Here is a 175,664-nt window from a genome sequence, read left to right on the forward strand (position 1 = left end):
TGCCGGGCGGCCCCCGGGCGAGCCTGGCCGACCTGCTGGGCGATCCCGGGCGAACTGCTGGGCGACCCTGGCCGACCCGTCGGGCGACCCTGGCCGACCTGCCGGGCGACCCCGTTCGACCGGGGAGGTTCGGGCGCCGTGCTGCCCGGCGGCGAACCGGGCGAATTCGGTCCGTCCGCCTGGTGGGGCGGGTCGGTGGGGGCGATTTCCTTCGTGGAGGTGCACAGTGACTGACTGTTCCGCCGACCGGATCCGGTGCGACGCCTGTGGTGCGCCACCCCGTGTGGCCCGCCAGCCGCGCCGGACCACCCGCACCGCGGCCCTGGTCGCCCTCCTCCTGCTCCTCGCGGGCGGCGCGGCGGCGGGCTGCGGGGGCAGGGCCACCACGCACCACAAGCCCGGCACGAGCCACGAGCAGGCCTCAGGCAGTGTGGGCACCCTGCTCGACGCCCAGGACGGCGCCGGGCACCGGCTCCGCGAGGTCCCGGCCGAGGGCGCGCCGGAGATACAGGTCACGGCCCGCCCCGACAGCGAGGACGGCTGGAACTTGCAACTGGCGGTGAAGAACTTCCGCTTCACCCCCGACAGCACCGGCGGCGCCGCCCTCCCGGGCGCGGGCCACGCCCACCTTGAGCTCGACGGCCACAAGCAGGCCCGGCTGTACGGCCCCTGGTTCCACCTGCCCGCCGCGCAGGTGCCCGAGGGCGCGCACACCCTGACCGTCCGCCTCTACGCGGACGACCACACCGCCTGGGCGGTCGGCGGCAAGCCGATAGAGGCGGTCATCCCGCTCACCGCCGGCGCCCCGGGCCAGGGCGCGGGCGCCCACAGCCACGGGCCCGCCCCGGCGGCGCCCCCGCCCGCCGCGACTTCGGAGGCCGACCGCACCGTCACCGTCACCGTACGGAACGGCAAGGTCGCCCCCGCCCCCGGCCGCACCGAGATCAAGCGCGGCGAACGCGTCGCCCTGCGCGTCACCAGCGACCGTGCGGACACCCTGCACGTTCACGGGTACGACAAGGAACTCGCCCTGCCCGCAGGCCAGGAGGCCACCCTGGTCCTGACGGCCGACCGCACCGGCCTGTTCGAGGTCGAGACCCACGAGTCCCACCTCGTCCTGACCCAACTCCTCGTCCGATGACGCCCCGGACCCTCCGGCCGCCCGCGCCCCCCGCGACGCCCCAGACTTCCGCGATGCCTGTGACGCTTGCGATGCCTGAGACGGCCGAGATGCCCATGCCGCTCAGGACACCTGCGCCATCCGCGACGCCCGTGATGCCCGCCATACCCGTGACGCCCAGAACGGCCGTGAAGCCTCCGACGCCGATCACCCCGCGACGGCCGCGACGGCCGCGACGGCCGCGACGGCCATGACGCCCATGAGGCCTATGACGCCCATGAGGCCTATGACGCCCGCGGCGCCCATGAGGCCCGCGACCCCCGCGACCCCCGCGCCCCCCGCAACGCCCCAGGCGGCCACGTCGCACCGGCCCGCCCCCGTCGGCAGGCCGACCCAAGTGGCACGCCCCCGCCCCGGCTTCGCCCGGTGCCCCGGGATCGGGCCCGATCCCGGGATGTCCGGCCGACGTCGTGGCGGGGCGCGGCTTCAGGCGGGCCGGTGCTGAGCCCCGGCGGGCCGGGGCCCGTGCCGGGGACCGCTCCCGGCGCCGCCGGTGAGGTCGCCGTCGGCCAGGGCGTGGTCCGTCACCCGGCCGATCCGCTCACCTCCCTGGCGCACGGGATCGGGTCCTCGCACGATCTGCCCATCTCCCCTTTCTATGCCTTCGCCGGTGCCTTCACCGCACTGTTCGTCTCCTTCCTCGCCCTCGGCCTGCTCTGGTCCACCTCCCGGTTCCGCGGGGACCGCTCCGGCCTCGCCCTGGCCGCCGGGCTCCAGCGGGTGGCCGACGCGCCGGCCACCCGAACCGCCCTGCGCGGGCTCGGCCTCGCGGCCGCGCTCGCCGTCCTGTTCCTCCTCCTCGGTCCCGACGACCCCGCCCGGAACCCCGCTCCCGGCGCCGTCTACGTCCTCTTCTGGGTCGGGCTCGTCCCCGCCTCCCTCCTCCTCGGCCCCGTCTGGCGCCTCCTCAACCCGCTCCGCACCCTCCACCGACTGCTCCGCCCCGTCCTGCGAGGAGCACCCCGCCCCCTCCCCGCCCGGCTCGGGCAATGGCCCGCCGCAGCGGGGCTGTTCGGCTTCACCTGGCTCGAACTCGTCGCTTCCGATCCCGCATCCACCACCACCCTTCTGATCGCCCTCGCCGCATACACCGCCGCCCAACTGCTGCTCGCCGCCCGCTTCGGCGAGCGCTGGTTCGCCGACGGAGACGCCTTCGAGGCCTACTCCGCCCTCCTGGCCCGGCTCTCCCCCCTCGGCCGCCGCAGCGACGGCCGCCTGGTTCTCCGTAACCCCTTCCATGGACTCGACGCGACGCCCGAGCGGCCCGGACTCGTCGCCACCGTCTGCGTCCTGCTCGGCTCCACCGCCTACGACGGCTTCTCCGACAACCCCTCTTGGATCAACACCCTGCAGACCTCCCCCCTCGGCCGCACCCCTACGGCCACCCTCGGACTCCTCGGCTCCATCGCCCTCGTCGCCACCCTGTACTGCCTGTGCGCGGCGGCCACCCGCCTCGTCTGCGGCCCGCACCCCGGCCCGCTGACCGCCTTCGCGCACTCACTCGTGCCGATCGCGCTCGGCTATCTCGTCGCCCACTACTTCTCCCTTCTCGTAACCGAAGGACCACGCACAGTAAGCATGGCACTCGCTACTGACAACGCCCCCGCACCCGCTCAACCACTGGGCGCCGGGGGCCTCGCCGCCCTCCAGGTCGCTGCTGTCGTCACGGGCCACGTGCTCGGCGTGATCGCCGCCCACGACCGTTCCGTACGGCTCTTCCCGCCCGCCAAAGCCGTCGCCGGCCAGCTCCCACTGCTCGCGCTGATGATCACGTACACCATCGGAGGGCTCAGCCTCCTGCTGAACTGAGACTGCTGCCGAACCGAGAAGCCAGGAGCGGCATGATGGACCCCGTGCCCCCAGCCCACCCCCTGCGCCGGACCCCGATCCAGCAGCGCAGCGCCGACCGGCTCGCCCGGATCCTCGACGCCTGCGCCGAACTCCTGGACGAGACCGGGTACGAGAACCTGAGCACCCGGGCCGTCGCCCTGCGTGCCGGTGTGCCCATCGGCTCGGTCTACCGCTTCTTCGGGAACAAGCGGGCCATGGCCATCGCCCTCGCCCACCGCAACCTCGACCGCTACGCCGACGGCATCGAGGACCGCCTCGCCGCCCTCCCGGCCACGCAGTGGCGGCCCGTCGTGGACGCGGTACTGGACGAGTACCTGGCGATGAAGCGCAGCGTGCCCGGCTTCGCCCTCGTCGACTTCGGGGTGCCCGCGCCGCCCGCCGAGGGCCCGGCCTCCGACCCCAACCACCTGGTCGCCGTCCGTCTCACCGAACTGCTCAGCGCGCACCTCGGCCTGACCCCGGACGCTGAGCTGGCGCGGGCGGTCCTCGTCGCCGTCGAGGCCACGGACGCGCTGACCAAGCTGGCCTTCCGGGCCGACCCGGCCGGCGACCCGGACATCGTCGCCGAGACCCGCGCGATGATGCACGCCTACCTCGCGCGCGTACTGGACTGACCGACCGGCCCCGCCCGCCGCCCCACCGGCCCGTTCCGCCGCCCTCCCCACCGGCCCAATCCGCGCGCCGCCGCCCTCCCCGTCGCGTCCCCCAGCACCACGTCGGGCCGAACCCTCCCCAACGTGCCTACCGGTCGGTATGCTCGGTGCCCCCGCGTGCCCGCGCCGCAGCCTGCCGCCCCCAGGAGGGCCCCATGCCCCGCACCGCCCTGCGCATCTGCCCCCTCTGCGAAGCCACCTGCGGCCTCACCCTCACCATCGAGGGCGCCACCGTCACCGGCGCCCGAGGTGACCGCGACGACGTCTTCAGCCAAGGCTTCATCTGCCCCAAGGGTGCGGCGTTCGGCGCGCTCGACGCCGACCCCGACCGGCTGCGCACCCCGCTCGTCCGTCGCGACGGCCGGCTCCAGGAGGCCACATGGGAGGAGGCCTACGAGGCCATCGCCGCCGCCATCCCGGCCGTGGTCCGGGAGTACGGGCCCCAGTCCACCGCCCTCGTCCTGGGGAACCCGAACGTCCACACCATGGCCGGCGCCCTCTACCCCTCGCTCCTCCTCAAGGCCCTCGGCACCCGCAACCTCTTCACCGCGAGCACCCTGGACCAGATGCCCAAGCACGTCTCCAGCGGGCTGCTCTTCGGCGACCCCTTCGCCATCCCGGTCCCCGACCTCGACCGCACCGACTTCCTGCTGCTCCTCGGCGCCAACCCGATGGAGTCCAACGGCTCGCTCTGCACGGCCCCCGACTTCCCCGGCCGGCTCAAGGCCCTCCGCGCCCGCGGCGGCACCCTGGTCGTCGTGGACCCGCGCCGCACCCGCACCGCCCGGCTCGCCGACCGCCACCTCGCACCGCGCCCCGGCAGCGACGCGCTGCTGCTCGCCGCCCTTGCGCACACCCTGCTCGAAGAGAAGCTCGCCGCCCCCGGAGCGCTGGAGAAATGGACCGAAGGCCTCGGGGAACTCCCCGCAGCCCTCGCGAGTTTCACTCCTGAGGCCGTAGCCCCCGCTTGCGACCTCCCGGCCGCCGAGATCCGCGCCCTCGCCCGCGAACTGGCGGCCGCGCCCACCGCCGCCGTCTATGGGCGGATCGGCAGCTGCACCGTGGAGTACGGCACCCTCGCCAGCTGGCTGGTCGACGTACTGAACATCCTCACCGGCAACCTCGACCGGCCGGGCGGTGCCCTCTTCCCGCTCCCGGCGGCGGGCCCGCGGCCACGCCCCGCCGGGCCGGGGAAGGGGTTCGCCCTCGGCCGCTGGCGCAGCCGGGTCAGCGGCCATCCCGAGGTCAAGAGCGAACTGCCCACCGCGGCCCTGTCCGAGGAGATCGAAACCCCGGGAGAGGGGCAGATCCGCGCCCTGATCGCCATCGCGGCGAACCCGGTGCTGTCCGCCCCCGACGGGCGGCGCCTCGACGCGGCTCTGGCCGGGCTCGACTTCATGGTCAGCGTCGACCCGTACCTGAACGAGACCTCGCGCCACGCCCACGTCGTCCTGCCCCCGCCGCCGCCCGCCCAGAGCGCGCACCACGACTTCGCCTTCAACGGCTTCGCCGTCCGTAATCAGGTGCGTTACACCCGCGCCGCCGTCCCGCTCGAGGCAGGCCGGCTCGACGAGTGCGAGATCCACGCGCGCCTCGTCCTGGCCGTCTCCGGCATGCCCGGCTCCGCCGCCCAGGCCGCTGCTACTCGGGCCCCTGGTACTCGGGCCGCTACGACTCCGGCCGCGGCCGCCCCGGCCGCCGTCGACGAGTTGGTCACCCAACGCGCCCTCGCCAAGGAGACCTCGGACCCGCGCTCCCCGCTGCACGGACAGGACCCGGCACGCCTCGCCAGCCTCCTGACCGGCGAGAGCGGCCCCGAGCGGCGCCTCGACCTGATGCTCCGACTCGGGCCGTACGGAGACCAGTTCGGCTGCGCCGACCCGGAGGCGGACAGGGGCGCGGACCCCGCCGGGAGCACGGACGAGGGCGCGGCCGGGAGCACGGGTGAGAGTGTGGTCGGGAGCACGGACGAGGGCGCGGCCGGGAGCGTGGGCGGGCTGAGCCTGGAGAGGGTGCTCGCCCACCCGCACGGCATCGACCTGGGCCCGCTGCGGTCCCGGCTCCCGGGCGTGCTGAGAACGCGCAGCGGCAGGATCGACCTGCTGCCGGACCCGATCGCAGCCGAGCTCCCCAGGCTGCGCGCGGCGCTCGCCGAACGCCCCGCCGCCCTGGTGCTCGTGGGCCGCCGCCATCTGCGGTCCAACAACAGCTGGTTGCACAACGTCCCGGCCCTCACCGGAGGTTCCAACCGCTGCACCCTCCAGGTCCACCCGGAGGACGCCGCCCGGCTCGGCCTCGCCGACGGCGGCAGGGCCCGGGTCACCGCGGACGGCGGCAGCCTGGAGGTTCCCGTTGAGGTCACCGACACGGTCCGCACCGGCGTCGTGAGCCTCCCGCACGGCTGGGGCCACGACCGCGCCGGCGCCCGGCTGTCGGTGGCCTCCGCCGAGCCCGGCGCCAACGTGAACCAGCTGCTCGACGGTTCCCGGCTCGACCCGCTGTCCGGCACGGCGGTGCTCAACGGTTTCCCCGTAGAGCTCACACCCGTGCCCTGAGCTGGGGTTTTGCTCGTATTGCTCACACCCGGACGTCTTGTTGGCATAAGGAGGCGGGACCTACGTTCCCTGCATGCTGACCTTCCTCGGCTTCGCCATGATCGCCACCTTCCTGGTCCTGATCATGCTGAAGAAAATGTCGCCCATCGCGGCGCTCGTCCTCATTCCCGCGCTCTTCTGCGTGTTCGCCGGACAGGGCGCGCACCTGGGCGACTACGTCATCGAAGGCGTCGGCAAACTCGCGCCGACCGCCGCCATGCTGATGTTCGCCATCGTCTACTTCGGCGTGATGATCGATGTCGGCCTCTTCGACCCGATCGTCCGCGGCATCCTGCGCTTCTGCAAGGCGGACCCCGTCCGGGTGGTGGTCGGGACGGCCGTCCTCGCCGCGATCGTCTCCCTCGACGGTGACGGCTCTACCACCTTCATGATCACCGTGTCGGCCATGTATCCGCTGTACAAGCGGCTCGGCCTGAGCCTGGTGGTGATGACCGGAGTCGCCGCCACCGCCAACGGCGTCATGAACACCCTGCCCTGGGGCGGCCCCACGGCCCGCGCCGCCACCGCGCTCAAGCTCGACGCGGCCGACATTTTCGTCCCCATGATCCCGGCCCTCGCGGTCGGACTGGTCTGCGTGTTCGTCCTCGCGTACGTCCTCGGCCTGAAGGAACGCCGCCGGGTCGGCATGCTGGTGCTCCCAGCGGACGCCGGGCAGGAGGCCGAGCTGGTCACCGTGGGGGCCGGTTCCGCAGGGGAGCAGGCCGGTGCGCCGAACCCCACTGCCGGCGCAGCCGGTGCCGCCGAGCCCCCGTCCTCCGCAGCCGGTGCCGACGCCGACGCCCTGTCCTCCGCAGCCGGTGCCGGCTCCTCGACCCCCGCCACCGCCCCCGGCTCCCCGACCCCCGCCACCGCCCCCGACGGAGGCGGCTTCCAGGGGCTCGACCCGCGCCGGGCCACCCTCCGGCCCCGCCTCTACTGGTTCAACGCCGGCCTCACGATCGTCCTGCTCACCGCGATGATCATGGAGCTGCTGCCCATCCCGGTCCTCTTCCTGCTCGGCGCCGCCCTCGCCCTCACCGTCAACTTCCCCCACATGCCCGACCAGAAGGCACGCATCGCCGCCCACGCCGACAACGTCCTGAACGTCGCCGGCATGGTCTTCGCCGCCGCCGTATTCACCGGCGTCCTCTCCGGCACGGGCATGGTCAAGCACATGGCCGACTGGCTCGTCGGCGCCATCCCCGACGGGATGGGCCCGCACATGGCCCTGGTCACCGGCCTGCTCAGCCTGCCCCTCACCTACTTCATGTCCAACGACGGCTTCTACTTCGGCGTCCTGCCCGTGCTCGCCGAGGCCGGCGCCGCCCACGGGGTCTCGTCGCTCGAGATCGCCCGCGCCTCCCTGGTCGGCCAGGCCCTGCACATGTCCAGCCCGCTGGTTCCGGCCGTCTACGTCCTCGTCGGCATGGCCAAGGTCGAGTTCGGCGACCACACCCGGTTCACCGTGAAATGGGCGGCCCTCACCTCCCTGGTCGTGCTCGCGGCAGGGATGGTTTTCGGCATCATCTGACTCGGGCAGACCCTGGCGCGCGCAAAACTACCGGCGCTAATTTGTAGGGTGTTGCCGAGGTCTGTGCCAGGTCGGTCTACGCGCTCGTGCGTGCTCGGGAGGAATGCCATGAAGGCCCACGACGGGATGTACATCGGCGGGGAGTGGCGGCCCGCCGTCGGACGCGACCGGATCGAGGTCGTGAACCCGGCCGATGAGCAGGTCATCGCCGGGGTTCCGGCCGGCATCGCCGAGGACGTGGACGCGGCCGTACGCGCGGCCCGTGCGGCCCTCCCCGGCTGGGCGGCCACGCCGCCGGCCGAGCGGGCCGCCCTGATCGGCGCCCTCCGCGACGTACTGGTCGCCCGCACGAGCGAGATCGCCGAGACCATCACCGCCGAGCTCGGCTCCCCACTGGGGTTCTCGGAGAGAGTCCACGTCGGGGGGCCGATCGCGGTGGCCTCCTCGTTCGCCGAGCTCGGGGCCTCGTACGCCTTCGAGGAGCGGCTCGGGAACTCCACGGTGCTGCTGGAGCCGGTCGGCGTGGTCGGGGCCATCACGCCCTGGAACTACCCGCTGCACCAGATCGTTGCCAAGGTGGCGCCCGCTCTCGCCGCCGGCTGCACCCTCGTCCTCAAGCCGGCCGAGGACACCCCGCTGACCGCACAGCTCTTCGCCGAAGCCGTGCACGAAGCGGGTGTCCCGGCCGGGGTCTTCAACCTGGTGACCGGTACGGGCCCGGTCGCCGGGCAGGCGCTGGCCGCGCACGAGGGAGTCGACCTCGTCTCCTTCACCGGCTCGACCGCCGTCGGCAAGCAGATCGGTGCCACCGCCGGCGCCGCGGTCAAGCGCGTCGCCCTCGAACTGGGTGGCAAATCGGCCAATGTCATCCTGCCCGGGGCCGACCTGGCCAAGGCCGTCGCGACCGGCGTGGGCCACGTCATGAACAACACCGGCCAGAGCTGCAACGCGCTCACCCGGATGCTCGTCCACCGGGACCAGTACGAGGAGGCCGTCTCGCTCGCGGCCGCTGCCGTGGCCAAGTACCTCTCCGGCGACCCCTGTGACCCGGCCACCCGCATCGGCCCCGTGATCAACGCCAAGCAGCGCGACCGTGTCCGCGGATACATCGCCAAGGGCATCGAGGAAGGCGCGCGCCTCGTCGCGGGCGGCCCCGACGCACCCCACGAGCACGGCTACTTCATCGCCCCGACCGTGTTCGCCGACGTCACGCCCGAGATGACCATCGCGCAGGAGGAGATCTTCGGCCCCGTGCTCTCGATCCTCCCGTACGAGGACCAGGACGACGCCCTGCGCATCGCCAACGGAACCGTCTACGGGCTCGGCGGTGCCGTCTGGGCGGCTGACGAGGAGACGGCCGTCGCCTTCGCGCGCCGCATGGACACCGGCCAGGTGGACATCAACGGCGGCCGCTACAACCCGCTCGCGCCCTTCGGCGGCTACAAGCAGTCGGGCGTCGGCCGCGAACTGGGTCCGCATGGTCTGGCCGAATACCTCCAGACCAAGTCCCTGCAGTTCTGAGCCGCCCGGGCCGCCCGGGCCGCCCGGGCTGTCTAGGCTGTCTCAGCCGCCTGTGCCGTCGGACCGCCCGAGCCGCCTGAGCCGCCCGGGCTGTCTCAGCCGCCTGTGCGCCGGGGCCGCCTGGGCCGCCTGTGCCGCCTGAAGTTCCCCATCCCGAGAGACGGAATCGATCATGGTCCGCGCCGCCATCCTGCCCGCCGTCGGAGCCCCGCTGGAGATCCGGGAGATCGTGCTGCCCGATCCCGGCCCCGGACAGGTCCGGGTGCGGCTCGCCGCAGCCGGGGTCTGCCACTCCGACCTCTCCCTCACCAACGGCACCATGCGGGTCCCCGTCCCCGCCGTCCTCGGCCACGAGGGCGCGGGCACGGTGCTCGCCGTCGGGGAGGGCGTCACCCATGTCGCCCCCGGCGACGGCGTGGTGCTCAACTGGGCCCCGTCCTGCGGGGAGTGTCACCACTGCACGATCGGCGAGGTGTGGCTCTGCGCGAAGGCCCTGACTGGGGTCGGGGCGGTCTACGCCCACGACGCGCAGGGCACCGAACTCCACCCCGGGCTGAATGTGGCCGCGTTCGCCGAGGAGACCGTGGTCGCGGCGAACTGCGTGCTGCCCGCCCCCGCGGGGATACCGCTCGCCGAGGCCGCCCTGCTGGGCTGCGCCGTGCTCACGGGCTACGGCGCCGTCCAGCACAGTGCCCAGGTCCGCCCGGGCGAGTCGGTGGCCGTGTTCGGCGTCGGCGGGGTGGGCCTGGCCGCCCTCCAGGCCGCGCGGATCGCGCAGGCGGGCCCGATCGTGGCCGTCGACGTCTCCCCGGCCAAGGAGGAACTGGCCCGGGCGGCCGGGGCCACCGAGTTCGTGCTCGCCTCCGACACCACCGCGAAGCAGATCCGCGCACTCACCGCGGGGCAGGGCGCGGACGTGGCCATCGAGTGCGTCGGGCGGGCGGAAACCATTCGCGGAGCCTGGGAGTCCACCCGCCGCGGCGGGCGCACCACGGTTGTCGGAATCGGCGGCAAGGAACAGCAGGTCACCTTCCACGCGCTGGAGATCTTCCACTTCGCCCGCACCCTCACCGGCTGCGTCTACGGCAACAGTGACCCCGCCCGCGATCTCCCGGTCATCGCCGAACACGTCCGGGCCGGCCGCCTGGACCTCGGCTCCATGGTCACCGACCGCATCACCCTCGAAGGCATCCCGGCCGCCTTCGACGCCATGCTGTCGGGCAAGGGCGGCCGCTCCCTGGTCGTCTTCTAGCCCGGGCACCGGCACCGGCACCGGCCCAGACGCCTTACGAGGCGCGGTTCACCGGCACAGGGCCGTGTCCACGACACCCTCGACACGGCTCATGACCGTCTTGTCGGCCGGCTGGACGGTCACCGCGACGTTGGCGGCGCGGCCGTCGTCGGTGACGCCGCCCCGGGTCTCGTATCCCGGGAAGCTACCGCCGTGGCCCCAGTAGACACCGCCGCACGACAGTGGCACGGCTTTGCGCCGACCGCCCCGCTGCCGCCTGGAAGAACGAAAACCCTGCCATGCCTGCTCACGCACGAGGCAACTCCTACGGAAACGTTGGGAAACCAGCGGTATGTGCCGGACCCAGCATTTCCGGAGGCGGCCGCCCGGGCGATCCTGCTACCGGCCCAGCTCCAGGTAGGGCTAACCCCCCAACGCCTCGTACTGGATCGCCAGCCCGTCCAGCAGCGCGGTCAGGCCCGTCTCGAACGCGCCCTCGTCCACCTCCCGCCGGCGCTCCGCCAGCCGGTGGGCCTGGCCCAGGTGCGGATAGTCGGCCGGGTCGTATGCCGCCTCGTCGTCCACGAAACCCCCGGCGAAGGAGCCCACAGCCGAGCCCAGGATGAAGTACCGCATCAGGGCGCCGATCCGCGTCGCCTGGGCCGGCGGCCACCCCGCCGCCGTCATCGCGCCGAAGACCGCGTCCGCGAGCCGCAGGCCCGCCGGGCGGCGGCCCGGGCCGCGCGCCAGCACCGGAACGATGTTCGGATGGTCGGACAGGGCGTCCCGGTAGGAGTGCGCCCAGTCGTGCAGCGCGACCCGCCAGTCCAAGGCGCCCTCGAACATCGACAAGTCGACCCGCGCGCTCACCGAGTCCGCCACCGCGTCCAGGATCTCGTCCTTGGTGCGGAAGTGGTTGTAGAGCGACGGCCCGCTGACTCCCAGCGCGGCCGCCAGCCGCCGCGTCGACACCGCCTCCAGCCCCTCCGCGTCCACCAGCGCGCCCGCCGCCTCGACGATGCGGTCTCGGCTGAGGAGGGGCTTGCGCGGTCTGGCCATGCGCCACATAGTAGGGTCTGCCCGCCATAAACTACCGGTGCTAGTTAATGGTCCCGGTCCACGCCGCCACGTCCCGGAGGTGCCCGGTGAATCTGGAACTCAGCGAGGAGCAGACCGCCGTACGCCGGCTCGCCCGCGCGTTCACCGAGCGCGAGATCACTCCGTACGCCGCCGAGTGGGACCGCGCCGAGAGCGTGGACCGGTCCATCGTGAAGAAGCTCGGCGACCTCGGCTTCCTCGGCCTGACCGTCCCCGAGGAATACGGCGGCTCGGGCGGCGATCACCTCGCCTACGTCCTCGTCACCGAGGAACTCGGCCGGGGCGACTCCGCCGTCCGCGGCATCGTCTCCGTCTCCCTCGGTCTGGTCGCCAAGACCATCGCCGCCTGGGGCACCGAGGAACAGAAGCGCGCCTGGCTGCCCCGGCTGTGCTCCGGCGACGCGCTCGGCTGCTTCGGCCTCACCGAACCCGGCTCCGGCTCCGACGCGGGCAGCCTCGCCACCCGCGCCGTGCGCGAGGGGGACTCGTACGTCATCAGCGGCAGCAAGATGTTCATCACCAACGGCACCTGGGCCGACGTGGTCCTCCTCTTCGCCCGCACCGGCGACGAACCCGGCCACCGCGGCGTCTCCGCCTTCCTCGTGCCCACCGACAGCCCGGGCCTCACCCGCCGCGAGATCCACGGCAAGCTCGGCCTGCGCGGCCAGGCCACCGCCGAACTCGCCCTCGACGGCGTCCGCGTGCCGGCCGCCGCCATGCTCGGCCCCGAGGGCAAGGGCTTCTCCGTCGCCATGTCGGCCCTCGCCAAGGGGCGGATGTCGGTCGCCGCCGGCTGCGTCGGCATCGCGCAGGCGGCGCTGGACGCGGCCGTCTCGTACGCCGCCCAGCGCGAGCAGTTCGGCAAGCCGATCGCCCACCACCAGCTGGTCCAGGAGCTGATCGCCGACATCTCGGTCGACGTGGACGCGGCCCGCCTGCTGACCTGGCGGGTGGCCGACCTCATCGACCGCGGGCAGCCCTTCGCCACCGAATCCTCCACCGCCAAGCTCTTCGCCTCCGAGGCCGCCGTCCGCGCCGCGAGCAACGCCCTCCAGGTGCACGGCGGCTACGGCTACATCGACGAGTACCCGGCCGGCAAGCTGCTGCGCGACGCCCGTGTGATGACCCTGTACGAGGGCACCAGCCAGATCCAGAAGCTGCTCATCGGCCGGGCCCGCACCGGAGTCTCCGCGTTCTGAGTACGCATATGAGTACCTGTGCGGATGTGGCCCCGGTCACTCCGCCCGATGCTGGGCCCATGAACGAGACACCGGTCAAGCAGCAGAACACGGGGGCGTACTACGGCCAGGCCGTCGCCTCCTTCGGCATCGCGATCGGCGCGGTGGCCGTGGGGATTTACAACCTGGAGGCGAACGGCTGGGTCCGCGCCTTCCTCGGGATCGCCGTCCTCTACCTCACCACCTCGGCCTTCACCCTCGCCAAGGTGATCCGCGACCGCCAGGAGGTCACGCAGATCGTCAGCCGGGTGGACCAGGCCAGGATGGAGAAGATCATGGCCGACTACGACCCCTTCCAGCCGAAGGTCTGAAGCGGGCGCCGCCATGTCCGCTAAGCGCTTGCTCACCCTCCGGTAAGGTATCCATTCCTAATCAAGGCGAAGAGGGTGAGCGAGCGATGGACAGCGCGGCGGAGATCGACGGCTACCAGCCGTGGTCGGAGGTCACCCCCGACGCCGCGCGGCGGCTGCTCGTCGCCGCGGTCGACGCGTTCGCGGAGCGCGGGTACCACGCCACCACCACACGTGACATCGCGGGGCGGGCCGGCATGAGCCCGGCCGCGCTCTACATCCACTACAAGACCAAGGAAGAGCTGCTCCACCGGATCAGCCGGATCGGCCACGACAAGGCCCTGGAGATCCTGGACACGGCGGCCTCCGGTCCGGGGACCGCGGCCGAGCGGCTCGACGCCGCCGTTCGGTCCTTCGTACGGTGGCACGCGGCCCATCACACCACCGCGCGGGTGGTCCAGTACGAGCTCGATGCTCTCGCTCCGGAGCACCGCTCCGAAATCCTGGCACTGCGCCGGCAGAGCGATGCGGCCGTGCGCCGCATCCTCGCCGACGGTGTGGGGGCGGGGGAGTTCGACGTCCCCGACGTGTCCGGCACCACCCTTGCCGTGCTCTCCCTCTGCATCGACGTGGCCCGCTGGTTCAGCGTGGCCGGGCGGCGCACGCCCGACGAGGTCGGCGCGCTCTACGCCGACCTCGTCCTGCGCATGGTCGGCGCCCGCCCCGCCGGCCCCCGGACGTAATTCAGAAGTAGTAGCGGGACACCGACTCCGCCACGCACACCGGCTTGTCGGCGCCCTCGCGCTCGACCGTGACGGTGGCCGCGACCTGCACGCCGCCGCCCGCCTCCGTGACGTCCGTGATCACCGCGGTGGCGCGCAGCCGTGAGCCGACCGGCACGATGGCGGGGAAACGCACCTTGTCCACGCCGTAGTTGATGCCCATCCTCATGCCCTCGACGCGCATGACCTGCGGCACCAGGCTGGGCAGCAGCGACAGCGTCAGATAGCCGTGCGCAATGGTGGAACCGAAGGGTCCGGTGGCCGCCCGCTCGGGGTCCACGTGGATCCACTGGTGGTCGCCCGTGGCGTCGGCGAAGAGGTCGATCCGCTTCTGGTCCACCTCAAGCCACTCGCTGGGGCCGAGCGGCGCGCCGATCCCGGCCCTCAGCTCATCGGCGGACGTGAAGATCCTCGGCTCAGCCATGCCTCTTCCTCTCCCTCTCCCGGGCGAATAAGCGCTTGCTCAGCGCCTGCTCAGCATGCTGGGGACACATGTATCTGTCAACGGATTCCGGCCCCGCCGACTACGCTCGGCCGAGTGCCGCAGATTCCCGAAAACATCCACGAGCTCACCGTCGGCCAGCTGTCCGCGCGCAGTGGCGTGGCCGTGTCCGCGCTCCACTTCTACGAGGCCAAGGGCCTGATCACCAGCCGCCGCACCTCCGGCAACCAGCGGCGATACACCCGCGACGCGCTGCGCCGGGTCGCCTTCGTGCGCGCCGCCCAGCGCGTAGGCATTCCCCTGGCCAGCATCCGCGAGGCGCTCGCCCGGCTCCCCGAGGAGCGCACTCCCAACCGCGAGGACTGGGCCCGGCTTTCGGAGGCCTGGCGTACCGAACTCGATCAGCGGATCGCCCAACTGGGACGACTGCGCGACCACTTGACCGACTGCATCGGCTGCGGCTGCCTCTCCCTGGAGAACTGCGCCCTGTCCAACCCGGACGACGTCTTCGGCGAACGGCTCACCGGCTCACGGCTGTAGCACCGGAACCCGCCCAGGCGTCCACCCCGGGCTCCGCGTGCACCCCGGCCACCCCCGGCTCGGCGGCCACCCCCGCCTCCGCGGCCATCACCCCCGCGGCCGCCGCCACCAGCTCGGCGTTCGACCGCGCGGGGCGCCCGTCCGGCAGTCGCAGTACGTCCCCTACGCCGATCCGCGCGCCCGCCCCGCACCGCGCGGCCAGTCGCAGCACCGGCCAGGCGGCGGCCTCCCGCCCGAACACCAGCACCGGCGGCAGCCAGCGCAGCCCCGCCACCAGCGCGGGGTCGGCCGTCGCCAGCTCCGCCGCGAGCCGGATCCGCCCATGGTCCGGCGCCGGCCAGGCCAGGAAACGGGCCAGCGCCTCCGGTCCGGCCGGCCCGCCCAGCGGAACCACCGCATCCACCGCGACCCCCCGGTCCAGCAGGGCCTGCGCCAGCTCCTCCGCACCCGGCTCCCCGAAATGCACCGACGCCCGGTCGGGCAGCACCGTCCACGACCGCACCCGCCCCAGCCGCCCCGCCGGATCCGGCTCGGCCCCGATGTCCGCCGGCACGGTCAGCGGTACGGCGACCCCTGCGCCCCGCAGCGCCTCCAGCAGCGGCCCCACCACACGGGGCGACAGGCTCTCCCGGCCGCACGGGGTCCGCGGATGCACCAGCACCTCGCCCGCCCCGGCCGCCACCGCCCCCAGCGCCGACTCCGCCAGATCCTCCGGGGACATCGGCACGGCGGCCCCCTCGCCCGCGTCCCGGGAACCATTCAGCGACACCTGCAACGGAGACCTCACGCCGCCCCCACCGCGGGCAGCTCCGCCAGCGCCGGTCTGGGCACCACGATCCCGCAGCCCGCGCACACCGGCCCGTCCCACGCCCACGCCCCGGCCCACGGCCCGTGCCCCGCGCCCGACGCCGGCCAGCGCAACTCCTGCTCCCCGCAGACCGGGCACGCCGTCCCCGGCTCCGACTCCAGCGCCCGCACTAGCCGCCGCAGCACCTCGCCCAGGGTCCCGTCCGGCCGCACGCCCGGATCCGCGCACCGCACCACGGCGTCCCCGCTGCCGCCCCACGCCCACTCCGGCCGGCGCAGCCCGTCGTGCTTCTCCCGCCGGCGCCGCGCCGCGAACTGGCGCTCGTACTCCAGCCAGACCGCCCGCGCCTCCTCCAGCTCCTCCAGCGCCGCGACCAGCCTCAGCGGATCGGCCGCCCGGTCCTCGGGGGCGATCCCGTGCCGGTCGCACAGATGCCACCAGGTCGCCCGGTGACCGTAGGGCGCGAACCGCTCCAGGCAGCGGCGCAGCGAATGGCGCCGCAGGGCCCGGTCGTTCTGCGCATCGCGTACCTGGTAGGCCAGACTCCGGAAACCCGCCATCACACCTTCACCTCCACCGCGCCACGCCCGCACCGAGGCGTCGTACTACGTCGAACGACGCCACACGCTCCGACGTGCCCAACATGCCCGTCGAGATGTGGGCGCATGCGGGGGCGGTCGAGGCGTGCGGGTGGCACGTGGCCGGAACTCAGCGCCCCATGCGCCCCGCGGCAACCACCACCCGGGCGAGTTCCTCGTGGCAGATGTCGCTGTGCGCCCCCGAGGGTGCCGGGCCGTGCCGTACCACGGAGCCCGCGTCCACGCTGACGCAGCCCGCTTCCGGCACGCCTCCACGCAGTACGTCGTCGAGGCTCAGGCGCGCGCTGCCGGGCACTGCCTGCACCCCGTCGTGCCCGATCGCGCCCCACTGCGCGTCGAAGCCCAGCAGACCGGCCGAATCCCCTGCCATCCGGGAGGCCAGCGGATAGAACACCTTGAGGGAGGTGTCGTAGGGGGAGTGGCAGGCCACCACCGGGCCGTCCACCCGCCGCTGGAGTCCGTGCAGGGCGCCGCCCCGGCCCTTGTCGTGGGGCAGGCGATCGGCGAAGGCGTAGTGGGAGAAGGCCCCTTGGAGCAGGGTCACGGATTTCACGTGCCGCGCCCCGTCCGGCACCGCGCGCAGGGCGAACGACACCACCCGGGCACCGAAGCTGTGCCCGATCAGGTGGACGCGCAGGGCCGGCCGGCGGCCGGCCAGCTCCGTCAGGGCCGGGCCGAGCCCGTGCTCGCCGACCGTTCCGGCGCGTTTCTTCATCTGGTAGTACGTGGCCTGGCGCAGCAGCTCCTTCGCGCCGTTCCACAGCGCGCGCAGCCGGCCGGCGACCGAGAAGTCCTGCTCGCCGACGGCTGTTGCCGGCAGTGCGCCCGCCTCGATCAGCCCGTCGGTGAAGGCCCGGCACACTTCCAGGACGTCCTCGCAGAACATCGCGGGCACATCGAGGGGGGCCGCGGTGATGGCCGTGTCCACGCCCACGAGTTCCCTGACCAGTGCCCCGAATTCGATGAAGGCCGCCTCCGACTCGGGCCGGGTCTCCAGCAGTTCGGCGACCCGGCCCAGCTCCGCCTCCCGGCCCGGCCAGAGCCCTGCGAGCGCCCGCTGCGTGCCGGGCTCCAGCGCCGCCCCGAAGTCCGGTTCGGCGAGTGTTCCGAGTGTTCCGAGTGTTCCGACTGCTCCGCGCGCTCCACCCGCCTCGAAATCCGGAATCAGCTCGTCCGAGAACCGGATCGAGGGCCATACGACTCCCACGTACCCCAGCCGTACGCCCTGCCCCACCAGCCCCGGGAACGGTGCGAAGAACCGGTCGAAGATCCGTGTCGCGGTGGACGGGGTGGTGTTCCAGCCGTGCGCGAAGACCAGCAGATCGGTGGCCTCCAGCCGGGTGGCGGCGTCGAGCGTGCCGCGGTCCACGTCCCCCTCGGCGTCGAAGGTCAGCTCCGCGTACGGAGCCACACCGATCCGTGCCCCGATGTCCGTCATGACGTCCCCTTCACGCCGTGTCTGCGGTGGAGCCAGCATCCTGCTGCCGTGCCCGCCCGGCCAGCCCTCCGGCGCGGTGGGTTCGCATTGCCGAGGCCGCGCCGGCAGGGCTCAGTAGAGGAGGTACTTTTTCCGCACCGCCCCGAACCGGGCCAGCCCCGCCGCCCAGTCGCCGGCGATCTCCTCCACCCCCGCCCCCGCGTCCACCAGCGCGCGCACCCGGTCCGAGCCGGTCAGCCGGTCGATCCAGTGATCCGCCCGCCAGCCGAAACCGCTCCAGCTCCGCCGTGCGGTGACCAGCAGCCCGATCCCCGCCCGGACCGGATCGAAGGCCTCCCGGTCGTGCACGATCAGACGGACTCCGCCGCACACCTTCCCCGCGTGCTTGGAGAACGCCGGGGTGAAGTAGGCCTCCCGGAACCACACCCCCGGCAGTTCCAGCGCGTTCGCAGCCTCCGCCCACCGCCGGTCGATGCCCTCCGCGCCCAGCACCTGGAAGGGCGTCGTCGTACCCCGCCCCTCGGACAGGTTCGTGCCCTCGAACAGGCAGGTGCCGGCGTACGCGAGGGCGGTGTCCGGGGTCGGCATGTTCGGGCTCGGTGGCACCCAGGGCAGCCCGGTGGCCCCGAAGAGGGAATTCCGTCGCCACCCGGCCATCCGTACCGTCCGCAGCCTGACCGGATTTTCAGTCAGGAACTCCCCGTTGAACAGCAGGGCCAGTTCGGCCGCCGTCATACCGTGGGCGAGGGCGATCGGCTCCCGGCCCACGAAGCTCGCGTACGGCCGTTCCAGCACCGGTCCGGCGGCCCGCACGCCGCCGACCGGGTTGGGCCGGTCCAGGACCACCACCGCCTTGCCGGCCAGCGCGGCCGCGCGCATGCAGTCGTAGAGGGTCCAGATGTAGGTGTAGAAGCGCGCGCCGACGTCCTGGATGTCGAACACCACCGTGTCGATTCCGGCCGCCGTGAACAGGTCGGCGAGCCGCTGCCCGCTCTTGTCGTACGTGTCGTACACCGGCAGCCCGGTCGCCGGATCGCGCCCGGGCCCCTCGGAGTCGCCGGCCTGCGCCGTCCCGCGGAACCCGTGCTCCGGCCCGAACACGGCGACCAGGTCCACCCGTTCGTCCGCGTGCAGTACGTCGACCAGGTGGCGGGCGTCGGCCGTGATCCCGGTCGGGTTGGTGACCACCCCCACCTTCTGCCCGGCGAGTACGCCGTACCCGGCCGCCGCGAGCCGGTCGAACCCGGTCTGCACCCGCCCCTCCCGCGGCATCGCGGTCCCCACAGGCGGGCCCGCAGGCCCCCGCCCCGTCCCCGGGGCAGCGGCCCCCGCCGCGCCCAGGCCCCCCGCCGCCCCGGCCAGTCCCAGCAACCCCCGTCGCGACAGACTCATCCGGCCACGCTAGGCGTCAGCCCCCTTCCGTCCCGACATACCGACTGGTTAGTCTGCTCAGCATCCGGCAGCCGGCCACGAAAGGTGATCCCCGTGAGCGCGTACCAGGACCAGCGAGTCGTCGTCACCGGCGCAGGCGGTGGCATCGGCGCCGCCCTCGCCCGGCGCTTCGCCGCCGAGGGGGCCACCGTGGTGGTCAACGACCTCGATCCGGCCAAGGCCGCGGCCGTGGCGGGCGGGATCGGCCCCCGCGCGATCGCCGTGCCCGGCGACGCCGCGGCGATCGTGGAGGAGGCCCGCGAGGCACTCGGCGGCGGAGTGGACGTCTACTGCGCCAACGCCGGACTCGCCTCGGGCGGCGACGCCTTCGCCGACGAGGCCGTGTGGGAGGCGGCATGGGACACCAACGTCATGGCCCACGTCCGCGCCGCCCGGGCACTGCTGCCGGACTGGCTGGAGCGGGAGAGCGGCCGCTTCGTGTCCACCGTCTCGGCCGCCGGGCTGCTGACCATGATCGGGGCGGCGCCGTACAGTGTCACCAAGCACGGTGCCCTCGCCTTCGCCGAGTGGCTTTCGCTGACCTACCGCCACCGCGGCGTCCAGGTCCACGCTATCTGCCCGCAGGGTGTGCGCACCGACATGCTGACCGCCGCGGGCTCGGCGGGCGACCTCGTCCTGGCGCCGACCGCGATCGAGCCGGAAGCGGTCGCGGACGCGCTGTTCGACGGTATGGAGAAGGGCCGTTTCTTGATCCTTCCACACCCCGAGGTCGCGGACTTCTACGCCGCCCGCGCCACCGAACCGGACCGCTGGCTGAGCGGCATGAACCACCTCCAGCAGAAGTGGGAGACGGCGTGACGCCGGAGGAAAGCGACGCGACGTCCCGCTACGCCGCCAAGCCCTGGCTCGGGCTGCTCAGCCCGGCCCAGCGGGCACCCGTCACCCCGCCGCCCAGCGTGCTGCACGCCTTCCGCGACTCCGTCGCCCGGGCCCCCGAGCGCACCGCGATGGCCTACTTCGACGGCCGGATCGGCTACGCCGAGACCGACGCGCTGTCCGACTCCGTAGCCGGCCACCTCGCCGCACACGGCATCGGCCGCGGGGACCGGGTCGCGGTGATGCTGCAGAACACCCCGCACTTCGTGCTCGCCGTCCTGGCCGCGTGGAAGGCCGGGGCGGTCGTCGTCCCGCTCAACCCGATGTACAAGGCCGGCGAGGTCGCGCACATCCTGCGCGATTCCGGAGCCGCCGCCCTGGTCTGCGACGGCCGCGCCTGGAAGGGGTACCTCCGCGAGGCGGCGCGCGGGACCGGCGTACGGAACACCCTGACGGCCTCGGACCTGGACTTCCAGACCCGGGACGACCCCCGCGTCCTCGCGCCCGGCCGGGAGCCGCAGGCGGCGGACGCCGCCGACCTCGCGGCCGTCGCCCGCCAGGGCCGCCCCGCCCCGCCGGACCCGCGCCTGACCGCCGCCGACACCGCCCTCATCAGCTACACCTCGGGCACCTCGGGCACCCCCAAGGGCGCCATGAACCCGCACGGCGCGCTCACGCACAACGCGATACGGCAGGTCACCGGCCATCCGCTCCCCGAGGGCGCCACCTACTTCGCCCTCGCCCCGCTCTTCCACATCACCGGCATGGTCTGCCAGCTCGCCGCCTGCTTCGCCAACGCCGGCACCCTTGCCCTCGCCCACCGCTTCGACGCCGGCGTCGTCCTCGGCGCCTTCCTCGAACACCGCCCCGCCTACACCGTCGGCCCGGCCACCGCCTTCATGGCCCTCGCCGCCCACCCCGGCGTCACCCCCGACCACTTCGCCTCGTTCCAGGTGATCTCCTCCGGCGGCGCCCCGCTGCCGCCCGCGCTCGTCGAACGGCTGCGCGCCTCCTTCGGCTTCTACCTGCGCAACGGCTACGGCCTCACCGAGTGCACCGCCCCCTGCGCCTCCGTCCCCCCGCACCTCGAAGCCCCCGTCGACCCCGCCTCCGGCACCCTCTCCGTCGGCGTCCCCGGCGCCGACACCCTCGTACGGATCCTCGACGAGCAGGGCGCCGAGGTCCCCTTCGGCGAGCCCGGCGAGATAGCCGTCCGCGGCCCGCAGGTCGTGCCCGGCTACTGGGGTCTGCCCGCCGACACCGCCAAGGCCTTCCCGGACGGCGAGCTGCGCACCGGGGACATCGGGTTCATGGACGCCGACGGCTGGCTGTACGTCGTCGACCGCAAGAAGGACATGATCAACGCGTCCGGCTTCAAGGTCTGGCCGCGCGAGGTCGAGGACGTGCTCTACACCCACCCCGCCGTGCGCGAGGCAGCCGTGGTCGGGGTCCCCGACCCGTACCGCGGGGAGAGCGTGAAGGCGTACGTCAGCCTGCGCCCGGGAGCCTCGGTCGAGCCCGCGGAGCTGTCCGCGTACTGTGCCGAACGCATAGCCGCGTACAAATACCCGCGCCAGGTGGAAATCCTGCCTGTCCTACCGAAGACGACCAGTGGCAAGATCCTGCGACGGGAACTGCGCGACCGCGGCTGAAAAGAGTCGGACGGTCGTACAGGACCGCACAGGCGAGGGATCAGAAGAAGGGAAGGCGAGCGCCATGGCCGCCAAGACCACCACGGAGACCGACGGCACGCACGAGGCCCCGGTGCCCCAGCGGCTGCTGGCCGTCGCCACCAGGCTGTTCGCCGAGCGCGGCTACGACCGCACCTCCGTCCAGGAGATCGTCGAGGCGGCCGGGGTCACCAAGGGCGCGCTGTACCACTACTTCGGGTCCAAGGACGATCTGCTGCACGAGGTGTACGCGCGCATGCTGCGCCTCCAGCAGCAGCGCCTGGACGCGGTGGCCGATTCGGACGCCCCCGTCGAGGAGCGGTTGCGCGCGGCGGCCGCCGACGTGGTGGTCACCACCATCGAGAACCTCGATGACGCCTCGATCTTCTTCAAGTCGATGCACCACCTCAGCCCGGAGAAGTTCAAGCAGGTACGGGCGGAGCGCCGTCGCTACCACGAGCGTTTCCGCGCGCTCGTCGAGGAGGGGCAGCGTACGGGGGTGTTCTCCACCGCCACGCCCGCCGACCTGGTGGTGGACTACCACTTCGGGTCCGTCCACCACCTGTCCACCTGGTACCGGGCGGACGGCCCGCTCACGCCGCAGCAGGTCGCAGACCACCTCGCCGACCTGCTGCTGCGCGCGCTCCGGCCCTGAAGACAACCGGCCCTGAAAGACGACCGGCCCTGAAGACAACCGGCCCTGAAGACAACCCGGCCCTGAAAGACGACCGCCCGCCCCCCGACGCGCCCCTGGCGGGGGCGGACGGAGGGCAGGCCGGTCCGGAACCTCAGGTCACCGCTACGGGGCGACCTTCAGCAGCTTGTTCACCGTGCCGGCCGACGGGTTGGTCACCGCGCCCGTGGTCGCCGCCCCCGTCAGCGCCTCGGCCGTCTGCGCCGGGGTCGCGGTCGGGTGCCCGGCCAGGTAGACGGCCGCCGCGCCCACCACGTGCGGGGTGGCCATGGAGGTGCCGGAGATGGTCTTGGTGCCGGTGTCGCTGTCGTTCCAGTCGGACGTGATGTCCGAGCCAGGCGCGTACAGGTCCACCACGGAGCCGAAGTTGGAGAACGAGGACTGCGCGTCGTCGATGGTGCTCGACGCCACGGTGATCGCCTCCGGGACCCGGGAGGGGGAGCCCTGCCCGGCGTCGCTCGAATCGTTGCCCGCCGCGACGGCGAAGGTGACGCCCGAGGCGATCGCCCGGCGCACCGCCTCGTCGAGCGCCTCGTCCGCGCCGCCGCCCAGGCTCATGTTGGCCACCGAGGGCCCCGAGTGGTGCTGGGTGACCCAGTCGATCCCGGCGACCACCTGCTCGGTGGTGCCGGAGCCGTTGTTGTCCAGCACCCGCACCGCGACCAGCTTCGCCTTCTTGGCGACGCCGTGCTCGGTGCCCGCGATGGTGCCGGCCACATGCGTGCCGTGGCCGTTGCCGTCGTCCGCGCTGTCGTCGTTGTCCACCGCGTCGAAGCCGTGCGTGGCGCGGCCGCCGAAGTCCTTGTGGGTCACGCGTATGCCCGTGTCGATGACGTACGCAGTCACCCCCTCGCCGGCGCTGTCGGGGTAGCTGTACTTCTTGTCGCCCGCCTGCGCGGTCTGGTCGATCCGGTCCAGCCCCCATGAGGGCGGGTTGTCCTGGGTGGCGTTGATGGAGAACTTCTTGTTCTGTACGACCTTGCCGACGGCCGGGTCGGCGGCGAGCCGCTTGGCCTCGGTCTCGCTCAGCCCCGAGGCCGAGAAGCCGTTGACCCCGGAGCCGTAGGTGCGCTGGAGCTCGCCGCCGTACTTGCGGGCGAGCTTTTCCTTGTTCGCGGTTGCGTCGAGTATGACGACGTAGCTGCCGCTGATCGCGCCGGGCGCGCCCAGTCCGTACACCGTGCCTTCGGCCGGTGTCACCGCTCCCGCGAGAGGGGTCACGAGCAGGGTCACGGCAGCCGCGGTGGCGGCTCCCGTGGCGACTGCCGCGTACCGGAAACCACGCGAGCGCTTGTGAGTTGCCATCTGGAGGGTTCTCCTCATGTTGACGTGTGGGGCGTCAAACCTTCTGGAGAACCCTCTTCCGATTGACAGGCGCAAATCAAGAACGCCTGGGCCTTCCGGGGATATTCAACAAGGTTTCTTAAAGAGCCCCCCGCACCGCCTTCACCGCGCACACATGTTCACCCGAACTCCCGCACGAATGCCTCACGTTCGGGTCCCGCCCGCGTGCTTCTTCAACTCCCGCCGTGCGAGCGACCGTTGGTGCACCTCGTCCGGGCCGTCCGCCAGCCGCAGGGTGCGCGCCGCCGCCCACAGCTCCGCCAGCGGGAAGTCCTGGCTCACACCGCCCGCGCCGTGCAACTGCACCGCGTCGTCCAGGATCCGCACCACCGCGCGCGGGGTGGCGATCTTGATGGCCTGGATCTCGGTGTGCGCACCCCGGTTGCCGGCCGTATCCATCAGCCAGGCCGTCTTCAGCACCAGCAGCCGCAGCTGCTCCACCGTGACCCGCGCGTCCGCGATCCAGCCCTGCACCACCCCCTGGGCCGCGAGGGGCTTGCCGAACGCCGTACGGTCCACCGCGCGCCGGCACATCAGATCGATGGCCCGCTCCGCCATGCCGATGAGCCGCATGCAGTGGTGGATCCGGCCCGGGCCGAGCCGGGCCTGGGCGATGGCGAAGCCGCTGCCCTCCTCGCCGATCAGGTTCGCGGCCGGCACCCTGACCCCGTCGAAGACGACTTCGGCGTGGCCGCCATGGTCGTGGTCCTCGTACCCGTACACCGTCATGGCCCGGCGGACCTCGACCCCGGGGGTGTCGCGCGGGACCAGGATCATCGACTGCTGACGGCGCGGATCGGCGCCCTCCGGGTCGGTCTTGCCCATCACGATGAAGACCTTGCAGTCCGGGTTCATGGCTCCGGAGATGAACCACTTGCGGCCCGTGACGACGTACTCGTCGCCGTTCGCGGAACGCTCGATGCGCGTCTCGATGTTCGTCGCGTCCGAGGAGGCCACCTCCGGCTCGGTCATGGCGAAGGCGGACCGGATCTCACCGGCCAGCAGCGGCTGGAGCCACTGCTTCTTCTGCTCCTCGCTCGCGAATTGCGCGAGGAGCTCCATGTTCCCTGTGTCCGGGGCCGCGCAGTTCGTCGCCATCGGCGCCAGGTGCGGGCTGCGGCCTGTGATCTCGGCGAGCGGGGCGTACTGGAGGTTGGTCAGCCCGGCGCCGTACTCGGCGTCAGTCGAGCCGTGCTGGTCCACGAAGAAGAGGTTCCACAGCCCCTGGCGGCGCGCCTCGGCCTTCAGTTCACCGAAGACGGCCGGGGTGTCCCAGGGCGAGGCCAGCCGTGCGCGCTGCTCGGCGGCGACGGGCTCCGCCGGGTAGACGTACTCCTCCATGAACGCGAGGAGCCGTTCGCGGAGTTCCTCGGTCCGGGCGTCGAATGCGAAGTCCATGGGTGGGTGCCTCAGCCTTCCTGAAGGGTGGTCAGACCGTGCTCGATGAAGACCGGGACCAGCTCGCCGATCCGGTCGAAGCCCGCGCCGACGGTCTGCCCGAGCGTGAAGCGGTAGTGGATGCCTTCGAGGATCACCGCGAGCTTGAACCAGGCGAAAGCCGTGTACCAGGCGATCGCCCCGGTGTCCCGGCCCGACCGGGCGGCGTACCGCTCGATCAGCTCGGCCGGCTTCGGATGACCGGGCGCGCCGCTCGTCGTACTGACCGGAGAATCAGTCAGGCCCAGGTCCGAGCTGTACATCACCAGCAGCCCGAGGTCCGTCAGCGGATCGCCGAGCGTGGACATCTCCCAGTCCAGCACCGCCCGGATGGTGTCGTCCGGCCCGCCGATCAGCACGTTGTCGAGCCGGAAGTCCCCGTGCACCACGGTGGGGGCGGGGGAGTCGGGCAGCGCCCGCCCCAGCGCGCCGTGCAGCTCGTCGATGCCCGCGAGTTCCCGGCCCCGCGAGGCCGCCAGCTGCTTGCCCCAGCGGCGCAGCTGCCGGTCGAGGAAGCCCTCGGGCCGGCCGAAGTCGCCCAGACCCACCGCCTCCGGATCCACCGCGTGCAGCTCGACCAGCGTGTCCACCAGGCCCAGCACCGCCCGCCGGGTGCGCTCGGGGCCGAGCGCGGCGAGCTGGCCGGCCGTCCGGTACGGCACCCCGTCCACGTACTCCATGACGTAGAACGGCGCGCCCAGCACCGACTCGTCCTCGCACAGCAGCACCGGCTCGGGCACCGGCACGGCGGTGCCGTGCAGCGCCGCGATGACCCGGTGCTCGCGCCGCATGTCGTGAGCGGTGGCCAGGACGTGGCCGAGCGGCGGGCGGCGCACCACCCAGCGGGCGTTCCCGTCGGTGATCTTGTACGTGAGATTCGACCGGCCTCCCTCGATCAGCCGGCCGCTCAGTGCCCCGGCGACGAGCCCCGGCCGCGCGGCGTCGAGATGGCCACGCAGCCGCTCCAGATCAAGGCCCCGCGGGTCGGCTGAGGCTGAGGTCATGGTGCGCACCTCCGTACGGATTGACGATGACGAAACGAACGAGAGCCATCATGCCGACCAGTCGGTATGTCGTCCAGGGGGCGGGCCGAAAGAAAGAACACCTCCGGCCCGGTGGAGCCCGTCATGCGTGGCAGAGGATCGGCGTTCCGCCGTTCATCACCGTCATGTCCCGCAGCACCGTCATGATGTCCAGTGGCGCGCCTTCCGGCTCGCCGGCGAGCTCCGCGTAGGCCCGGTGCAGGTTCGCCACCAGCCGCTCGCTCTCCCGCCAGGCCGCGAACTCCCCCAGGTCGGCCTGGCGGGCCGCCTCCAGCGGGGTCAGCCTCTTCGCCCTGCCCTCCCGGGCCAGCTCGGCCACGAACCGCAGGTAGCGCTCGGTGGATTCGTACGCCGACGAATCGGTCAGCGGCCCGTGCCCCGGTACGACGGTCTCCGCGCCCAGCGAGCGCAGCAGCGCCAGCGCCCGCAAGGAGCCGGACAGCGAGCCCATCGCCAGGAACGGCGTCCCCTGGGCGAAGACCAGGTCCCCGGTGAACACGACCCGCTGCCGGGGCAGCCACACGATCGAGTCGCCGGTGGTGTGCGCGACGCCCGGGTGAATGACCTGGACCTCGGTGTCGCCTATGTGCAGCGTCATCCGGTCGCTGTACGTGAGACCGGGCGCGGTGATCTCTATGGTGCCGAAGTCGGTGGCGGGCCAGATCAGCTCCAGCTGGTGCCCGGCCGCAAGCTGTTCGGCCCGGGCGTTGTCGTGCCCGAGGATCAGCGCCTCCGGGGCGAACACGCCGTTGCCGTAGGTGTGGTCGCCGTGGTGGTGGGTGTTCACCACCGTCCGCGGCAGCGCCACCCCCGCCGCCGCCACCACCGCCTCGCGCAGCGCCAGTGCCCGCCGCTCGGTGGCCGCGGTGTCGACGAGCAGCGTCTGACCGCCGTCGCTCACGAATCCGGCGTTGTTGAGGCACCAGCCCCCGTCCGGCTGGACGTAGGCGTACACCCCAGCGGCCGGCTGGACGAGATAGGGCTCTTCGACGGTCATCTGCGTTCTCCCCGGGTCGCTTTGACGGGCGGTGGGCATCCTGCCAGGCGCCGTGGCTGCGGGGGAGAGCGGGGGTTTGATCCTGACCGGCTGGTCAGCCGGGAGGCCGCCTGCTGAAAATTCAGTCAGTGATCGTCGTAGTGGCCGTCGTGCTCGGCGTGCCGGTGGCCGTCGTGCGCGTAGTCGAGGTGGTCCCCGTGCCGGATCGCGTCGTGCCCGCAGCCGGGGCCGTGCGCGTGCTCGTGGCCGTCGTGCGCGGTGTGCCCCTCGGTCTCGCACTCGTCCCAGTGTCCGGAGTGCTCCCGGTGCAGATGGCCGTCGTGCGCGTAGTCGACGTGGTCGCCGTGCTCGACCTCCGTGTGCCCGCAGCCGGGGCCGTGCGCGTGTTTGTGCGTGGGGTGCTCGTGGTGCAGGGTCGTCATGGCGCCGAGGCTAGTGCGGATCGCCCCGAATCGCCCGGCATCTCCCGTTGTGTCCGAGTGGCGCGGACAAGTGGGATCATCCCAACAACGGTTCAGATGATCACCGTCATCGCGAACACCGCCAGCGCGACCGTGCAGGCCACCGCCGCCAGGGCCACCCGCGGCGCGAGTGCGGCCGGCCGGCCCGCCGCCAGCGCCCGCACCCGCCGGTGCGCCACCCACAGGAACGCCAGCCAGATCAGCGCGATCACCGCGGTCCCGATCACCTCCACCGGCGTGCCGGACCCGCGCAGCGCCTGCCGCACCGCGAGCACCGCCGTGACCGAGCAGGCCAGCGTCGTACGCCGCCACGCGAGCCGGGTCCGTTCCGGCTGGAGCCCGGCATCGCGCCCGTCACCGGCGGACCCGCTCACCGCCCGCTCACCGCCCGGTCGTCCAGCCCAGCAGCACGACCACCACCATCGCCACCGCCACCAGCCCCACCCCCAGGCTCAGCACCACCGGGAACCGGGACAGCGGCAGATCCTCGCCCCGCCGCATCGCCCGCTCGCACCGCACCCAGTGGTTCGCCGCCCGCAACGCACAGGCGGCGCCCACCGCGAGCAGCGCGAACGACATCCCGACCCGCACCCCCCACCGCAGGTCCGGCAGGAACTGGTCCACGGCGAAACCGCCGCCCACCAGCGCCAGCGCGGTCCGGATCCAGGCCAGGAAGGTCCGCTCGTTGGCGAGCGAGAACCGGTAGTCGGGGGTCTCACCCTCGTCCCTCAGCCGCTGCGGCGCGAACCAGAGGCGCACGTCCTTGACAAAGTCGATCACCCGGTCAATCTACTGGCGGGACTCCCGGTGCGCGCGCAGCCGCCGGTACGCCTCCAGCCGCCGGTACGCCTCCAGCCCGTCCGGCACCCACGCCCACTCCCCGTCCGCGACCCGGCCCGCCAGCTCCTCCTCGGAGAGCCACGCGTGCCAGGCCACCTCCGACACCTGCGGCGACACCGGCAGCTCGCACCGCACCTCGTGCACGTACGACCACCAGCCCCCGCCCGGCCCCTCGTACAGGAACTTGAACAGCGGCTCGGGCTGCCCCAGCCCCGTCACCCCGAGCTCCTCCTCGGCCTCCCGCAGTGCGGCCCGCGCGTAATCCTCACCGGCGCCCAGCACCCCGCCCACGAACATGTCGTAGCCCGAGGGGAACACCAGCTTCGAGGCGGTCCGCCGGTGTACGAAGACCCGCCCCTCGGCGTCCCTGACCTGCACGAACACGCACCGGTGGAGCAGCCCGCGGGAGTACACCTCCCCGCGCGGGGCCTGCCCCGTCACCCGGTCGTCCCGGTCCACCACGTCCAGTACTTCATCAGCGGCACTCACACCGTCATCCAACCACCGCTGTTGACTGGTTACCGCTCCGTAGCCAAGGATCTGCCCCACCACCGACGGAGGACGGGCAGGGCATGACGTACGACGCAGACGTGATCGTGATCGGGGCCGGACTGGCGGGCCTCGTGGCCACCGCCGAGCTCGTCGACGCGGGCCGCAAGGTCATCCTGCTCGACCAGGAGCCCGAGCAGTCCATCGGCGGCCAGGCGCACTGGTCCTTCGGTGGGCTGTTCTTCGTGGACTCGCCCGAACAGCGCCGCATGCGGATCAAGGACAGCCGCGACCTGGCCCTCCAGGACTGGCGGGGCACGGCCGGGTTCGACCGTGACGAGGACGCCTGGCCGCGCCGCTGGGCCGAGGCCTACGTCGACTTCGCGGCCGGCGAGAAGCGGTCCTGGCTGCACGCCCGGGGCGTCCGCTTCTTCCCCGTCGTCGGCTGGGCGGAGCGCGGCGGCTACGACGCCAACGGCCACGGGAACTCCGTCCCCCGCTTCCACATCACCTGGGGGACCGGCCCCGGCCTCGTCGAGCCCTTCGAGCGCCGCGTCCGGGCCGGCGTGGCCCGCGGCCTGGTCCAGCTGAGGTTCCGCCACCGCGTCACCGGCCTCTCCCGTACGGCCGGGGCGCTGGACACGGTGACGGGCGAGATCCTGGAGCCGTCCGACGCCGTACGGGGAAGCGCGAGCAGCCGCGAGAACACCGGGGAGTTCTCCCTCCGGGCCCAGGCGGTGATCGTCACCAGCGGCGGCATCGGCGGCAACCACGACCTCGTGCGCGAGCAGTGGCCGGCCCGGCTCGGCACCCCGCCGCAGCGCATGCTCTCCGGGGTCCCGGCGCACGTCGACGGCCTGATGCTGGGCATCGCCGAGGAGGCCGGCGCCAGCCACATCAACAAGGACCGGATGTGGCACTACACCGAGGGCATCGAGAACTGGAACCCGATCTGGGCCAGGCACGGCATCCGCATCCTGCCCGGTCCGTCCTCGCTCTGGCTGGACGCCACCGGCAAGCGGCTGCCCGTACCGCTGTTCCCCGGCTTCGACACCCTCGGCACGCTCGACCACATCATGAAGACCGGCCACGACCACACGTGGTTCGTCCTCAACGAGCGGATCATCGGCAAGGAGTTCGCCCTCTCCGGCTCCGAGCAGAACCCCGACCTCACCGGCCGGTCGGTCCGCGAGGTCATCAGCCGCGCCCGGCTGGCGGTACCCGGCCCGGTCAGGGCCTTCATGGACAACGGCGCGGACTTCGTGGTCGAGCGCGACCTCGCCTCCCTGGTGCGCGGCATGAACGCCGTCACAAAGGAGGACCTCCTGGACGAGGAGACCGTCCGCCGGGAGATCGTGGCCCGTGACCGGGAGATCGCCAACCCCTTCACGAAGGACCTCCAGGTGACGGCCATCCACGGGGCGCGCAAGTACCTGGGCGACAAGCTGATCCGCACGGCCGCCCCGCACCGGATCCTGGACCCCAAGGCGGGCCCGCTGATCGCGGTCAGGCTCTCCATCCTGACCCGCAAGTCCCTGGGCGGGCTGGAGACCGACCTCTCCTCCCGCGTCCTGACCGGATCCGGTGACCCGCTGCCGGGCCTCTACGCGGCGGGCGAGGCGGCCGGCTTCGGCGGTGGCGGCGTCCACGGCTACCGCGCCCTGGAGGGCACCTTCCTCGGGGGCTGCATCTTCTCGGGCCGCGCGGCCGGCCGTGCGGCGGCCAAGGCCGTCGGCTGACGGGCGCCGGGCGCCGGGCGGCGGATGGTCGGGCGCCGCCCGCCGGTACCCGTCAGCCCAGCCTCTCGACGATCCGGAACCGCTCCGTGACGACCAGCGTGTCGTCGTCCACCTTGAACTCCGGATCGCCAAGGGCCTCCCGCAGCGGTGCGCTGTGCCAGAACCGCTCGTGGGAGGAACGCCATTCGGCCACTGACGCGTATCCCTCGCCCTCGTCCAGCGCGTGCCGCAGGTCCACCTCGGCGAGCCGAACCACCCGTACCTCCGTCACCTCCAGCACCGCCACGGGCCGGTCCGCCGAGTCCAGCAGGGCGCTGCGCCGCCCCTGCGAGGGCAACGGCTCGCCCTCGGCCTCGTACGCGGGCAACAGGCCCGTCGTCGCGGTCTTCGCCCCACTCAACACCGCCGCCACCAGCCTGTCGCGCAGCGGTCCCGGGAAGCCCAGCAGGTACGGGGGAAGGTCTCCATACGTCGTCATACGCTCACTCTACGATCAGGCCCGGGCCCCGCGAACCGGAACAACCGCCCCAACTCACCTCCTCGTCAAACCAGTTGAAACCCGCCACGCAGTGGACTGGACCTTGACTCGGAGCTGTGCGTACCGCTTTGCTGTGCGTGATCATCCGGATCGCTCGCCGGTGTGATCCCCAGTCGTCCACCCGCGCCCGCGTCCTGGAGGGAGCCCGCGGATGTCCCCGCCTCCGCCGCCCCTCGGCCGCGCCCGCAAGCGGGACGCCCAGCTCTTCGACCCGGCCCTCTGCGACGCCGAACTGGTCGACGTGCGAACCCAGTTCACCCAGGGCCGATGGTCCAAGGCCCGCGCCCTCCTCGTCGACACCGGCGACGACTGGGACCGCCGCGGCCATCGCGTCGTCGTCCTCGCCGAGACCCCGGCGGCCACCGCCTGGGCCCGCGAATGGCTGCTCGCCGAACCCGAGAGCGTCGACGCCGCCACCCTGCTCGCGTGCGCCGCCGTCTTCACCGCTCTGCGCCGCAAGGGCACCCCGGAGGCCGCCGAGGAAGCCTGCCGCCGGGCCGCCGCCCTGCTCCCCGCCGACCCCACCCCGTGGCTCGGCCTGCTCATGCTCTCCCGGGCCTTCGGCAGCGAGGAGGAGTTCAGCCGCCACTTCGACCAGGTCCGGGCCCGCCACCAGGAGCACCACCACGCCCACCACCTGATGGTCGCCAAGCTGGCCGAGCGGGCCCCGGGCTCCGGCCACGACCCGCTCCACGAGGTCTACGACTTCGCCGCCTGGGCCGCCGAGGAGGCCCCGGCCGACTCCCCGCTCGCCGTCCTGCCCGTCATCGCCCACGCCGAGCGGTACCGGGTGCTCGCCGCCAGCCACGGCCACACGTTCGAGAGCGCCACCCAGCACTGGTCCGGCCGCCGCGCCCGCCAGGTCCTGCGCGCCGCCTTCGACTGGTGGCTGGAGTGGGAGCGCGAGGACCACCCCCGCAACCGGGTCGACCTCAACTTCCTCGCCCACGCCAAGCTCTGCGAGGGCCGCCCCGCCGAGGCCGCCGCCCTCTTCCACCGCATCGGGCGCCACGCCACCCGCGCCCCCTGGTCCTATCCGGACCTCGACCCGCACAAGGCGTTCCTCGCCGCGCGCAACTCCGCGCTCGGCACCGCTTAGCACCGCTCTGCCCCCGCCCAGCTCCGCTCCGCCCAGCCCCGCACCCTCCAGAAGCCTCCTGAAAGGACCCCGCCATGCCGACGGGCAGATCCACCACGCTCCAGGACGCGGCCGAGATCCGTACGTACAAGGGCCAGGACCGGGCCCTGCGCGCCGACCGCCTCGGCACCTCGGGCCTGCTGCTCTCCGTACTCGCCGCCAGCGCGCCCCTCATGGTGGTCGCGGGCGTCATGCCCACCACCTTCGGGATCATGGGCATCGTCGGCCAGCCGCTGCTGTTCGTCGTCCTCGGCGTCGTCCTCGCGCTCTTCAGCATCGGCTACGCCGAGATGAGCCGGCACGTCCACAACGCCGGCGCCTTCTACGCGTACATCGCGCGCGGACTCGGGCCCACCGCCGGCGCCGGCGCATCGTTCGTCGCCCTCGTCGCGTACAGCGCCATGCAGGTAGGCGTCTACGGCATCCTCGGCTTCGAGATCTCCGGCCTCTTCGCCACCTACCTGGAGATCGAACTCGCCTGGTGGATACCCGCCCTGGTCGCGGTCGCCGCCACCGGCGCCCTCGGCTGGCTGAAGATCGACCTCAACGCCAAGGTGCTCGGCGTCCTCCTCCTCATCGAGTGCGCCCTCGTCGTCGCCTTCGACCTCGCCGCCCTCGGCAAGCCCGGCGCCGAAGGCCTCTCGCTGCACGCCTTCAACCCCGAGACCCTCAGTGGCCCCGGCCTCGGCACGGCCCTCTGCTTCTGCATCGCCGCCTTCGTCGGCTTCGAGCAGTCCCCGGTCTACGCCGAGGAGACCAGCAAGCCGCACATCGTCGTCTCCCGGGTGATGTTCCTCGCCGTCGGCTTCGTCGCCCTGTTCTTCGCGCTCAGCGCCTGGGCCCTCACCGTCGCCACCGGCCCCTCCGAAGTGGTCAAGGCCTCCGCCGACGCCGGTCCCGGCCTGCTGTTCGTGCTCACCGAGAACCGCCTCGGCGCCACCTTCACCGACGTCCTGCACGTCCTCTTCGTCACCGGCATGTTCGCGGCCATGCTCAGCTTCCACAACGTCGTCGCCCGCTACGCCTTCGCGATGGGCCGCGAGGGCCTGCTCCCGGCCGCCTTCGGCCGGACCAACGCCGGCACCGGCGCCCCCGGCACCGGCTCGCTCCTCCAGACCGGCGTCGCCACCGTCGTCGTCATCGCCTTCGCGCTCACCGACGACATGCCGGCCGGCGACCCCACAGCCCCCGTCCTGCACCTGTTCACCTGGATGGGCAGCGTCGGCGCCCTCGGCGTGACCCTTCTCATGGCCGCCGCCTCCTTCGCCGTCATCGCCTTCTTCGTCCGCCGCGGCACCGCCGGCGCCCAGGTCTGGCGGCTCGTCGCGGCCGGCGTTTCCGGCCTGGCCCTGGTCGGCATCGCCGTCTACACGGTCAAGGACTTCGCCGTCCTCGTCGGCGCCGAGAAGGGCTCCGCGCTCAGCTGGGCGCTCCCCGGCATCATCGCCACCGCGGCGCTCATCGGCCTCGTGTACGGCCTCCTGCTGCGCGGCCGGGACCCGGAGGCGCACGCCCGGATCGGCCTCGGCAACGAGGCCTTCCGCCTCGACCAGGCGGCCGGGTCCGCGGCCGGATCCACGGCCGGATCCACGGCCGGATCCACGGCCGGATCCACCCGGCGCGACTGACCCCCGCGACCACGCTTTCAAGCCTCTACGAAGCCCCCGGCGCCCGTTTCCATGGTCGCCGGGGGCTTCCGCATGCACTGTCGGGTTTTGGCGGGTAGCGGAGCCTCATGGTCTCCTGGGGCGACCTAACCACCGGACCGCAGCTCAGGTGACACCACCCAGCTCCCCTGCGCGGCGGTCCGGCCCTGCCTGTCCCACCCACGAAGGCGAAGTCATTACATGAGTGACCGCACCTTGGCCGAGGCCCCCGCACCGGCGTCTTCCCCGCATGTCGACGCCGGCGACGAGGGCTACAGCAAGGACCTCAAGTCCCGCCACATCAACATGATCGCGATCGGCGGGGCGATAGGCACCGGCCTGTTCCTCGGCGCCGGAGGCCGCCTCGCCGGCGCCGGCCCCTCCCTCGCGATCGCCTACGCGGTGTGCGGAGTCTTCGCCTTCTTCGTGGTCCGGGCCCTCGGCGAGCTCGTCCTGTACCGCCCCTCCTCCGGCGCCTTCGTCAGTTACGCGCGCGAGTTCATGGGGGAGAAGGGCGCCTACACGGCCGGCTGGCTCTACTTCCTCAACTGGTCCACGACCACCGTCGCCGACATCACCGCCGCCGCGACCTACGCGCACTTCTGGTCGATGTTCACGGACGTCCCCCAGTGGGTCCTCGCCTCCATCGCCCTCGCCGTCGTCCTCACCGCGAACCTGATCTCGGTGAAGTACTTCGGCGAGATGGAGTTCTGGTTCTCGCTGGTCAAGGTCGCCGCCCTGGCGATCTTCCTGGTCGTCGGCATCTACCTGGTCGCGACCAGCCACCCGATCGACGGCCACACCCCGGGCCTGTCCTCCATCACCGACAACGGCGGCATCTTCCCGTCCGGCATGCTCCCGATGCTCCTGGTGATCCAGGGCGTGGTCTTCGCGTACGCCTCCGTCGAGCTCTGCGGAGTCGCCGCGGGCGAGACCGAGAACCCCGAGAAGATCATGCCGAAGGCGATCAACTCGATCATGTGGCGCGTGGGCCTCTTCTACGTCGGCTCGGTCATCCTGCTCGCGCTGCTGCTCCCGTACACCGAGTACTCGGCCGACCAGAGCCCCTTCGTCACGGTCTTCGACAAGCTCGGCATCCCGGGCGCCGCCGGCGTCATGAACCTGGTCGTCCTGACCGCCGCCCTCTCCAGCCTGAATTCCGGCCTCTACTCCACCGGCCGGATCCTGCGCTCGATGGCCATGTCCGGCTCCGCGCCGAAGTTCACGGGCCTCATGAACAAGGGCAAGGTCCCCTACGGCGGCGTGCTCTTCACCGCCGCATTCGGTATCGCGGGCGTCGCCCTGAACGCCGCCATGCCGAAGGACGCCTTCGAGATCGTCCTGAACTTCGCCTCGCTGGGCATCCTCGGCACCTGGGCGATGGTCATGATCTGCTCGCTCCACTTCTGGCGCCGCGCCGGACAGGGCCGCGTCGAGCGTCCGTCCTACCGGCTGCCCTGGGCCCCGTACACCCAGATCATCACGCTGGTCTTCCTCCTCACCGTCCTGATCCTGATGTGGTGCGACGGCGGCGTCGGCCGCACCACGGTCATGTTCGTCCCGGCCATCGGCGCCGCCCTGGTCGGCGGCTGGTTCCTGGTCCGCCGCCGCGTCGCGGAACTCGCGGCCTCCCGCGGCTGACGAGACGACCGGCGCAGCCGCGCAACGAAAGAAGGACCCCGCCGAAGCGGGGTCCTTCTTGTCGTTACGAGGCCGAGGCCGTGGGAATCAGGCCTTCTTGACCACGCTGGACTTTGGTACCGGCCTTGATCCCGGAGGGGCTTCCGTTGGCCACGAGGAGTGGTCCGTGTGTAGCCGACTATGTTCCCGCCAAGGACGCCCATGGAGAGGAACGGGCCGGCCAGGTCCCGGTAGGTGCGGCCCGCGTAGGAGTAGTCGACCTACAGGCTCCACTCGTAATTTCCACTGCAGGCCGTCACATCGATGCGGATGACGGTCGCGGGCCGCCGCGGCCCGCGACACCGCATGGCGGGCCGCGGCGGCCCGTTCCCCGCGCCCGAGCCGCGTCGCCCGGCTTGCCGCGTCCGTCACCCCATCGCGACAGGGACGCACACCAGCGAGCCGTACTCGGTCCAGGAGCCGTCGTAGTTCTTCACGTCCGGGTAGCCGAGTAGTTCGTGGAGCGCGAACCAGGTGTGCGAGGAGCGCTCGCCGATGCGGCAGTATGCAATGACCTCGCGGTCGGGCGTGATGCCCTTCCCCAGGTAGAGCTCCTTGAGTTCAGCAGCCGACTTGAAGGTCCCGTCGTCGTTGGCCGCCTGCGCCCAGGGGACATTGGCCGCGCCGGGGATGTGGCCCGGCACCTGAGCCTGCTCCTGCGGCAGGTGAGGAGGTGCCAGCTTCTCTCCCCGGAACTCCTCCGGGGACCGGACGTCGACCATGTGGACGCCGGAGCCCATACTGTCCAGCACCTCGCCGCGCAACGCGCGGAACTGCGGGTTCTCCTGGCCGGTCACGGTGAAGCCGGTGTGCTTGTACTCCGTGACCTCCTTCGTCATCTCGCGACTCTCCAGCTCCCACTTCTTGCGGCCACCGTCGAGCAGCTTCACCTTGTTGAAGCCGCGCAGCCGCAGGATCCAGTAGGCGTACGCGGCGAACCAGTTGTTGTTGCCTCCGTAGAGGACCACGGTGGTGTCGTACGCGACGCCGGCCTTGTCCAGCAGCTGTCCCAGCGCGTCCCGGTCCAGGTAGTCCCGCCCGACTGCGGCGTGCAGGTCCGTGGTCCAGTTCCAGCCCACTGAGCCCGGGATGTGGCCCTGCTCGTAGGCGGTGGTGTCCTCGTCCACGTCGATGACGCGCACCGTACCGTCGTCGAGGTGGGCTGCCAGCCATGCAGAGTCGACGAGTGTCTCCGGATGTGCGTAGCCGTTGGTTCCCATGGTCTCCTCCTCTCTGTCCTTCTCCGTCCCTCTCCCTTTCTTCCTCTCCCTTTCTTCCTCTCCTGTTCGGTTCCCAGGTCATGCGGCCGGCATCAGGTCCCGTACACCGCCCCTGACCACGGCCGTCACGGGGATGCCCGCCAGGTCGAGCAGACTCGCCGCGATGGTCGCCCGGCGGCCGCTGCCGCAGACCGTCCAGATCTCACGGTCTCGGGGCAGCTCGCCCAGCCGCCGCGGCAGCTCGGCGAGGGGCACGGCGAACGTGCCCGGTATTCCGCCCTCGGGGCGCTCGGGGCGCACGTCGAGCACCCGCCTTTCGGCGGTGCGGCCGGCCAGCTCGGCCGCGTTCGCGGTCCGGAAGCTGCGCAGCGGCCGGCCGGCGGCGGCCCAGGCACCGATGCCATCGGCCAGATATCCCGCGACGTTCTCGTATCCGATCCGCAGCAGCTGAAGCATCGCCTCATGTGCCGCGTCCTCGGCCGGCTCCGGCAGCACCAGAACCAGGCGGGTGCCGAACGGCACGACCTCACCGACCAGGCTCGCGAAGCGGTCGTCCAGCTCGTCGCAGAGCGAGCCGGGCAGATGGGCCGCGGCGAACGTCCTGCGGTCGCGCCCGTCGATGATCTGCGCGCCGCCACCCGCCAGCCCTTCCACCATGGACGGTGTGAGCGGTCGGAGGATGGGCGGGCCACCGAGCACATCCGGCCCGGACCGGTTGATCGGCGCCATGTGGTGGAAGTACGCGGGGTACGGCGCCAAGCCCGACAGTCGCCGGCTGACGAATTCCTCCTCGTCCTGCAGGGTCAGGGCTGGGTTGGTACGCCGCTCCGCGCCCACTGTCGTGGTCCGCTCCCCCGACACCGGGCCGGCCGAACAGGAGCTGCCCGCGCCGTGCGTCGGCAGCACCCGGGTAGCGTCGGGCAGCAGGGCCAGCCTCCGCAGCGTTCGGAACTGTGCCCGGGCGAGCTCCTCGGTGTGGTCGTCACCGGCCAGGTCGGTGCGGCCGACGTTGCCGACGAGGAGGCTGCCTCCGGTGAACACGGCCGTCGGCGCCTGCCGGGTGTGGTCGAGAGCGTTGTCGTACACGAGGTAGGAGGTGTGCTCGGCGGTGTGCCCAGGTGTCTCCATCGCCCGTACGGTCGCGTCCCCGACGACGATCTCGTCGTCCTCCGCCAGCCCCAGATGGCCGAAGGCGTACGGCGCGCGGGCCGGGCCGGCCACCGTGGCCCCGGTCGCCGCGCGGACTTCCAGCGCGCCGGAGACGTAGTCGTTGTGCACATGCGTCTCCAGGACGTACCGCATCCGCACCCCCCTGGAGGTACAGGACTCCACCAGATCCCAGCTGTCCCGCTGTGGATCGACCAGCGCGGCCTCGTCACCACTGACGAGGAGATAACTGGTGTCACCGAGCGATGCGGTGGTCATGATCTCGATCCGGTTCATCCCGTCACGCTCCTGAGCCGCTCATACGATCACCACCTCGACGGCTGCCACAGGGTTGCAGCCGTAGCCGTGGGCGTTCCACGGCGCCCGCGACGGCTGGGTGTCACCGTGCGCGTCGGTCGCGCGGGCCAGCAGCCGGTACCGGCCAGGCCGCTGAGGGGTCCAGGCGTACGACCAGCCGGTCCAGGCGTACGGCCCGCTCGGCGACTCGAGCACGGCGTCGTGCCAGGCCGCGTCGCCCTCACCGGTAAGGTGCTCACCTTGCTGGCTGTCGTCGCATTGGTCTTCGGCCCGCACCTCGACGCGCCGGATCGGCACACCGCCACCGGACCAGGCCCGTCCGCGCACCGCGGTCTCGTCACTGCGGCGCAGTGCCGAGCCCGGCTCGGGTGCGGTGATGAGCGACTTGATCCTCACCGTGGTCACGGGTCCGTCGGGGGTGCCGCGCGAGGCGACGTAGACGTACTCCTCGGCCTGGAAGACGCCGGCGAAGGGCTCCGTGACGGCCCGCACCTCGACCAGCCACTTCACGTCGGCGACCGCGTACCGGCCGGGGACCACGAGGCGGACCGGGGCCCCGTGCTCCGGCGCGAGCGGCTCGCCGTTCATGTGGGTGACGAGGAGGGTGTCCGGGTGCAGAGCCACGGCGAGCGGGAGGCTGCGTTCGAAGGCCGCCCGGCGGCCGTGGACCGTACCGGAGTCGGCTCCGGCGAAGACGATCTCCACGGCGGCCGGCTCGATCCGGGCCTGGGTGGCGAGGGAGCGGAACGGCACGCCTGCGAAATGTGCGCACCCGACCGCACTCTCGCCCCATGGCAGACCCTCCGGACGGGGTCTCATCAGGCTGCGGCCGTTGCCCGCGCATTCCAGTACGACGTCGAGCTCCCGGCCCGGCATCGCGCACAGCTCGACATAGCTGATGTCGAACGGCGCGGCGACGGCGCCGCCGAGCCGCAGCCGCCAACGTCGGGGACTCGTCCGCGGTATGCCGAAGTGATCGCGTACGAAGAATGCACCGACAGGTGTTACCGGCTCGGCCAGTGCGGCCGAGGGTGTCTGAGCGTTGTACGGGTCGGCCGTGACTGTCTCAGGTGCCCAAGCCGTGGCACCGGACCCGCGTGCTATCGGCGATGCCGTCATGCCAACACCTTCCGTCGGGCTCTCTGGCGAGCACGACGCGGAGTGCTTTCAGTTTACGTCCCGGGTCCGAGCCGGGACGGCCGGATCTCCCCCTGCACAAACAGATCAGGACAAACAGATCGGGCCCCCTGCGAAGCGCAGGGGGCCCGATCGTTGAACTTTGCGTCCGAGCGGGGACTTGAACTCTCCACTCGGGCACCAGCTTCTTACTTCGCTGACCTGCGTGAACGCCCCTCTGGGGCTACTTGGAGCGCGTCACGGTTGGCCACGCTCACCTGCTGTTTCTCCCTGCTTCGGGCCGCTGTTGGTCCTGCGTTGGTCACATGGCCAAACGTCTGATCCTGGCGACTTGGACCGCGCTGACCCCAGGCCGACAAGATCGTCTATTCCGGAACGGGAATAGTCCGGAGTCGGTATAGACGTGGGGTGATGGGGCTCCGTAGCGTCGTCTCAGGCGGTCCCAAGCAGGGGCCGGACGCGAGGGGGCACCATGGCGCGAGACGGACTGACCCGACTCACCGGCAAGGTCAACGGGCCCAACTGTGACGACGATGATTGCCCGAACGTCTACAGGCACGAGGGACGCGGTTCCATCGTCGTGCAGGGTGACGTCTTCAACGGCTTCACCGTGCCGGAGGGGGAAGGGCTAGTGGAGATCCCGGAACACATCCTGAGGGAGGCTGTCCGTGCACTTGGACGGTGACGAGTGGCGGGAGGCTTTCGACTCCTTCACGCACGACGCGTGGCGGTTCGAGGCCCAGCCCACCTACACCATGCCTCAGGAAACGGAGAACGTTGCCCGATTCCTCAGAGGTGAAGGTAAGCCGGTGGACCACAACGCGCGCTGGCATGGGCGGGTGCGCAACTACCTGTCGTCTGGTCGACGGATAGGACGAGTGCGCATCGTCCGGCAACCGCTCACCGACTATCAGCGCTATCAGTTCGCGTGGGGAATTCCCGGCAACATCGAGGCTGGGGAAGATATTCGCATTCTCGACGTCACCAGCCACGACTACGGATTTCCGCTGGGTCAGACTGATTGGTGGATGTTCGATGATGCGCGCATTGTTCATCTGAACTTTCGCCCTGACGGGACTCAGCTCGGCCGCGAAACGTTCGACGGTGACATCGCGCCGTATCGAGAGTGGAAGCGTGTTGCGGTTGCCGCGTCCGTGTCGTTCGCGGAGTACGTGAAAGAACATAGGTGACGTTCGAGCCTGAGCAGCTAGGTCAGTCCAAGACTGATCTAGCCGAGAAGCTGAGAGAGCTACGCAAGGCAGCCGGTCTCACGGGAGACCGGCTGGCCAAGCGTTGCAACATGTCTCAGTCGCAGATCAGCAAGTTTGAGACGGGGAAGAAGACCCCCAAGCTTGTCGACGTGGAGCGCATCCTTCGGGCGCTCGACGCCCCACCGGAGTTGATTACGGAAGTAGCAGCACTCGCGAGGATCGCCAACACTGAGTGGCAGGACAAGCGTTCCTCATGGCGTAGAGGCTTGGAGAAGCGGCAGGCAGAGCTGGCCGCGCTAGAGACCGAGGCGACTGCTCTCCGATACTTCCTGCCCGCCATGGTCACCGGTTTGCTGGCAACTCCGGAGTATGTGCGAGCAAGCTTGAGCAATGCTCCCGGTGACAAATCCAAAACGGTGGCGCGCAAGTTGGAGAGGCAAGCGGTTCTCTACGACACTTCAAAGTCCTTCACTTTCCTGCTCACCGAGCAGGCAGTGAGATGGGCGATTGTTCCCCCGCCGGTCATGGCCGTGCAGATTGACCGGCTCGCCTCACTTTCTCACTTGCCAAACGTGCGCGTGGGTGTGATTCCATTCGGCGTTCAAATACCCCGTGGCCCGATGAACACGTTTACGGTCTATGACGATCGGCTGGCTACCGTGGAGAACTTCACCGGTCGCATGGTGTTTCAGGACTCTCGCGACGTCGCCGAGCATCTAGCCGTGTTCGCAACCTTTGAACGCCACGCCCTGTTCGGGCCGATGGCGCGGCAACGGCTATCCGAATGGGCTGAGACCTACAGAGCTTGATCTTTATGCCGCAACGGGAATGCGGCTAGCGGTATCGCCAACGCGCCGGAATTATCTACCCATGCCGACACCGTCGAGGGAGGGAATTCCAGTGAGCAGCCCCACGACAACCATGGACCCGCCTGTTCATCTGACCATGCCCCGCAAGCCCCCCACGCCCGTCTCCGGATGTGGTGTCTGCGCTGCCCTGGCGAAGCAGCGGACGGCGGCCTACGCGGATGGCGACATGTCCGCTGTCTCTGACTGCAACGTCGAGTTGGCCGCGCACCCCCAGCACGAGGAAGTGCGGTAGTGGACATGCAGACCTGGAGAGACGCCTGGGACCGGGCCACAGATGCCTCAGAGTCCATACGGGCAGCCTTGGCTTCTCTCGGCCTCCCCGAGTCCGTGTGGTGCAGCGTGAGGCCTTCCGTTACTCGCACCGGCCGTGCGTACGTGGACCTCGGGAAGCTTCCGGCCGATGCGATGGAGCAGGTAGCCGAGGCCCTCAGGGCCTCCGTGACTTCCGCCTGAATCAGGGCGGGGGACGGCCCTGTCCGGGGCCGTCAGCAGATCAGGAAGGACGACGATGACCGACCTGTACGGACTCAACATCGACAGCGCCGCTTTCTCGAAGGCGTGCGGCGGAAGCACCCACCCGGACGGCGAGGCAGCAAGCGGCCGACCGCTGAGCCGCTGCGCTTCACCACGGCCGAGCTGGACGCGGCGGGCATCGCCCCGGCCCGCTTCGGCCTCTCCGCGTAACACCTGCACCTCCCCCACAGACGGCCCCGCCCCCACGCCGACGGGGCGGGGCCGTCGCCCTTTCCAGGAACGGAGCAGTAGTGCACATCCACGGTTACGCCTGGCTGGGTGAGAAACAGTCCTTCGACAAGGAGAGCGTCCGGCGGCCACCACCGGGACAAGCGCCGACCGCGCACAGTCCGGTGGAAGTGATGGACCGGCACCGGCAGGCCGTTGCTGAGTTCCCCACCACCGACGTGCCCCCACTCCAGACAGCGCACTGGCTCATCAAACCGGCCTCGATGGTCCGGGGCACCTGGGTGGAGCCGAAGGAGGCCGGGGAATGGCTCGGGCTCCGACTCACCGAGTTCGCCCTACGCTTCGCCTCGGAGGAGGACCGGGAAGTAACCCGCCTGGTGCTGCTCGTTAAGTCGGCCGTTGACACCGTGGAACGGCTGGCCTGGGGAGGGGACGTGTCACTGGGGCACTACCTCCAAGGAACCGTGTTCCATTCGGTCGCGTTGGTGTCCTGCTCCCCGAACCGTTCCAGTCCCGAACTACCCTGCCCGCTCGGGTAGTCGAAGCAACAGTTAGGCCCCGGCCTGGGTGGGCCGGGGTTTTCTTGGTACGGCCGGAGAGGCCGGGGGCTGTGTGGGGGCCGGGCGGTAGGAGTCGATACGGACGACCTTCGCCTTGTTGGTTTCCATTACGGTCCGCTTCGTCGGCGCTTACTCCTCGTGGTGGGAATCGTCTCCGCGGAGTGTGAAAGCGGTGGCCGGTCGGCCCGTAAGTGGCAGAAGGCCCGGCAGGACGCCGAGCGTGCCCGCATGGGCACCGCTTGTACGGATCATGACCTTGGTTCGCCCGGGACGGCTTCAAGCTCTACCGAGGCGAGGCAGGCGGGCCCCAGGACCCTGAGAAGGTGTCGGCACGCTGGCGCACCTTCCGGACCCGGCTGCACCTGCCGGAGGACTTCCGGATTCACGACTGGCGGCACAGCAAGGTCACGAACGATCTGGAGGCCGGAGAGAACTCAGTAGAGGTCTCCGTCAACGTCCGGCACCACTCGCCGGGCTACACCATGGCCAGGTACGGGCACTCCCGTAAGGACGGAGCGCGAAAGCTCGCCGCCTCCGGTGCGGGCCGACTCGGCCTGTCATCCCTGGTCTGACCTGGGGATTCGCTGGGCTGTTGGCCACGTGGTTGGTCACGCCACCGCCCAGAAATGCAAAAACCCCAGATCAACTGGGGTCTCTGCTGGTGTCCGAGGGGGGACTTGAACCCCCACGCCCGATAAAGGGCACTAGCACCTCAAGCTAGCGCGTCTGCCATTCCGCCACCCGGACAAGGTGTCTGTCTCGCGTCCCTCGCGGGCCGTTCCGACGTGGAAAACATTACCAAACATTCCGGGGTCCTCGATCACACCGTTCCTCATCAGTGAGCAGGAGTGGGTCTTGGACCCATTCCTGCTCACTGCGGACATCCCGGACGGTCTTGGATGTCCTGGTCTCCCGCGTTCGCTCCGCGTCCGGTGACACGCATCGTGTGCGTGGTCCGGGGATGCGGGGGCGGGGTTCCTCACGCCCAAGGGTTCCCGGTCGGGCCTGGACGGTCCGATGCCCGCGACGATCGCTCTGGTCGTCGTGGGGCGGTGTCGTCCGTCGCCGGATCGGGTGCCCTTGGGCGCGCCTGCCGATCGCGATGCTCGCCGCATCGTGACGGGTGGTCTTACGGGTCTTGGTGGTGAGGTGCTTCTGCCAGTGCTGGGCGCCCCACACGCTGGTGTAGGCCGGGTCGACGGCGATGATCGTGATGCCGGTCTGGTCGGCCATGGAGGTCAGGCGGGCGCGCAGCTTCCCGGTGGGCATGCCGGAGATCAACTGCCGGAAGCGCTTCTTACGGCCGTGCTTCTCCCTCGTCTTCTCCGCGGCGAAGTCCAGGTCTTCGACTGCGATCGCGGCGACGCCGCAGGTCTTGGCCCAGTGCAGCAGCCGGGTCAGGGCGTGCCGGACCTGGGCGTCGCGGTGGCCGGCGTTGCCGGTCAGGTCGAAGTGGAAGCGGCGCGGATTGCCGGTCGGGTTGCCGTGGGTGTCGAGGCGCCAGGCGGCGAGGTGGTCGGCGTTGGTGTCCACGCCGATCACACCGTGCGCGAGGGCGGCTTCGAGCGGGATGGTGGGGGTGGGCGGGTATTGCCATGAGGCGGTCAGATACCAGCGGCCCCGGTCTGTGTCGTAATCGATGCGGTAGGCGACGGCCCGGTTCGCTTCGGTCCGGTCGGCCCACTCCGAGCCCCGGTGCGCGAACGTGACACGGGCGGCGAGGACGTACCGGCCGTGCCTGGCGTTGGCCAGTCCGGCGAGCGGGGCGGGCAGCTTGAGAGACACCTCGCCGTCCGGGGTGACGCGGATCGTCTCGTTGCCGAACCTCTTCCCCGACTCCCCGTCCGCCTGGAGAAACCAGCGAGACGCCTCCCAGCGCTCCCGCCACTCGCTCTCGGTGAGCTGGGCGGCATCGAGGTGGTGGCGGGTGCCCAGCAGGCGTTTACCGCCCCGTACGACCCGGACCCGTCCGCTGTCGCGATCCTCCAGCGTGCGAGCCAGCCGGTCTTCCAGTACGTGCAGGCGCCTGGTCTTGGCGAACCACTTCTGCTTGCTGCGGTAACTACCCGGAGCCCGTTTTGTGCCCTTCTCTCCGATCGGCAGCGACAGTCGGTGTGTGATCGTCCTGATCCCGGCTTCCAGGTTCTGGATGTGTGCGGCCTGGCCGCGCCGGGCCAGCGCCCACTGGTCATGCGACGCTTTGGTGAGTGCCCCCGCCCACCGCGACGACGAGAGTGCCGTCAGCTCACGTTTCCGCGCGGCCCACGTGTCGGTGGAGTGCTCCAGTCCGTCAGCACACCGCGTCTTGAGGTCACGCGATGCCAGGGCACCGAGATGCGCGCCCGTCACACGCAGCACCTCCTCATCCCGTGGCGTGAGGTTCTTCAGCCGGGTCCGCACCGCGACACCGGCGGGCCCGAGCGCGACGAACGGCGCCGACAACTCCCGTAGCCCGCCCACCCCTGCACCCCCTCGCGCGTCGAAGAACCCGTCCCCACACCCAACGGCCACCACAGGCAAAGGTCACCCATTCGATGCAAGAACTTCCGTTCCCACCCGCCACCGACCCGCCCACGCCGACGAGACACCCCCCGACGGCCGGGGATCGCCCTTGGGGAGAGCGGCCCGGAGCGGGAGGATGGGGGCAGTTCGGTAGCCGATCAGTGGGAGGAAGCAGCGTGAGCGAGTCGAGCGCGGGCAGGACCGTCTCCGGCGAGGACGAGGTCGTCGACCTCTGCCGGGACCTCATCCGGATCGACACCAGCAACTACGGAGACCACTCGGGGCCGGGCGAACGCAAGGCCGCCGAATGGGTCGCCGAGAAGCTCGCCGAGGTCGGGCTGGAGCCGCAGATCTTCGAGTCGCACAAGGGGCGCGCCTCGACCGTCGCCCGGATCGAGGGGGAGGACCCCTCCCGGCCCGCCCTGCTGATCCACGGGCACACCGACGTGGTTCCGGCGAACGCGGCCGACTGGACGTACGACCCCTTCGCGGGCGAGATCGCGGACGGGTGCGTGTGGGGCCGCGGCGCCGTCGACATGAAGGACATGGACGCGATGACGCTGGCCGTCGTACGCGACCGGATGCGCAGCGGCCGCAAGCCCCCGCGGGACATCGTGCTGGCCTTCCTCGCCGACGAGGAAGCGGGCGGCGTCTACGGGGCCCGGCACCTCGTCGACAAGCACCCGGGGCTCTTCGAGGGTGTCACCGAGGCGATCGGCGAGGTGGGCGGCTTCTCGTTCACCGTCAACGAGAACCTGCGGCTCTACCTGGTGGAGACCGCCCAGAAGGGCATGCACTGGATGCGGCTCACGGTGGAGGGCACCGCGGGCCACGGGTCGATGACGAACAACGACAACGCGATCACCGAACTGTGCGAGGCCGTGGGGCGGCTCGGCCGCCACCAGTGGCCGGTGCGGGTGACCAAGACCGTACGGTCCTTCCTCGACGAACTCTCGGACGCGCTCGGAACCCCGCTCGACCCCGACAACATGGACGCCACACTCGCCAAGCTCGGCGGCATCGCCAAGATGGTCGGCGCCACGCTGCGGAACTCGGCCGCCCCGACGATGCTGGGCGCCGGCTACAAGGTCAACGTCATCCCCGGCCAGGCCACGGCGCACGTCGACGGCCGCTTCCTGCCGGGCTACGAGGACGAGTTCTTCGCCGACCTCGACCGGATCCTCGGCCCGCGCGTGAAGCGGGAGGACGTGCACGGGGACAAGGCCCTGGAGACGGACTTCGACGGGAGGCTCGTCGAGGCCATGCAGAGCGCCCTCAGGGCCGAGGACCCGATCGCGCGCGCGGTTCCGTACATGCTCTCGGGCGGTACGGACGCCAAGTCCTTCGACGACCTCGGGATCCGCTGCTTCGGCTTCGCGCCGCTGCAACTGCCGCCGGAGCTGGACTTCGCCGGGATGTTCCACGGCGTGGACGAGCGGGTGCCGGTGGAGGGGCTGAAGTTCGGCGTTCGTGTGCTCGACCGGTTCATCGACGAGGCCTAACGCCTGGGAATCGGGAAGGTGTGCGGATTCCACTGAGAAGAGTGAATGCGCTCATACGCTCGTAGCCCTGGTGATCCCTCCTCGTTACAGGTGGTGCGGTCCGCGGCTGGGACCGCACTTGCCTACTAGGAGGAACAATGCTCAAGAAGGTTGTCGCCGCTGCGGCTGCCACCGGTGGTCTGGTTCTCGCGGGTGCGGGCATCGCTGCCGCCGACGCGACTGCGCAGGGTGCGGCCATCGGCTCCCCCGGTGTCCTGTCCGGCAACGTCGTCCAGGTTCCGATCCACATCCCGGTCAACGTGTGCGGTAACACCGTCAACATCGTCGGTCTGCTGAACCCGGCCGTCGGCAACACCTGCATCAACGCCTGACGCCCCTGAAGTTCTGGCCCCGGAGCGCATTCCAGCGCTCCGGGGCCGCCGGGCTTTCAGGCCCGGATCCTCAACCTTTTTCGGCGTACGCGGAGGGGGAGCCTGCACGGCCGGTACGCCGACCGAAACGTACACAGCAGGGGACGAGCGCAGATGCGACAGGTCACCAGGAAGACACTGATCACCATGGCGGCCGCGGGCGGTGTTCTCGCGCTGGGCGGGGGTCACGCACACGCGGATTCCGCCGCGTCCGGCCATGCCGCGAACTCGCCGGGCCTTCTGTCCGGGAACAACCTCCAGGCGCCCGTGGACGCACCGGTGAATGCCTGCGGCAACACGGTCACGGTGGTGGGAGGTCTGAACCCGGCCTTCGGGAACCACTGCTCAAACCAGAGCAAGCCCGGTCATCCGGGCCAGCCCGGTCATCCGGGCCAGCCTGGGCACCCGGGCCATCCGGGCCATCCGGGCCAGCCGGGGCACCCCGGTCACCCGGGCAATCCGGGCGAGCCGGGGCACCCTGGTCACCCGGGCAATCCGGGTCACCCCGGAAATCCGGACGAGCCGTGCGACAACGAGGGGCCGAGCCACCCGGGGAATCCCGGCACTCCGGGCCACCCGGGGAACCCCGGGCATCCCGAGCACCCGGGGAACCCCGGCACGCCGAACCACCCCGGAACCCCGGGCACGCCCGGCCAGCCGGGCACCGGCAACCCCGGCAACCCGAGCAACCCCGGCAATCCGGGCCACCCCGGTACGCCCGCCGGCCCCGGCTCGGGCTCAGGCAATGTGACGCCCATCACGGCCCCCGGCCACGGGCCCACCCTGGCCGCCACCGGCGCCGGTGACTTCCTCAGTGCGGGCGTACCGCTCGCCGGCGGCCTGCTGCTGGCCGGCGCCGTGCTCTACCGGCGGGCCCGCAACGCCGCCTGACGCGCACCGCTGACGCGGGCCCCGCCCCTGGGGTCCGCGTCACCAGGTCGCGCGCGCCTGGCGGATGATCCGGCGGCGCAGCCGCACTCGGCGGCTGCCGTCCCGGTAGAGCGCCAGCCGGTCGATTTCCCAGTTCCCGTACTCGGCATGATCGGTCAGCAGGCGGGTCGCCTCCTTGCGAGGAACACCGCGGGGCACGTACACGTCGACAAATTCGTATTCCGGCATCGCATCTATTGTGCGGGCAGAGGCCTGCTCCGGATAGCGTCTGCACTATGTCTGATGCCGCTCTGCCCACTGTTGCCGAGGTACGCGCCGCCGCCGAGGCGGTCAAGGCCGCGCTCGACCGTCACCTCGCCGCGGTCGAGAGCAGGATCGGGGAGGAGGACCCGGCCGTCTACGCGGCGTTCAACGAACTCGCCGCAGCCGCGGAGGAGTACGACGAACTCCTCTACGACCGGTACGACGAGGTCACTCCCTTCGAGATCCCCACCCCAGAGGACGGTGTCCCGTACACCGGCCCCGCCGAGCCCGCCGCGTTCAGCGTGCTCATCCGCCGTGACTACGCCGTGGTCGAACCGCAGCGGCTCATCGCCCAGGCCGAGCGCGTCGCCGCGCACGACCGTGACGCCGAACTCGGCGACGACGGTGGCGCCGCCGGTGCGCTGGGGGTGCTCTTCGGGGAGTACGAGCCCGACGAGATCGCCTCCCGCTACAAGGAGTTCGGCCTGGAGGAGGGCGACTCCACGCTCTGGATCGCCGCCTCGGAGGAGGCCGCGGAACCTGGGGAGTGGCTCAACTCTCCCTTCGGGCACACCGATCCACAGGATGTTCTGCACCGGTTCGACGTGAGCTCCGTCTTCGACGAGGAGTTGGACGACTTCGAGGACGAAGAGGCCGAAGAGGCTGAGGAGGACGAGGGCGAGGCCGCGGAGCCGGGGCTGGCCCCGGCCTGACCCGCGGTGAACGCCACGGCCCCCGCCCTGTGGGCGGGGGCCGCTCTCGTCACTCCGGCTGTTGCCGCGCGGCTGCCACCAGCGCTTGCAGCAGGCCCGTCAGCCGGGTCGTCCGCGGCTTCGGCAGCACCTCCGCGACCGCGCGCGGCAGCGCCTGGTCCACCCCGTGCACCACGGACAGGTGCCGCGCGGCCCGCCCGAACGCCGTGTACACCCAGTCCCGCGACAGGGCATCCGCCGCGTCACCCGGCAGTACGACGACCACCGCCGGCCAGCGCTCGCCCACGGCCTGGTGCGCGGTCACCGCCCAGCCGTGCCGCACCTGCGACTCCACCCGCTCCTTCGGTACGACGATCCGCGTGCCCGAGGCGTCGAGGTGCAGCCCGTCCGCGTCGGCCGACACCACCCGGGCCGGCAGTGCCCGCCCGGGCGACGGCACGTGGACCACACGGTCGCCGGGGTCGAAGCCGCCGAACCGGCCGGGGCCGGGGTTCAGCCGCTCCTTGAGGGCGGCGTTCAGTGCCCGGGTCCCCGCGGAGCCGCCATGGCCCGGGGTGATCACCTGCACGCTGTCCGCCGGGATCCCGAAGGCGCGCGGCACCGACTCGGAGACCAGCTGCACGGTGCGGTGGACGGCCTCCCCGGCGTCGCGCACCGGGACGATGACGACCTCCTTGCCGGGGGCGTCGACCTGGTTCAGCTCCCCGATCCCGATCCCCGAGACCAGCTCGCCGAGCGGGCCGGGGTCCGGGGTGCGGGAGACCACCTGAGGGCAGGCGCGAGCCACCAGGATGTCGGCGAACACCCGCCCGGGACCGGCGGAACCAAGCACTCCGGGGTCCCCGGACAACACCAGCCGGGCCCCGTCGGGCACGGACTCCACCAGGGCGGCGGCGGTCTCCACGTCCAGCTGGGGGGCGTCCAGGACGATGAGCAGGTCGAGCGCGAACTGCCCGTCGGCGTCCCGCCCGGGCCCCTCGGCCCCGGCCAGCAGCCCCGCCACGGTGACGGCCCCGCCCGCGGGGGTGTGCGTGGCCAGGCACGCCCGGAGGCCGAACTCCCGGGCGGCCGCCAGCAGGGCCAGCGGCTCGATGCGGGCGGCTTCGCCGCCGGTGTGGGTGACCAGGCCGTGGCCCGCGACGGCCCGGATCAGCTCGGCGGCGGGGCCGGTGGCGCCCTTGTCCCAGTCCGCCGGCTCCTGGAAGGTGTTGGCCAGCCGGGCCAGGCCGTCGGCCAGGCTCTCCTCCGCCAGCGCGCAGCCCTCCAGGCCCACGAGGACCCGTACGGGCTGCTCCTCGTCGTCCGCGACGGGCGGGCCGAGCGGTTCGTGGAACACCAGCACCGAGCCGTCCCCGATGGACTGCTCCAGGGCCGCGGCGGGGTCCGGTACGCCGTACTGCGCCAGCGCCTTCTCCAGGACCGGGGCCTCCAGGGCGGTGTGGCCCTTGAGGGCGGCCTGGGCCAGCAGCCAGCCGACCAGGGCGCCGCTGCGCCGTTCGTCCCCGGGGCCGGCCTCGGGGCCCAGCAGGGCCCGCGCGAAGCCGTCCGCCTGGGCCGGGCGCACCCCGGCGACGGCCAGCAGCCGCCAGGGGTCCTCGGTGAGCTGCTCGGCGGCGCCCTCACCGAGCGCGGTGGCGGCCTGGACGGCCAGGGCCTCGGGGGCGCCGGCCCGGGCCAGGACGGCCCGTACGGCGTCGACATCGCCGACGGCGGGCGGGGGCGGGGCCGCGGCCGCGGCTGTGGGCGCGGGGGTGCGGGGGGCCGGCGCCGGAGCAGCGGCCGCCTTGCGCGGCGCGGTCGGCGCCTCGTCGAAGTACACCGCGGAGGGCTTCTCCCCGCTCTCCACGGCACGAACGGCAGCCAGCAGATCGGCGGCCTTCCCGCTGAGCTTCGCCCCGGCCTCGACGGGCCCCTGCCGTTCCGCCTTCCGGCGGGCGATCCGCTCCCGCTCGACCTTCTGCGCGGCCAGCTCCGCCGCGGCCTCGCTGAGCGCGGGCTTGGCGGCGTCGGCGTCGGCGGTGGGCCCTGCGGGGCTTTCCCCCACCCCGCCCCCTCCCGAACCCGAGGGCTCCGCCCCCGGCCCCCCGTCCCCGCTCCCGGCTTCGCCGGCGTGAGCCGCCTCCGGGTCGGCCGCTTCGGCCGCGGCTTCACCGTCCGGCACCTCGGCCGGCCCGGAAACCGAGGACTCCGCCCCCGGCCCCCCGTCCCCGCTCCCGGCTTCGCCGGAGGCGTTGGCCGGGTCGGAGGGGGCCGCGCCGGGCTCGCCCTCGGCACGCGCCGACACCTCGGGCTGCGGGCCGGGGGTGGGCGGTTCCTCCGCGGCAGCGGGATCGGCGGGGTCGGTGCTCACAGCGTGCTCCAGTCCTGATCGGGGTAGCGATGCACGGGCGCTGAGACGTCGTCCAGTGCCTGGCAGATCTCCTCCGGAAGAGTAAGGGCCTCCACCGACAGAGCCGCCCCGAGCTGCGCCGCCGTCCGGGCGCCGACGATCGGCGCGACCACCCCCGGCCGGTCCCGGACCCAGGCGAGGGCCACCTGGAGCGGGGTCACCGCGAGGCCGTGCGCCGCCGTCGCCACCGCGTCCACGATCCGACCCGCCGCGTCGTCGAGGTACGGGTCCACGAACGCGGCCAGGGTCTCCGACGCACCCCGCGAGTCCGCCGGGATGCCGTCCCGGTACTTGCCCGTCAGGACTCCCCGGCCGAGTGGGGAGGAGGGGAGCAGGCCCACGCCCAGATCCAGCGCCGCGGGGAGGACTTCACGCTCCACCCCCCGCTGGAGGAGGGAGTACTCCATCTGGGTCGAGGCGAGACGGGTCCGCACCCCGGGCGCCGAGAGCTGCCAGGTCGCCGCCTTCGCCAGCTGCCAGCCGCTGAAGCCGGACACCCCCGCGTACCGGGCCCGGCCGCTGGACACCGCCAGGTCCAGCGCCTGCAGGGTCTCATCCAACGGGGTCTCCGGATCGAAGGCGTGGATCTGCCACAGGTCCACGTAGTCCGTGCCGAGCCGGGACAGGGAATCGTCCAGCGCGGAGAGGAGATGGCCCCGCGAGCCGTCGAACCGCCGGTCCGGGGCGCGCACGGAGCCCGACTTGGTCGCGAGCACCAGGTCCCGCCGCGGCACGAGGCCGTCGATCAGCTGTCCGAGGAGGTACTCCGCCTCCCCGCCCCCATACACGTCGGCGGTGTCGACGAGCGTGCCGCCCGCCTCCCAGAAAGTTTTCAACTGCTCGGCGGCGCCCGCCTCGTCCGGTCCCTCCGTGGACCGGCCCCAGGTCAGGGTGCCGAGGCCGATCCGGGACACGCGCAGGCCGGTGCGGCCGAGATGCCTCTGCTCCATGAGCGCTGAGACTACTGGGACGCTGACGGATGGGACCGGGGCGCGCTACAGTCCCCGCACACGAACGTTACTGATCGGTAAACCGGTAAGGGGACGACACATGCGGCTCGGCATCAATCTCGGTTACTGGGGCGCCGGCATGGACGGCGACAACCTCGCCGTCGCCCAGGAGGCCGACCGCCTGGGCTACGACGTCTGCTGGGCCGCCGAGGCCTACGGCTCCGACGCCGCCACCGTCCTCGCCTGGGTCGCCGCCCAGACCGAGCGCATCGACGTCGGCTCCGCCATCTTCCAGATCCCGGCCCGCCAGCCCGCGATGACGGCCATGACCGCCGCCACCCTCGACTCCCTCACCAAGGGCCGGTTCCGCCTCGGCCTCGGGGTCTCCGGACCGCAGGTCTCGGAGGGCTGGTACGGCGTGAAGTTCGACAAGCCGCTGGCGCGCACCAGGGAGTACGTGGAGATCGTCCGCAAGGCCATGAGCCGCGAGCGGCTGAGCTACGAGGGCCAGCACTGGACGCTTCCGCTGCCGGGCGGCCCGGGCAAGCCGCTCAAGCTCACCGTGCACCCGGAGCGCGAGCACATCCCGCTCTACATCGCCGCCATCGGGCCGAAGAACCTGGAGCAGACGGGTGAGATCGCCGACGGCGCCCTGCTGATCTTCCCGTCCGCCGCGCACCTGGAGGACACCGCGCTGCGGCACATCCGCGCGGGCCGCGAGAAGGCCGGACTGACCATGGACGGGTTTGACGTCTGCCCGACCGTGCCGCTGGCCGTCGGCGACGACGTGCAGGGCCTCGCGGACATGTTCCGCCCGTACACCGCCCTTTACGTGGGAGGCATGGGCAGCCCGAAGCAGAACTTCTACAACCAGCTCGCCCAGCGCATGGGCTACGAGAAGGAGGCCGCCGAGATCCAGGCCAAGTACCTGGGCGGCGACAAGGAGGGTGCGGCCGCGGCCGTCCCGCACTCCCTCATCGACTCGACCACCCTGCTGGGCTCCGTGGAGCGGATCGCGGACGGGATGCGGGCCTACGCCGACGCCGGGGTCACCACCCTGACGCTGGCCCCCGCCGGCTTCACCCTCGACGAGCGCCTGACCGCGCTGCGCGCCGGGACCGAGGCGCTGGAGCTGGCCGGCCTGGCCTGAGCAGGCGTCGACCTGACCAGGGACTGACCTGAGCGGGTACTGAGAGGTCTGCGGCCGTGGTGGGGGCTCGGGGGTCTTCCCCGCCACGGCCGTCACAGCCAACAACGCGTGGGGAGCCCGCGGGGTTACGCCCGCGGGCTCATCCCCTGGGTCCGCTCATTCGGCCGAGTAGTGCGACGTATCGGTTGCCCGTCCCGCGGATCGGCATTTGACTCGGTTCATGCTCTCTGCCCGCAGTCTGTTCCAGGAGATCGTCGACAATGACGACTCCTTCCAGCTGTTCTGCTCCATCGCCGCCAGTGGGGAGTCCCAGGGAGGCTGGGAAAACGCCCGGATCGCGGCCCTCGTGCCCGCCGGCATGCGCGATCTCGCCCCCAAGATCACCCGGCACGGCGCCGACGAGGACAAGCACGGCCGGGTCTTCAACGCGCTGCTCCGCAAGCGCGGCCTGCCGCCGGTCCCCGTGCCGCCCGAGACCGACTACACGATGCTGCTGGAGCGGCACGGCATCGGCCTCCCGCACGACAAGCTGCGCGGCGGGGAACAGCTGACGGAGGAGGACGTCGTCGTCTACCTCTCGCACAGCAGGGTCACCGAACAGCGCGCCGCCGACCAGATGAACATGCTGGTCAGGAACTTCGGGGACCACCCCGAGGTCGGCAAGGCCATCCGCGTGATCAGCAATGACGAGGACAACCACCTCGCCTACTGCCACGAGGAGTTGCTGCGGCTGGCCGGCCAGGGACACGGCCGGACCATCCAACGGGTGCTGCGCGAGTCCGCGCTCGCCGAGATCCGCATCTACCGGGACGTGAGCCTCGCCGTGATGGAGCACATGGGGCGGCTGCTGAAGTGGCCCGCGCCCAAGTCGGCAGCGCTTGCCGCGGGCATCCACGCGATGTACGCGTACGAGCGGTTCAGCGGCTGGCACCAAATGGTGCGGCTGCGCATGCCGGAGCGGCGCGACGCGCTGGGCGGCGCCCCGGTCAGCGCCCCCGAGTTCGCCTAGGGCCCGGGGCGTCGCCACCGTCCGCCACGGCTACAGCCAGCCGCGGCGCTTGAACATCCGGTGCAGGCCGAGACAGATGGCCACCATCAGCACCACGACCATCGGATAGCCCCAGCTCTGGCGGAGCTCCGGCATGTGCTCGAAGTTCATCCCGTAGATCCCCGCGACCATCGTCGGGACGGCCGCCATCGCCGCCCAGGCCGAGATCTTGCGCATGTCGTCGTTCTGCCGGACTCCCATCTGCGCCAGATGCGCGGCCAGCGCGTCCGACAACAGCCGGTCCAGGCCCTCGGTGTACTCGTTCGCCTTGGCCAGGTGGTCGGCGACATCGCGAAAGAACGGCTGGGCGTGCTCGTGCACGAACGGCACGTTCCCGAAGGCGAGCCGGTCCATCGGCTGGAGCAGCGGGCTCGTCGCCCGGCGGAATTCCAGCACCTGCCGCTTGAAGGCGTAGATCCGGGCGGCGGTGTTCTTGGTGTCCATGGCGTCCGGCGCGAAGACCTCCGCCTCCAGCTCCTCCAGGTCGCCCTGGAGCTCGGCGGCCACCTCGATGTAGTGGTCCACCACCGCGTCGGACACGGCGTACAGCACCGCCGTCGGGCCGTGCCGCAGGACGTCCGGGTCCTGCTCCAGCCGCTTGCGTACGGCGGCCAGCGCGGCCCCCTCGCCGTGCCGGACCGTGACCACGAAGGAGTCGCCGATGAACACCATCAGCTCGCCCGTGGTCACCGTGTCCTTTTCGTCGTCGTACAGCACCGGCTTGAGGACGACGAACAGGGAGTCGTCGTACACCTCCAGCTTCGGGCGCTGGTGCGCGGTCAGCGCGTCCTCCACCGCCAGCGGGTGCAGGCCGAACTCCTGGCTGACGTGTTCGAACTCCTTCTCCGACGGCTCGTACATGCCGACCCAGAGGAAGGCGTCACCGGTGGCCCGGGCCTCGTCGAGGGCATCCGAGAAATCGTCCGGACCCTGGGTCCGGCGGCCGTTCCGGTAAATCGCGCAATCCACAATCACGCGGGCATTCTTCCCTGCCCACGACCTGCCCGCACACCGGCGGCACCGCTTAGGGTGGCTCCATGGCCACGCTGATCCTCGTACGACACGGGCGGTCCACCGCCAACACCGCAGGGCTGCTCGCCGGATGGACCCCGGGAGTGGCCCTCGACGAGCGCGGGGCCGAACAGGCCGCGGCGCTGCCCGGGCGGCTCGCCCGGGTGCCCCTCGCGGCCGCCGTCACCAGCCCGCTGCAACGCTGCGGGGAGACCCTCGCGCCGCTGCTGGCCGCCCGGCCGGGGCTGGCCCTGCACACCGACGAGCGGATCGGCGAATGCCACTACGGCGACTGGTCGGGCCGCAAACTCTCCGAGCTCTCCGACGAGCCGCTGATGCGGATCGTCCAGCAGCACCCGTCGGCCGCCGTCTTCCCCGGCGGGGAGTCCATGCGCGCCATGCAGGCACGCGCCGTGGACGCCGTACAGGACTGGAACACGCGGATCGAGGAGCAGCACGGCAGCGACGCCCTCTTCCTGATGTGCTCGCACGGGGACATCATCAAGTCCCTCGTCGCGGACGCCCTCGGCATGCACCTGGACCTCTTCCAGCGGATCAGCGTCGAACCCTGCTCGGTCACGGTGATCCGCTACACCCCGACCCGGCCGTTCCTGCTCCGGCTCGGTGACACAGGGGACTTCGCCGGTTTCGTGCCGCACGATGAGTCCTCCGCCGGCGCGGCGGCGGAGAAAGCCGCCGAAGACGGCGGGAACGCGGTCGTGGGAGGCGGCGCGGGCGCAGTGTGATCGAACGGCGCAGTAGGGTGGACGGGCCAACACAAGTGCGCAGCCATGCCCCTGCCGCCGAGACTTGGAGACCGAAGGTGCCCCGTCAGGTGTTCCTCTACGACCCGCCGGACCGCTTCGTGGCCGGTACGGTCGGTCTGCCTGGACGCCGTACGTTCTTCCTCCAGGCCTCCTCCGGGCCCCGGGTCACCAGTGTCTCCCTGGAGAAGACCCAGGTAGCGGCGCTGGCCGAGCGGATGGACGAGCTGCTGGACGAGGTCGTACGGCGCACCGGCGGCAATGCCCCGGTGCCGGCCATGGCCCCCGCCGAGGCCGCCGACACCGCGCCGCTCGACGTGCCGGTCGAGGAGGAGTTCCGCGTCGGCACCATGGCCCTGGCCTGGGACGGCGAGGAACAGCGGATGATCGTCGAGGCGCAGGCCCTGGTGGAGGTCGAGGCCGAGTCGGACGAGGATCTCGCCGAGGCGGAGGAGCGGCTCCTCCAGGACGAGGAGAACGGCCCGCCGATGCTGCGGGTCCGCCTCTCCGGCGCCCAGGCCCGGGCCTTCGCCAAGCGGGCCCTGGACGTGGTCAACGCGGGCCGGCCGCCGTGCCCGCTGTGCAGTCTGCCGCTGGACCCCGAGGGGCATGTGTGTCCGCGCCAGAACGGGTACCGGCGCCAGGCGTGAGCGCCGTGACCCCGATCGAGGAACTGCTCACCCGGGGTGAGCTCACCGTGCGCGGCCGGATCCGCGAGGCGTCCAACGCGGTGCTGCTGTGCAGTGTCATGTACGAGGGCGTCAGCGCCGACTGTGTGTACAAGCCGGTCAAGGGCGAGCGGCCGCTGTGGGACTTCCCCGACGGGAACCTCGCCCAGCGCGAGCGCGCCGCCTACCTGGTCTCCGAGGCCACGGGGTGGGGCCTGGTGCCCGCCACCGTGCTGCGCGACGGGCCCTACGGCGAGGGCATGGTCCAGTACTGGATCGACGCGGGCGAGTCGCCCGAGGCCGGACTCCTCGCGCTCGTCGAGGGCGAGGAGGCGGGAGAGGGCTGGAAGGCCGTCGCGCTCGCCGAGGTGGGGGAGGGCCGCACCGCGCTGCTCGTCCACGCCGACGACCCGCGGCTGCGGCGGCTCGCCGTCCTGGACGCAGTGATCAACAACGGCGACCGCAAGGGCGGCCACCTGCTGCCCGCGCCCGACGGGCGGCTCTACGGCATCGATCACGGCGTGACCTTCCACAGCGAGGACAAGCTGCGCACCCTGCTGTGGGGGTGGGCGGGGGAGCCGCTGACGGAAGAGGCGCGGTCTGTGCTGGCCGACCTCGAAGCCCAGCTGGCCGACGGAGGCCCGCTGGCCACCCGGCTGGCCGAACTGATCACCGCCGTCGAGCTGGCCGCCGTACGGGACCGGGTGGCCCAGCTGCTGCGCACCGGAACCCACCCGGAGCCGTCCGGACAGTGGCCGGCGATCCCGTGGCCGCCGGTCTGATCCGCCCACGCCGCATACGCATAGAACAGGCCAGATCGCAAGAGTGCCGATCAAGCCAACAGTGCAGGTCCAGTTCGTTTTCGGAACACCCGTCCGGTTAGGCTCGTGGCATGCATGCCTGGCCCGCTTCTGAGGTCCCCGCCCTGCCTGGCAAGGGCCGCGACCTCCAGATCCACGACACCGCGACCCAGGGGACGATCACCCTCGCCCCCGGTCCCGTCGCCCGTATCTACGTCTGCGGCATCACTCCGTACGACGCGACCCATATCGGTCACGCGGCGACCTACAACGCGTTCGACCTCGTTCAGCGCGTGTGGCTCGACACCAAGCGGCAGGTCCACTACGTCCAGAACGTCACGGACGTGGACGATCCGCTGCTGGAGCGGGCGCTGCGCGACGGCCACGACTGGACCGAGCTCGCGGAACGCGAGACGGCCCTCTTCCGCGAGGACATGACCGCCCTGCGGATGCTGCCGCCGCAGCACTACATCGGAGCCGTCGAGGCCATACCGGGCATCGTGCCGCTGGTGGAGCGGCTGCGGGACGCGGGCGCGGCGTACGACCTGGAAGGCGACGTCTACTTCTCGGTGGAAGCCGATCCGCACTTCGGCCAGGTCTCGAACCTGGACGCGGAGGCCATGCGCCTGCTCTCGGCGGAGCGCGGCGGTGACCCGGACCGCCCGGGGAAGAAGAACCCGCTCGACCCGATGCTGTGGATGGCCGCGCGTCCGGGCGAGCCGAGCTGGGACGGCGGCTCGCTGGGCCGCGGCCGGCCGGGCTGGCACATCGAGTGCGTCGCCATTGCCCTGGACCACCTGGGCATGGGCTTCGACATCCAGGGCGGCGGGTCCGACCTGGCGTTCCCGCACCACGAGATGGGCGCGTCGCACGCGCAGGCGCTGACGGGTGAGTTCCCGATGGCCAAGGCGTACGTCCACGCCGGCATGGTGGCCCTGCACGGCGCGAAGATGTCGAAGTCGAAGGGCAACCTGGTCTTCGTCTCGGCCCTGCGGCGTGCGGGGGTGGACCCGGCGGCGATCCGCCTGGCCCTTCTCTCGCACCACTACCGGGACGACTGGGAGTGGACGGACGACGTTCTCGCCGAGGCGGTGGCCCGCCTGGAGCGCTGGCGCGCGGCGGTGTCCCGGCCGGACGGCCTGCCGGCGGACGGGGTGGTCGAGGAGGTCCGCGAGGCCCTGTCGAACGACCTGGACGCGCCGGCCGCGCTCGCGGCGGTGGACCGCTGGGTGGACGCCCAGAACACCTCGGACGGCGACGACGAGTCGGCCCCGGGCCTGGTCTCCCGCACGGTGGACGCCCTCCTGGGCGTAGCCCTGTAACCCACCCACACACCCCCGATGCCCCCAGCGCCCCACCGGGCCTGGGGGCATCGCCATGCCGTGCCCGTGCCGGGCTACGTCTCCGGGGTCTCGCCCTCGTCCGGGGTGGCGGGGGGCTGGGGCGGCTCATCGCCGGCGGGGCCGGGCTCGGGGTCCGGTTTGCGCTTGGGGGGCCGGGTCAGGCCGCTGGAGGTGTCGCGCAGGTACGAGGTGTCGCCGGCCTCCGACGCCGGGTCGCGGCGGCGCAGATAGCGCTCGAACTCCCGGGCGATGGCGTCCCCGGACGCCTCCGGCAGGTCCGCCGTGTCCCGTGCCTCCTCCAGTGTCTGAACGTACTCCGCCACCTCGCTGTCCTCGGCGGCCAGTTGGTCCACGCCCAGCTGCCAGGCCCGCGCGTCCTCCGGCAGTTCGCCCAGCGGGATCCTGATGTCGATCAGGTCCTCCAGCCGGTTGAGGAGTGCCAGCGTCGCCTTCGGGTTCGGGGGCTGCGAGACGTAGTGGGGGACCGCCGCCCACAGCGACACCGCCGGAACACCCGCGTGCGTACAGGCCTCTTGGAGCACGCCCACGATCCCCGTGGGCCCCTCGTACCGGGTCTCCTCCAGGTCCATCGTCCGCGCCAGATCCGCATCCGACGTGACACCGCTCACCGGGACCGGCCGCGTGTGCGGGGTGTCCCCGAGCAGCGCGCCCAGGACGACCACCATCTCCACGCCCAGTTCGTGCGCGAAGCCGAGGATCTCGTTGCAGAACGACCGCCACCGCATGGACGGTTCGATCCCGCGCACCAGCACCAGGTCGCGCGGCTTGGCGCCGCCGATCCGGACCACCGACAGCCGAGTCGTCGGCCAAGTGATCTTCCGCACCCCGTTGTCCAGCCACACCGTCGGCCGGTTGACCTGGAAGTCGTAGTAGTCCTCGGCGTCCAGCGCCGCGAAGACCTCGCCCTTCCACTCCCGGTCCAGGTGCGCGACCGCACCGGAGGCCGCGTCACCCGCGTCGTTCCAGCCCTCGAACGCGGCCACCATGACCGGGTCGATCAGCTCGGGCACGCCCTCAAGCTCGATCACCCAGGTCTCCTTCCGAAGTTCCCTTGTGTACGTGGGTCAGCCTAAGCCTTGTTACGACGCCAGCCACAGCCCACGACAGAGGGGCGGTTCCCCTCGGAGCCGCCCCTCTTCCCCACCTGCCCGGCAGCTATGCCTTACGGCTCAGCATCTCCTCGACCCGGGCGCGCACGGACGCGTCGTCCAGGCCGCGGACCGTCACCGTCGTACGGCGGCGCAGCACGTCGTCGACCGTCTCGGCCCACTCGTTGTCCCGGGCGTAGGCGACCTGCGCCCAGATCTCCGGCCCGTCCGGGTGGATCCGCTCGGCGAGCGCCGGGTCCTCGTTCGCGAGACGCGCGATGTCGAAGGCCAGCGAGCCGTAGTGGGAGGCCAGGTGGCGGGCGGTCAGCGGGTCCATCCGCGTGCCCGGCTCCCGGTCCACCAGCAGCCGGTGCGCGACCGCGTTCGGGTTGGCGACACCGGGCAGTGCGATCCGGCGTACGAGCGACTTCACCGGCTCCATGTCCTCGGTCAGCGGGCTGCCCGGGAGCTTCGCCAGCTTGTCCATGACCACGCGGCCGATGTGGCGGTACGTCGTCCACTTGCCGCCGGCGACCGACAGCATGCCGCCGCGGCCCTCGGAGACGACCGTCTCGCGCTTGGCCTTCTCGACCCCGCCGGGGCCGCCGGGCAGCACCCGCAGGCCCGCGAAGGCGTACGTCATCAGAGACCGGTCGAGGTCCGCGTCGTTCACGGAGAACGCCGCCTCGTCGAGGATCTGCTGGATGTCGGACTCGGTGGCGCGCACGTCCGCCGGGTCGCCCTCGTACTTCTCGTCGGTCGTGCCGAGGAGGAGCTGGTCCTCCCACGGGAGCGCGAAGGTGATCCGGTACTTGTCGATCGGGGTGGCCATGGCGGCCTTCCACGGCGACTTGCGCTTCAGCACGATGTGCGCGCCCTTGGAAAGGCGGATCGACGGCATCGAGTGCTTGTCTTCCATGCGCCGCAGGTGGTCCACCCACGGGCCGGTGGCGTTGAGCACGACGCGTGCGTCGACCCCGAACTCGGTACCGTCCAGGCGGTCCTTGAGCTCGGCACCGGTGACCCGGCCGTGCGTCATGCGCAGGCCGGTGACCTCGGCGTGGTTCAGGACGACCGCGCCCGACTCGACGGCCGCGCGGACCGTCATGACGGCGACGCGGGAGTCGTTCATCTGGTGGTCGTAGTAGACCGCGACGGCCTTGAGGTTGTCCGTCTTCAGGCCCGGGTTGTCGGCGGCGGCGCGGGCCGGGGATATGACCTTGCCCATGCCGTCGCCGAAGGCGGAGAGCGCCGAGTACGCGAAGACGCCCGCGCCCAGCTTCGCCGCGCCCACCGGACCGCCCTTGTAGACGGGCAGGTAGAAGGTGAGCGGGTTGACCAGGTGCGGGGCCACGTCCTTGGCCAGCACCCGGCGCTCGTGGTGGTTCTCCGCGACCAGCTTGACCGCGCCGGTCTGCAGGTAGCGAAGACCACCGTGGACGAGCTTGGAGGAGGCCGAGGAGGTGGCACCGGCGAAGTCGCCGGCGTCCACCATGGCGACCCGCAGACCCGACTGCGCGGCATGCCAGGCCACCGAGGTGCCCAGGATTCCACCGCCGATGACCAGCAGGTCGTACGTGGCCTTGGCCAGCTGCTCGCGGGTCTCGGCGCGGCTCGCGTGGGAACCGGCGGTCGGGTGCGTACCCAGCGTGGGAACGCTCTGCAGGCTGCTCATATCTCTCTTAGCTCCTACTCGGTTGACTCAGCTGGTGCGGTCAGCTGGCGTCTTCGTCGTCGACCCAGCCCATGGACCGCTCCACGGCCTTGAGCCAGCTCTTGTACTCGCGGTCCCGCTGCTCGGCGGGCATCCGCGGGGTCCACTCCGCCGCGCGGCGCCAGTTGGCGCGCAGGGCGTCGGTGTCGGGCCAGAAGCCGACGGCCAGGCCGGCGGCGTAGGCGGCGCCGAGGCAGGTGGTCTCGGCGACCATCGGACGGACCACGGGGGCGTCCAGGAAGTCCGAGAGCGTCTGCATCAGCAGGTTGTTGGAGGTCATGCCGCCGTCGACCTTGAGGGCCGTGAGCTCGACGCCCGAGTCCTTGGTCATGGCGTCGGTGATCTCGCGGGTCTGCCAGGCGGTGGCCTCCAGGACGGCACGGGCGATGTGCGCCTTGGTGACGTACCGGGTCAGGCCGGCGATCACACCGCGGGCGTCGGAGCGCCAGTACGGGGCGAACAGGCCGGAGAATGCCGGTACGAAGTAGGCGCCGCCGTTGTCCTCGACGGAGGAGGCCAGCGTCTCGATCTCGGCCGCGGACTTGATCAGGCCCATCTGGTCGCGCATCCACTGGACGAGCGAGCCGGTGACGGCGATGGAGCCCTCCAGCGCGTAGACCGGCTTCTCGTCGCCGATCTGGTAGCCGACCGTGGTCAGCAGGCCGCTGTAGGAGTTGATGATCTTGTCGCCGGTGTTCATCAGCATGAACGTTCCGGTGCCGTAGGTGGACTTGGCCTCGCCCTCGGCGAAACAGGTCTGGCCGAACAGCGCGGCCTGCTGGTCACCGAGCGCCGAGGCGACCGGGACGCCGGCGAGGACGCCGTCCTTGACGTGGCCGTAGACCTCGGCGGAGGACTTGATCTCGGGGAGGACGTTGAGCGGGACCGCCATGGACTCCGCGATCTTCTCGTCCCAGGCCAGCGTGTGGAGGTTCATCAGCATGGTGCGCGAGGCGTTGGTGACGTCGGTGACGTGCACACCGCCCTCGGCGCCGCCGGTGAGGTTCCAGATGACCCACGAGTCCATGGTGCCGAAGAGGATGTCCCCGGCCTCGGCGCGCTCGCGCAGGCCCTCGACGTTGTCGAGCAGCCAGCGGACCTTGGGGCCGGCGAAGTACGAGGCGAGCGGCAGGCCCGTCTCGCGGCGGAAGCGGTCCTGGCCGACGTTGCGGCCGAGCTCCTTGCACAGGGCGTCGGTGCGGGTGTCCTGCCAGACCAGCGCGTTGTGCACCGGCTCACCGGTGTTCTTGTCCCACAGGACGGTGGTCTCGCGCTGGTTGGTGATGCCGACGGCCTTGACGTCGGCGGCCGTGATCTCGGCCTTGGCGATGGCCCCGGCGACGACCTCCTGGACGTTGGTCCAGATCTCGGTGGCGTCGTGCTCGACCCAGCCCGGCTTCGGGAAGATCTGCTCGTGCTCCTTCTGGTCGACGGCGACGATGCGGCCGTCGCGGTCGAACACGATGCAGCGGGAGGAGGTGGTGCCCTGGTCGATCGCGGCGATGAAGGGGCCGGTGCTGCTGGTCATGTGGCTGCTCCTGGCAGGTCTGAGTAGGCGGAATCAGGGGGCGGTGCGGATCTTGCGAAACGTGCCGAGCTGATCAGGCGAACGCGATGTTGTACAGACCACCGGCGACAGCGGCACCGACGAGCGGGCCGACGACCGGGATCCAGGAGTAGGACCAGTCCGAGCCGCCCTTGTTGGGCAGCGGAAGAAGGGCGTGCACGATGCGCGGACCGAGGTCGCGCACCGGGTTGATGGCGTAGCCGGTCGGACCGCCGAGCGACAGGCCGATGCCGACGACCACGAAGGAGGTGATCAGGACGCCGATGACGCCGAGGCCCTTGCCGTCGCCCTGGAGACCCTGGGTGAGGATCGCCAGCACCAGGACGGCCGTGCCGATGATCTCGGTGGCGAGGTTCTGGACCACGTTGCGGATCTCGGGGCCGGTCGAGAAGATGCCGAGCACCGGGCCCGCCTTGTCGTGCGGGTGCGGGTCCTCCGGGCCGAGCTTGGCGTCGCGGATGTGCTCCGGGTCAGCGAGGTGCACCCGGAACTGGCCGTAGTAGGTGACCCACATCAGGACCGCACCGAGCATGGCGCCGAGCAGCTGGCCGGCGAAGTAGACCGGTACGTCGCTCCAGTCGCCGTTCTTGACGGCGAGGCCGACGGTGACCGCCGGGTTGAGGTGCGCACCGGAGAGCGGGGCGGACACGTAGGCGGCGATCAGTACGGCGAAACCCCAGCCGAAGGTGATCGCGAGCCAGCCCGCGTTCCGGGCCTTGGAGCTCTTGAGTGTCACGGCGGCGCAGACGCCACCGCCGAGCAGTGTGAGCAGGGCGGTACCGATGGTCTCGCCGATGAAGATGTCGGAGCTGGACACCCGCGACTCCTTTGTCTTACGTCCAGGGGTGGGCGGACACCGGGTCCCTCCGGTGGTCCACGCACTCGGTGAGTGCTGCACCGGTCCTTGGCCTTGCCACACCCTAACGCGTATTGCCGGTAGGTGTTCGACAATGCCGACCGATGAACGGCAGTTTTCCGCCCGGGTGAAGAACGCGTCAAGGGTTGGCCAGGTCAAATGCCGGATCGTTACCACACGGTACGATCGCCCAAATCCGGCCATTCGATGGTCAGGAAATGACTAAATGCACCCTGATGGCGCATGTTTCGGCCATGGGTGTGGTCAAAGCAAGGTCAGAACCGGCCCGCGCCAAGGTCGCGCGAAACCGCCCTCGCGCAGTCCCGGACCGAAGCCACCAGGGCCGCCCGGGGTTCACCCGTCTCCCCGCAGACCCGCTCCACGGCCCCCGCGAGGGCCACCGCGCCGACCGGCATCCGCCGCCGGTCGTGGATCGGCGCGGCCACCGAGGCGATGCCGTCCCACGTCTCCTCGACGTCGGAGGCCCAGCCGCGCGCCCGGGTCAGGTCCAGCTCGGCCTCGAAGCCGGCGGCGTCCGTGACCGTACGGGGCGTGAACACCTCCCGCTCCACCTCCACGGCCTGGGTGTGGGCGACCGGGTCGTAGGCCGACAGCACCTTGCCCAGCGCGGTCGAGTGCAGCGGCTGCATGGCCCCCACCTCCAGCACCTGGCGGCTGTCGTCCGGCCGGAACACGTGGTGCATGATCAGCACCCCGCTCTGGTGGAGCACCCCCACGTACACGCTCTCGCCGCTCGCCCGGGCCAGGTCGTCCGTCCACACCAGGGCGCGGGCGCGCAGCTCGTGGACGTCCAGATAGCTGTTGCCCAGGCGCAGCAGCTCCGCGCCGAGCTGATAGCGGCCGGAGGCCGGGTCCTGCTCCACGAAGCCCTCGGCCTGGAGGGTGCGCAGGATCCCGTGCGCGGTGCCCTTGGCGAGCCCGAGTGAGGAGGCCACGTCCGACAGGCCCAGCCGGCGCTCACCGCCGGCCAGGAGCCGCAGCATCGCAGCGGCTCGTTCGAGCGACTGGATGTTCCGTGCCATCGCGCAGCCTCCTGCTGACGTAGTTCGACAATGCTGAACAGTATCGGTCGATGTCGACCTTGTGCATCGGTGGGCGGTCCTCGGACGGAGTAGTTTCGGACACCCCTGCGCACAGAATGCAGTCCGCCACGTGGGACGCCTCCACCGGGGTTGACGCCGCGCGGTTAACCTGACCGCGTGCACCCTTGAGACAGAAGGGGTGTAAAGCCGACAGCCGTCGCATTCCAGGGAGCTCAACCATGGCCTCGTTGCCGAACCTGCCCGCTGACCCCCAGACCCGGGCGGACGCCCTCCGAGAGGCGCTCGCCACCCGCGTGGTCGTGGCCGACGGAGCCATGGGAACGATGCTCCAGGCACAGGACCCCACCCTTGAGGACTTCCAGAACCTCGAAGGCTGCAACGAGGTCCTCAACATGACCCGCCCCGACATCGTGCGCTCCGTGCACCAGGAGTACTTCTCCGTCGGCGTGGACTGTGTGGAGACCAACACGTTCGGCGCAAACTTCGCCGCCCTCGCCGAGTACGACATCGCCGAGCGCAACTTCGAGCTCTCGGAGTCCGGCGCCCGCATCGCCCGCGAAGTCGCTGACGAGTTCACCGCCTCCACCGGACAGCAGCGCTGGGTGCTCGGCTCCATGGGCCCCGGCACCAAGCTGCCCACCCTCGGCCACATCGACTACGCGACGATCCGCGACGCTTACCAGGTCAACGCCGAGGGCCTGCTCTCCGGCGGCGCCGACGCCCTCCTCGTCGAGACCACCCAGGACCTGCTCCAGACCAAGTCCTCCGTCATCGGCGCCCGGCGCGCCATGGAGGCACTGGGCATCTCCGTCCCGCTGATCTGCTCCGTGACCGTGGAGACCACCGGCACGATGCTGCTCGGCTCGGAGATCGGCGCGGCCCTCACCTCGCTGGAGCCGCTCGGCATCGACATGATCGGCCTGAACTGCGCCACCGGCCCCGCCGAGATGAGCGAGCACCTGCGCTACCTCGCGCGCAACTCCCGCGTCCCGCTCTCCTGCATGCCGAACGCCGGCCTCCCCGTCCTCGGCAAGAACGGCGCGCACTACCCGCTGTCCGCGAGCGAGCTCGCCGACGCCCAGGAGACCTTCGTCCGTGAGTACGGCCTCTCGCTGGTCGGCGGCTGCTGCGGTACGACGCCCGAGCACCTGCGCCAGGTCGTGGAGCGGGTCCGCGGCCTGAACCCGGTCGCCCGTGAGCCCCGCCCCGAGCCGGGCGCGTCCTCGCTGTACCAGACGGTGCCGTTCCGCCAGGACACCTCGTACATGGCGATCGGCGAGCGGACGAACGCCAACGGGTCGAAGAAGTTCCGCGAGGCCATGCTGGAGGCCCGCTGGGACGACTGCGTGGAGATGGCGCGCGACCAGATCCGCGAGGGCGCGCACATGCTCGACCTGTGCGTGGACTACGTGGGCCGCGACGGTGTCGCCGACATGGAGGAGCTGGCCGGCCGCTTCGCCACCGCCTCGACGCTGCCGATCGTCCTGGACTCCACCGAGGTTCCCGTCATCAAGGCGGGTCTGGAGAAGCTCGGCGGCCGCGCCGTGATCAACTCGGTGAACTACGAGGACGGCGACGGCCCTGAGTCCCGCTTCGCGAAGGTCACCCGACTGGCCCAGGAGCACGGCGCCGCGCTGATCGCGCTGACCATCGACGAGGAGGGCCAGGCCCGCACCGTCGAACACAAGGTCGCCATCGCCCAGCGGCTCATCGAGGACCTGACGGGGAACTGGGGGATCCACGAGTCGGACATCCTCATCGACACCCTGACCTTCACGATCTGCACCGGCCAGGAGGAGTCCCGCAAGGACGGCATCGCGACGATCGAGGCGATCCGCGAGCTCAAGCGCCGCCACCCGGACGTCCAGACCACCCTCGGCCTGTCCAACATCTCCTTCGGGCTCAACCCGGCCGCCCGCGTCCTGCTGAACTCCGTCTTCCTCGACGAGTGCGTGAAGGCAGGCCTGGACTCGGCGATCGTCCACGCGTCCAAGATCCTGCCCATCGCACGGTTCGACGACGAGCAGGTGGGCACCGCCCTGGACCTGATCTACGACCGGCGTGCGGAGGGCTACGACCCGCTGCAGAAGCTGATGGCGCTGTTCGAGGGCGTCAACACCAAGTCCCTCAAGGCGGGCCGCGCCGAGGAGCTCATGGCCCTGCCGCTGGACGAGCGCCTCCAGCGCCGCATCATCGACGGCGAGAAGAACGGCCTGGAGGCCGACCTCGGCGAGGCCCTCCAGACCCGCCCCGCCCTCGACATCGTCAACGACACTCTCCTTGAGGGGATGAAGGTCGTCGGCGAGCTCTTCGGCTCGGGCCAGATGCAGCTGCCATTCGTCCTCCAGTCGGCCGAGGTCATGAAGACCGCCGTGGCCTACCTCGAACCGCACATGGAGAAGACGGACGACGACGGCAAGGGCACGATCGTGCTGGCCACCGTCCGCGGCGACGTCCACGACATCGGCAAGAACCTCGTCGACATCATCCTGACCAACAACGGCTACAACGTCGTCAACATCGGCATCAAGCAGCCGGTCTCCGCGATCCTCGAAGCCGCCCAGGAACACAAGGCCGACGTCATCGGCATGTCCGGCCTGCTGGTGAAGTCGACCGTGATCATGAAGGAGAACCTGGAGGAGCTGAACCAGCGCAAGCTGGCGGCCGACTACCCGGTGATCCTCGGCGGCGCCGCCCTCACCCGCGCCTACGTCGAGCAGGACCTGCACGAGATCTACGAGGGCGAGGTCCGCTACGCCCGCGACGCCTTCGAGGGGCTGCGCCTGATGGACGCCCTGATCGCCGTCAAGCGGGGCGTCCCCGGCGCCTCCCTCCCCGAGCTCAAGCAGCGCCGCGTCGCCAAGCGGGACACGCCCGTCCTCGACCTGGACGAGCGGGAGGAGCCCGGCGGCCGCTCCGACACCTCCACCGACAACCCGGTCCCCACCCCGCCGTTCTGGGGCACCCGCGTGGTCAAGGGCATCCCGCTCAAGGACTACGCCTCCTGGCTGGACGAGGGCGCCCTGTTCAAGGGCCAGTGGGGCCTCAAGCAGGCCCGCGCGGGCGGGGCCACGTACGAGGAGCTCGTCGAGACCGAGGGCCGGCCGCGGCTGCGCGGCCTCCTCGACAAGCTGCACACCGAGAACCTGCTCGAGGCGGCCGTCGTCTACGGGTACTTCCCCTGCGTCTCCAAGGGCGAGGACCTGATCATCCTGGACGAGGCGGGCAACGAGCGGACCCGCTTCACCTTCCCGCGCCAGCGCCGCGGCCGGCGCCTGTGCCTCGCGGACTTCTTCCGCCCCGAGGAGTCCGGCGAGACCGACGTGGTCGGCCTCCAGGTGGTTACCGTCGGGTCGAAGATCGGCGAGGCCACGGCCAAGCTGTTCGAGTCCGACTCCTACCGCGAGTACCTGGAACTGCACGGCCTGTCCGTCCAGCTCGCCGAGGCCATGGCCGAGTACTGGCACGCCCGGGTCCGCGCCGAGCTCGGATTCGCCGGCGAGGACCCCGCCAAGGTCGAAGACATGTTCGACCTCAAGTACCGCGGAGCCCGCTTCTCGCTCGGCTACGGCGCCTGCCCCGACCTGGAGGACCGTGCCAAGATCGCCGAGCTGCTCCAGCCGGAGCGGATCGGGGTCCACCTGTCGGAGGAGTTCCAGCTCCACCCCGAGCAGTCCACCGACGCCATCGTGATTCACCACCCCGAAGCGAAGTATTTCAACGCACGCTGAGGCGGGCCGACGTACACTTGTCGGTCCCATACAGGCCGGTCGCCTGTTCCCCGGGGGATGCCCATGGGGAAGAGGCGGCCGGCCTTCTCGTCCCCTGAGAGAGGTGTGCCGGATGACCAGCACCGTTCCCGCCCCCGTCGCCCGTACGGCCGACGGGCATGCCCTCCAGGCGGTGCTGCTGGACATGGACGGCACCCTCGTCGACACCGAGGGATTCTGGTGGGAGATCGAGGCGGAGATCTTCCACGAGCTCGGCCACCGGCTCGACGAGGCCTGGCGGGACGTCGTCGTCGGCGGCCCGATGAGCCGCAGTGCCACCTTCCTCATCGAGGCGACCGGCGCGGACATCGGCCTCGCCGAGCTCAGCGTGCTGCTCAACGAGCGCTTCGAGGCCCGCATCGCCGACCAGGTGCCGCTCATGCCCGGCGCCGAGCGGCTGCTGGCCGAGCTGGCCCGGCACAACGTGCCCACCGCCCTCGTCTCCGCCTCGCACCGCCGGGTCATCGACCGGGTGCTGCGCTCCCTCGGCCCCGAGCGGTTCGCACTGAGCGTGGCCGGCGACGAGGTCACCCGCACCAAGCCGCACCCCGACCCGTACCTGATCGCCGCCCGCACCCTCGGCGCGCATCCCTCGCGCTGCGCGGTCATCGAGGACACCGCCACCGGGGTCGCCGCCGCCGAGGCCGCCGGCTGCCGGGTCGTGGCCGTCCCCTCGGTCGGCCTGATCCCGGCCGCCCCGGGCCGTACGATCGTCCGCTCGCTGGAAGACGTCGACCTGACGTTCCTGCGCTCCCTCATCGCCCCGATGAACTAAGCCCTCCGGTGGACTGCGCCGGCTGAGCCCGAGCCGAGCTGAACGGGCCGAGCTGAACGGGCCGAGCTGAACGGAGCCGGACCGAGCGGCTGCTGGCCGAGCCGAGCGCACACGCTCCGTGCCGAACAAAACACCCGCCATGCCGGGATCCAGCGGATGGATCTTCCGTTCCATGGCGCGGAGGCTGAAATTCCATCCTTTCCGTGGCAGCCGTGCCAGGTGACCTTTGTCACCCGCCAACCTCCGGACACACCTGTCCGGGGGTTCTGGAAGCTGCCCTTGTGTCCGGATTGATCAGCTCCTGACCGAATCTGCGGTCACCCCACATAGACAGCCAGTCCGCACCCATCACCGTGCGATTACGCCCCAAGTCCTGCCAGTTCAAGCCATCCCCTCCCAGACCACTAATGTCGAAGCGGGCACTACGCCGCACCTCAGCCGTACCGGACACACACCCCTGTGCCGGGACGCGTGTGGACCGATCGTCACAACACCGGCCCGATCGTTCCGCCCTGAACGGGCGACCGCCGCGAGTGCCCTCTACGCCGCTTTGAGCAAGTGCCGGTCGAGGGAGTACTTCCAGCATGAACCGCAAGACCATGGTGCTGACGGCCGCGGCCGGACTGCTCACCCCCGCGCTGGCCGCATGCGGTACGGCGACCGGCGGAGGAGCGGGATCCGGAGCGATCGTCGTCGGGACCACCGATCGGTTCGAGGCCGCCGACTACGCCCCCGCCCCGTTCGACCCGGCCTACGCCTACGACGCCGGAGCCTGGAACGTACTGCGCCAGACCGTCCAGACGCTGATGCACACCCCACGCGGCGGCGGCCAGCCCGTCCCCGAAGCGGCCTCCGACTGCCGCTTCACCGACACCGGCAACGAGAGCTACCGCTGCACCCTGCGCCCCGGGCTGAAGTTCGCGAACGGCGACCCGCTCACCGCCAAGGACGTCAAGTTCTCCATCGAACGCGTCCTCGCCATCAAGGACGAGAACGGCCCGTCCTCGCTGCTCTCCACCCTCGACACCGTCGAGGTCAAGGGCGCCGACACCGTCGTCTTCCACCTGAAGACCCCGGACGCGATCTTCCCGTACAAGCTCTCCACCCCGGCCGCCGGCATCGTCAGCGAGAAGAACTACGACGCCAAGAAGCTCCGCGAGGGTTTCTCCGTAGACGGCTCCGGCCCCTACACGATGAAGGCCGAGGTCAAGGAAAACCACCTCGTCCGGGCCGTCTTCACCAAGAACCCGAACTACAAGGGCGACATCAAGCTCCAGAACGACAAGGTCGAACTGCGCGCCTTCGCCGACTCAGACGCCATGGGCAAGGCCCTCGCCAAGGGCTCCGTCCACGTGGTCTCCCGGACCCTGTCGCCCGCCCAGATCACCGAGTTCTCGGCCAAGCCGCCCAAGGGCGTCAAGCTGGTCCCGATGCCCGGCCTGGAGATCCGCTACCTCGGCTTCAACACCGAGGCCCCGGTCGTCAAGGACAAGGCCGTACGCCAGGCCCTCGCCGCCGCCGTCGACCGCAACGGCCTCATCTCCAAGGTCTACGGCAAGGCCGCACAGCCCCTGTACTCCCTCGTCCCCACCACCGTGCCCGGCCACGTCAACTCGTTCTTCAACAAGTACGGCGAGGCCAACACCGCCAAGGCCGCGGCCCTGCTGAAGGACGCGGGGATCAAGACCCCGGTCAAGCTGACGCTGAACTACACCGCCGACCACTACGGCGACGGCACGGCCGCCGAGTTCGAGGCCCTCAAGACCCAGCTGAACTCCACTCAGCTCTTCGACATCACCGTCCAGGGCAGCGACTGGTCCGACTTCCGGCCCGCCCAGAAGAAGGGCGACTACGCCGCCTACGGGCTCGGCTGGTTCCCCGACTACCCGGACGCCGACAACTTCCTCGCTCCCTTCCTGGAGCAGGACAACTTCCTGGGCACGCCGTACGCCAACGCGGCGGTGCGCACCAAGCTCATCCCCGAATCCCGGCGTGCCGTCGACCGCAACGTCGCCGCGCCCGCGATCACGGAGATGCAGGACATCGTCGCCGAGGACGTACCCGTCCTGCCCCTGTGGCAGGGCAAGCAGTACGTCGCCGCACGCGACGGAATCACCGGGGTGGAGTGGTCGGTCAACGCCATCTCCGACCTCCAGCTCTGGGAGCTCGGCCGCGGAGTCAGCGGCTGAAACCGGCAACAACCGGCAGCGGGTGTCGCAGGCCGGCGCAACGAGACAGTTCGACTGTGAAGGACGTTCGCGTGATTCGACGTAACCAGTGGTTGGCGGCCCCGCTCGGCGCAGCCACCGCCGCCGCGCTGCTCAGCGGTTGCGGCTCGCAGGATGGCACGGCCGCGGGCAGCGGCAAGGGTGTGGTCATGGGCATATCCGACAAGGTGAAGGCCACCGACCCCGCTTCGGGCTACGACCCGGGATCCTGGCTGCTCTTCAACAACGTCTTCCAGTCCCTGCTGAGCTTTCCCAAGGGCGGCACCACCCCGGAGCCCGACGCCGCGCAGTCCTGCAACTTCGACGGCGGCGACAGCAAGGTCTACAAGTGCACCCTGCGCGGCGGCCTGAAGTTCAGCAACGGCCACAGCCTCACCTCCAAGGACGTCAAGTACTCCTTCGAGCGCACGCTGAAGATCAATGACGAGAACGGCCCGGCCGTGATGCTCTCGTCGATCGCCGGCATCGACACCCCCGACGACAAGACCGTCGTCTTCCGTCTCAAGACCTCCGACGCGACCTTCCCCAGCAAGATCGCGTCGGGCGCGGGCTCCATCGTCGACCACGCCGAATACCCGGCCGACAAGCTCCGCACCGACGGCAAGGCGTTCGGCTCCGGCGTGTACAAGCTGGACTCCATCAGCGACAAGAGCGCCAACTTCTCGGTCAACGACTCCTACACCGGCAAGGCCAAGCCGAAGAACAACGGCGTGACCATGAAGTTCTTCAACGAGGACCAGGCGGCCCTCAAGAAGGTCCTCGAAAGCGGAGACGTCGACTTCGCCTTCCGCGGCCTCGCCGCCAAGGACATCGCGAGCCTCTCCTCCACCAAGACCGGCAACAACAAGGTCGAGGTCGTCTCGGGTACCGGCGCCGAAGTCCAGCACCTCGTCTTCAACATGAACGACCCGATCGCCGGGAAGCTCCCCGTCCGCAAGGCCATCGCCTACCTCGTGGACCGCGAAGCCCTGGTCAAGGAGGTCTACGACGGCACCGCGACCTCCCTGTACTCGGTCGTCCCGGCCGGCATCGGCTCGCACAACACCGCCTTCTTCGACCGCTACGGCGGCAGCCCGCAGCCCGAGAAGGCCAAGGCGGTCCTGCGCGCGGCCAACATCAAGGACAAGGTCAAGCTGACCCTGTACTCGACGCCCACGCGCTACGGTCCGTCCACGGACCAGGAATTCGAGCTCATCGCCAAGCAGCTCAACGCGAGCGGCCTGTTCGAGGCGGACGTCAAGTCCGTCGAGTTCGAGCAGTACGAGAAGGACATCCAGGACGGCAAGTACGGCGTCTACGTGAAGGGCTGGGTCCCGGACTACCCGGACGCCGACAACTTCACCCAGCCGTTCTTCGGCCCGGACAACGTGCTCCAGAACAACTACGACAACAAGGAGATCACCGGGACGATCATCCCGTCGACCTCCGCGAAGTCCGACCGCACCGCGGCCAACATGGACTACAACCGCCTGCAGGACATCGTCGCCGACGAGATCCCGCTCCTCCCGCTCTGGCAGGGCAAGCAGTACGCCGTCACCCGCGAGAACGTGACGGGCCTCCAGTGGTCCCTGGACGCGTCGACCGTGTTCCGCTTCTGGGAGATCAGCAAGGGCTGATCCTCCCGGGGCCCGCTCCCGGGGCCCGCTCACTGGGCCCGCTCACTCGCCCGTGGTGTCTTCGGCCGGACAACGGCCGCGGACACCACGGGCGGTGTCGTTACTGGGCGCCGGGGCGGACCAGGCCGCTCTCGTAGGCGTAGACCGCGGCCTGGACGCGGTCGCGCAGGCCCAGCTTCGTCAGGACATGGCCCACGTGCGTCTTCACTGTGGTCTCGCTCACGAACAGGTCCGCCGCGATCTCCGCGTTCGACAGGCCCCGGGCCACCAGCTTCAGCACCTCGACCTCGCGCTCCGTCAGCGTGCCGAGGACGTTCGGGACGTTGTCCTCACCCGACGGCAGGTGCCCCGCGTACTTGTCCAGCAGCCGCCGCGTGATGCTCGGCGCGAGCATCGCCTCGCCGCCCGCGACCACCCGGATCGCCTGCACCAGCTCATTGGCGGGCGCGTCCTTCAGCAGGAACCCGCTCGCCCCCGCCCGCAGCGCCTCCACCACGTACTCGTCCAGGTCGAAGGTGGTCAGTACGAGCACCTTCGCCGGCCCGTCCCGCCCCGGCCCGGTGATCTGCCGGGTCGCCTCCACCCCGTCCATCCGCGGCATCCGGATGTCCATCAGGACCACGTCGGGCTGGAGCGCCCGCACCTGGTCCAGCGCCTGAAGGCCGTCCCCGGCCTCACCGACCACCGCCAGGTCCTGTTCGGCCTCCAGGATCATCCGGAAGCCGGTGCGCAGCAGCGGCTGGTCGTCGACCAGAAGGACGCGGATCGCCACGGGGTCTACCTCGTATTCGTCGGACGGCTTCGGCGGACGCCGCCCATTCTGCCCTGACCAGGCGATCAGGAATCGGCCGGGCGTACCGCCTCGGCCTCCGCCCCAGCATCCGCCTGGGACCGCGGGATGATCATCAGAGGATAGGCCGGGGGAGTCCCGCCGAATTCCGGACACACCGCCTGGTGATCACACCAGCCGCACAGCTTCGTCGGCCGCGGCCGCCAGTCACCCGTCTCGGTGGCCTCCCGGATCGCCTCCCACAGCGCGAGAAGCTTGCGCTCCACCCGCTCCAGGTCCTCGACCACCGGGTCGTACGTCAGCACGTCCCCGCTGCCCAGGTACACCAGCTGGAGCCGCCGGGGCACCACCTGCTTCAGCCGCCACACCACCAGCGCGTAGAACTTCATCTGGAACAGCGCGCCCTCGGCGTACTCCGGCCGCGGCGCCTTGCCCGTCTTGTAGTCGACGATCCGCACCTCGCCCGTCGGCGCCACATCCACCCGGTCGATGATCCCGCGCAGCCGCAGCCCCGACTCCAGCTCCGTCTCCACGAAGAACTCCCGCTCCACCGGCTCCAGCCGCGTCGGGTCCTCCAGCGTGAACCAGCGGTCCACCAGCGCCTCGGCCTCCGTCAGCCACCGCGCCAGCCCCGCACCCGCGTCACCCTCCGGGAACAGCTCCGTCAGCTCCGGCTTCGCCTCCAGCAGCCGGTCCCACTGCCCCGGAATCAGCGCCTTCGCCCGCGGCGCCGTCCGCTCATCGGCCGGGTGGTCGAAGAGCCGCTCCAGCACCGCGTGCACCAGCGTGCCCCGGGTCGCCGCCGCACTCGGCTTCTCCGGCAGCTTGTCGATCACCCTGAACCGGTACAGCAGCGGGCACCGCATGAAATCGCTGGCCCGCGAAGGGGACAGCGAAGTGGGCCGGGCAGCGCTCATCGCGGCGGCGGCATCGGCTTCGCCGGGAGCAGAACCGGGGGGCGTCGTCATACCCGAAACAGTACGACCCGGCACCGACAGCACGCGCATGCCATCGACGCCGGACCCCCTCGCCGTGCATGATCGGAGCATCACCCCGCGCGACGGCGCGGCACGAACCGACCCGTCGGACAGCACCGAACGAAGGACAGCCGTGGCAGACACCGACCCATCCGGCGAGCGCGGAGGCAAGCGCTCCGATCCGGGCGGCGGGATCCTCATGGGCCGCCCCTTCGGCGTGCCCGTCTACGTCTCGCCCAGCTGGTTCCTCGTCGCCGCCCTCATCACCTGGGTCTTCGGCGACCAGCTCGACCGCGTCCTGCCGGACCTCGGCCCGGTCCGCTACCTCGTCTCCCTCTTCTTCGCCGTCGCCTTCTACGCCTCCGTGCTGGTCCACGAACTCGCGCACACCGTCGCCGCGCTCCGCTTCAAACTCCCCGTGCGCCGCATCCAGCTCCAGTTCTTCGGCGGAGTCTCCGAGATCGAGAAGGAATCCGAGACCCCCGGCCGCGAATTCGTCCTCGCCTTCGTCGGCCCCCTCCTCTCCCTCGTCCTCGCCGGCGCCTTCTACCTCGGCATGAAGGGCGTCGATCCGGCCACCGTCCCCGGCGTCCTCCTCGCCGGCCTGATGATCTCCAACCTGCTCGTCGCCGCCTTCAACCTGCTCCCCGGCCTCCCCCTCGACGGCGGCCGCATGCTCCGCGCCGTCATCTGGGGCATCACCGGCAAGCCCATGGCCGGCACCGTCGCCGCCGCCTGGGTCGGCCGCGGCCTCGCCGTCACCGTCCTCATCGGACTGCCGCTGATCACCCACACCGGAGTCCTCGGCAACCGCACCGCGGAAATCGGCGGCATGGACACCGTCATGGATGCCCTGCTCGCCGCGATCCTCGCCGCCATCATCTGGACCGGCGCCGGCAACAGCCTGCGCATGGCGAGGCTGCGCGAACACCTCCCCGAGCTGCGAGCCCGCACCCTCACCCGGCGCGCCATCCCCGTCGAGAACTCCACCCCGCTCTCCGAAGCCCTGCGCCGGGCCAACGAAGCCGGCGCCCGAGCCCTCGTCATCGTCGACGGACACGGAGACCCCAGCGCCATCGTCCGCGAGACCGCCATCGCCTCCGTCCCCGAACACCGACGCCCCTGGGTCGCCGTCAGCACCCTCGCCCAGGACCTCACCGACGGCATGAGGGTCCCGGCCGACCTCACCGGCGAAGAACTCCTCAACCACCTCCGCACCACCCCCGCCACCGAGTACCTCGTCCTCGAACCCGGCGGCGAGATCTTCGGCGTCCTGTCCACGCTCGACGTCGAAAAGGCCTTCGTGAAGGCCATGGCGCGGCCCCAGTCCTGAAGCCAATACACTGGTCACATGTCCGAACCGACCGGTGCCGCCCGCCGACGCGGGCCCTTCGAGGTCGGGGACCAGGTTCAGCTCACCGACCCCAAGGGCCGCCACTACACGTTCACGCTCGAAGCCGGGAAGAATTTCCACACCCACAAGGGTTCCTTCCCGCACGACGAGCTGATCGGTGCTCCCGAGGGCAGTGTTGTCCGTACCACGGGCAACGTCGCGTACCTCGCGCTGCGTCCCCTGCTCCCCGACTATGTCCTGTCCATGCCCCGCGGTGCCGCCGTGGTCTACCCCAAGGACGCGGGCCAGATCCTGGCCTTCGCCGACATCTTCCCCGGCGCCCGCGTCGTGGAGGCAGGTGTGGGCTCCGGCTCCCTGAGCAGCTTCCTGCTGCGCGCCATCGGCGACCAGGGCATGCTCCACAGCTACGAGCGCCGCGCGGACTTCGCCGAGATCGCCACCGCCAACGTCGAGCGCTACTTCGGCGGCCCGCACCCCGCGTGGCAGCTGACCGTGGGCGACCTCCAGGACAACCTGTCCGACACCGACGTCGACCGCGTGATCCTCGACATGCTCGCCCCCTGGGAGTGCCTGGAGGCCGTCTCCAAGGCGCTGGTCCCCGGCGGCATCCTGTGCTGCTACGTGGCCACCACCACCCAGCTCGCCCGGACCGTCGAATCCATCCGTGAGTTCGGCTGCTACGCCGAGCCGCAGCCCTGGGAATCGATGATCCGCAACTGGCACGTCGAGGGCCTGGCCGTCCGCCCCGATCACCGGATGATCGGCCACACCGGCTTCCTCGTCACCGCCCGCCGCCTCGCGGACGGCGTCGAGCCCCCGATGCGCCGACGCCGTCCCGCCAAGGGCGCGTACGGCGAGGACTACGAGGGCCCGGGCAGCCAGTCCGGCGGCTCCGGCGACCGCGGCTGACCCAGCCGGCCGCCCACCCCAACACGAAGGCGCTGTGGTGCAGTTCCCCCCGAGATGCGGGAACTGCGCCACAGCGCCTTTTCGTTGTCACGGCAGGCGATCCGCCGACGCCCCGGCTTACACGCCGGCCCACGTCCCGGCTACGCCCCGGTCACGACCGGACCCGGCCGTTCCACCCCGGTGTGAGGTGTGGCACGATGCTGGCTCCCCGTCACCCTTCACACAGGAGACACCCCGCGTGCTGCACAGCCCCCCGCAGCTGGAACTGGCGCACAGCAGCACCAGGCCCATCCACTGGCTCGCCACGGCCACGGCCATGGCCGCCGTCATAGCCGCCGCGGGAGTTCTCCAGCCGTCCGCCGGCGCCACCACCGGGACCTCGGACGGCGCCCCACACGGCCCGCAGGCGACCGCCCCGGACCCGCAAGGGGTCGCGTACCCGCTGGACTGCAAGGGCGCCCCGCAGACCGTCACGGCCACCGCGCAGGGCGACCTCGACGGCGACGGACGGCCCGAGACCGTGGCGGCCGTCCGCTGCGACGCCGGCTCCGGGACCCCGCCGCACGCGATCTACGTACTGACCCAGGACCGGAGCGAGGGCGCCCGCCCCCGCGTCGTGGCCACCCTGCTCGACACCGCGCAGCGGCAGACCGTCACCGAGCTCACCGTGCGCGACGGGGCAGTCACCGCGAGTCTCCTCGGCTACTCCGCCCCGGAAATCCCGCGCTGCTGCCCCGACAAGAACCAGCTCGCCAAGTGGCGCTGGAGCGGCGGAAAATTCCGCCAGGAGCTGACGGACTCGGCCGCCAGGCGTGTTTGAAGCGTCACTCCGCGTCGGGGCCGTAGACCTCGACCCTGTCCGAAACGCGCCTTACGTGAATACAGTCGCCCGGGCATTCCTTCGCCGAGTCGACCACGTCCTGGAGCAGCGTCAGCGGAACCGGAGTGGTCGCCCCCGCCTCCACCAGGAGCTCGTCCCCAGGGCTCTTCACATACGCCAGACCGTCAATGTCCAGCTCGAACACCTCAGGGGCGTACTGCACGCAGATGCCGTCCCCGGTGCAGAGGTCCTGGTCGATCCAGACCTCGAGCGGCGCTCCGGCCTCGCCGGCGCCAGCAGTCCGGTCGCCGGTTGCCTCCTGCTGCACGGTCATATCTCCTGCCGTTCCCTGCGCTGAGTGATCCATCCCGTACACAACTCGCAGCAAGTCGCGCGAGCCCTGACGGGTGTTGAACAGTTCGACCTTACAACCGGCTGCTTTCCGATGTTGATGGGTGGGTATTTCCTTGGCGTGAGGGAGTACGCAAGGGTGAAGATCGGACACACCTCTACCGTCTTTGTGATCTAGGGGTTTCAATCACCACCAGCCCAGGTAGGGTCAGGAAGCGTCCAGCTCCCCTTGGAGGAGGTGAGGACCGTGGCAGCCCACGACGACGACATCAACCGCGGCATCCGGCCCGGGCGAGGGTCTGAGGACCCCGCCGGCCAGGTTGCCTATCTCGAGCAGGAAATCGCCGTCCTGCGACGTAAGCTCGCCGACTCTCCGCGTCACACGAGGATTCTCGAAGAGCGGATCGTCGAGCTCCAGACAAATCTGGCCGGCGTCTCCGCACAGAACGAACGACTGGCGAATACCCTCCGTGAGGCCCGCGACCAGATCGTGGCCCTCAAGGAAGAAGTCGACCGGCTCGCACAGCCGCCGGCCGGTTTCGGTGTCTTCCTTCAGGCGAACGAAGACGGCACCGTCGACATCTTCACCGGCGGCCGAAAGCTCCGCGTGAACGTCAGCCCCAGCGTCGAACCGGAAGACCTCCGGCGCGGCCAGGAGGTCATGCTCAACGAGGCCCTCAACGTGGTCGAGGCCATGGAGTTCGAGCGGGCCGGGGACATCGTCACCCTCAAGGAAATCCTTGAGGACGGCGAGCGCGCCCTGGTCATCGGGCACACCGACGAGGAAAGGGTGGTGAGGCTCGCCGAGCCGCTCCTGGACGTCACCATCCGCCCCGGCGACTCCCTGCTGCTCGAACCCCGCTCCGGCTACGTCTACGAAGTGGTCCCCAAGAGCGAGGTCGAGGAACTCGTCCTCGAAGAGGTCCCGGACATCACCTACGAGAAGATCGGCGGCCTGGGCGACCAGATCGAGCTGATCCGAGACGCGGTCGAGCTCCCGTACCTCTACCCGGACCTGTTCAAGGAGCACGAACTGCGGCCGCCGAAGGGCATCCTGCTCTACGGCCCGCCCGGCTGCGGCAAGACGCTCATCGCCAAGGCCGTGGCCAACTCCCTTGCCAAGAAGGTCGCCGAGGTGACCGGCCAGCCCGCCGGGAAGTCCTACTTCCTGAACATCAAGGGCCCCGAGCTCCTCAACAAGTACGTCGGCGAGACCGAGCGGCACATCCGCCTCGTCTTCCAGCGTGCCCGGGAGAAGGCGAGCGAGGGCACCCCCGTCATCGTCTTCTTCGACGAGATGGAATCCCTCTTCCGCACCCGCGGATCCGGTGTCAGCTCGGACGTGGAGAACACCATCGTCCCGCAGCTGCTCGCCGAGATCGACGGTGTGGAGGGCCTGGAGAACGTCATCGTCATCGGCGCCTCCAACCGCGAGGACATGATCGACCCGGCCATCCTGCGGCCCGGCCGGCTCGACGTGAAGATCAAGATCGAGCGCCCGGACGCCGAGGCCGCGAAGGACATCTTCGCGAAGTACCTCAAGGCCTCGCTGCCCCTGCACACGGACGACCTGTCCGAACACCAGGACTCGCGGCCCGGCACCGTCCACAGCATGATCCAGACAGTCGTCGAGCAGATGTACGCCGAAACCGAGGAGAACCGCTTCCTCGAGGTCACGTACGCCAACGGCGACAAGGAAGTCCTCTACTTCAAGGACTTCAACTCGGGCGCGATGATCCAGAACATCGTCGACCGTGCGAAGAAGATGGCGATCAAGGCCTTCCTCGAGCACAACCAGAAGGGCCTCCGCGTCTCCCACCTCCTCCAGGCCTGCGTGGACGAGTTCAAGGAGAACGAGGACCTGCCCAACACCACCAACCCGGACGACTGGGCCCGGATCTCCGGAAAGAAGGGCGAGCGGATCGTATTCATCCGCACGCTCGTCACCGGAAAGCAAGGCGCGGACACCGGACGCTCCATCGACACGGTGGCAAACACCGGTCAGTACCTCTGACAAAGCGGGGCGGCTGCGGATGCCCTCACCGGGCACCCGCAGCCGACTGCTTTACCGACTGCTTTTCAGCCGGTGACAGGGCGAAGTCAATGACTGAAATGATCTCCCCACCAGCGCGGACTGGTTCTAGGCTCTTCCGTACCGCCGGTCGCGCAGTGCGGGGACGGGCACCGCACAGGCACACGCACCGGAGCACCAGCGGTACTTGAGCGCCGCTCCCGAACAGGAGCGCCGCCGGGCAAGGAGGGCCGCATGACCGTACGGCGAGTAATGGGGATCGAGACGGAGTACGGGATCTCCGTCCCGGGGCACCCGAACGCCAATGCCATGCTCACCTCGTCCCAGATCGTCAACGCCTACGCGGCGGCGATGCACCGGGCGCGCCGCGCCCGCTGGGACTTCGAGGAGGAGAATCCGCTGCGGGACGCCCGCGGCTTCGACCTCGCCCGCGAGGCCGCCGACAACAGCCAGCTCACCGACGAGGACATCGGCCTCGCCAATGTGATCCTCACCAACGGCGCACGGCTCTACGTCGACCACGCGCACCCCGAGTACAGCTCCCCGGAGATCACCAACCCGCTGGACGCCGTGCTCTGGGACAAGGCCGGCGAGCGGATCATGGCCGAGGCCGCCGAGCGGGCGGCCCAGCTGCCCGGCGCCCAGCCGATCCACCTCTACAAGAACAACACCGACAACAAGGGCGCCTCCTACGGCACGCACGAGAACTACCTGATGAAGCGGGAGACCCCCTTCTCGGAGATCGTGCGCCACCTGACCCCCTTCTTCGTCTCGCGGCAGGTCGTCACGGGCGCGGGACGGGTCGGCATCGGGCAGGACGGGCGCGAGCACGGCTTCCAGATCAGCCAGCGCGCGGACTACTTCGAGGTCGAGGTGGGGCTGGAGACCACCCTGAAGCGGCCCATCATCAACACCCGGGACGAACCCCACTCGGACGCGGAGAAGTACCGCCGGCTGCACGTGATCATCGGCGACGCGAACCTGTCCGAGATCTCGACGTACCTCAAGCTCGGCACTACCGCACTTGTCCTGTCCATGATCGAGGACGGGTTCATCAACGTGGACCTGGCCGTGGACCAGCCGGTGCGCACCCTGCACCAGGTCTCCCACGACCCCGACCTGCAGCACCTGATCACGCTGCGCAGCGGACGGACGCTGACCGCCGTACAACTCCAGATGGAGTACTTCGAGCTGGCCAGGAAGTACGTGGAGGAGCGGTTCGGGTCCGACGCGGACGAGCAGACCGAGGACGTCCTCACTCGGTGGGAGGACGTGCTGGGGCGGCTCGAGAGCGACCCGATGAGCCTGTCGGGGGAGCTGGACTGGATCGCCAAGCGGGAGCTGCTGGAGGGCTACCGCAGGCGCGACGGACTGGGCTGGGACGCCGCCCGCCTCCACCTGGTAGACCTCCAGTACTCGGACGTACGGCCCGAGAAGGGGCTGTACAACCGCCTGGTGGCCCGCGGCAAGATGAAGCGGCTGGTGGAGGAGCCGGCGGTGGAGCGGGCCGAGGGCAAGCCGCCGGAGGACACCCGGGCGTATTTCCGGGGCCGGTGCCTGGAGCAGTACGCGGATGACGTGGCGGCGGCCTCGTGGGACTCGGTGATCTTCGATCTCCCGGGCCACGACTCGCTCCAGCGGGTCCCGACGCTGGAACCGCTGCGGGGCACCAGGGCCCACGTGAAGGAGCTCCTGGACCGCTGCCGCACGGCGGAGGACCTGGTACGGGTGCTTTCGGGCCGCTGAGCCTTTCCGGTGCCCGGGCGGGGCCTGAAAGGCCCCGGGTCCGGGAATCATGAGAACACCCGGACGTTATGAAAGTGCGGGGACGAATGCCGGACCCTCCTTGTAGGGTCCGGCGTAGGGTCTGATCTTGAGGGAGATCCCGATCCGGGGTCTCCCGACGTGAGCGTGCGAACCGAGCGGGGTGAGGTAGACATGGCGACCAAGGACACCGGCGGCGGACAGCAGAAGGCGACGCGCTCGACCGAGGAGGTCGAGGAGGCGGCGGTCGAGGAATCGACCGACCTCAAGGAGCGGCAGGAGAAGCTCTCCGACGACGTCGACTCCGTACTCGACGAAATCGATGATGTGCTCGAGGAAAATGCGGAGGACTTCGTTCGGAGTTTCGTACAAAAAGGCGGCGAATAGCCTTCGAATCTAAGGTGAAACCGCCAGTGTGTGGTCCATGTCCAATGGATCGAACTGGTGCCGCGGCTGCGCCCGTGACCTACCAATGAGCGGGTTCGCTGCAGATCGGAACCGAAGCGACGGGCTCCAGCCCAGATGTCGTGAGTGTGTGGCGGCGTACAGTGCCGAACATTACCGACGCCGCCAGGCAGCCAAAGGCAAGGTCGTCAAGGATCACGTGGAAGTCCCGGCAGGGTGCAAGTTCTGCCGGCAGTGCGGTGAGATCAAGCCGCATAGCGAATGGCACAAGAACGCAACGGCCTCGGATGGCCTGTCCACGCGATGCAAGGCGTGTCGGGCCATCCAAGGCCGGGCGGGCCATCTGAAGCGCTCGTACGGCATGACCGAGGGCGAGCGGGACGAGATGGTCGCCGGGCAAGGCGGTCTGTGCTGTATCTGTCTAAAGGCTCCGGCCGTACATGTGGATCACTGTCACGAGACGGGTAGGGTCCGAGGCGTACTGTGCTTCAACTGCAATTCGGCCATCGGCAAGTTGGGAGACGATCCCGACACTCTGCGTCGGGCCATCTCATACCTGGAGGGACACGCGTGGAAGCCAACAATCGTGGCACAGGGCGTCTACCGGCAGCCTTCCTGACGCCGGGGTCCTCGTCCTTCATGGACTTCCTCGGGGCGCACTCGCCCGAGATGCTGCCGGGCAACCGCAGGCTGCCCGAAGGTGTCGTCGAGGCGCCGCACGGGACGACGATCGTCGCCACCACCTTCCCCGGCGGGGTCGTGCTCGCCGGTGACCGGCGGGCGACCATGGGGAACATGATCGCGCAGCGGGACATCGAGAAGGTGTTCCCGGCGGATGAGTACTCCGCGGTGGGTATCGCGGGTACGGCCGGCCTGGCCGTGGAGATGGTGAAGCTGTTCCAGCTGGAGCTGGAGCACTTCGAGAAGGTGGAGGGGGCGACCCTTTCGCTCGAAGGCAAGGCGAACCGGCTGTCCACCATGATCCGGAGCAATCTGGGGATGGCGATGCAGGGGCTCGCGGTCGTGCCGCTGTTCGCCGGCTGGGACGAGGGCAAGGAGAAGGGCCGGATCTTCTCCTACGACGTGACCGGCGGCCGCTCCGAGGAGCACGGATTCGCCGCGACCGGTTCGGGCTCGATCTTCGCCCGGGGCTCCATGAAGAAGCTGTACCGCCCGGATCTGACGGAGGAGCAGGCCACCACCCTGGTCGTGCAGGCGCTGTACGACGCCGCCGACGACGACTCGGCGACCGGTGGCCCGGACCTGTACCGCCACATCTACCCCATCGTCACCGTCATCACCGACGAGGGCTTCCGCAGGCTCAGCGAGGAGGAGTCCTCGGAGCTGGCCCGCAAGATCACGAATCGTCGGCTCGAACAGCCCGACGGCCCGCGCGCCGCCCTCCTCTGACCATCCGTCGCCTCGTAGAGCCCAGAAGAAAGGGACGGTCAGCCGGTGTCGACTCCGTTCTACGTCTCACCCCAGCAGGCGATGGCCGACCGGGCGGAATACGCCCGGAAGGGCATCGCCCGCGGTCGCAGCCTCGTCGTGCTGCAGTACGCCGACGGCATCGTGTTCGTGGGCGAGAACCCGTCCCGCGCGCTGCACAAGTTCAGCGAGATCTATGACCGGATCGGCTTCGCGGCCGCCGGCAAGTACAACGAGTACGAGAACCTGCGGATCGGCGGTGTGCGGTACGCCGATCTGCGCGGATACACGTATGACCGTGGCGATGTGACGGCCCGTGGGCTCGCCAACGTCTACGCGCAGACGCTGGGCACCATCTTCTCCAGCGCGGGCGAGAAGCCGTACGAGGTGGAGCTGGTCGTGGCCGAGGTCGGCGCGACCGCCGCGGGCGACCAGATCTACCGGCTGCCGCACGACGGTTCGATCGTGGACGAGCACGGCTCGGTCGCGGTCGGCGGCAACGCCGAGCAGATCAGCACCTTCCTCGACCAGCGTCACCAGGACGGGATGACCCTGTCCGAGGCGCTGAAGCTGGCGGTGCAGGCGCTGTCCAGCCAGGCGAACAGCGCGGACAAGGCGGTTCCGGCCGAGCGGCTGGAGGTCGCGGTGCTGGACCGGACGCGGTCGCAGCAGCGGAAGTTCAAGCGGATCCGGGGCCGGCAGCTGTCGCGGCTGCTGGAGGCGGATGTTCCGGCGGCGGCCCAGGCGGACGCCGTCTCGAACGACGAGGCTCCGGACGAGGACGCCGAGTAGGCATACCGCATACGTCCCTGGACACAGCGGACAGCGGACACGGTGCACACAGCGGCGCCCCCGGCCTTTGCGGCCGGGGGCGTCGCCGTGTTCAGGGCCGGGCGGGCGGGGGGCCGGAGGAGCCGCGGACGACGAGTTCGACGGGGATGTCGGGGGCGGTCCAGGGGGTGCCTTCCAGGACGGCGAGGAGGGCGGTCATGCCCTGTTCGCCGACGCGCTCGGCCGGGAGCCGGACGGTCGTCAGCTCGGGTTCGACGGCGGTGGCGAGGGCCAGGTCGTCGAAGCCGGTGACGGAGAGGTCGTCGGGGACGCGCAGGCCGAGGCGGCGGGCGGCCTTGCAGGCGCCGGCGGCCAGGATGTCGTCGTCGCACACGATGGCGGTGGGCCGGTCCTCAGGGGCCGCCAGGGCGGCCTCCATGGCCGTACGGGCGCCTTCCACGCTGAGCGGGGCCCGTACGGTGCGCAGCTCGGCGGTGGGGCCCAGGAGGTCGGCCAGGGCCCGGGCGCGGACTTCGAAGGTCCAGGTGTCGACTGCGGAGGCGAGGTGGAGGAAGCGGCGGTGGCCGAGGTCGAGGAGGTGTTCGGCGACCTGGCGCATGCCGTCGGCCATGGCGAGGTTGACGTGGGCGGCGGCGCTGTCGGCGTGGGGGTCGCTGTCGAGCATGACGAGGGGGAGTCCGGCTCCGCCGATGGCGTCGAGGGCGTCGGCGGCCATGGAGGAGGCGATGACTCCGTCGAGGGCGGCGCGGGCGGAGGCGAAGGGGTCGCGGGCGGGGCCGGTGCCGTCGGGGGAGGGGTAGAGGACGACACCGAAGCCGTGTTCGGCGGCGATGCGGGCGGCGCCGGTGTAGACGCGGGCGAAGAATTCGTTGGTGAGGGCGGGGACGACGAGGAGGGCGGTGCGGGTGCTGCCGAGGCGGAGGTTGCGGGCGGCGAGGTTGGGGCGGTAGCCGAGCCGGGTGGCGGCTTCGCGGACGAGGCCTGCGGTGCGTTCGGAGACGCGGCCGCGCCATTTGTCGCCGAGGACGAGGGAGACGGTGGCCTGGGAGACTCCGGCGGCGGTCGCCACGTCCCGGCTGGTGGGTCTCGTCACAGGGTGCTCCTGAAGTGCGAGGTCGCGGGGGTTCGGCTGTCCTTCGGGGTGGACCCCCGTCCTGCGGCCATGGTACGTATGACGTCCGACGTTATACGTATTACCCCGGCTCGGTCCGGGCAGAAGGGGGCCGACATGGCCGCGGGATACGCGGAGCTGCTCAGGACCCGGCACGCCGCGAGGCTGCTGGTGGGCACGCTCATAGGCCGGCTGCCCAATGCCACCGCGTCCATCGCGATCGTGCTGTTCACCCGGGCCGAGGGGGGCAGCTACGGCCTCGCCGGGGCGCTGGCCGCCGTGTACGGGGTGGGCAACGCGGTCGGTCAGCCGCTGCTGGGGCGGGCCGTGGACCTGTACGGGCAGCCGCGGGTGCAGTTGCCGGCGGCCCTGGTGTCGGCGCTCGGGATGGTGTGGCTGGCGTGGGCGGGCACCGGGTCGGCGGCCGCCGCGTACGGCGCCGTCGTCGTCGCGGGTCTCTTCACGCCGCCCCTGGAGGGCGGGCTGCGGGCCCTGTGGCCGGGCGTGCTGGGCGGTAAGGAGGAGCGGGTGCACGCCGCGTACGCGATGGACGCGGTGGCCCAGGAGGTCATGTTCACGGTCGGCCCGCTGCTGGTGACGCTGTTCGTGGCGCTGTGGTCGCCGGCGGTCGCGCTCGTGGCCATGAACGCCATCGGTGTGCTGGGCGCGCTGTCCGTGGTCGTCTCCGAGCCGTCCCGCGAGTGGCGTTCGGCGCCGCGTGAGGCGCACTGGCTGGGGGCGCTGCGTTCGCGGGGGCTGCTGGCTCTGCTCGGTGCCTTCTTCTTCGTGGGCATGGCGCTCGGTTCGATCACCGTGGCCGGTCTCGCGTACGCCGACGACCACGGCGGCCAGGCGGTGTACGGCTGGCTGATGGCGGCGCTCGGTCTGGGCGCGCTGATCGGCGGGGTCGGCTACGGCGCCCGGCAGTGGGCGGGTGCGCCGGAGCGGCGGCTGCGGATGCTGGTGGCGCTCCTCGCGGTCTGCTACCTGCCGCTGATGCTGACTGTGGGTCCCGTGGCGATGACGGCGCTGGCGGCGCTTTCGGGGGTGTTCCTCGCCCCTGCCCTGGCCTGCGCGTTCATCGTCGTGGACCGGCATGCTCCGGCGGGCACGGTGACGGAGGCGTTCTCGTGGCTGGTGACGTTCTTCGGAGTGGGTGCGGCCATCGGCACGGCGGCCGCGGGACCGGCCGTGGAACTGGGTGGCACGGTGGCGGGCTTCGGTGTGGCGAGCGTGGCGGGGGCGGCCGCGCTGGTGGTCCTGATGGTGACTCAGCGGGTGCTCGCGCTTCCCGGCCGTACCGTCGCGGTGGCGGGCTCATCGGGCAGCCTCGTTAAAAACTGATCGAAACGACGCTCTCGAACCCGGTTTCAGAACAGGGCAGAAGGCGTAATGTTCAGTCATGGACCGCCGCATTTTCGGGCTGGAGAACGAGTACGGCGTCACGTGCACGTTCAGGGGACAGCGCCGACTGTCTCCTGACGAAGTGGCGCGCTACCTCTTCCGCCGTGTTGTCTCATGGGGCCGCAGCAGCAATGTCTTCCTGCGGAACGGCGCCCGCCTCTACCTCGACGTGGGTTCGCATCCGGAATATGCAACTCCCGAATGCGACAACCTGACCGAACTGGTCACTCACGACAAGGCCGGCGAGCGCATTCTCGAAGGCCTGCTCGTCGACGCCGAACGCCGCCTGCACGAGGAGGGAATCGCGGGCGACGTCTACCTCTTCAAGAACAACACCGACTCGGCGGGCAATTCGTACGGCTGCCACGAGAACTACCTGGTGGCGCGGCACGGAGAATTCTCCCGCCTGGCGGACATCCTCATTCCGTTCCTTGTCACGCGCCAGTTGATCTGTGGCGCGGGCAAGGTGCTGCAGACCCCCCGGGGTGCGGTCTACTGCGTCAGCCAGCGCGCCGAGCACATCTGGGAGGGCGTCAGCTCCGCGACGACCCGGTCCCGGCCGATCATCAACACCCGGGACGAGCCGCACGCGGACGCCGAGCGCTACCGCCGTCTGCATGTGATCGTCGGCGACTCGAACATGTCCGAGACGACCATGCTGCTCAAGGTCGGGGCCACCGACCTGGTGCTGCGCATGATCGAGGCGGGCACGGTGATGCGGGACCTGACCCTGGAGAACCCGATCCGGGCCATCCGCGAGGTCAGCCACGACATCACCGGACAGCGCAAGGTACGCCTGGCCAGTGGCCGTGAGGCCTCCGCCCTGGAGATCCAGCGCGAGTACTACGACAAGGCCGTGGACTTCGCCGAGCGCCGGGGCATCCGCACCGGTGTCGTCGACCAGGTGCTGGAGCTGTGGGGCCGTACCCTCGACGCGATCGAGGCGGAGGACCTGGACCGGATCGGCACCGAGATCGACTGGGTCATGAAGTACCAGCTGATCGAGCGGTACCGGGGCAAGCACAACATGACCATGTCGAACCCGCGGGTCGCCCAGATAGACCTCGCGTACCACGACATCCACCGCCGTCGCGGCCTGTACTACCTGCTGGAGCGCAAGGGGCAGGCCGCGCGGATCTGCAACGACCTCAAGATCTTCGAGGGCAAGTCGGTGCCCCCGCAGACCACGAGGGCCCGGCTGCGCGGCGACTTCATCCGCCGGGCGCAGGAGCAGCGCCGGGACTTCACGGTCGACTGGGTGCATCTGAAGCTGAACGACCAGGCGCAGCGCACCGTGCTGTGCAAGGACCCGTTCCGGTCGGTGGACGACAGGGTGGAGAAGCTCATCGCCGGCATGTGATGCCGTGTCGGCGTTGTCCTGATGTCGTTGTGCCAACGGCCCCGTGCGCTGTGGCGTACGGGGCCCTTGGCACGCCACCACCTTGTCGTGGAGGGGGTTGGCCGTAGAGTGGGCCGCTAGGACGGATCATTCCAGCGACCCTGAGGACCACTGTGCGACGCCGACTTGCTGCCGCGCTCATCGTGCCGGCTCTGATGCTCACCGCGGCCTGCGGAGGGGGCGACGACTCTGGGAAGAAGAAGGATTCCGCGTCCCCGTCGGCCGACGCCTCGCAGCCCGCAGTCCCGAAGGCGGTCGCGTCCGCTGACCCGATGCCCACCGTGAAGGGTGAGGCGGGCCAGAAGGCGGAGATCACCGTTCCCAAGGGCGAGCCGAGCGGCAAGTTCGTGGTGAACACCCTCAAGGAGGGCTCGGGCGCGGTGATCAAGAAGGACGATCTCGTCGTCACGAAGTACACGGGCAAGATCTGGAAGAGCGGCAAGGATCTGACCGGGTCCTACGACAAGGACGGTTCGCCGCTCGTCGTCCCGGCCGGTTCGCAGACGATCGTCCCGATGTTCAGCGAGTCGGTGCTGGGCAAGAAGGTCGGCAGCCGTGTGCTGGTCGTCGCCCCGCCGGAGGCCGCGTTCGGTGCCCAGGGCCAGCCGCAGCTGGGTGTCGGCCCGACCGACAACCTGATCTTCGTCCTGGACATCGACTCGATCATGCCGAAGAAGGCCGAGGGCACGCAGGCGCCGATCCCGTCGGACCTGCCGCAGGTCAAGGCGGACAAGGATGAGGCCGCCACGATCACGATCCCGAAGAACGACCCGCCCAAGGAGCTCGTGGACAAGGTCCTGATCGAGGGCAAGGGCCCGGAGATCAAGAGCGGCCAGACCGTGTACATGCAGTACAGCGGTGCGGCCTGGAAGCCGAACGAGGGCAAGGATGCGGCCAAGCTCTTCGACACGTCCTGGAAGACCGGTGCCCCGTTCTCGACCGTGATCGGTCAGGGTCAGGTCATCGAGGGCTGGGACAAGGGCCTGGTGGGCAAGAAGGTCGGCAGCCGCGTGCTGCTGGTGATTCCGCCGGAGCAGGCGTACAAGGACCAGGCCAAGGGTGAGGACCTGCCGGCCAACTCCACCCTGGTCTTCGTCGTCGACATCGTCGGAGCAGTGTAAAACTGTTCCGGTTGATCCCCAGTTCGTACGTATGAGGAGCAGTTCCGTGAGCGACAAGCTCGAGAAGCCCGAGATCGACTTCCCCGAGGGCGAAGCGCCGAAGGATCTCGTGATCGAGGACATCTGGCTGGGCGACGGCGCCGAGGCCAAGGCCGGTTCCCGGGTCTCCGTCCACTACGTGGGCGTGGCCTTCTCCACCGGCGAGGAGTTCGACGCCTCCTGGAACCGCGGCTCGGCGCTGCAGTTCCAGCTCGGTGTCGGCCAGGTCATCGCCGGCTGGGACCAGGGCGTCCAGGGCATGAAGGTCGGCGGCCGCCGCAAGCTGACGATCCCGGCGCACCTGGCGTACGGGGACCGCGGCGCGGGCAGTGCGATCGCCCCGGGCGAGACGCTGATCTTCGTGTGCGACCTGATGGCCGCCTGATCACCCGGCTGTGACAGCTGTGGGCCCCTGCCGTGAGGCAGGGGCCCTCGCTTTTGCCCGGGACCGTCGGGGCGGTACGGTCAACGGTCAGAGTGTGTACGTCGAGAAGGGCGGAAGGGCGTCGATGGCGATTGCCAAGGCCGAGCGGCTGATGAATCTGGCGCTGTGTCTGCTGGGGACCCGCCGGCCGCTCAGCAAGCGGGAGTTGCGCGGATCCATCGAGGCATACATGGAAGCCGGCAACGACGACTCCTTCAACCGCATGTTCGAGCGCGACAAGGACGATCTGCGCGAACTCGGCCTGGTCATCGAGACGGTGGAGAACCTGGAGGGCGAAACCGGCTACCTGGCCCGCCGGGACAGCAACCGGCTGCCGCCCGTCTCCCTGGACGCCGAGGAGGCCGCCGCCCTGGGGCTCGCGGCGAAGGTCTGGCAGCAGGCCCGCCTCGCGGGCGCGGCCAGCGGAGCCCTGCAGAAGCTGCGCGCCGGCGGGATGCCGGAGGCGGGGGACCCGTACGAGGGCCAGCACAGCGCCATCGAGCCGCGCATCCCGGTCCACGAGGCGGCCTTCGAGCCGCTGATGCTGGCCTGCCGGGACCGCCGGCCGGTGGTCTTCGACTACCGCAAGTCCACCGCCGCGCGGCCCGAGACCCGTCAGGTCGAGCCGTGGGCGCTGGAGTGCTGGCGCGGCCACTGGTACCTGGCCGGCTTCGACCGCGACCGCGGGGCGGAGCGGGTGTTCCGGCTCTCCCGGATCACCGGCAAGGTCCGCTCGCGCGCGGCCAAGTACACCGCCGAGGTGCCGGACGTGGTGACCGTACGGGAGACCGTGGAGAGCTGGGCCGGCGAGACGGCGGACCGCTCCGCGCTGATCCGGCTGCGGGCCGGGGCCGGGTATCCGCTGCGGGCCAAGGCCACCGCCGTGCGCGAGGGCGGGGACGGCTGGGACGAGCTGGAGATCCCGTACGGGCACGGGCTGGACGCCTGGCTGGTGGAGTTCGGTCCCGACGTGGTGGTGCTGGAGCCGGCAGACCTCCGGGCGGACGTGGTGGACCGGCTGCGCGCCGTCGCCAAGGGCTGACCCGGCCGGCTGCCGCCGCCGCACGATCCGCACACCGCTCGCAAGATCCGTACACCGCACCGTCCGCAAGACGTGCCCTGAGGGGGAGACGTACCAGCATGGCTGCCAACGCCATCGACCAGACCCGCCGGATGCTGTCCCTGGTGACGTATCTGCGCGAGCGCCCCGGGGCGCACGTCGCCGACGTGGCGCGCGCCTTCGGGATCACCGAGGACGAGCTGATCTCGGACCTCGACGTGCTGCCCATGTGCGGGACCAGCTTCCGCGGCGGGGACCTGCTCGACATCGACACCGACGGGGAGCGCATCTGGTGGCGCAACCCCGACGCCTCGGGGGAGTCCACGGCCGAGCCGCTGCGGCTGGCGGCCGACGAGGCGACCGCGCTGCTGGTCGCCGCCCGCGCGGTGGCGACCCTGCCCGGACTGCGCGAGAGCGACCGGGACGCCCTGCTGCGTGCGACCGCGAAGCTGGAGGCGGCCGCGGGCGAGGCCGCCGGGGCCAGTTCCCGGCTGTCGGTGACCTTCGAGTCCGAGGGCGGGGTCTTCGCGGACGTAGACCGGGCCATCGCCGAGCGGCGCCGGCTGTGGCTGCGCTACTACTCGCCCGCCCGGGACGAGCTGACCGAGCGCAAGGTCGACCCGATCCGGCTGTTCGCGGTGGGGCACACGTACATGGAGGGGTGGTGCCACCTCTCCGAGGCCCGGCGCACCTTCCGCCTCGACCGGGTGGCCGAGATCCGGCTGCTCGACGAGCGGGCCGAGCCGCCCGCCATCGAGCCGCGCGACCTGTCCGAGGGGCTGGTCCAGCCGGCCGCCGAGGACCCGGAGGTCGTGGTCGAGGTGGGCCCCGGCGGGCGCTGGGTCGCCGAGTACTACCCGCACGACAGCGCCGAGGAGCTGCACGACGGGGGTCTGCGGATCACGCTGCGCAGCCCGGACCCGGCTTCGCTGCGCCGGCTCGCGCTGCGGTTGGGGCGGGAGGGCCGCATCGTGGCCCCCGTGGAGCTGGCGGACAGTGCGCGCCAGGCGGCGCGCGAGGCCCTGGCGGGGTACGGAGAACACGGCTGAGCAGGCCGCACGGCGAGTACGGAGAACAGGGCAGAGGGGAGCGCCGAACGATGTCGCCAACGTATGGGCCGGGGCTGACGGAGGTCACAGGGCGGGCCGGTGCGCCCGCGGGGCGGGCGGGCCGGCCGGCCGGCGGCCCGGCCGGGGGGCCCGTCACCTTCAAGGCGGGCTGTCCCGACTGCGGGGCCCGCTTCGAGCTCCCGTCGGGCGCCCTGCGCCTGGCGATCGGCAGCAGCCCGCGTACCACCTTCTACTCCTTCACCTGTCCCGAGTGCGGCGCCGCGGTCCGCAAACCGGCTGGTGAGCGGATCGTGGAGCTGCTGACCGGTGGCGGCGTGAGCACCCTGCGCAGCCTGTGAGCGGTCCGGTGGCCTAGGCTCGGTCCCATGCTGTGGCCGATGCTCGCAATTGCCCTGGGTTTCCTCGGGGTCGCCGTCCTCTCCGTGCTGGCCCTGCGGGTCTACGTGGAGGTGCGGCGGCTGTCCGGGCAGGTCTCCCGGGCCAGCCGCCGGATCGCCGACGCCTCGGGGGATCTTGAGCGGGCGGCCGAGGACCTGGCCCGTGCCGGGCGGGTCGTACGACCGTAGAAAGTGCGGGGCGGGAGCCGTACTCTCGGACCCCCGGGGTATCCGAGGGGATTGCCGTGCGTTAACCCCGGGGGGTTACGATCCTTGTCAGAGCGGTCACCGGATCTTCGTCCGGAGCCGCCTCCGCCTCCACATCCAGCCGTTTCGGTGAGAAGGAAGACACACATGATCGGCAATCTGAAGCCCCTTGAGATCCTTCTGATCATCGCTGTCATCGTGCTGCTGTTCGGCGCCAAGAAGCTCCCCGAGATGGCCCGCTCCCTCGGCAAGTCGGCCCGCATCCTCAAGAGCGAGGCCAAGGCCATGAAGAAGGACGGCGAGGCGGAGGACGCCGCCGCCGCTCCGGTCGCCGACCAGGCACCGCAGCAGCCCGTCGCCCCGCGCACCATCCAGGCCGCGCCCGGTGACGTCACCAGCTCCCGGCCCGTGAGCGAGCCGAACCGCACCACCCAGGGCTGACCCCAGCCGGTCACGGTCGCGCCAGTCATCTGCAACGAGACAAGGGACGTGGGTTGCTCAAGTCTGCCCGCAAGCAGGAGAAGACGGACAAGGACGCCGAAGGGCGGATGCCCCTTGTCGAGCACCTGCGTGAGCTGAGAAACCGCCTGATGAAGTCGGTCCTGGCGATCATCGTGATCACCGTGGTGGCCGCCTTCTACTACAAGGGCCTCATCGACTTCATGCTGAAGCCGATGCTGGACTCGGTCGGCTGCACCGACGGGGTCGTCTCGCAGCGCAACGGCCGGCCCTGCGCCGACATGACCGTGAACGGCCTCATCGCGCCGTTCTCGATCGCCCTCAAGGTCTCGCTCACCGCGGGCGTCGTGCTCTCCGCCCCGGTGTGGCTGTACCAGCTCTGGGCCTTCACCGCCCCGGGCCTGCACAACCACGAGAAGAAGTACGCGATCAGCTTCGTCGCGGTCGGTGCCCCGCTGTTCGGTGCCGGCGCGGTCCTCGCGTACAAGATCCTTCCGCAGACCGCCACGATCCTGCTCGACTTCACGCCCGAGCACGCACGCAACCTGCTCCCGGTCGACGACTACCTCGACCTGGTCACGCGCATGGTCGTCGTCTTCGGCCTCGCCTTCGAGCTGCCGCTGCTGCTCATCCTGCTCAACTTCACCGGGGTCCTCACCGCGAAGCGGCTGGCGAGCTGGTGGCGGGCGATGGTGCTGGGCATCACGGTCTTCGCCGCGTTCGCGACGCCCACCGGTGACCCGCTCACCATGCTGTCGCTGGCCGCGCCGATCATCACCCTGTACTTCATCGCGCTCGGCATCTGCCTGGTCAACGACCGCAGGCGCAAGCGCAACAACCCCGACGCGGACCTCGATGACGACGAGGCCTCCGAGCTGGACCTCACCCCGGCGCCGATCGGTGCGATCGAAGCCGTGCCCGCCCCGGGCGCGCTGCCCGGGCAGGACGACGGCGGCCGCCAGCGGATCAACGGTTACGACGACGCGACCTGACAGGTACGTTCCGGGGGTGAGCGCTGAGATCACAGACCGTGCTTGCTCCGGATTCGACTCGCGGGTCAACGACCGGGGCAACCGGATGCGGCTGCCCGCCGGCCGGTTCAAGTACGACCTCGCGATGGTCGCGGAACTGGCCGCCTTCAAGCCGTACGGCGGCGGCATGCGCATCTGCGCGGACGCGGTGCCCGACGACGGACTCTTCGACATCACGGTGGTCGGCGACTGCAGCCGCACCACCCTGCTCAAGGTGTTCCCGCGGGTCTAAGGGGGACCCACCTCAGCCACCCGAAGGTGACCCTGGAGGCGGCCGGGATCACCGCCTACGCGGACGGCGAGCCGCTCGGGCCGCTGCCTGTGACGGCCGAGTGCGTACGGGCGGCCGTGCGGCTGCTGGGGTAGGGCGCGCGCAGGTACGCACCCGGAATCCCGCTCCTCTTAAAGATCGCGACTGTTGTCAGAGGCGGCGGGTAGGCTCGACTACAAGATGACCGAAGAACTCTCACCCGCCGAGCGGTACGCCGCTGCCCGGATCCGCGCCGCCGAAGAGGCCACCGCCCTCCACCCCTTCCGGGAGATGTACGAATTCGACCTGGACCCGTACCAGGTCGAGGCCTGCAAGGCACTGGAAGCCGGCAAGGGCGTGCTGGTCGCCGCCCCGACCGGCTCGGGCAAGACGATCGTCGGCGAGTTCGCCGTGCACCTGGCCCTCCAGCAGGGCCGCAAGTGCTTCTACACGACGCCCATCAAGGCCCTGTCGAACCAGAAATACGCCGACCTCGTCAAGCGCTACGGCGCCGCCAAGGTGGGCCTGTTGACCGGCGACAACAGCGTCAACTCCGAGGCGCCGGTGGTGGTGATGACCACCGAGGTGCTCCGCAACATGCTCTACGCGGGCTCGCAGTCGCTGCTCGGCCTCGGCTACGTCGTGATGGACGAGGTGCACTACCTCTCCGACCGGTTCCGGGGAGCCGTCTGGGAGGAAGTGATCATCCACCTCCCCGAGTCGGTGACCCTGGTCTCCCTGTCGGCCACCGTGTCCAACGCCGAGGAGTTCGGCGACTGGCTGGACACCGTGCGCGGGGACACCGAGGTGATCGTCTCCGAGGAGCGGCCCGTCCCGCTGTGGCAGCACGTCATGGCCGGCCGCAAGGTGTACGACCTCTTCGAGGAGGAGTCCGACCACGGAGGCCGCGGCTCCGCCCGCCGGGAGGTAAACCCCGACCTGCTGCGCATGGCCCGCGAGGAGAACAGCCGCACGTACAACCCGAAGGACCGGCGGCGCGGCAAGATGGTCCGCGAGGCCGACCGCGAGCGCGAGCGGCGCTCCCGCGGCCGGATCTGGACCCCGAGCCGCCCCGAGGTGATCGCCCGTCTCGACGGCGAGGACCTGCTCCCCGCGATCAACTTCATCTTCAGCCGGGCCGGCTGCGAGGCCGCCGTCCAGCAGTGCATGTACGCGGGCCTGCGGCTCAACAACGAGGAAGCGCGCCTCCAGGTGCGCGGCATCGTCGAGGAGCGGACCGCCTCCATCCCCACCGAGGACCTGCACGTCCTGGGGTACTACGAGTGGCTCGAAGGCCTGGAGCGGGGCATCGCCGCGCACCACGCCGGAATGCTTCCCACCTTCAAGGAGGTGGTGGAGGAGCTGTTCGTCCGCGGCCTGGTCAAGGCCGTCTTCGCCACCGAGACCCTGGCGCTGGGCATCAACATGCCCGCGCGCACGGTGATCCTGGAGAAGCTGGTCAAGTGGAACGGCGAGCAGCACGCCGACATCACCCCCGGTGAGTACACGCAGCTCACCGGGCGGGCCGGGCGGCGCGGGATCGACATCGAGGGCCACGCGGTCGTGCTGTGGCAGCGCGGCATGGACCCGGTGGCGCTCGCCGGGCTCGCCGGGACGCGTACGTATCCGCTGCGGTCCAGCTTCAAGCCCTCGTACAACATGGCCGTGAACCTGGTCCAGATGTTCGGGCGGCACCGCTCGCGCGAGCTGCTGGAAACCTCCTTCGCGCAGTTCCAGGCCGACCGCTCGGTCGTCGGGATCTCCAAGCAGGTGCAGCGCAACGAGGAGGGCCTGCAGGGCTACCAGGAGGGCATGACCTGCCACCTCGGCAACTTCGAGGAGTACGCGCAGCTGCGCCGCGACCTCAAGGACCGCGAGACGGACCTGGCCAAGCAGGGCGCGGCACAGCGCCGGGCGCAGGCGGCCGGTTCGCTGGAGAAGCTCAAGCCGGGCGACATCATCCACGTGCCGACCGGCAAGTTCGCCGGGCTCGCGCTGGTGCTGGACCCGGGCGTGCCGGGCGGCCGGGTCAACGGGCACCGCGGGTACGAGTACACCGAGGGCCCGCGCCCGCTGGTGCTGACCGTGGAGCGGCAGGTCAAGCGGCTCGCCGCGATCGACTTCCCGGTGCCGGTCGAGGCCATCGAGCGGATGCGGATCCCCAAGACCTTCAACCAGCGCTCCCCGCAGTCCCGTCGGGACCTGGCGTCCCAACTGCGTGCCAAGGCCGGGCACATCGTGCCCGAGCGGCGCGGGCGCGGCCGGGCCGCGGCGGCCGACGACCGGGAGATCACCCGGCTGCGGGCCGAGCTGCGGGCGCACCCCTGCCACGGCTGTGACGAGCGCGAGGACCACGCCCGCTGGGCGGAGCGCTACCACCGGCTGAAGCGGGACACCCAGCAGCTGGAGCGGCGCATCGAGGGCCGGACGAACACCATCGCCCGCACCTTCGACCGGATTCACGCGCTGCTCACCGAGCTGGACTACCTGCGCGAGAATGAGGTCACCGAGCACGGCAAGCGGCTCGCCCGGTTGTACGGGGAGCTCGACCTGCTGGCCTCGGAGTGCCTGCGGGAGGGCATCTGGGAGGGTCTGAGCCCGGCCGAACTGGCCGCCTGCGTCTCGGCGTTGGTGTTCGAGGCGCGGCAGTCCGACGACGCGGTGGCCCCGAAGGTGCCGGGCGGCGCGGCGAAGGCGGCGCTGGGCGAGATGGTCCGGATCTGGGGCCGGCTCGACGCGCTGGAGGAGGAGCACCGCATCAACCAGGCGGAGGGCGTGGGCCAGCGCGAGCCGGACCTCGGCTTCGCGTGGGCGGCGTACCAGTGGGCCTCCGACAAGAGCCTGGACGAGGTGCTGCGCGAGGCGGAGATGCCGGCCGGTGACTTCGTGCGCTGGTGCAAGCAGGTCATCGACGTACTGGGGCAGATCGCGGCCGCGGCTCCGCCTGCCTCGAGTGGGAGCACGGTGGCGAAAAACGCCCGTAAGGCCGTGGAGGCCCTCCTGCGGGGTGTCGTGGCCTACAGCTCCCTCGGCTAGGCGCTTTTGGGGCTTCCTCCAAAGGTGTGGATGGCCGGATCTCATCTCTTGCCATGATCGATTCGGCGTGCGTTGTGCGACGATCGGCCTATGGGTGGGGGAGCGGGCGAGGGAGCGAGACGGGTCGGCCGGCCGCGTGCGGATCAGCGGAGACCTGAGAGCGGCCGGTCGCCGCGGGAGGAACTCCTCTGCGCGGCGGCCGAGCTGTTCACCGTCCAGGGCTACGCGGCCACCACCACACGGTCGGTGGCCGAACGTGCCGGAATGCGCCAGGCCACGATGTACCACTACTTCGGCGGCAAGGAGGAACTCCTCGCCGAACTCCTGGAGTCCACCGTCGCACCCTCGCTGGCGCTGGCCCACGAGCTGTTGGCCGATACCGAACGGCCCGCCGGGCGGCGGCTGTGGGAGCTGTGCCGCTCGGACGTGCTGCTGCTGTGCGGCGGGCCGTACAACCTGGGCGCGCTCTATCTGCTGCCCGAGGTGGGCGGGGCGCGGTTCGCCCGGTTCCACCGGATGCGGCGGCAACTGCGCGACGTCTACCTGGAGTTGCTCGACGGAACCTCCGTCGGGGCGACCCTGGCCGGGGACCGGGCCGGGCTGACCCTGCGCAACGACCTGGTCTTCGGGCTCATAGAGGGCGTCATGCTGATACACCGCTCGGATCCGGCGCGGCCGGTGGAGGCCTTCGCGGAGGCCGCCGCTGACGCGGCGCTGCGGATCGCGGGCGTCGAGGCCTCCTAGAAGGCCCTTGGGGCCTGCCTTCACGCTTGGCCTTCCTCCTTGGCCTTCCTCCTCGGCCTTCCCTCTCGGTCTGTCTCTCAGGTGCCGCTTTCCCAGGCGGCGCGGTCCTGCCAGGCCCGCAGGGTGCGGCGGCTCTCGAACCGGTGGGCGGCGCCGGTCACCGGATCGGTGAACGACAGGACCCGGGCCAGGAGTTGGAGCGGCCGGCGGTAGTCCCGCGGGTCCGGGTCCGTGACGTCCGGGTAGACCGGGTCGCCGAGGATGGGCAGGCCCAGGCTGTTCATGTGCACCCGCAGCTGGTGGGTGCGGCCGGTGTGCGGAGTCAGCCGGTAGCGGCCCACGCCGTCCTTGGCGTCGGCGAGTTCGACGAGGGTTTCGGCATTCGGCTCGGCGCCCGGGATCTCGGCCGCCGCGATCACCCCGCGGGTCTTCTCGATCCGGCTGCGGACGGTGCGGGGGAGGGCGACCCCGGGATCCAGCGGCGCGAGGGCCTCGTACTCCTTGTCGACCTGCCGGTTCTGGAAGAGGAGCTGGTACGCGCCGCGGTCCTCGGGGCGGATGCTGAACATCACCAGTCCCGCCGTCAGCCGGTCCAGCCGGTGCGCGGGGCTCAGGGCGGGCAGGTCCAGCTCCTCGCGGAGCCGGGCCAGCGCGGTCTGCGTGACGTGACTGCCGCGCGGAGTGGTCGCCAGGAAGTGCGGCTTGTCCGCGACCAGGAGGTGCTCGTCGCGGTACACCACGCCGATCGGGAAGGGCACCGGCGGCTCGGCCGGCATGTCCCGGTGGAACCAGAGGTAGCTGCCCGGCTCGTACGGGTCGTCCGGGCGCAGGACCCGCCCGCCCTCGCCGAGCACCCGGCCGGAGCGCAGCAGGCCCGGCATGGTCTCGGCCCCGCGGGTGCCCGCATAGCGCGCCGCGAGGTACGCGCCCAGATCCGGCCACATCCCCTCCGGGTCGGAGGGCAGCCGCAGCCGGACCGGATCGATGCCGGCGAGCTGGGGGAGCGGTGCGGGGGGTATGGGTCTGCGTCTCATCGGGGTCCAGGGTAGGCGCCCCGGCGCGGTGGCCGTCGCGCTACCGCTGGGTGAAGGTGCCCAGGTGCTCGTCGTCCAGGTATTCCACGCGGACCGTGCCGTCGCTGAAGGTCACCCCGGTGCGGCCGACGGCGTTTTCACCGGCCGTCTCGAAGCTGAAGGTGTCCCCGTCGTAGTGGGTGAGCGGGAACCGCATCGGCTTCGGGCCGAGGGAGAGTGTCAGGCCGCCGTCGGGGCTCGCCGTCACGGTGAGCTTCCCGTAGTACGGGTTGTCGTAGGTGCCGGTGTACGCGGCGTTGTCCTGGGCCGGCTTCGCGGAGGCGGGCGGGTGGGCGTAGTCGGTGGAGGAGCGGTCCGCGGAGTCCATCTGGGCGTAGATCGCGCCGGCCAGGGCCAGCCAGTCGGTGGTGGCCTTGCCGTGCTCGGCGAAGTCGAAGAAGTCGAGGGCGACGGCGTCGGCGAGGCCGACCGGTGCGCCGTTGGTGAGGACGACGATGCCGAGCTCTTCCAGGGGGAGCATGGTGACGTTGGTGTTGGCGCCGAGATCGAAGGCGCCGGAGTGGCTGAGGCGGAGCCGGCCGGCCTCGTCGTAGGAGACGTTCCAGCCGAGCCCGTAGAAGCCGGGGGTGCCGTAGGGGGTCGACGGCTGCGACACGATCTCGGGGACGTGGGTGCGGGCGAGGGTGTCGGCGGGGATGATCTTCTGCCCGTCGAGGGCGCCGTCGCCGAGCTGGAGCCGCAGCCAGCGGGACATGTCGCGGGCGGTGGAGCTGACGCCGCCGGCCGGGGCCTGGGCGTCGGCGTCGCGGACGTAGCGGGGGCTCCAGGTGCCGTCGGGGTTCTTGACGTGGGTGGCGGCCTTGTCGGCGGCGCCTTCGAAGGCGGAGAACTCGGTGCTGGTGTGGGTCATGCCGGCGGGCTTGAAGAGGGTGTCCGCGGCGAGCTTCTGCCAGCTGGTGCCCTTGGCGCGGGCGATGGCCTCGGCTGCGGCGGTGAAGCCGAAGTTGGTGTACGCGTAGCTCGCGCGGAACGGGGCGAGGGGCTCCAGGCGCAGGTGGTCGAGGATGTACGCCTGGTCGTAGCCGAGGTCTTCGAGGAGGTCGCCGGCGTGGTCCGGCAGGCCGCTGCGGTGGGAGAACAGGTCGGCGGTGGTGACGTGGTCGGTGACCCAGGGGTCTTTGAGCGTGAAGCCGGGGAGGGGGACGTGCTTGTCCCATTCGCCGGGGTCGGTGAGGGTGCCGGCCACGATGGTGGAGGAGACGGGCTTGGAGAGGGAGGCGATCTGGAACACGGTGTCCGGGTGGACCTTGGCGCTCTCGCCGGTCTTGCGGAGGCCGAAGCCCTCCAGGTAGATCACCTTGTCCTGGTGGACCACGGCGACGGATACGCCGGGGACGCCGGTGCGGGACATCATGCCGGTGATGGTGTCGTCGAGGCGCTTGACGGCCTTGTCGACGGCGGCGTCGGTGAGCTGGGTCTCCGGGGGCGGGGGTGGGCTGGGGGCCGCGATCGCCCCCGTCGTGGTGGCGAGCGCCACGGCCACCCCGGCCACGCCGAGCACGCGGAGCGTACGCATGGGGTCATTGTCCCGCCGGACGGGTGACGGCGCCCTTCGGCACAGTCGGGGCCTTGGGTCAGGCGGCCTGGTCCTGTTCGGCCAGGACCTCGGCGTTCCAGTCGCGCTTGATCGCGCGCCAGCCCTCGTCCGTCTCGCCCAGACGCCAGTAGCCCGAGATCGAGAGCCGCTCGCGCGGGATGCCGCGCTCCAGGCGCAGGTGGCGGCGGAGTTCCTTGACGAAGCCCGCCTCGCCGTGGACGAAGGCGTGGACATCGGAGGAGGGGAACTCCAGCGCGGTGACCGCCTCCACCAGGGCCTCGCCGACCGGGCGGCCGGCGCGGTGCAGCCAGACCGGGACGACGCCGTCCGGAGTGGCGACCTTCTGCTCGTCGTCCGGGCCGTCGATCTCCACGAAGGCGTGCACCCGCGCGCCGGCCGGTATCCGCTCCATCGCCGCGGCGATGGCCGGCAGCGCGCTCTCGTCGCCCGCCAGCAGATGCCAGCCGGCCGACGGCTCCGGGGTGTACGCGCCGCCCGGGCCGAGGAAGCGTACGGTCTCGCCCGGCTGGACGCGGGCCGCCCAGGGGCCGGCCAGGCCCTCGTCCCCGTGGACCACGAAGTCGAGGGTCAGCTCCTGGTGCGCAGGGTCCCAGCACCGGACGGTGTACGCCCGCTGGCGCGGCCATTCCCCGCGGGGGTGGGCCGAGCGGATCTCGTCCAGGTCCCACGGCTCCGCGTACCGCACGCCCTCGGGGGCGAAGAGGACCTTGACGTAGTGGTCGGTGAACTCGCCCGCGCCGAACCCGGCCAGGCCCTCACCGCCCAGCACCAGCCGCACCATGTGCGGCGACAGCCGCTCGGTGCGTACGACGACGGCGGTGCCGACCTTACGAGCGCGTCCTTCTGCCACGGCGTCTCCCCGATTCCGCTGAAACTTAGGATTACCTAAGTTAGCACCTCAGGGGCGTAGCGCGCTGCTCAGGCGCGACGCCGCTCCGCTCAGACCCCACCGGTGAGCCAGCGCATCAACCAGCTCGGGCTGCGCCGGCGTCGCAGGCAGTGCCGGGTCGAACTGCGGCAGCGGGACGTCCGAGGCGACCTGGACCACCTTGGGGGCCACCGCCAGATATGGCCGGGACTCGTGCAGGCGCTTGCGCTGGGCCGGGGTCAGCCTGGACCTCGGGTCGTCGATCGCCGCGATGATCCCGTCGAGGGTGCCGTAGGCGTCGAGCAGCTTGGCCGCCGTCTTTTCCCCGATGCCCGGGACGCCCGGCAGGCCGTCGCTCGGGTCCCCGCGCAGCAGCGCCAGATCCGCGTACCCGGGGCCGTCGACCCCGTACTTCTCGCGCAGCCACGCCTCGTCCGTCACCTGGAGGGTGCCCACGCCCTTGAGCGGGTACAGCACGCGCCGCTGCTTGGCGTCGTCCACCAGCTGGTAGAGGTCCCGGTCACCGGTGACGATGTCCACCGGGCCGGTGGCCCGCGCGGTCAGGGTCCCGATCACATCGTCCGCCTCGTACCCGGCGACGCCCACGCGAGCGATCCCGAAGGCGTCCAGCGCCGCCTCGATGATCGGCACCTGCGGGGCCAGGGTGTCGGGGATCTCCTCCACGTCCGGGCCGGTCTCGGTCTCCACCGCGACCCGGTGGGCCTTGTAGGACGGGATCAGCTCCACCCGCCACTGCGGCCGCCAGTCGGCGTCCATGCAGGCCACCAGATCGTCCGGGTGATGGTCCTGGACCAGCCGCCCGATGAAGTCGAGCAGCCCGCGCACGGCGTTCACCGGGGTGCCGTCCGGGGCCTTCACGGAGTCCGGCACACCGAAATAGGCGCGGAAGTAGAGGGAGGCGGTGTCCAGGAGCATCAGGCGTCGTGTCGTCACGGTGACGATGATGCCGCAGCGCCGTCGGGGACCGCTGACGCCGACCGGGAACGCCGTGCGCGCGAAACCCGGGGCAGTTGCTGCGTAAGGTGCTTACAGCACACCGATGTGCGACGGACAAGGGGAGGGCAGCCCCGAAATGAACGGCAGGGACGGCACCGACGACAAGGAACGGGACAAGGACGCCAAGGAACCGCTCCGGGTGGGTGTGGCCGTGCGCAAACGGCGCCGCGCGCTCCATCTCACCCTCGCCGCCGTATCGGCGCGCAGCGGCCTCTCGGTTCCTTTCCTCAGCCAGATAGAGAACGAGCGGGCCCGGCCCAGCATGCGCTCCCTCGAACGGGTCGCGGACGCGCTGGAGACCACGGCCGTGGAACTGCTGGCCGCCTCCGACACCGCGCGCACGGTGGACCTCGTACGGGCCGGCGACGAGTCCGGGCTGCTGCCGGTCCCGGGCGTACGTCCCCTGGTGCGCGGACACCACCAGCTGCACGCTCTGGAGTTCACCGGGGACCAGGACGCCGGCCGCGAGTACCAGCACCGCAACGACGAGCTGATGTACGTGGTCTCGGGCGCCTGCCAGGTGGAGGCCGAGGGACGGGCGTACCGGCTGGAGAGCGGGGACGCGCTGTTCCTGTCGGGAGGCGTACGGCACCGCTGGCGGGCCGTCACGGAGGACACCCGGATCCTGGTCGTGGCGGTCGGCGACCACATCCACGCGACCTCCGAGCCACCCTCGCCGGGGCAGTGAGCCGGATCCGGGTCGTTTCACTGGTGCCGTCGCTGACCGAGGCCGTCGCGGTGAGCGCGCCGGGGCTGCTGGTCGGGGTCACGGACTGGTGCACCCACCCCGCCGGTCTGGGGGGCGCGGTGCGGGTCGGGGGTACGAAGAACCCCGATGTACGGGCGATCGTGGGGCTGCGCCCCGACCTGGTGATCGCCAACGAGGAGGAGAACCGGGCGCCGGACCTGGCGGAGCTGCGGGCGGCCGGTGTGGAGGTGCTGGTCACCGAGATCCGGGACCTGCCGCAGGCGCTGCGCGAGCTGGACCGGGTGCTGGTGGGGGCCCTGGGGCTGGCGAGGCCGGGGTGGCTGGCGGACGCGGAGGCCGTGTGGGCCCGGGTGGAACCGGCGGGGGAGCTGCGGGCGTTCGTACCGGTGTGGCGGCGGCCGTGGATGGTGCTGGGCCGGGACACCTTCGCGGGGGACCTGCTGGCGCGGCTGGGGGTGCGCAATGTGTACGCCGGGCACGCGGAGCGGTATCCGCGGGTACCGGTGGAGGAGCTGGCCGCCGCCGACTGCGACCTGGTGGTGCTGCCGGACGAGCCGTACCGCTTCACGGCCGAGGACGGGCCGGAGGCCTTCCCGGGGCTGCCCGCCGCGCTGGTCAGCGGGCGGCACCTGACCTGGTACGGGCCCTCCCTGGCGGAGGCACCGGCGGTACTGGCGGCGGCCCTGCGCGCGGCGGGCTGAGCGACTGCCCATACCCTGCGGGGATGCGCATCGGAAGATCACTCGTCCTGCTCGCGGCGACGGCCCTGCTGGCCGGTGCCTGTGCGGGGCGGTCGGCCGAACCCGGATCCCGGGGCGGGGCCGAACCCGGATCCCGGGGCGGGGCTGACCCGGCCGCCGGGGCCTCGGCCGGGGCTGCCGGGAGCGGGCGGTTCGGGTCTGCCGAGCTTCAGGGGCGGTGGTGGACCTGGGCTGCCTCCAGCCCACGGCGTTCCAACCCGGTGGTGGACCGGCTCCAGGCCGGCTGATCCGGCCCGGCCGGACCGCTAGCCGCTAGCGGGGGGCGGCGAGCAGGCGGCCGGTGGAGAGACCGCGCAGGGTGTGGGCGGCGGCCAGGAGCCAGGTAGTGAGCAGGGTGAGGAACAGGGCCGCGGCCAGCCAGGCGAAGGCGGTCAGCCCCGTGTGGCGGGCCAGCCCGGCGGCGCCGGTGACGCAGGTGCCGACGGGGAATGTCAGGGCCCACCAGGTCATGGCGAAGCCCATGCCGTTACGGGCGGCCCGGACCAGCATGGCCGCGGCGAGCGCCAGCCAGAGGAGCGCGAAGCCCATGACGGGTACCCCGTAGACGACCGCGAAGGCGCCGAGCGCTCCGGCGTAGGGGGCGCCGATCGACTGCGGGGCCATGTCCGCGAGCTGGTTCACGGCGGTGGTGGACTGGCCGAGGGGGCCCAGGACCAGGAACAGGGTCGGGGTGAGGGCCAGGGGGAGGGGGCCGCTCATGATGAGGCGGCCGAAGACCAGCGGGAGCATCAGCAGGGTGGCCAGCAGGCTGATGCCGAACATGGCGTAGCAGGCCAGCAGCATCGTCTCGCGGGGCTGGCCCTCGGGCAGGTGCGGTATCAGCAGGGGGCCCAGGGCGGCGGAGACCATCGGGGCGACCAGCGGGAGCAGCCAGACGGGGGTGGCCTGGTGGGGCTCGACCTTGTGGCGGACCACCATGAGGTAGGGCACCGCCACGGCCATGACCAGGCCTATCGCGGTTCCGGCGGTGAAGAGCACGGCGTCCGCGGCGACGGCGGCGGGCTCGCCGATCAGGTCCTTGCCGACGATGAGGGTGCCGCCGCCGACGGCCAGCAGAGCCATCGCCAGGCAGCCGTAGAAGGGGGCGACCGCGGGGTCGAGGAGGTGGGCGCGGGCCTGGTCGCGGTGGTGGAGCCAGTGCCCGGCGCGGGCTGTGAGCAGCACGGCGAGGGCGGCTGCGGATAGCGCCCAGACCAGCTGGCAGGCCACGCGCTGGCCCGGCAGCTGGTACGGGAGGGTCGCGCCGGCGTTGGCGACGATCGCCGTGCCCATGACGGAGGCGTACCAGTTGGGGCCGAGGTGCCGGAGGGCCTTGTGGGCGCGGGGGGCGGACTCGGTGGTGGTGCGGGGTCGAACCAGGGTGGTGGCCATGGGTCCAGCCTCGCGGCGGGGCGGTCCGGGAGGCAGAGGTCATCTTCCTATGAGGGCATAAACTGCATTTATGGGTAACGAGGAGTGGGTACCGCTGGCGCACCGGGTGCCTGACCTTGGCGCGCTGGAGCTGCTGCTCGCGGTCGCGCGGGTCGGCAGCCTGAGCGGGGCCGCCCGTCGGCTGGGCATCACCCAGCCGGCGGCAAGCAGCCGGATCCGGGCGATGGAGACCCGGCTCGGGGTGGCGCTGGTGGACCGGTCACCGCGGGGCTCGACCCTCACGGCGGAAGGCGCGCTGGTCACGGACTGGGCGCGGCGGGTGGTGGAGGCGGCGGAGGCGTTCGACGCGGGCGCGCAGGCGCTGCGGGGGCGGCGTGACTCGCGGCTGCGGGTGGCGGCCAGTATGACGATCGCGGAGTACCTGCTGCCCGGGTGGCTGATCGCGCTGCGGGGGCAGCGGCCGGGTACGGCGGTGTCGCTGCACGCCGGGAACTCGACGGTGGTCTCCGAACGGGTGCTCGCGCACGAGGCGGACCTCGGGTTCGTGGAGGGGCTGTCCGTGCCGGAGGGGCTGGACTCGGCGGTGATCGCGCAGGACCGGCTGGTCGTGGCGGTGGCGCCGGGGCACGCGTGGGCGCGGCGGACGCGGGGTGTGTCGGCGGAGGAGCTGGCGGCGACCCCGCTGATCCTGCGGGAGCGGGGGTCGGGGACGCGGCAGGTACTGGACGCCGCGCTGGCGGGGTGCGGGGGGCTGGCGGAGCCGCTGCTGGAGCTGGCGTCGACCACCGCGGTGAAGTCGGCGGCGTTGAGCGGGGCGGGGCCGTGTGTCCTGTCGGAGCTGGCGGTGGGGGATGAGCTGGCGGCGCGCCGGCTGGTGGCCGTGCCGGTGGGTGGGGCGCGGCTGGACCGGGCATTGCGGGCCGTGTGGCCCACCGGGTCCCGGCCGGCCGGCCCGGCGCGGGATTTGCTGTCGCTGACGCGGGCCCCTGCCTGAACCCTGGCCGGGGGGTGGGCCGGGGTCAGGCGGGGCGGGGTGTGCCGGAGCGTGTGCGGCGCCGTTGCGGGGGCTCTGCCCCCGCGCCTCAAACGCCGGCGGGGCTGAGGGTGCTGGCGGCGGGGCTGAGGGTGCCGGCGGGGCTGAGGGTGCCGGCGGGGCTGAGGGTGCTGCCGGCGGGGCTGATGGTGCCGGGTGTGGTTGCGAGGGTGGATTCGGCGGCCGCTTCGATCAGGGAGGCCATGACGCGGGTGTCCTTGTCGCGTTCCGGGTGCCATTGGACGCCCAGGACCCAGCGGTCGGGGTCGGGGAGTTCGATGGCCTCCACCGTGCCGTCCACCGCGTGGGCCGAGACGATCAGGCCGTCGCCCAGGCGGTCCACCGCCTGGTGATGGTACGTCGGGACGTCCGCCTCCTCCGGGACCAGCGCGGCGTAGCGGGTGCCCGGGACCGGGCGGACCGGGTGCCAGGAGGTGATGCCCGGTGTTTCGACGTGGCCTTCGATGTGCTGGTGCAGTGTTCCGCCCAGGGCCACGTTCAGCGCCTGCATGCCCCGGCAGATGCCGAGTAGCGGGGTGCCGGACTCCAGCGCGGCCTCGATCAGGGCCAGTTCCCAGTGGTCGCGGACGGTGGCCGGGGCTCCCGTGCGGGGGTCGCGGGCGGCGCCGTAGTGGACCGGGTCCACGTCCGGGCCGCCCGCGACGACCAGGCCGTCCAGTCGGCTCAACACCTCCGCCGCCGTCCCGGATTCGTCCGGCGGGAGCAGCACGGCCGCGCCGCCCGCCGCCTGGACGAGTTCGTAATACCCGCTGGGCACGAGGGACGTCGGGAGGTGCCATACCCCGTATCGGGTGGATTCCTCGACGTAGGTGGTGATGCCGATGAGCGGCCTGGGCACGGTTTCTACCTCCAGGGGGGAGCAGGGTCGCGTCGGGACACGTGGGGCAAAGGATTTCAGTCGCGGGACAGTTCCGCCTCGGCTTCCGCGAGGGCCGCGAACTCCTCCTCGGGCGCGGAGGCCACCAGGTGGTGCCGACTGTAGATCGCGAAGTAGGCGAGGGCGACGGCGTACACGGCCAGTGCGATGAATGCCGCGTCCTTGTCCACCAGGAAGGTGGCGACCAGAGCCGACAGGGCCAACGCGAACGCCACCGAGGAGGTGACGATGCCGCCGGGGGTGCGGTAGGGGCGGGGGAGGCCGGGCTCCCGCTTGCGGAGCACGATGTGCGAGAGGGCCATCAGGGCGTAGGAGATGGTCGCGCCGAACACGGCGATGTTGAGCATGCGCGGGCCGTTTCCGGTGGCCGCAGCGAGGGCGAAGCCGATGGCGCCGGGGATCAGCAGGCCAAGGTACGGGGCCTTCCGCTTCGAGGTGAGGGAGAGGAAGCGCGGCAGGTAGCCCGCCCGGGACAGGGCGAACAACTGGCGCGAGCCGGCGTAGATGAGGGAGAAGAACGAGGCCACCAGGCCGGCCAGACCCGCGTAGTTGACGAAGGTCTTCAGCCAGGACAGGCCGGGGTCGCCCTCCAGGGCGACGACGAGCGGATTGCCGGCGTCCTTGATGGCGTCCGCGCCACGGGCGCCGGTGGAGGCGAGGAAGGTGATCAGCGCGAGCAGGATCAGGATGCCCATCGAGATCGACAGGGCCCGCGGCATCGAGCGCACCGGGTCCTTGGCCTCCTCCGCCGCCAGCGGTACGCCCTCGACGCCGAGGAAGAACCACATGCCGAAGGGGAAGGCGGCCCAGATGCCGAGGACGCCCAGCGGCAGCCAGGAGCTGGACCCGAAGGCGGTGGTGTCCACGGCGATGTCGTCGAGGTTGGACGCGTCGAATCCGGTGAAGGCGCCGACCGCGAAGACGATCAGCGCGAGCACGGCGACGGCGGTGACGACGAGGGAGAAGCGCAGGGCCTCGCCCACGCCCCACAGGTGGATGCCTATGAAGATCGCGAAGCAGGCGAGGTAGACCGGCCAGCCCGAGGTGAGGCCGAAGAGGTTCAGGGATTCGACGTAGTCGCCGATGAAGATGGCGATAGCGGCGGGGGCGAGGATGTACTCGATGAGGATCGCGGTGCCCGTCAGGAAGCCGCCCCAGGTGCCGAGCGCCCGGCGGGCGAAGCCGTAGCCGCCGCCCGCCGTCGGCAGGATCGCGGACAGCTCCGCGAGGGAGAAGACCAGGCAGGCGTACATTGCCCCCATCAGCACGGTGGCGACCGCGAGGCCGCCGAATCCGCCCTGGGCGAGGCCTACGTTCCAGCCGGAGAAGTCCCCGGAGACGACGTACGCGACGCCGAGGCCGGTGAGCAGCAGCCAGCCGGCGCTGCCCCGGCGCAACGTGCGCCGCTCCAGGTAGCCGTCGCCGCCTTCGGGGGACTTGGTGGGTTCGGGCACGGCTGCCGGCCGTGCCCCGATGTCGTCGGCCATGTGCGCTCCTGCCTCAGGCACTGCAATGGTTGTGAGGCGTACCTTTGCGTCAGGAGAGTGGAATGCGCAAGACCCCCGCGTTAAACAGCGGTTACGAAAACCTCCCGGACGTAAGAGGGCAGGCGCCTCGCGAGCCGCCGCGGGGGCCGGCTCGGGAGCCGCCACAGGAGCCGCTCCTCAGGCCAGGAACCCCCGCAGCAGCGCGGCCGTTCCGCAGCAGTGCTCGCGCATCGTCTCGCGGGCCGCCGCCGCGTCCCGCTCCAGTACCGCCTCGACCAGAGCGGTGTGCTGCTGCTGCGAGTGCTCCAGGTTGCGCACCAGCAGCGGGATGCAGTCCAGCAGGTCGTTCACGGTGGCCCGGACGGCCGCGTACTGGGCCGTCAGGGTGGCGGATCCGGCGAGCTCGCACAGGGTGAGGTGGAAGAGGGTGTCCTGGCGGCGGTAGTCGGCGAGCGGGGCGTCGTGGGTGGCGCCGAGCGCGCCGAGCAGCCGCTCGGAGTCCTCCTCGGTCAGCCCCTGGGAGGCGCACAGGCCGGCCGCGCCCACCTCCAGGACCTCCCGGAACCGCAGGGCGTCCTCGATGTCCACACCGGCGACGCGCCGCCGGAGCTCCTCCTCGGCCCCGCCGGCCGGGGTGTCGGGGCGTGGCAGCACAAACGTTCCGCCGTACCGCCCGCGCCGGGCCTCCACCAGGCCCTGGTCCTGGAGTACCTTCAGCACCTCGCGCAGCGTGACCCGGCTGATCCCCATCCGCTCGGCCAACTCGCGCTCGGGCGGAAGCCGTTCACCGCCGGGCACCAGGCCCAGCCGGACCACCTGGAGGATCTGCTCCAGCGCCTCCTCGAAACCGTTGCCCGCCCGTACCTGCCGCAGTACGGGATTCAGCCGCGCGATCGCGCCGCCTTCGCTCGCCGTATCGGTCATCTCGGCTCCTCCCCTTCCCAAGCAATGGTTCTATTCAATACCTTAGGCCCACTCGGCTCACCGAAGGAGAGATTCCCGTGGTAGACCGCAAGCCGCCGCTCGCGCCCGAGGAGCTCCGCGCCCTCGTCGCCAGCGGTGAGATCGACACAGTGGTCCTGGCCTTCCCCGACATGCAGGGGCGCCTCCAGGGCAAGCGGTTCGCCGCACAGTTCTTCCTGGACGAGGTCCTCGCGCACGGCACCGAGGGCTGCAACTACCTCCTGGCCGTCGACACCGACATGAACACCGTCGACGGATACGAGATGTCCTCCTGGGACCGGGGCTACGGCGACTTCGCCATGCACCCCGACCTCGCCACCCTGCGCCGCATCCCCTGGAACCCCGGCAGCGCCTTCATCCTGGCCGACCTCGCCTGGAACGACGGCACGCCCGTCGTCGCCGCCCCCCGGCAGATCCTGCGCCGCCAGCTGGAGCGCCTCGCCGAGCACGGGTACACCGCCATGGTCGGCACCGAGCTGGAGTTCATGGTCTTCCAGGACACCTACGAGCAGGCCTGGAACGCCAACTACCGCGGCCTGACCCCCGCCAACCAGTACAACATCGACTACTCCGTCCTCGGTACCGGCCGGATCGAGCCGCTGCTGCGCCGTATCCGCAACGAGATGCAGGCCGCGGGCCTGATCGTGGAGTCGGCGAAGGGGGAGTGCAACCTCGGCCAGCACGAGATCGCCTTCCGCTACGACGAGGCGCTGACCACCTGTGACCAGCACTCCGTCTACAAGACGGGGGCGAAGGAGATCGCCGCCCAGGAGGGCGTCTCGCTCACCTTCATGGCCAAGTACGACGAGCGCGAGGGCAACTCCTGCCACATCCACCTCTCGCTCAACGACACCGACGGACGCAACGTGATGGCCGGGGACGGACCGGACGCCCACGGTGGAATGTCACCGGTGATGCGCCACTTCCTGGCCGGCCAACTGGCCGCGCTGCGCGACTTCTCCCTTCTCTACGCCCCGAACATCAACTCGTACAAGCGTTTCCGGCCGGGATCCTTCGCGCCGACCGCGGTCGCCTGGGGCGTGGACAACCGGACCTGCGCCCTGCGAGTGGTCGGCCACGGCCGCTCCATGCGCTTCGAGAACCGCCTCCCCGGCGGCGACGTCAACCCGTACCTCGCCGTCTCCGGCCTGGTCGCGGCCGGGCTCTACGGCATCGAGAACCGCCTGGAGCTCCCCGAGGCCTGCGCGGGCAACGCGTACACCGCCGACTTCGCGCACGTCCCCACCACCCTGCGCGAGGCCGCGGAGCTCTGGGAGAACAGCGAGATCGCCAAGGCCGCCTTCGGCCCCGAGGTGGTCGCCCACTACCGGAACATGGCCCGCGTGGAACTCGACGCGTACGACTCCGCGGTCACCGACTGGGAGCTGCGCCGCTCCTTCGAACGCCTCTAGGGGTGTCCGGCGGATCATGGCCGGGCCCGACCTGATCCGCCGGATACCCCCTGGCCCGTCCTCACCACCCCGCAACCGATCACCTGAGAGGCACCACGTGTCCGATGCGCTGGAAGTGCTGAATCCGGCCACCGAGGAAATCGTCGCCACCGTCCCGGCCGCCACACGGGACGATGTCGACGCCGCCGTCGCACGGGCCACCGCGGCCCAGCGCGGCTGGGCCGCGGCCGCCCCCGCCGACCGGGCCCGGCTGCTGCGCCGCTTCGCGGCCGTGGTCGACGGGCACATCGAGGAACTGGCCCGGCTGGAGGTCCGCGAGGCCGGGCACACCATCGGCAACGCCCGCTGGGAAGCCGGCAACGTACGCGACCTGCTGGACTTCGCCGCCGGGGGAGTGGAACGGCTCTCCGGCCGCCAGATCCCCGTCGCCGGCGGCATCGACGTCACCTTCCTCGAACCCCTCGGCGTCATCGGCGTGATCGCCCCGTGGAACTTCCCCATGCCGATCGCCGCCTGGGGCCTGGCCCCGGCGCTGGCCGCGGGCAACGCCGTCATCCTCAAGCCCGCCGAGATCACCCCGCTCACCGCGCTGCGCCTCGCCGAACTCGCCCTCGAAGCCGGGATCCCCGAGCACCTCTTCCAGGTGCTCCCCGGCCGGGGCGACGTGGCGGGCGACGCGCTGGTCGAGCACCCCGGAGTCGCGAAGATCGTCTTCACCGGCTCCACCCGGGTCGGCAAGCAGATCATGGCCAAGTGCGCCGACCGGGTGAAGCGGGTCACCCTCGAACTCGGCGGCAAGAGCCCCAACATCGTCTTCGCCGACGCCGACCTGGAAGCCGCCGCGGCGGCGGCACCGATGGCCTTCCTCGACAACACCGGCCAGGACTGCTGCGCCCGTACGCGGATCCTCGTACAGCGCTCGGCGTACGAACGGTTCCTGGAACTGGTCGCACCGGGGATCGAGGGCGTGGTCGTCGGGGACCCGGCCGACGAGAAGACGCAGATGGGGCCGCTGATCTCGCGGGTGCAACTGGACCGCGTACGGTCGTACGTCACCGATGACCTCGCCGTGATCCGGGGCGCCGCGCCCGAGGGCCCCGGCTTCTGGTACCCGCCGACCCTCGTCACGGACGTCGCCCCCACCGCGCCCGTGGCCGCCGAGGAGGTCTTCGGCCCGGTAGCCGTCGTCCTGCCCTTCGAGGACGAGGAGGACGCCGTACGCCTGGCCAACGCGACCGAGTACGGCCTCTCCGGCTCCCTCTGGACCCGCGACATCGGCCGGGCGCTGCGCGTCTCGCGCGCCGTCGCCGCGGGCAACCTGTCCGTCAACTCCCACAGCAGCGTCCGCTACTGGACGCCCTTCGGCGGATACAAGCAGTCCGGACTCGGCCGCGAGCTCGGACCCGACGCCCTCACCGCTTTCACCGAGACCAAGAACGTCTTCATCAGCACGGAGGCCTGAACCCAATGAGCACTGACTCCACCGAAGAGATCGTCTGCCGCCGCCTGGTCGGCCGCACCGCCGTCATCACCGGAGCCGGCAGCGGCATCGGCCTCGCCACCGCCCGCCGCCTGGCCTCCGAGGGCGCCAACCTCGTCTGCGGCGACATCGACGAGACGGCCGGCAAGGCCGCGGCCGAGGAGGTCGGCGGCACGTTCGTGAAGGTCGACGTCACCAGCCCGGAGGAGGTCGAGGCCCTCTTCAAGACCGCCTACGACACCTACGGCTCGGTCGGCATCGCCTTCAACAACGCGGGCATCTCGCCCCCGGACGACGACTCCATCCTCACCACGGGCCTGGAGGCCTGGAAGCGCGTCCAGGACGTCAACCTGACCTCCGTCTACCTGTGCTGCAAGGCCGCCCTGCCCTACATGCAGCGCCAGGGCCGCGGCTCGATCATCAACACCGCGTCCTTCGTGGCCATCATGGGCGCCGCCACCTCCCAGATCTCGTACACCGCCTCCAAGGGCGGAGTCCTGGCCATGTCCCGCGAGCTCGGAGTGCAGTTCGCCCGCGAGGGCATCCGCGTCAACGCCCTCTGCCCGGGGCCGGTCAACACCCCGCTGCTCCAGGAGCTGTTCGCCAAGGACCCGGAGCGGGCGGCCCGGCGCCTCGTGCACATTCCGCTGGGCCGGTTCGCCGAGCCCACCGAGATCGCCGCCGCCGTGGCCTTCCTGGCCAGCGACGACTCCTCCTTCATCAACGCCACCGACTTCCTCGTCGACGGCGGTATCTCCGGCGCGTACGTCACGCCCCTGTAGGGCGGCGCACACAGCGTTCACCCGTACTCCATCCCCCCGACAGCCGGGCGTCGCACGACGCCCGGCTGTCGTGCCCTAGTGCCGTGGCCGGAAAGGTTCACCGGGTCGCGACGCTCCCCCAGCTACNNCCTCCGCCTTGCGATGCACCGCACCGGACGCCGCGGCCCGGCAAACCTTTCCGGCCACAGCACTAGCATCCGAGATGATCTTCGTACGACATCAGGAGCGTCCACCTCAGTGACCCGACTCACCACGACCCGACTCACCACCACGCGGCGGCTCCAGGCCGTCGCCGCCGCCGTGGTGATATCCGCCGGCACGCTCGCCGGCACACTCGCCGCCACCGCGCCCGCCGCCCAGGCGGCCCCCGGCGCCCACTGCGCCACCCCGCGGCTCGCGGCCGGCTGGTACGGGGAGAACCAGGCCCGGCTCCAGCAGCTGATCGACGAGTACGGCGCCTGCAACCCGTACCGCCCCAACCGCGCGAAGCCCGTCGCCGTCTTCGACTGGGACAACACCGTCGTCAAGAACGACGTCGGCGACGCCACCATGTTCTGGCTGCTCCGCAACGGCAGGATCCGTCAGCCCGCCGCCGGGGACTGGTCCACCACCAGCCGCCACCTCACCCCGGCCGCCGCCCGGGCCCTGGCCGACGCCTGCGGCACGCTCGCCCGCCCGGGCGCCCCGCTGCCCACCGGCACCGCCGAGGGCGCCGACTGCGCCGACGAGGTCAACGCGGTCTACGGGACCGCCGCGACCCGCACCGGCGCCGCCGCCTTCGCCGGCTGGGACCACCGCACGACCGAACCCGCGTACGCCTGGCTGCCCCAGCTGATGCAGGGCTGGACCGCCCGCGAGATCCGCGGCTTCGCGGCCGCCGCCCGCACCGAGAACCTGGCCGCGCCGGTCGGCACCAAGCAGCAGGTCGGCACCGGCACGGCCACCGGCTGGGTCCGCTACTACGACCAGCAGAAGGACCTGATCGGCGGCCTCCAGAAGGCCGGCTTCGACGTGTGGATCAGCTCGGCCTCGCCGCAGCCGGTCGTCGAGGTGTGGGCCCAGGGCGTCGGCGTCGGCGCGGACCACGTCATCGGCATCCGCAACACGACCTCGCGCGGCGGGAAGTTCACCGCACACCTCCAGGGCTGCGGGTCGGTGAAGGACGGCGCCGACACGATGATCACGTACATCGACGGCAAGCGCTGCTGGATCAACAAGGAGATCTTCGGCGTCCGCGGCGCGGCAGCCGAGAAGGTCCAGCCGGTCGCCCGCCGCCAGGTGTTCGCCGCCGGGGACTCCGACACCGACATCTCGTTCCTGCGCGACGCGACCGCCCTGCGGCTCGTGGTGAACCGGAACAAGAACGAGCTGATGTGCCGCGCCTACGACAACAGCGACGGCAAGTGGATCGTGAACCCGATGTTCATCGAGCCGAAGAAGCAGAAGGCCACGCCGTACCCGTGCGCCACGACGGGCTACGTCGACCACGACGGCACGCCGGGCCCCGTCCGCCGGGGCGACGCGAGCGTCATCCCGGACCAGACGGACTCGGTCTACTAGGCGTGTTCTAAAAGTTGCGCCGGGCGCCCGGAGGGCGCGGCCACCAGGCGTCGCGGGCCAGGCGGGACTCTTACAACTTGGTGCGCGATTGCCTGGGGCAACGCGTTCGGGCGGAGCGGGACTATCGGACGTGCTGGGTAAGGCCGAACAGAGCGCCGGTGGGATCGCGCATGACCACGTCTCTGTTGGAGTCCTGGCGAACTTCGGTCGCACCGAGCTGTCGGGCCCGCTTGACGTCGGCGGTGGGTCTGTTGCTGGCGAAACTGACCAGCCAGAGTGATCGCTGCGCCGTTGGTTTCCCTGGCGGCTTGCCGGTGGCGGCGATGGAGTTGTCCGGCAACCGGAACTCGGTGTGCTGGGGGTTGGAGTTCCAGTGCAGTGCTGGTCGGTAGAAGGCGGCGGCATGCGCGGAGTGGTCAGTGAGAAGGCTGATGCGGGCGAAGGTCCCCGGTTCGTGGTTCAGCTGCATGCCGTCATGGGTTCCGGGCTGCCAGAGTGACAGTGGTGCGCCTACGGGGTCGATCGTGACGGCGGCGTGGCCGAGCGTCCCGACTTGGGTTGGTGGCACGATGATCTGGGCGCCCAGGTTCGTGAAGCGGGTGGCGGTGGCTTGGACGTCCGACACGGTGACGTTGGTCGTCCAGTAGGGTGCGCCTACGTCCTCGGCCGGCCCCAGGGCGGCGACGAGATGTCCGCGCAGCTGTACAGAGCCGGTAGCCGTTGGAGTCCGGTTGGGCGACGGTCCAGCCGAACAGCGCGGTGTAAAACGCCGTCGTCGTCCCCATATCGGGGGTGCCGAGGTCGATCCAGCTCACGGTGTTCTCGGGGTGCCGCGTGATGTTCATCGAGATGACTTTCCGTTGAGGCCGCCTCGCCCCGGCGGTGGAGCGAGGCGGTGTTCAGAGCCGACTCGGCGGCAACCTGCGGTGTCAGGTGTAGTAGGGCGAGTTCAGGTCGAGACTGGCGTCTTTGACGATGTCGCCGTCGAACAGTCGTGTCGTTGCCGGGGCTCCGGCCCGGCGGGCTTCTTCGGCGAAGGGGCCCTGAGCGAAGGCCAGGGCGTTCTGGGTGCTGTCGAACTCGTAGAAGCCGCCGAGGGTGTGAGTTCCGATGCCGGACAGCCACGTCTTGCGGATCAGGCCCGGCGCGGTCTTCAGCGCCGCATTGATCTGGTGCCAGTCGAACTGATCGAACGGCACTGCTGCCTGGATCTCGGTGTAGAGAAACGTCTTGCCCATCACGAACCTCCGGTTTCGGGGGCTGTCCAGCCCACGCTACTAGTACGTACGTCCTAGCGAGGTGAGCATGGACTAGGATGGCCGTACTAGTCAAGGGGGGTCGCGATGGCCGCAGACACGAAGTCCCGCATGATCAGCGCAGCAATCGGACTGCTGCAGCGCCACGGCCTGGCCGCGATGTCCTTCACCGACGTCCTGGCCGAGAGTGGTGCCGCGCGCGGAGCGATCTATCACCATTTTCCGGGCGGCAAACAGCAACTCGCACTCGAAGCCGCCCGCCGCAACGCAGAAGACGTCCGCAGCGACCTGCACGAACTGCCGGCCCGCACGCCACGCGAAGTCGTGGAGGCGTTCCTTGGCAGCGTCCGCCCCGTGGTGCAGGCGTCCGCCGGGGGCGGCGGCTGCGCAATCGCGGCGGTCACCATCGACGGCGGTGCGGCCATTGCCGACCAGAGCAGCCTGCGCACTGTCGCGGCCGAAGCATTCACCGGATGGGGCGGCGAGCTCGCCGGAAAACTCACCCACGCCGGAATGAGCCCGTCCCAGGCCGCTGATCTGGCCACCCTTATGATCGTCACACTCGAAGGAGCCCACATCCTGTGTCGCGCTGCAGGCAGCATCGCCCCTTTCGACAGAGCTGCTGCGGCCCTGCTCTCCGGCCTCCCGAGCTCGGGTTGAACCGGTGCCGGAACACAACAACGTGGCGAACTGACACGATCAGGCTTCTTTCGACGAGACCTACGCGGCAGTCGCCGCCCTGGTCTCCGACCGCGCCGCCGAGAGGTGAGCACCCATCAGACAACCCGCCAGGCCAACACGCCCCGACCTCATTCGTACACAAGGCCGTTAAAACACGCCTAGAGGAACGTGCGGCCCTCACCCCGGTAGGTCGGGGCGGTGGCCGTCACCCGGTCGTCCTCGATGAGGTGCAACACGTCGAAACGCTCGCACAGTTCACCGGCCTTGGCGTGGCGGAACCACACCCGGTCACCGATCATCAGATCATCGGCCGGGCTGCCGAGGAGCGGGGTCTGCACCTCGCCCGCGCCCTCCTGCGGGTCGTAGCGCAGGCCCTGGGGGAGATATGGCACGGGGAGCCGGTCCGCACCGGCCGCCCCGGAGGCGGGATACCCGCCGCCGAGCACGGTGACGACCCCCACGCCGGGCCTGCGCACCACCGGCTGGGCGAACAGAGCGGCCGGACGGCCCTGGAACGACGTGTAGTTGTCGAACAGCCGCGGCACATAGAGCCCCGATCCGGCGGCGATCTCCGTGACCGCGTCCTCGGCGGCCGTCTGCTGGACACTGCCGGTGCCGCCGCCGTTGACGAACTCCAGATCCGGGACCACGGCGCGGACCGCCCGTACGGCCTCGGCGCGGCGGGCCGCCAGCTCCTTGCGGGCCGCGCTCTGCATGAGCCGGATCGCGCGCGAGCGGAACGGCCGCCCGGCGAGGGAGTCACCGACACCGGCGACATGCCCCTCGTAGCCCATCAGCCCCACGACACGGAACCCCGGCCGGGCCGACACCGCCCGGGCCAGCTCCGCGAGTTGCCGGGGCTCACGCAGCGGCGAACGCCGGGCGCCGACGCGCACCCTGCCGCCGAGGAGGTGCAGCGCGGTGTCCAGCTCCAGGCAGACCCGGATCTCCTGGGTACCGCCGTCCCTCGACCGGTCGATCAGCTTCAGCTGCTCCGCGTCGTCCACCATGACGGTGACGGCGCCGGCCAGCTTGGGGTCACCCGCGAGCTCGGCGAATCCGGCGCGGTCGGCGGAGGGGTAGGCGAGCAGGACGTCCTCGAACCCGGACCGGGCGAGCCAGATGCTCTCGCCGAGGGTGTAGGACATGATCCCGGCGAACCCGGGCCGGGCCAGTACCCGTTCGAGGAGTACGCGGCACCGGACGGACTTGCTGGCCACGCGGATCGGCTTGCCGGCGGCGCGGCGGACGAGATCGTCGGCGTTGGCGTCGAACGCGTCCAGGTCGACGATGGCCAGCGGCGCGTCGAGGTGGGCGGTGGCCTTGTCGTAGCGGGCGCGATCGGATGTCATGCGGGCAGCCTGCCATGCCGGCATACCGGTGGGTAGGGGTCGGCCCCTTCCCATGAGTCCGACAAACCCCACCCCCGCCGCCGCTTGAGGCGACGGGAATACCGCCCAGCGGAACACCCCCGGCCCGGGGGGCAAACCGGCCCGGCAGGGCACCGGCCCGCCGACGCCTGAGGCGAAGGAACCACCGCCCGGCGGCACGACCCCGGCCCGGGGGGGGGCAAACCCACCCGGCCAGCGCACCGCCCCCGCCGGCGCTTGAGGCGAAGGGGCTACGCCCCGGCGGCACGACCACGGGCCCGGGGGGCAAACCCGCCCGGCCAGGACACCGCCCCCGCCGGCGCCTGAGGCGAAGGGGGCTACGCCCCGGCGGCACGACCCCGGCCCGGGGGCCGAACCCACACCCCCCCGCACCGCCCGGCCAGGGCACCGGCACACGTAGAGTACGCAAAGGCCGCAGCGTACGAACGGGGGGCGGAGCCGCCGGATGACGACGTCGACACCGCACGCCGCGGTCCCGGCCGCCCCGCGCCGCCCCGCGCACAAGCGGATCGCGGCCGCCCTGCTGTGCGGTCTGCTCGGGGCCGGGCTCGCCGGCGGAGGCGCCGTCACCGCCTGGGACGAACACCGCGCGGTGCACCGCCCCTTGGCCGCCGACGCCGCCTACCGCAAGGCCGGCGCGCTCTGGCGGGCCACCCCCGTGGACACCTTGTTCCCGCCCGTGCTCGCCGGCCCCGCCGCCGGCCCCGGCAAGGCCGACCGGACCTGGACCCGGGTCGCGGTCGCCCCCGACTCCGACTGCGGACCCGCGCTCAACCCGGACTGGCAGCGCCTGCTGGCCGACGCCGGCTGCACCCGGGTGCTCCGCGCCACCTACACCGACGCCACCCGTAGCTCCCTCATCGCCGTCGGACTCGTCTTCACCTCCGCCGACGCCCCCGCCATGGCCGGTCTCCGCGACCACCTCACCGCCCCGCCCGGCTACGGCTTCACCGACCCGCAGCGCGCCGCCTGGACCGCCTCCGTGCTCCCCGAGGCACCGGTCCTCGTCTACTGCGTCTCGGCGTTCGCCGACGGCCGCCCCCTGGACGTGCCCGTTCCGGCCGGGGAGGCCATGAAGAAGGACGCCACCGGCGCCGTGGCCCAAGCCGGCCTCGGCCACGAGGCCCAGGCCGTCGCGGACCGCATCGCACACGCCGTACGGGCCCTCGCCACCCCGCCGGAGCCCACAAGATGAGCAGACGAGCCCAAGCGGCCACCGCCACCGCCCTCGTACTCGCCGCCCTCCTCGCCGGTACCACCGCGCCCGCCGCCGCCGACACCGCCGACGCCATCCGCGACCGCCAGTGGGGCCTGCTGGCCCTCCGCGCCGAGGAGGCCTGGGGCACCACCCGGGGTGACGGGATCACCGTCGCCGTCCTCGACACCGGGGTCGACGGCACCCACCCCGACCTCGCCGGCCAGGTCCTCGACGGCGCCGACGTCGTCGGCATGGGCGCAGGCCGCGGCGACCGCGCCTGGGCCCGCCACGGCACCGCCATGGCCGGCATCATCGCCGGACGCGGCCACGGCACCAACCGCCGCCAGGGCATCCTCGGCATCGCCCCCCAGGCGAAGATCCTCCCGGTCCGGGTGATCCTCGAAGAGGGCGACCCGGCCCGGGCCAAGGCCCGCGACAGCAAGGGCGGCGCCCTCGCCGAAGGCATCCGCTGGGCCGCAGACCACGGCGCCGACGTCATCAACCTGTCCCTCGGTGACGACAGCGACTCCGCCCACCACGAGGCCGCGGAGGACGAGGCCGTCCAGTACGCCCTCGGCAAGGGCGTGGTCGTCGTCGCCTCCGCCGGCAACAGCGGCAAGGACGGCGACCCCGTCTCCTACCCGGCCGCCTACCCCGGGGTCATCGCCGTCACCGCCGTCGACCGGCACGGCAAGAAGGCCGACTTCTCCACCCGCCACTGGTACGCCACCGTCAGCGCCCCCGGTGTCGACGTGGTCATCGCCGACCCCGACCGCTCCTACTACGAGGGCTGGGGCACCAGCGCCGCGGCGGCCTTCGTCTCCGGCGCCGTGGCCCTCGTCAAGGCCGCGCACCCCGACCTGTCCCCGGCCCAGATCAAGAAGCTGCTGGAGGACACCGCCTCCGACGCCCCGGCCGGCGGCCGCGACGACTCCCGCGGCTACGGACTGGTCGATCCCGTCGCCGCCCTCCAGGCCGCCGACGAGCTGCGCCCCGAGCAGCTGGTCCCCGCGCCCGTCGCGGCCGCGCGGCCGTACTTCGGCCCCGGCCCCGAACCCGTCCGCGCCCCCGAGCGCGGTGCCCGGCTGGGGGCCCCGGTGGCCGCGGCCGCCGGGGTGGCGCTGCTCGCGCTGGCCGCCGTACTGGCCCGGCGTCCGCGGCGCCCGCGGCGGGATAGGGTCGGTTAACTGTGGCGAACAAGAACATTCCCGACCCCGGTTTCTCCGACGACGACGGCTCCGCCGATCCCCGGCTGAGCGCGGCCCTGGCCGCCTGGGCCGAGGACAGAGGCAGGGAGCCGGAGGTGCTGGCGGCCCTCAAGGACGCCCGGCTGCTGGTCCCGGTCGTCGCCGTCCTCGGCGAGGTCGAGACCGACCCGGAAACCGGGCTCAAGCGCGAGAAGACCAGCGACATGGCCGTCCCCACCCTCCAGGCGGGCGACCGGCGGGCCCTGCCGGCCTTCACCTCGATCGCCTCGCTCGCGCTCTGGGACCCGGCGGCCCGGCCGGTGGCCGTTCCGCTGCACCAGGCGCTGAAGGCCGCCGCGCACGAGAAGGCCGACACCGTGGTCCTCGACCTGGCCGGCCCCGTCACGTACCAGCTCACCGGCTCCGCGCTGCTCGCGCTGGCGGAGGGCCGTACGGACGCCGGCCCGCTGGCCGACCCGGCCGTACGCGAGGCGGTACGGGCCGCCGTGTCCGCGGAGCCCGCCGTACTCCGCGCCCACCTGGGCCCGGCCGGGGCGGACGCCGACGGCACCCTCGCGATCGTGCTGGCCGCCGACCCGCAGACCGCTCCGGCGGCCGCGCGCCGGGTCGCCGAGGCGCTGGCGGCCGACGAGACCCTGCGGGCCCGGCTGGTGCGCGGCCTGAACCTTGCGCTGCTCCCCGCGGACGCCCCGGCCCCGCCCGGCGAGCCCCTTTTCAGCCGCGGATAGCCCCCTTTCCAGCGGATGGAAGGGGGCGGACGCGAAGGAGGCCGGGGCAGTGCCCCGGCCTCCTTCGCGTCGCCGCTGTGATCACATGTACGCCTTACGTGTACGGCCTTACGCGTACACCGGGCCCGTGAACTTCTCGCCCGGGCCCTGACCCGGCTCGTCCGGCACGATCGAGGCTTCGCGGAAGGCCAGCTGAAGGGACTTCAGGCCGTCGCGGAGCGGGGCCGCGTGGAAGGAGCTGATCTCGGTGGCGCTCGCCGTGACCAGGCCGGCCAGGGCTGTGATCAGCTTGCGGGCCTCGTCGAGGTCCTTGTGCTCGGAGTCCGGCTTGTCCAGGCCCAGGTTGACCGCCGCGGCGCTCAGCAGGTGCACGGCCACCGTGGTGATCACCTCGACGGCGGGCACGTCCGCGATGTCGCGGGTCATCTCGTCGTAGTCGGGGGCCGTGGCGGAATCGGAGGTGTCAATGGGGGGCGTCGCGTCAGTCATGCGTCACACGATATGCCGTGCGGTGGCCTTGCAACGCGGGTGCTAGTATGTACTTCGACCGGCCGGACACTTATGTGCCCGGCCCACAAGTGGAGGCTCCGATCTCCCACCTGACTGCCCTCCGGGGCGGCGGGTCACCGGTCAGGTGGCATCCATCGTTCCGTACGGACGATGGAAAGCTGCCCGAGTCTGCGCCCCGCGGTTCGCACGCGGCGGTGCTCCGGTTGTTTTGGAGCCCCTGCCTGTGCCCGGCGGGGCTTTTTTGATTCTCCGCCGCGGTCGGTCTGACGATACAAACGTCAGCGACTGTCTGCCAGGCAGCCGTGTGGTGCAACCGAGGAGGATCCATCAGCACCGAGCCCCGCATCAACGACCGGATTCGCGTTCCCGAGGTACGACTCGTCGGTCCCAGCGGCGAGCAGGTCGGCATCGTGCCGCTTGCGAAGGCGCTTGAGCTCGCGCAGGAATACGACCTCGACCTGGTCGAGGTCGCGGCGTCCGCACGCCCGCCGGTCTGCAAGCTCATGGACTACGGCAAGTTCAAGTACGAGTCGGCCATGAAGGCCCGTGAGGCGCGCAAGAACCAGGCGCACACGGTCATCAAGGAAATGAAGCTCCGGCCGAAGATCGACCCGCACGACTATGACACCAAGAAGGGTCACGTCGTTCGGTTCCTCAAGCAGGGCGACAAGGTCAAGATCACGATCATGTTCCGTGGTCGCGAGCAGTCCCGGCCGGAACTCGGCTACCGACTGCTGCAGCGTCTGGCTTCGGACGTCGAGGACCTCGGGTTCATCGAGTCGAACCCGAAGCAGGACGGCCGAAACATGATCATGGTCCTCGGTCCGCACAAGAAGAAGACCGAGGCGATGGCCGAAGCCCGCGAGGCGCAGGCCGCCCGCAAGGCCGAGCGCCAGGGTGTTGCCGCCACTGACGAGGAGGCTTCTGAAGAGGCCCCCGTCGAGGTGGAGGAAACCGCCAACGAGGCAGCCGCCTCTGCCGAGGTTGCCGAGGATGCCGAGGCCGCCTCTCACGAGGCTTCCGCCGAGGCCTGATCCAGGGACGGCCCGTCCCGGATCACCGACACAACATGACGCTCCCGCACAGCCCGGTCCCGTACCGGACCGCGGGGGCGCCACCGACGAGGAGATAACGGCGCTATGCCGAAGAACAAGACGCACAGCGGTTCCAAGAAGCGCTTCAAGATCACCGGCTCCGGCAAGGTGCTCCGTGAGCGCGCCGGCAAGCGCCACCTGCTCGAGCACAAGCCGTCCACGCTGACCCGCCGCCTCACCGGCACCGCGGAGATGGCCCCTGGCGACGCCAAGAAGATCAAGAAGCTTCTCGGCAAGTGACGTTCTCCGCTCCCCTGCCGGGAGCGGACGTCTAGACCGGGAACCCATCGAATTCGGGCCGTGTGAAGACACCCACGGCCCCGCTACAAGGAGTAAAAAGTGGCACGCGTCAAGCGGGCAGTAAACGCCCACAAGAAGCGCCGGGCGATCCTCGAGGCGGCCTCCGGCTACCGCGGTCAGCGTTCGCGCCTGTACCGCAAGGCCAAGGAGCAGGTCACCCACTCGCTGGTCTACAACTTCAACGACCGCAAGAAGCGCAAGGGCGACTTCCGTCAGCTGTGGATCCAGCGCATCAACGCCGCTGCCCGCCAGAACGGCATGACGTACAACCGCCTCATCCAGGGTCTGAAGGCCGCCAACATCGAGGTGGACCGCAAGATCCTCGCGGAGCTGGCCGTCAACGACGCCAACGCGTTCGCCGCCCTCGTCGAGGTTGCGCAGAAGGCGCTTCCGGCCGACGTGAACGCCCCGAAGGCCCCCGCCGCCGCCTAAGCACCACGCTTGGCGCAGCGAGCCTTCACTGGCTTCAGCCCGGACCCGCAGGCCCTGTGCCTGCGGGTCCGGTGCGTTGTTGATGACCTACCTGTTTCGACCCGCAGTACGTACGGAAGCGAGCGCCGACCGCCATGGGTACCCCCGCCCCCGCCGAGCTGATCTCCCCCCGATCCCCGCGGGTGGCCGCCGCCAGGCGACTGGCGCGGCGCAACTTCCGCACCAAGGAGCGCCGGTTCATCGCCGAGGGCCCGCAGGCGGTCCGCGAGGCCGTCGAGCACCGCGGGACCCAGGGCGCGACACTGATCGAGCTGTTCGCGACCGTCGAGGCCGCCGAGCGCTACGCCGGCATCATAGAGGCCGCGCTGGACGCGGGCGCCCGGGTGCACTACGCCTCCGACGAGGTGCTCGCCGAGGTCTCGCAGACCGTCACCCCGCAGGGGCTGGTCGGCGTCTGCCACTTCCTCGACACCCCCTTCGAGGACATCCTGGCGGCCCGGCCCAAGCTGGTCGCCGTCCTCGCGCACGTCCGCGACCCCGGCAACGCCGGTACGGTGCTGCGCTGCGCGGACGCCGCCGGAGCCGACGCGGTGGTGCTGACCGACGCCTCGGTGGACCTGTACAACCCCAAGTCCGTACGGGCCTCCGTGGGCTCCCTCTTCCACCTCCCGGTCGCGGTCGGCGTGCCGGTGGAGCAGGCCGTCGAGGGGCTGCGGGCCGCGGGCGTACGGATCCTCGCGGCCGACGGGGCCGGCGAGGACGACCTCGACGCCGAGCTGGACGCGGGCACCATGGGCGGTCCCTCGGCCTGGGTCTTCGGCAACGAGGCGTGGGGCCTGCCCGAGGAGACCCGGGCGCTGGCGGACGCCGTCGTGCGGGTCCCGATCCACGGCAAGGCCGAGAGTCTGAACCTCGCGACGGCCGCCGCCGTGTGCCTGTACGCGTCCGCGCGTGCACAGCGGGCTCCCGGAGGGTGCCGCTCCGTCACCCCCAGCTAGTAATGTGGCGGCCCGGGGGGCCCACTGCGCTACTCGGAGATGTGGGGTACGGGGAACATGACCGTCGGTACGAACAGCTCGCCAGCGGCCGCCGAGGCGGCCGGTACCCCGACCCCGGCAGGCCCCGCGCACCCGGCACCGGCCCGGGCCGTCCCCGCGCAGTCGATCCCTGCGCAGCCGGTGCCCCCGCAGTCCGTGCCGCAGTCCGTGCCGCAGTCGGTGCCCCCGCAGCCGGTCCCCGCGCAGACCGGTGGCCGTGTGTCGCCCGGCTCCGGGGGCGGGGAGGTGCCCGAGGCCGGGTTCGCCGGGCTCGGGATGGACCCCGACGACCTGCCCGACGGGCTCGTCGTCGCCGACGACACCGGCCGGGTCATCTGCTTCAACTCCGCCGCCGCCCGGATCACCGCCCTCGCCCCCGGCGAGGCGCTCGGTGTCGGGATCGACCGGGCACTACCGCTAGAGGATCTCGAAGGCCGCCGCTGGTGGGCACTCACCGACCCCTACGGCGGCCTGGCCACCCGGCGCGGGCAGCCCGAGCGGAATCTGCTGCTCCCCGGCGGCCGCGAGGTGCTCGTCTCCGCCCGGTACGTCCGCACGCACCCCACCGGGCCGCTGCGCCGGCTCGTCGTCACCCTGCGGGGCACCGAGGCCCGCCGCCGCACCGAGCGCAGCCACGCCGAGCTGATCGCCACCGTCGCGCACGAGCTGCGCTCCCCGCTCACCTCCGTCAAGGGCTTCACCGCGACCCTGCTCGCCAAGTGGGAGCGGTTCACGGACGACCAGAAGCGGCTGATGCTGGAGACCGTCGACGCCGACGCCAACCGGGTCACCCGGCTGATCGCCGAGCTCCTCGACATCTCCCGGATCGACTCCGGGCGGCTGGAGGTGCGCCGCCAGCCCGTGGACCTCTCCACCGCCGTGGGCCGCCACGTCCAGGCGCTCACCGCGAACGGGCAGGCACCCGACCGGTTCCTCGTACGCGTCAGCCGCCCGCTCCCCGATCTGTGGGCCGATCCGGACAAGATCGACCAGATCCTCGGCAACCTTCTCGAAAATGCGGTGCGGCACGGAGACGGAACGGTCACCATCGACGTATCGCCGACCACCTTCGCGAACGCCGCGGGGAAGACCGAGAAGGGAACCGCCGTCACCGTGACCGATGAGGGCCCCGGGATCCCCGAGGAGTCGATGGGCCGCGTCTTCACCCGCTTCTGGCGGGGCAGCAAGCGCGGCGGCACCGGCCTGGGCCTGTACATCGTCAAGGGCATCGTGGAGGCCCACGGCGGCACCATCACGGTCGGCCGCGGCCCCGGCGGCGGCGCCGAGTTCCGATTTATCCTGCCCGTCGCCGCCCCGGCCTACCTCACGCAGTAGCCCTGCGGAGCGTCTCGCCAGGCGGCCCACGGGCTCCTTCCACCCCCCGCGGCCTTTAGACTCGTCCTTTGGCACCTTTGTGTCCTTGTCCGATCAGGTCGATCGAGTCGTCGGGGACCACCAGCCAGCCATCGGAGTACGGGAAGAGATGTCGGCACCGAACAAGTCGTACGACCCTGTCGAGGTCGAGGCACTGAAACCGGAAGAGATCGAGCGCATGCGGGACGAGGCGCTCGCCGCCTTCGCGTCCGCCGGCGACCTCGACGAGCTTCGCGAGGCGAAGACCGCGCACATGGGCGACCGCTCGCCCCTGGCGCTCGCCAACCGTGAGATCGGCGCCCTGCCGCCCCAGGCCAAGGCCGAGGCCGGCAAGCGCGTCGGACAGGCCCGCGGCGCCGTGAACAAGGCCTTCGGGGCCCGCACCGTCGAGCTCGAGGCCGAGCGCGACGAGCGGGTGCTGGTCGAGGAGGCCGTGGACGTCACGCTGCCTTACGACCGCGTCCCGGCCGGCGCCCGGCACCCCCTGACCACGCTGATGGACCGCATCGCGGACATCTTCACGGGCATGGGGTACGAGGTCGCGGAGGGCCCCGAGGTCGAGGCGGAGTGGTTCAACTTCGACGCCCTCAACTTCACGCCCGACCACCCGGCACGCCAGATGCAGGACACCTTCTTCGTCCGGGGGCCGGAAGGCACCGAGGGCGACGAGTCCGGCGTCGTGCTGCGCACCCACACCTCCCCGGTGCAGGCGCGCTCGCTGCTGGAGCGCAAGCCCCCCGTCTACATCGTCTGCCCGGGCCGCGTGTACCGCACGGACGAGCTCGACGCGACGCACACCCCGGTCTTCCACCAGGTCGAGCTGCTCGCCGTGGACGAGGGCCTGACCATGGCCGACCTCAGGGGCACCATCGACCACATGGTCAAGGAGCTCTTCGGCGAGGCCACCACCACGCGCCTGCGCCCGCACTTCTTCCCGTTCACCGAGCCGTCCGCCGAGATGGACATGCAGTGCTACGTGTGCCGCGGCGAGTCGGTGGGCAACCCCGACCGCCCGTGCCGTACCTGCTCCAGCGAGGGCTGGATCGAGCTGGGCGGCTGCGGGATGGTCAACCCCAAGGTGCTCATCGCCTGCGGTGTGGACCCCGAGAAGTACAGCGGGTTCGCCTTCGGGTTCGGTATCGAGCGGATGCTGATGTTCCGCCACAACGTCGAAGACATGCGAGACATGGTCGAGGGTGACGTTCGTTTCACCCGGCCGTTCGGGATGGAGATCTGATGCGGGTCCCGCTTTCTTGGCTGCGGGAGTACGTCGACCTGCCTGCGGGCGAGACCGGTCGTGACGTGGCGGCCAAGCTCGTCGACGCCGGCCTCGAGGTCGAGACCGTCGAGCAGCTCGGCGCCGGGCTCAAGGGCCCCCTCGTCGTCGGCCGGGTGCTGACCATCGAGGAGCTCGAGGGCTTCCGCAAGCCGATCCGTTTCTGCACGGTCGACGTCGGCCAGGCCAACGGCACCGGCGAGCCGCAGGAGATCGTCTGCGGCGCCCGGAACTTCGTCGTCGGCGACAAGGTCGTCGTGGTCCTCCCCGGCGCGGTGCTGCCCGGCGACTTCGCGATCGCCTCGCGCAAGACGTACGGCCGTACCTCGCACGGCATGATCTGCTCCGGCGAAGAGCTGGGCATGGGCGACGACGGCACGCACGGCATCATCGTGCTGCCGCACGAGCACGAGGTCGGCACCGACGCGATCGAGCTGCTCCAGCTCGTCGACGAGGTCCTCGACATCGACATCACCCCGGACCGCGGCTACTGCATGTCCCTGCGCGGTGTGGCCCGTGAGACGGCCACCGCGTACGGTCTGCCGCTGCGCGATCCGGCGCTGCTCGACGTGCCCGCGCCGAACTCGTACGGCTACCTCGTCAAGGTCGATGACCCGGCCGGCTGCGACCGCTTCACCGCGCGCACCGTGACGGGTCTGGACCCCGAGGCGCGCTCCCCGATCTGGCTCACGCGCCGCCTGCAGAAGGCGGGCATGCGCCCGGTCTCGCTCGCCGTCGACGTCACCAACTACGTGATGCTCGAACTGGGCCAGCCGCTGCACGCCTACGACCGTTCCCGTCTGGACGGTGCCATCGGCGTCCGGCGCGCGGAGCAGGGCGAGAAGTTCACCACCCTCGACGGGGTCAAGCGCACGCTCGACGCCGAGGACCTGGTGATCACCGACAACAGGGGCCCGATCGGACTCGCCGGTGTCATGGGCGGCGCCAACACCGAGATCGCCGACTCGGTGATGGACCCGGAGACGGGCGCCGTCACCGGGACCACCGACGTGGTCATCGAGGCCGCGCACTTCGACCCCGTGTCGATCTCGCGCACCGCCCGGCGCCTGAAGCTCTCCTCCGAGTCCTCCAAGCGCTTCGAGCGGGGCGTCGACCCGCAGGCCGCCTCCGCGGCCGCCCAGCGGACCGTCGACCTGCTCGTCCTGCTCGCGGGCGGCACCGCCGAGGCCGGCGTCACCGAGCTCATCGCCCCGGGCGCCCCGCGCACCGTCGCGATGAGCGCGGACCACCCCGACCGGGTCGCGGGCATGGACTACGGCCGCGAGACCGTCGTCCGCCGCCTCCAGGAGATCGGCTGCGACGTCTACGGCCAGGACGAGCTCGTCGTCACCGTGCCGTCGTGGCGTCCCGACCTCGCCGAGCCGAACGACCTCGCCGAGGAAGTCATCCGGCTGGAGGGCTACGGGAACCTCCCGTCGACCCTCCCGCAGGTGCCCTCCGGCCGCGGTCTGACCGCCCGGCAGCAGCTGCACCGCCGGGTCGGCCGCGCGCTGGCCGGCGCGGGCTACGTCGAGGCGCTCAGCTACCCGTTCATCGGCGAGGGCGTGTTCGACCAGCTCCAGCTGCCCGCGCACGACGCCTCCCGCCAGGTCGTCAAGCTGGTCAACCCGATCTCCGACGAGGAGCCGGCGCTGCGCACCACGCTGCTGCCGGGTCTGCTGGGCGCGCTGCGCCGCAACGACAGCCGGGGCAGCCACGACCTCGCGCTGTTCGAGACCGGTTCGGTCTTCCGGGCCGCCGCGAAGCCGGGTGTCGCCGTACGGCTGCCCGTCGACCGGCGTCCCACGGACGAGGAGATCGCCACCCTGGACGCGGCCCTGCCCGCGCAGCCGCGGTACGCCGCGGTCGTGCTGGCCGGTGGGCGCGAGCAGGCCGGCTGGTGGGGCAAGGGCCGTCCGGCCGACTGGGCGGACGCCGTCCAGGCCGCGCGCTCGCTGGCCGTCGAGGCCGGCGTCGAACTCGTCGTGCGCCAGGGCCAGTACGGCCCGTGGCACCCGGGCCGGTGCGCCGAGCTGCTCGTCACCCTGGACGGGGTGGAGACGGTCATCGGTCACGCCGGTGAGCTGCACCCGCGCGTCGTCAAGTCGATGGGCCTGCCGGCCCGTACCAGCGCGATGGAGCTCGACCTCGACCGCCTCGCGGCGGCCGGTGGCGAGGCCGTCCAGGCGCCCCGGATCTCCACCTTCCCGGTGGCGACCCAGGACGTCGCGCTGATCGTGGACGCGTCGGTTCCGGCCGCTGCGGTCGAGGCCGCGCTGCGCAAGGGGGCGGGCGAACTGCTCGAATCCCTGCGGCTGTTCGACGTGTTCACCGGTGAGCAGGTGGGCGAGGGCAAGAAGTCCCTCGCGTACGCGCTGCGCTTCCGCGCGGCCGACCGCACGCTGACGGCCGAGGAGTCCACGGCGGCGCGTGACGCGGCGGTGGCCCTGGCCGGCGAGCGTACGGGAGCGGTGCTGCGCGGCGCGTAGTGCTCTGCCGTAGCGCCCTGCCAGGGCTCTGAGGTGCTGCTGAGGGGCGTGTCCGGGTCACCGGACGCGCCCCTCACTCATTTGGGTGAGAACCCCGGTGACCCGTGTCCGGTGCACTGATTTGAGGCGCGGGTCCGGGCAGAGCCCGGTTTCGGGAAGGGGTGGGGAGGAGACGGCTCCGCGCAGCGGCACACGCACGTGCAACCACTCGACGGCGGCGAGACGTTGCCCCCGCTCGGGGTGATCCCCGTACCCGAGGCGCCGGTACCGCAGGACTGCGGTCCACTCCACCCCGGCGACGTACTCGTGCTGCACACCGACGGGGCGGAGGACGCCCGGGACCCGGCCGGGCGTTTCTTCGACCTGCGCGGCGTCCTCGCGGAGGCGGGCGCCGGCACGCTCGTGCGGCTGGTGGCGGGCGTGCACGCCGCGCTGCTGCGCCACACCAGCGGGCGACTCGCCGACGATGCCGCCCTGCTGGTGCTCCGCAACGACCGGTCGTGACCACGCGCACCGGGCCCGGTGGATGGGCCCGGCGCGCGTCCGGCCTGGCCCCCTGCCGGGGCCCGGCGACCAACCGGGCGCCGGCGGGAACCGAGGCGCGCCGCCCGCCCTGCCATGGAGTGTCGGGCAGACAGCAGAACGGGCGGCGCGGTGACGGGTCGTCGCACTGTACGAGGGGGAGCCGACGACCCGGGCTACCTCTTGGCGAGGCTCTTAAGTGAAGCGCCCCGGGCCACTCCTCCGGCAGGGTGCGTATCGCATTTATGCGCGTACTCACTTCACACCCTGTGTGAATCGGGGGCAGTGCACCGGCCCAGCCACTAGCCTGAGTTCGACGAGCCCTTGGAGGGGCACATGCAGCCCAACGCCCTGCTAGACGCCCTCCTCGTCGAGGCGGGAATGTCCCACGCCGGACTCGCCGCGCATGTCAACCAGGCGGGCCGGACCCGCGGACTCGCGCTGCGCTACGAACACACCGCGGTCTCCCGCTGGTTGAAGGGGCAGCGGCCGCGGGGCCAGGTTCCCGACCTGATCTGCGAGGTGCTCGGCGGCCGACTGAGGCGCCCGGTGTCGCTGGACGACGTAGGGCTCGGGGTGCCCGGCCAGGCGGACCTGCACGCCACCCCGCTCAGCGGCTTCGTCGACCGCGCGGCCGCGCTGTGGCGGTCCGACGAGCAGGGGCGGACCCAGCTCCTGTCCGCCGCGGCGGTCACCGGAACCCCCGCCGTGATCCCGGTATGGGAGTGGGAGAACCCGCCCGAGGACGCCGACGTGTCCCGTGAGGGCCCGACGAGGACCGGCCCCGAGCACATCGAGATCCTGCGGGCCGCCCGCGCGCACTACGAGCTGATGTACCGGCGGGCCGGCGGGATGGCCACCCGGGACCGGATCGTCCGCTTCCTCGGCAACGAGACCGCGCCCATGCTGCGCGGAAGCTACCCCGACGGCCTCGGCCGCCAACTGCACCGGGCCACCGGGTCCCTCGTGGCGGTGGCCGGCATCTGCGCCTACGACTCGGACGCCCACGGGCTCGCCCAGCGCTATTTCCACCAGGCGCTCCGGCTGGCCAAGGCGAGCGGCGACCGGGGACTGGGGGCGTACGTCATCGCGCTGCTGGTCAACCAGTGCCTGCATCTGCGGGACCACCGGCAGGCCGTCGCCTTCGCCGAGGCCGCCCTGCGCGCCGCGGGCCGCCACACCACCCCGGCGCTGGCCGCGGACCTGTACGCGATGCAGGCCAAGGCGTACGCCCAACTCGGCGACACCCGCGCCGCGTTGGAGTGCATCCGGCATGCCGAGGCGGCCGCCGAGCGGATCAGGCCGGGCGCGGAGCCCGACGAGACCGGCTACGTACAGCCCGGGCTGGTCAACGTACAGGTGGCCGAGGCGCTGCTCAGCCTCGGGGATCTCAATGCCGCGCACGAGCAGGCGGTGGCCGCCGTGGGCACCCCGGCGCACGACCGCGGCCGCGTCCACCGGCTGGCGATGCTGTGTGAGATCCAGCTGCGCCAGGGTGAGGCGGACCGGGCGGTGGCGGCCGCGGCCGAAATGGCCGAGCGGGCCAAGGGGATGGAGTCGCTCCGGCTGCGGGACCGGCTGCGGGCGGTCCGCGAACAGCTGCTGACCAGCGGTTGTGCCGGCGCGGAGGAGACCGCGCAGCTGATCGACGGGGCTTTGCGCGTTCCCCTGTGACGGACCGAACTGCTGCCATGTTGCCACCTACAGATACGGAAGGTGGCAAAACCGTGCAGTGGATGAACCTGAGTGAGCAGACCGTATACAAGAACCGCTGGTTCGACGTGAATCTCGCCGATGTGGAACTCCCCGACGGCCGGCACCTGGACCACTTCGTGATCCGGCTGCGCCCGGTCGCCGTCGCCACGGCCGTCAACGAGGCCAACGAGGTGCTGCTGCTGTGGCGGCACCGGTTCATCACCGGCAGCTGGGGCTGGGAACTGCCCGCCGGCGTGGTCGAGGACGGCGAGGACATCGCCGTCGCCGCGGCCCGGGAGATGGAGGAGGAATCAGGCTGGCGGCCCGGCCCGCTCCAGCACCTGATGACCGTGGAGCCCTCCAACGGGCTGACCGACGCCCGCCACCACCTCTACTGGGCGGACGGGGCCACGTACATCGGCCACCCGGAGGACGACTTCGAGTCCTCGCGCCGCGAGTGGGTCCCGCTGAAACTCGTGCCGGACATGATCGCGCGCGGCGAGATCCCGGCCGCCAACATGGCGGCCGGGCTGCTGCTTCTGCACCATCTGCGGCTCGGTTAGCCGTACGGGTAGAAGCCCGAGCCGGTCTTGCGGCCGAGGCGGCCCGCGTCGACCATCCGCTGGAGCAGCGGGGGAGCGGCGTACAGGGGCTCCTTGAACTCGGCGTACATCGAGTCGGCCACCGAGGCGACGGTGTCCAGGCCGATCAGGTCCGCGAGCTTCAGCGGGCCCATCGGGTGGGCGCAGCCCAGCTCCATGCCGTTGTCGATGTCCTCGCGGCTCGCGATGCCGGACTCGAACATCCGGATCGCCGACAACAGGTACGGGATGAGCAGTGCGTTGACGACGAAGCCGGAACGGTCCTGGGCGCGGATCGCGTGCTTGCCGAGCACGTCCCGCACCAGGGCCTCTGCCCGCTTCACCGTCTCCTCGCCCGTGGTCAGGGCGGGGATCAGCTCGACGAGCTTCTGCACCGGGGCCGGGTTGAAGAAGTGGATGCCGATGACCTGGTCCGGGCGCGAGGTGGCGACGGCCAGCTTCACCAGCGGAATCGAGGAGGTGTTGGAGGCGAGGATCGCGTCCGGACGGGTGATCACCTGGTCGAGGACCTGGAAGATCTCCGTCTTGACCTGCTCGTTCTCGACGACGGCCTCGATGACGAGATCGCGGTCGGCGAACTCGCCGAGGTCGGTGGTGAAGGTGAGGCGGGCCAGGGTGGCGTCCCGCTCCTCCTCGCTGATCTTGCCGCGTTCGGCGGCCTTCATCAGGGAGTTGTGCAGCCGGGTGCGCCCGATCTCCAGGGCCTCGCCAGTGGTCTCGGCGACCTTCACCTCAAGACCGCTGCGGGCACACACCTCGGCGATGCCGGCGCCCATTTGGCCACAGCCCACTACGCCGACCCGTGCGATGTCGGTAGGGAGGTCCGTCACTTCGTGCCTTTCGCTGCTCATCCATCGCGGGTCCCCCGTACCTGGCAGTGGTAACTGCGTTCCGGCGCCCGCCACGCCCCCCGACGTTACCCCCGACCTTGGCCTTGGTGGCGGGCCGGGGCGGGCATGCTGAACGCACGCAGAGCATTGTCACTGAACGGAGTGGAGTCGTCACATGGCGTACATCGGACGGCGGGGACTGCTGACGGGTGCCACGGGGGCGCTGGTCACGGCGGCGGCGGGGCCGGCGGGAGCGGCACAGCAGGCGGGAGCAGCGGCGGAGCGGGGGGCGCAGCGGGGGGCCCGGCGGGCGGAAGCGCCGGCCCCGCGGGCAGAAGGGAAGGGGGCGACGGCCGCCGAGTTCCGCGGGATGTGGATCGCCACCGTAGAGAACGTGGACTGGCCCTCCGAGAGCGGGCTGTCGGCCGGGGAGCAGCGGGCCGAGCTGCTCGCCCTGCTCGACACCGCCGTCGAGCGCCGCCTGAACGCGGTGATCCTCCAGGTCCGGCCGACGGCCGACTCGATGTGGCCCGCGGCCCGGGAGCCCTGGTCGCAGTGGCTGTCCGGGGAACAGGGCGTCGATCCCGGATGGGACCCGCTCGGCACCGCCGTCGCCGAAGCGCATGCTCGCGGGCTGGAGCTGCACGCCTGGTTCAACCCGTACCGGGTGGCCAACCACACCGACCTCGACCTGCTGGCGCCGTCCCACCCGGCCCGGCGCAACCCCGAGTGGACGGTTCCGTACGGGGGCAAGACCTACTACAACCCCGGGCTGCCCGACGTGCGGCTCTTCGTCCAGGAGGCCATGCTCGACGCCGTCTCCCGCTACGCGGTGGACGGGGTGCACTGGGACGACTACTTCTACCCGTACCCCGTCGAGGACGAGTACTTCGACGACGACGAGGCGTACGAGGCGTACGGCGGCTCTTTCTCCTCCCGCGGGGACTGGCGCCGGAACAACACCGACACCCTGGTCCGGGAGATGTCCGAACGGCTGGCGAAGGTCCGGCCGGCGGCGCGGTTCGGCGTCAGCCCGTTCGCGATCTGGCGCAACGACGACGTGGATCCGGCCGGGTCGCCGACGCGGGCGGGCATCGCCACGTACGACGACCTGTACGCGGACACGCGCAAGTGGGTGACCGAGGGCTGGATCGACTACATCGTGCCGCAGGCCTACTGGCACATCGGGCACCCGACCGCCGACTACGCCGCGATCGTGCCGTGGTGGGCCCGGACGGTCGCGGGCACGTCCGTACAGCTGTACGTGGGCGAGGCGCTCTACCGCTGCGACCCCGACAGCTCCACCGCCGCCTGGCGCGATCCGGCGGAGCTGTCGCGGCATGTGCGGTTCGCCAGGGGCTACGCGGAGGTCCGCGGCCATGCCTACTTCTCGGCGAAGCAGGTGGTCGCGGACCCGAACGGGGCGATGGCCAGGGTTGTCGCCGACCATTACCCGACGGCTGTGCCGCCGCGCTGATTCCCGCGCTGATTCAGTGGGTGGGTTCCGTGGGGTGCTTCACGACGCAGTCGGGGCCCGGGGACATGACGGCCTCGTGCCCGTCGGCGAAGCGGACTCGGTAGGGAGGGGTTCCGTTCTCTCCCAGGACCTGGGTGATCTCGCCGACCTTGTCGTGCTGGCCCACGATCCTGCCGTGCTGCACCAACTGGTCGCCCTCGGTCGCGCGCATAGCTGACCTCCTCGGTGGCGGTCCGATCCGGTGCTAGCAGTTTAGGTCGTTTCCCTGCTATTTGACCCGTTGGGTCACGGCGATGCAGATCAGCACCGCGCAGGCGGCGGCCGGCGCGGCGGGCGTCAGCCGCTCGCCCAGCAGGCCGACCGACCAGACGAGGGTCAGCAGCGGCTGGGCGAGCTGGAGCTGGCTGGCGCGGGCCGGGCCGATCTCGGCCATGCCGCGGTACCAGACGTACAGGCCGAGGAAGGTGGAGCCGGCCGCCGCCCAGACCAGGCCGGCCAGCCCGTGGACGGTCAGGTGCACCGGCTCGTACGCGAGCCCGAGCGCGGAGCCGGCCAGGCTGAGTGGCAGGCACAGCACCAGGGCCCAGCCGATCACCTGCCAGCCGGGCAGGTGGCGGGCGAGGCGTCCGCCCTCGGTGTAGCCCGCCGCGCACACCAGCAGGGCGGCGAAGAGGAAGCCGTCGCCGGCCGAGAGGGCGCCGCCGCTCTGGGTGAGCGTGAAGCCGAGGACGATCGCGGCTCCGGCGACGGCCGCGCCCCAGAACCCGCGCGAGGGCCGGGCCCCGGTGCGCAGTGAGGACACCACGGCCGTGGTCAGCGGGAGCAGGCCGACCACCACGGCGGCGTGCGAGGTGGTGGAGGTCCGCAGCGCCAGCGTGGTGAGCAGCGGGAAGCCCACGACCACCCCGCCGGCCACGACGGCGAGCCCCGCCCAGTGCGCGCGGGCGGGCAGCGGGACCCGCCCGGCCAGCAGGAATCCGCCCGCGATCAGGGCGGCGAGCACGCTGCGCAGGGAGACCAGGGACCAGGTGCCGAAGCTTTCCAGGCCCCAGGCGGTGGCGGGGAAGGTCAGCGAGAAGGCGATGACGCCGAGCGCGGCGAGGGCGGTTCCGGTACGCGTTCCGGTACTCGGGATACCCGGAACCGCTATCGAGGTCAGGCGAGTAGCGCTATTCTGTGCTGTCATGTACGAGCGTAGCAGTGTGGCTGAGCTGGCAGAATCCCTGCGATCAGAGTTGAACCGCTACTCAGTGGGTGGAAAGCTGCCATCGAGCCGGGCTCTCGTGGAGCGCTACCGGGTCAGCCCGGTCACCGTCTCCCGGGCCCTCGCCCAGCTCGCCGCCGAGGGGCTCGTGGTCACCCGGCCGGGCGCCGGGGTGTACCGGGCCCGGCCGCGTACCGAGACCGGGGCCCCCGGGGACACCTCCTGGCAGGAGGTCGCGCTCAGCGCGGAGGGGGCCGGGGAGGTGGTTCCGCGTTCCGTGGACGCCGCCGGGGTGCTGATCACGCTGGCCGCGCCGCCGCCCGGGGTGATCGAGCTCCACAGCGGGTACCTGCACCCCTCGCTCCAGCCCGAGCGCGCCATGGCCGCCGCCCTGGCCCGCGCCGGGCGGCGCCCCGGGGCCTGGGGGCGGCCGCCCGTGGAGGGTCTGCACGAGCTGCGCGACTGGTTCGCCCGGGAGATCGGCGGGGCCGTGGCCGCCGCCGACGTACTGGTCACCGCGGGCGGGCAGAGCGCGCTGACCACCGCTCTGCGGGCGCTGGCCCCGCCCGGGGCGCCGATCCTCGTGGAGTCCCCGACCTACCCGGGGCTGCTGGCCATCGCCCGCGCCTCCGGCTGCAGGCCCGTGCCCGTCCCGGTGGACGGCGACGGGGTCCGGCCGGAGCTGCTGGCCGCCGCCTTCGAAGCCACCGGCGCACGGGTCTTCGTCTGCCAGCCGCTGTTCCAGAACCCGACCGGTGCGGTGCTGTCGGCCGAGCGGCGGGGCGAGGTGCTGCGGATCGCGCGGGCCGCCGGGGCCTTCGTGGTCGAGGACGACTACGCCCGGGCCCTCGCCCACGAGGACGCCGGCCCGCTGCCCGCCCCGCTCGCCGCCGACGACGCCGACGGGGTGGTGGTGCACGTCAGATCGCTGACCAAGGTCACCTCGCCCAGCCTGCGGGTGGGAGCGCTGGCCGCCCGCGGACCGGTGCTGGAGCGGCTGCGCGCCATTCAGGTGGTGGACAGCTTCTTCGTCCCCCGGACGCTCCAGGAGGCCGCCCTCGAACTGGTCGGCGCGCCGGCCTGGCCGCGCCACCTGCGGGCCGTCGCCGCCGAGCTGCGCCACCGGCGGGACGTGCTCGCCGGCGCGCTGCGACGGGAGCTGCCCGGCCTGACCGTCCCTCACCTGCCCTCCGGCGGGTACCAGTTGTGGGCCCGGCTCGGCGAGGGCGGCGACGATACGGCCTTCACGGCGGCGGCCCTGCGCGCCGGGGTCGCGGTCGCACCCGGGCGGCCGTACTTCTGTGCCGAGCCGCCGAGTCCCTACGTACGGCTCAGCTTCGCGGGAGTTTCGGGCGCGGGGGAGCTGGCCGAGGCCGTCCACCGGCTGCGCAACGGGCTCGGTCCAGGCGCTTGACCCCATGCGGCACGCGGCTCACCATCACCGCATGCATGTTCGGGTTTCGCTCGTCGCCGCTGCCCGTGGTTCCTCGCTGCTCGCCGAGCGCTTCGACGACGACCGTCCGCTGGACGGGGCAGGCTGGCGCGCCGTGGAGTCCGCCGCGCGGGGACTCGTACCGCTGGGCGCCGCCGAGCTCCGCTACTGCTCGCCCAGCCCGCGCAGCCGGGCCACCGGGGAGGCCCTCGGGTACGCCCCGCTCGCCCAGCCCGCGCTGCGCGACTGCGACATGGGCCGCTGGCGCGGGCTGACCCTGGGCGAGGTGACCGCGCGCGAACCCGGGGCGGTGGACCTCTGGCTCACCGACCCCCTCTGCGCCCCGCACGGCGGGGAGTCCCTGCTCGCCTTCATCTCCCGGATCGGCGGCTGGCTGGACACCCGCCCCGCCGACGACGGGGGAGCCATCGTGGCGGTGGCGGAGCCTTCGGTGGTCCGGGCGGCCCTGGTCTACGCGCTGAAGGCGCCGCCGCTGACGTACTGGAACGTGGACGTACGCCCACTCTCGACCGTGACCCTGACGGGCTGGTCGGGGCGCTGGCACCTCTCCCTCCAGGCCCCGGTGTGACCCGCGTACGCGCGTCCGTGTGAGCAGGCCGGATCGGCGCCGTCGCATCATCGATGAGACTGCGTCCTTGAGTTGGCCGCGAGCGCTTGAGTTGGCCCGGGTGAGCGTCGTGGTTGGCCCGCAATCAACGCCCCTGTCCAGAGGGTGGTTGTTCGGCGAACGAGGTGCGGTAGGCGCGTGGGCTGATCGCCAGGCGGGATGTGAAGTGCTGGCGCATGGTGACCTCGCTGCCGAAACCGGACCGGCGGGCGACCTCGGGCATGGGCAGGTCGGTGCGTTCGAGAAGTTTCTGGGCCGTCGCGATGCGGTGGTCCAGAAGCCAGCGCAGCGGGGTGGCTCCGGTGGCCGCCGCGAAGTGCCGGGCGAAGGAGCGCGGCGACATCCCGGCACGGGCGGCGAGTGCGGACACGGTGAGCGGCTCGTCGAGATGCGCCAGGGCAAAGGTGCGTACCTCGGCCAGTGCGTCCGCGTCGCGGTCGGTGTGCGGGGTCGGATGTTCGATGAACTGGGCCTGGGTGCCGGTCCGGAACGGTGCGGTGACCATGGATCGGGCGACCGTCGCGGCCGCCTCCGCGCCGTGCATGGCGCGCACCAGGTGCAGACACAGGTCGATGCCGGCAGCGGTGCCGGCGGATGTCCACAGATTGCTGTCCTCGAGGAACAGGACGTCCGGCTCGACCCGCACCTGTGGGTGCCGGGCCCGCAGCAGATCGGCCAGTGCCCAGTGGGTCAGCGCCCGGCGGCCGTCCAGCAGGCCCGCCTGGGCGAGCGTGAACGCTCCGCCGCACAGCGCGGCGATGGTGGTGCCCTGGACGTGGGCGCGGCGCAGTGCCGCGAGGACCGGCTCGGGTGCCGGGGTGACATGGTCGTCCAGGCCCGGTACCAGGATCAGCTCGGCGCGGGGTAGCCAGGCGAGGGTGCGGTCCGGTGTGAGCGCGAGCCCGCCGCGCATCGGTACCGGCTCGGGGCCGACGGCCACCCGGCGCAGCTCGAACGTGGGCACCCCGCGGTCGGTGCGGTCCGCGCCCCACACCTCGGTGATCACCGAGACGTCGAAGGCCCGGATGCCGGGGAAGGCGAGCAGGGCGATGCGGTGGGCGGGGGCCGGTTGCGTCACCGTGGCAGTAAACCATCGATCGCTGTCTTTCTGCCTCCTGTGAACCGGCCCGGCCCGGCGGCAGAATCGTGGGCATGGAGATCACACAGAACGCGGCGCTGGTAGTGGTGGACGTGCAGAAGGGCTTCGACGAGTCGGAGTTCTGGGGCCCGCGCAACAACCCGGCCGCCGACGAGAACATCGCTTCCCTGATCGCGGCCTGGCAGGACACGGACCGGCCGGTCGTCTTCGTGCGGCACGACTCCAAGGAGCCCGGCTCGCCGCTGCGGACCGGGTGCGAGGGCAACGACTTCAAGGCATACGTCGAGGAGCGGCGCGGCAAGGGCGGCGGGCCGGAGCTGCTCGTCACCAAGTCCGTGAACTCGGCGTTCTACGGCGCCCCCGATCTTGACGACTGGTTCAAGGCGGCGGGTATCACCCAGGCCGTACTGGCCGGTATCCAGACCAACATGTGCGTGGAGACCACCGCCCGCATGGGCGGCAACCTCGGCTACGACGTGTTGGTCGCCCTCGACGCCACCCACACCTTCGACCTGACCGGCCCGAACGGCTGGCGCCTGACGGCCGACGAGCTGGCCCGGGCGAGTGCCGTCTCACTGCACGGAGGGGGCTTCGCCCGGGTGGTGACGACCAGCGAGCTGGTGGCCGCCGCCCGCCCCTGACACCCCAGATCAGGGGTGCGGGCCAACTCCGGCGCTCACCCGGGCCAACTCGACCGCCCACAGGCCAGGTCAAAGACTCAGTCACAGCCCGTGTGACTTGGCGCGCTACATGGCCTGTACGGACAAGTAGAGCGCTAATTCTCGGAGGAGGTTCTCGTGAGTGGCTGATGCGCGGTGAGTTCTGCCTCTTCCAGCCAGGTGATGTACCAGCGGGCGAAGGTGACCGGCTTCCCGTCGTGAGCGAGGAGTGGGACGAGGTCGGCGTCGTCGGCTCGGCAGTCGGACCAGATTGTGCCGCGGTGGGTGCCGCTGATGATCAGCCATTCCCTCTGGGCGCAGCCGAGGTGGGAGATCACGATGGCGCCGGCGGTGCGCTCGGGGGCGAACATCAGGGCTTCCCAGCGTTCGTCCCATGCTTCGATGGCGTCGTCAAACTCCTCGATCTCGTCGAAGTCCTCTTCTTCAGGGCGTTCGGCGCGGAGCGCGTCGAGGGATTCGGGGTCCGGGCCGTGGTCGGGAAAAGGGCCGGGCGAGCATGGACAGGTCGGCCAAGTCGGCACCGCCCCCTTCCCAGCGCCAGCGGCCTTGCACGCGACGCACGGGGAAGAGACCGTATGCGGGACCCGCCCGGCCGGCGCCCACACAGGTGAGGAAGTTCCGGTAGTCCTCCGGCAACCGCACACCCATTTGAGCTTCGAGCTCGGCAAGCGCGCTTACGCGCTCAGCAGCGTCGGCCAGCGGGGGCCGGTATGCCAGAGGTCGCGTACGGACCGCGCGCAGAAGTCCAGGTCGGCCTCCCGTCCGGCCACCCCCGCCCGCAGGCCCATGAACAGCGGCGCCATGCGCTCGGCGCACGCCGCGACGTACAGACGGATCACCTCGCCGCCGCCCTCGCGCAGTGCCTCCGCGACGGCCCCCTCCACCAGCGTTTCCATGCCATACCCGCTTCTTTCGTCAGCCCGTAGGGGCCGGCTTCGATCGCGCTCTTGCTAACGTGCGCGCCCACCGTCCAACCCAGGCATCGTCGCAGGCCACTGCCCTGCGTTTGAGCGGGTCCCCCCAACTCCGCGCACGCATCAACGCAGGTCAGGTGTGTCTGTCGCGCTACGGGTCATCTAGAACGCTCAGGCGGGCCAAGTAGACCGCTAAAGGGCCAACAAGAACGCTAAGTCTCATCGACCTGACGAAGAGCAGGCGGGCAGCTTTGCATAAACGTGCAGAGCTGCGTATAGTCATGCCATCGAAGAGGAGGGTCCGATGGTGGTACGTGTAGCGGTGGCCGGAGCGAGCGGGTACGCGGGCGGGGAGGTGCTGCGCCTGCTGCTCTCGCACCCCGAGGTGGAGATCGGCGCGCTGACCGGACACTCCAACGCCGGACAGCTCCTCGGCTCCCTTCAGCCGCACCTCGTGCCGCTCGCCGGCCGGACTCTGGAGGCGACCTCGCCCGAGGTCCTCGCCGGTCACGACGTCGTGTTCCTCGCGCTGCCGCACGGCCAGTCCGCGGCCGTCGCCGCACAGCTCGGCGAGGACGTCCTCGTCGTCGACATGGGCGCCGACCACCGGCTGAAGGACTCGGCCGACTGGGACGAGTTCTACGGCGCCCCGCACGCCGGGACCTGGCCCTACGGTCTCCCCGAGCTGCCGGGCTGCCGTGCCGCGCTGGCGGGGTCGAAGCGGATCGCCGTTCCCGGCTGCTACCCGACCGCCGTCTCGCTCGCGCTCTTCCCCGCGTACGCGGCGCAGCTGGCCGAGCCGGAGGCCGTGATCGTCGCCGCCACCGGCACCTCCGGCGCGGGCAAGGCCCTCAAGCCGCACCTGCTCGGCTCCGAGGTCATGGGCTCCATGAGCCCGTACGGCGTCGGCGGCGGGCACCGCCACACCCCCGAGATGGTGCAGAACCTGAGCCCCGTCGCGGGCACCAAGGTCTCCGTCTCCTTCACGCCGACCCTCGCGCCCATGCCCCGCGGCATCCTCGCCACCTGCTCCGCGAAGGCCCTGCCGGGCACCACCGCGGAGTCGGTCCGCGCCGCGTACGAGAAGGCGTACGCCGACGAGCCCTTCGTCCACCTGCTCCCCGAGGGCCAGTGGCCGGCAACCTCGTCCGTCTACGGTTCCAACGCCGTTCAGATCCAGGTCGCCTACGACGGATCCGCCCAGCGGATCATCGCGATCAGCGCCATCGACAACCTGACCAAGGGCACCGCCGGCGGCGCGGTGCAGAGCATGAACATCGCCCTCGGGCTCCCCGAGTGGCTGGGTCTTTCCACGATCGGAGTCGCGCCGTGAGCGACGCACGCGCAGCCACCGGGCTGAGGACGACGACGATGGCCGCACCGGCGCGCTGCGCGGGCGGAGAAGCGAACGAGGAGATGCAGTGAGCGTCACGGCAGCACAGGGATTCACGGCGGCGGGCATCGCCGCCGGAATCAAGGCGAACGGCAACCCCGACCTGGCCCTCGTGGTCAACAACGGGCCGCGTCTGGCCGCCGCGGGCGTCTTCACCTCCAACCGCGTCAAGGCCGCGCCCGTCCACTGGTCGGAGCAGGTCCTGCGCGGCGGCTCCGTCAGCGCGGTGGTCCTCAATTCTGGCGGCGCCAACGCCTGCACCGGCCCCAAGGGCTTCCAGGACACCCACGCCACCGCCGAGAAGGTGGCCGAGGCCCTGGGCGGCGAGCACAACGCCGGCGAGGTCGCCGTGGCCTCCACCGGGCTGATCGGCGTCCTGCTCCCCATGGACAAGCTGCTCCCCGGCATCGAGACCGCCGTCGAGGCACTCACCGAGGACGGCGGCGAGGCGGCCGCCATCGCCATCAAGACCACCGACACCGTGCACAAGACGGCCACCGTCTCGCAGGCAGGCTGGACCGTCGGCGGCATGGCCAAGGGCGCGGGCATGCTCGCCCCGGGCCTGGCCACCATGCTCGTCGTCCTCACCACCGACGCCGACCTGGACAGCGCCACCCTCGACGAGGCGCTGCGCGCCGCCACCCGTACCACCTTCGACCGGGTCGACTCCGACGGCTGCATGTCCACCAACGACACGGTGCTGCTGCTCGCCTCGGGCGCGTCCGGCCAGGTGCCGGCGTACGAGGAGTTCGCGCAGGCCGTACGCACGGTCTGCGACGACCTGGCCCGCCAGCTGATCGGTGACGCCGAGGGCGCCAGCAAGGACATCCGCATCGAGGTCATCGGCGCGGCCAGCGAGGACGACGCGGTCGAGGTGGGCCGGTCCATCGCCCGGAACAACCTGCTCAAGTGCGCCATCCACGGCGAGGACCCGAACTGGGGCCGGGTGCTCTCCGCCATCGGCACCACCAAGGCATCCTTCGACCCGGACCGCCTCAACGTCGCCATCAACGGCGTCTGGGTCTGCAAGAACGGTTCGGTCGGCGAGGACCGCGACCTGGTCAGCATGAAGGACCGCGAGGTCCGCATCACCGCCGACCTGTCCACCGGCTCCGAGTCCGCGGTCATCTGGGCCAACGACCTGACCGCCGAGTACGTCCACGAGAACAGCGCGTACTCCTCATGAGCAGGGCCGACGGCAAGACACGGAAGCACACCGCGCTGCCCAAGGCACAGATCCTCATCGAGGCGCTGCCCTGGCTCACCCGCCACAACGGCAAGGTCGTCGTCATCAAGTTCGGCGGCAACGCCATGATCGACGAGGATCTGAAGGCCGCCTTCGCCCAGGACGTGGTCTTCCTGCGCCAGGCCGGCCTCAAGCCGGTCGTGGTGCACGGCGGCGGCCCGCAGATCAACGCCCAGCTCGACAAGCAGGGCCTGGTCAGCGAGTTCAAGGCCGGCCTGCGGGTCACCACCCCGGAGGCCATGGACGTGGTCCGGATGGTCCTGGCGGGCCAGGTCCAGCGCGAGCTGGTCGGGCTGCTCAACCAGCACGGGCCCCTCGCGGTCGGCATGACCGGTGAGGACGCCCACACGATCACCGCCACCAAGCACACCCCGCAGATCGAGGGCGAGCTCGTCGACATCGGCCGGGTCGGCGAGATCACCGCCATCGACACCGGCGCGATCGAGGCGCTGCTGGCGGACGGCCGGATCCCGGTCATCTCCTCCATCGCGCGCAGCGCCGACGACCATCACGTCTACAACGTGAACGCCGACACGGCGGCCGCGGCCCTCGCCGCCGCCCTCGGCGCCGAGACGCTGATGGTCCTCACCGACGTCGAGGGCCTCTACGCGGACTGGCCCAACAGCGACGAGGTCATCAGCCGGCTCACCGTGAGCGAGCTGGAGAAGCTGCTGCCCGAGCTGTCCAGCGGCATGGTGCCCAAGATGGAGGGGTGCCTGCACGCCGTCCGCGGCGGCGTGAGCACCGCCAGGGTGATCGACGGGCGGGTCCAGCACTCGATCCTGCTGGAGATCTTCACCGACGAGGGAATCGGCACGATGGTCGTGCCCGACGAGCAGCAAGGGGGAGCGAAGTGACCGGGAGCAACACCGCAGGCGCCGGAAACGAGGCGTACGCGGCCCGCTGGCAGGGTGCGCTGACCAACAACTACGGCACCCCCGCGCTGGCACTCGTACGAGGCGAGGGCGCGCAGGTCTGGGACGCGGACGGCAAGCAGTACACCGACTTCGTCGGCGGTATCGCGGTCAACGCCCTCGGCCACGCGCACCCGGCGGTCGTCTCCGCGGTGTCCGGGCAGATCTCCACCCTCGGCCACGTCTCCAACCTCTACGCGTCCGGGCCGGTCCTCGCCCTCGGCGAGCGGCTGCTCCAGCTCTTCGGCCGCCCCGGCAAGGTTTTCTTCTGCAATTCCGGTGCGGAGGCCGTCGAGGCCGCCTTCAAGATCGGCCGGCTGACCGGGCGTACGCACATGGTGGCCACCGGCGGCGGCTTCCACGGCCGGACCATGGGCGCCCTCGCGCTCACCGGCCAGCCCAAGAAGCAGGGCCCCTTCCTGCCCCTGCCCGGCGATGTCACGCACGTCCCGTACGGCGATGTGGAGGCCCTGCGGGCCGCTGTCACCGAGGAGACCGCGTTCGTCATCATCGAACCGATCCAGGGCGAAAACGGCGTCGTCGTCCCGCCGGCCGGGTACCTGACGGCCGCCCGCGAGATCACCCGGGCCACCGGAACCCTGCTCGTCCTCGACGAGGTGCAGACCGGCGTCGGGCGTTGCGGCCAGTGGTTCGAGCACCAGGCCCACGAGGGTGTCGAGCCCGACCTCGTCACACTCGCGAAGGGTCTGGGCGGCGGTCTGCCGATCGGAGCCGTCGCCGCCTTCGGGCCGGCCGCGGACCTGCTCCAGCCCGGGCAGCACGGCACCACCTTCGGTGGGAACCCGGTCGCCTGCGCCGCCGGCCTCGCCGTCATCGACACCATCGCCGCCGACGGCCTGCTCGACCAGGTCAAGGCGCGGGGCGAGCGGCTGCGGTCCGGAATCGAGAACTCCGCGCACGGGCTGGTCTCCCATGTCCGTGGTGCGGGCCTTCTGCTGGGTATCGTGCTGACCGAGCCGCTCGCACCCCAGGTGCAGCAGGCGGCTCAGGACGCCGGCTTCCTGGTCAACGCGCCCGCCCCCGACGTCGTACGGCTCATGCCCCCGTACGTGCTCACCGAGGCCGAGGCGGACGCGTTCGTCCAGGCACTGCCCGGCATCCTCGACGCAGCCAAGCGGGCTGCCGAGCACGCGGCCAACGGGGACGGACACACCGGGGAATGAGACGACGATGAGTCAGGCGCAGGAACACGAGCAGAACGGCCAGTCCGTACCGCAGACCCGCACCGCCCGCCACCGCCGGATCGTGGACATCCTCAACCGGCAGCCGGTCCGCTCCCAGAGCCAGCTGGCGAAGCTGCTCGCCGACGACGGGCTGAGCGTCACCCAGGCGACGCTCTCCCGCGACCTCGACGAGCTGGGCGCGGTGAAGATCCGCAATACGGGCGGCGAGCTGATCTACGCGGTCCCGAGCGAGGGCGGCTTCCGCACCCCGCAGGCTCCGCTGGGTGAGTCGGCGAAGGAGGAGCGCATGCGGCGCCTCTCCGGCGAGCTGCTGATCTCGGCGGAGGCCTCCGCGAACCTCGTGGTCCTGCGCACCCCGCCGGGTGCGGCCCAGTTCCTCGCCTCGGCGATCGACCAGGCCGAACTCCGCGAGATCCTCGGCACCATCGCGGGCGACGACACCCTGATGCTGATCAGCCGGGACCCGGCGGGCGGCCAGGCCCTGGCCGACCACCTGCTGCGGCTGGCGCAGAAGGAGAGCTGAGCGGCCCGGCCGTAGTCCGCGGCCGCCGAAACTCGTACGCGGCGGCGGCCACGGCGCACGGCCCGGCCGAGTGGGCGGCGGCCGTGCTGACCGCCTCGGCGCTGGCGCGCCGCGACCGGGGACGCCGCTAGTACCGGGTGACGTCCAGCGGCCCGTCCGTCGTGCCGATCGCGATGTGCGGCGCGCGGCGCGGGCTGGCCCAGCGCAGGATCGCGCGCATGGCCCGTTCCGGGACGGACACGCAGCCGGCCGTCGCGCCCTTGCCGTTGACGTGCAGGAAGATGCCCGCGCCGCGGCGGTGTACGGGGCGCTCGTAGTTGAAGCCGATGAGCAGCGCGTGCGCGTACTGCTTCTCGTACGTCACCAGGTGCTCGGCCTCACCCGGCGCGCAGTCCGCCGGCAGCGGCTCCACCCAGCGGTTGTAGCTGGCCGACGCGTTGTCCTGGCACCACCACGAACGGTCCGTCACCCGCCGGTAGCGGTACTCCGTCCCGGCCGGGGCCGAGCGGATCCCGAAGGCGTACGGGAGCTCGTACAGGCCCGTCGGAGTGGTGTTCGTGCCCTGAGTGCGGGTCGCGCCCTCGGTCAGGCCGTTCGCGCCGAACCGGGCCTCGGCGCTGCCCGCCTCAAACCAGCGCCCCGCGCGCCGGTCCCACCAGGTCAGCCGCCCGGTCGTGGAGCCGCGCGCGGGCGCGACGGCGGTGATCAGCTGACTGCCGCCGCCGGTGTCGGCGAGGCGGGCGGGCAGCGGGTCATGCAGGTCATGCCCTTGGGGGAGCAGGGTGGTGACGATCAGTGAGCCGGTGACAAGGGCGGTACGCAGCACATGTCAGACGGTACGGGGCGGAAGGGGCAGCGGCAGTGCAGGCAGGCCGTCGAGGCTCGTTTCGATGAAGTCCTTCTTCTCGCAGTACTCCGCGAACTCCTCGTCCGTCTTGCGCCCGAAGTACTCGGCGTGGAGGGTGCGCTCGCCCTGGTACTCCATGAAGGGGACGGCGTACCCGCACACATCGGCGATCCGGCGGGCGTCGACCAGGATGACGGCCCGCGCGGAGGGCCCGTCGGCCTCCCCGAACAGGCCGATCAGCTCACCCCAGCGGGGGTCGTCGCGGAAGACCGCCTCGCCCTCGCCGTGGATGCGCACGATGTTCGGCGGGCCGCTGAACGCGCACCACATGAGGGTGATCCGGCCGTTCTCGCGAACGTGGGCGATGGTCTCGGCGCCGCTGCCGCCGAAGTCGAGGTACGCGAGGGTCCGCTCGTCGATGACGACGAGGGTCCCCGCGCGGCCCTTGGGGGACAGGTTGATGTGGCCGTCACCGGCGAGCGGGGCGGTCGCGGTGAAGAAGACCGGCTGCTCCTCGATGAAGGTGCGGAGCCGGCCGTCTATGCGTTCGTAGAGTTTTCCCATGACCGGATTTTATTCGCCGGAACGGCCGGGCCAGGGCGGGGAATTCAAGTCCGCGAAACCCAGCCGCCCGTGGCGCAGGTCGGTCTTCCCCGCGGTCAGGGTGAGCTGCCAGTTCCAAGCGCGCAGCTCGGCCGTCGCCAGCTCGCGCAGGTTCGGGTCGGGATCCGCCGCCAGAGCCACACAGGCCCGTAGCTCGGCGATCCCGCCCTGCTCGCGCAGAAGGTGGAAGGCCGCCCGGCGGGTGTGCGCGGGCCGGTCCGGGGCGATGCGGGCCGCCAGCCATCCGGAGTCCAGCCGCCGGGCCACCGGGCGCAGGCAGAGGGAGGCCTCGCGGGCCACCGACGCCGACGGGTCGTCCAGCAGATGGAGCAGCAGCCCGGCCAGGGCGGCGGCCAGGACCGGACGGGCCTCGGCGCCCCGCTGGCCACGCACTCGATATACGGGCTGGTCAGCGGGGCGGCGGCGGGCTCGATTGACGAAACATACGGAGTAGTGCATAGTTATGCCTGTCGTTGAATGCACCGTAAGGAGAAACCCGTGACCGAGCGCGTCGTACTCGCCTACTCGGGCGGCCTGGACACCTCCGTCGCCATCGGCTGGATCGCCGAGGAGACGGGCGCCGAGGTCATCGCCGTTGCCGTGGACGTCGGCCAGGGCGGCGAGGACCTGGACGTCATCCGCAAGCGCGCGCTCGCCTGCGGTGCCGTCGAGGCCGAGGTCGCGGACGCCAAGGACGAATTCGCCAATGAGTACTGCCTCCCGGCGATCAAGGCGAACGCCCTCTACATGGACCGGTACCCGCTGGTCTCGGCCCTCTCCCGGCCGACCATCGTCAAGCACCTCGTCGCCGCCGCGAACAAGCACAACGCGACGATCGTCGCCCACGGCTGCACCGGCAAGGGCAACGACCAGGTCCGCTTCGAGGCCGGCATCGCCGCCCTCGGCCCCGACCTCAAGTGCATCGCCCCGGTCCGCGACTACGCGATGACCCGCGACAAGGCGATCGCCTTCTGCGAGGAGAAGAACCTCCCGATCGCGACCACCAAGAAGTCCCCGTACTCCATCGACCAGAACGTCTTCGGGCGCGCCGTCGAGACGGGCTTCCTGGAGGACATCTGGAACTCGCCGATCGAGGACATCTACGAGTACACCTCGAACCCGGCCACCCCGCGCGAGGCCGACGAGGTCGTCATCTCCTTCAAGGAGGGCGTCCCGGTCGCCATCGACGGCAAGCCCGTCACCGTGCTCCAGGCCATCCAGCAGCTCAACGAGCGCGCCGGCGCCCAGGGCATCGGCCGGATCGACATGGTCGAGGACCGTCTCGTGGGCATCAAGTCCCGTGAGGTGTACGAGGCCCCGGGTGCGATCGCGCTGATCACCGCCCACCAGGAGCTGGAGAACGTCACCGTCGAGCGCGAGCTGGCCCGCTACAAGCGGCAGGTCGAGCAGCGCTGGGGCGAGATGGTCTACGACGGCCTGTGGTTCTCCCCGCTCAAGCGCGCCCTGGACGGCTTCATCAACGAGGCCAACCAGCACGTCACCGGCGACATCCGGATGACCCTGCACGGCGGCCGCGCCGTCGTCACCGGCCGGAAGTCGGACGAGTCGCTGTACGACTTCAACCTCGCGACCTACGACTCGGGCGACACCTTCGACCAGTCCAAGGCCCAGGGCTTCATCGAGATCTTCGGCCTGTCCTCGAAGATCGCCGCGCGCCGCGACCTCGCCTGAGTCGTTAGGCAACGCAGTACCGAGACCGCCTCCCCGTTACCTCCGCGGCGGGGAGGCCGTCGCACATTCACCCTCTTGAGGAGCAGTAGCTGTGAGCAGCAACAACGGTGGTGACGTCCGGCTCTGGGGCGGCCGGTTCGCCGACGGCCCCGCCGAGGCCCTCGCGAAGCTGTCCGCGTCGGTCCACTTCGACTGGCGCCTGGCGCCGTACGACATCGCCGGCTCCCGCGCCCACGCCCGTGTGCTCCACAAGGCGGGCCTGCTCACGGCCGACGAGCTCGACCGTATGATCGCCGGCCTGGAGCAGCTCGAAGTCGACGTGGCCGACGGCTCCTTCACCGGCACCATCGCCGACGAGGACGTCCACACCGCCCTGGAGCGCGGCCTGCTGGAGCGGCTCGGCGCCGACCTCGGTGGCAAGCTCCGGGCCGGCCGGTCCCGCAACGACCAGGTGGCCACCCTCTTCCGGATGTACCTGCGCGACCACGCCCGGATCGTCGGCGGCCTCATCGCCGATCTCCAGGACGCGCTGGTCGGCCTCGCCGAGGCGCACCCGGACGTGGCGATGCCGGGCCGGACCCACCTCCAGCACGCGCAGCCGGTGCTCTTCGCCCACCACGTACTGGCCCACGTGCAGTCGCTGTCGCGGGACGCGGAGCGGCTGCGCCAGTGGGACACCCGTACGGCGGTCTCCCCGTACGGCTCGGGCGCCCTGGCCGGCTCCTCGCTGGGCCTGGACCCGGAGGCGGTCGCCGCCGACCTCGGCTTCGAGCGGGGCTCGGTCGGCAACTCGATCGACGGCACGGCCTCCCGTGACTTCGTCGCCGAGTTCGCCTTCATCACCGCGATGATCGGGATCAACCTGTCCCGGATCGCGGAGGAGATCATCATCTGGAACACGAAGGAGTTCTCCTTCGTCACCCTGCACGACGCCTTCTCCACCGGGTCGTCGATCATGCCGCAGAAGAAGAACCCGGACATCGCGGAACTGGCGCGCGGCAAGTCGGGCCGCCTCATCGGCAACCTGACCGGCCTGCTGGCCACCCTCAAGGCCCTGCCGCTCGCGTACAACCGCGACCTCCAGGAGGACAAGGAGCCGGTCTTCGACTCGTGCGACACCCTTGAGGTCCTGCTCCCGGCCTTCACCGGCATGATGGCGACCCTCACCGTCAACCGGGAGCGGATGGAGGAGCTGGCTCCGGCGGGCTTCTCCCTCGCGACCGACATCGCGGAGTGGCTGGTCAAGCAGGGTGTGCCGTTCCGGGTGGCGCACGAGGTGGCCGGCGAGTGCGTCAAGGTCTGCGAGGTGCTCGGGATCGAGCTCGACGAGCTGACCGACGAGCAGTTCGCGAAGATCTCGGAGCACCTGACGCCGGAGGTCCGCACGGTCCTCAACGTGCCCGGCGCCCTCGCCTCCCGCAACGGCCGCGGCGGCACCGCCCCGTCGGCGGTCGCGACCCAGCTCACCGAGCTGAAGGCCGACCTGGTCATCCAGCACGCCTGGGCGATCCACAAGCAGTAACCGCGCGGCCCGTGAAGGGGGCGGCCGGGGCATCCGCTCCGGCCGCCCCCTTCGTCGTTCTGCGCCTCGTCGTTCTGCGCCTCGTCGTTCTGCGCCTCGCCGGTCTGCGCCTCGCCGGTCTGCGCCTCGCGGTTCTGCGCCGCGCCGTTCTGCGCCGCGCCGTTCTCGCCGTCCTACGCCACCCAGTCCGCCAGTGCGTCGAAGTCCACCCTGGTCAGGCCGATGCGCTCGTCGATCCGCAGCAGCAGGGCGTTGGCGAGGTGGTGCTGGTCCACGTACTCGTGGTCCATCGTCGTGATGTCGTCGTCGATCCACGCGAAGGGCCTGGTCCCCGCGTACTCCAGGATGTACTGGGTCTTCCAGAAGGTGCCGCGCGGCGCCCGCCCGTGCATCTGCGGCCAGTCGATGAACGGCAGGCGGGGGAGTCCCAGGTGCGGGCCTATCCAGTCGTTGGCCTCGTCCTTCCAGGTGGTGGCCCAGACGAGTTCGTACGCGTCCGCCAGCGCGAGCAGTTCCGCGCCGTGGCCGTGGTTCAGCCAGACCCGCAGCGGCTTGCCGTCCGTCCAGCCCGTCGGGCGCATCCGGTGGGTGGTGTATCCCGCAGGTCGGCGCTGGGCCCGCGCGGCGTACGGGTTGAGCGGGCTTATGCGGGCATGGGACATGTCTGACCGATTCTCGCGGTCGGTGGGGGATGGAAGGCGCGTGGCCGGACCCGGCACAATGACGGGATGATCGGCAACCGGATCACATACCGCAAGGCGGACGGCGTCCGTATACCCGGAACCTGGCGTCACGCCTTCATTTGCAACGGGGGGACGTTCTTCCTCACGGACCTGGTCATCTACGCCGACGGGCTCATCGACTGCTGGGGCCTGGTCACCATCGATGAGTTCGAGCAGAAGCTAGGTTCCGGCTGGGTGGCCACCGACCTGCCGGAGGGTGCCGAGGCATCGGCCCACGGCCTGGCCTCTTGGAGCTTCGCCGAGCCGCGCACGTGGATCACCCCAGAACTGCTGCTCGCCGAGGTGCGGGACACCATCGACGAGCTGAACGGTCGCCCCGATTCGACCGCCCGGTGCCTGGCCGCGGTCGACGTGTTTCTCGCCGACCGAACCGAGGAGAACCGAGCCGCCGCCCTCGCCGCTTACCTGGCCATCCCTGAGACCCAGCGGCGCTACGCGCTCGGCGATATGGACCGTAAAGACTGGCCGCTTCAAGTGCTGGTGGCCGGGCCGGGCGGGGTGCCGGATGGATGGTCCGACGAGCCCGTCTCCCAGGAGGTGTACGACGAGGCTGTCACCTACTTCGAAGAGCGCGCCAGGCTGATCGCCGAACGGCCCTCCCGAGTTCCTGCGGACGGACCGGCGACGCCGCACGCGCCGGCCGTCCATCTGTACCACTCGTACCCGCGGCAGCGTGTCGACGACCCCGGCAAGGTGGCTCTGCGCAGCGACTACCCTGCGTCCATCAACATCGAGGGGATCCCCTACTCGTCTGTCGCCCACGCCTATTGGGCCCTGTCGGTCGACGACTCCACGGCACAAGCCGCCATCGCAGCGGCGGACACCTCATACGCCGCCCGCAAGCTGGCCGCCGACGCCACCCAACGCGCGGGCTGGGAACACGCCCGCAGCGCCGTCATGATCATGCTCCTGCGTGCCAAGTACGCCCAGAACCCAGACCTGGCAGAGGTCCTCCTCGCAACCGACGACGCAACCCTCATCTACGACGATGCCGACTCTCCCTTCTGGGGCGACAACGCGGGCCGCGGCCGCAATTGGGCCGGCCGTCTGCTCGAACTCGTCCGCTCCGAACTGCACGCGCAGCGCGCCGGAATTGTGTAGCGGATCGGGCCTCGATTCTTGGCACTCCTCACGGAATGTCTCTCACTGGAATCGGCTCTTCGGCACAGGGAGCTGTCGGGCAGCATGGGGCGATGAACTCGAATCCGTTGGTACCTCGTGAGGTGAAGGTTATTGATACGGCCTTGCTGCTCAGGCTGGAGGAGCGGGCGGATGACCTCAGCCTCAACCAACGGCTGGACCCAGCGTGGGTGCTGGCGAATGCGGCGCCCGATGGCACCCACTATCTATGGCCGGCCCTGTGGAACAGCTTGGCTCATCGCCCAGCCATCCCCCGTCAGCTGCGGTGCGAGCTTTTGATCATGTTGAGTGAGGGAGGCTATGTGATGAGCCTGCTGGATGTGCTTCCCGACGACTTCACTCCGCTGCCGAGGGTGACTTCGCGAGACGAAGGCATGCGGATCAGCCGACTTTTGGACCGTGCTCCTTCGGTCAGGGAATGGCTGCTCAGGGAAGGCGAAGGCTCCACAGGGCGCCTTTGACAGGCGCCGCCAGCACGGACTTCTCACTGGTCCGTCGTGAGGCGAGCCCGCACTGGGAGCGTGCGGACGTTTCCACCGTCTTGGAGGGCTGCGCGGAGGCGCTGGATTTCGTCGTGCTGTTCCGCGAGCCGCGACAGCGCCAGCGTCCTGAACGCAGTCGCCTCGGCCGCCTCCTGCTTCATTTCGGACAGGCGTCCCTTCAAGCTGACTACTTCGGCTTTGAGGCGGGCGATCTGGGCAAGGCGGGGGTCCGGCTCGCCAGTGGCTTCCCGGGCCCTGTCAAGCCGGCTCTCGAACTCCTCCTTGACATGGGGGTAGGTCCGGTACAGCGTCGCCCGGGGAACCGCGGCGAGGATGCTGAGCGACTTGATGTCGCACCGCAGTCCCTCGGGGATGTCTCCGGCCATGAGCTGATCCATGGCGGCCGTCAAGCGACTCTCCGCATCGGCGTGGCGGTCATTGGGCACTGGATGTCTCCTCACCGGCTACTGCGGTGTCGATGGATTCCACGATCCTCATGGATCGCTCGTAGGTCTGCTGTGCGCGTTGACGCTCCGGCGCGGACAGCCGGGGGTTGCCGAGAAACACGGCTCGGGTGTTCTCAGCATGGTCGGCCCACGCTTGCCGGTGCTGGGGGTGATGGGTGGCCTGCGGGCAGTGAGCGGAGTCGCACATGCCCATCAGCGGCTCGGTGGCGTTCGGGGTGCCCGCCATGGTGAGGCACAGAGCCTTGGCGGGGTCGGTGAACCAGCAGTAGTTCGCAACGCCGATGTGGAGCGTCTTCGCCTTGGTCTTGAGTAGCTTCTCCACGCGGCGGTCGTCGGCGACGGTGGCGGGTCCGGGGTCGTGGCCGACGAGGGAGCGGTCCACGTTCTGGAAGGCGGCGATCAGGCCGCGTGCGCCTCGGCCGGAGGGGAGAGTCCCTTCTTGGTAGTCGTGGTACGCGGAGACCGTGAGTCGGGTGTGTTCGACTTCCTCTGCGGTCTGGACCTCGGCGAGGAACGCGGCCTGGTGGCCGCCGGGCCGGGCGGTGTAGCCCTCGGTGGTGGCTACCGATACGTGCTTGAGGTGCCATTTTGCGGCGAGGAGGCCGTGGGGGCGTTGGGCGATGGCCAGGGCGAGAGTGCGGCGGAGGGCCCGCGGGTGGACCGGGCCGTCGGGGATCTTCGTGAGTCCGAGGTGCTGTCCGAAGGGACCGTTGATCCAGTCCCGGAGTGCGGTGTACCGGTTGGAAGAGTTGTTGGCGCCGGGGAAGATCAGGTTCCCAGGATCCGTGTTGCTGAGGGCTTCGGCGATTGCGACGGCGTGGTGCACGTCTTCGATTACCACCCACGAGTCGGGGACTCCGCCGAACTTCTCACCCTTGATGCGGCGGGAGTCCAGCCAATGGCGGGAGCCGTAGGTGCGGTCCTCGCAGCGGCGGCAGCCATGCGTGAGCTCGGCCAGTTCGGAGGCCCGCATGCCGGACAAGGCGGCAGTGAGGTAGTAGGCGGCGGAGGTGACGGCGAAGATCGTGCTGTCCAGGGCGAAGTGATTCATGGGGAGGGCCCAGGGGGCAGGCGTTTCGTCGTTGGCGCGAGGCACCACCGAGGCGTTACGACACCACGAGTTCTCGATGCCGCAGGCAGCGACCCATGCCTCCATATGGGGCCGGAGCCGGTCCAGGTCCCGTTTGGTGGAGGAGAGCGACAGGAAATCCTTGGTGAAGGACGTGTAGGCGAGAGTCAGCAGAGGGTCGTCGGCGTCCCAACCCGATGTGAGCCTCCGGGAGATGCCGGCGGGGGCGGCGCGGGGCGCTGGGATCCCGGCTGCGATACGCCGCTCGATTTCGGCGATGACCAGAGGGTGATGTTCGACGCGGAGGGATGACCGGATGCCGCCCCGGTGGTCGGTGATCTCCCGGGCGCGGGCGGTTTCCTTGACGAGGTGCGGGCCGATCGTATGGACGAGGTACGAGGCGCCGGCGAGGAGAGGCCGAAGGATGTCGTCCGGGACGGCAGGGGTCTGGTTGATGTCGGGGCGTTGGTATCCGGCGACCTGCGAGGCGGTGCGGTCTCCCCACGGGCGGAAGCCAGTCGGGTAGGAGTCCTGCAGCAGCGGTGCGTACGAGGCCAGGGCTTGGGCAGTCAGCACGAAACCCGCGACGGTTCCAGGCGTGACCGGCTTGCTGGGGTCGGTGCGGCCGACGGAGACGGCGGACAGGTAGGTGTCACAGTGCCGCTGGCGGATCTGTTTGAGTTCGGTGAGTCCTGCGTCGGTGAGGTGGTTGAACCAAGCCGTGAGGCGGACGACTTCGTGCCGGAGCGTCTGCAGGGCGAGAGGGGTGCGGTACGCCTGCGGGAGGACGCAAACGGCTGGGTGGGTGGGCAGGAGGCGGCCCATCAAGTAGGTGCGCGCGACCGCTCGCCAGATGGGGTTGCTGATCTGGGTGAAGTCCACGATCTGCTGGCTACGGGGCCAGGACACTGGGGCTTCGGCGACGCAGGTCAGGTCCCAGGTGTCCTGGTCGAAGCGGGGGCGCCGAGTGCCCGGGCGAGTGCGATATCCGGCCGCCTGGAGGATGTCCAAGTCGGTGAAGGGATGGTGGCCGGGGCCGGCGGTCAGAGCATCGGGCCTGGTCACGGGATCTCCTCCGGTTGCAGGGCCGCGAATGCGGATTCAGCTGCGGCTTGGATGGCTGTGGTGCTGAAACGGGGCAGCAGGTCGGTATCGAGCCGGTCGGCGTAGGGGCCGAAGATCGCGAGAAACTGGGCGTTGGTCATGTGCCGTTCTTGATCGGCGAAGTACCGCTGGAGGCGGAGGAGGTTGGGCAGGTGCCGGGGGGTGAACACGGCGAGCGGGCACAGCAGGCACACCCAGGGACGGGCTGGGCAAGCTGTCCAGGCCGGGGCGTGGGGGCTGTTGTAGAGACTGGCGCAGGAGGCGACGAACACGTCTTGCTCCCCGGCCAGTAGCCGCTGGATGGCGTCGCTGTCGAGTCCGGCGTCCACAACGAGGCGGGGGAAATCGGCAGCAAACCGGGCGGCGTCTTGACCGGTGGCGATGACCGGCGGCGCTGCCTTGCGGCGGATGTCGCGCTGGGCGTCCTCGATGATTCCCTCGATGGCCTCCACCTGCGCGGGGGTGTGGTGGTGGAGGTAGTGATCACCTTCGACTGCCGGGGTGTGGTTGGGATCGATGGTGGTCCGCCCAGTCCAGGTCGAGCGGTCGCGGCGGTGATGGAAGGTTGTGCGAATCCGGCTGCCGTGCGGGGGCATGGGCTGGCCGTTGTCGTCAGTCAGGCCTACGGCCTTCGCCCACCTGATGCGCTGCCACGGGGTACGAGGGTGTCCGGAGAACGCGACGCCGTTGTAGTTGATCCACATGGAGTCGGAGAGTTCTCCGGCATGCTCGCGGAGAGCCGCGGAATGGGTGAGCCACTGGTCCAGGAGCCGTACGGCGGGTCCGCGCAGGTTGAGCGCTTCGCGGGCGGTCCGGCCCTTTGGGTAGGACAGCAAGCCCGTGGCGGGGCCGGTGTGCGTGAAGTCGGGTACGACGAGTGCATCGATGCCGTCGGGTACGGCACCGGTCAGAATAGCCAGGCGGAGGTTGTAGGCGAGTGCCGTGTACCCGGTTGGGAACAGGGCATCGCGGATTTCCAGGACCGTGGGTCTGATCGACCAACGAGCTCCGGGGATCATCGCGCGGATCGCGTGGGTCGGCAGGGGGCCGGTTCTGCGGATCAGCCAGGCGAGGTTGTCCCGGTTGATGCCGTGGATGATGGGGTCGGCCCCGCGTTCGGCGGCGTCCAGAGCCTTACGGTGGTCCTGCCAGGCGGTGTCGATGTCGGTGCGGGCGGCTTGGCCGATGCGCTGCCATTCGCCGTCGCTGTATGGCCGGTGCGGGGTGGAGCCGGCCTGCTGGTTGATCGGCCTTCCGTCGAGGTGGGCTTGGATGCCGACGTGGAGGGTGCCGCCGTCGGCGTGGAAGCCGTTGAGGGTGATTCGGCTGTGCCGCTCAAACGTGAACCCGAACTCCAGCCAGTAGGGAGTGATTTGTGCTGGAGCGAGATCGGAGAGAGCGCCGGTGAAACCAGTCTCGTACAGGTAGCGTGCGAGGTGCCGGGCGCATCGGACGGCGTGCCGGGCCTCACGGTAGGTGCGGATCGGACCGTTCGGGTGGGCGGCGGCGGCAAGGCCGCGGGCGAAGTCGCTGGCGAGCACTGGGTCGGGCAGCTCGTGGAGCGTGCCGAGGTAGGGCCGCTGACCCGGGAGCGTGTACTGAACGGCAAGCGGCTCTCGGACTTCAGCGGGCATCGGTGTCCCGGATCTTTGTGACGGCTTCCCGGCGGGCGGCCGCGTCGGGGTCGGCGTCCTCGTATGCCTGGCGGAAGATCCTTTGGGTGTCCAGGAGATGGAGGTATGCCTGAGTGGTGGCGACGCTGGCGTGGCCGAGGAGGTCCCGCAGCACCAGCAGGGGATCGGCCTTGGTGAGGTACAGAGCCATGGCGTTGTCCTCGCCGGTGTCGAGGACGAGGCGGGCGGCCTGTTGGTAGTAGCCGCGCACCAGCTTTTCCAGGGTGGCCATGGCCATCGTATGACGTGCCATGTGGGGGTGGACGTGCGGGAACGCGGGCTCCCACTGGTCGCGGATGCGGGCGGAGGTTCGGCGGAGCGTGGTTGCCCAGTCCAGGAAGGGCGAGCCGTCGGACTGGACGGCGAGGAGGGCGCTACCGCCGCCGGGGCCGACGAGGCGGAGCCGTTCGGCCGGCGTCAGCAGGTGCCAGCGGCGGTAAGTGCCGTTGAGGTAGGCGCCCTCGTGTGTCGGGCTTTCTATGTGGAGGGCGTGGTCGGGGCGCCATCGGGAGCCGTCCACATGGGCGGCTCGCTCAAGCGCCGTGTAGTCGTGGACGCGGGCCAGGGTGTCGTACTCCACCCAGGTCTGTCGCCCCTTGCTGCCCTTGGTGGTCGGAGGCGCGATCGGCAACGGGACGGGAACGGTGGTGCGTTGGCGGGGCAGGGGCGGGACCTCCCACGGTGTGAGGAGCTGCCACTCTCGAAGCCGTAGGCCGGTAGAGATCGCAAGCGAGCCACCGGCGGCGTTTCGGCCGGTCTCGTGGCCACGAAACGTGTGGTCGGGTTCGCCGTTGGGGTCGTTACCCGCGAGAGCGTTGACCAGCAGCTCGGAGTACGGCCGCTCCAGATACTTGCGGGTGGCGTGCCGTCTGGCACCCCTCACGGTGGCGAAGTTTCGGGTGGACTCCACGCGTAACCCGTCGGGCCGCAGGTACGAGCTCTTGGCGTAGGAGAACGGGACTTGCTGACAGTGCCCCTCGTTCACGGCCCATTGGTAGAACGCCGCGATGGTCTTGACCGCAAGGTTCCAGCTGGTTGACCCAAGCCGGACTTCCAGCGGGCCGGATAAGCGATGCTCGGCGTACAGCGACAGCCCGTCGCGCAGCCGCTGCCGGTCGGAGAACAGAGCGATGCCGTGGGCAGACAGAAACTCGGCCCAGGGCTTGAGCTGTAGGGCGTAGGTCTTCCATGAGTTTTCGGCGGGGGCTCCGCTGATCGGCAGCTCCCGCAGCCAGCGGTTGATGAACGTCACTGATCGGGGGCCGTTCTCGTCCTCGAAGCGGAGATCACCGTCCACGAGGATCGGCATGCCGTCGCGGTTGAGCGGTGGGGAGGCGAGGTCCCAGTCCTCTCCACCAGCCCTGGAGAAGTAGAAGAGAATCACCGTTGCAAGGTAGTTGAGACACAATCAGATGTGCCCGATATCTGCGAACTGTCAGCCATGTGGGGACTATTCATATAGTCCGACCATGACGGTGGCTCGCCATCGGGCGCCGGGAATGCCGCGGGAGAGCCTCAGCTGGAAATGGGCACACCATCTCCCGATTGGGCGGACGCGGCTGTGGAGATGCTGCCCGCGGCTCTCACATGCGGGCTGCTCCGTGATTCGTACGTCCAGACGTTGCCGGTGTTCCGGCCGCCGCGGCGCATCACCGTGCCGAGGGTGGCCGTGAGCTCGTTCTCGACCTCGGCAAGGAGCTCGGTGCCGAAGACGCACAGGGACTCTTCCCAGGGATGCCAGAACGTTCCCATGCGCAGATCGCGCGTGAGGAGCTTGTAGTACTCGCCATCCCAGCACGCCGCGCCGGGCCAGGTCGGCTGGCCGGAGCCGCCGACGCGGGTCGGGTCGAATCGGTAGCCCTGATGCCACCAGCTCACCGAGTAGAGCTGCTCGCCAGGCTGGACGCAGGCGCGCAGTCCGCGTTCGACGATGTCCTGGAGGCGTGCTACCCGGTGGTCATCGGGGAGGTCCCGCATCAGCCCGTACGTGTGGCGCGTATCGGTGACGTCCCCGACGTGCCAGGTGACTGAGTTGGACGGCTCCTCGATGGCCGGGTAATAGGTGTGGCTGGGCTTGAAGGAGAAGTCGGCCGCGAAGGCTTTGCATAGCGCGTTGTGATCCGGGTCGTCGAGCAGCATGGAAACGGGGCGATGCGTGGCGGGTGGTGGGCCGGCCGGAGCCCAGAGGTAATTGCGTACGCTCGACACGGCGCGGAATCCGGCTGCGAGGAGGGCGTCCAGGATCGGTCCCTCCGACGCCTCGGCGGTGAAGTAGCGGCGCTCTGGTGCCTTGCCGATACCCATGTGGAGGGCGCGGCTGTTGCGGGCCCAACGGACCCAGTGGGGGAGGAACTCTGTGTGCGGGCCGGTCATGCCCCGAACCGCGGCGAACTCCGTCGCCCCCACGGCCTCTGCCCAGCCGACACCGACGAGTCGGGTCTCCGCTTCCAGCAGCTGGACGTTCAGTGCCCAGCTCAGCAGGTTTCCGTGGTCCTCGCGGATGTCCGCCAGGCCGCGCAGGTACGGCCCGCAGGCCGAGACCAGACGGTCGACCTCCCGCATCCGGTGGTAGCCGTAGCCCAGCCGACGCACGCGCAGGCCCCGTGCTGGTGCCACCGTGCCCGTCAGATCGTCGAGCTCGGCGATGAGGAGGGTCTGGGGCGGCCCGACAGCCGCGAAGCCGGCGGCGCGCAGTGGCTCGTCCATGGGGACCGGGTCGTGGCCGTAGGCCCGCCACTCGGCCGGTTCGCACCGGGCGGCGAAGGCCTCTTGCTGCCGACGGATCAGCCGGGTGACTTCCGTCCGGTCGGTTTCCTTGCCCAGGGGGGAGTGCCGAACGGTGCCGTGTGTGCCGTAGTGGGTCCGGACCACCAGCCCGTCCCGCTCGACCACGGATCCCACCGGTGCTCGTTCCGGAACGTGTCCCCGTACCTGCTCGTCGTACGCAGCCAGCAGCGCGTCCACCCCATCAATCAAGTCCTCGGCCGGGCGGACCTCCGTCCACGGCCGTGCCGATTATCGGGACGATCGCCGCCGTCAGCCACTGATTAATGGCTGTCCAGCAGCGTGAGACACGCGTGCTCGCCAGGGCATGGGTGGCGCGGGGGCGGGTTGGTGGGCGAGACAACGAGACAGGAAGAAACCGCAGAGATAAGCGGGCCGTCCACGTCGATCAGCAACAAGGGCTTCTGCGTCGTCATCGGATCATGCTTCCGTTCCGGGCGCCCGGAGGCACCGCAATTATTTCAGTGAGACAGAGATGTCTCATTCGGGTTATGGTTGTCTCATGGCCATGGATCGTGACCAGGTGCTCCGCGACGCGGCGGCCCTGCTCTCCCGCAAATCGACCGCGACGATGGACGAGGTTGCCCGCGCCGCCGGAATCGGCCGCGCGACCCTCCACCGGCACTTCGCCGGGCGCGACGCCCTCGTGCGCGCCCTGGAGGAACTCGGCATCCGGGAGTTCGAGGTGGCGTTCGACAACGCCCGCCTCGAAGACGGCACGGCGGTGGACGCGCTGAAACGGCTCGTCGCCGAGACCGAGCCCAATGCCCAGCTGCTGGCCTTCCTCGTCACCGAGAACCAGCTCTTCGAGGGCGATCAGATCCATGAGGGATGGGCCCGGCTCGACGCCCGGGTCAGCGCGCTCTTCCGGCGCGGCCAGGAAGAAGGGGACATCAGGATCGACCTGAGTCCCGCCTGGCTCACCGAGGCCCTCTACGGCCTCATCGGCACCTGCGCCTGGGCCGTCATGGACGGCCGGGTCGCCGCCAAGGACTTCCAATACATGATCATCGAGCTGCTGCTCGGTGGCGCACGACGGAGTGTGGAGAAATGAGCCGTACCGAACAGCTGAACCGGCCGACGGGGACGGAGGAGAAGAGCCCGGGGCGCTGGCTCGCGCTCTCCGTGCTCGTCCTGGCCGTGCTGCTGGTCGCGGTGGACGCCACCGTACTCGGGCTCGCCACCCCGTCCCTCAGCGAGGACCTCAAGCCGTCCGGCAGCCAGCTGCTGTGGATCGGCGACATCTACTCCTTCGTCATCGCCGGCCTGCTGGTGTCCATGGGCTCCCTCGGCGACCGCATAGGCCGCAAGAAGCTGCTGCTGGTCGGCGCGACCGCCTTCGGCGCCGTGTCCGTGCTCACCGCCTACGCGACCAGCCCCGAGATGATGATCGTGGCCCGCGCCCTGCTCGGCGTGGCCGGTGCGACCCTGATGCCGTCCACCCTCGCCCTGATCCGCAACATCTTCCACGACCCCAAGGAGCGCAGCCTCGCCATCGGCATCTGGGGCGCCACCGCCTCGGCCGGCGCGGCCGTCGGACCGGTGGTCGGCGGAGCCCTGCTCCAGCACTTCTACTGGGGCTCGGTCTTCCTCATCAACCTGCCCGTGATGATCGTCCTGGTCGTCGTCGGCATCAAGCTGCTGCCCGAGTCCAAGAACCCGGTGGCCGGCCCCTGGGACCTGATCAGCGTCGTCCTCTCCCTCGTCGGCATCATCGGCGTCGTCTACGCCGTCAAGGAAGTCGCCACCCACGGCCTGTCCGGGGAGGTCTGGGCCGCGGCCGTCCTCGGAGCGGGCGCGCTCTACACCTTCGTCCGCCGCCAGTTCACCCTGCCGGCGCCGCTGCTCGACATGCGGCTCTTCAAGCACCGGGGCTTCTCCGGCGCGGTCCTCGCCGACCTGCTCACCGTCTTCGGCCTGTCCGGACTGGTCTTCTTCCTCTCCCAGTTCCTCCAGCTCGTCCAGGGCCGCCAGCCGCTGGAGGCGGGCCTGGCCGAACTGCCCGCCGCCATCGGCGCGGTGGCCACCGGCCTACTCGCGGGCAGGTACGCCCGCAGGTACTCGGTGCGGTCGATCGTCTCCGGCGGCCTCGCGGCCATCGGGCTCGCCCTCGGCGTGATCACCCTGGTCCACAAGGAGAGCGGCTACCCGCTGCTCGGCGCCGCCCTGCTCGTCGTCGGCCTCGGCGCCGGCTTCTCCTTCACCGTCACCGCCGACGTGATCCTCTCCAGTGTGCCCAAGGAGCAGGCCGGTTCGGCTTCGGCCGTCTCCGAGACGGCATACGAACTCGGCGCCGCCCTCGGCATCGCCCTGCTCGGCTCCATCGTCACCGGCGTCTACCAGGGCTTCACCGCCCCGGGTTCGGTCGCCGGGCCGGTCGCCGACGCCGCCCACGAATCCCTCGGCGGCGCCGTCGAAGCGGCCAGGGCGCTGGATCCGCAGACCGCCGGGCAGATGGTGGGCGCGGCCCAGGAGGCCTTCGTGGACGGGCTCCGGCTCGCCTCGGGCGTCGGCGCGGCGGTCCTGCTGGCCACGGCGGTGGCCGCCTGGTTCCTGCTGAAGGGGCAGCGGCTCCAGGACGGCATCGAATACTGACCGCCACCCCCGCGCCCCCTGGCCCCAAGGGATGGTGCTCTGCGCAGAGTTGACAGCCCGTCGGCGCGCAGGACACCATCCCGGCGATGGAGATCAACGATCTGACCCCGGCCGAGCGTCGCGTGTGGGAAGCCTTCCCGCGCGGTGAAGGGGTCGACCTCCGGGAGAACCGGGACGAGGACGCCTCCGAGGGCCACGCCTGGGGACCCGAGAGGACGATCCGGGCCGAGGTGCTCTCCGCCCTGCTGCTGAGCGGGACCGCCGCCGAGGGCCAGGTCGCCGGGCTCAACCTCAGAGGTTTCAAGATCACCGGCAAGCTGGACCTCAAGTACGCCGTGATCGAGCACGCCATCCGGCTGCGCGGCTGCTGGTTCGAGCGCAAACCCGTCATCTACGGGGCCCAGTTGCGCGCCCTCGTCCTGTCCGGCTCGGCCCTGCCCGGACTGACGGCCGCCACGGTCAGCGTCGACATCGTGCTGCGGCTCTCCTGCTGCCGGATCACCGGCCCGGTCCGCCTCCAGGGCGCCCGGATAGCCGGCGGGCTGTTCCTGAGCAAAGCCGTCATCGGCACACCCGGGGTTCCCGAAGACGCCGATGAGCCCCCGCTCCAGTTCAACCACGCCCAGATCGGCACCGACGTCGTCGCGACGAACCTCACCGTCCACGGCCAGACCCGCATCAACGGCGCCACCGTCGGCGGCCAGCTCAACCTCGACGACGCCCGCCTGCTCGCCCCCGGCGGCACCGCCCTGCACGCGGAGACCCTGACCGTCGGCACCGATCTGCGCGCCATGCGGCTGGAGGCCCACGGCCGGGTCAACCTCGGCGGCTCCCGTATACCGGGCCAGCTCAACCTCGCCTACGCCCGGCTCGTCAACCCGGGCGGGGTGGCCCTGCGTGCCTCCAGCTGCGCGATCGGTGAGGTCTGGCTGCGGAACTGCGACCCCGTCCAGGGCGCGGTCAACCTGCGCCGCTCCAGCTTCGACCTGCTGCACATGCCGCCCGAGACCTGGCCCGAGCAGATCCGCATCGACGGCCTCAACTACCGCACCCTCGCCCCGCACCTCCGGGCCGAGCAGCGGCTGCCCGCCCTGGAGCGCGAGGAGTCGGGCTACCTCCCGTACGCCTACGAACAGCTCGCCGCGGCCTACCGCACGGTCGGCGACGAGGCGGGCGCCCGGACCGTCCAGCTCGCCAAGCTGCGTCGGCACCGGCGCACCCGGCCCCGGCACGCCCGGTTCTGGGGAGTGCTCCAGGACGCCACCGTCGGCTACGGCTTCCGGCCGCTGCGCGCGGCGGGCTGGCTGCTGGCGCTGCTGCTCACGGGGACGATCGCGTACAGCCTCCAGCCACCGGCGGAGCTCAAGGCGGGGGAGGCCCCGGACTTCAATCCGGTGTTCTACACGCTCGACCTGATGATGCCGATCATCGGCTTCGGCCAGGAGTCGGCCTTCGCGCCGAGCGGCTGGTACCAGTGGCTGTCGTACCTGCTGATCGTGACCGGCTGGATCCTCGCCACGACCACCTTGGCGGGCGTCAGCCGGTCACTCCAGAGGCAGTAGGCCAGAGGCAGTAGGCCGGAGGCAGTAGGCCGGAGCAGTAGGAGGGTCAGGCGGCCTTGGCCTTGGTGGCGTACATGTCCACGTACTCCTGGCCCGACAGCCGCATGACCTCGGCCATCACCGAGTCGGTGACGGCGCGCAGCACGTAGCGGTCGCGGTCCATGCCCTCGTAGCGGGAGAACTCCATCGGCTCGCCGAAGCGGACGGTGACCCGGCCCGGGCGGGGCATGCCCTTGCCGCCGGGCTGGAGCTTGTCCGTGCCGATCATCGCGAAGGGGACCACCGGCGCGCCGGTCATCAGCGTGAGGCGGGCGATGCCGGTGCGGCCGCGGTAGAGGCGGCCGTCGGGGGAGCGGGTGCCCTCGGGGTAGATGCCGAAGATCTTGCCCTCTTCGAGGATCCGCCGGCCGGTCATCAGGGCCGCGACCCCGCCGTTGGCCCCGTCGCGGTCGACCGGGATCATGCCGGCGCCGGTGAAGAACCACGCCATGAGGCGGCCCTTGATCCCCTTGCCCGTCACGTACTCGTCCTTGCCGATGAAGTGGACCGTACGGTCGCACACCAGCGGAAGGATCATGGAGTCGATGAAGGTGAGGTGATTGCCCGCCAAAATCACCGGACCGGTGCCCGGGATGTTCTCCACGCCCTCAACCCGGGTGCGGAACATCATGCGCATGACGGGTCCGACAGTGGCTTTGATGAGCGCGGTACGGAACAACGTGAGCCCTCCGGCATCGAAAGCGGTTCGCGCACCACACGGCGGTAGTGCAGGTGAGGACGATACTCGCGGCTCCGTGCTGATCGCACATCGGGTTCACGCGGTGGATACGCAGTGTTGACACAAGTTTCCGCCATGTTCCGTACACGCCCATCCCCCGGACACGGGCCGCTGCCTACCATCGGCACGCCGATCGCGGGCCGCGAGACGCCCGGAACACCAGAGATCCCGGGAGCGCCGGCCCCTTCCAGAACGAGGAGTGGCACTCATGAAGCAGGGTGGGGCAGCGCGGCGCACGGTCCTGGGGGCGGCCGTCCTGGCGGCCGGCGGCGGCATCGCCGGTCTCCCGGCGGGGTCCGCCTCCGCCGCAGAAGGCGGCCACGGCGGCTACCGGGACCTCCCCGTGCCGACCGTCATCGGCCACCGCGGGGCCAGCGGCTACCGGCCCGAGCACACCCTCGGCTCCTACCAGCTCGCCCTCGACCTCGGCGCCGACGTCATCGAGCAGGACCTCGTCCCCACCAAGGACGGCCACCTCGTGTGCCGCCACGAGAACGAGATCGGCGGCACCACCGACGTCGCGGACCACCCCGGGTTCGCGTCGCGGCGTACCACCAAGTCGGTCGACGGGGTCTCCGTCACGGGCTGGTTCACCGAGGACTTCACCCTCGCCGAGCTGAAGACCCTGCGCGCGAAGGAACGTATCCCCGCCGTCCGCCAGCGCAACACGCTCTACGACGGCCACTGGGCGGTGCCCACCTTCGAGGAGGTGCTGCGCTGGGCCGACCGCAAGGGCAAGCGGCGCGGCAAGAGGGTCTGGCTGCACGTCGAGACCAAGCACCCCAGCTACTTCCGCGCCCTCGGCCTCGGCCTGGAGGAGCCCCTCGCCAAGCTGCTGCGCCGCTACGGCCGCGACGGCCGGGGCGCCGCCCTGTTCCTGCAGTCCTTCGAGCCCTCCAGCATCCAGCGGCTGTCCCGGCTGGTCTCCGCCCCGCGCGTGGTGCTCCTCTCCGCCGCCGGCACCCGCCCGTGGGACTTCGAGGTGGCCAAGGACCCCCGTACGGTCGCGGACCTGGTCAAGCCCGAGGGCCTGAAGTGGATCGCCGGCTTCGCCCAGGGCATCGGCCCGACCATGGACCTGATCCTGCCGCGCGACGCCTCCGGCCGGCTCGGCACCCCGACCACCCTGGTCGAGGACGCCCACGCGCAGGGGCTGGTGCTGCACCCCTACACCGAGCGCAACGAGAACAGCTTCCTGCCCGCCGAGTACCGCAAGGGCGCGGATCCGGCCGCGTACGGGGATGCCTTCGGCGCGTTCCGGACCTACTTCGAACAGGGCATCGACGGAATCTTCACCGACAACCCGGACACCGGGCTGCTCGCGGCGGAGGCCTTCCGCCCGGGCCGCGGAGTCAACCGATAAGCGGAATAACTCATACGGGTGGGCCGTGCCCTGCGGGGAAACCGCGGGGCATGGCCCACGCGTCCCGCCCGGCATGGACCTGCTGAACGAACTCGGCCCGCTGCTCTCCGCCGAGGCGGCCGCGGAGGCCCCGGGCGCCGGTGTGGACGCCGCCGACCTGGAACAGGCTGTCTGGGTCAGGCTGCTGGAACACGACCCCGCTCCCGCCGAGCCCGTGCGCTGGCTGCGCCGGGCGGTGCGCGCCGAGGCCCGCGTGGCCCGGCGCCGCGCCAGGCGCGAGATCCCTTACGGCGGCGCGCTCGCCGGCGGCACGGCGGAACCGGAGGATGCCCTTCTGCACGGGGAGGAAAATCGGGTTCTCCGATCGGCAGTCGCCCGGTTGCCCGGACGCTGTCCGGAGCTGATGGGAGCACTTCTTTCGCCCAGAGACCTCACTTACCGTGAAATCGCAGGGGAGTTGGGTATCTCACAAGGAAGTTTGGGGCCCGTCCGTTCCCGTTGCCTGGGATGTCTGCGCAGAATGCTGGCTGCAGAGGTTGCGGCTCCTGGCCTGCGGGGAAAGGAGCGGTAGACCAACGGGCTACCAGGTGAGCTGGAGGCATGCGCACATGGGCATGAGCGTGACGATTTCGGCGGCTGCTGCCGAGGACGCTGAGCAGATTTTCAAGCTGCAGTACCTGGCGTTCCAGAGCGAGGCCGAGCTGTACGGCAACTACCGCATCCAGCCGCTCACCCAGTCCCTGGACTCCCTCAAGGGGGAACTGGCGACGGACACCGTGCTCGTGGCCCGGCTGGGTGACGAGATCGTCGGCACCGTGCGCGGCAACGTCGGCGAGGACGGCACCGCCAAGATCGCCAAGCTGTGCGTCCACCCGCGCATGCAGGGCCACGGACTCGGCGCCCGGCTGCTGCGCGCCGTCGAGGAGGCCCTCGCGGGCGACGGCGGGACCACCCGCTTCAGGCTGCACACCGGGCACAAGAGCGAATCCAACCTGCGTCTCTACCGCAAGGCGGGCTACACCCAGGTCGGCGGCCGCACCGCCTCCGACGGGGTGCGGCTGGTGATCCTGGAGAAGGAAGCCAAGGACGCCAGCGACTTCGCGGTCAGCGCCTAGTACGCAGCCAGAGCATCCCGGTGATCGGCAGGATCACCGGGATGAACAGGTAGCCCATCCCGAAGCTCGACCACACGGTCGCGTCCGGGAAGGCCTCGGGCCGGACCAGGGTCCAGGTGCCCACGATCAGTACGCCGGTCAGCTCGGCGGCGCAGCAGATCCGCGCCGCCTTGCGGGCCGTCTCCCCGCCGCGCACCAGCGAGTACGTGATGAAGGCGTACACCAGCGCGGCCACGCCGGACAGTGCGTACGGCAGCGGAGCCCGGTCGAACTCGGTGGAGATCTGGTAGGCCGAGCGCGAGACCGCGCCGACCGTGATCACTCCGTACAGCCAGACCAGCAGCAGCCCCGGTCCGGAGACCAGGCGCTCACGCCCGGCGGGCGCGGCGGCCGCGTCATCCATGTGTGCGTCCATGTCCGTGTCAGGCACCGGGTGTTCCCCAAATGTCATAGAGGCGTACTTCGAGCACGGCGAGGACGACCGCACCCGCGGCCACCGTCACCGAACCCCACTTGGTCCGCTCGCTCAGTGAGAGCAGCGCGGCGGCCGGGACCGCCGCGAAGGACCCGATCAGGTAGGCGACGAAGATCACCGCGCCCTCGTCGGCCTTCTCGCCCTGGGCCAGCTTGACCACTCCGACCACCAACTGGAGCAGGACCAGCACGGTCACCACGGCCATGCCGATGAAATGCCAGTCCTTGGTCGGCTGGTCCCGCCAGGCGGCGTGGCCGCACCAGGCGGCGAGGGCGAGTGCGGTCACGCCGATGGCGACCGTCAGGGCGTCGAGCATGCAGCGAGCGTATTACGGCCCGAAGGACCCGATGCGCGCGCCCCTGGGCCCCGGCTTTCCCGGCCGTGACGCGGAACGATGCCGTCCGGAATACGGTCGGAACGTGTCCGCTATCCGGACGGCTTTGATCGGTGACGGGATGCGTCTGCTTTACTGGGGCCCATGACCACGACGAGCAGCCGCACCCTTGCGACCGAGGCGACGATGACGCCCGGTGCTCGTTGTATGTGTCGAATGTGCGCCTTCTGAGGGCCCCTCTCCATGCAGTCTCGCGCCCCGAAGCGAGACCGGCCGAGCCCGTCCGCACCGCCGCTCCGAAGCGGCACGGATCGCTCCTGCCCCGCGCACGCGTCGCCCGTCGTTTCGTGACGGTCTGACCCGTATCGCGTCCCCAGATGTTTGCCCCGTGCCCGGCACTCCGCTGCGCCGAGCACTCGACAGCGACGGAAATCCTGTGATCACCACATCGGGCCTCACGAAGGTCTACCAGTCCCGTGGCCGTGAGGTCACCGCCCTGGACGGCGTCGACCTGCACGTCCGCGAGGGCGAGGTCTACGGAGTCATCGGCCAGAGCGGCGCCGGCAAGTCCTCCCTGATCCGCTGCGTGAACCTGCTGGAGCGCCCCACCGCCGGCACCGTGACCGTCGACGGCGTCGACCTCACCGCGCTCGCCGGCCGCGGCCGCCGCGCCGGCAAGGAGCTCCGCGAGGCCCGCAGCCGCATCGGCATGGTCTTCCAGCACTTCAACCTGCTGTCCTCGCGCACGGTCCAGGCCAATATCGAGCTGCCCCTGGAGATCCTCGGGATCTCCGGCCGCGAGCGCTCCCGCAAGGCCGCCGAACTCCTCGACCTCGTGGGCCTCGCCGACAAGGCCAAGGCCTACCCCGCCCAGCTCTCCGGCGGCCAGAAGCAGCGCGTCGGCATCGCCCGCGCCCTGGCCGGCGACCCCAAGGTCCTGCTGTCCGACGAGGCCACCAGCGCCCTGGACCCCGAGACCACCCGCTCGATCCTCCAGCTGCTGCGCGACCTCAACCGGCAGCTCGGCCTGACCGTGTTGCTCATCACGCACGAGATGGACGTCGTCAAGACGATCTGCGACTCGGCCGCCCTGATGAAGCGGGGCCGGATCATCGAGTCCGGCACCGTCGCCGAACTGCTCGCCACCCCCGGCTCCGAGCTCGCCGCCGAGCTCTTCCCGGTCAGCGGCGCCGCCTCCGGCCCGGACCGCACGGTCGTCGACGTCACCTTCCACGGCGAGGCCGCCACGCAGCCGGTGATCTCCCAGCTCTCGCGTACGTACAACATCGACATCTCGATCCTCGGCGCCGCGATGGACACCGTCGCGGGCAGGCAGATCGGCCGGATGCGCATCGAGCTGCCCGGCCGCTACGAGGACAACGTGGTCCCGGTGGGCTTCCTGCGCGAACAGGGCCTCCAGGTCGACGTCGTCGACGATCCCGAAGACGCAGACGCCGAGCTCGCCCAGCTCGTCAAGGATGGTGCCAAGTGACCTGGTCCGAGATGCAGCCCCTGCTCACCCAGGGCACGTACGACACCCTCTACATGGTGCTCTGGTCCACCCTGGTGACCGTCCTCGGCGGACTGCCCATCGGCATCCTGCTCGTCCTCACCGATAAGGGCGGCCTCCTCCAGAACCAGCCGCTCAACAAGGTCCTCGGCGTGATCGTGAACATAGGCCGCTCGCTGCCGTTCATCATCCTGCTGATCGCCCTGATCCCGGTCACCACGGCGGTCGTCGGCACCTTCATCGGGCCCACGGCCATGATCGTCCCGCTCGCCATCGGCGCCGTCCCCTTCTTCGCCCGCCTCGTCGAGACGGCCGTCCGCGAGGTGGACCACGGCCTGATCGAGGCCGTCGAGTCCATGGGCGGCGGCATCCCGACCCTGGTCGGCAAGGTCCTGCTGCCGCAGGCGCTGCCCTCCCTGATCGCCGGTGTCACCACCACCGTGATCACCCTGATCGGCTACTCCGCCATGGCCGGCGCGGTCGGCGGCGAAGGCCTCGGCTCCAAGGCCATCACCTACGGCTTCCAGCGCTTCGAGACCGGCTTCATGGTCGCCACCGTCGTGGTCCTGGTCGCGCTCGTCACCGTGATCCAGCTGATCGGCGACGGCGTGGTACGCGTCCTCGCCCGCCGCGGCCGGACAGCGTGAGGCCCACAAGCCTCCGGACAGTCTGAGGCCCCACGGGGCGCAACAGACCCACCCCCCAAGAAGGCCCGCACTTGTCGTGCTTGGGCCGCCACCACCCGCAAGACACGCGCACGATCCGCGCACTTGCACCGCAATGAAAGGCACTCTTCGTGCGTAAGAACATCAAGCTCACCGCCATCGCCGCCACCTCCGCCGCGCTCGCCCTCGGCCTCACCGCCTGCGGCAGCTCCTCGGACCCGTCCTCCACCAAGGCCGGCGGCAAGACCGACGAGAACAAGCCCCTCGTCATAGCGGCCTCCCCGAGCCCGCACGCCGACATCCTGAACTTCGTCAAGGACAAGCTCGCGGCCAAGGAAGGCCTCAAGCTCGAGGTCAAGGAGTTCACGGACTACGTCCTGCCGAACACCGCCACCGAGCAGGGCCAGGTCGACGGCAACTACTTCCAGCACAAGCCGTACCTCGACGACTTCAACAAGAAGAACGGCACGCACATCGTGCCCGTCGTGAACGTGCACCTGGAGCCCCTCGGCCTCTACTCCAAGAAGGTCAAGGCCCTCACCGACATCAAGGCCGGCCAGACCATCGCCGTCCCGAACGACACCACCAACGAGGGCCGCGCGCTCCAGCTGCTCGCCGCGAACAACCTGATCACCCTCAAGGAGGGTGTCGGCACCAGCGCCAAGCTGTCCGACATCACCGACAAGAAGGGCCTGGAGTTCAAGGAGCTGGAGGCCGCCACGGTCCCCCGCGCCCTGAACGACGTGGACGCCGCCGTCATCAACGGCAACTACGCCCTCGAGGCCGGTCTGAAGCCCGCCAAGGACGCGCTGGTCCTGGAGAAGGCCGAGGGCAACCCCTACGCCAACTTCCTCGCGGTCAAGGCCGGCAACGAGAAGGACCCGCGCATCGAGAAGCTCGCCAAGCTCCTGAACTCCGACGAGGTCAAGAAGTTCATCGAGGAGAAGTACCAGGGCTCGGTCGTCCCGGCCTTCGGCGCCCCCGCCGCCTCCTGATGAATAAGGCTTGATTCACCCCGGTTTGTCGGCCCCGCACACCCCCGTGGCGTGCGGGGCCGAGCCGTGCCCGCTTCCGGGCAACCCCGGCCATGCACATCCCCCGGCCGATGCTGCATGCTGTGGCCTACGCCGCACAAACGGTCCCGCAACACGGTCGCACCACGGTCTCAGGCATGGAGCTGCGCATGACTACCACCTTCCCGGACGTCACCATCAGCACGGACCGGCTGGTGCTGCGCCCCTTCGAGGAAGAGGACGTCACCGCGCTCACCGAGATGATGAACGACGAGAACATCACCGCCTGGACCACCGTCCCGCACCCCTACACCCACGCCGACGCGCACGGCTGGGCCACCCGGTACTCCCACACGGAGCGCACCGAGGGCCGCGGCATCGTCCTCGCCGTCACCGAGTTCCTCACCCAGCGCCTGGTCGGCATCGTCCACCTCCGGAACACCAACTGGCGCACCCGCGCCACCGAGGTCGGATACGTCACCGCCCCCTGGGCCCGCGGCGAGGGCTACGCCAGCGAGTCCGTACTCGCCGTCGCCCAGTGGCTCTTCCGCGACCAGCGCTTCGAACGCCTCGAACTGCGCACCCCGGCCGACAACACGGCCTCCCAGCAGGTGGCCCAGAAGATCGGCTGCATCAGCGAGGGCGTGCTCCGCAACGCCTGGATAGTGCGCACCCAGACGGCCGACGGCTCCTGGACCGACACCCGGACCGACCTCATCGTCTGGAGCCTCGTCCCCGAAGACCTCGACGACGCCGACGGGTACGAAGGCTACGACGGGTACGACAGCTACAGCGGATACGGCGGCGGCCCCGCCTTCGCAAAGCGTGCCGACGCGAACGGGTACGCGGTCTCGACCGACTGGAACTGAACCGATGACCAGGTAGTCTCACCATAAATCCATACCTTCCCCGCCTGCCCCCACATCCGCGCCTGCCCCCACCTCTGGAGACTGACGACGATGGCCGACCGGGTCACGGTGATCGGCTGGGACGGCTCCCCCCTGACCGCGGCCGCCCGGTCCGCGCTCTCCGCCGCCACCCTGGTGGCCGGCGCCGCCCACCACCTCGCGCTTCCCGAAGTCCCGCCCACCGCCGAGCGCATCCGCCTCGGCAGCCTGGGCCTCGCCGCCCGCCGGATCGCCGGCCACCGCGGCACCGCCGTCGTCTTCGCCGACGGGGACCCCGGCTTCTTCGGCGTCGTCCGCACCCTGCGCGCCCCCGAGCACGGCCTTGAGGTGGAAGTCGTCCCCGCCGTCTCCTCCGTCGCCGCCGCCTTCGCCCGCGCCGGTATGCCCTGGGACGACGCCCAGGTCGTCGTCGCCCACCCCCGCACCCTGCGCCGCGCCGTCAACGTCTGCCGCGCCCACAGCAAAGTCGCCGTCCTCACCTCACCCGGCGCCGGCCCCGCCGAACTCGCGCTGCTGCTCGACGGCGTCCACCGCACCTTCGTCATCTGCGAGGAACTCGGCACCGCCAAGGAACAGGTGAGCGTCCTCACCTCAGACAAGGCCGCCGACCACAGCTGGCGCGACCCCAACGTCGTCATCGTCATCGGCGGCGCGGGACAGGTCTCTGCCGCGGCCGAGCCCGGCTGGCTGCTCGGCCAGACCCCCGGCCAGAGCGGCCCCCGCGGCTGGGCCGCGCCGCAGGCCGACGTATCCGAGGCGGGCGAGGGGGAGTCGGCGCAACTGCGCGCCGCCCAGCTCGCCCGCCTCGGTCCGCGCACCGGCGACCTCGTCTGGGACATCGGGACCGGCTCCGGCGCCCTCGCCGTGGACGCCGCCGCGCTCGGCGCCGCCGTCATCGCCGTGGACGCCGACCCGCGCGCCTGCGAACGCGTCACCGCCGCGGCCCGCAAGCGGGGCGTACTGCTCCAAGTCGTCCCCGGGCACGCGCCGCACGTACTGGAGAACCTGCCCGAGCCCGACGTCGTCCGCGTCGGCGGCGGGGGAGCCGAGGTCGTCGCGGCCGTCGCCGACCGCCGCCCCGAACGGATCGTCAGCCACGCCTCCACACGCGACGAAGCGGAGGCCATCGGGCGCGCCCTCACCGAACACGGGTACGCCGTCGAGTGCGCGCTGCTCCAGTCCGTCGGCCTCGACCCCCGGACCTGGGCCGAACAGGACCGCTCCGTAGTCTTCCTGCTGGCCGCCGAACGCCCCGTGACCCGCTAGTGCCGTGGCCGGAAAGGTTCACCGGGTCGCGACGCTCCCCCGGCTACCGCTGGGAGGTGCCCCCAGGCACGGCACCTCGCCGCGTTGTCGGACCGCGCAAGTACGTCGAGTACGAGCCGCGGTCCTCCGCCTTGCGATGCACCGCACCGGACGCCGCGCCCCGGCAAACCTTTCCGGCCACGGCACTAGCCGCCGTAGCGGCCCGTGCACAGGGCGACGATGGCCGGGTCGAGCGTGCCCCGG

The 175,664-nt window shown here is 71.0% G+C and carries 167 protein-coding genes, 1 tRNA gene and 6 pseudogenes; 108 read left to right on the plus strand and 66 right to left on the minus strand.

Going from position 1 to position 175,664, the window contains the following annotated elements; all coding sequences use genetic code 11:
* On the plus strand, positions 1–234 hold a 234-nt coding region (locus tag J7I97_RS23385; protein WP_214938063.1), incomplete at its 5' end, for a hypothetical protein.
* Positions 235–283: 49 nt separating this feature from the next.
* Positions 284–1,141, plus strand: coding sequence for a hypothetical protein (locus J7I97_RS23390; protein WP_374195508.1), 858 nt, complete (start codon positions 284–286; stop codon positions 1,139–1,141).
* Between the two features lie 186 nt (positions 1,142–1,327).
* On the opposite strand, the gene J7I97_RS23395 is transcribed toward J7I97_RS23390, so the two are convergent.
* Positions 1,328–1,480, minus strand: a complete 153-nt coding sequence (locus J7I97_RS23395; RefSeq protein WP_214938065.1) for a hypothetical protein — start codon at positions 1,478–1,480, stop codon at positions 1,328–1,330.
* Between the two features lie 216 nt (positions 1,481–1,696).
* On the opposite strand from J7I97_RS23395, the gene J7I97_RS23400 reads away from it, so the two are divergent.
* The 6 genes from J7I97_RS23400 (at position 1,697) to J7I97_RS23430 (ending at position 10,582) form a co-directional block, all read left to right on the plus strand.
* Positions 1,697–2,989: a hypothetical protein gene (locus J7I97_RS23400; protein WP_214938364.1), complete on the plus strand. Its 1,293-nt coding sequence runs from the start codon at positions 1,697–1,699 to the stop codon at positions 2,987–2,989.
* A 35-nt stretch (positions 2,990–3,024) separates the two neighbouring features.
* Positions 3,025–3,645: a TetR/AcrR family transcriptional regulator gene (locus tag J7I97_RS23405; protein ID WP_214938366.1), complete on the plus strand. Its 621-nt coding sequence runs from the start codon at positions 3,025–3,027 to the stop codon at positions 3,643–3,645.
* A 194-nt stretch (positions 3,646–3,839) separates the two neighbouring features.
* Positions 3,840–6,239: a molybdopterin oxidoreductase family protein gene (locus J7I97_RS23410; protein ID WP_251049716.1), complete on the plus strand. Its 2,400-nt coding sequence runs from the start codon at positions 3,840–3,842 to the stop codon at positions 6,237–6,239.
* A gap of 73 nt (positions 6,240–6,312) precedes the next feature.
* The gene (locus J7I97_RS23420) at positions 6,313–7,809 is read left to right on the plus strand and encodes a CitMHS family transporter (protein WP_214938067.1); all 1,497 of its coding nucleotides are present in this window, start codon (positions 6,313–6,315) and stop codon (positions 7,807–7,809) included.
* Positions 7,810–7,917: 108 nt separating this feature from the next.
* Positions 7,918–9,330, plus strand: coding sequence for an aldehyde dehydrogenase family protein (locus J7I97_RS23425; protein ID WP_214938069.1), 1,413 nt, complete (start codon positions 7,918–7,920; stop codon positions 9,328–9,330).
* A gap of 172 nt (positions 9,331–9,502) precedes the next feature.
* The gene (locus J7I97_RS23430; RefSeq protein ID WP_214938071.1) at positions 9,503–10,582 is read left to right on the plus strand and encodes a Zn-dependent alcohol dehydrogenase; all 1,080 of its coding nucleotides are present in this window, start codon (positions 9,503–9,505) and stop codon (positions 10,580–10,582) included.
* Between the two features lie 48 nt (positions 10,583–10,630).
* Here the strand turns inward: J7I97_RS23430 and J7I97_RS23435 are convergent.
* Together J7I97_RS23435 and J7I97_RS23440 are read right to left on the minus strand one after the other, a co-directional pair.
* Positions 10,631–10,807, minus strand: a pseudogene (locus J7I97_RS23435) (serine hydrolase); the annotation flags it as partial.
* Between the two features lie 177 nt (positions 10,808–10,984).
* Positions 10,985–11,620: a TetR/AcrR family transcriptional regulator gene (locus J7I97_RS23440; protein WP_214938073.1), complete on the minus strand. Its 636-nt coding sequence runs from the start codon at positions 11,618–11,620 to the stop codon at positions 10,985–10,987.
* Between the two features lie 86 nt (positions 11,621–11,706).
* On the opposite strand from J7I97_RS23440, the gene J7I97_RS23445 reads away from it, so the two are divergent.
* The 3 genes from J7I97_RS23445 (at position 11,707) to J7I97_RS23455 (ending at position 13,930) form a co-directional block, all read left to right on the plus strand.
* Positions 11,707–12,858, plus strand: coding sequence for an acyl-CoA dehydrogenase family protein (locus J7I97_RS23445; protein WP_214938075.1), 1,152 nt, complete (start codon positions 11,707–11,709; stop codon positions 12,856–12,858).
* Between the two features lie 59 nt (positions 12,859–12,917).
* Positions 12,918–13,208 carry a YiaA/YiaB family inner membrane protein gene (locus J7I97_RS23450; protein ID WP_214938077.1) on the plus strand — a complete coding sequence of 97 codons (291 nt, stop codon included), beginning with the start codon at positions 12,918–12,920 and terminating at the stop codon, positions 13,206–13,208.
* 86 nt (positions 13,209–13,294) lie between these two features.
* Positions 13,295–13,930, plus strand: coding sequence for a TetR/AcrR family transcriptional regulator (locus J7I97_RS23455; RefSeq protein WP_214938079.1), 636 nt, complete (start codon positions 13,295–13,297; stop codon positions 13,928–13,930).
* Position 13,931: 1 nt separating this feature from the next.
* Here J7I97_RS23455 and J7I97_RS23460 read toward each other — a convergent pair whose 3' ends face one another.
* Complete coding sequence (locus J7I97_RS23460) at positions 13,932–14,393, minus strand: MaoC family dehydratase (RefSeq protein WP_214938081.1); 462 nt, start codon at positions 14,391–14,393, stop codon at positions 13,932–13,934.
* A gap of 114 nt (positions 14,394–14,507) precedes the next feature.
* Here J7I97_RS23460 and soxR point away from each other — a divergent pair, with 114 nt between their 5' ends.
* Positions 14,508–14,951: a redox-sensitive transcriptional activator SoxR gene (soxR, locus tag J7I97_RS23465; protein WP_214938083.1), complete on the plus strand. Its 444-nt coding sequence runs from the start codon at positions 14,508–14,510 to the stop codon at positions 14,949–14,951.
* Here soxR and J7I97_RS23470 read toward each other — a convergent pair.
* From J7I97_RS23470 to J7I97_RS23485, 4 genes are all read right to left on the minus strand, one after another.
* Entirely contained in the window at positions 14,932–15,720 is a 789-nt protein-coding gene (locus tag J7I97_RS23470) for a 3-keto-5-aminohexanoate cleavage protein (protein WP_308369206.1), read from the minus strand. The two genes, soxR and J7I97_RS23470, sit on opposite strands and share 20 nt — an antisense overlap.
* Positions 15,721–15,734: 14 nt before the next feature.
* The gene (locus tag J7I97_RS23475) at positions 15,735–16,319 is read right to left on the minus strand and encodes a hypothetical protein (protein WP_214938085.1); all 585 of its coding nucleotides are present in this window, start codon (positions 16,317–16,319) and stop codon (positions 15,735–15,737) included.
* A 148-nt stretch (positions 16,320–16,467) separates the two neighbouring features.
* The gene (locus J7I97_RS23480) at positions 16,468–17,796 is read right to left on the minus strand and encodes a serine-threonine protein kinase (RefSeq protein WP_214938087.1); all 1,329 of its coding nucleotides are present in this window, start codon (positions 17,794–17,796) and stop codon (positions 16,468–16,470) included.
* 111 nt (positions 17,797–17,907) lie between these two features.
* Entirely contained in the window at positions 17,908–19,188 is a 1,281-nt protein-coding gene (locus J7I97_RS23485; protein ID WP_214938089.1) for an exo-beta-N-acetylmuramidase NamZ domain-containing protein, read from the minus strand.
* 84 nt (positions 19,189–19,272) lie between these two features.
* Between J7I97_RS23485 and J7I97_RS23490 the strand changes: the two genes are divergently transcribed.
* The 3 genes from J7I97_RS23490 to J7I97_RS23500 all read left to right on the plus strand — a co-directional run bounded on the left by J7I97_RS23490 (position 19,273) and on the right by J7I97_RS23500 (position 22,389).
* Complete coding sequence (locus J7I97_RS23490; RefSeq protein WP_214938091.1) at positions 19,273–20,046, plus strand: SDR family oxidoreductase; 774 nt, start codon at positions 19,273–19,275, stop codon at positions 20,044–20,046.
* Positions 20,043–21,716 (plus strand): class I adenylate-forming enzyme family protein, encoded by a 1,674-nt coding sequence (locus J7I97_RS23495; protein ID WP_374195507.1) that lies wholly within the window; start codon positions 20,043–20,045, stop codon positions 21,714–21,716. The genes J7I97_RS23490 and J7I97_RS23495 overlap by 4 nt, the downstream gene beginning before the upstream one ends.
* 64 nt (positions 21,717–21,780) lie before the next feature.
* Positions 21,781–22,389 carry a TetR/AcrR family transcriptional regulator gene (locus J7I97_RS23500; RefSeq protein WP_214938095.1) on the plus strand — a complete coding sequence of 203 codons (609 nt, stop codon included), beginning with the start codon at positions 21,781–21,783 and terminating at the stop codon, positions 22,387–22,389.
* Positions 22,390–22,533: 144 nt separating this feature from the next.
* Here the strand turns inward: J7I97_RS23500 and J7I97_RS23505 are convergent, their stop codons facing one another.
* The 8 genes from J7I97_RS23505 to J7I97_RS23540 all read right to left on the minus strand — a co-directional run bounded on the left by J7I97_RS23505 (position 22,534) and on the right by J7I97_RS23540 (position 29,039).
* Positions 22,534–23,733, minus strand: coding sequence for a S8 family peptidase (locus J7I97_RS23505; RefSeq protein ID WP_214938098.1), 1,200 nt, complete (start codon positions 23,731–23,733; stop codon positions 22,534–22,536).
* Between the two features lie 183 nt (positions 23,734–23,916).
* The gene (locus tag J7I97_RS23510) at positions 23,917–25,170 is read right to left on the minus strand and encodes an acyl-CoA dehydrogenase family protein (protein ID WP_214938099.1); all 1,254 of its coding nucleotides are present in this window, start codon (positions 25,168–25,170) and stop codon (positions 23,917–23,919) included.
* An 11-nt stretch (positions 25,171–25,181) separates the two neighbouring features.
* Positions 25,182–26,213 carry a phosphotransferase family protein gene (locus tag J7I97_RS23515; RefSeq protein ID WP_214938101.1) on the minus strand — a complete coding sequence of 344 codons (1,032 nt, stop codon included), beginning with the start codon at positions 26,211–26,213 and terminating at the stop codon, positions 25,182–25,184.
* A gap of 121 nt (positions 26,214–26,334) precedes the next feature.
* A complete protein-coding gene (locus tag J7I97_RS23520) occupies positions 26,335–27,249 on the minus strand; it encodes an MBL fold metallo-hydrolase (RefSeq protein WP_214938103.1) in 915 nt (304 codons plus the stop codon).
* 125 nt (positions 27,250–27,374) lie between these two features.
* Positions 27,375–27,671, minus strand: coding sequence for a hypothetical protein (locus J7I97_RS23525; protein ID WP_214938105.1), 297 nt, complete (start codon positions 27,669–27,671; stop codon positions 27,375–27,377).
* A gap of 92 nt (positions 27,672–27,763) precedes the next feature.
* On the minus strand, positions 27,764–28,084 hold the full coding sequence (locus J7I97_RS23530) for a DUF202 domain-containing protein (protein WP_214938107.1): 321 nt from the start codon (positions 28,082–28,084) through the stop codon (positions 27,764–27,766).
* A 7-nt stretch (positions 28,085–28,091) separates the two neighbouring features.
* Positions 28,092–28,490 (minus strand): DUF202 domain-containing protein, encoded by a 399-nt coding sequence (locus J7I97_RS23535; protein ID WP_214938109.1) that lies wholly within the window; start codon positions 28,488–28,490, stop codon positions 28,092–28,094.
* A gap of 9 nt (positions 28,491–28,499) precedes the next feature.
* Positions 28,500–29,039 carry an NUDIX hydrolase gene (locus J7I97_RS23540; protein ID WP_214938111.1) on the minus strand — a complete coding sequence of 180 codons (540 nt, stop codon included), beginning with the start codon at positions 29,037–29,039 and terminating at the stop codon, positions 28,500–28,502.
* A gap of 83 nt (positions 29,040–29,122) precedes the next feature.
* On the opposite strand from J7I97_RS23540, the gene J7I97_RS23545 reads away from it, so the two are divergent.
* Positions 29,123–30,778, plus strand: coding sequence for an FAD-binding dehydrogenase (locus tag J7I97_RS23545; RefSeq protein ID WP_214938113.1), 1,656 nt, complete (start codon positions 29,123–29,125; stop codon positions 30,776–30,778).
* 52 nt (positions 30,779–30,830) lie between these two features.
* Here J7I97_RS23545 and J7I97_RS23550 read toward each other — a convergent pair whose 3' ends face one another.
* On the minus strand, positions 30,831–31,256 hold the full coding sequence (locus J7I97_RS23550) for an ASCH domain-containing protein (RefSeq protein ID WP_214938115.1): 426 nt from the start codon (positions 31,254–31,256) through the stop codon (positions 30,831–30,833).
* 211 nt (positions 31,257–31,467) lie between these two features.
* Here J7I97_RS23550 and J7I97_RS23555 point away from each other — a divergent pair, with 211 nt between their 5' ends.
* From J7I97_RS23555 to J7I97_RS23565, 3 genes are all read left to right on the plus strand, one after another.
* Positions 31,468–32,415: a hypothetical protein gene (locus J7I97_RS23555; RefSeq protein ID WP_214938117.1), complete on the plus strand. Its 948-nt coding sequence runs from the start codon at positions 31,468–31,470 to the stop codon at positions 32,413–32,415.
* A 74-nt stretch (positions 32,416–32,489) separates the two neighbouring features.
* Complete coding sequence (locus J7I97_RS23560; RefSeq protein ID WP_214938119.1) at positions 32,490–34,082, plus strand: APC family permease; 1,593 nt, start codon at positions 32,490–32,492, stop codon at positions 34,080–34,082.
* A gap of 219 nt (positions 34,083–34,301) precedes the next feature.
* Positions 34,302–35,741 (plus strand): amino acid permease, encoded by a 1,440-nt coding sequence (locus J7I97_RS23565; RefSeq protein ID WP_214938121.1) that lies wholly within the window; start codon positions 34,302–34,304, stop codon positions 35,739–35,741.
* Between the two features lie 407 nt (positions 35,742–36,148).
* Here the strand turns inward: J7I97_RS23565 and J7I97_RS23570 are convergent, their stop codons facing one another.
* The 3 genes from J7I97_RS23570 to J7I97_RS23580 all read right to left on the minus strand — a co-directional run bounded on the left by J7I97_RS23570 (position 36,149) and on the right by J7I97_RS23580 (position 39,583).
* A complete protein-coding gene (locus J7I97_RS23570; protein WP_214938123.1) occupies positions 36,149–37,000 on the minus strand; it encodes a sulfurtransferase in 852 nt (283 codons plus the stop codon).
* Between the two features lie 78 nt (positions 37,001–37,078).
* On the minus strand, positions 37,079–38,443 hold the full coding sequence (locus J7I97_RS23575; RefSeq protein ID WP_214938125.1) for a rhodanese-like domain-containing protein: 1,365 nt from the start codon (positions 38,441–38,443) through the stop codon (positions 37,079–37,081).
* A gap of 21 nt (positions 38,444–38,464) precedes the next feature.
* A complete protein-coding gene (locus J7I97_RS23580; protein ID WP_214938127.1) occupies positions 38,465–39,583 on the minus strand; it encodes a sulfite oxidase in 1,119 nt (372 codons plus the stop codon).
* Between the two features lie 490 nt (positions 39,584–40,073).
* Between J7I97_RS23580 and J7I97_RS38820 the strand changes: the two genes are divergently transcribed.
* The 6 genes and pseudogenes from J7I97_RS38820 (at position 40,074) to J7I97_RS23605 (ending at position 43,515) form a co-directional block, all read left to right on the plus strand.
* Positions 40,074–40,286: a hypothetical protein gene (locus tag J7I97_RS38820; protein ID WP_215060507.1), complete on the plus strand. Its 213-nt coding sequence runs from the start codon at positions 40,074–40,076 to the stop codon at positions 40,284–40,286.
* Positions 40,270–40,791: a DUF6879 family protein gene (locus J7I97_RS23585; protein ID WP_214938128.1), complete on the plus strand. Its 522-nt coding sequence runs from the start codon at positions 40,270–40,272 to the stop codon at positions 40,789–40,791. The genes J7I97_RS38820 and J7I97_RS23585 overlap by 17 nt, the downstream gene beginning before the upstream one ends.
* Positions 40,788–41,621 (plus strand): helix-turn-helix transcriptional regulator, encoded by an 834-nt coding sequence (locus tag J7I97_RS23590; RefSeq protein WP_214938130.1) that lies wholly within the window; start codon positions 40,788–40,790, stop codon positions 41,619–41,621. Before J7I97_RS23585 ends, J7I97_RS23590 begins: the two co-directional genes overlap by 4 nt.
* A 568-nt stretch (positions 41,622–42,189) precedes the next feature.
* Positions 42,190–42,365: pseudogene (locus tag J7I97_RS23595) on the plus strand (DUF397 domain-containing protein).
* A gap of 80 nt (positions 42,366–42,445) precedes the next feature.
* A complete protein-coding gene (locus J7I97_RS23600; protein ID WP_214938132.1) occupies positions 42,446–42,922 on the plus strand; it encodes a hypothetical protein in 477 nt (158 codons plus the stop codon).
* A 344-nt stretch (positions 42,923–43,266) separates the two neighbouring features.
* On the plus strand, positions 43,267–43,515 hold the full coding sequence (locus tag J7I97_RS23605) for a hypothetical protein (RefSeq protein ID WP_214938135.1): 249 nt from the start codon (positions 43,267–43,269) through the stop codon (positions 43,513–43,515).
* Between the two features lie 87 nt (positions 43,516–43,602).
* Here the strand turns inward: J7I97_RS23605 and J7I97_RS23610 are convergent.
* Positions 43,603–43,690, minus strand: a tRNA-Leu gene (locus J7I97_RS23610).
* Between the two features lie 48 nt (positions 43,691–43,738).
* The gene (locus J7I97_RS23615) at positions 43,739–45,403 is read right to left on the minus strand and encodes a transposase (RefSeq protein ID WP_214938137.1); all 1,665 of its coding nucleotides are present in this window, start codon (positions 45,401–45,403) and stop codon (positions 43,739–43,741) included.
* A 218-nt stretch (positions 45,404–45,621) separates the two neighbouring features.
* Between J7I97_RS23615 and J7I97_RS23620 the strand changes: the two genes are divergently transcribed.
* The 3 genes and pseudogenes from J7I97_RS23620 to J7I97_RS39980 form a co-directional block, all read left to right on the plus strand.
* Positions 45,622–46,947, plus strand: coding sequence for a M20/M25/M40 family metallo-hydrolase (locus J7I97_RS23620; RefSeq protein ID WP_214938139.1), 1,326 nt, complete (start codon positions 45,622–45,624; stop codon positions 46,945–46,947).
* 137 nt (positions 46,948–47,084) lie between these two features.
* On the plus strand, positions 47,085–47,318 hold the full coding sequence (locus J7I97_RS23625) for a chaplin (protein WP_214938141.1): 234 nt from the start codon (positions 47,085–47,087) through the stop codon (positions 47,316–47,318).
* Positions 47,319–47,504: 186 nt separating this feature from the next.
* Positions 47,505–47,648: pseudogene (locus J7I97_RS39980) on the plus strand (chaplin); the annotation flags it as partial.
* Between the two features lie 54 nt (positions 47,649–47,702).
* Here J7I97_RS39980 and J7I97_RS39985 read toward each other — a convergent pair.
* Positions 47,703–47,861 carry a hypothetical protein gene (locus J7I97_RS39985; protein ID WP_308378364.1) on the minus strand — a complete coding sequence of 53 codons (159 nt, stop codon included), beginning with the start codon at positions 47,859–47,861 and terminating at the stop codon, positions 47,703–47,705.
* Positions 47,862–48,104: 243 nt separating this feature from the next.
* Here J7I97_RS39985 and J7I97_RS39990 point away from each other — a divergent pair, with 243 nt between their 5' ends.
* The gene (locus J7I97_RS39990; protein WP_308363689.1) at positions 48,105–48,248 is read left to right on the plus strand and encodes a hypothetical protein; all 144 of its coding nucleotides are present in this window, start codon (positions 48,105–48,107) and stop codon (positions 48,246–48,248) included.
* Positions 48,249–48,287: 39 nt separating this feature from the next.
* Here J7I97_RS39990 and J7I97_RS23635 read toward each other — a convergent pair whose 3' ends face one another.
* Positions 48,288–48,476, minus strand: coding sequence for a DUF5703 family protein (locus J7I97_RS23635; RefSeq protein WP_214938146.1), 189 nt, complete (start codon positions 48,474–48,476; stop codon positions 48,288–48,290).
* A gap of 47 nt (positions 48,477–48,523) precedes the next feature.
* On the opposite strand from J7I97_RS23635, the gene J7I97_RS23640 reads away from it, so the two are divergent.
* Positions 48,524–49,204, plus strand: coding sequence for a hypothetical protein (locus J7I97_RS23640; protein ID WP_214938148.1), 681 nt, complete (start codon positions 48,524–48,526; stop codon positions 49,202–49,204).
* Between the two features lie 49 nt (positions 49,205–49,253).
* Here J7I97_RS23640 and J7I97_RS23645 read toward each other — a convergent pair whose 3' ends face one another.
* Entirely contained in the window at positions 49,254–51,554 is a 2,301-nt protein-coding gene (locus J7I97_RS23645) for an ATP-dependent RecD-like DNA helicase (protein ID WP_214938150.1), read from the minus strand.
* Positions 51,551–52,543, minus strand: a complete 993-nt coding sequence (locus tag J7I97_RS23650) for an aldo/keto reductase (RefSeq protein WP_214938152.1) — start codon at positions 52,541–52,543, stop codon at positions 51,551–51,553. Before J7I97_RS23650 ends, J7I97_RS23645 begins: the two co-directional genes overlap by 4 nt.
* A 100-nt stretch (positions 52,544–52,643) precedes the next feature.
* On the opposite strand from J7I97_RS23650, the gene J7I97_RS23655 reads away from it, so the two are divergent.
* Both J7I97_RS23655 and J7I97_RS23660 read left to right on the plus strand, forming a co-directional pair.
* Entirely contained in the window at positions 52,644–53,693 is a 1,050-nt protein-coding gene (locus J7I97_RS23655; RefSeq protein ID WP_214938154.1) for an LLM class F420-dependent oxidoreductase, read from the plus strand.
* A gap of 220 nt (positions 53,694–53,913) precedes the next feature.
* Positions 53,914–54,702 (plus strand): ferritin-like domain-containing protein, encoded by a 789-nt coding sequence (locus J7I97_RS23660; protein WP_214938156.1) that lies wholly within the window; start codon positions 53,914–53,916, stop codon positions 54,700–54,702.
* Between the two features lie 30 nt (positions 54,703–54,732).
* Here J7I97_RS23660 and corA read toward each other — a convergent pair whose 3' ends face one another.
* A complete protein-coding gene (gene corA, locus J7I97_RS23665) occupies positions 54,733–55,716 on the minus strand; it encodes a magnesium/cobalt transporter CorA (protein ID WP_214938158.1) in 984 nt (327 codons plus the stop codon).
* A gap of 62 nt (positions 55,717–55,778) precedes the next feature.
* Here corA and J7I97_RS23670 point away from each other — a divergent pair, with 62 nt between their 5' ends.
* The 4 genes from J7I97_RS23670 (at position 55,779) to mshC (ending at position 59,306) form a co-directional block, all read left to right on the plus strand.
* A complete protein-coding gene (locus tag J7I97_RS23670; protein ID WP_214938160.1) occupies positions 55,779–56,498 on the plus strand; it encodes a histidine phosphatase family protein in 720 nt (239 codons plus the stop codon).
* 77 nt (positions 56,499–56,575) lie between these two features.
* On the plus strand, positions 56,576–57,166 hold the full coding sequence (locus tag J7I97_RS23675) for a DUF3090 domain-containing protein (protein ID WP_214938162.1): 591 nt from the start codon (positions 56,576–56,578) through the stop codon (positions 57,164–57,166).
* A 5-nt stretch (positions 57,167–57,171) separates the two neighbouring features.
* Complete coding sequence (locus tag J7I97_RS23680) at positions 57,172–57,966, plus strand: SCO1664 family protein (RefSeq protein WP_214938368.1); 795 nt, start codon at positions 57,172–57,174, stop codon at positions 57,964–57,966.
* A 110-nt stretch (positions 57,967–58,076) separates the two neighbouring features.
* Positions 58,077–59,306 carry a cysteine--1-D-myo-inosityl 2-amino-2-deoxy-alpha-D-glucopyranoside ligase gene (gene mshC / locus J7I97_RS23685; RefSeq protein WP_214938164.1) on the plus strand — a complete coding sequence of 410 codons (1,230 nt, stop codon included), beginning with the start codon at positions 58,077–58,079 and terminating at the stop codon, positions 59,304–59,306.
* A gap of 74 nt (positions 59,307–59,380) precedes the next feature.
* On the opposite strand, the gene J7I97_RS23690 is transcribed toward mshC, so the two are convergent.
* The 5 genes from J7I97_RS23690 to J7I97_RS23710 all read right to left on the minus strand — a co-directional run bounded on the left by J7I97_RS23690 (position 59,381) and on the right by J7I97_RS23710 (position 65,616).
* Positions 59,381–60,376 (minus strand): PAC2 family protein, encoded by a 996-nt coding sequence (locus J7I97_RS23690; RefSeq protein WP_214938166.1) that lies wholly within the window; start codon positions 60,374–60,376, stop codon positions 59,381–59,383.
* 127 nt (positions 60,377–60,503) lie between these two features.
* Positions 60,504–62,111, minus strand: coding sequence for a glycerol-3-phosphate dehydrogenase/oxidase (locus tag J7I97_RS23695; RefSeq protein ID WP_214938168.1), 1,608 nt, complete (start codon positions 62,109–62,111; stop codon positions 60,504–60,506).
* A gap of 40 nt (positions 62,112–62,151) precedes the next feature.
* Positions 62,152–63,678, minus strand: coding sequence for a glycerol kinase GlpK (glpK, locus tag J7I97_RS23700; protein WP_214938170.1), 1,527 nt, complete (start codon positions 63,676–63,678; stop codon positions 62,152–62,154).
* Positions 63,679–63,751: 73 nt separating this feature from the next.
* Complete coding sequence (locus tag J7I97_RS23705) at positions 63,752–64,534, minus strand: MIP/aquaporin family protein (RefSeq protein ID WP_214938172.1); 783 nt, start codon at positions 64,532–64,534, stop codon at positions 63,752–63,754.
* A 314-nt stretch (positions 64,535–64,848) separates the two neighbouring features.
* A complete protein-coding gene (locus tag J7I97_RS23710; RefSeq protein WP_214938174.1) occupies positions 64,849–65,616 on the minus strand; it encodes an IclR family transcriptional regulator in 768 nt (255 codons plus the stop codon).
* Between the two features lie 239 nt (positions 65,617–65,855).
* On the opposite strand from J7I97_RS23710, the gene metH reads away from it, so the two are divergent.
* The 4 genes from metH to J7I97_RS23730 all read left to right on the plus strand — a co-directional run bounded on the left by metH (position 65,856) and on the right by J7I97_RS23730 (position 74,026).
* Entirely contained in the window at positions 65,856–69,368 is a 3,513-nt protein-coding gene (metH, locus tag J7I97_RS23715) for a methionine synthase (RefSeq protein ID WP_214938177.1), read from the plus strand.
* A 112-nt stretch (positions 69,369–69,480) separates the two neighbouring features.
* Positions 69,481–70,182 carry an HAD family phosphatase gene (locus J7I97_RS23720; RefSeq protein WP_214938179.1) on the plus strand — a complete coding sequence of 234 codons (702 nt, stop codon included), beginning with the start codon at positions 69,481–69,483 and terminating at the stop codon, positions 70,180–70,182.
* Positions 70,183–70,766: 584 nt separating this feature from the next.
* Positions 70,767–72,371, plus strand: coding sequence for an ABC transporter substrate-binding protein (locus J7I97_RS23725; protein ID WP_214938181.1), 1,605 nt, complete (start codon positions 70,767–70,769; stop codon positions 72,369–72,371).
* Positions 72,372–72,442: 71 nt separating this feature from the next.
* Complete coding sequence (locus J7I97_RS23730; RefSeq protein WP_214938183.1) at positions 72,443–74,026, plus strand: ABC transporter substrate-binding protein; 1,584 nt, start codon at positions 72,443–72,445, stop codon at positions 74,024–74,026.
* 100 nt (positions 74,027–74,126) lie between these two features.
* Here the strand turns inward: J7I97_RS23730 and J7I97_RS23735 are convergent, their stop codons facing one another.
* Together J7I97_RS23735 and J7I97_RS23740 are read right to left on the minus strand one after the other, a co-directional pair.
* Positions 74,127–74,798 (minus strand): response regulator transcription factor, encoded by a 672-nt coding sequence (locus J7I97_RS23735; protein ID WP_214938184.1) that lies wholly within the window; start codon positions 74,796–74,798, stop codon positions 74,127–74,129.
* Between the two features lie 65 nt (positions 74,799–74,863).
* Positions 74,864–75,784: a RecB family exonuclease gene (locus tag J7I97_RS23740; protein WP_251059106.1), complete on the minus strand. Its 921-nt coding sequence runs from the start codon at positions 75,782–75,784 to the stop codon at positions 74,864–74,866.
* 208 nt (positions 75,785–75,992) lie between these two features.
* Between J7I97_RS23740 and J7I97_RS23745 the strand changes: the two genes are divergently transcribed.
* The 3 genes from J7I97_RS23745 to J7I97_RS23755 all read left to right on the plus strand — a co-directional run bounded on the left by J7I97_RS23745 (position 75,993) and on the right by J7I97_RS23755 (position 78,876).
* On the plus strand, positions 75,993–77,126 hold the full coding sequence (locus J7I97_RS23745) for a site-2 protease family protein (protein WP_251050957.1): 1,134 nt from the start codon (positions 75,993–75,995) through the stop codon (positions 77,124–77,126).
* 18 nt (positions 77,127–77,144) lie between these two features.
* Positions 77,145–78,056 (plus strand): tRNA (adenine-N1)-methyltransferase, encoded by a 912-nt coding sequence (locus J7I97_RS23750; protein WP_214938188.1) that lies wholly within the window; start codon positions 77,145–77,147, stop codon positions 78,054–78,056.
* 241 nt (positions 78,057–78,297) lie between these two features.
* Positions 78,298–78,876 (plus strand): hypothetical protein, encoded by a 579-nt coding sequence (locus J7I97_RS23755; RefSeq protein WP_374103729.1) that lies wholly within the window; start codon positions 78,298–78,300, stop codon positions 78,874–78,876.
* Between the two features lie 4 nt (positions 78,877–78,880).
* On the opposite strand, the gene J7I97_RS23760 is transcribed toward J7I97_RS23755, so the two are convergent.
* A complete protein-coding gene (locus J7I97_RS23760) occupies positions 78,881–79,210 on the minus strand; it encodes a ferredoxin (protein WP_214938191.1) in 330 nt (109 codons plus the stop codon).
* A 264-nt stretch (positions 79,211–79,474) separates the two neighbouring features.
* On the opposite strand from J7I97_RS23760, the gene arc reads away from it, so the two are divergent.
* The 6 genes from arc (at position 79,475) to prcA (ending at position 85,648) form a co-directional block, all read left to right on the plus strand.
* On the plus strand, positions 79,475–81,241 hold the full coding sequence (gene arc, locus J7I97_RS23765) for a proteasome ATPase (RefSeq protein ID WP_214938194.1): 1,767 nt from the start codon (positions 79,475–79,477) through the stop codon (positions 81,239–81,241).
* A gap of 252 nt (positions 81,242–81,493) precedes the next feature.
* Positions 81,494–83,005, plus strand: a complete 1,512-nt coding sequence (dop, locus tag J7I97_RS23770) for a depupylase/deamidase Dop (RefSeq protein WP_214938196.1) — start codon at positions 81,494–81,496, stop codon at positions 83,003–83,005.
* A gap of 192 nt (positions 83,006–83,197) precedes the next feature.
* Positions 83,198–83,410 carry a ubiquitin-like protein Pup gene (locus J7I97_RS23775; RefSeq protein ID WP_030233608.1) on the plus strand — a complete coding sequence of 71 codons (213 nt, stop codon included), beginning with the start codon at positions 83,198–83,200 and terminating at the stop codon, positions 83,408–83,410.
* Between the two features lie 37 nt (positions 83,411–83,447).
* A complete protein-coding gene (locus J7I97_RS23780; RefSeq protein WP_214938198.1) occupies positions 83,448–84,047 on the plus strand; it encodes an endonuclease VII domain-containing protein in 600 nt (199 codons plus the stop codon).
* Complete coding sequence (prcB, locus tag J7I97_RS23785; protein ID WP_214938200.1) at positions 83,999–84,838, plus strand: proteasome subunit beta; 840 nt, start codon at positions 83,999–84,001, stop codon at positions 84,836–84,838. Before J7I97_RS23780 ends, prcB begins: the two co-directional genes overlap by 49 nt.
* A 45-nt stretch (positions 84,839–84,883) precedes the next feature.
* Positions 84,884–85,648: a proteasome subunit alpha gene (prcA, locus tag J7I97_RS23790; protein ID WP_214938202.1), complete on the plus strand. Its 765-nt coding sequence runs from the start codon at positions 84,884–84,886 to the stop codon at positions 85,646–85,648.
* A 91-nt stretch (positions 85,649–85,739) separates the two neighbouring features.
* On the opposite strand, the gene J7I97_RS23795 is transcribed toward prcA, so the two are convergent.
* Complete coding sequence (locus tag J7I97_RS23795) at positions 85,740–86,741, minus strand: LacI family DNA-binding transcriptional regulator (RefSeq protein WP_214938204.1); 1,002 nt, start codon at positions 86,739–86,741, stop codon at positions 85,740–85,742.
* A gap of 135 nt (positions 86,742–86,876) precedes the next feature.
* On the opposite strand from J7I97_RS23795, the pseudogene J7I97_RS23800 reads away from it, so the two are divergent.
* The 13 genes and pseudogenes from J7I97_RS23800 (at position 86,877) to J7I97_RS23860 (ending at position 99,380) form a co-directional block, all read left to right on the plus strand.
* Positions 86,877–88,152: pseudogene (locus J7I97_RS23800) on the plus strand (MFS transporter).
* A gap of 9 nt (positions 88,153–88,161) precedes the next feature.
* A complete protein-coding gene (gene pafA / locus J7I97_RS23805; protein WP_214938208.1) occupies positions 88,162–89,523 on the plus strand; it encodes a Pup--protein ligase in 1,362 nt (453 codons plus the stop codon).
* 152 nt (positions 89,524–89,675) lie between these two features.
* On the plus strand, positions 89,676–90,683 hold the full coding sequence (locus J7I97_RS23810; protein ID WP_214938209.1) for an FKBP-type peptidyl-prolyl cis-trans isomerase: 1,008 nt from the start codon (positions 89,676–89,678) through the stop codon (positions 90,681–90,683).
* A gap of 31 nt (positions 90,684–90,714) precedes the next feature.
* Entirely contained in the window at positions 90,715–91,107 is a 393-nt protein-coding gene (locus J7I97_RS23815) for an FKBP-type peptidyl-prolyl cis-trans isomerase (RefSeq protein WP_214938211.1), read from the plus strand.
* 124 nt (positions 91,108–91,231) lie between these two features.
* Positions 91,232–92,188: a YafY family protein gene (locus tag J7I97_RS23820; protein WP_214938213.1), complete on the plus strand. Its 957-nt coding sequence runs from the start codon at positions 91,232–91,234 to the stop codon at positions 92,186–92,188.
* A 98-nt stretch (positions 92,189–92,286) separates the two neighbouring features.
* Positions 92,287–93,255 (plus strand): YafY family protein, encoded by a 969-nt coding sequence (locus J7I97_RS23825; protein ID WP_214938215.1) that lies wholly within the window; start codon positions 92,287–92,289, stop codon positions 93,253–93,255.
* A 50-nt stretch (positions 93,256–93,305) separates the two neighbouring features.
* Entirely contained in the window at positions 93,306–93,614 is a 309-nt protein-coding gene (locus tag J7I97_RS23830) for a phage terminase large subunit family protein (protein ID WP_214938217.1), read from the plus strand.
* A gap of 27 nt (positions 93,615–93,641) precedes the next feature.
* Positions 93,642–93,842 (plus strand): hypothetical protein, encoded by a 201-nt coding sequence (locus J7I97_RS23835; protein ID WP_214938220.1) that lies wholly within the window; start codon positions 93,642–93,644, stop codon positions 93,840–93,842.
* A gap of 165 nt (positions 93,843–94,007) precedes the next feature.
* A complete protein-coding gene (gene tatA, locus J7I97_RS23840; protein ID WP_037793597.1) occupies positions 94,008–94,301 on the plus strand; it encodes a Sec-independent protein translocase subunit TatA in 294 nt (97 codons plus the stop codon).
* Between the two features lie 53 nt (positions 94,302–94,354).
* Positions 94,355–95,311 (plus strand): twin-arginine translocase subunit TatC, encoded by a 957-nt coding sequence (tatC, locus tag J7I97_RS23845; protein WP_214938222.1) that lies wholly within the window; start codon positions 94,355–94,357, stop codon positions 95,309–95,311.
* Positions 95,312–95,357: 46 nt separating this feature from the next.
* Positions 95,358–95,716: pseudogene (locus J7I97_RS23850) on the plus strand (sphingosine kinase); the annotation flags it as partial.
* Between the two features lie 85 nt (positions 95,717–95,801).
* Positions 95,802–98,636, plus strand: a complete 2,835-nt coding sequence (locus J7I97_RS23855) for an RNA helicase (RefSeq protein ID WP_214938224.1) — start codon at positions 95,802–95,804, stop codon at positions 98,634–98,636.
* A 90-nt stretch (positions 98,637–98,726) separates the two neighbouring features.
* Positions 98,727–99,380, plus strand: a complete 654-nt coding sequence (locus tag J7I97_RS23860) for a TetR/AcrR family transcriptional regulator (protein ID WP_214938226.1) — start codon at positions 98,727–98,729, stop codon at positions 99,378–99,380.
* A 77-nt stretch (positions 99,381–99,457) separates the two neighbouring features.
* On the opposite strand, the gene J7I97_RS23865 is transcribed toward J7I97_RS23860, so the two are convergent.
* Genes J7I97_RS23865 through J7I97_RS23880 form a run of 4 tightly spaced genes read right to left on the minus strand, consistent with a single transcriptional unit; the run spans position 99,458 to position 103,836 of the window.
* Complete coding sequence (locus tag J7I97_RS23865; protein WP_214938228.1) at positions 99,458–100,414, minus strand: RluA family pseudouridine synthase; 957 nt, start codon at positions 100,412–100,414, stop codon at positions 99,458–99,460.
* 40 nt (positions 100,415–100,454) lie between these two features.
* Positions 100,455–101,990: a serine hydrolase gene (locus tag J7I97_RS23870; protein ID WP_214938230.1), complete on the minus strand. Its 1,536-nt coding sequence runs from the start codon at positions 101,988–101,990 to the stop codon at positions 100,455–100,457.
* 58 nt (positions 101,991–102,048) lie between these two features.
* Positions 102,049–102,882 carry a siderophore-interacting protein gene (locus J7I97_RS23875; RefSeq protein ID WP_214938233.1) on the minus strand — a complete coding sequence of 278 codons (834 nt, stop codon included), beginning with the start codon at positions 102,880–102,882 and terminating at the stop codon, positions 102,049–102,051.
* Between the two features lie 48 nt (positions 102,883–102,930).
* Entirely contained in the window at positions 102,931–103,836 is a 906-nt protein-coding gene (locus J7I97_RS23880) for a 5'-3' exonuclease (protein ID WP_214938371.1), read from the minus strand.
* A gap of 157 nt (positions 103,837–103,993) precedes the next feature.
* Between J7I97_RS23880 and J7I97_RS23885 the strand changes: the two genes are divergently transcribed.
* The 3 genes from J7I97_RS23885 to J7I97_RS23895 are packed head-to-tail and all read left to right on the plus strand — an operon-like array spanning position 103,994 to position 105,614.
* Positions 103,994–104,605, plus strand: a complete 612-nt coding sequence (locus J7I97_RS23885; RefSeq protein ID WP_214938235.1) for a helix-turn-helix domain-containing protein — start codon at positions 103,994–103,996, stop codon at positions 104,603–104,605.
* Positions 104,606–104,610: 5 nt separating this feature from the next.
* Entirely contained in the window at positions 104,611–105,327 is a 717-nt protein-coding gene (locus J7I97_RS23890; RefSeq protein ID WP_214938373.1) for a helical backbone metal receptor, read from the plus strand.
* A 23-nt stretch (positions 105,328–105,350) separates the two neighbouring features.
* Entirely contained in the window at positions 105,351–105,614 is a 264-nt protein-coding gene (locus J7I97_RS23895) for a hypothetical protein (RefSeq protein WP_214938236.1), read from the plus strand.
* 25 nt (positions 105,615–105,639) lie between these two features.
* Here the strand turns inward: J7I97_RS23895 and J7I97_RS23900 are convergent, their stop codons facing one another.
* A complete protein-coding gene (locus tag J7I97_RS23900; RefSeq protein ID WP_214938238.1) occupies positions 105,640–106,758 on the minus strand; it encodes a TDT family transporter in 1,119 nt (372 codons plus the stop codon).
* A gap of 70 nt (positions 106,759–106,828) precedes the next feature.
* Here J7I97_RS23900 and J7I97_RS23905 point away from each other — a divergent pair, with 70 nt between their 5' ends.
* The gene (locus tag J7I97_RS23905; RefSeq protein ID WP_214938240.1) at positions 106,829–107,752 is read left to right on the plus strand and encodes a LysR family transcriptional regulator; all 924 of its coding nucleotides are present in this window, start codon (positions 106,829–106,831) and stop codon (positions 107,750–107,752) included.
* An 88-nt stretch (positions 107,753–107,840) separates the two neighbouring features.
* On the opposite strand, the gene J7I97_RS23910 is transcribed toward J7I97_RS23905, so the two are convergent.
* The 3 genes from J7I97_RS23910 to J7I97_RS23920 all read right to left on the minus strand — a co-directional run bounded on the left by J7I97_RS23910 (position 107,841) and on the right by J7I97_RS23920 (position 111,100).
* The gene (locus J7I97_RS23910) at positions 107,841–108,650 is read right to left on the minus strand and encodes a gamma-glutamyl-gamma-aminobutyrate hydrolase family protein (protein ID WP_214938242.1); all 810 of its coding nucleotides are present in this window, start codon (positions 108,648–108,650) and stop codon (positions 107,841–107,843) included.
* A 56-nt stretch (positions 108,651–108,706) separates the two neighbouring features.
* Complete coding sequence (eat, locus tag J7I97_RS23915; protein ID WP_251059107.1) at positions 108,707–110,176, minus strand: ethanolamine permease; 1,470 nt, start codon at positions 110,174–110,176, stop codon at positions 108,707–108,709.
* Positions 110,177–110,353: 177 nt separating this feature from the next.
* Entirely contained in the window at positions 110,354–111,100 is a 747-nt protein-coding gene (locus tag J7I97_RS23920; protein WP_214938244.1) for a FadR/GntR family transcriptional regulator, read from the minus strand.
* A gap of 77 nt (positions 111,101–111,177) precedes the next feature.
* Between J7I97_RS23920 and J7I97_RS23925 the strand changes: the two genes are divergently transcribed.
* The 4 genes from J7I97_RS23925 to J7I97_RS23940 all read left to right on the plus strand — a co-directional run bounded on the left by J7I97_RS23925 (position 111,178) and on the right by J7I97_RS23940 (position 116,373).
* Entirely contained in the window at positions 111,178–112,551 is a 1,374-nt protein-coding gene (locus J7I97_RS23925) for a glutamine synthetase family protein (RefSeq protein WP_214938246.1), read from the plus strand.
* A 97-nt stretch (positions 112,552–112,648) separates the two neighbouring features.
* Positions 112,649–114,013, plus strand: a complete 1,365-nt coding sequence (locus tag J7I97_RS23930) for an aldehyde dehydrogenase (RefSeq protein WP_214938248.1) — start codon at positions 112,649–112,651, stop codon at positions 114,011–114,013.
* 5 nt (positions 114,014–114,018) lie between these two features.
* Complete coding sequence (locus J7I97_RS23935; RefSeq protein WP_214938250.1) at positions 114,019–114,813, plus strand: 3-oxoacyl-ACP reductase; 795 nt, start codon at positions 114,019–114,021, stop codon at positions 114,811–114,813.
* A gap of 237 nt (positions 114,814–115,050) precedes the next feature.
* The gene (locus J7I97_RS23940) at positions 115,051–116,373 is read left to right on the plus strand and encodes a haloacid dehalogenase-like hydrolase (protein WP_308369205.1); all 1,323 of its coding nucleotides are present in this window, start codon (positions 115,051–115,053) and stop codon (positions 116,371–116,373) included.
* Between the two features lie 121 nt (positions 116,374–116,494).
* On the opposite strand, the gene J7I97_RS23945 is transcribed toward J7I97_RS23940, so the two are convergent.
* Positions 116,495–116,998 carry a VOC family protein gene (locus tag J7I97_RS23945; protein WP_214938254.1) on the minus strand — a complete coding sequence of 168 codons (504 nt, stop codon included), beginning with the start codon at positions 116,996–116,998 and terminating at the stop codon, positions 116,495–116,497.
* A 304-nt stretch (positions 116,999–117,302) separates the two neighbouring features.
* Positions 117,303–117,614: a hypothetical protein gene (locus J7I97_RS23950; protein ID WP_214938256.1), complete on the minus strand. Its 312-nt coding sequence runs from the start codon at positions 117,612–117,614 to the stop codon at positions 117,303–117,305.
* Positions 117,615–117,716: 102 nt separating this feature from the next.
* On the opposite strand from J7I97_RS23950, the gene J7I97_RS23955 reads away from it, so the two are divergent.
* Positions 117,717–118,289, plus strand: coding sequence for a TetR/AcrR family transcriptional regulator (locus J7I97_RS23955; RefSeq protein WP_214938258.1), 573 nt, complete (start codon positions 117,717–117,719; stop codon positions 118,287–118,289).
* A gap of 179 nt (positions 118,290–118,468) precedes the next feature.
* On the opposite strand, the gene J7I97_RS23960 is transcribed toward J7I97_RS23955, so the two are convergent.
* Positions 118,469–119,662, minus strand: a complete 1,194-nt coding sequence (locus tag J7I97_RS23960) for an amino acid deaminase/aldolase (protein WP_214938260.1) — start codon at positions 119,660–119,662, stop codon at positions 118,469–118,471.
* A 484-nt stretch (positions 119,663–120,146) separates the two neighbouring features.
* Here J7I97_RS23960 and J7I97_RS23965 point away from each other — a divergent pair, with 484 nt between their 5' ends.
* The 3 genes from J7I97_RS23965 to J7I97_RS23975 are packed head-to-tail and all read left to right on the plus strand — an operon-like array spanning position 120,147 to position 122,835.
* Positions 120,147–120,896, plus strand: a complete 750-nt coding sequence (locus tag J7I97_RS23965; RefSeq protein WP_214938262.1) for a hypothetical protein — start codon at positions 120,147–120,149, stop codon at positions 120,894–120,896.
* The gene (mycP, locus tag J7I97_RS23970; protein ID WP_214938264.1) at positions 120,893–122,086 is read left to right on the plus strand and encodes a type VII secretion-associated serine protease mycosin; all 1,194 of its coding nucleotides are present in this window, start codon (positions 120,893–120,895) and stop codon (positions 122,084–122,086) included. The genes J7I97_RS23965 and mycP overlap by 4 nt, the downstream gene beginning before the upstream one ends.
* Before the next feature lie 2 nt (positions 122,087–122,088).
* Entirely contained in the window at positions 122,089–122,835 is a 747-nt protein-coding gene (locus tag J7I97_RS23975; RefSeq protein ID WP_214938266.1) for an SseB family protein, read from the plus strand.
* Positions 122,836–122,943: 108 nt separating this feature from the next.
* Here J7I97_RS23975 and J7I97_RS23980 read toward each other — a convergent pair whose 3' ends face one another.
* The gene (locus J7I97_RS23980) at positions 122,944–123,324 is read right to left on the minus strand and encodes a DUF1844 domain-containing protein (RefSeq protein WP_214938268.1); all 381 of its coding nucleotides are present in this window, start codon (positions 123,322–123,324) and stop codon (positions 122,944–122,946) included.
* Positions 123,325–123,647: 323 nt separating this feature from the next.
* Between J7I97_RS23980 and infC the strand changes: the two genes are divergently transcribed.
* The 10 genes from infC (at position 123,648) to J7I97_RS24030 (ending at position 134,127) form a co-directional block, all read left to right on the plus strand.
* Positions 123,648–124,379, plus strand: coding sequence for a translation initiation factor IF-3 (gene infC / locus J7I97_RS23985; protein WP_214938270.1), 732 nt, complete (start codon positions 123,648–123,650; stop codon positions 124,377–124,379).
* A gap of 105 nt (positions 124,380–124,484) precedes the next feature.
* Positions 124,485–124,679, plus strand: a complete 195-nt coding sequence (gene rpmI, locus J7I97_RS23990; protein ID WP_214938272.1) for a 50S ribosomal protein L35 — start codon at positions 124,485–124,487, stop codon at positions 124,677–124,679.
* 99 nt (positions 124,680–124,778) lie between these two features.
* Positions 124,779–125,171, plus strand: coding sequence for a 50S ribosomal protein L20 (gene rplT / locus J7I97_RS23995; RefSeq protein ID WP_008741875.1), 393 nt, complete (start codon positions 124,779–124,781; stop codon positions 125,169–125,171).
* 134 nt (positions 125,172–125,305) lie between these two features.
* The gene (locus J7I97_RS24000; RefSeq protein ID WP_214938274.1) at positions 125,306–126,169 is read left to right on the plus strand and encodes an RNA methyltransferase; all 864 of its coding nucleotides are present in this window, start codon (positions 125,306–125,308) and stop codon (positions 126,167–126,169) included.
* A gap of 315 nt (positions 126,170–126,484) precedes the next feature.
* A complete protein-coding gene (locus J7I97_RS24005; protein ID WP_251059122.1) occupies positions 126,485–127,543 on the plus strand; it encodes an ATP-binding protein in 1,059 nt (352 codons plus the stop codon).
* A gap of 148 nt (positions 127,544–127,691) precedes the next feature.
* Positions 127,692–128,819, plus strand: a complete 1,128-nt coding sequence (pheS, locus tag J7I97_RS24010; protein ID WP_214938377.1) for a phenylalanine--tRNA ligase subunit alpha — start codon at positions 127,692–127,694, stop codon at positions 128,817–128,819.
* On the plus strand, positions 128,819–131,347 hold the full coding sequence (gene pheT / locus J7I97_RS24015; protein ID WP_214938278.1) for a phenylalanine--tRNA ligase subunit beta: 2,529 nt from the start codon (positions 128,819–128,821) through the stop codon (positions 131,345–131,347). Before pheS ends, pheT begins: the two co-directional genes overlap by 1 nt.
* A 198-nt stretch (positions 131,348–131,545) precedes the next feature.
* Entirely contained in the window at positions 131,546–131,851 is a 306-nt protein-coding gene (locus J7I97_RS24020) for a SpoIIE family protein phosphatase (RefSeq protein ID WP_214938280.1), read from the plus strand.
* Positions 131,852–132,205: 354 nt separating this feature from the next.
* A complete protein-coding gene (locus J7I97_RS24025; protein ID WP_214938281.1) occupies positions 132,206–133,543 on the plus strand; it encodes a transcriptional regulator in 1,338 nt (445 codons plus the stop codon).
* Positions 133,544–133,605: 62 nt separating this feature from the next.
* Positions 133,606–134,127, plus strand: coding sequence for an NUDIX hydrolase (locus J7I97_RS24030; RefSeq protein WP_251050668.1), 522 nt, complete (start codon positions 133,606–133,608; stop codon positions 134,125–134,127).
* Here the strand turns inward: J7I97_RS24030 and J7I97_RS24035 are convergent.
* Entirely contained in the window at positions 134,124–135,017 is an 894-nt protein-coding gene (locus J7I97_RS24035) for a 3-hydroxybutyryl-CoA dehydrogenase (protein ID WP_214938285.1), read from the minus strand. The two genes, J7I97_RS24030 and J7I97_RS24035, sit on opposite strands and share 4 nt — an antisense overlap.
* Before the next feature lie 154 nt (positions 135,018–135,171).
* Between J7I97_RS24035 and J7I97_RS24040 the strand changes: the two genes are divergently transcribed.
* Positions 135,172–136,473, plus strand: coding sequence for a glycoside hydrolase family 10 protein (locus tag J7I97_RS24040; RefSeq protein WP_214938287.1), 1,302 nt, complete (start codon positions 135,172–135,174; stop codon positions 136,471–136,473).
* Between the two features lie 13 nt (positions 136,474–136,486).
* On the opposite strand, the gene J7I97_RS24045 is transcribed toward J7I97_RS24040, so the two are convergent.
* Complete coding sequence (locus J7I97_RS24045; protein ID WP_214938290.1) at positions 136,487–136,684, minus strand: DUF1918 domain-containing protein; 198 nt, start codon at positions 136,682–136,684, stop codon at positions 136,487–136,489.
* Between the two features lie 57 nt (positions 136,685–136,741).
* Complete coding sequence (locus J7I97_RS24050) at positions 136,742–137,659, minus strand: DMT family transporter (RefSeq protein WP_214938292.1); 918 nt, start codon at positions 137,657–137,659, stop codon at positions 136,742–136,744.
* Between J7I97_RS24050 and J7I97_RS24055 the strand changes: the two genes are divergently transcribed.
* Together J7I97_RS24055 and J7I97_RS24060 are read left to right on the plus strand one after the other, a co-directional pair.
* Positions 137,658–139,091 carry a PLP-dependent aminotransferase family protein gene (locus tag J7I97_RS24055; RefSeq protein WP_214938294.1) on the plus strand — a complete coding sequence of 478 codons (1,434 nt, stop codon included), beginning with the start codon at positions 137,658–137,660 and terminating at the stop codon, positions 139,089–139,091. The genes J7I97_RS24050 and J7I97_RS24055 overlap by 2 nt on opposite strands.
* Before the next feature lie 31 nt (positions 139,092–139,122).
* A complete protein-coding gene (locus J7I97_RS24060; RefSeq protein ID WP_214938296.1) occupies positions 139,123–139,698 on the plus strand; it encodes a histidine phosphatase family protein in 576 nt (191 codons plus the stop codon).
* 124 nt (positions 139,699–139,822) lie between these two features.
* Here the strand turns inward: J7I97_RS24060 and J7I97_RS24065 are convergent, their stop codons facing one another.
* On the minus strand, positions 139,823–140,815 hold the full coding sequence (locus tag J7I97_RS24065; RefSeq protein WP_308369204.1) for a helix-turn-helix domain-containing protein: 993 nt from the start codon (positions 140,813–140,815) through the stop codon (positions 139,823–139,825).
* 74 nt (positions 140,816–140,889) lie between these two features.
* On the opposite strand from J7I97_RS24065, the gene J7I97_RS24070 reads away from it, so the two are divergent.
* Complete coding sequence (locus J7I97_RS24070; protein ID WP_214938298.1) at positions 140,890–141,477, plus strand: cysteine hydrolase family protein; 588 nt, start codon at positions 140,890–140,892, stop codon at positions 141,475–141,477.
* A gap of 134 nt (positions 141,478–141,611) precedes the next feature.
* Here J7I97_RS24070 and J7I97_RS24075 read toward each other — a convergent pair.
* Together J7I97_RS24075 and J7I97_RS38830 are read right to left on the minus strand one after the other, a co-directional pair.
* Positions 141,612–142,233 (minus strand): annotated as a pseudogene (locus tag J7I97_RS24075) (SMI1/KNR4 family protein).
* Positions 142,191–142,412 (minus strand): hypothetical protein, encoded by a 222-nt coding sequence (locus J7I97_RS38830; RefSeq protein WP_251059109.1) that lies wholly within the window; start codon positions 142,410–142,412, stop codon positions 142,191–142,193. The pseudogene J7I97_RS24075 and the gene J7I97_RS38830 overlap by 43 nt, the downstream one beginning before the upstream one ends.
* A gap of 322 nt (positions 142,413–142,734) precedes the next feature.
* On the opposite strand from J7I97_RS38830, the gene argC reads away from it, so the two are divergent.
* The 5 genes from argC (at position 142,735) to J7I97_RS24100 (ending at position 147,711) form a co-directional block, all read left to right on the plus strand.
* A complete protein-coding gene (gene argC / locus J7I97_RS24080; RefSeq protein WP_214938300.1) occupies positions 142,735–143,763 on the plus strand; it encodes an N-acetyl-gamma-glutamyl-phosphate reductase in 1,029 nt (342 codons plus the stop codon).
* Between the two features lie 88 nt (positions 143,764–143,851).
* Positions 143,852–145,009 (plus strand): bifunctional glutamate N-acetyltransferase/amino-acid acetyltransferase ArgJ, encoded by a 1,158-nt coding sequence (argJ, locus tag J7I97_RS24085; RefSeq protein ID WP_214938302.1) that lies wholly within the window; start codon positions 143,852–143,854, stop codon positions 145,007–145,009.
* On the plus strand, positions 145,006–145,926 hold the full coding sequence (gene argB / locus J7I97_RS24090) for an acetylglutamate kinase (protein WP_214938304.1): 921 nt from the start codon (positions 145,006–145,008) through the stop codon (positions 145,924–145,926). The genes argJ and argB overlap by 4 nt, the downstream gene beginning before the upstream one ends.
* Complete coding sequence (locus tag J7I97_RS24095; RefSeq protein ID WP_214938306.1) at positions 145,923–147,167, plus strand: acetylornithine transaminase; 1,245 nt, start codon at positions 145,923–145,925, stop codon at positions 147,165–147,167. Before argB ends, J7I97_RS24095 begins: the two co-directional genes overlap by 4 nt.
* Before the next feature lie 7 nt (positions 147,168–147,174).
* Positions 147,175–147,711, plus strand: coding sequence for an arginine repressor (locus tag J7I97_RS24100; protein WP_214938308.1), 537 nt, complete (start codon positions 147,175–147,177; stop codon positions 147,709–147,711).
* A gap of 127 nt (positions 147,712–147,838) precedes the next feature.
* Here J7I97_RS24100 and J7I97_RS24105 read toward each other — a convergent pair whose 3' ends face one another.
* From J7I97_RS24105 to J7I97_RS24115, 3 genes are read right to left on the minus strand one after another with little or no spacing between them, the layout of a single operon-like run.
* The gene (locus J7I97_RS24105; protein ID WP_374103718.1) at positions 147,839–148,534 is read right to left on the minus strand and encodes a L,D-transpeptidase; all 696 of its coding nucleotides are present in this window, start codon (positions 148,532–148,534) and stop codon (positions 147,839–147,841) included.
* Positions 148,535–148,540: 6 nt separating this feature from the next.
* Positions 148,541–149,122: a pyridoxamine 5'-phosphate oxidase family protein gene (locus J7I97_RS24110; protein ID WP_214938312.1), complete on the minus strand. Its 582-nt coding sequence runs from the start codon at positions 149,120–149,122 to the stop codon at positions 148,541–148,543.
* Positions 149,123–149,131: 9 nt separating this feature from the next.
* Complete coding sequence (locus J7I97_RS24115) at positions 149,132–149,554, minus strand: hypothetical protein (protein ID WP_214938314.1); 423 nt, start codon at positions 149,552–149,554, stop codon at positions 149,132–149,134.
* Between the two features lie 105 nt (positions 149,555–149,659).
* Between J7I97_RS24115 and J7I97_RS24120 the strand changes: the two genes are divergently transcribed.
* Positions 149,660–150,853: an argininosuccinate synthase gene (locus J7I97_RS24120; protein WP_214938316.1), complete on the plus strand. Its 1,194-nt coding sequence runs from the start codon at positions 149,660–149,662 to the stop codon at positions 150,851–150,853.
* Positions 150,854–150,944: 91 nt separating this feature from the next.
* Positions 150,945–152,375, plus strand: coding sequence for an argininosuccinate lyase (argH, locus tag J7I97_RS24125; RefSeq protein WP_214938318.1), 1,431 nt, complete (start codon positions 150,945–150,947; stop codon positions 152,373–152,375).
* A gap of 173 nt (positions 152,376–152,548) precedes the next feature.
* Here the strand turns inward: argH and J7I97_RS24130 are convergent, their stop codons facing one another.
* Positions 152,549–153,037: a hypothetical protein gene (locus J7I97_RS24130; protein WP_214938320.1), complete on the minus strand. Its 489-nt coding sequence runs from the start codon at positions 153,035–153,037 to the stop codon at positions 152,549–152,551.
* Positions 153,038–153,103: 66 nt separating this feature from the next.
* Between J7I97_RS24130 and J7I97_RS24135 the strand changes: the two genes are divergently transcribed.
* Together J7I97_RS24135 and J7I97_RS24140 are read left to right on the plus strand one after the other, a co-directional pair.
* Entirely contained in the window at positions 153,104–154,219 is a 1,116-nt protein-coding gene (locus J7I97_RS24135; RefSeq protein WP_214938322.1) for an NADAR family protein, read from the plus strand.
* A 92-nt stretch (positions 154,220–154,311) separates the two neighbouring features.
* Positions 154,312–154,719 (plus strand): hypothetical protein, encoded by a 408-nt coding sequence (locus J7I97_RS24140; protein WP_214938324.1) that lies wholly within the window; start codon positions 154,312–154,314, stop codon positions 154,717–154,719.
* 23 nt (positions 154,720–154,742) lie between these two features.
* On the opposite strand, the gene J7I97_RS24145 is transcribed toward J7I97_RS24140, so the two are convergent.
* From J7I97_RS24145 to J7I97_RS24165, 5 genes are all read right to left on the minus strand, one after another.
* Positions 154,743–155,186, minus strand: coding sequence for a hypothetical protein (locus J7I97_RS24145; RefSeq protein ID WP_214938326.1), 444 nt, complete (start codon positions 155,184–155,186; stop codon positions 154,743–154,745).
* Positions 155,176–157,341, minus strand: coding sequence for a tyrosine-type recombinase/integrase (locus J7I97_RS24150; protein ID WP_214938328.1), 2,166 nt, complete (start codon positions 157,339–157,341; stop codon positions 155,176–155,178). Before J7I97_RS24150 ends, J7I97_RS24145 begins: the two co-directional genes overlap by 11 nt.
* Entirely contained in the window at positions 157,338–159,014 is a 1,677-nt protein-coding gene (locus tag J7I97_RS24155; RefSeq protein WP_214938330.1) for a hypothetical protein, read from the minus strand. Before J7I97_RS24155 ends, J7I97_RS24150 begins: the two co-directional genes overlap by 4 nt.
* The gene (locus J7I97_RS24160; RefSeq protein ID WP_308369203.1) at positions 159,004–160,437 is read right to left on the minus strand and encodes a site-specific integrase; all 1,434 of its coding nucleotides are present in this window, start codon (positions 160,435–160,437) and stop codon (positions 159,004–159,006) included. Before J7I97_RS24160 ends, J7I97_RS24155 begins: the two co-directional genes overlap by 11 nt.
* 131 nt (positions 160,438–160,568) lie before the next feature.
* The gene (locus J7I97_RS24165) at positions 160,569–162,017 is read right to left on the minus strand and encodes a DUF2716 domain-containing protein (protein ID WP_214938332.1); all 1,449 of its coding nucleotides are present in this window, start codon (positions 162,015–162,017) and stop codon (positions 160,569–160,571) included.
* A gap of 322 nt (positions 162,018–162,339) precedes the next feature.
* Here J7I97_RS24165 and J7I97_RS24170 point away from each other — a divergent pair, with 322 nt between their 5' ends.
* The 3 genes from J7I97_RS24170 to J7I97_RS24180 all read left to right on the plus strand — a co-directional run bounded on the left by J7I97_RS24170 (position 162,340) and on the right by J7I97_RS24180 (position 165,994).
* On the plus strand, positions 162,340–162,891 hold the full coding sequence (locus tag J7I97_RS24170; protein WP_214938334.1) for a TetR/AcrR family transcriptional regulator: 552 nt from the start codon (positions 162,340–162,342) through the stop codon (positions 162,889–162,891).
* A complete protein-coding gene (locus tag J7I97_RS24175) occupies positions 162,888–164,432 on the plus strand; it encodes an MFS transporter (protein ID WP_214938337.1) in 1,545 nt (514 codons plus the stop codon). The genes J7I97_RS24170 and J7I97_RS24175 overlap by 4 nt, the downstream gene beginning before the upstream one ends.
* Before the next feature lie 86 nt (positions 164,433–164,518).
* Positions 164,519–165,994: a membrane-associated oxidoreductase gene (locus J7I97_RS24180; protein ID WP_214938339.1), complete on the plus strand. Its 1,476-nt coding sequence runs from the start codon at positions 164,519–164,521 to the stop codon at positions 165,992–165,994.
* A 46-nt stretch (positions 165,995–166,040) separates the two neighbouring features.
* On the opposite strand, the gene J7I97_RS24185 is transcribed toward J7I97_RS24180, so the two are convergent.
* Complete coding sequence (locus tag J7I97_RS24185; protein WP_214938341.1) at positions 166,041–166,670, minus strand: 1-acyl-sn-glycerol-3-phosphate acyltransferase; 630 nt, start codon at positions 166,668–166,670, stop codon at positions 166,041–166,043.
* 310 nt (positions 166,671–166,980) lie between these two features.
* Here J7I97_RS24185 and J7I97_RS24190 point away from each other — a divergent pair, with 310 nt between their 5' ends.
* The 3 genes from J7I97_RS24190 to J7I97_RS24200 all read left to right on the plus strand — a co-directional run bounded on the left by J7I97_RS24190 (position 166,981) and on the right by J7I97_RS24200 (position 169,250).
* Positions 166,981–168,135: a glycerophosphodiester phosphodiesterase gene (locus tag J7I97_RS24190; protein ID WP_214938343.1), complete on the plus strand. Its 1,155-nt coding sequence runs from the start codon at positions 166,981–166,983 to the stop codon at positions 168,133–168,135.
* Between the two features lie 73 nt (positions 168,136–168,208).
* Positions 168,209–168,706, plus strand: a complete 498-nt coding sequence (locus J7I97_RS24195; protein WP_214938345.1) for a sigma-70 family RNA polymerase sigma factor — start codon at positions 168,209–168,211, stop codon at positions 168,704–168,706.
* A gap of 37 nt (positions 168,707–168,743) precedes the next feature.
* Entirely contained in the window at positions 168,744–169,250 is a 507-nt protein-coding gene (locus J7I97_RS24200) for a GNAT family N-acetyltransferase (RefSeq protein ID WP_214938347.1), read from the plus strand.
* On the opposite strand, the gene J7I97_RS24205 is transcribed toward J7I97_RS24200, so the two are convergent.
* The gene (locus tag J7I97_RS24205) at positions 169,240–169,665 is read right to left on the minus strand and encodes a hypothetical protein (protein ID WP_214938383.1); all 426 of its coding nucleotides are present in this window, start codon (positions 169,663–169,665) and stop codon (positions 169,240–169,242) included. The genes J7I97_RS24200 and J7I97_RS24205 overlap by 11 nt on opposite strands.
* Positions 169,666–169,672: 7 nt before the next feature.
* Entirely contained in the window at positions 169,673–170,041 is a 369-nt protein-coding gene (locus tag J7I97_RS24210) for a hypothetical protein (protein ID WP_214938349.1), read from the minus strand.
* Positions 170,042–170,495: 454 nt separating this feature from the next.
* Here J7I97_RS24210 and J7I97_RS24215 point away from each other — a divergent pair, with 454 nt between their 5' ends.
* The 5 genes from J7I97_RS24215 (at position 170,496) to cbiE (ending at position 175,421) form a co-directional block, all read left to right on the plus strand.
* Positions 170,496–171,551, plus strand: a complete 1,056-nt coding sequence (locus J7I97_RS24215) for a methionine ABC transporter ATP-binding protein (protein ID WP_214938351.1) — start codon at positions 170,496–170,498, stop codon at positions 171,549–171,551.
* Entirely contained in the window at positions 171,548–172,216 is a 669-nt protein-coding gene (locus tag J7I97_RS24220) for a methionine ABC transporter permease (RefSeq protein WP_214938353.1), read from the plus strand. The genes J7I97_RS24215 and J7I97_RS24220 overlap by 4 nt, the downstream gene beginning before the upstream one ends.
* Positions 172,217–172,365: 149 nt before the next feature.
* Positions 172,366–173,229 carry a MetQ/NlpA family ABC transporter substrate-binding protein gene (locus J7I97_RS24225; protein ID WP_214938355.1) on the plus strand — a complete coding sequence of 288 codons (864 nt, stop codon included), beginning with the start codon at positions 172,366–172,368 and terminating at the stop codon, positions 173,227–173,229.
* Positions 173,230–173,417: 188 nt separating this feature from the next.
* Positions 173,418–174,116 carry a GNAT family N-acetyltransferase gene (locus J7I97_RS24230; RefSeq protein ID WP_214938357.1) on the plus strand — a complete coding sequence of 233 codons (699 nt, stop codon included), beginning with the start codon at positions 173,418–173,420 and terminating at the stop codon, positions 174,114–174,116.
* A gap of 90 nt (positions 174,117–174,206) precedes the next feature.
* Positions 174,207–175,421 carry a precorrin-6y C5,15-methyltransferase (decarboxylating) subunit CbiE gene (gene cbiE, locus J7I97_RS24235; RefSeq protein ID WP_214938359.1) on the plus strand — a complete coding sequence of 405 codons (1,215 nt, stop codon included), beginning with the start codon at positions 174,207–174,209 and terminating at the stop codon, positions 175,419–175,421.
* The last annotated feature ends 243 nt before the right edge of the window (positions 175,422–175,664 follow it).

The sequence above is a fragment of the Streptomyces sp. ISL-87 genome, from assembly GCF_018614095.1.
In the GTDB taxonomy this organism is placed as follows: Bacteria; Actinomycetota; Actinomycetes; order Streptomycetales; family Streptomycetaceae; genus Streptomyces.

Excerpts from the sequence above, each read along its gene's own strand:
- cbiE (WP_214938359.1), top strand. The coding sequence starts at position 174,207 with ATGGCCGACCGGGTCACGGTGATCGGCTGGGACGGCTCCCCCCTGACC.
- J7I97_RS24155 (WP_214938330.1), bottom strand. The coding sequence starts at position 159,014 with ATGCCCGCTGAAGTCCGAGAGCCGCTTGCCGTTCAGTACACGCTCCCG.
- J7I97_RS23425 (WP_214938069.1), top strand. The coding sequence starts at position 7,918 with ATGAAGGCCCACGACGGGATGTACATCGGCGGGGAGTGGCGGCCCGCC.
- J7I97_RS23555 (WP_214938117.1), top strand. The coding sequence starts at position 31,468 with ATGTCCCCGCCTCCGCCGCCCCTCGGCCGCGCCCGCAAGCGGGACGCC.
- J7I97_RS23455 (WP_214938079.1), top strand. The coding sequence starts at position 13,295 with ATGGACAGCGCGGCGGAGATCGACGGCTACCAGCCGTGGTCGGAGGTC.
- metH (WP_214938177.1), top strand. The coding sequence starts at position 65,856 with ATGGCCTCGTTGCCGAACCTGCCCGCTGACCCCCAGACCCGGGCGGAC.
- J7I97_RS23440 (WP_214938073.1), bottom strand. The coding sequence starts at position 11,620 with ATGGCCAGACCGCGCAAGCCCCTCCTCAGCCGAGACCGCATCGTCGAG.
- J7I97_RS23920 (WP_214938244.1), bottom strand. The coding sequence starts at position 111,100 with ATGACCGATACGGCGAGCGAAGGCGGCGCGATCGCGCGGCTGAATCCC.
- J7I97_RS24110 (WP_214938312.1), bottom strand. The coding sequence starts at position 149,122 with ATGGGAAAACTCTACGAACGCATAGACGGCCGGCTCCGCACCTTCATC.
- J7I97_RS23725 (WP_214938181.1), top strand. The coding sequence starts at position 70,767 with ATGAACCGCAAGACCATGGTGCTGACGGCCGCGGCCGGACTGCTCACC.
- J7I97_RS23780 (WP_214938198.1), top strand. The coding sequence starts at position 83,448 with ATGTCCAATGGATCGAACTGGTGCCGCGGCTGCGCCCGTGACCTACCA.
- J7I97_RS24050 (WP_214938292.1), bottom strand. The coding sequence starts at position 137,659 with ATGACAGCACAGAATAGCGCTACTCGCCTGACCTCGATAGCGGTTCCG.
- J7I97_RS24180 (WP_214938339.1), top strand. The coding sequence starts at position 164,519 with ATGGAGATCAACGATCTGACCCCGGCCGAGCGTCGCGTGTGGGAAGCC.
- J7I97_RS24060 (WP_214938296.1), top strand. The coding sequence starts at position 139,123 with ATGCATGTTCGGGTTTCGCTCGTCGCCGCTGCCCGTGGTTCCTCGCTG.
- J7I97_RS23660 (WP_214938156.1), top strand. The coding sequence starts at position 53,914 with ATGCTCTCTGCCCGCAGTCTGTTCCAGGAGATCGTCGACAATGACGAC.
- J7I97_RS23775 (WP_030233608.1), top strand. The coding sequence starts at position 83,198 with ATGGCGACCAAGGACACCGGCGGCGGACAGCAGAAGGCGACGCGCTCG.
- J7I97_RS24190 (WP_214938343.1), top strand. The coding sequence starts at position 166,981 with ATGAAGCAGGGTGGGGCAGCGCGGCGCACGGTCCTGGGGGCGGCCGTC.
- argC (WP_214938300.1), top strand. The coding sequence starts at position 142,735 with ATGGTGGTACGTGTAGCGGTGGCCGGAGCGAGCGGGTACGCGGGCGGG.
- J7I97_RS23900 (WP_214938238.1), bottom strand. The coding sequence starts at position 106,758 with ATGGCCACCACCCTGGTTCGACCCCGCACCACCACCGAGTCCGCCCCC.
- J7I97_RS23710 (WP_214938174.1), bottom strand. The coding sequence starts at position 65,616 with ATGGCACGGAACATCCAGTCGCTCGAACGAGCCGCTGCGATGCTGCGG.
- J7I97_RS23935 (WP_214938250.1), top strand. The coding sequence starts at position 114,019 with ATGAGCACTGACTCCACCGAAGAGATCGTCTGCCGCCGCCTGGTCGGC.
- glpK (WP_214938170.1), bottom strand. The coding sequence starts at position 63,678 with ATGACCAGCAGCACCGGCCCCTTCATCGCCGCGATCGACCAGGGCACC.
- J7I97_RS24230 (WP_214938357.1), top strand. The coding sequence starts at position 173,418 with ATGACTACCACCTTCCCGGACGTCACCATCAGCACGGACCGGCTGGTG.
- J7I97_RS23830 (WP_214938217.1), top strand. The coding sequence starts at position 93,306 with ATGTCGCCAACGTATGGGCCGGGGCTGACGGAGGTCACAGGGCGGGCC.
- J7I97_RS23575 (WP_214938125.1), bottom strand. The coding sequence starts at position 38,443 with ATGAACCGGATCGAGATCATGACCACCGCATCGCTCGGTGACACCAGT.
- J7I97_RS38830 (WP_251059109.1), bottom strand. The coding sequence starts at position 142,412 with ATGGAAACGCTGGTGGAGGGGGCCGTCGCGGAGGCACTGCGCGAGGGC.
- J7I97_RS23625 (WP_214938141.1), top strand. The coding sequence starts at position 47,085 with ATGCTCAAGAAGGTTGTCGCCGCTGCGGCTGCCACCGGTGGTCTGGTT.
- J7I97_RS23505 (WP_214938098.1), bottom strand. The coding sequence starts at position 23,733 with ATGGCAACTCACAAGCGCTCGCGTGGTTTCCGGTACGCGGCAGTCGCC.
- J7I97_RS23870 (WP_214938230.1), bottom strand. The coding sequence starts at position 101,990 with ATGCGTACGCTCCGCGTGCTCGGCGTGGCCGGGGTGGCCGTGGCGCTC.
- J7I97_RS23865 (WP_214938228.1), bottom strand. The coding sequence starts at position 100,414 with ATGAGACGCAGACCCATACCCCCCGCACCGCTCCCCCAGCTCGCCGGC.
- pafA (WP_214938208.1), top strand. The coding sequence starts at position 88,162 with ATGGACCGCCGCATTTTCGGGCTGGAGAACGAGTACGGCGTCACGTGC.
- J7I97_RS23745 (WP_251050957.1), top strand. The coding sequence starts at position 75,993 with ATGGGCCGCCCCTTCGGCGTGCCCGTCTACGTCTCGCCCAGCTGGTTC.
- J7I97_RS23880 (WP_214938371.1), bottom strand. The coding sequence starts at position 103,836 with ATGCTCCTGGACACCGCCTCCCTCTACTTCCGCGCCTATTTCGGTGTG.
- mshC (WP_214938164.1), top strand. The coding sequence starts at position 58,077 with ATGCATGCCTGGCCCGCTTCTGAGGTCCCCGCCCTGCCTGGCAAGGGC.
- J7I97_RS23905 (WP_214938240.1), top strand. The coding sequence starts at position 106,829 with ATGGGTAACGAGGAGTGGGTACCGCTGGCGCACCGGGTGCCTGACCTT.
- J7I97_RS23500 (WP_214938095.1), top strand. The coding sequence starts at position 21,781 with ATGGCCGCCAAGACCACCACGGAGACCGACGGCACGCACGAGGCCCCG.
- J7I97_RS23480 (WP_214938087.1), bottom strand. The coding sequence starts at position 17,796 with ATGACGGACATCGGGGCACGGATCGGTGTGGCTCCGTACGCGGAGCTG.
- J7I97_RS24210 (WP_214938349.1), bottom strand. The coding sequence starts at position 170,041 with ATGCTCGACGCCCTGACGGTCGCCATCGGCGTGACCGCACTCGCCCTC.
- J7I97_RS24070 (WP_214938298.1), top strand. The coding sequence starts at position 140,890 with ATGGAGATCACACAGAACGCGGCGCTGGTAGTGGTGGACGTGCAGAAG.
- pheS (WP_214938377.1), top strand. The coding sequence starts at position 127,692 with ATGTCGGCACCGAACAAGTCGTACGACCCTGTCGAGGTCGAGGCACTG.
- J7I97_RS23475 (WP_214938085.1), bottom strand. The coding sequence starts at position 16,319 with ATGGCGGGTTTCCGGAGTCTGGCCTACCAGGTACGCGATGCGCAGAAC.
- J7I97_RS24185 (WP_214938341.1), bottom strand. The coding sequence starts at position 166,670 with ATGCGCATGATGTTCCGCACCCGGGTTGAGGGCGTGGAGAACATCCCG.
- J7I97_RS24040 (WP_214938287.1), top strand. The coding sequence starts at position 135,172 with ATGGCGTACATCGGACGGCGGGGACTGCTGACGGGTGCCACGGGGGCG.
- J7I97_RS24005 (WP_251059122.1), top strand. The coding sequence starts at position 126,485 with ATGGACCCCGACGACCTGCCCGACGGGCTCGTCGTCGCCGACGACACC.
- dop (WP_214938196.1), top strand. The coding sequence starts at position 81,494 with ATGACCGTACGGCGAGTAATGGGGATCGAGACGGAGTACGGGATCTCC.
- J7I97_RS23485 (WP_214938089.1), bottom strand. The coding sequence starts at position 19,188 with ATGAGTCTGTCGCGACGGGGGTTGCTGGGACTGGCCGGGGCGGCGGGG.
- J7I97_RS24000 (WP_214938274.1), top strand. The coding sequence starts at position 125,306 with ATGGGTACCCCCGCCCCCGCCGAGCTGATCTCCCCCCGATCCCCGCGG.
- tatA (WP_037793597.1), top strand. The coding sequence starts at position 94,008 with ATGATCGGCAATCTGAAGCCCCTTGAGATCCTTCTGATCATCGCTGTC.
- J7I97_RS24055 (WP_214938294.1), top strand. The coding sequence starts at position 137,658 with ATGTACGAGCGTAGCAGTGTGGCTGAGCTGGCAGAATCCCTGCGATCA.
- J7I97_RS24135 (WP_214938322.1), top strand. The coding sequence starts at position 153,104 with ATGATCGGCAACCGGATCACATACCGCAAGGCGGACGGCGTCCGTATA.
- J7I97_RS24200 (WP_214938347.1), top strand. The coding sequence starts at position 168,744 with ATGGGCATGAGCGTGACGATTTCGGCGGCTGCTGCCGAGGACGCTGAG.
- J7I97_RS23640 (WP_214938148.1), top strand. The coding sequence starts at position 48,524 with ATGTCTGATGCCGCTCTGCCCACTGTTGCCGAGGTACGCGCCGCCGCC.
- J7I97_RS23635 (WP_214938146.1), bottom strand. The coding sequence starts at position 48,476 with ATGCCGGAATACGAATTTGTCGACGTGTACGTGCCCCGCGGTGTTCCT.
- mycP (WP_214938264.1), top strand. The coding sequence starts at position 120,893 with ATGAGCAGACGAGCCCAAGCGGCCACCGCCACCGCCCTCGTACTCGCC.
- J7I97_RS23695 (WP_214938168.1), bottom strand. The coding sequence starts at position 62,111 with ATGAGCAGCCTGCAGAGCGTTCCCACGCTGGGTACGCACCCGACCGCC.
- J7I97_RS23820 (WP_214938213.1), top strand. The coding sequence starts at position 91,232 with ATGGCGATTGCCAAGGCCGAGCGGCTGATGAATCTGGCGCTGTGTCTG.
- J7I97_RS23565 (WP_214938121.1), top strand. The coding sequence starts at position 34,302 with ATGAGTGACCGCACCTTGGCCGAGGCCCCCGCACCGGCGTCTTCCCCG.
- J7I97_RS23815 (WP_214938211.1), top strand. The coding sequence starts at position 90,715 with ATGAGGAGCAGTTCCGTGAGCGACAAGCTCGAGAAGCCCGAGATCGAC.
- argB (WP_214938304.1), top strand. The coding sequence starts at position 145,006 with ATGAGCAGGGCCGACGGCAAGACACGGAAGCACACCGCGCTGCCCAAG.
- J7I97_RS23835 (WP_214938220.1), top strand. The coding sequence starts at position 93,642 with ATGCTGTGGCCGATGCTCGCAATTGCCCTGGGTTTCCTCGGGGTCGCC.
- J7I97_RS23405 (WP_214938366.1), top strand. The coding sequence starts at position 3,025 with ATGGACCCCGTGCCCCCAGCCCACCCCCTGCGCCGGACCCCGATCCAG.
- J7I97_RS24025 (WP_214938281.1), top strand. The coding sequence starts at position 132,206 with ATGCAGCCCAACGCCCTGCTAGACGCCCTCCTCGTCGAGGCGGGAATG.
- J7I97_RS38820 (WP_215060507.1), top strand. The coding sequence starts at position 40,074 with ATGGCGCGAGACGGACTGACCCGACTCACCGGCAAGGTCAACGGGCCC.
- J7I97_RS23860 (WP_214938226.1), top strand. The coding sequence starts at position 98,727 with ATGGGTGGGGGAGCGGGCGAGGGAGCGAGACGGGTCGGCCGGCCGCGT.
- J7I97_RS24035 (WP_214938285.1), bottom strand. The coding sequence starts at position 135,017 with ATGAGCAGCGAAAGGCACGAAGTGACGGACCTCCCTACCGACATCGCA.
- J7I97_RS23545 (WP_214938113.1), top strand. The coding sequence starts at position 29,123 with ATGACGTACGACGCAGACGTGATCGTGATCGGGGCCGGACTGGCGGGC.
- J7I97_RS23740 (WP_251059106.1), bottom strand. The coding sequence starts at position 75,784 with ATGACGACGCCCCCCGGTTCTGCTCCCGGCGAAGCCGATGCCGCCGCC.
- J7I97_RS23520 (WP_214938103.1), bottom strand. The coding sequence starts at position 27,249 with ATGACCGTCGAAGAGCCCTATCTCGTCCAGCCGGCCGCTGGGGTGTAC.
- J7I97_RS24205 (WP_214938383.1), bottom strand. The coding sequence starts at position 169,665 with ATGGACGCACACATGGATGACGCGGCCGCCGCGCCCGCCGGGCGTGAG.
- rpmI (WP_214938272.1), top strand. The coding sequence starts at position 124,485 with ATGCCGAAGAACAAGACGCACAGCGGTTCCAAGAAGCGCTTCAAGATC.
- J7I97_RS23410 (WP_251049716.1), top strand. The coding sequence starts at position 3,840 with ATGCCCCGCACCGCCCTGCGCATCTGCCCCCTCTGCGAAGCCACCTGC.
- J7I97_RS23980 (WP_214938268.1), bottom strand. The coding sequence starts at position 123,324 with ATGACTGACGCGACGCCCCCCATTGACACCTCCGATTCCGCCACGGCC.
- J7I97_RS24170 (WP_214938334.1), top strand. The coding sequence starts at position 162,340 with ATGGCCATGGATCGTGACCAGGTGCTCCGCGACGCGGCGGCCCTGCTC.
- J7I97_RS23955 (WP_214938258.1), top strand. The coding sequence starts at position 117,717 with ATGGCCGCAGACACGAAGTCCCGCATGATCAGCGCAGCAATCGGACTG.
- J7I97_RS23895 (WP_214938236.1), top strand. The coding sequence starts at position 105,351 with ATGCGCATCGGAAGATCACTCGTCCTGCTCGCGGCGACGGCCCTGCTG.
- pheT (WP_214938278.1), top strand. The coding sequence starts at position 128,819 with ATGCGGGTCCCGCTTTCTTGGCTGCGGGAGTACGTCGACCTGCCTGCG.
- J7I97_RS23965 (WP_214938262.1), top strand. The coding sequence starts at position 120,147 with ATGACGACGTCGACACCGCACGCCGCGGTCCCGGCCGCCCCGCGCCGC.
- J7I97_RS23420 (WP_214938067.1), top strand. The coding sequence starts at position 6,313 with ATGCTGACCTTCCTCGGCTTCGCCATGATCGCCACCTTCCTGGTCCTG.
- J7I97_RS23430 (WP_214938071.1), top strand. The coding sequence starts at position 9,503 with ATGGTCCGCGCCGCCATCCTGCCCGCCGTCGGAGCCCCGCTGGAGATC.
- J7I97_RS23560 (WP_214938119.1), top strand. The coding sequence starts at position 32,490 with ATGCCGACGGGCAGATCCACCACGCTCCAGGACGCGGCCGAGATCCGT.
- J7I97_RS23885 (WP_214938235.1), top strand. The coding sequence starts at position 103,994 with ATGAACGGCAGGGACGGCACCGACGACAAGGAACGGGACAAGGACGCC.
- J7I97_RS23855 (WP_214938224.1), top strand. The coding sequence starts at position 95,802 with ATGACCGAAGAACTCTCACCCGCCGAGCGGTACGCCGCTGCCCGGATC.
- J7I97_RS23655 (WP_214938154.1), top strand. The coding sequence starts at position 52,644 with ATGCGGCTCGGCATCAATCTCGGTTACTGGGGCGCCGGCATGGACGGC.
- J7I97_RS24140 (WP_214938324.1), top strand. The coding sequence starts at position 154,312 with ATGAACTCGAATCCGTTGGTACCTCGTGAGGTGAAGGTTATTGATACG.
- J7I97_RS24030 (WP_251050668.1), top strand. The coding sequence starts at position 133,606 with ATGAACCTGAGTGAGCAGACCGTATACAAGAACCGCTGGTTCGACGTG.
- J7I97_RS23510 (WP_214938099.1), bottom strand. The coding sequence starts at position 25,170 with ATGGACTTCGCATTCGACGCCCGGACCGAGGAACTCCGCGAACGGCTC.
- J7I97_RS23825 (WP_214938215.1), top strand. The coding sequence starts at position 92,287 with ATGGCTGCCAACGCCATCGACCAGACCCGCCGGATGCTGTCCCTGGTG.
- J7I97_RS23550 (WP_214938115.1), bottom strand. The coding sequence starts at position 31,256 with ATGACGACGTATGGAGACCTTCCCCCGTACCTGCTGGGCTTCCCGGGA.
- J7I97_RS23525 (WP_214938105.1), bottom strand. The coding sequence starts at position 27,671 with ATGACGACCCTGCACCACGAGCACCCCACGCACAAACACGCGCACGGC.
- J7I97_RS23960 (WP_214938260.1), bottom strand. The coding sequence starts at position 119,662 with ATGACATCCGATCGCGCCCGCTACGACAAGGCCACCGCCCACCTCGAC.
- J7I97_RS23760 (WP_214938191.1), bottom strand. The coding sequence starts at position 79,210 with ATGACCGTGCAGCAGGAGGCAACCGGCGACCGGACTGCTGGCGCCGGC.
- J7I97_RS23750 (WP_214938188.1), top strand. The coding sequence starts at position 77,145 with ATGTCCGAACCGACCGGTGCCGCCCGCCGACGCGGGCCCTTCGAGGTC.
- J7I97_RS23570 (WP_214938123.1), bottom strand. The coding sequence starts at position 37,000 with ATGGGAACCAACGGCTACGCACATCCGGAGACACTCGTCGACTCTGCA.
- J7I97_RS23720 (WP_214938179.1), top strand. The coding sequence starts at position 69,481 with ATGACCAGCACCGTTCCCGCCCCCGTCGCCCGTACGGCCGACGGGCAT.
- J7I97_RS24045 (WP_214938290.1), bottom strand. The coding sequence starts at position 136,684 with ATGCGCGCGACCGAGGGCGACCAGTTGGTGCAGCACGGCAGGATCGTG.
- J7I97_RS24195 (WP_214938345.1), top strand. The coding sequence starts at position 168,209 with ATGGACCTGCTGAACGAACTCGGCCCGCTGCTCTCCGCCGAGGCGGCC.
- J7I97_RS23650 (WP_214938152.1), bottom strand. The coding sequence starts at position 52,543 with ATGGAGCAGAGGCATCTCGGCCGCACCGGCCTGCGCGTGTCCCGGATC.
- J7I97_RS23580 (WP_214938127.1), bottom strand. The coding sequence starts at position 39,583 with ATGACGGCATCGCCGATAGCACGCGGGTCCGGTGCCACGGCTTGGGCA.
- J7I97_RS23450 (WP_214938077.1), top strand. The coding sequence starts at position 12,918 with ATGAACGAGACACCGGTCAAGCAGCAGAACACGGGGGCGTACTACGGC.
- J7I97_RS24130 (WP_214938320.1), bottom strand. The coding sequence starts at position 153,037 with ATGTCCCATGCCCGCATAAGCCCGCTCAACCCGTACGCCGCGCGGGCC.
- J7I97_RS23460 (WP_214938081.1), bottom strand. The coding sequence starts at position 14,393 with ATGGCTGAGCCGAGGATCTTCACGTCCGCCGATGAGCTGAGGGCCGGG.
- J7I97_RS23515 (WP_214938101.1), bottom strand. The coding sequence starts at position 26,213 with ATGACCTCAGCCTCAGCCGACCCGCGGGGCCTTGATCTGGAGCGGCTG.
- J7I97_RS24100 (WP_214938308.1), top strand. The coding sequence starts at position 147,175 with ATGAGTCAGGCGCAGGAACACGAGCAGAACGGCCAGTCCGTACCGCAG.
- J7I97_RS24175 (WP_214938337.1), top strand. The coding sequence starts at position 162,888 with ATGAGCCGTACCGAACAGCTGAACCGGCCGACGGGGACGGAGGAGAAG.
- eat (WP_251059107.1), bottom strand. The coding sequence starts at position 110,176 with ATGGCCGACGACATCGGGGCACGGCCGGCAGCCGTGCCCGAACCCACC.
- J7I97_RS23670 (WP_214938160.1), top strand. The coding sequence starts at position 55,779 with ATGGCCACGCTGATCCTCGTACGACACGGGCGGTCCACCGCCAACACC.